The 223,514-nt window shown below is 70.8% G+C and carries 219 protein-coding genes, 1 tRNA gene, 3 pseudogenes and 1 riboswitch (2 of these 224 running past the window's edge); of the genes and pseudogenes, 124 read left to right on the top strand and 99 right to left on the bottom strand.

All coding sequences use genetic code 11. The features are described from left to right. The 15 genes from ACVW00_RS16340 to ACVW00_RS16270 all read left to right on the top strand — a co-directional run. On the top strand, positions 1-542 hold the 3' portion of the coding sequence (locus ACVW00_RS16340; RefSeq protein ID WP_457113129.1) for a substrate-binding domain-containing protein. 484 nt of this gene lie to the left of the window's left edge; only the last 542 of its 1,026 coding nucleotides appear in the window; its start codon lies off the left edge, out of view; it ends in the stop codon at positions 540-542. A gap of 93 nt (positions 543-635) precedes the next feature. Further along, positions 636-1,739, top strand: a complete 1,104-nt coding sequence (locus tag ACVW00_RS16335; RefSeq protein ID WP_457111951.1) for an ABC transporter permease — start codon at positions 636-638, stop codon at positions 1,737-1,739. Next, complete coding sequence (locus ACVW00_RS16330) at positions 1,736-2,554, top strand: ATP-binding cassette domain-containing protein (protein ID WP_457111950.1); 819 nt, start codon at positions 1,736-1,738, stop codon at positions 2,552-2,554. Before ACVW00_RS16335 ends, ACVW00_RS16330 begins: the two co-directional genes overlap by 4 nt. A 90-nt stretch (positions 2,555-2,644) precedes the next feature. Continuing rightward, positions 2,645-4,141, top strand: coding sequence for a CoA-acylating methylmalonate-semialdehyde dehydrogenase (locus tag ACVW00_RS16325; RefSeq protein ID WP_457111949.1), 1,497 nt, complete (start codon positions 2,645-2,647; stop codon positions 4,139-4,141). An 11-nt stretch (positions 4,142-4,152) separates the two neighbouring features. Then, the gene (locus ACVW00_RS16320) at positions 4,153-5,076 is read left to right on the top strand and encodes a TIM barrel protein (RefSeq protein ID WP_457111948.1); all 924 of its coding nucleotides are present in this window, start codon (positions 4,153-4,155) and stop codon (positions 5,074-5,076) included. Between the two features lie 31 nt (positions 5,077-5,107). Further along, the gene (locus tag ACVW00_RS16315) at positions 5,108-6,115 is read left to right on the top strand and encodes a Gfo/Idh/MocA family oxidoreductase (protein ID WP_457111947.1); all 1,008 of its coding nucleotides are present in this window, start codon (positions 5,108-5,110) and stop codon (positions 6,113-6,115) included. A 28-nt stretch (positions 6,116-6,143) separates the two neighbouring features. Beyond that, positions 6,144-7,022 (top strand): sugar phosphate isomerase/epimerase family protein, encoded by an 879-nt coding sequence (locus ACVW00_RS16310; RefSeq protein WP_457111946.1) that lies wholly within the window; start codon positions 6,144-6,146, stop codon positions 7,020-7,022. Continuing rightward, positions 7,016-7,987: a 5-dehydro-2-deoxygluconokinase gene (iolC, locus tag ACVW00_RS16305; protein ID WP_457111945.1), complete on the top strand. Its 972-nt coding sequence runs from the start codon at positions 7,016-7,018 to the stop codon at positions 7,985-7,987. Before ACVW00_RS16310 ends, iolC begins: the two co-directional genes overlap by 7 nt. After that, positions 7,984-8,925, top strand: a complete 942-nt coding sequence (locus tag ACVW00_RS16300; protein WP_457111944.1) for a Cgl0159 family (beta/alpha)8-fold protein — start codon at positions 7,984-7,986, stop codon at positions 8,923-8,925. Before iolC ends, ACVW00_RS16300 begins: the two co-directional genes overlap by 4 nt. Beyond that, entirely contained in the window at positions 8,925-9,884 is a 960-nt protein-coding gene (gene iolB / locus ACVW00_RS16295; RefSeq protein WP_457111943.1) for a 5-deoxy-glucuronate isomerase, read from the top strand. The genes ACVW00_RS16300 and iolB overlap by 1 nt, the downstream gene beginning before the upstream one ends. Continuing rightward, positions 9,884-11,791, top strand: a complete 1,908-nt coding sequence (iolD, locus tag ACVW00_RS16290; RefSeq protein WP_457111942.1) for a 3D-(3,5/4)-trihydroxycyclohexane-1,2-dione acylhydrolase (decyclizing) — start codon at positions 9,884-9,886, stop codon at positions 11,789-11,791. Before iolB ends, iolD begins: the two co-directional genes overlap by 1 nt. Before the next feature lie 39 nt (positions 11,792-11,830). Then, positions 11,831-12,907: a LacI family DNA-binding transcriptional regulator gene (locus ACVW00_RS16285; protein ID WP_457111941.1), complete on the top strand. Its 1,077-nt coding sequence runs from the start codon at positions 11,831-11,833 to the stop codon at positions 12,905-12,907. A gap of 937 nt (positions 12,908-13,844) precedes the next feature. Then, positions 13,845-14,201: a hypothetical protein gene (locus ACVW00_RS16280; protein ID WP_457111940.1), complete on the top strand. Its 357-nt coding sequence runs from the start codon at positions 13,845-13,847 to the stop codon at positions 14,199-14,201. A gap of 85 nt (positions 14,202-14,286) precedes the next feature. Further along, on the top strand, positions 14,287-14,673 hold the full coding sequence (locus ACVW00_RS16275) for a hypothetical protein (RefSeq protein ID WP_457111939.1): 387 nt from the start codon (positions 14,287-14,289) through the stop codon (positions 14,671-14,673). Between the two features lie 134 nt (positions 14,674-14,807). Further along, positions 14,808-15,155 carry a hypothetical protein gene (locus ACVW00_RS16270; protein ID WP_457111938.1) on the top strand — a complete coding sequence of 116 codons (348 nt, stop codon included), beginning with the start codon at positions 14,808-14,810 and terminating at the stop codon, positions 15,153-15,155. Positions 15,156-15,165: 10 nt separating this feature from the next. Here the strand turns inward: ACVW00_RS16270 and pdxY are convergent, their stop codons facing one another. Beyond that, positions 15,166-16,029: a pyridoxal kinase PdxY gene (gene pdxY, locus ACVW00_RS16265; protein ID WP_457111937.1), complete on the bottom strand. Its 864-nt coding sequence runs from the start codon at positions 16,027-16,029 to the stop codon at positions 15,166-15,168. Between the two features lie 118 nt (positions 16,030-16,147). On the opposite strand from pdxY, the gene ACVW00_RS16260 reads away from it, so the two are divergent. Continuing rightward, positions 16,148-17,767 (top strand): GMC family oxidoreductase, encoded by a 1,620-nt coding sequence (locus tag ACVW00_RS16260; RefSeq protein ID WP_457111936.1) that lies wholly within the window; start codon positions 16,148-16,150, stop codon positions 17,765-17,767. A 108-nt stretch (positions 17,768-17,875) separates the two neighbouring features. Here the strand turns inward: ACVW00_RS16260 and ACVW00_RS16255 are convergent, their stop codons facing one another. From ACVW00_RS16255 to ACVW00_RS16230, 6 genes are all read right to left on the bottom strand, one after another. Beyond that, positions 17,876-18,655, bottom strand: a complete 780-nt coding sequence (locus ACVW00_RS16255; RefSeq protein WP_457111935.1) for a dioxygenase family protein — start codon at positions 18,653-18,655, stop codon at positions 17,876-17,878. Between the two features lie 58 nt (positions 18,656-18,713). Continuing rightward, the gene (locus ACVW00_RS16250) at positions 18,714-19,400 is read right to left on the bottom strand and encodes a uracil-DNA glycosylase (RefSeq protein WP_457111934.1); all 687 of its coding nucleotides are present in this window, start codon (positions 19,398-19,400) and stop codon (positions 18,714-18,716) included. An 86-nt stretch (positions 19,401-19,486) separates the two neighbouring features. After that, positions 19,487-21,244: a non-homologous end-joining DNA ligase LigD gene (gene ligD / locus ACVW00_RS16245; RefSeq protein WP_457111933.1), complete on the bottom strand. Its 1,758-nt coding sequence runs from the start codon at positions 21,242-21,244 to the stop codon at positions 19,487-19,489. Positions 21,245-21,273: 29 nt separating this feature from the next. Then, positions 21,274-22,131, bottom strand: a complete 858-nt coding sequence (locus tag ACVW00_RS16240) for an SGNH/GDSL hydrolase family protein (RefSeq protein ID WP_457111932.1) — start codon at positions 22,129-22,131, stop codon at positions 21,274-21,276. Beyond that, complete coding sequence (locus ACVW00_RS16235; RefSeq protein ID WP_457111931.1) at positions 22,131-22,973, bottom strand: SGNH/GDSL hydrolase family protein; 843 nt, start codon at positions 22,971-22,973, stop codon at positions 22,131-22,133. The genes ACVW00_RS16240 and ACVW00_RS16235 overlap by 1 nt, the downstream gene beginning before the upstream one ends. A 17-nt stretch (positions 22,974-22,990) precedes the next feature. Beyond that, on the bottom strand, positions 22,991-24,421 hold the full coding sequence (locus ACVW00_RS16230; RefSeq protein WP_457111930.1) for an alpha/beta fold hydrolase: 1,431 nt from the start codon (positions 24,419-24,421) through the stop codon (positions 22,991-22,993). Between the two features lie 110 nt (positions 24,422-24,531). Here ACVW00_RS16230 and ACVW00_RS16225 point away from each other — a divergent pair, with 110 nt between their 5' ends. After that, positions 24,532-25,365 carry an oxidoreductase gene (locus ACVW00_RS16225; protein ID WP_457111929.1) on the top strand — a complete coding sequence of 278 codons (834 nt, stop codon included), beginning with the start codon at positions 24,532-24,534 and terminating at the stop codon, positions 25,363-25,365. Here the strand turns inward: ACVW00_RS16225 and ACVW00_RS16220 are convergent. After that, positions 25,340-26,755 (bottom strand): WS/DGAT/MGAT family O-acyltransferase, encoded by a 1,416-nt coding sequence (locus ACVW00_RS16220; RefSeq protein WP_457111928.1) that lies wholly within the window; start codon positions 26,753-26,755, stop codon positions 25,340-25,342. The two genes, ACVW00_RS16225 and ACVW00_RS16220, sit on opposite strands and share 26 nt — an antisense overlap. Before the next feature lie 119 nt (positions 26,756-26,874). Between ACVW00_RS16220 and ACVW00_RS16215 the strand changes: the two genes are divergently transcribed. Then, entirely contained in the window at positions 26,875-27,237 is a 363-nt protein-coding gene (locus ACVW00_RS16215; RefSeq protein WP_457111927.1) for a VOC family protein, read from the top strand. 15 nt (positions 27,238-27,252) lie between these two features. On the opposite strand, the gene ACVW00_RS16210 is transcribed toward ACVW00_RS16215, so the two are convergent. Then, the gene (locus tag ACVW00_RS16210) at positions 27,253-28,725 is read right to left on the bottom strand and encodes an alpha,alpha-trehalose-phosphate synthase (UDP-forming) (RefSeq protein WP_457111926.1); all 1,473 of its coding nucleotides are present in this window, start codon (positions 28,723-28,725) and stop codon (positions 27,253-27,255) included. A gap of 132 nt (positions 28,726-28,857) precedes the next feature. Here ACVW00_RS16210 and ACVW00_RS16205 point away from each other — a divergent pair, with 132 nt between their 5' ends. From ACVW00_RS16205 to ACVW00_RS16185, 5 genes are all read left to right on the top strand, one after another. Then, the gene (locus ACVW00_RS16205; protein WP_457111925.1) at positions 28,858-29,154 is read left to right on the top strand and encodes a DUF3263 domain-containing protein; all 297 of its coding nucleotides are present in this window, start codon (positions 28,858-28,860) and stop codon (positions 29,152-29,154) included. Between the two features lie 8 nt (positions 29,155-29,162). Next, positions 29,163-29,699: a LytR C-terminal domain-containing protein gene (locus ACVW00_RS16200; RefSeq protein ID WP_457111924.1), complete on the top strand. Its 537-nt coding sequence runs from the start codon at positions 29,163-29,165 to the stop codon at positions 29,697-29,699. 43 nt (positions 29,700-29,742) lie between these two features. Then, positions 29,743-30,588, top strand: coding sequence for a trehalose-phosphatase (gene otsB / locus ACVW00_RS16195; RefSeq protein ID WP_457111923.1), 846 nt, complete (start codon positions 29,743-29,745; stop codon positions 30,586-30,588). An 83-nt stretch (positions 30,589-30,671) separates the two neighbouring features. Next, a riboswitch (SAM riboswitch) is annotated at positions 30,672-30,821 on the top strand. Positions 30,822-30,832: 11 nt separating this feature from the next. After that, positions 30,833-32,110, top strand: coding sequence for a threonine synthase (gene thrC, locus ACVW00_RS16190; protein ID WP_457111922.1), 1,278 nt, complete (start codon positions 30,833-30,835; stop codon positions 32,108-32,110). A gap of 36 nt (positions 32,111-32,146) precedes the next feature. Continuing rightward, positions 32,147-32,422, top strand: a complete 276-nt coding sequence (locus tag ACVW00_RS16185; protein WP_457111921.1) for a MoaD/ThiS family protein — start codon at positions 32,147-32,149, stop codon at positions 32,420-32,422. A gap of 68 nt (positions 32,423-32,490) precedes the next feature. Here the strand turns inward: ACVW00_RS16185 and ACVW00_RS16180 are convergent, their stop codons facing one another. Both ACVW00_RS16180 and ACVW00_RS16175 read right to left on the bottom strand, forming a co-directional pair. Continuing rightward, complete coding sequence (locus ACVW00_RS16180) at positions 32,491-33,078, bottom strand: hypothetical protein (protein WP_457111920.1); 588 nt, start codon at positions 33,076-33,078, stop codon at positions 32,491-32,493. Positions 33,079-33,208: 130 nt separating this feature from the next. Then, positions 33,209-33,673, bottom strand: coding sequence for a hypothetical protein (locus ACVW00_RS16175; RefSeq protein ID WP_457111919.1), 465 nt, complete (start codon positions 33,671-33,673; stop codon positions 33,209-33,211). Between the two features lie 154 nt (positions 33,674-33,827). On the opposite strand from ACVW00_RS16175, the gene ACVW00_RS16170 reads away from it, so the two are divergent. Further along, positions 33,828-35,195 (top strand): LacI family DNA-binding transcriptional regulator, encoded by a 1,368-nt coding sequence (locus ACVW00_RS16170; protein ID WP_457111918.1) that lies wholly within the window; start codon positions 33,828-33,830, stop codon positions 35,193-35,195. 34 nt (positions 35,196-35,229) lie between these two features. Here ACVW00_RS16170 and ACVW00_RS16165 read toward each other — a convergent pair whose 3' ends face one another. After that, positions 35,230-36,447 carry an RNA polymerase sigma factor gene (locus ACVW00_RS16165; RefSeq protein WP_457111917.1) on the bottom strand — a complete coding sequence of 406 codons (1,218 nt, stop codon included), beginning with the start codon at positions 36,445-36,447 and terminating at the stop codon, positions 35,230-35,232. Beyond that, a complete protein-coding gene (locus tag ACVW00_RS16160) occupies positions 36,428-36,784 on the bottom strand; it encodes a YciI family protein (RefSeq protein WP_457111916.1) in 357 nt (118 codons plus the stop codon). Before ACVW00_RS16160 ends, ACVW00_RS16165 begins: the two co-directional genes overlap by 20 nt. Positions 36,785-36,871: 87 nt before the next feature. Between ACVW00_RS16160 and ACVW00_RS16155 the strand changes: the two genes are divergently transcribed. Together ACVW00_RS16155 and groL are read left to right on the top strand one after the other, a co-directional pair. Further along, positions 36,872-37,744: an ATP-grasp domain-containing protein gene (locus ACVW00_RS16155; protein WP_457111915.1), complete on the top strand. Its 873-nt coding sequence runs from the start codon at positions 36,872-36,874 to the stop codon at positions 37,742-37,744. Positions 37,745-37,957: 213 nt separating this feature from the next. Beyond that, positions 37,958-39,583 (top strand): chaperonin GroEL, encoded by a 1,626-nt coding sequence (gene groL / locus ACVW00_RS16150; RefSeq protein WP_457111914.1) that lies wholly within the window; start codon positions 37,958-37,960, stop codon positions 39,581-39,583. 198 nt (positions 39,584-39,781) lie between these two features. Here groL and ACVW00_RS16145 read toward each other — a convergent pair whose 3' ends face one another. Beyond that, positions 39,782-40,405 (bottom strand): alpha-ketoglutarate-dependent dioxygenase AlkB, encoded by a 624-nt coding sequence (locus ACVW00_RS16145; RefSeq protein WP_457111913.1) that lies wholly within the window; start codon positions 40,403-40,405, stop codon positions 39,782-39,784. 38 nt (positions 40,406-40,443) lie between these two features. Further along, positions 40,444-41,790: an MFS transporter gene (locus tag ACVW00_RS16140; protein ID WP_457111912.1), complete on the bottom strand. Its 1,347-nt coding sequence runs from the start codon at positions 41,788-41,790 to the stop codon at positions 40,444-40,446. Between the two features lie 134 nt (positions 41,791-41,924). On the opposite strand from ACVW00_RS16140, the gene ACVW00_RS16135 reads away from it, so the two are divergent. Further along, positions 41,925-42,659 carry a GntR family transcriptional regulator gene (locus ACVW00_RS16135; RefSeq protein WP_457111911.1) on the top strand — a complete coding sequence of 245 codons (735 nt, stop codon included), beginning with the start codon at positions 41,925-41,927 and terminating at the stop codon, positions 42,657-42,659. A gap of 27 nt (positions 42,660-42,686) precedes the next feature. Here the strand turns inward: ACVW00_RS16135 and ACVW00_RS16130 are convergent, their stop codons facing one another. Continuing rightward, positions 42,687-43,028, bottom strand: coding sequence for a hypothetical protein (locus ACVW00_RS16130; RefSeq protein WP_457111910.1), 342 nt, complete (start codon positions 43,026-43,028; stop codon positions 42,687-42,689). A gap of 9 nt (positions 43,029-43,037) precedes the next feature. Here ACVW00_RS16130 and ACVW00_RS16125 point away from each other — a divergent pair, with 9 nt between their 5' ends. Beyond that, positions 43,038-43,790: a copper homeostasis protein CutC gene (locus ACVW00_RS16125; protein ID WP_457111909.1), complete on the top strand. Its 753-nt coding sequence runs from the start codon at positions 43,038-43,040 to the stop codon at positions 43,788-43,790. Between the two features lie 130 nt (positions 43,791-43,920). On the opposite strand, the gene ACVW00_RS16120 is transcribed toward ACVW00_RS16125, so the two are convergent. Next, positions 43,921-46,068, bottom strand: coding sequence for a HelD family protein (locus tag ACVW00_RS16120; protein WP_457111908.1), 2,148 nt, complete (start codon positions 46,066-46,068; stop codon positions 43,921-43,923). A gap of 184 nt (positions 46,069-46,252) precedes the next feature. On the opposite strand from ACVW00_RS16120, the gene ACVW00_RS16115 reads away from it, so the two are divergent. Continuing rightward, positions 46,253-47,869, top strand: coding sequence for an alpha/beta fold hydrolase (locus ACVW00_RS16115; protein WP_457111907.1), 1,617 nt, complete (start codon positions 46,253-46,255; stop codon positions 47,867-47,869). A gap of 95 nt (positions 47,870-47,964) precedes the next feature. Here the strand turns inward: ACVW00_RS16115 and ACVW00_RS16110 are convergent, their stop codons facing one another. Beyond that, positions 47,965-49,635 carry a DNA repair helicase XPB gene (locus ACVW00_RS16110; RefSeq protein ID WP_457111906.1) on the bottom strand — a complete coding sequence of 557 codons (1,671 nt, stop codon included), beginning with the start codon at positions 49,633-49,635 and terminating at the stop codon, positions 47,965-47,967. A 172-nt stretch (positions 49,636-49,807) separates the two neighbouring features. Between ACVW00_RS16110 and ACVW00_RS16105 the strand changes: the two genes are divergently transcribed. From ACVW00_RS16105 to ACVW00_RS16075, 7 genes and pseudogenes are all read left to right on the top strand, one after another. Then, positions 49,808-50,569, top strand: coding sequence for a DeoR/GlpR family DNA-binding transcription regulator (locus ACVW00_RS16105; protein ID WP_457111905.1), 762 nt, complete (start codon positions 49,808-49,810; stop codon positions 50,567-50,569). Then, complete coding sequence (pfkB, locus tag ACVW00_RS16100; RefSeq protein ID WP_457111904.1) at positions 50,566-51,519, top strand: 1-phosphofructokinase; 954 nt, start codon at positions 50,566-50,568, stop codon at positions 51,517-51,519. The genes ACVW00_RS16105 and pfkB overlap by 4 nt, the downstream gene beginning before the upstream one ends. Further along, positions 51,516-53,521, top strand: a pseudogene (locus tag ACVW00_RS16095) (PTS fructose transporter subunit IIABC). The gene pfkB and the pseudogene ACVW00_RS16095 overlap by 4 nt, the downstream one beginning before the upstream one ends. Before the next feature lie 84 nt (positions 53,522-53,605). Next, positions 53,606-53,890: an HPr family phosphocarrier protein gene (locus ACVW00_RS16090; RefSeq protein ID WP_457111903.1), complete on the top strand. Its 285-nt coding sequence runs from the start codon at positions 53,606-53,608 to the stop codon at positions 53,888-53,890. Between the two features lie 5 nt (positions 53,891-53,895). Further along, a complete protein-coding gene (gene ptsP, locus ACVW00_RS16085) occupies positions 53,896-55,527 on the top strand; it encodes a phosphoenolpyruvate--protein phosphotransferase (protein WP_457111902.1) in 1,632 nt (543 codons plus the stop codon). Positions 55,528-55,820: 293 nt separating this feature from the next. Then, positions 55,821-56,030, top strand: a complete 210-nt coding sequence (locus ACVW00_RS16080; RefSeq protein WP_457111901.1) for a hypothetical protein — start codon at positions 55,821-55,823, stop codon at positions 56,028-56,030. A gap of 37 nt (positions 56,031-56,067) precedes the next feature. Next, positions 56,068-56,289: a hypothetical protein gene (locus ACVW00_RS16075; RefSeq protein WP_457111900.1), complete on the top strand. Its 222-nt coding sequence runs from the start codon at positions 56,068-56,070 to the stop codon at positions 56,287-56,289. A gap of 9 nt (positions 56,290-56,298) precedes the next feature. On the opposite strand, the gene ACVW00_RS16070 is transcribed toward ACVW00_RS16075, so the two are convergent. Next, positions 56,299-57,219: a methylenetetrahydrofolate reductase gene (locus tag ACVW00_RS16070; RefSeq protein WP_457111899.1), complete on the bottom strand. Its 921-nt coding sequence runs from the start codon at positions 57,217-57,219 to the stop codon at positions 56,299-56,301. Between the two features lie 135 nt (positions 57,220-57,354). On the opposite strand from ACVW00_RS16070, the gene ACVW00_RS16065 reads away from it, so the two are divergent. Together ACVW00_RS16065 and ACVW00_RS16060 are read left to right on the top strand one after the other, a co-directional pair. Then, positions 57,355-57,855: a hypothetical protein gene (locus ACVW00_RS16065; protein ID WP_457111898.1), complete on the top strand. Its 501-nt coding sequence runs from the start codon at positions 57,355-57,357 to the stop codon at positions 57,853-57,855. 32 nt (positions 57,856-57,887) lie between these two features. Then, complete coding sequence (locus ACVW00_RS16060) at positions 57,888-58,271, top strand: SRPBCC family protein (protein ID WP_457111897.1); 384 nt, start codon at positions 57,888-57,890, stop codon at positions 58,269-58,271. A gap of 19 nt (positions 58,272-58,290) precedes the next feature. On the opposite strand, the gene ACVW00_RS16055 is transcribed toward ACVW00_RS16060, so the two are convergent. Next, the gene (locus ACVW00_RS16055) at positions 58,291-60,555 is read right to left on the bottom strand and encodes a helicase-associated domain-containing protein (protein WP_457111896.1); all 2,265 of its coding nucleotides are present in this window, start codon (positions 60,553-60,555) and stop codon (positions 58,291-58,293) included. Positions 60,556-60,581: 26 nt separating this feature from the next. Continuing rightward, positions 60,582-61,766, bottom strand: coding sequence for a DUF4032 domain-containing protein (locus ACVW00_RS16050; RefSeq protein WP_457111895.1), 1,185 nt, complete (start codon positions 61,764-61,766; stop codon positions 60,582-60,584). A 103-nt stretch (positions 61,767-61,869) separates the two neighbouring features. Between ACVW00_RS16050 and ACVW00_RS16045 the strand changes: the two genes are divergently transcribed. The 7 genes from ACVW00_RS16045 (at position 61,870) to ACVW00_RS16015 (ending at position 68,807) form a co-directional block, all read left to right on the top strand. Continuing rightward, positions 61,870-62,799: an ATP-binding cassette domain-containing protein gene (locus ACVW00_RS16045; RefSeq protein WP_457111894.1), complete on the top strand. Its 930-nt coding sequence runs from the start codon at positions 61,870-61,872 to the stop codon at positions 62,797-62,799. Further along, a complete protein-coding gene (locus ACVW00_RS16040; protein ID WP_457111893.1) occupies positions 62,796-63,605 on the top strand; it encodes a hypothetical protein in 810 nt (269 codons plus the stop codon). The genes ACVW00_RS16045 and ACVW00_RS16040 overlap by 4 nt, the downstream gene beginning before the upstream one ends. A 39-nt stretch (positions 63,606-63,644) precedes the next feature. After that, entirely contained in the window at positions 63,645-65,255 is a 1,611-nt protein-coding gene (locus ACVW00_RS16035; RefSeq protein ID WP_457111892.1) for an AMP-binding protein, read from the top strand. A 131-nt stretch (positions 65,256-65,386) separates the two neighbouring features. After that, the gene (locus ACVW00_RS16030; protein ID WP_457111891.1) at positions 65,387-65,884 is read left to right on the top strand and encodes a hypothetical protein; all 498 of its coding nucleotides are present in this window, start codon (positions 65,387-65,389) and stop codon (positions 65,882-65,884) included. Positions 65,885-66,036: 152 nt separating this feature from the next. Continuing rightward, positions 66,037-67,689: a DUF885 domain-containing protein gene (locus ACVW00_RS16025; protein WP_457111890.1), complete on the top strand. Its 1,653-nt coding sequence runs from the start codon at positions 66,037-66,039 to the stop codon at positions 67,687-67,689. Beyond that, complete coding sequence (locus tag ACVW00_RS16020) at positions 67,686-68,309, top strand: HAD family hydrolase (RefSeq protein ID WP_457111889.1); 624 nt, start codon at positions 67,686-67,688, stop codon at positions 68,307-68,309. The genes ACVW00_RS16025 and ACVW00_RS16020 overlap by 4 nt, the downstream gene beginning before the upstream one ends. 102 nt (positions 68,310-68,411) lie before the next feature. Continuing rightward, positions 68,412-68,807, top strand: a complete 396-nt coding sequence (locus ACVW00_RS16015) for a cold-shock protein (RefSeq protein ID WP_457111888.1) — start codon at positions 68,412-68,414, stop codon at positions 68,805-68,807. A gap of 4 nt (positions 68,808-68,811) precedes the next feature. Here ACVW00_RS16015 and ACVW00_RS16010 read toward each other — a convergent pair whose 3' ends face one another. Continuing rightward, entirely contained in the window at positions 68,812-70,212 is a 1,401-nt protein-coding gene (locus ACVW00_RS16010; protein WP_457111887.1) for an MFS transporter, read from the bottom strand. A 60-nt stretch (positions 70,213-70,272) separates the two neighbouring features. On the opposite strand from ACVW00_RS16010, the gene ACVW00_RS16005 reads away from it, so the two are divergent. Then, entirely contained in the window at positions 70,273-71,076 is an 804-nt protein-coding gene (locus ACVW00_RS16005) for a DUF3027 domain-containing protein (protein ID WP_457111886.1), read from the top strand. A gap of 131 nt (positions 71,077-71,207) precedes the next feature. Here ACVW00_RS16005 and ACVW00_RS16000 read toward each other — a convergent pair whose 3' ends face one another. After that, positions 71,208-71,495, bottom strand: a complete 288-nt coding sequence (locus ACVW00_RS16000) for a DUF2530 domain-containing protein (RefSeq protein ID WP_457111885.1) — start codon at positions 71,493-71,495, stop codon at positions 71,208-71,210. A gap of 79 nt (positions 71,496-71,574) precedes the next feature. Here ACVW00_RS16000 and ACVW00_RS15995 point away from each other — a divergent pair, with 79 nt between their 5' ends. The 6 genes from ACVW00_RS15995 (at position 71,575) to ACVW00_RS15970 (ending at position 77,619) form a co-directional block, all read left to right on the top strand. Next, entirely contained in the window at positions 71,575-73,005 is a 1,431-nt protein-coding gene (locus ACVW00_RS15995) for an NCS2 family permease (protein WP_457111884.1), read from the top strand. Positions 73,006-73,138: 133 nt separating this feature from the next. Beyond that, positions 73,139-73,588 carry a MarR family winged helix-turn-helix transcriptional regulator gene (locus ACVW00_RS15990; protein WP_457111883.1) on the top strand — a complete coding sequence of 150 codons (450 nt, stop codon included), beginning with the start codon at positions 73,139-73,141 and terminating at the stop codon, positions 73,586-73,588. Next, complete coding sequence (locus ACVW00_RS15985) at positions 73,585-74,874, top strand: MFS transporter (protein ID WP_457113128.1); 1,290 nt, start codon at positions 73,585-73,587, stop codon at positions 74,872-74,874. The genes ACVW00_RS15990 and ACVW00_RS15985 overlap by 4 nt, the downstream gene beginning before the upstream one ends. Before the next feature lie 114 nt (positions 74,875-74,988). Further along, a complete protein-coding gene (locus ACVW00_RS15980; protein WP_457111882.1) occupies positions 74,989-76,179 on the top strand; it encodes a class I SAM-dependent methyltransferase in 1,191 nt (396 codons plus the stop codon). After that, positions 76,176-77,114 (top strand): hypothetical protein, encoded by a 939-nt coding sequence (locus ACVW00_RS15975; RefSeq protein ID WP_457111881.1) that lies wholly within the window; start codon positions 76,176-76,178, stop codon positions 77,112-77,114. Before ACVW00_RS15980 ends, ACVW00_RS15975 begins: the two co-directional genes overlap by 4 nt. Positions 77,115-77,127: 13 nt before the next feature. Further along, the gene (locus tag ACVW00_RS15970; protein WP_457111880.1) at positions 77,128-77,619 is read left to right on the top strand and encodes an O-acetyl-ADP-ribose deacetylase; all 492 of its coding nucleotides are present in this window, start codon (positions 77,128-77,130) and stop codon (positions 77,617-77,619) included. Positions 77,620-77,692: 73 nt separating this feature from the next. Here the strand turns inward: ACVW00_RS15970 and serC are convergent, their stop codons facing one another. After that, positions 77,693-78,814, bottom strand: coding sequence for a phosphoserine transaminase (serC, locus tag ACVW00_RS15965; RefSeq protein ID WP_457111879.1), 1,122 nt, complete (start codon positions 78,812-78,814; stop codon positions 77,693-77,695). Positions 78,815-78,961: 147 nt separating this feature from the next. Here serC and ACVW00_RS15960 point away from each other — a divergent pair, with 147 nt between their 5' ends. Beyond that, entirely contained in the window at positions 78,962-79,462 is a 501-nt protein-coding gene (locus tag ACVW00_RS15960; RefSeq protein ID WP_457111878.1) for a GNAT family N-acetyltransferase, read from the top strand. A gap of 6 nt (positions 79,463-79,468) precedes the next feature. Here ACVW00_RS15960 and ACVW00_RS15955 read toward each other — a convergent pair whose 3' ends face one another. Further along, on the bottom strand, positions 79,469-80,362 hold the full coding sequence (locus ACVW00_RS15955) for an ABC transporter permease (protein ID WP_457111877.1): 894 nt from the start codon (positions 80,360-80,362) through the stop codon (positions 79,469-79,471). Then, entirely contained in the window at positions 80,359-81,312 is a 954-nt protein-coding gene (locus ACVW00_RS15950) for an ATP-binding cassette domain-containing protein (protein ID WP_457111876.1), read from the bottom strand. The genes ACVW00_RS15955 and ACVW00_RS15950 overlap by 4 nt, the downstream gene beginning before the upstream one ends. A gap of 138 nt (positions 81,313-81,450) precedes the next feature. On the opposite strand from ACVW00_RS15950, the gene ACVW00_RS15945 reads away from it, so the two are divergent. The 3 genes from ACVW00_RS15945 to ACVW00_RS15935 are packed head-to-tail and all read left to right on the top strand — an operon-like array spanning position 81,451 to position 83,919. Further along, positions 81,451-82,578, top strand: a complete 1,128-nt coding sequence (locus ACVW00_RS15945) for a sensor histidine kinase (RefSeq protein ID WP_457113127.1) — start codon at positions 81,451-81,453, stop codon at positions 82,576-82,578. Beyond that, positions 82,575-83,246 (top strand): response regulator, encoded by a 672-nt coding sequence (locus ACVW00_RS15940; protein WP_457111875.1) that lies wholly within the window; start codon positions 82,575-82,577, stop codon positions 83,244-83,246. Before ACVW00_RS15945 ends, ACVW00_RS15940 begins: the two co-directional genes overlap by 4 nt. 49 nt (positions 83,247-83,295) lie before the next feature. Beyond that, entirely contained in the window at positions 83,296-83,919 is a 624-nt protein-coding gene (locus ACVW00_RS15935; protein WP_457111874.1) for a DedA family protein, read from the top strand. Here ACVW00_RS15935 and ACVW00_RS15930 read toward each other — a convergent pair. Continuing rightward, positions 83,909-84,445: a hypothetical protein gene (locus tag ACVW00_RS15930; RefSeq protein WP_457111873.1), complete on the bottom strand. Its 537-nt coding sequence runs from the start codon at positions 84,443-84,445 to the stop codon at positions 83,909-83,911. The genes ACVW00_RS15935 and ACVW00_RS15930 overlap by 11 nt on opposite strands. A gap of 101 nt (positions 84,446-84,546) precedes the next feature. On the opposite strand from ACVW00_RS15930, the gene ACVW00_RS15925 reads away from it, so the two are divergent. Then, positions 84,547-84,861: a hypothetical protein gene (locus tag ACVW00_RS15925; RefSeq protein WP_457111872.1), complete on the top strand. Its 315-nt coding sequence runs from the start codon at positions 84,547-84,549 to the stop codon at positions 84,859-84,861. Positions 84,862-84,870: 9 nt separating this feature from the next. Next, positions 84,871-86,805: a hypothetical protein gene (locus ACVW00_RS15920; RefSeq protein ID WP_457111871.1), complete on the top strand. Its 1,935-nt coding sequence runs from the start codon at positions 84,871-84,873 to the stop codon at positions 86,803-86,805. Positions 86,806-86,811: 6 nt separating this feature from the next. On the opposite strand, the gene ACVW00_RS15915 is transcribed toward ACVW00_RS15920, so the two are convergent. Both ACVW00_RS15915 and ACVW00_RS15910 read right to left on the bottom strand, forming a co-directional pair. After that, positions 86,812-87,306, bottom strand: coding sequence for a hypothetical protein (locus ACVW00_RS15915; protein WP_457111870.1), 495 nt, complete (start codon positions 87,304-87,306; stop codon positions 86,812-86,814). A 16-nt stretch (positions 87,307-87,322) separates the two neighbouring features. Next, positions 87,323-88,426 (bottom strand): citrate synthase 2, encoded by a 1,104-nt coding sequence (locus ACVW00_RS15910; protein ID WP_457111869.1) that lies wholly within the window; start codon positions 88,424-88,426, stop codon positions 87,323-87,325. A 121-nt stretch (positions 88,427-88,547) separates the two neighbouring features. Between ACVW00_RS15910 and pdxH the strand changes: the two genes are divergently transcribed. After that, complete coding sequence (gene pdxH / locus ACVW00_RS15905) at positions 88,548-89,198, top strand: pyridoxamine 5'-phosphate oxidase (protein ID WP_457111868.1); 651 nt, start codon at positions 88,548-88,550, stop codon at positions 89,196-89,198. 19 nt (positions 89,199-89,217) lie between these two features. On the opposite strand, the gene ACVW00_RS15900 is transcribed toward pdxH, so the two are convergent. From ACVW00_RS15900 to ACVW00_RS15880, 5 genes are all read right to left on the bottom strand, one after another. Continuing rightward, a complete protein-coding gene (locus ACVW00_RS15900) occupies positions 89,218-91,224 on the bottom strand; it encodes a beta-galactosidase (RefSeq protein WP_457113126.1) in 2,007 nt (668 codons plus the stop codon). Between the two features lie 14 nt (positions 91,225-91,238). Next, the gene (locus ACVW00_RS15895) at positions 91,239-92,180 is read right to left on the bottom strand and encodes a carbohydrate ABC transporter permease (protein ID WP_457111867.1); all 942 of its coding nucleotides are present in this window, start codon (positions 92,178-92,180) and stop codon (positions 91,239-91,241) included. Then, positions 92,180-93,103 (bottom strand): carbohydrate ABC transporter permease, encoded by a 924-nt coding sequence (locus tag ACVW00_RS15890; RefSeq protein ID WP_457111866.1) that lies wholly within the window; start codon positions 93,101-93,103, stop codon positions 92,180-92,182. The genes ACVW00_RS15895 and ACVW00_RS15890 overlap by 1 nt, the downstream gene beginning before the upstream one ends. 32 nt (positions 93,104-93,135) lie before the next feature. Continuing rightward, complete coding sequence (locus tag ACVW00_RS15885; RefSeq protein WP_457111865.1) at positions 93,136-94,440, bottom strand: extracellular solute-binding protein; 1,305 nt, start codon at positions 94,438-94,440, stop codon at positions 93,136-93,138. Positions 94,441-94,521: 81 nt separating this feature from the next. Then, positions 94,522-95,355 carry a DeoR/GlpR family DNA-binding transcription regulator gene (locus ACVW00_RS15880; RefSeq protein ID WP_457111864.1) on the bottom strand — a complete coding sequence of 278 codons (834 nt, stop codon included), beginning with the start codon at positions 95,353-95,355 and terminating at the stop codon, positions 94,522-94,524. A gap of 142 nt (positions 95,356-95,497) precedes the next feature. Here ACVW00_RS15880 and ACVW00_RS15875 point away from each other — a divergent pair, with 142 nt between their 5' ends. From ACVW00_RS15875 to ACVW00_RS15855, 5 genes are all read left to right on the top strand, one after another. After that, entirely contained in the window at positions 95,498-96,106 is a 609-nt protein-coding gene (locus tag ACVW00_RS15875) for a helix-turn-helix domain-containing protein (RefSeq protein ID WP_457111863.1), read from the top strand. Beyond that, positions 96,107-97,840 carry an ABC transporter ATP-binding protein gene (locus tag ACVW00_RS15870; protein ID WP_457111862.1) on the top strand — a complete coding sequence of 578 codons (1,734 nt, stop codon included), beginning with the start codon at positions 96,107-96,109 and terminating at the stop codon, positions 97,838-97,840. It begins immediately after the preceding gene. Continuing rightward, positions 97,837-99,846, top strand: coding sequence for an ABC transporter ATP-binding protein (locus ACVW00_RS15865; RefSeq protein WP_457111861.1), 2,010 nt, complete (start codon positions 97,837-97,839; stop codon positions 99,844-99,846). Before ACVW00_RS15870 ends, ACVW00_RS15865 begins: the two co-directional genes overlap by 4 nt. 320 nt (positions 99,847-100,166) lie before the next feature. Continuing rightward, positions 100,167-101,771, top strand: a complete 1,605-nt coding sequence (locus ACVW00_RS15860) for an MDR family MFS transporter (protein WP_457111860.1) — start codon at positions 100,167-100,169, stop codon at positions 101,769-101,771. Beyond that, a complete protein-coding gene (locus tag ACVW00_RS15855) occupies positions 101,768-102,250 on the top strand; it encodes a MarR family winged helix-turn-helix transcriptional regulator (RefSeq protein ID WP_457111859.1) in 483 nt (160 codons plus the stop codon). Before ACVW00_RS15860 ends, ACVW00_RS15855 begins: the two co-directional genes overlap by 4 nt. A 112-nt stretch (positions 102,251-102,362) precedes the next feature. Here the strand turns inward: ACVW00_RS15855 and ACVW00_RS15850 are convergent, their stop codons facing one another. Further along, on the bottom strand, positions 102,363-102,911 hold the full coding sequence (locus ACVW00_RS15850) for an O-methyltransferase (protein WP_457111858.1): 549 nt from the start codon (positions 102,909-102,911) through the stop codon (positions 102,363-102,365). 341 nt (positions 102,912-103,252) lie between these two features. Between ACVW00_RS15850 and sigE the strand changes: the two genes are divergently transcribed. Genes sigE through ACVW00_RS15835 form a run of 3 tightly spaced genes read left to right on the top strand, consistent with a single transcriptional unit; the run spans position 103,253 to position 105,754 of the window. Further along, complete coding sequence (sigE, locus tag ACVW00_RS15845; protein ID WP_457111857.1) at positions 103,253-103,855, top strand: RNA polymerase sigma factor SigE; 603 nt, start codon at positions 103,253-103,255, stop codon at positions 103,853-103,855. After that, a complete protein-coding gene (locus ACVW00_RS15840; RefSeq protein WP_457111856.1) occupies positions 103,852-104,334 on the top strand; it encodes an anti-sigma factor family protein in 483 nt (160 codons plus the stop codon). Before sigE ends, ACVW00_RS15840 begins: the two co-directional genes overlap by 4 nt. A gap of 4 nt (positions 104,335-104,338) precedes the next feature. After that, entirely contained in the window at positions 104,339-105,754 is a 1,416-nt protein-coding gene (locus ACVW00_RS15835) for a trypsin-like peptidase domain-containing protein (RefSeq protein ID WP_457111855.1), read from the top strand. On the opposite strand, the gene ACVW00_RS15830 is transcribed toward ACVW00_RS15835, so the two are convergent. The 4 genes from ACVW00_RS15830 to ACVW00_RS15815 all read right to left on the bottom strand — a co-directional run bounded on the left by ACVW00_RS15830 (position 105,751) and on the right by ACVW00_RS15815 (position 109,297). Beyond that, positions 105,751-106,092 carry a sec-independent translocase gene (locus ACVW00_RS15830; protein WP_457111854.1) on the bottom strand — a complete coding sequence of 114 codons (342 nt, stop codon included), beginning with the start codon at positions 106,090-106,092 and terminating at the stop codon, positions 105,751-105,753. The two genes, ACVW00_RS15835 and ACVW00_RS15830, sit on opposite strands and share 4 nt — an antisense overlap. Positions 106,093-106,223: 131 nt before the next feature. Then, entirely contained in the window at positions 106,224-107,387 is a 1,164-nt protein-coding gene (locus ACVW00_RS15825; protein WP_457111853.1) for an Mrp/NBP35 family ATP-binding protein, read from the bottom strand. Positions 107,388-107,450: 63 nt separating this feature from the next. Next, positions 107,451-108,044: a DUF1003 domain-containing protein gene (locus ACVW00_RS15820; protein ID WP_457113125.1), complete on the bottom strand. Its 594-nt coding sequence runs from the start codon at positions 108,042-108,044 to the stop codon at positions 107,451-107,453. A 5-nt stretch (positions 108,045-108,049) separates the two neighbouring features. After that, complete coding sequence (locus ACVW00_RS15815) at positions 108,050-109,297, bottom strand: magnesium transporter MgtE N-terminal domain-containing protein (protein ID WP_457111852.1); 1,248 nt, start codon at positions 109,295-109,297, stop codon at positions 108,050-108,052. A gap of 127 nt (positions 109,298-109,424) precedes the next feature. On the opposite strand from ACVW00_RS15815, the gene ACVW00_RS15810 reads away from it, so the two are divergent. Further along, a complete protein-coding gene (locus tag ACVW00_RS15810) occupies positions 109,425-110,312 on the top strand; it encodes a PhzF family phenazine biosynthesis protein (RefSeq protein ID WP_457111851.1) in 888 nt (295 codons plus the stop codon). Then, the gene (locus tag ACVW00_RS15805) at positions 110,309-111,262 is read left to right on the top strand and encodes a DMT family transporter (protein WP_457111850.1); all 954 of its coding nucleotides are present in this window, start codon (positions 110,309-110,311) and stop codon (positions 111,260-111,262) included. Before ACVW00_RS15810 ends, ACVW00_RS15805 begins: the two co-directional genes overlap by 4 nt. Here the strand turns inward: ACVW00_RS15805 and ACVW00_RS15800 are convergent. Then, positions 111,233-111,787: a GNAT family N-acetyltransferase gene (locus ACVW00_RS15800; RefSeq protein WP_457111849.1), complete on the bottom strand. Its 555-nt coding sequence runs from the start codon at positions 111,785-111,787 to the stop codon at positions 111,233-111,235. The two genes, ACVW00_RS15805 and ACVW00_RS15800, sit on opposite strands and share 30 nt — an antisense overlap. Before the next feature lie 116 nt (positions 111,788-111,903). On the opposite strand from ACVW00_RS15800, the gene ACVW00_RS15795 reads away from it, so the two are divergent. The 5 genes from ACVW00_RS15795 (at position 111,904) to ACVW00_RS15775 (ending at position 116,902) form a co-directional block, all read left to right on the top strand. Beyond that, on the top strand, positions 111,904-112,602 hold the full coding sequence (locus tag ACVW00_RS15795) for a phosphocholine cytidylyltransferase family protein (RefSeq protein WP_457111848.1): 699 nt from the start codon (positions 111,904-111,906) through the stop codon (positions 112,600-112,602). A gap of 8 nt (positions 112,603-112,610) precedes the next feature. Beyond that, entirely contained in the window at positions 112,611-114,194 is a 1,584-nt protein-coding gene (locus tag ACVW00_RS15790) for a hypothetical protein (RefSeq protein WP_457111847.1), read from the top strand. Further along, positions 114,182-114,406: a DUF6752 domain-containing protein gene (locus ACVW00_RS15785; protein WP_457111846.1), complete on the top strand. Its 225-nt coding sequence runs from the start codon at positions 114,182-114,184 to the stop codon at positions 114,404-114,406. Before ACVW00_RS15790 ends, ACVW00_RS15785 begins: the two co-directional genes overlap by 13 nt. Positions 114,407-114,427: 21 nt before the next feature. Next, positions 114,428-115,567, top strand: a complete 1,140-nt coding sequence (locus tag ACVW00_RS15780) for a hypothetical protein (protein WP_457111845.1) — start codon at positions 114,428-114,430, stop codon at positions 115,565-115,567. 141 nt (positions 115,568-115,708) lie between these two features. Continuing rightward, positions 115,709-116,902 (top strand): acyl-CoA dehydrogenase family protein, encoded by a 1,194-nt coding sequence (locus tag ACVW00_RS15775; protein WP_457111844.1) that lies wholly within the window; start codon positions 115,709-115,711, stop codon positions 116,900-116,902. 84 nt (positions 116,903-116,986) lie between these two features. Here ACVW00_RS15775 and ACVW00_RS15770 read toward each other — a convergent pair whose 3' ends face one another. From ACVW00_RS15770 to ACVW00_RS15760, 3 genes are read right to left on the bottom strand one after another with little or no spacing between them, the layout of a single operon-like run. Continuing rightward, positions 116,987-117,217 carry a DUF6752 domain-containing protein gene (locus ACVW00_RS15770; protein WP_457111843.1) on the bottom strand — a complete coding sequence of 77 codons (231 nt, stop codon included), beginning with the start codon at positions 117,215-117,217 and terminating at the stop codon, positions 116,987-116,989. Continuing rightward, on the bottom strand, positions 117,214-118,683 hold the full coding sequence (locus ACVW00_RS15765) for a class I SAM-dependent methyltransferase (RefSeq protein ID WP_457111842.1): 1,470 nt from the start codon (positions 118,681-118,683) through the stop codon (positions 117,214-117,216). The genes ACVW00_RS15770 and ACVW00_RS15765 overlap by 4 nt, the downstream gene beginning before the upstream one ends. A gap of 31 nt (positions 118,684-118,714) precedes the next feature. Beyond that, a complete protein-coding gene (locus ACVW00_RS15760; RefSeq protein WP_457111841.1) occupies positions 118,715-120,148 on the bottom strand; it encodes a malic enzyme-like NAD(P)-binding protein in 1,434 nt (477 codons plus the stop codon). 155 nt (positions 120,149-120,303) lie between these two features. On the opposite strand from ACVW00_RS15760, the gene ACVW00_RS15755 reads away from it, so the two are divergent. After that, positions 120,304-120,486 (top strand): DUF5302 domain-containing protein, encoded by a 183-nt coding sequence (locus ACVW00_RS15755; protein WP_457111840.1) that lies wholly within the window; start codon positions 120,304-120,306, stop codon positions 120,484-120,486. Between the two features lie 6 nt (positions 120,487-120,492). Here the strand turns inward: ACVW00_RS15755 and ACVW00_RS15750 are convergent, their stop codons facing one another. Continuing rightward, positions 120,493-121,026, bottom strand: a complete 534-nt coding sequence (locus ACVW00_RS15750) for a flavodoxin family protein (protein ID WP_457111839.1) — start codon at positions 121,024-121,026, stop codon at positions 120,493-120,495. A gap of 215 nt (positions 121,027-121,241) precedes the next feature. Between ACVW00_RS15750 and ACVW00_RS15745 the strand changes: the two genes are divergently transcribed. Genes ACVW00_RS15745 through ACVW00_RS15735 form a run of 3 tightly spaced genes read left to right on the top strand, consistent with a single transcriptional unit; the run spans position 121,242 to position 123,045 of the window. Next, complete coding sequence (locus tag ACVW00_RS15745; RefSeq protein WP_457111838.1) at positions 121,242-121,781, top strand: MaoC family dehydratase; 540 nt, start codon at positions 121,242-121,244, stop codon at positions 121,779-121,781. 36 nt (positions 121,782-121,817) lie between these two features. Then, positions 121,818-122,396, top strand: coding sequence for a histidine phosphatase family protein (locus ACVW00_RS15740; protein ID WP_457111837.1), 579 nt, complete (start codon positions 121,818-121,820; stop codon positions 122,394-122,396). A 16-nt stretch (positions 122,397-122,412) separates the two neighbouring features. Beyond that, positions 122,413-123,045 (top strand): DUF6758 family protein, encoded by a 633-nt coding sequence (locus ACVW00_RS15735; RefSeq protein ID WP_457111836.1) that lies wholly within the window; start codon positions 122,413-122,415, stop codon positions 123,043-123,045. 3 nt (positions 123,046-123,048) lie between these two features. Here the strand turns inward: ACVW00_RS15735 and ACVW00_RS15730 are convergent, their stop codons facing one another. Next, positions 123,049-123,198, bottom strand: coding sequence for a hypothetical protein (locus ACVW00_RS15730; protein WP_457111835.1), 150 nt, complete (start codon positions 123,196-123,198; stop codon positions 123,049-123,051). A 266-nt stretch (positions 123,199-123,464) separates the two neighbouring features. Between ACVW00_RS15730 and ACVW00_RS15725 the strand changes: the two genes are divergently transcribed. Beyond that, positions 123,465-124,070, top strand: a complete 606-nt coding sequence (locus tag ACVW00_RS15725) for a MarC family protein (RefSeq protein ID WP_457111834.1) — start codon at positions 123,465-123,467, stop codon at positions 124,068-124,070. Between the two features lie 6 nt (positions 124,071-124,076). On the opposite strand, the gene ACVW00_RS15720 is transcribed toward ACVW00_RS15725, so the two are convergent. After that, entirely contained in the window at positions 124,077-124,856 is a 780-nt protein-coding gene (locus ACVW00_RS15720) for an SDR family NAD(P)-dependent oxidoreductase (RefSeq protein WP_457111833.1), read from the bottom strand. Positions 124,857-124,917: 61 nt separating this feature from the next. On the opposite strand from ACVW00_RS15720, the gene ACVW00_RS15715 reads away from it, so the two are divergent. After that, positions 124,918-125,679, top strand: a complete 762-nt coding sequence (locus ACVW00_RS15715) for a ParA family protein (RefSeq protein ID WP_457111832.1) — start codon at positions 124,918-124,920, stop codon at positions 125,677-125,679. Positions 125,680-125,681: 2 nt separating this feature from the next. Beyond that, a complete protein-coding gene (locus ACVW00_RS15710) occupies positions 125,682-126,347 on the top strand; it encodes a L,D-transpeptidase (protein ID WP_457111831.1) in 666 nt (221 codons plus the stop codon). Between the two features lie 9 nt (positions 126,348-126,356). Here the strand turns inward: ACVW00_RS15710 and ACVW00_RS15705 are convergent, their stop codons facing one another. Next, a complete protein-coding gene (locus ACVW00_RS15705) occupies positions 126,357-127,823 on the bottom strand; it encodes a DEAD/DEAH box helicase (protein ID WP_457113124.1) in 1,467 nt (488 codons plus the stop codon). A gap of 112 nt (positions 127,824-127,935) precedes the next feature. Between ACVW00_RS15705 and ACVW00_RS15700 the strand changes: the two genes are divergently transcribed. After that, positions 127,936-128,685, top strand: coding sequence for a ferritin-like fold-containing protein (locus tag ACVW00_RS15700; RefSeq protein WP_457111830.1), 750 nt, complete (start codon positions 127,936-127,938; stop codon positions 128,683-128,685). A gap of 18 nt (positions 128,686-128,703) precedes the next feature. Here the strand turns inward: ACVW00_RS15700 and ACVW00_RS15695 are convergent, their stop codons facing one another. The 6 genes from ACVW00_RS15695 to ACVW00_RS15670 all read right to left on the bottom strand — a co-directional run bounded on the left by ACVW00_RS15695 (position 128,704) and on the right by ACVW00_RS15670 (position 131,145). Continuing rightward, positions 128,704-129,027: a hypothetical protein gene (locus ACVW00_RS15695; RefSeq protein WP_457111829.1), complete on the bottom strand. Its 324-nt coding sequence runs from the start codon at positions 129,025-129,027 to the stop codon at positions 128,704-128,706. Positions 129,028-129,114: 87 nt separating this feature from the next. Further along, complete coding sequence (locus tag ACVW00_RS15690) at positions 129,115-129,630, bottom strand: hypothetical protein (RefSeq protein ID WP_457111828.1); 516 nt, start codon at positions 129,628-129,630, stop codon at positions 129,115-129,117. Positions 129,631-129,684: 54 nt separating this feature from the next. After that, positions 129,685-129,852, bottom strand: a complete 168-nt coding sequence (locus tag ACVW00_RS15685; RefSeq protein ID WP_457111827.1) for a hypothetical protein — start codon at positions 129,850-129,852, stop codon at positions 129,685-129,687. A 1-nt stretch (position 129,853) separates the two neighbouring features. Then, positions 129,854-130,156, bottom strand: a complete 303-nt coding sequence (locus ACVW00_RS15680; protein WP_457111826.1) for a hypothetical protein — start codon at positions 130,154-130,156, stop codon at positions 129,854-129,856. A gap of 54 nt (positions 130,157-130,210) precedes the next feature. After that, the gene (locus tag ACVW00_RS15675; protein ID WP_457111825.1) at positions 130,211-130,432 is read right to left on the bottom strand and encodes a DUF3107 domain-containing protein; all 222 of its coding nucleotides are present in this window, start codon (positions 130,430-130,432) and stop codon (positions 130,211-130,213) included. 53 nt (positions 130,433-130,485) lie between these two features. Continuing rightward, positions 130,486-131,145, bottom strand: coding sequence for a TetR/AcrR family transcriptional regulator (locus ACVW00_RS15670; protein ID WP_457111824.1), 660 nt, complete (start codon positions 131,143-131,145; stop codon positions 130,486-130,488). A 431-nt stretch (positions 131,146-131,576) separates the two neighbouring features. Here ACVW00_RS15670 and ACVW00_RS15665 point away from each other — a divergent pair, with 431 nt between their 5' ends. The 7 genes from ACVW00_RS15665 to ACVW00_RS15635 all read left to right on the top strand — a co-directional run bounded on the left by ACVW00_RS15665 (position 131,577) and on the right by ACVW00_RS15635 (position 144,722). Continuing rightward, positions 131,577-132,392 carry a hypothetical protein gene (locus tag ACVW00_RS15665; protein ID WP_457111823.1) on the top strand — a complete coding sequence of 272 codons (816 nt, stop codon included), beginning with the start codon at positions 131,577-131,579 and terminating at the stop codon, positions 132,390-132,392. Between the two features lie 153 nt (positions 132,393-132,545). Continuing rightward, complete coding sequence (locus tag ACVW00_RS15660) at positions 132,546-135,002, top strand: sortase domain-containing protein (protein ID WP_457111822.1); 2,457 nt, start codon at positions 132,546-132,548, stop codon at positions 135,000-135,002. A 115-nt stretch (positions 135,003-135,117) separates the two neighbouring features. Further along, entirely contained in the window at positions 135,118-136,329 is a 1,212-nt protein-coding gene (gene moeZ, locus ACVW00_RS15655; RefSeq protein WP_457111821.1) for an adenylyltransferase/sulfurtransferase MoeZ, read from the top strand. A gap of 126 nt (positions 136,330-136,455) precedes the next feature. Continuing rightward, a complete protein-coding gene (locus ACVW00_RS15650; RefSeq protein WP_457111820.1) occupies positions 136,456-137,277 on the top strand; it encodes a hypothetical protein in 822 nt (273 codons plus the stop codon). 286 nt (positions 137,278-137,563) lie between these two features. Beyond that, positions 137,564-137,899, top strand: coding sequence for an MGMT family protein (locus ACVW00_RS15645; protein ID WP_457111819.1), 336 nt, complete (start codon positions 137,564-137,566; stop codon positions 137,897-137,899). 416 nt (positions 137,900-138,315) lie between these two features. Then, a complete protein-coding gene (locus ACVW00_RS15640; RefSeq protein WP_457111818.1) occupies positions 138,316-141,498 on the top strand; it encodes an ATP-dependent helicase in 3,183 nt (1,060 codons plus the stop codon). Continuing rightward, entirely contained in the window at positions 141,495-144,722 is a 3,228-nt protein-coding gene (locus ACVW00_RS15635; protein WP_457111817.1) for a UvrD-helicase domain-containing protein, read from the top strand. The genes ACVW00_RS15640 and ACVW00_RS15635 overlap by 4 nt, the downstream gene beginning before the upstream one ends. Here ACVW00_RS15635 and deoD read toward each other — a convergent pair. Then, positions 144,719-145,420 carry a purine-nucleoside phosphorylase gene (deoD, locus tag ACVW00_RS15630; RefSeq protein WP_457111816.1) on the bottom strand — a complete coding sequence of 234 codons (702 nt, stop codon included), beginning with the start codon at positions 145,418-145,420 and terminating at the stop codon, positions 144,719-144,721. The two genes, ACVW00_RS15635 and deoD, sit on opposite strands and share 4 nt — an antisense overlap. Positions 145,421-145,475: 55 nt before the next feature. Here deoD and ACVW00_RS15625 point away from each other — a divergent pair, with 55 nt between their 5' ends. From ACVW00_RS15625 to ACVW00_RS15610, 4 genes are read left to right on the top strand one after another with little or no spacing between them, the layout of a single operon-like run. Beyond that, positions 145,476-147,398: a M3 family metallopeptidase gene (locus ACVW00_RS15625; RefSeq protein ID WP_457111815.1), complete on the top strand. Its 1,923-nt coding sequence runs from the start codon at positions 145,476-145,478 to the stop codon at positions 147,396-147,398. After that, positions 147,383-148,318: an NAD(+) diphosphatase gene (gene nudC / locus ACVW00_RS15620; protein ID WP_457111814.1), complete on the top strand. Its 936-nt coding sequence runs from the start codon at positions 147,383-147,385 to the stop codon at positions 148,316-148,318. The genes ACVW00_RS15625 and nudC overlap by 16 nt, the downstream gene beginning before the upstream one ends. Beyond that, positions 148,315-148,713, top strand: coding sequence for a DUF5990 family protein (locus ACVW00_RS15615; protein ID WP_457111813.1), 399 nt, complete (start codon positions 148,315-148,317; stop codon positions 148,711-148,713). The genes nudC and ACVW00_RS15615 overlap by 4 nt, the downstream gene beginning before the upstream one ends. Positions 148,714-148,761: 48 nt before the next feature. After that, positions 148,762-149,652 (top strand): bifunctional helix-turn-helix transcriptional regulator/GNAT family N-acetyltransferase, encoded by an 891-nt coding sequence (locus tag ACVW00_RS15610; protein ID WP_457111812.1) that lies wholly within the window; start codon positions 148,762-148,764, stop codon positions 149,650-149,652. A 20-nt stretch (positions 149,653-149,672) separates the two neighbouring features. Here the strand turns inward: ACVW00_RS15610 and ACVW00_RS15605 are convergent, their stop codons facing one another. Further along, complete coding sequence (locus tag ACVW00_RS15605) at positions 149,673-149,936, bottom strand: mycoredoxin (protein WP_457111811.1); 264 nt, start codon at positions 149,934-149,936, stop codon at positions 149,673-149,675. Positions 149,937-150,002: 66 nt separating this feature from the next. Here ACVW00_RS15605 and ACVW00_RS15600 point away from each other — a divergent pair, with 66 nt between their 5' ends. From ACVW00_RS15600 to ACVW00_RS15580, 5 genes are all read left to right on the top strand, one after another. Beyond that, complete coding sequence (locus tag ACVW00_RS15600) at positions 150,003-152,108, top strand: ATP-dependent DNA helicase UvrD2 (protein WP_457111810.1); 2,106 nt, start codon at positions 150,003-150,005, stop codon at positions 152,106-152,108. A 102-nt stretch (positions 152,109-152,210) separates the two neighbouring features. Then, the gene (locus ACVW00_RS15595; RefSeq protein WP_457111809.1) at positions 152,211-152,411 is read left to right on the top strand and encodes a hypothetical protein; all 201 of its coding nucleotides are present in this window, start codon (positions 152,211-152,213) and stop codon (positions 152,409-152,411) included. Positions 152,412-152,551: 140 nt separating this feature from the next. After that, positions 152,552-152,827, top strand: a complete 276-nt coding sequence (locus tag ACVW00_RS15590; RefSeq protein ID WP_457111808.1) for a WhiB family transcriptional regulator — start codon at positions 152,552-152,554, stop codon at positions 152,825-152,827. Positions 152,828-152,891: 64 nt separating this feature from the next. Next, positions 152,892-153,056: a hypothetical protein gene (locus tag ACVW00_RS15585; protein ID WP_457111807.1), complete on the top strand. Its 165-nt coding sequence runs from the start codon at positions 152,892-152,894 to the stop codon at positions 153,054-153,056. Between the two features lie 104 nt (positions 153,057-153,160). Further along, positions 153,161-153,328 carry a hypothetical protein gene (locus ACVW00_RS15580; RefSeq protein WP_457111806.1) on the top strand — a complete coding sequence of 56 codons (168 nt, stop codon included), beginning with the start codon at positions 153,161-153,163 and terminating at the stop codon, positions 153,326-153,328. A gap of 13 nt (positions 153,329-153,341) precedes the next feature. Here ACVW00_RS15580 and ACVW00_RS15575 read toward each other — a convergent pair whose 3' ends face one another. The 3 genes from ACVW00_RS15575 to ACVW00_RS15565 all read right to left on the bottom strand — a co-directional run bounded on the left by ACVW00_RS15575 (position 153,342) and on the right by ACVW00_RS15565 (position 155,819). Continuing rightward, positions 153,342-154,673: an ABC1 kinase family protein gene (locus ACVW00_RS15575; RefSeq protein ID WP_457111805.1), complete on the bottom strand. Its 1,332-nt coding sequence runs from the start codon at positions 154,671-154,673 to the stop codon at positions 153,342-153,344. Then, on the bottom strand, positions 154,670-155,542 hold the full coding sequence (locus ACVW00_RS15570) for a TOMM precursor leader peptide-binding protein (RefSeq protein WP_457111804.1): 873 nt from the start codon (positions 155,540-155,542) through the stop codon (positions 154,670-154,672). Before ACVW00_RS15570 ends, ACVW00_RS15575 begins: the two co-directional genes overlap by 4 nt. Positions 155,543-155,660: 118 nt before the next feature. After that, entirely contained in the window at positions 155,661-155,819 is a 159-nt protein-coding gene (locus tag ACVW00_RS15565; RefSeq protein ID WP_183407015.1) for a DUF5679 domain-containing protein, read from the bottom strand. A gap of 164 nt (positions 155,820-155,983) precedes the next feature. Here ACVW00_RS15565 and ACVW00_RS15560 point away from each other — a divergent pair, with 164 nt between their 5' ends. From ACVW00_RS15560 to ACVW00_RS15550, 3 genes are all read left to right on the top strand, one after another. Beyond that, positions 155,984-156,790: an enoyl-CoA hydratase/isomerase family protein gene (locus tag ACVW00_RS15560; protein ID WP_457111803.1), complete on the top strand. Its 807-nt coding sequence runs from the start codon at positions 155,984-155,986 to the stop codon at positions 156,788-156,790. A gap of 396 nt (positions 156,791-157,186) precedes the next feature. After that, positions 157,187-158,266 carry a PHP domain-containing protein gene (locus ACVW00_RS15555; RefSeq protein WP_457111802.1) on the top strand — a complete coding sequence of 360 codons (1,080 nt, stop codon included), beginning with the start codon at positions 157,187-157,189 and terminating at the stop codon, positions 158,264-158,266. 56 nt (positions 158,267-158,322) lie between these two features. Further along, positions 158,323-158,841: a M48 metallopeptidase family protein gene (locus tag ACVW00_RS15550; RefSeq protein ID WP_457111801.1), complete on the top strand. Its 519-nt coding sequence runs from the start codon at positions 158,323-158,325 to the stop codon at positions 158,839-158,841. 9 nt (positions 158,842-158,850) lie between these two features. On the opposite strand, the gene ACVW00_RS15545 is transcribed toward ACVW00_RS15550, so the two are convergent. Together ACVW00_RS15545 and ACVW00_RS15540 are read right to left on the bottom strand one after the other, a co-directional pair. Beyond that, positions 158,851-159,408, bottom strand: a complete 558-nt coding sequence (locus ACVW00_RS15545; protein WP_457111800.1) for an NUDIX hydrolase — start codon at positions 159,406-159,408, stop codon at positions 158,851-158,853. Beyond that, the gene (locus ACVW00_RS15540) at positions 159,405-160,751 is read right to left on the bottom strand and encodes a zinc-dependent metalloprotease (protein ID WP_457111799.1); all 1,347 of its coding nucleotides are present in this window, start codon (positions 160,749-160,751) and stop codon (positions 159,405-159,407) included. Before ACVW00_RS15540 ends, ACVW00_RS15545 begins: the two co-directional genes overlap by 4 nt. Positions 160,752-160,797: 46 nt before the next feature. On the opposite strand from ACVW00_RS15540, the gene ACVW00_RS15535 reads away from it, so the two are divergent. Genes ACVW00_RS15535 through ACVW00_RS15515 form a run of 5 tightly spaced genes read left to right on the top strand, consistent with a single transcriptional unit; the run spans position 160,798 to position 166,099 of the window. Continuing rightward, a complete protein-coding gene (locus ACVW00_RS15535) occupies positions 160,798-161,241 on the top strand; it encodes a molybdenum cofactor biosynthesis protein MoaE (protein WP_457111798.1) in 444 nt (147 codons plus the stop codon). Positions 161,242-161,293: 52 nt separating this feature from the next. Next, the gene (locus ACVW00_RS15530; RefSeq protein ID WP_457111797.1) at positions 161,294-161,512 is read left to right on the top strand and encodes a hypothetical protein; all 219 of its coding nucleotides are present in this window, start codon (positions 161,294-161,296) and stop codon (positions 161,510-161,512) included. A gap of 41 nt (positions 161,513-161,553) precedes the next feature. After that, positions 161,554-162,609, top strand: coding sequence for a YlbL family protein (locus ACVW00_RS15525; protein ID WP_457111796.1), 1,056 nt, complete (start codon positions 161,554-161,556; stop codon positions 162,607-162,609). Beyond that, positions 162,606-163,163, top strand: a complete 558-nt coding sequence (locus ACVW00_RS15520; protein WP_457111795.1) for a PPA1309 family protein — start codon at positions 162,606-162,608, stop codon at positions 163,161-163,163. Before ACVW00_RS15525 ends, ACVW00_RS15520 begins: the two co-directional genes overlap by 4 nt. Further along, positions 163,163-166,099 (top strand): UPF0182 family membrane protein, encoded by a 2,937-nt coding sequence (locus ACVW00_RS15515; RefSeq protein ID WP_457111794.1) that lies wholly within the window; start codon positions 163,163-163,165, stop codon positions 166,097-166,099. The genes ACVW00_RS15520 and ACVW00_RS15515 overlap by 1 nt, the downstream gene beginning before the upstream one ends. Here ACVW00_RS15515 and ACVW00_RS15510 read toward each other — a convergent pair whose 3' ends face one another. Together ACVW00_RS15510 and ACVW00_RS15505 are read right to left on the bottom strand one after the other, a co-directional pair. Further along, a complete protein-coding gene (locus tag ACVW00_RS15510; RefSeq protein ID WP_457111793.1) occupies positions 166,100-166,927 on the bottom strand; it encodes an MBL fold metallo-hydrolase in 828 nt (275 codons plus the stop codon). Then, on the bottom strand, positions 166,924-167,340 hold the full coding sequence (locus tag ACVW00_RS15505; RefSeq protein ID WP_457111792.1) for a nuclear transport factor 2 family protein: 417 nt from the start codon (positions 167,338-167,340) through the stop codon (positions 166,924-166,926). Before ACVW00_RS15505 ends, ACVW00_RS15510 begins: the two co-directional genes overlap by 4 nt. Before the next feature lie 73 nt (positions 167,341-167,413). On the opposite strand from ACVW00_RS15505, the gene ACVW00_RS15500 reads away from it, so the two are divergent. Next, the gene (locus ACVW00_RS15500) at positions 167,414-168,013 is read left to right on the top strand and encodes a TetR family transcriptional regulator (protein WP_457111791.1); all 600 of its coding nucleotides are present in this window, start codon (positions 167,414-167,416) and stop codon (positions 168,011-168,013) included. 4 nt (positions 168,014-168,017) lie between these two features. Here the strand turns inward: ACVW00_RS15500 and ACVW00_RS15495 are convergent, their stop codons facing one another. The 5 genes from ACVW00_RS15495 to ACVW00_RS15475 are packed head-to-tail and all read right to left on the bottom strand — an operon-like array spanning position 168,018 to position 174,188. Beyond that, on the bottom strand, positions 168,018-169,625 hold the full coding sequence (locus ACVW00_RS15495; RefSeq protein WP_457111790.1) for a xylulokinase: 1,608 nt from the start codon (positions 169,623-169,625) through the stop codon (positions 168,018-168,020). Continuing rightward, positions 169,622-170,689 (bottom strand): NAD-dependent epimerase/dehydratase family protein, encoded by a 1,068-nt coding sequence (locus ACVW00_RS15490; protein ID WP_457111789.1) that lies wholly within the window; start codon positions 170,687-170,689, stop codon positions 169,622-169,624. The genes ACVW00_RS15495 and ACVW00_RS15490 overlap by 4 nt, the downstream gene beginning before the upstream one ends. Next, positions 170,686-171,918: an MFS transporter gene (locus tag ACVW00_RS15485; protein ID WP_457111788.1), complete on the bottom strand. Its 1,233-nt coding sequence runs from the start codon at positions 171,916-171,918 to the stop codon at positions 170,686-170,688. Before ACVW00_RS15485 ends, ACVW00_RS15490 begins: the two co-directional genes overlap by 4 nt. Before the next feature lie 4 nt (positions 171,919-171,922). Continuing rightward, positions 171,923-173,116 (bottom strand): aspartate aminotransferase family protein, encoded by a 1,194-nt coding sequence (locus ACVW00_RS15480; protein ID WP_457113123.1) that lies wholly within the window; start codon positions 173,114-173,116, stop codon positions 171,923-171,925. Continuing rightward, on the bottom strand, positions 173,004-174,188 hold the full coding sequence (locus ACVW00_RS15475; protein ID WP_457111787.1) for a class II aldolase/adducin family protein: 1,185 nt from the start codon (positions 174,186-174,188) through the stop codon (positions 173,004-173,006). Before ACVW00_RS15475 ends, ACVW00_RS15480 begins: the two co-directional genes overlap by 113 nt. Before the next feature lie 124 nt (positions 174,189-174,312). Between ACVW00_RS15475 and ACVW00_RS15470 the strand changes: the two genes are divergently transcribed. Further along, positions 174,313-175,530 carry a helix-turn-helix domain-containing protein gene (locus ACVW00_RS15470; protein WP_457111786.1) on the top strand — a complete coding sequence of 406 codons (1,218 nt, stop codon included), beginning with the start codon at positions 174,313-174,315 and terminating at the stop codon, positions 175,528-175,530. Next, positions 175,523-175,987, top strand: coding sequence for a nuclear transport factor 2 family protein (locus ACVW00_RS15465; protein WP_457111785.1), 465 nt, complete (start codon positions 175,523-175,525; stop codon positions 175,985-175,987). The genes ACVW00_RS15470 and ACVW00_RS15465 overlap by 8 nt, the downstream gene beginning before the upstream one ends. Before the next feature lie 52 nt (positions 175,988-176,039). Here ACVW00_RS15465 and ACVW00_RS15460 read toward each other — a convergent pair whose 3' ends face one another. Then, positions 176,040-177,335, bottom strand: coding sequence for an MFS transporter (locus ACVW00_RS15460; RefSeq protein WP_457113122.1), 1,296 nt, complete (start codon positions 177,333-177,335; stop codon positions 176,040-176,042). A gap of 275 nt (positions 177,336-177,610) precedes the next feature. Here ACVW00_RS15460 and ACVW00_RS15455 point away from each other — a divergent pair, with 275 nt between their 5' ends. After that, positions 177,611-178,018 (top strand): MarR family winged helix-turn-helix transcriptional regulator, encoded by a 408-nt coding sequence (locus ACVW00_RS15455; RefSeq protein ID WP_457111784.1) that lies wholly within the window; start codon positions 177,611-177,613, stop codon positions 178,016-178,018. A 16-nt stretch (positions 178,019-178,034) separates the two neighbouring features. On the opposite strand, the gene ACVW00_RS15450 is transcribed toward ACVW00_RS15455, so the two are convergent. From ACVW00_RS15450 to ACVW00_RS15440, 3 genes are all read right to left on the bottom strand, one after another. Further along, entirely contained in the window at positions 178,035-179,399 is a 1,365-nt protein-coding gene (locus ACVW00_RS15450; RefSeq protein WP_457111783.1) for an SWIM zinc finger family protein, read from the bottom strand. Positions 179,400-179,408: 9 nt separating this feature from the next. Further along, positions 179,409-181,850: a DUF6493 family protein gene (locus tag ACVW00_RS15445; protein WP_457111782.1), complete on the bottom strand. Its 2,442-nt coding sequence runs from the start codon at positions 181,848-181,850 to the stop codon at positions 179,409-179,411. Between the two features lie 272 nt (positions 181,851-182,122). Further along, positions 182,123-182,602 (bottom strand): winged helix-turn-helix transcriptional regulator, encoded by a 480-nt coding sequence (locus ACVW00_RS15440; RefSeq protein WP_457111781.1) that lies wholly within the window; start codon positions 182,600-182,602, stop codon positions 182,123-182,125. A 110-nt stretch (positions 182,603-182,712) separates the two neighbouring features. Between ACVW00_RS15440 and ACVW00_RS15435 the strand changes: the two are divergent. Next, a pseudogene (locus ACVW00_RS15435) lies at positions 182,713-183,527 on the top strand (oxidoreductase). Between the two features lie 48 nt (positions 183,528-183,575). Further along, positions 183,576-184,085, top strand: a complete 510-nt coding sequence (locus ACVW00_RS15430; RefSeq protein WP_457111780.1) for a nuclear transport factor 2 family protein — start codon at positions 183,576-183,578, stop codon at positions 184,083-184,085. 262 nt (positions 184,086-184,347) lie between these two features. On the opposite strand, the gene ACVW00_RS15425 is transcribed toward ACVW00_RS15430, so the two are convergent. From ACVW00_RS15425 to ACVW00_RS15400, 6 genes and pseudogenes are all read right to left on the bottom strand, one after another. Further along, on the bottom strand, positions 184,348-184,953 hold the full coding sequence (locus ACVW00_RS15425) for an aldehyde dehydrogenase family protein (RefSeq protein WP_457113121.1): 606 nt from the start codon (positions 184,951-184,953) through the stop codon (positions 184,348-184,350). 264 nt (positions 184,954-185,217) lie between these two features. Next, complete coding sequence (locus tag ACVW00_RS15420) at positions 185,218-187,224, bottom strand: fatty acid desaturase (protein WP_457111779.1); 2,007 nt, start codon at positions 187,222-187,224, stop codon at positions 185,218-185,220. A 77-nt stretch (positions 187,225-187,301) separates the two neighbouring features. Beyond that, positions 187,302-188,576 (bottom strand): PucR family transcriptional regulator, encoded by a 1,275-nt coding sequence (locus ACVW00_RS15415; protein WP_457111778.1) that lies wholly within the window; start codon positions 188,574-188,576, stop codon positions 187,302-187,304. Next, positions 188,561-189,432 (bottom strand): annotated as a pseudogene (locus tag ACVW00_RS15410) (tyrosine-type recombinase/integrase). The gene ACVW00_RS15415 and the pseudogene ACVW00_RS15410 overlap by 16 nt, the downstream one beginning before the upstream one ends. A 337-nt stretch (positions 189,433-189,769) precedes the next feature. After that, positions 189,770-189,843, bottom strand: a tRNA-Met gene (locus ACVW00_RS15405). Between the two features lie 55 nt (positions 189,844-189,898). After that, positions 189,899-190,759, bottom strand: coding sequence for an aldo/keto reductase (locus tag ACVW00_RS15400; RefSeq protein WP_457111777.1), 861 nt, complete (start codon positions 190,757-190,759; stop codon positions 189,899-189,901). Between the two features lie 148 nt (positions 190,760-190,907). On the opposite strand from ACVW00_RS15400, the gene ACVW00_RS15395 reads away from it, so the two are divergent. Continuing rightward, positions 190,908-191,471, top strand: coding sequence for a dihydrofolate reductase family protein (locus ACVW00_RS15395; protein ID WP_457111776.1), 564 nt, complete (start codon positions 190,908-190,910; stop codon positions 191,469-191,471). A 3-nt stretch (positions 191,472-191,474) separates the two neighbouring features. Here ACVW00_RS15395 and ACVW00_RS15390 read toward each other — a convergent pair whose 3' ends face one another. The 3 genes from ACVW00_RS15390 to ACVW00_RS15380 all read right to left on the bottom strand — a co-directional run bounded on the left by ACVW00_RS15390 (position 191,475) and on the right by ACVW00_RS15380 (position 193,228). Next, positions 191,475-192,002 (bottom strand): hypothetical protein, encoded by a 528-nt coding sequence (locus tag ACVW00_RS15390; protein WP_457111775.1) that lies wholly within the window; start codon positions 192,000-192,002, stop codon positions 191,475-191,477. A gap of 99 nt (positions 192,003-192,101) precedes the next feature. Next, the gene (locus tag ACVW00_RS15385) at positions 192,102-192,755 is read right to left on the bottom strand and encodes a nucleoside/nucleotide kinase family protein (RefSeq protein WP_457111774.1); all 654 of its coding nucleotides are present in this window, start codon (positions 192,753-192,755) and stop codon (positions 192,102-192,104) included. Next, positions 192,752-193,228, bottom strand: coding sequence for a MarR family winged helix-turn-helix transcriptional regulator (locus ACVW00_RS15380; protein ID WP_457111773.1), 477 nt, complete (start codon positions 193,226-193,228; stop codon positions 192,752-192,754). The genes ACVW00_RS15385 and ACVW00_RS15380 overlap by 4 nt, the downstream gene beginning before the upstream one ends. Before the next feature lie 98 nt (positions 193,229-193,326). On the opposite strand from ACVW00_RS15380, the gene ACVW00_RS15375 reads away from it, so the two are divergent. The 3 genes from ACVW00_RS15375 to ACVW00_RS15365 are packed head-to-tail and all read left to right on the top strand — an operon-like array spanning position 193,327 to position 195,364. Continuing rightward, on the top strand, positions 193,327-194,004 hold the full coding sequence (locus ACVW00_RS15375; protein ID WP_457111772.1) for a GTP cyclohydrolase II: 678 nt from the start codon (positions 193,327-193,329) through the stop codon (positions 194,002-194,004). Further along, entirely contained in the window at positions 194,005-194,949 is a 945-nt protein-coding gene (locus ACVW00_RS15370; protein WP_457111771.1) for an NADP-dependent oxidoreductase, read from the top strand. A gap of 25 nt (positions 194,950-194,974) precedes the next feature. After that, the gene (locus tag ACVW00_RS15365; RefSeq protein WP_457111770.1) at positions 194,975-195,364 is read left to right on the top strand and encodes a DoxX family protein; all 390 of its coding nucleotides are present in this window, start codon (positions 194,975-194,977) and stop codon (positions 195,362-195,364) included. Between the two features lie 10 nt (positions 195,365-195,374). Here the strand turns inward: ACVW00_RS15365 and ACVW00_RS15360 are convergent, their stop codons facing one another. Beyond that, positions 195,375-195,878, bottom strand: coding sequence for a gluconokinase (locus ACVW00_RS15360; RefSeq protein WP_457113120.1), 504 nt, complete (start codon positions 195,876-195,878; stop codon positions 195,375-195,377). A 118-nt stretch (positions 195,879-195,996) separates the two neighbouring features. On the opposite strand from ACVW00_RS15360, the gene ACVW00_RS15355 reads away from it, so the two are divergent. Next, positions 195,997-197,490: a GntP family permease gene (locus ACVW00_RS15355; RefSeq protein WP_457111769.1), complete on the top strand. Its 1,494-nt coding sequence runs from the start codon at positions 195,997-195,999 to the stop codon at positions 197,488-197,490. An 18-nt stretch (positions 197,491-197,508) separates the two neighbouring features. Here ACVW00_RS15355 and ACVW00_RS15350 read toward each other — a convergent pair whose 3' ends face one another. The 3 genes from ACVW00_RS15350 to ACVW00_RS15340 form a co-directional block, all read right to left on the bottom strand. Then, positions 197,509-197,880 (bottom strand): DUF6221 family protein, encoded by a 372-nt coding sequence (locus ACVW00_RS15350; protein WP_457111768.1) that lies wholly within the window; start codon positions 197,878-197,880, stop codon positions 197,509-197,511. 572 nt (positions 197,881-198,452) lie between these two features. After that, positions 198,453-199,856 carry a helix-turn-helix domain-containing protein gene (locus tag ACVW00_RS15345; RefSeq protein ID WP_457111767.1) on the bottom strand — a complete coding sequence of 468 codons (1,404 nt, stop codon included), beginning with the start codon at positions 199,854-199,856 and terminating at the stop codon, positions 198,453-198,455. A 213-nt stretch (positions 199,857-200,069) separates the two neighbouring features. Then, positions 200,070-201,158, bottom strand: coding sequence for an ABC transporter ATP-binding protein (locus ACVW00_RS15340; RefSeq protein ID WP_457111766.1), 1,089 nt, complete (start codon positions 201,156-201,158; stop codon positions 200,070-200,072). A gap of 262 nt (positions 201,159-201,420) precedes the next feature. On the opposite strand from ACVW00_RS15340, the gene ACVW00_RS15335 reads away from it, so the two are divergent. The 3 genes from ACVW00_RS15335 to ACVW00_RS15325 all read left to right on the top strand — a co-directional run bounded on the left by ACVW00_RS15335 (position 201,421) and on the right by ACVW00_RS15325 (position 204,835). After that, a complete protein-coding gene (locus ACVW00_RS15335) occupies positions 201,421-202,797 on the top strand; it encodes an ABC transporter substrate-binding protein (RefSeq protein WP_457111765.1) in 1,377 nt (458 codons plus the stop codon). 104 nt (positions 202,798-202,901) lie between these two features. Beyond that, positions 202,902-203,864 carry a carbohydrate ABC transporter permease gene (locus ACVW00_RS15330; protein WP_457111764.1) on the top strand — a complete coding sequence of 321 codons (963 nt, stop codon included), beginning with the start codon at positions 202,902-202,904 and terminating at the stop codon, positions 203,862-203,864. Continuing rightward, positions 203,861-204,835: a carbohydrate ABC transporter permease gene (locus ACVW00_RS15325; RefSeq protein ID WP_457111763.1), complete on the top strand. Its 975-nt coding sequence runs from the start codon at positions 203,861-203,863 to the stop codon at positions 204,833-204,835. Before ACVW00_RS15330 ends, ACVW00_RS15325 begins: the two co-directional genes overlap by 4 nt. On the opposite strand, the gene ACVW00_RS15320 is transcribed toward ACVW00_RS15325, so the two are convergent. Continuing rightward, on the bottom strand, positions 204,809-206,203 hold the full coding sequence (locus tag ACVW00_RS15320; RefSeq protein WP_457111762.1) for a GH1 family beta-glucosidase: 1,395 nt from the start codon (positions 206,201-206,203) through the stop codon (positions 204,809-204,811). The genes ACVW00_RS15325 and ACVW00_RS15320 overlap by 27 nt on opposite strands. A gap of 125 nt (positions 206,204-206,328) precedes the next feature. Between ACVW00_RS15320 and ACVW00_RS15315 the strand changes: the two genes are divergently transcribed. Beyond that, a complete protein-coding gene (locus ACVW00_RS15315) occupies positions 206,329-206,943 on the top strand; it encodes a class I SAM-dependent methyltransferase (protein WP_457111761.1) in 615 nt (204 codons plus the stop codon). Between the two features lies 1 nt (position 206,944). Here the strand turns inward: ACVW00_RS15315 and ACVW00_RS15310 are convergent, their stop codons facing one another. Continuing rightward, entirely contained in the window at positions 206,945-207,514 is a 570-nt protein-coding gene (locus ACVW00_RS15310; RefSeq protein ID WP_457111760.1) for a TetR/AcrR family transcriptional regulator, read from the bottom strand. Positions 207,515-207,620: 106 nt separating this feature from the next. On the opposite strand from ACVW00_RS15310, the gene ACVW00_RS15305 reads away from it, so the two are divergent. Next, on the top strand, positions 207,621-208,784 hold the full coding sequence (locus ACVW00_RS15305; protein ID WP_457111759.1) for a phosphatase PAP2 family protein: 1,164 nt from the start codon (positions 207,621-207,623) through the stop codon (positions 208,782-208,784). A 33-nt stretch (positions 208,785-208,817) separates the two neighbouring features. On the opposite strand, the gene ACVW00_RS15300 is transcribed toward ACVW00_RS15305, so the two are convergent. The 12 genes from ACVW00_RS15300 to ACVW00_RS15245 all read right to left on the bottom strand — a co-directional run bounded on the left by ACVW00_RS15300 (position 208,818) and on the right by ACVW00_RS15245 (position 221,209). Next, on the bottom strand, positions 208,818-209,564 hold the full coding sequence (locus ACVW00_RS15300; RefSeq protein WP_457113119.1) for a DUF72 domain-containing protein: 747 nt from the start codon (positions 209,562-209,564) through the stop codon (positions 208,818-208,820). An 80-nt stretch (positions 209,565-209,644) separates the two neighbouring features. Continuing rightward, positions 209,645-209,866, bottom strand: a complete 222-nt coding sequence (locus ACVW00_RS15295) for a DUF7218 family protein (RefSeq protein ID WP_457111758.1) — start codon at positions 209,864-209,866, stop codon at positions 209,645-209,647. A gap of 62 nt (positions 209,867-209,928) precedes the next feature. Continuing rightward, positions 209,929-211,101: an acyl-CoA dehydrogenase family protein gene (locus ACVW00_RS15290; protein WP_457111757.1), complete on the bottom strand. Its 1,173-nt coding sequence runs from the start codon at positions 211,099-211,101 to the stop codon at positions 209,929-209,931. Between the two features lie 65 nt (positions 211,102-211,166). Next, entirely contained in the window at positions 211,167-212,690 is a 1,524-nt protein-coding gene (locus tag ACVW00_RS15285; RefSeq protein ID WP_457111756.1) for a CoA-acylating methylmalonate-semialdehyde dehydrogenase, read from the bottom strand. Between the two features lie 31 nt (positions 212,691-212,721). Beyond that, positions 212,722-214,068 (bottom strand): aminotransferase class III-fold pyridoxal phosphate-dependent enzyme, encoded by a 1,347-nt coding sequence (locus tag ACVW00_RS15280; protein ID WP_457111755.1) that lies wholly within the window; start codon positions 214,066-214,068, stop codon positions 212,722-212,724. Positions 214,069-214,162: 94 nt separating this feature from the next. Further along, complete coding sequence (locus tag ACVW00_RS15275; protein ID WP_457111754.1) at positions 214,163-215,317, bottom strand: ABC transporter substrate-binding protein; 1,155 nt, start codon at positions 215,315-215,317, stop codon at positions 214,163-214,165. A gap of 61 nt (positions 215,318-215,378) precedes the next feature. Then, the gene (locus tag ACVW00_RS15270) at positions 215,379-216,194 is read right to left on the bottom strand and encodes an ABC transporter permease (RefSeq protein ID WP_457111753.1); all 816 of its coding nucleotides are present in this window, start codon (positions 216,192-216,194) and stop codon (positions 215,379-215,381) included. Next, positions 216,191-217,018, bottom strand: coding sequence for an ABC transporter ATP-binding protein (locus ACVW00_RS15265; protein WP_457111752.1), 828 nt, complete (start codon positions 217,016-217,018; stop codon positions 216,191-216,193). Before ACVW00_RS15265 ends, ACVW00_RS15270 begins: the two co-directional genes overlap by 4 nt. After that, positions 217,015-217,893: an ABC transporter permease gene (locus tag ACVW00_RS15260; RefSeq protein WP_457111751.1), complete on the bottom strand. Its 879-nt coding sequence runs from the start codon at positions 217,891-217,893 to the stop codon at positions 217,015-217,017. Before ACVW00_RS15260 ends, ACVW00_RS15265 begins: the two co-directional genes overlap by 4 nt. Beyond that, positions 217,890-218,918 (bottom strand): TIGR03842 family LLM class F420-dependent oxidoreductase, encoded by a 1,029-nt coding sequence (locus ACVW00_RS15255; protein WP_457111750.1) that lies wholly within the window; start codon positions 218,916-218,918, stop codon positions 217,890-217,892. Before ACVW00_RS15255 ends, ACVW00_RS15260 begins: the two co-directional genes overlap by 4 nt. Positions 218,919-218,928: 10 nt before the next feature. Then, positions 218,929-220,359: a dihydropyrimidinase gene (hydA, locus tag ACVW00_RS15250; protein ID WP_457111749.1), complete on the bottom strand. Its 1,431-nt coding sequence runs from the start codon at positions 220,357-220,359 to the stop codon at positions 218,929-218,931. A 1-nt stretch (position 220,360) separates the two neighbouring features. Continuing rightward, positions 220,361-221,209 carry a nitrilase-related carbon-nitrogen hydrolase gene (locus tag ACVW00_RS15245; protein WP_457111748.1) on the bottom strand — a complete coding sequence of 283 codons (849 nt, stop codon included), beginning with the start codon at positions 221,207-221,209 and terminating at the stop codon, positions 220,361-220,363. Positions 221,210-221,372: 163 nt separating this feature from the next. Between ACVW00_RS15245 and ACVW00_RS15240 the strand changes: the two genes are divergently transcribed. Both ACVW00_RS15240 and npdG read left to right on the top strand, forming a co-directional pair. Beyond that, the gene (locus ACVW00_RS15240) at positions 221,373-222,716 is read left to right on the top strand and encodes an aminotransferase-like domain-containing protein (protein WP_457111747.1); all 1,344 of its coding nucleotides are present in this window, start codon (positions 221,373-221,375) and stop codon (positions 222,714-222,716) included. Next, positions 222,713-223,399: an NADPH-dependent F420 reductase gene (gene npdG, locus ACVW00_RS15235; RefSeq protein WP_457111746.1), complete on the top strand. Its 687-nt coding sequence runs from the start codon at positions 222,713-222,715 to the stop codon at positions 223,397-223,399. The genes ACVW00_RS15240 and npdG overlap by 4 nt, the downstream gene beginning before the upstream one ends. Before the next feature lie 28 nt (positions 223,400-223,427). Here the strand turns inward: npdG and ACVW00_RS15230 are convergent, their stop codons facing one another. After that, on the bottom strand, positions 223,428-223,514 hold the final stretch of the coding sequence (locus ACVW00_RS15230; RefSeq protein WP_457111745.1) for a hypothetical protein. Its footprint extends 504 nt past the window's final position; only the last 87 of its 591 coding nucleotides appear in the window; its start codon lies off the right edge, out of view; its stop codon occupies positions 223,428-223,430.

Below are 223,514 nucleotides of genomic sequence, written 5' to 3'. Positions count from 1 at the left end.
TCGGCACCTACGTCGGTCAGAAGCTGCTCGAGTCGGTGGACCTCTCCGCCGGCGACAAGGTGCTCTGCCCGGCCGAGGAGCCTTCCCAGCAGTACGCCATCCAGCGTGGTGGCGGAGTCGAGTCGGTGCTGAAGTCCAAGGGTGTCAAGTGCACCTACCTCCGTACCTCTGGTGAGGATGCGCCCGCGCTGGACAAGATGCAGGCGTGGCTCACGGCGAACAAGGACGTCAAGGCGATCGTGCCGTTGGGCGGCACGCCGCACCGCAACGCGGTCCAGGCCGAGGACGCCGCGGGCGTGAAGGTTCCGATCGTCGGTTTCGACACCTCCCCGCAGGTCATCGACGGGATCAAGTCCGGCCGCATTCTCGCGACCGCCGACCAGCAGGGCTACGTGCAGGGCTTCCAGCCGGTGCTCGAGGCCGGGCTCTTCCTCGACTTCGGCCTGTCACCGTCCACCATCAACTCCGGCGGCAACTCGCTGATCGACAAGTCGAACGTCTCCAACCTTGAGGACAAGGCCCTCCAGGGCGTCCGCTGGTAGCAGCCGTGACCGGTCCCGGTCGCCATCGCGACCGGGCCCGGCCCACCATCCGACCCGCCTCCTGTCGTACGGGCCCAGACGAAGCGAGAAGCCATGACGATCAGCACTCCCGAGGGAACCGGTAGAGCAACTGCCACCGACGTCCCTCTCGCGCTCGAGGAGCAGTCGCCCACCCGGCGCCGCCTGGCCGACAGCCAGCCGACGACGCCGATGGAGCGGTTCAAGGACAACCTCTACTACCTGCGGGGCCGCGGAGCCCTGGAGATCAGCGGCGTCTACGTGCTGATCCTCGTCGGTTTCGCCCTTGCCGCTGCGGCGAACCCGACCGGCTTCCCGTTCCTCAACTCCAACAATCTCTCCGGCGTTCTCTCCCAGAACATCCCGGTCCTGGCCATCCTGGCCATCGGTGCCGGTGTGCTCATGATCGCCGGTGAGTTCGACCTTTCGATCGGCGCCACGATCGGGCTGTGCGGCGTCGTCTTCATCCGCACCGCGAACAGCACGAGCTGGCCGGTTGCCTTTCTGGCCACGTTGGCCGTCGGTGTCTCCGTGATGCTGGTCAACGGCCTGATCGTCGTGACGACCAAGATCCCCTCGTTCATCGCGACCCTCGGGATGTCGTTCTTCTGGACCGGCGTGAGCATCTATGTCAACGGCAGCACCCCGGCCACGTTCTTCCCCGGTGTGCGCACCAAGACAATGGTCGACCTGATGGCCGGCGACTATGGCTACTTCCGGTCCCAGCTCATCTGGTTGATCGTCCTCGGCGTGGCGGCCTGGTTCATGCTGCATCGTCATCGTGCCGGGAACAAGGTCTTCGCAGTGGGTGGCAACCCTGCGGCGGCTGCGGCGGTCTCGATCAAGCCCACCGTCGTGCGTCTCCAGTCCTTCGCATTCCTCGGGCTCATGGTCGGCATCGCGTCATCTCTCTACGTCGCCCGCACCTCGGGCATGCAGCCGGGCACCACCGATTCCTACACGCTCCTGGCGATCGCGGCTGCTGTGGTCGGCGGCTGCTCGCTGACCGGCGGACGCGGGTCGGTCACCGGCATGGTCGTCGGCGCCGCCCTGATCCTGACCATCGAGAACGGCCTCGTGCTCGGCAACGCACCCGGGTTCTACGTCCAGCTCTTCCTCGGCCTCGCGATCGTCGTCGCCGCGGTCTTCAACAAGTTCATGGAAGGAAAGGCGACATGACCGCCCTCACCCCGGAGACGGCCGGCTGGACGTCCTCCATGGCCCCACCACTTGTCCGCCTCGAAGGCGTCACCAAGAACTACGGTCCGAACACCGTGCTCAAGGACGTCTCCTTCGACATCGGCGCGGGCGAGGTCGTCGGACTGCTCGGCGACAACGGCGCCGGGAAGTCCACGCTCGTCAAGATCATGTCCGGCGTCGTCTCGATGACCGCTGGGAAGTACTCCTGGGAGGGCGAGGAGATCACCCGCGTCACTCGACCCGAGACCGAGCGCCTTGGCGTCGAGACGATCTTCCAGGACTCGGCACTGATCCCGACCATGTCGATCACGCGCAACATCTTTGCCGGTCGTGAGCTCACCAACCGGTGGGGCTTCATGAGGATCCGGGAGATGGACGCGATCACCACGGAGATCCTCGACAGCGTGGTGAGCATCGAGGGAATCAAGAGCGCCAAGCAGCTGGTGGGCTCGCTGTCCGGTGGCCAGGCGCAGGCGGTCGCGATCGCTCGCGCCGTGCACTTCAAGCGCTCGCTGCTGATCCTCGACGAGCCGACCAGTGCGCTCGCGGTCCGTGCCACCGAGGCGTTGCTGAACTATCTCGTCGCGCTGAAGAACGAGGGCGTGAGCTCGGTGCTGGTGACTCACAACCTGCACCACGCCTTCAAGGTGTGCGACCGACACATCGTGATGAACCACGGCAAGAAGATCCTCGAGGTCCGGCGTGAGGACACCAGCGTCGAGGAGCTCACGGCCGCGGTCGTGGAAGGCATGGAAGGCGTGAACCGATACCGGGAGGGGCGCGCACTCGCCTGAGAGCGCCCCACGTGACTCGATCGGTGGTCCGGCCGGGCCGCGAGCGAACGCCTGCCCCTAACCAGGAACGACGCAGAAAGAAGAGGACTCTTGAGAACCATCGACCACTGGATCGCCGGCAAGCCGACGACTGGTAACAGCGCCAGGACGGCGCCCGTCTACAACCCGGCCACCGGTGCCCAGCAGGCCGAGGTCAGGCTGGCTTCCACGGAGGACGTGGACGTGGCCATCGCTGCAGCCGCGGACGCATTCCCGGGATGGATGCAGACCTCGGTGAGCAAGCGCACGAGCGTGCTGTTCGCGTTCCGTGAGCTGGTCAACGCGCACGCTTCGGAGCTGGCGGAGCTGATCACCGACGAGCACGGGAAGGTGCTCTCCGATGCGCTGGGGGAGGTGCAGCGTGGCCTGGAGGTCGTCGAGTTCGCCTGTGGGATCCCGTCGCTCTTGAAGGGTGACTACTCCGACCAGGTGTCCACCGGCGTCGACACCTACTCGTTTCGGGAGCCCCTCGGCGTGGTCGCGGGGATCACCCCGTTCAACTTCCCGGCAATGGTTCCGATGTGGATGTTCCCGATCGCGATCGCGTGCGGGAACACGTTCATCCTCAAGCCCAGTGAGCGTGACCCGTCCGCGTCGCTGCTGATCGCCGAGCTGTGGCAGCGCGCCGGCCTGCCGGACGGCGTCTTCAACGTCGTGCAGGGCGACAAGGTCGCGGTCGACGCACTGCTCGACTCACCGGATGTGGCGGCGGTGTCCTTCGTCGGCTCGACGCCGATCGCGAGGTACATCCACGAGCGGGGCACCGCGAGCGGGAAGCGGGTCCAGGCCCTCGGTGGTGCGAAGAACCACGCGATCGTGCTTCCGGATGCGGACATCGACTTCGCGGCCGACCATCTCGCCGCCGCTGCGTTCGGCTCGGCGGGGGAGCGCTGCATGGCGATCTCCGCCGCGATCGCCGTCGGCGGCGCGGCGGACGCCGTGGTGGCGGCGGTCAACGACCGTGCCCTTGCCGTGAAGGTGGGTCCCGGCCGCGAGGCCGGGGTCGAGATGGGACCGGTCGTGACCCGGGCGGCCCAGGACCGGATCCAGTCCCTGATCGGGACGGGTGCAGACCAGGGTGCCGAGATCACCGTCGACGGCCGCGGGTACGTCGTACCCGGACACGAGGCCGGCTTCTTCGTGGGCCCGACGGTGATCGACCAGGTCACCACCGAGATGGACGTCTACCGCGAGGAGATCTTCGGGCCGGTGCTCTCGGTCGTGCGCTGCGACGACGTCGACGAGGCCATCGCCCTGATCAACGCCAACCCCTACGGCAACGGCACCGCGATCTTCACCTCCTCGGGCGAGGCCGCGCGCCGGTTCCAGCGCGGCGTTCAGGTCGGGATGATCGGCATCAACGTGCCGGTCCCGGTGCCGATGGCCTTCTACTCCTTCGGCGGCTGGAAGGACTCGCTGTTCGGCGACAAGCACGTGCACGGACCCGAGGGCGTCTCCTTCTACACCCGCGCCAAGGTCGTCACCGCCCGCTGGCCACGCCGCGAGCTCGCCAGCGACGCCAGCTTCCACTTCCCCACCTCGAGCTAGAAGGCACGCGCATGAACGACCTCAGCAAGCTCCGTCTCGGCACGGCTCCCGACTCCTGGGGTGTCTGGTTCGCCATCGACCCGCACCAGGTCACCTGGGAGACCTACCTCGACGAGATCGCCCGCGTCGGCTACGTCTACACCGAGCTCGGCCCGCAGGGCTTCCTGCCGCAAGACCCCGAGCAGCTCAAGGACGAGCTCGCCCGCCGGGGCCTGACCGTGTGCGGTGGCACTGTCTTCGCTGCCCTCCATCAGGGACGCGAGGCGCTGGACAAGGCGATCACGGACTTCAGCCGTGAGGCGAAGCTCCTCGCAGCGGTCGGCGCCGAGTACCTGGTGCACCTGCCGGAGCAGTACACCGACATGCGCACCGGCGAGGCGACCGCAACCGACGACATCGACCCCGAGCAGTGGAAGAACCTGGTGACCGGCACCGACCAGCTCGCCAGGGTCATCTACGAGGATTACGGCGTCAAGCTCGTCTTCCACCCGCACGTGGACACCCACGTCGACACTCAGCAACGTATCGAGCGGTTCCTCAGCGACACCGATCCTGACCTCGTCAACCTCTGCCTCGACACCGGTCACATCGCCTACTGCGAGGGCGACAACATCGAGATCGTCGAGCGGTTCCCCGAGCGGATCACCTACGTCCACCTCAAGTCCGTCGACCCGGTCGTCCGCGCGCGAGCCCTCGCCGAGAACATGTCGCTCTCAGACGCAGTCAAGCTCGGGGTGATGTGCGAGCCGCCGTACGGCGAGCCGGACATGCCGCCACTGCTCGACCGGCTCAGCCGACTCGACCGCGAGCTCTTCACCGTCATCGAGCAGGACCTCTACCCGGTCGAGCCGGACGTCCCCCTGCCGATCGGCGCACGGACGGCCGGCTACTACGTCGGCTGCGGGCTCGGCCCCGTCCGGCGTTGGCCCTACTGACCGTCCCCACCATCCAGAGAGAAGAACAGCCATGACCCTCAAGGTCGGAGTCGTCGGAACCGGCATGATCGGCCAGGACCACATCCGGAGGATCACCCATGTCCTCGCCGGTGCCGAGGTCGTCGCCGTCAGCGACGCCAATACCGACGTCGCTCACGAGGTCGCCGCCGGTCTGAAGAACGCGACCGTCCACGACACGGGGCAGGGTCTGATCGACGACCCGAACGTCGACGCGGTCATCGTCACGTCGTCCGGCCCGACCCACGTCGAGTACGTGCTGGCCAGCATCGCGGCAGGAAAGCCGGTGTTCTGCGAGAAGCCGCTGGCCACCACGACTGAGGACTGCCGCCGGATCATCGAGGCCGAGGTCGTCCACGGCAGCCGGCTCGTGCAGGTCGGCTTCATGCGGCGTTACGACGCGGCGTACCGGGCCCTCAAGAGCACCATCGACTCAGGTGCCGTCGGCGCGCCCCTCATGTACTACTCCGGTCACCGCAACCCGGCCGTGCCGGAGAGCTACACCAAGGACATGGCGATCGTCGACACCGCGGTACACGACTTCGACGTCACCCGCTGGCTGCTCGATGAGGAGTTTGCTGCCATCCGGGTGATCGCCGCCAAGCCCAACAGCCACGGCGGCGAGCTCCTGGACCCGCTGCTGATGATCCTCGAGACCGAATCCGGGGTCCTGGTCAACGTCGAGACCTCGGTGAACATCCGCTACGGCTACGACATCCGCGGTGAGGTCGTCGGTGAGGACGGCACCGCTGCCCTGGCCGATCGCGGCCCGGTGGTGCTGCGCCGCGCCGACCGCGTCGGCGTTGCGGTACCCGCTGACTGGCGCGAGCGGTTCATCGACGCCTACGACGTCGAGATCCGGGAGTGGATCAACGCTGTCGCAGACGGGCAGGGAGTCACTGGCCCCAGCGCGTGGGACGGCTTTGCCGCACAGGTCGTCTGCGACGCGGGCGTCGAAGCACTCCACACCGGTGAACGCGTCGAGATCGCGCTGGGCGACAAGCCCGCCCTCTACGCCTGAGCTCCCAGCCATGTCGAAAGGCCAACCGATGAAGATCGCGCTCGACCCGTACATGTTCCGCACGACTCCGCTCCTCGAGCTGCCGGCGCTGGTGGCGGAGCTGGGGTACGAGTTCATCGAGCTTTCGCCGCGGGACGACTTCACGCCGTTCTTCCTGCATCCACGCGCGGACGACACCACGGTGAAGGGGTTCAAGAACGCCTTGGACGCCGCGGGGGTGAAGATCGCGTCGCACCTGCCGCTCTACCGGTGGTCGGGGCCGGACGAGGACGAGCGCCAGGCCGCAGTGCGGTACTGGAAGCGCGCCATCGAGATCACGGTCGACCTGGACTGCCGGGTGATGAACTCGGAGTTCAACGGCCGGCCTGAGGCGGCGAGCCTGAGCGAATCGCAGTTCTGGCGGTCGATGGAGGACCTGCTGCCGGTCTTCGAGAGGGAAGGCGTGGAGCTGCGCCTGGAGCCGCATCCCGACGACTTCGTCGAGGACGGCCTGGTCGCGGTGGACATGATCCGCGGGATCAACAGTCCGCTGGTGTCGTTCCTGTACTGCGCACCGCACACCTTCCACATGGGCGGGACCACGCCGGAGAAGATGGTCCAGATCATGGAGTACGCCGGGCCGCTGATGACCCAGCTGCACCTGGCCGACTCCTTCGACCACACCGCGTCCTCGGGTCTGCGCTACATCACCAACCCACCGGGCAACGCGGTGCGGGTGCACCAGCACCTGGACATCGGTCAGGGTGAGGTGCGGTGGGACACGTTCTTCGAGACCCTCGGGCGGCTCGGGTTCGGCGCGGGCGAGGGCAACATCATGACCGCGTGCGTCTTCGCCTGGGAGGACCGGGCGCGGGCGTCCAGCCTGTTCATGCTCGAGACCATCGACAAGTACGTGAGCACGTGGTGAGCGCACCTCTCGAGCTGCTGACCGTGGGCCGGGTGGGGGTGGACCTCTACCCGCTCCAGGGCGGTCCGCTCAAGGACGTGACGACGTTCCAGAAGTTCCTCGGCGGCACCGCGACCAACGTCGCGGTCGGGGCGGCACGACTGGGGCGGCGTACGGCCGTTCTCACCAAGGTCGGGTTGGACGGGTTCGGGGACTACGTCCGCGAGGCCCTCACGACCTTCGGGGTCGACCCCGCGTTCGTGGAGACCGCGGACGGGCTGAACACCCCGGTGGTGTTCTGCGAGCTCAACCCGGCCGAGGACCCGCCGCTGCTGTTCTACCGGAACCCGGTGGCACCGGACCTGATGTTGTTCCCGAACGACGTGCCGCTGGACGTCGTTCGGGACGTGCCCGTGCTCTGGGTGACCGGCACCGGCGTCAGCGTCGAACCGTCGCGGACCACCCACGTAGAGATGCTGGAGCACCGCGGCCGGCCGGAGCCCCGCTCGGGTCGCTGGACGTGCCTGGACCTGGACTGGCGGCCGATGTTCTGGCCGTCTCCGGAGGACGCCCGTGCCGAGTACGACCAGCTCCTAGACCACGCCACCGTCGTCGTCGGCAACCGCGCAGAGGTACAGGTTGCGGTCGGCACCAGCGACCCGCACGAGGCCGCCGACCGGCTGCTCGCTCGCGGAGTCGAGCTCGCCCTGGTCAAGATGGGCGGTGAGGGAGTCCTGGTCGCCACGCCCGAATCGGCCACCGTCGTCCCGCCGCATCCGGTCGAGGTGGTCTGCGGCCTCGGCGCCGGCGACGCCTTCGGCGGCACCCTCGTGCACGGCCTCCTGTCCGGCTGGGAGCCGGTCCGGATCGCCGAGTACGCCAACGCGGCCGGCGCGATCGTCGCCTCCCGGCTCGCGTGCGCCGATGCCATGCCCACCGCAGACGAGCTCGAAGCCCTCGTCGCTACCCGAGGAGCACTTTCTTGACCACCGACATCGCTGTGGAACGCGGCGGCCCGGACCTGAGCGACGAGCAGTGGCTCGGGCTGCTGGAGCTGCGGGCGACCGACCCGGGGGCAGTGGCCCGCGCGTACGCCGCCCGTCGCCGCCCGGACCGCATCCTGTCCGAGCGCGGCACGCTGTTCCTGGTCGCCGCAGACCACCCCGCTCGTGGGGCGCTGGCCTCCGGTGGGGATCCGATGGCGATGGCCGACCGGCGATCGCTGCTGGCCCGGCTGATGGTGGCGTTGGAGAACCCCGAGGTCGACGGCGTCCTCGGCACCCCGGACGTGGTCGAGGAGCTGCTCCTGCTCGGCGCACTCGAAGGCAAGGTCGTGATCGGCTCCATGAATCGCGGCGGCCTTGATGGCGCGAGCTGGACCATGGACGACCGGTTCACCGGGTACGACGCCGCGAGCATCGCCGCGAACCGGCTCGAGGGCGGCAAGATGCTCCTGCGCATCGACGACCAGGATCCTTCCACCGCCGGCACCATCGAGGGTTGCGCCACCGCGGTCAGCGAGCTCGCCGCGCTCGGTCTGGTGGCCATGGTCGAGCCGCTGCCGTACCACCGCAGCGAGGACGGCACACTCATCCTCCTCAAGGACGCCCGGTCGCTGGCGCGTGCCGTCACCGTCGCCAGCGGCCTGGGCACCACGAGCACCCACACCTGGCTGAAGATGCCCTCGTGTGAGGACCCGCGGACCGTGTTCGCCGCCACCACGCTGCCCTGCGTGGTTCTCGGCGGCGTACCCGGCCCTGATCCTACTGAGGACCTCGCGTCCTGGGGGCAGGCACTGACCCAGCCCACTGTTCGTGGGCTGGTGGTGGGCAGATCACTCCTGTACCCACCTGAGGGGAACGTCGGCGCAGCCGTAGCCGCTGCCGCCAGTGTGCTCCGCGCTGCTCCCAGGCAGGGCCGGTGATGCTGCACCGACATCGGGCCGGGGGTGAGGTCGATTGGAACACGGGTATCGACCTCACCCCCGGTACCGCCGGTTGGGACTGGACCGGGCTGAAGGTGCTGCGGCTGCGCGCAGGTGAACCGCAGGTCGTGCGGACCACCGAGTCGGAGGCATTCGTGCTCCCGCTGGCCGGGTCGCTGAGCGTGGAGGTCACCGCCGAGTTCGGCGGGTCGGTCGCGTCGTTCGAGCTTGCCGGCCGCGCGACGGTGTTCACGGCCGTCTCCGACTTCGCCTACGTCGGCCGCGACAGCGTGGTGACACTCTGCAGCGCGGCCGGAGCCGAGGTCGCCCTGCCGGCGGCTCGGTGCACCCGCTCGCTGCCGCCTCGCTACGGCGCCGCCGAGGACGTGCCGGTGGAAGTCCGCGGTGCCGGGAACGCGACCCGCCAGGTCACCAACTTCGGCGTCCCCGGGGTGTGGGACCACGCCGAGAAGCTGATCTGCTGCGAGCTGATCACCCCGCCTGGCAACTGGTCGTCCTGCCCGCCGCACAAGCACGACACCTCCGACCCGTGCGCCGTGGTGAACGAGGAGATCTACTACTACCGGATCGCCGGCGACGACCAGGTGACGCCGTCGCGCACCGGTTTCGGCTACCACCGCACCTACACCGGGCGGGAGCACGAGGAGGCCGGGCTCGAGGCGATTGACGAGCTGGTGGAGGTCCGCGACCACGACGTCGTGCTCGTCCCGCACGGCTACCACGGACCCTGCATCGCGGCCCCCGGCTACCCGATGTACTACCTCAACGTCATGGCCGGACCCGCAGACGACCGGGCGCTGGCCTTCTGCGACGATCCCGACCACGCGTGGGTTCGGAACACCTGGGCCGACTTGGAGACCGATCCGCGCTGCCCGGTGACCTCGGCGAGCGGCCGACTCGACGAACTCACCGCAGGCTCCCGAGAGAGACACAGCTGATGAGCACAGGCACCGTCCGGCTGACGACCGCACAAGCGCTGGTGCGCTGGATGATCGCGCAACGATCCGAGCTGTTGGACGGGACCGAGGTGCCGCTGTTCCCCGGTGTATTCGCGATCTTCGGGCACGGCAATGTGCTCGGCCTCGGCACCGCTTTGTACGACGTGCGCGACGTCCTGCCCACGTGGCGCGGGCAGACCGAACAGGGCATGGCGCTCGCGGCGGTCGCGTACGCCCGTGCGATGGACCGCCGCCAGGTCATGGTCGCAACCAGCTCGGTGGGTCCCGGTGCGCTGAACATGGTCACTGCCTCCGGTCTTGCGCACGCGAACCGGCTCCCGGTCCTGTTGCTGCCAGGTGACACGTTCACCAGCCGGGCGCCCGATCCGGTGCTGCAGCAGGTCGAGCACTTCGGCGACCCGACGGTGTCGGTGAACGACGCGTTCCGGCCGGTCTCGCGCTACTTCGACCGGATCACCAGGCCCGAGCAGCTGATCGCCACGCTGCCCCAGGTGGCCCGCGTCCTCACCGACCCCGCCGACTGCGGTCCCGTGGTGCTCGCACTGCCGCAGGACGTCCAGGCGGAGGAGTACGACTTCCCGCTCGCCATGTTCGCGCCGCGGCTCCATCGCGTGCCCCGCATCCGCCCCGACGAGCGAGCCGTCGGCGACGCCCTCGAGATCATCCGTGCCGCGAGACGACCGCTGCTCGTCCTCGGCGGTGGGGCTCGGTACTCCGGTGCCGGCGCCGAGGCGCTTGCGTTCGCCGAGCGCCACCACGTCCCGGTCGTCGAGACCGTCGCTGGGCGCACGTTGGTACCCCACGACCACCGGCTCTACGGCGGTGCGCTCGGCATCATCGGCTCGACCTCGGCCAACGTCCTGGCGACCGATGCCGACGTCGTGCTCGCCGTCGGCACTCGACTCCAGGACTTCACCACCTCCTCGTGGACAGGCTTCTCCCCGGGTGTGCGCGTCGTCGCGGTCAACGCCGCACGCTTCGACGCCGTCAAGCACAACGCCCACGCGGTCGTCGGCGATGCCCGCGAGACCCTGGTAGAGCTCGACGCGCTCCTCGCCGACTGGTCGGCGCCCGCCCAGTGGGCTGAACGTGCCGCATCGGTGAAGGCGATGTGGGACGCCCACATCGACAGCCTGCGAGGGGTCGGACACACCCCGGACGACAGCCTCACCTACGCCCAGGTGACCGGCATCGTCAACGACGCCAGCACCCCGGACGACTACGTCCTGGCTGCGTCGGGCGGCATGCCCGGCGAGCTCCATGGCGGGTGGCGCACCGGCGAGGTCAAGCACGGCACGACCGCGACGTCCGGAGCGACGATGGACCTCGAGTACGGCTTCTCCTGCATGGGCTACGAAGTCGTCGCGCCTTGGGGCGCAGCGATGGCCCGCGAGGTGACCCACCCGGCGGGCCTGGTGACCTCGATCTTCGGCGACGGGTCCTACCTGATGCTGAACTCGGAGATCTACTCAGCTGCGTTCTCGGGGCATCCGTACGTCGCGGTCGTCTGCGACAACGGCGGATACGCCGTGATTCACAGGCTTCAGACGAACCAGGGTGCCGAGGGGTTCAACAACCTCCTCCGCGACTCCCAGGGACCGGGCGCCGACGGCAGCGTCCGCGTCGACTTTGCCGCGCACGCCGCTGCCCTGGGTGCCCATGTCGAAGACGTCCGAGGCAGCAACAACCCCGGCGACCTGCGGGCGGCGTACCTCCGCGCCCGTGAGCACGCGCGCAGCCAACGGCGGCCCGCCGTCGTGGTGTGTCGCGTCCACCATGCCGCCTGGACCGAGGCGGGTGCGTGGTGGGAGACCGGTGTTCCCGCCTCACTGTCGGGACGCGCCGCGCACGACGAAGGCAAGCAACACCAGGTGCGCTGGCTGTGAAGCACTAACCTCTGCACAAAGACCAGGGAGGGCGAGCTCATGAGCGGCGACGACAGCGCGCCTGGCGACACCGGCCAGCGCCCGCCGACGATGGCCGACATTGCGGCGAAGCTCGGCGTCTCCCGACAGCTCGTCTCCCTGGTGATGCGCGACGCTCCCGGTGCGAGCGAGGAGACCAGGCGTCGTGTGCGCCAGGCTGCCAAGGAGCTCGGGTTCAGCCCGCACGTCGGGGCCAGGTCGCTGCGCCGCGCGCGAAGCAAGGACCTGGGAGTCATATTCGCGCCAGCCCACTCGACCGAGCCGGAGATCGTCGAGTACATCTATCCGGCTGCCGCCGCCCGCGGTTACGAGGTGGTCCTGAGCGCCCAGACAGCGACCAGGACCACCGAGGACGCCGTGGACGAGCTCCTCGGGCACCGCTGTGCGGCCGTGATTGCCATCGGTTCCACGCTGGACCACGCCGCGCTGTGCGACGTGGCGGAGAGGATCCCGATGCCGCTGGTCGACGTCGGCTACGGCCGTGGCAACGACTACTACGACGTCGTGCGGTCATCCGGCGACAAGGGCATCGCCGCTGTCGTCGGCTACCTGGTGGACATCGGGCACAGAGCAATCGCGTACGTCGATCCGGTCTCCATGCCGGCGGCGGGCCTCCGACGCCGTGGCTACCAACGCACGATCAAGAAGTTCGGGCTGGGATCCGACATCCTGACGATGCCGGGTGACTACGCGGCGAGCGACTACTTCGAGGAGGTCGGCTCGGCTGCCGCTCGCCGCCTTCTGCAGCGGCCGCAACTCCCCACCGCGGTCGTCGCGCCGAATGACCATACCGCCGTCGGGGTGCTTCAGGTACTCGTTCGGAGCGGCGTCCGCGTCCCACAGGACGTCTCGATCACCGGTTTCGACGACGCCCCGATCGCGCGGCTCTCGGCGGTCGACCTGACCACGGTGCGTCAGGATCCCGAGCTGATGGGAGTCGCGGCCGTCGAGGCAGCAGTGCGCCGTATCGACGACGCAGCACTGCCGCCTGCGCAGACAGTCATCGAAACCTCTCTTATTATCCGCGGCAGCACGTCGGCACCGCTCCCCGCGTCGAAACGAACAAGACCTGCCTGATCCCGATCTCGTGTCGTCCGAAATCATCAAGGCCCGCTGTCACCACGAGGCGTCAATCCGGGCCGAGTGCCGGGATTTCGACGTCATCGCTCGCGCGTCCTGGCTGCCGATGAGTGGTCCTATTGTTCTGGTGCAACGGCTGCAGGTGTAGCCGCCGCATACGTGGACCGTGCCCCTCACGTGCCCCCGCTCGTGCGAAAACGCCCCTGACAAGCCATCACCAATCACGCCGTTTCACGCTCAGAAGAGGGTGCCCTGGCCGTCGTCCGGAGGCTCGGATCGATCTTGTAATGAAGATGTCGCAGGTTCGACTCCTGTCACCGGCTCGGAGGCGAAACCGCTGGTCAGAGGCCCTTTGGGGTGCTCGAGCTGGTCGTCGCGGAAGCCGCATCCGGCCCGCGCCCCCGTCGTGCCCCCGTTCTGGATCCGCCGACTTTGACGTGATGTCGCACGCGGACGACACCCCGAGGCCACCCGGGGTTCTTGGAGCGCTACTTCACTTTGCTGAGGTGGACCATGGCGTCGTAGAGCTGCTCGTCGGTCATCGGCGGTTCAGGGATTGCGTGGGCGCGCTCTGCCCGGTACGCGTCGAGCATGAGGTGGAGCTGACGTCGCCAGGCCGTCGGCGCCTTCGCGCTGGTGGCGTCGATGATCCGGCCGTTGGACCAGATGAGGTTGACGATGTCTGCCCGGGTGATGTCCCGGCGGGCCTTGCCAGCTTCCTGAGCGGACGTGCGCGGCGTTCGACGTGCCCTTGCGGGCGGCGGCTCTGCAGTTCCCGTTGCGCCATCCGGCGGTGACGCAGGTCGGCGTCGGCTGCCGCGGCGCTGCGCAGGTGGACGACAACGTCGCGATGTTCGAGCTGGAGGTGCCCGAGGAGCTCTGGGAGACGCTGGCATGAGGTTTCCCCGGCCCCGCGACGGGCATAGGGGACGCCGTGGCGACGTACTCCCTCAACCCTTCCGGGGTCGAGCACGCGCGGGCGCTGATCCGGTCGCGGCAGTACGTGCTGGACAGCGACTGGGGCGAGGTCCAGCCGCGCGCCGACGCGGAGAACGCCTACCTCGAGCGGCATTCCTGGCAGGAGTACGCCGGCTGGTACCTGGGCCTGACCGAGGGTGCCAACGACGAGACCAAGGGCCGCTACGCGTTCGTGTACGGCGACCTGCGCAGGCTGCACCGCACCGGCCTGATCGCCTGCGTGTACCGCGCCTCCGAGTGGCGGCACAAGGAGGTCGAGCTGGCCGCCCACGACCTGCTCCAGGAGCTGGACGCCGCGGCGGGGATCGGCTGAGCGGAGCTTCGGCAGAACGACTCAGGTCTGTCCGGCCGCCGCCGATCGAAATGTCGGTCGGCATTCGAGCGGCAGGAGTCAGGTGATGGACTGGGGTCAGGTTCTGCTCGCGGGTCTCGTCGGATCTCTCCTGATGGTCCCGGTCGTGATCGTCCGCGGGAGGACCGCCAAGCCGCCTCCTGACCTGCCCAACCCGCTGGCCGAGAGCACGGCGGTCGCCGCGACGCTGGCCGCGATCCGGTCCGACCTGGCGCCCGGGGGTTCCGCCGGCTGGCTGTCCGACGAGCTCGGTGGCGAGCGCGCGGCGGTCGAGGCGCTGATCGACAGCCTGCGGTCCGGCCTGCCGCCCGACGGGCCCTTCGAGGTGAACCGGCTGGTCGGGCACGCTCCGGTCAGGGTGACCGGCACGGTGGTCCACGGCGCGCCGACCGTCACCTCGGTGCGAAGGCTCGACACACCCGGCCAGGGCTGAGCGCAGCGGTCGAGAAGCTTGCGACGAGGCGCAATCCCAACGGGTCGGAAGTCGGCCTCGGCCGTGCCCTTCGTCCCTGTCCGGGCGACACCGCGATCGAAAGACTCGAGGCAGGAGCCAACCGAGGAGGCCTCATGGAGATCCAGGTGCGCACCGACCGGCACGTCAAGGGCGACGACGAGCTGATCGCGTTCGTGGCGTCCACGGTCGTGACCGGGCTCGGTCCCTGCGCTGCGCGGGTGATGAGCGCACACGTCCACCTGACCGCCGAGCGGATCAGCCGGGTCGGGCCGCCCGAGCTCCGCTGCCTGCTCGAGGTGCGCCCGCGCGGGCATGCTCCGCTGGCCGTCACCCACGGCGCGTCCACCAAGGACGACGCGGTGCGGGGTGCGGCCGCCGACATGCGGGGAGTGCTGGAGAGGATGTTCGAGCGGATCGACGCCCGGCACCCGGGCGCCGACACGATCCGGCGCCCAGCCTGAACGACGCCGCTCAGCGCAGCTGCTCGACCCGGAACTGCATGCGCGGCTGGGCGTACGCCGCCTGCGACTCGACGAGCCGCAGCTCGCGACCACCGGAGTCGAGCGTGTTGACGAGCAGGTCGAAGACACTCGACGCCGTCCGCGCGAGGGCCTCCCCGGGGTCGCCGGTCGCGAGGAGGTGCGCGGAGAAGAGAGCGGCTGTCACGTCACCGGAGCCGTTGGCGTGCATCGCCAGCCGCGGCGTACGGACCGACCAGGCGCCGTCCCCGGTCACGACGGCCATCTCGATGGTCTCGTCGGGCTGGTCGGCGTGCTCGACGCTGGTGACCAGCACGGTCGCCGGCCCCATCGCGCGGGCGGCGTCGGCGGCCTCGAGCACGGCGTCGAGTGGCGGTCTGCGCACGTCCTCGAGCCGCCCGGTCAGGTAGCCCAGCTCGAACTGGTTCGGCGTGACCACATCGGCGCGCGGCACCACCTGGTCGCGGATGAGGACGGGGATGGCGGGGTCGACGAAGCAGCCGCTGTCGGCATTGCCCATGACCGGGTCGCAGGCGTACGCCGCAGCAGGGTTGGCCGCCCTGACCCGGTCGACCGCGTCGAGGATCACCGAGGCGATCTCCGGGCTGCCCTGGTAGCCGGAGAGCACCAGGTCGACCTCGGCGAGAGCGCCGCGCTCCTCCATCCCCAGCACGACGTCGTGGACATCCGAGGCGGCGATGACCGGTCCGCGCCAGGCCCCGTGGCCGGTGTGGTTGGAGAACAGCACGGTGTGCACCGGCCACACCTCGTGGCCCAGGCGCTGGAGGGGGAAGACCGCCGCGCTGTTCCCGACGTGGCCGTAGGCGACGGAGGACTGGATCGAGAGGATGCGCACCGACCCAGTCTGCCGCGCCGGGTCGGGCCGCCGACAACGCTGGCCGCCGAAACTAGAACGAGTTATAGTTCCATGGCCGGGTGGCCCGGCCCACGAGCGCGGACGAATGAGGGAACCCATGGCCAAGCAGCGGTCCAACGAAGCCGACTACGTCGTGGTCGGGTCCGGCAGCTCCGGCAGTGCGGTCGCCGGCCGGCTCGCCGAGGCCGGCCACAGCGTGATCCTGCTCGAGGCCGGCAAGACCGACGAGAAGTTCCTGGTCAAGAAGCCCGGGATGATCGGGCCGATGCACGCCGTGCCGGAGATCAAGAAGACCGTCGACTGGGGCTTCTACTCGGTGCCGCAGAAGCACCTTCTCGACCGGAAGATGCCGGTGCCGCGCGGCAAGGTGGTCGGTGGCTCGAGCTCGATCAACGGCATGGTCTACGTCCGCGGCAACCGCGCCAACTTCGACTCCTGGGCAGCCGAGGGCAACACCGGCTGGGACGCCGACTCGGTCAACGCGGCGTACAAGCGGATGGAGGACTTCGAGGACGGCGAGAACGCCTGGCGCGGGGCGGGCGGACCGATCCGGGTCACGCGCAACAAGGCGCCCCAGGAGGGCACCCTCCAGTTCATCCAGGCGACCGCCGACGTCCTCGGGGTCAAGGTGCTCGGCGACTACAACGGTGAGTCGCAGGAGGGCATCTCGCGGATGCAGCAGAACGCCGCCGACGGGCTGCGCTACAGCGCGTCGCGCGGCTACGTGCACAACCTCGCGCCCGCGCGCCTGGAGCTGCAGAGCGAGGTGCTGGTCACGAAGGTCGTCATCGAGGGCGGCCGGGCGACGGGGGTCGACGTGGTCGACAAGGACGGTGAGAAGCGCACGATCCGGGCCGGCAAGGAGGTCATCCTGTCGGCCGGCTTCGTCGGCTCGGCGCAGATCCTGATGCTCTCCGGCATCGGGCACGCCCAGCACCTGCGCGACCAGGGGATCGAGGTGGTCGCGGACCTGCCGGTCGGCGACAACCTCCACGACCACATGTTCCATGCGATGACCTACCACGCCACCTCGGCGAAGATGAAGGGCAACGCCTGGTTCTTCGCCAAGGGCGTCGCGAAGGAGGTCGCGCGACCCGGTACGACGTTCCTGGCGAACTCCGTCTTCGAGTCCGTGGGCTTCGTGCGCACCTCGCAGGCCACCGACGTACCTGACCTGCAGCTGCACCTGCTGCCCTGGGCGTACGTCTCGCCCAACCAGGACGAGCCGATCCGGCACAAGGTCGACCCGCGCACGTCGCTGACGGTGCTGGTGACGCTGATCTACCCGAAGAGCCGCGGCACGCTGCGGCTCGCGTCCGCCGACCCGACCGCGGCGCCGCTGATCGACTTCCAGTACCTCGCCGACCGCTCCGACCTCGAGGTGCTTGCCGAGGGCTCCGAGATGGTGCGGGAGATCATGGCCGGCGCCGCGTTCGGCGGCTCGGTCAAGGACGAGATCCACCCGGGCACGCAGCTGCAGGGCACCGAGCTTCGCGACGCCATCCTCAACCGCGCCACGTCGGTCTACCACGGTGTCGGTACCTGCCGGATGGGCGTCGACGAGCTCTCCGTGGTCGCTCCCGACCTCAAGGTGCGCGGCGTCGAGGGCCTCCGGGTGGCGGACGCCTCGATCATGCCGTCGATCACCGGCGGCAACACCAACGCCCCTGCGATCATGATCGGCGAGCGGGCGGCGGAGATCATCCTCCGGGGCTGACCCCGGGCATGGAAATTCACTATGCCCGTAGTGAATCTGGTGCTCCCCGTACTCGATTTCGATCGGGGAGCCGGAGTTTCACTACTGGCATAGTGAATTTCCCACCGGTCAGGCCACCAACAGGCTCCTCTTCGACAACCCCATCCAGTAGCCGTCGATCACCTGGTCGCCCGGGGCCTCGGAGTCGGTGGCCGCACCGAGGGTCACGAACAGCGGCGTGTAGTGCTCGACCGTCGGGTGCGCGTACGGCATGCCGGGCGCCTTCGTCCGGAAGGACGCGAGCTCGGCCACGTCACCGCGGGTGAGGGCCTCGGCGGCCCAGAGGTCGAAGTCCCGGGACCAGCCGGGAGCCTCGGCGTCGATGCGGAAGTCGCGCAGGAACGGCAGTCCGTGGGTGATGAAGCCCGACCCGATGATCAGGACACCCTGGTCGCGTAGCTCACGCAGCCGGCTGCCCAGGGTGAGCAGCTCGTAGGGGTCCTGCGTCGGCAGCGACATCTGCAGCACGGGGATGTCGGCCTCGGGGTACATGATCCGCAGCGGGACCCAGGCGCCGTGGTCGAGCCCACGCGAGGAGTGCTGGTGCACGTGCTCGCTGTCGGGCATCATCGCCGCGACCCGCTGGGCGAGTGCGGTGGCGTCCGGGGTGTCGTAGCGCATCCGGTAGAACTTCGGGTCGAAGCCGCCGAAGTCGTAGACCAGCTCGGTGCCCGGTCCACTGGCGCTCAGCGACAGGGGCGCCGACTCCCAGTGCGCACTCACGATCAGGACCGCCTTCGGCCTCGGCAGCGAGGCGGCGAGGGCACGCAGCTCGCCCGACCACACCGGGTCGTCGAGCAGGGGCGGCGCGCCGTGGCCGATGTAGAGGGCGGGCATCCGGTCGTCCATGGAGGTCATGATAGTTCAACTTTGAACTACCTGTCACTATTCCCGGGCGAGCGGGCACTCAGGGCAGCGCCCAGTCCACCGGTGCGCCGCCCTGTTGCACGAGCAGCTCGTTGACCCGGCTGAAGGGACGCGAGCCGAAGAATCCCCGGTGCGCCGAGAGCGGGCTCGGGTGCACGGACTCGACCCAGGGGACCGGGCCGAGCATGCTCTTGAGGGTCTGGGCGTCCCGTCCCCAGAGGATCGCGGCGAGCGGCCCGCCCCGCTTGGCCAGCGCCTGGATCGCGCACTCCGTCACCGGCTCCCAGCCCTTGCCGCGGTGTGAGTTCGCCCGGCCCGGTCCGACGGTGAGCGACCGGTTGAGCAGCAGCACCCCCATGTCGGCCCAGGGGGTGAGGTCGCCGCACGACGGGAGCGGCACGCCGAGGTCGTCGGCCAGCTCCTTGAAGATGTTCACCAGGCTCGGCGGCAGCGGTCTGACCTCCGGAGACACCGAGAAGCTCAGGCCCACGGGGTGGCCCGGAGTGGGGTAGGGGTCCTGGCCGACGATCAGCACCTTCACCTCGGCGAGCGGGCGCTGGAACGCGCGCAGGATGTGTCCGCCCGCGGGGAGGTAGCCGCGTCCGGCCGCGAGCTCCTCGCGCAGGAACGTGCCCATCCGGGCGATGTCCGCGTCGACCGGGGCCAGCGCCTCGGCCCAGTCGGGGGCGACGAGCCCCTGGTCGACGAGTCCGGCGAGCGCGCTCACGGAGGAGAGTCTTGCAAACCCGAGCTGCTCGACACCTGGTGAGCGGCCCAGGGGGTTCGGCACACCGAGCCACCGGAGGGTCGACCTCAGTCGAAGTCGGGCAGCACCTGGTCGTGCACGAGCGCACCGCGGAACGGATCGGGCCGCTCGACGTACCGCTCGAAGGCGGTGCGGATGGTCCATCGATCCGGGCGCAGCTCGGGGTCCTCGAGCTCGTGCCAGCCGATCGGCATGCTCACCGGGGCCCCGGCTGCGGGCCGGGTCGAGTACGGAGCAACGAGGGTCTTGTTGATCGCGTTCTGGGTGTAGTCCAGCCGTGCGCGGCCCTTCCGGTCGCGCTTCTGCCACTTCCAGCTGACCAGGTCGGGCACCAGCCGGCCGATCGTCCGCGACACCCGCTCCACCCACGCGCGGGTCTCGTCGAAGGTCGGTCCCGGCGCGATCGGCACCCAGACCTGCAGCCCGCGACGGCCCGACACCTTGACGACGCTGCGCACCTGCAGCCGTTCGAAGGCGGTGCGGTGCAGCCGCGCGAGCGTGACCACCTCCTCCCAGCTGGTGCCCTCGCCCGGATCGATGTCGAACAACGCGTACGTCGGGCACTCCGGCGCCTCGGTCAGGGAGGTCCACGGGTGCCACTCGAGCGCGCCGAAGTTCGCCGCCCACACGAGCGCCGCGGGCTCGTCGGCGACCAGGTAAGTCCGGGTCTCCCCGGGGTCCGCGAGCGGGTTGTCCCACCGCGGCAGCCAGGAAGGCGCATGGCCGGGAACCTCCTTGTGCCAGAACCCGTTCGCCTGCGCTCCGTCGGGGTAGCGGTGCAGGTTGAGCGCCCGGCCGGAGAGATAGGGGACCGCGAGCGGCGCCATCCGGGCGACGTACGAGAGGAACTCGCGCTTGGTGACCGGCTCCTCGCCCTCACGCCCGGGGAAGAGCACCTTGTCGAGGTTGGTCACGACCAGCTCGCGGCCGTGGACCTCCCAGGCGCCGCCGTCGGCCGGCAGCTCGTCGAGCGCGAGCAGGGCGTCGTCATCCTGATCCAGCGGGCGCGCGCCGTCGAGCTTCTCAGCGGCGTCCGCGGCAGGTCTGTCGGAGTGCCACTGACGATCGGGGTCCGCCTTCACCTCGTCGTTGGTGCGTCCCGTCACCACCGACCGCGGGTACTCCTCGGGATCCCAGCCCCTGACGGCACCTTCGTCGTCCTTGTGCAGCAGCAGCCACTGCTCCTTCTCACCCTCGCGGGCGTCGGTGCGCACGAGCACGAACCGGCCGCGCAGCTTCTCGCCGTGGAGCTCGGCGTGGAGCTCGCCGTCGGCGACCGCCCGGGCGGGATCCTCGGTCTTGTAGGGCTCCCAGGTGCCGCGGTCCCAGACGATCACGTCGCCACCCCCGTACTCACCGCTGGGGATCACTCCCTCGAAGTCGGCGTACTCCAGCGGATGGTCCTCGACGTGCACCGCGAGCCGCCGGGCCGACGGATCGAGGGTCGGACCCTTCGGGACCGCCCAGGAGACCAGCACCCCGTCGATCTCGAAGCGCACGTCGTAGTGGAGGGCGCGCGCCCGGTGGCGCTGGACCACGAAGTGGCGCTGCCCGTCGCCTGCCCCGGACGCCCGGACTCCCGAGGGCTCGGGAGTGGTGCTGAAGTCGCGCATCCGACGGTACGACGCCAGCGGCTCGTCCTCGGGAGCGCGGGTCTTCGGCTTCGCCGTGCTGCGCGTGCTGTTGCGTGTCGAGGCCTTGCGGGCACCCTTGGCGGAGGACTTGCGGGCGGACCTGGACCCGCTCACTGACGCGCTCGTCGCGTTGCTCGCTGCCTTGCGCACCGGCTTCCGCTGCGGACTCATGCTCCGCGTCGTACCCAACCGGACATGCCTCAGCCGCTCTTCACGAGCTTCACGACCGCGTCAGCGACCGCCTTCTCGTACGACCCGAAGGGGTGCAGCGGGTTGGCCTTGCCGGCCACCCCCCTGGCGTCGCTGATCCAGGGGTCGGCGGAGCAGATGTCGTGTCCCTGCGAGGGCGTGTACATGTCCACGTACGACGCCCCGGCATCCTGGGCCGCCTTCCTCCAGGCGTCGTTCGCGTACCTCATCGCCTCGCGCATCCTCGCCACCTGAGCGTCGGGCACCGGGAGCCGATCGGGACAGCTGCCCTCGTCCGGGACCAGCCGGGGATAGCCGACGAGGACGATTCGTGCGCGCGGCGCCTTGTGAGCGATCGTCTCCAGGGCTTGCCGCACCTGTCCGGCGGCCGCGTCCAGCTGCTCGTCGACGGCACTCTCCGGGTAGCTCAGGTACTGCTCGCACGCCGCGGTGGGCGCACCGTCGACCTCCAGGCAGCCCAGGAGCAGCCCGGTCGAGATCAGTCCGTTGTTCAGGCCGATCCCCACGGTCACCAGGGTCGAGTGCCGGTCGACTGCCTCGAGCTGCGGGTCGTTGAGGTGGGCGAAGCGGTAGGTCTGCGCCTTCTCGAGCTCCGCCGTCGTCGCCCCCGCGCACGACCTGTCGGAGAACTTCGACGCCTTCAGGGCCTTGGCCACCAGTGAGGGGTAGTTCAGCGACGACCGCGAGCACAGCCGGTCGACCGTCGGCGAGATCCCGGGTCCTGACGTGTAGGAGTCACCGAGCGCCACGTAGACGGGACCGTTGCCGCCGGCCTCCTCCGGGCCGCAACCGGCCGACGCGCCGACGGTCACGAGCAGCAAGGTCAGCGAGGTGGCGAACCGTCGCATCAGTGGTTTCTCGCCAGGGCCGCGAGCGCCTTCGCCACGGCCGTCTGCTCGGCGGCGACGGGACGGACCTCGAGCGGGGCGGACCTGGCCCCGGTCGTCTCGACCCACGGATCCGCTGAGCACAGCTCGTGGCCTGTCGAGAGGCGCGCAACGTCGAGGAACCCGGCTCCGGTCGCGCGGGCAGCGACCCTGATCTCGCGGTTGATCTCCTCGAGCAGCCGGTTGGCGACCTCGAGGGCCGTCGGGTCCAGTCGCGGAAGCGCATCGCACGAGGCCTCGTCGGGCGAGATCCGCGGATACCCGACGAGCACGATGTACGCGTCACTGGCCTTGTCCTGGACTTCCCGGACGGCCGCCGTGAGCGACTCCCCCATCGCCCCGATGTCGTCGAGGACCGTCTGGGCCTGCACCTTGGAACCGCAGGGCGCTGCCATGCAGACCTCGAAGACGTGCGAGAGCAGGTCGCGGTCCTCGATGCCCATGCCGATGGTGACCAGCCCGGTGTCGTGCCCGACGGTGTCGAGCTGGGGCGGGGCAGTGTCCCCGCCACTGGCCGCCCTGGTCGTCGTGGTGAGGGAAGCAGTGGTGGCGCCGACGCACGAGACGTCGGTGAAGCTCGCGACGTGCAGCTGCTCGGCGAGCTGTGCGGGGTAGTTCGTGTCCGAACGCTGGCAGCCCTCGTCACCCGCGGTGCCGCCGCCGTCTGGCGCCGCCGTGAACCCGTCGCCGAGGGCCACGTAGCTGCGGATGGTCTCGCCGGACGGGGACGGCGGGGCCGAGCTGAACCCCCCGCCGCAGCCGGCGAGCACGCCGGCCAGGGCGACCACGAGAGCGGCATCCACCGCCCGAGACGGGCCGGTCACCGCTTCGGGGCGAGGTCGCGGGAACCGCGCGAGGTGAACCGCCGCTCCCGGTTGGAGCCGATCGCGCCACGATCGGCGACGACCTCGGCGGGCGGGGGCGTGGATGCGGGGGGCTGGTCGGATGGGGCGGCTGCCTTCCTCGTCGTGCGCGTGCTGGTCTTCGCGGCCCGGGGGCCGGCCGGCTTGGTGGTCTTCGTGGTCTTCGTGGTCTTGGCGGTCTTGGCGGTCTTGGCGGTCTTGGCGGTCTTCGTGGTGTTCGTGGTCCTGGTCGACCTGCCCAGTGCCGGCTTCCCGGTCGTCTTCCGGGTCGTCTTCCGGGGCGTCTTCTCGGGTGTCTTCCGCGGGCCTTCGTCGACCTCGTCCGGCGTGGAGTGCAGCGCGATCCACTCGTCCATCACGACCCACGTCGTGTGCCTGGCCGCGCGGCCGGTGAGCATGCCGAGGTGCCCGCCCGGGACGATCTCGAAGCGGACCTCGCGGGCGTTCGGCAGCAGCGGCAGCAGCGCCCTGACCGCCGGGATCGGCGCGATGCCGTCGGTGTTGCCGCCGAAGACGAGCACCGGCACCGTGATCGACGCCAGGTCGATCTCGTGGCCGCTGACGTTCACCTTCCCGGAGCGGAGCTGGTTGTCCTTGAGCATCCGGTGGTAGAGCTGGCCGAAGGTCCGGCCCGGATAGGCGATCATGTTTGCCGTGAAGCGGTCGACCGCCTCGATCTGGGCGAGCCACTCCGCGTCGTCGAGGTGCTGGGCGATCGCCAGCGGCTTGGTGATCAGCTTGGTCCCGCTGCTCAGCTGGAACGCCCGTCGCACGAGCGGCTTCGGCGCGCCGCCGAGCATCCGGTAAAGCCGGGTCACGATGCCACCGTCGGTGAGCCGGAGGATCGGCCGCAGCGGCGCGACCAGCGGGACCTGGGTGACGTCGAACGGCGACCCGACGACGGTCAGCGACGCGATCGGCAGTGACGGGTCGTCCGCGGCGACGAGGGTGGCGAAGATCCCGCCGAGCGACCAGCCGATCACGTGCACCGGACGTCCCCCGGCGTGCTCGCTGACCGCACGGATGGCCTCGGGCACCACCTCGTCGACCCAGTGCTCCATCCCGAGGTTGCGGTCGCGGAAGGAGATCTCGCCGTACTCGACCAGGTACGTCGGCCGGCCGGCCTTGACGAAGTGCTCGACCAGCGAGCAGTCCCGGCGCAGGTCGTAGCAGGTGGCCGGCGCGGCGAGCGGCGTCACGAGCAGCACCGGGTCGCCGGTCGCGCGCACCTGCTTCTGCGGACGGTAGTGGTAAACCTCGCGCAGCGGCCCGTCGTCGATGAGCGTCCGGGGCATCGGGCGGAGATCGGCCAGACCGCCGTACAGCACCTTGTGGGCGACGTTGCTGGCGGCAGAGGCGACCTGGTCCGGCTTGGGGATCAGATCCATGCCTCGAAAACTACCAATTGGTAGCGAACGTTATGGCGAGGCCGGAGAAACGCGGGCACCCGGCCGCGGAGACGATGGACAGCACTGGTCGCGCCGGGTAGGCATGGCCCATGAACCAGACCCCCAAGGTCGCCCTGGTGACGGGCGGCTCCTCCGGCATCGGCGAGTGCACCGTCCGCGAGCTGCTCGGAGCCGGCTTCACCGTCTACACGGCCGCCCGCCGCGTCGAGCGCATGGAGGCGCTCGCCGACCAGGGCGCGCACGTCTTCGCGATGGACGTGACCGCCGACGCCTCGATGGTCGCCGGGATCGAGCGGATCATCGCCGAGCAGGGCCGGATCGACCTCCTCGTGAACAACGCGGGCTACGGCTCCTACGGCGCGGTCGAGGACGTGCCGATCGACGAGGCGCGCAGGCAGTTCGAGGTCAACGTGTTCGGTCTCGCGCGGCTGACGCAGCTGGTCACTCCGCACATGCGCCGGCAGGGCTCCGGCCGGATCATCAACATCAGCTCGATCGGAGGGAAGTTCTACGAGCCGTTCGGCGCCTGGTACCACGCCACCAAGTTCGCCGTGGAGGGGTTCAGCGACTCGCTTCGCCTCGAGCTCAGGCCGTTCGGGATCCGGGTGGTGCTCATCGAGCCCGGGCCGATCATCACCGAGTGGAACGAGATCGCCCGCGACTCGCTGCTCGAGCGCTCCGGCAGCACCGACTACGGGAAGTACGCCAAGCGGGCGCACAAGGTGCTCACCGCCTTCGACCAGCCCGGGCGTGCCTCGAAGCCGGAGGCCGTCGCGCGCAAGATCCTCAAGGCGGCGACCGCCCGGCACCCGGCGGCCCGCTACCCCGTGGGCCGTGGGGCCCGGGTGATCACCGGCAGCCGCGACCACCTGCCCGACCGGGTGATGGACCAGGTCGTCAGCCGGATGTACGGCGCCCGCTGACCGGGCGCCTCCGGTCGAGCGCTGCCTCCAGCGCGTCGAGCTCCTCGCCGGCGTACACGGCGATCTTCTGCAGCGACGGGATCGAGTCGCGGCAGCCGGTGAACCCGATGTTGAACTGGCCGGCGTACGAGACCGCCGTGATGTTCAGGGCCTGACCGTTGAACAGCAGGGACACGGGGTAGATCTCCTCGAGGCGGCTGCCGTCCAGGTAGCGCGTCTCGGCAGGTCCGGGCACGTTGGAGATCACGACGTTCGAGGCCGGCCGGCCGTGGCCGCCGAAGCCCAGGATCGCCTGGCCGAGGAACGGCGCCATCAGCACGGTCGTGTAGGCGTCCATCGCCACTCCACCGACGTGCGGCAGCCGTTGCTTGCCGAGCCGGGTCGACTCCTGGATCGCGTGGATGCGATCGACGGGGTCGGCGATGTCCGTGCCGAGCGTCGAGTACAGGAAGGTGATCGCGTTGCCGACGCCCGCGCCCTCGCCGCCGCGCACCGACACCGGCACGTTGGCGATCAGCGGCTCCCGGGGCAGGGCGTCGAGCTCGATGAGGTAGCGACGCAGCGCTCCTCCGCAGATCGTCAGGTAGACGTCGTTGAGGCTGCCGCCGGTCGCCGTGGCCGCCGCCCGGAGCCGGTCGATCGGGTAGTGCTGGGTGGCGAACCGGCGAGGCGTGTGGATGCGCCCGTTGAAGAGGGTCTTCGGCGCCCGGAACGGCACGGCGCGCGCGGGCTCGCTCCGTCCGACGAGGCTCTCGGCATAGGTCCGTCCGAGCGAGGTGAGCACCTCGCGACCGTCGTGCACGACCGACGCCCGCTCCCGGGGCGCTGGCGATGCGGTCGCCGGGCGCTCGGGGAGCCCGGACTGGTCGGGGCCGCGGGTGCCGATCGCCCACGGCGGCAGCATGTCGCGGGCGTCCGGGTCCGCGCTGAGGATCCGCTTCAGCAGGCGTACGCCGCCGACCCCGTCGATCTGCGAGTGGTGCACCTTCATGTACATCGACCACTGGCCGCCCTCGAGGCCCTCGATGAGGTGGCACTCCCACAGGGGATAGCGGCGGTCCATCTTCGCCGAGTGCAACCTCGAGACGAGCACACCCAGGTCCCGCTGCGAGCCCGGCCGCGGGAGGGCGGAGTGCCGGAAGTGGTAGTCGAGGTCGATCTCGTCGTCCGCGAGCTCCTGCCAGCTCGGCACGGGGGTCGCACGCAGCAGGTAGTTGAAGGGGGGGTGGAACTCCCGGACCTCGCGCCACCGGGCGTAGAGGTCGCCGACGAAGTCGGGCCGGTCCTCGGGCACCGCGAAGGTGGCCAGCATCGCCACCTGCATCGGCGTCCGGTGCGACTCGGCGTACAGCCACGCCGAGTCGTTGATCTTGAGAAGTTTGCGCCCCACACGCGCACCCTAGAGTGGAAGTGACCCGGTGCACAGGCTCTGGCGGGGACCGGCCTCCTTGACCGGCGGCCGGGGGTCGCGAGGCTGTGCGCACGTTCACCGATCCCTCGGGAGTCACCATGGCCGTGGTTCGCTACATCGTCACCGACGTGGAGGAGTCGATCGCGTTCTTCGACCGGCTCGGCTTCACCGTCAAGGAGAGCTACGCCCCCGCGATGGCGATCGTGCAGCGCGACGACCTCGACCTGTGGCTCGCCGGCCCGGCTGCCTCGGCCTCCCGTCCGATGCCCGACGGGCGTCGTCCCGAGCCGGGCGGCTGGAACCGGCTGGTGGTCACCGTCGGGGACCTGCCCGCACGGGTCGAGGAGCTGCAGGCCGCCGGGATCCGGTTCCGCAACGACGTCGTCACCGGTCCCGGAGGCCGCCAGATCCTCTGCGAGGACCCGTCGGGCAACGTCGTGGAGCTGTTCGAGCCGGCCTGATCGCGCCGGGCCCGTTCAGGCGCGCTTCACCGGGCGCAGGTGCTTGTCGTGCGCCGGTCGCGGCGTCGTCAGCTCGTCGAGGAATGCCGACGCCCAGTGCGAGACGTCGTTCTCGGCGACGGTCTTGCGCATCGCGCGCATCCGCCGGCTGAGATCCTTCGGGTCCGCCTCGTACGCCGCCAGCATCTGGGCCTTCATGCCGTTGATGTCGTAGGGGTTCACCTGGAACGCCTGGCGCAGCTCCTCCGCGGCGCCGGCGAACTCGGAGAGCACCAGGGCGCCGTCGTCCTCGAGCCGGCAGGCGACGTACTCCTTCGCGACCAGGTTCATGCCGTCGCGGAACGGCGTGACCACCATGATGTCGGAGGCGACGTAGAGCGCCGCCATCTCCGACTGCGGGAAGGACGCGTTGAGGTAGGAGATCGCGGGGCGGCCGATCCGGCCGAGGTCGCCGTTGATGTGCCCGACCAGCCGGTCGATGTCGTCGCGCAGCTTGCGGTACTGCTCGACCCGCTCGCGCGACGGGCTGGCCACCTGCACGAAGGTCGCGTCCTCGACGGTGAAGTGCCCGTCGTGGATCAGCTCGCTGAACGCGCGCAGGCGGGCGTAGATGCCCTTGGTGTAGTCGAGGCGGTCGATGCCGAGGAACACCTTCCGCGGGTTGCCCAGGTCGTCGCGGATCTGCTTCGCCCTCGCCTGTACGCCGGCGGAGTCGGCGAGCTTCTCGAGCACGGACGTCTCGATCGAGATCGGGAACGCCTTCGCGCTCACCAACCGGCCGTCCGGCAGGTACACGGTGTCGCGGTGCGTCTTGTGGCCGACGCGCTGGCGCACGAGGCGGATGAAGTTCTGCGCCGCGCCGGAGAGCTGGAATCCGACGAGGTCGGCCCCGAGCAGGCCCTCGAGGATCTCGCGCCGCCACGGGAGCTGCGAGAACAGCTCCGCCGGCGGGAACGGGATGTGCAGGAAGAAGCCGATCCGCAGGTCGCTGCGCAGCTCCCGCAGAAGGGTCGGCACCAGCTGGAGCTGGTAGTCCTGCACCCAGACGGTCGCACCCTTGGCGGCGACCTGCGCCGCGGCCTCGGCGAACCTCCGGTTGACCTCGACGTAGGCGTCCCACCACTCGCGGTGGAACTCCGGCTTCGCCACCAGGTCGTGGTACAGCGGCCACAAGGTGGCGTTGGAGAAGCCCTCGTAGTACTCCTCGTACTCCCGCTGCGAGATCGAGATGGGGACCAGCGTGATGCCGTCGTGCTCGAAGACGTCGAGGTCCTCGACCACGTCGCCCGGCCAGCCGATCCAGGCGCCCTCGTTGGCGGCCATCACGGGGGCGAGTGCGCTGACCAGGCCGCCGGGGGAGCGTCGCCAGGTGGTGGAGCCGTCGGCGCGCACGACGCGGTCGACCGGGAGCCGGTTGGCCACGATCACCAGGTCGGCCCGCACGCCACCGGACCGTCGGCGTACAGCCTTCTTCACGGCCCGGGTCATGGTGTCCACCCTAGGGGCCCCCGCGCGCTGTCGAACGGCCGGGACGCCCTCGGCGGTTCAAATGACATCGTTGTTGTTTCTCGCCTAGAATGACCACGCCCCTGCAGTACCCAGCCCGAGGAGTCGACGACCATGGTCGCCAGTCACGCACTCAACTCCGCGCAGCCCGACGAGCCGGGCCGCCTGTCGGAGCGTGATCGCAGCATCCTCGACTTCGAGCGCCAGTGGTGGAAGTACGCCGGCGCGAAGGAGAGCGCAGTCCGCGAGAAGTTCGACATGAGCTCGACGCGGTACTACCAGGTCCTCAACGCCCTCATCGACCGCCCGGAGGCCCTCGAGCACGACCCGCTGCTCGTGCGCCGACTGCGTCGTCTGCGGGCGACCCGGCAGCGGCAGCGGTCCGCCCGCCGCCTCGGCTTCGAGCTCTGAGCCTGCCGATGTCCCGACGGGCGCAGCGCCTCACCCGACCGGCCGGCGACGATCGGCGGGACGAGCGCGGTGTCGTCCTGCCGACGCGCCTGATGGTCTTCAGCATCTCGCTGGTGGCGCTCGCCGGGCTGGCGTTCATCGCGACCCAGTCCGACGGCCAGAAGCAGGACAAGGCCACTCCCGCGGCGCACGCCTCACCGCACGCGCCGAAGGTCACCGTCAGCGAGCCGACGACGACCGCACCGCCGGCGAAGAAGAAGCCGGTGGTGCATCGTGCCGCCGTCCTGGTGGCGATCTTCAACAACTCCAACGTCCAGGGGCTCGCCGGCAAGACCGGCACCCGCGCGCAGCGTGCGGGCTGGAGCGTGGTCGGCACCGACAACTGGTACGGCACCGTCGACGCGAGCACCGTCTACTACGGCACCCGGCTCAAGGCGGCGGCAGCCGAGCTGGCCCAGGACCTGGGCATCACGCGGGTGAAGCCAGCGATCGCGCCGATGCGTCCCGACCGGCTCACCGTCATCCTCACCGGCAACTACCACTAGGGCGTGACGCCCTGGGTCTCGTCCACTCTGGTTGAGTGGACCCATGGAGTTCCACTCCGCCGACGGTGCCCAGCAGTACGCCGCTCTCGTCCGTGCCGGTGACGACCTGCTGGTGGCCCTGGACTTCGACGGCACCCTCTCGCCGATCGTCGAGGACCCCGAGGTGGCCGTGATCCACCCCGACTCGCACGAGGTGCTCGTCGAGCTGTCCGCGCAGGTGCGCGCGATCGCGGTGGTGACCGGCCGCCCTGCGCGGCAGGTGCTCGCACTGGGCGGCCTGGACGAGGTCGGCGACGCGATCGGCGAGTCGGGTCGCGAGCTGGTGATCCTCGGGCAGTACGGCAACGAGCGGTGGTCGTCGAACGCCCGCCGGGTCGTCTCGCCGAAGCCGCCCTCGGGCCTGGCCAGCTTCATCTCCGACCTGCCTCGGATGCTGCGCGAAGGAGACGCCACGGACGCCTGGATCGAGGAGAAGGGTCTCGCCGTGGCGGTGCACACCCGGCGCCTGCCGGACGCGCGGGCCGCGTTCGACCGCCTCCTCCCCGTGCTCGGTGAGGCAGCCCGCGCCCGCAACCTCGCGGTGGAGCCCGGCCGGCTGGTCATCGAGATCCGGGCAGGCGGGATGGACAAGGGCCTGGCCCTGAACCGGCTGGTCGACGAGTACGCCGCGAAGGCCGTCGTGTTCGTCGGCGACGACCTGGGCGACGTACCTGCCTTCGAGGCGGCCGGAAAGCTCCGCGCCCAGGGGATGCCGACGCTCATGGTGTGCTCCGGCTCGGACGAGGAGCCGACGCTCCTCGACCTCGCCGACGTCGTCGTCGACGGCCCCGCCGGCGTGATGGAGCTGCTTCGCCAGCTGACCGCAGATCTGGCTGCGGCGAGCAGCTGAGCCTTCCCGGACCGCGAGACGCAGCCGTCTCGGATGGCGGAATCGATGTGCACATTCTGAGACGGCTCTCTACGCTGGAGCACAGCTCATCGAGAGGGACTGAGGGATACGGCCCGTTGAAGTCCCGGCAACCGCCACGCGAGCCTCCGATCGTCGGCCAGCCGACCCGGGTCCGCGTGGTGTGGTGCCAAATCCGTCCCGCGCCGAGAGTCGGCCCCCGGGGAAGATGAGAAGGAGGCCCTCCTTGAGCACTGGAACCCTGAACGCCGCGACCTCGTCCGGCACCGCTCTGCGCGCGGGAGCCTTCGGCAACGCGACCCACCTGGTCTGCCGTGAGTGCGGCGCCACCCAGGAGCTCGGACCGCACTACGCGTGTCTGGAGTGCTTCGGTCCGCTCGAGATCGCCTACGACTTCCCGGTGGTCACCCGCGAGCAGATCGAGGCCGGTCCCCGCAACATCTGGCGCTACAAGGCGCTGCTCCCCGTCCCCGACGACATCGAGGGCTCGCCGAACACCGAGCCCGGCTACACCCGGCTGCTCAAGGCGGCCAACCTCGGCCGCGAGCTCGGCATCGCCGACCTGTGGGTCAAGGACGACTCCACGAACCCGACGAACTCCTTCAAGGACCGCGTCGTCGCCTGCGCGCTCAGCGCCGCCGTGGAGTTCGGCTCGAAGGTGTTCGCCTGCCCCTCGACCGGCAACCTCGCCAACGCCGTGGCCGCCGCGGGTGCCCGTGCGGGGATCAAGACCGTGGTGTTCATCCCCAGCGACCTCGAGCACCCCAAGCAGGTGAACTCCGCGATCTTCACCGACTCCCTGGTCGCCGTCGAGGGCAACTACGACGACGTCAACCGGCTCGCCTCGGAGATCGCCGGCGAGGAGGACGGCTGGGCGTTCGTGAACGTCAACGTCCGCCCCTTCTACGCCGAGGGCTCCAAGACCCTGGGCTACGAGATCGCCGAGCAGCTCGGCTGGCGGCTGCCCGACCAGATCGTCATCCCGGTCGCCTCCGGCTCGCAGCTGACCAAGGTCGACAAGGCGTTCCAGGAGCTCATCAAGCTCGGCCTCGTCGAGGACAAGCCCTACAAGGTCTTCGGCGCACAGGCGGCGGGCTGTGGCCCGGTCGCCACCGCGTTCAAGTCCGGCGCGGACGCGATCCGCCCGGTGAAGCCGGACACGATCGCCAAGTCGCTGGCGATCGGCAACCCGGCCGACGGCATCTACGTCCTCGACATCGCCCGGCGCAGCGGCGGCGCGGTCGAGGAGGTCACCGACGACGAGGTGCGTGCCGGGATCGTGCTGTTCGCCCGCACCGAGGGGATCTTCACCGAGACCGCGGGCGGCACGACCGTCGCGGTGCTCAAGAAGCTCGTCGAGACCGGTCAGCTCGATCCCTCGCGCGAGACCGTGGTGATCAACACCGGCCACGGCCTCAAGACCCTCGACGCCGTCGGCGGCCAGGTCGGTCCGGCGGCCACCATCGCCCCGACGTACGACGCCTTCGTGGCCTCCGGCGTCTAGCCACTCGCCCACTCACCAGACCACCAGGAGCACTCCGTGAGCGTGTCCGTCCGCATCCCCACCATCCTGCGCACCTACACCGGAGGTGAGTCCGAGGTGACCGTCGCCGGTGCCACCCTGGCGGACGTGCTGGACGACCTCGAGGCGAACTACGCCGGCATCCGCGCCCGGATCCTCGACGACGCCGGTGACATCCGTCGCTTCGTCAACGTGTACGTCGGCAACGACGACGTGCGCTTCCTCGACGGACTCGCGACGGCGACCCCGGACGGCACCCAGCTCTCGATCATCCCGGCGGTCGCCGGCGGCTGATCCCGCCTGCTCGACGACGTGCCCCCGGAGCGCAGCTCCGGGGGCACGTGTCGTGTGAGTCCGCGCTCTCAGCAGACGGCGGTCAGCTGGAACGGCTGGTCGGCCAGTGTCGCGCTGCCGGCCGTGCGCGTGTAGACGTGCACGTTGTCGGTCAGCAGGAACTGGGCGGTCACGTCGGCCTCACCGTGGACGACGGCCGCGGAGGTCGGGTCCCCGACCGTGGCGGTGAAGGCGCAGCTCGCGACCGGTCGGTTGAAGTCGACCCGGTACTCCCCGGTGGCGGTGTTGCTGACCGAGACGCCGCCGCTGCTGGCGTTCACGGTGCCGTCGGCCTCGACGGTCACGAAGAACACGCCCACGTCCTGGTGGCTGAGCGACCCGTCGGCGATGTCGGCGCCGCTCAGCGTGCCGTCTGCGACGTCAGCGTCGTTGAGCGAGCCGTCGGCGACGTCGGCGCCGCTCAATGACCCGTCCGCGACGTCGACCCCCTTCAGGTTGCCGTCACGCACGTCGATGCTCTTGACGGTGTTGTTCTTGATCTTGGCGCTGGTGATGAGCCCGCCGGCGACGGCGGTGCCGGTGCCGAACAGCGCGATCACGACTGCGCCGGCGATGACGGTGCTGAAGGTCTTGCCGGCCCTGTTGAGCTTGTTCATGTCCACTCCTCTGTGTCCTCGCCGCGGGACCCTGGTGGTCCGCGCCGGCGGTTGGTTCACAGATGGGAGTGCGTTGGGGCCGCGCTCCTTGCAACTTTCTCGATGAAGCTTTCCGGAGGGCTCTCTCGGGTCAGCTGTGGCCGTGCCCGCGTCCGTGGCCGCCGCCCGGTGATGCCGGACGGTTCTGACCACTCTTGCCGGGCGAGCCGTCGCCCGGATCGTGCTTCGCCCGCCCCGGCCCGACCGGCTTGTCGCCGCAGGCGTCCTTCGGAGGCCCCGTGTGCTCGCCCGACTTCGGGCCGCTGGCTGCCTCGGCCACGCAGTGCGCCCAGGCCTTCATCGCCTCGGCGTGCGCTCGACCGGGTCCGGATGCGGCGTCGGCGTGGTCCGCATCGGTCGAGTCTCCCGACTCGCCGGCGTCGTCGCCCTGCTCGTCTGCGTCGCCCTGCTCGTCGGCATCGTCGTCGGCCGCGGCTGCAGGGGAGGAGTGGTGCCCGGTGCCGGGGTCGTCGTCCGCGAGCGCGAGCGCTCCCGCGGGCGCCGCGACGGCGAGAAGCAGCAGCGCTGCCAGGGCGGTACCGCGCGTGAGCTTCATGGTTCCCCCAGTGGATGCGACGTCAGCCGATTGTCCGCCCGCGGGCCGCGCCCGGCAATGGCCCGCGCGAGTGGTTGCCCCGGCGCACCGGGGAGGCGGTGCGCCGGGGCCGTGAGGGAGAGGGGTCGGTGGCGTGCATGGAGCGGTCGAGGACATGGAGCGCGCCCGAACCTCTCTGATACCGGCGCCGGGGGTAGGAACTCTGGGAACGTTCCCAAAGACCCTTGACACGGCCCTGTGGCGCCCGTCACAGTGTGTGTGGGAACGCTCCCATACAGATGTGGGAGCGCGGGTGCAAGAAGTCAGGTACGGCCGCGCCACCTTTGCGGCCCGGACGGCGGCCCGACACGGGATTCGGTCCGCCGTCCGCCTGATCGCACGACATCTGCCTCCGGCCCTCGACTCCGGCGCGGTGGGGAGGGCTTCGATGACACGCAAGCCGGCGCCCGGACCGACCCCAGGACCGACCCCAGGACCGACCCCAGGGCCGACCCCAGGGCCGACGCCAGGGCCGACGCTCGAGCAGGTCGCGGCCCTGGCGGGCGTGGGACGGGGAACCGCCTCGCGCGTGATCAACGGGTCGGCGCACGTGTCCGAACGGAGCCGACGCGCCGTCGAGGCCGCGGTCGCCGAGCTGAACTACATCCCCAATGCGGCGGCGCGCACGCTGAAGACCCGGCGTACCGACGCGGTCGCGCTGGTGATCGCCGAGTCCGAGGACCGCATCTTCGGCGAGCCGTTCTTCGCCGGTGTCGTGCGCGGGATCAGCAAGGCGGTCTCCGCGGCCGACAAGCAGCTGGTGCTGCTGCTCTCCCAGGCCGGCGCCCGGAGCGCCCAGCTCGAGCGCTACCTGAGCCCGCACCACGTCGACGGCGTCCTGCTCCTGTCGCTGCACGACGACGACCTGTTGCCCGAGGTGATCCGGTCCCGCTCGCTACCGATGGTCGTCGGCGGACGTGGCGCGGAGACGGTCGGCGCCGCGTGGGTCGACGTCGACAACGAGCGCGGAGCCGGGCTCGCCGCGCAGCTCTTCGTCGAGCTCGGCTGCCGCGTGATCGCGACGATCACAGGTCCCCTCGACATGGCTGCGGGCCGCGACCGGTTCCTGGGCTTCAGGAATGCCCTCGACGCCGCCGGGCGCGAGCTGACCGACGACCTGGTGGCGTGCGGCGACTTCAGCCAGGCCAGCGGCAGGCGATCCATGGCCGAGCTGCTGCGACGCAGGCCCGACGTGGACGCGGTCTTCTGCGCGAACGACCCGATGGCGGCAGCCGCCCTGCAGGTCCTCCACGATGCCGGTCGGCGCGTTCCCGAGGACGTCGCCGTGATCGGCTTCGACGACTCGCCCCTCGCCCTGACCACGCACCCGCCGCTGACCACGGTGCGCCAGCCGCCCGAGGAGATGGGCCGCGCGATGGTCGAGCTGCTGCTCGCCCAGCTCGAGCGCCCGACTGCTCAGCCACAGACCCGCCTCCTCCACACGAACCTCGTCGAGCGGGAAAGCACCCGGCCGCGAGACTGAGCCACGCTCTCGTCGCGTGGTCTGCGGCCGGGACTCAGCCGGAGGCACGCCGTAGCAGGTGCCGGCGCTCGAGCTCGTTGTCGCACCGTGCGATGGCAGCGGCGAACTCGCCCTGTGCCTCGGCCTCGCGACCGGCACGGCGGAGCAGCTCCGCGCGAGTGCCGGGCAGCCGGTGCCCCGGCAGCTCGAGACCGTCGAGCAGCGCCAGGCCGGCGAGCGGGCCGTCCGCCTCCGCGACGGCGACCGCCCGGTTGAGCCGTACGACGCCGGACCCGGTGAGGGCCTCGAGCTCGGCGTACAGGCCGGCGATGCGCGACCAGTCGGTCCTGTCCGCACTCGGGGCGACGGCGTGGGCCGAGGCGATCAGCGCCTCCAGGAGCCATCGGGACGGTGGCGCGTTCACCAGCGGTGTGAGCAGGTCGAGAGCCTCGCCGATGGCGACGGCGTCCCAGCGGGTGCGGTCCTGGTCGGCCAGGACGACCACCTCACCGTCATGAACCCGGGTCGCGCGCCGCGAGTGCTGGAGGAGCTCGAGGGCGAGCAGGGCGTCCAGCTCAGGGCGGCCCGGCGCGACCTCACGGAGGACGCGCACGAGGCGGATCGCCTCGGCAGCGAGGTGCGGCCTGGTCGCGGCATCGCCGGACGCGGGTGCGTAGCCGGCGGTGAACGCCAGGTAGGCCACGTCGGCGGCCACGCCCAGGCGCCGGCCGAGCTCCGTCGGCTCGGGGACCGAGAAGGCCTCACCGGCCAGGCGCCGGCGAGCCCGGGTGAGCCGGGCGGCCATCGTCGGTGTCGGCACCAGGAACAGCCGGGCGATGTCCGCGGTCGACAGGCCGATGACCAGGCGCAGGGTGAGCGCAGCCGCCGACTCCGGCGCAAGCGCGGGGTGGGCGCAGAGGAGCACGAGCCGGAGCCGCTCGTCACGGACCTGTTCGCCGATGTCGGCCATCACGCGCTGCGCCTGCTCCTGCAGCTCGGCCTCGACGGCCAGCACGGGCATCCGCCGGGCGAGCACCTGGTCGGACCGCAGCCGGTCGACGATCCGCCGCCGGGCGGCGGTGAGCAGCCAGGCGGGCGGGTTGGCCGGTACGCCGTCACCTGGCCAGGTTCGGGCAGCGGCCTCGAACGCGTCGGCGAGCCCGTCCTCCGCGAGGTCCAGGCGGCGGTACTGCGCGACGAGCAGGGCCAGGAGCCGGCCCCACTCGTCGCGCCAGGAGTCTTCGAGCGCCGCGTCAGCCGGAGTGGTCGACACACGCCCGCACTTCGACGCGCCCCCCGCTCTCGGCGAGGATGCCGACGACGTTGAGCAGGTCCTCGAGGTCGTCGGTCTCCACGGTGTAGAAGCCGGTCAGCTGCTCGGTCGTCTCGGCGTACGGCCCCTCGGTCACCGTGATGCTGTCGAGCGATCCGGACACGGTCCGCGCACCGGCGCTGGGAGTGAGCTCCGCGCCCCCGGTCACCTTGTGCCCGCGCTCGGCGAGCAGCTCGGCGAAACGGTTGTGCTTGTCGTACATCGCGGCGCGCTGCTCCGCGCTCGCGGTCGCCCAGGTGCTCTCGTCACCGGGGAGGAGGACGGCGTAGCTGGTCATGGTGGTTCCTCTCGCTCAGAGTTGAGTGTGTCACCCCGATGACGGGCGAGCGGCAAAGAATTCGACAGCCCTGCAAGGCTGGTTCGGGTGAGTCCAGACCTCCTCCTGGCCACCTGCGCGGCGTTCCGCGACGGCGAGCCCGGCCACCCGCACCTCGACGACGCCCTGTCCGCCCGCGGCGTCACGGCGCGCTGGGTCATGTGGGACGACACCGAGGTCGACTGGGCGTCCGCAGTGGTCGCGGTCCGCGCGACCTGGGACTACGACGCTCGCGTCGAGGACTTCCTCCGCTGGACGCGCGCGGTGCCACAGGTGCTGAACGGCGCCGACACCTTCGCCTGGAACGTCGACACGGCCTACCTCGCCGAGCTCGCCGGCCTCGGGCTGGCCGTGGTGCCGACGCTCGTCGTCGACGGCGAGGAGTCGCTGCCCGCGGCCATCGCCGAGTTCGAGAGTGCCGTGGTCAAGCCGCGCGTCGGTGCCGGCGGGCGCGGCGTCGTGCCCGTCTCCATGCGACCGAGCGACGGTGCCGGTGGCGGACCGGCCGGCCTCGACGAGTCGATGCTCGGCCCGGGGCCCTGGGTGGTGCAGCCCCTGGTCGAGTCGGTCCGCACCGAGGGCGAGGGATCGGTGTTCGTCCTCGGCGGCGAGGTGGTCTCCGCTGCGCAGAAGAGGCCGGCGACCGGGGAGATCCGGGTCCACGAGATGTACGGCGGGACGACCGTCGCCGCCCCGGTCACGGGTGAGGCGGCCGCTCTCGCCCGTCGTACGGTCGAGGCAGCGGAAGTGCTGCTGGGCCACCAGCTCGACTACGCCCGGGTAGACCACCTGCGCCTCGCTGACGGGACCCTCGCGCTCAGCGAGCTCGAGGTGATCGAGCCCGGTCTCTACCTCGACGAGCTGCCCGGCAACGGTGCCGCGTTCGCCGCGATGGTCCGGCGCCGCCTCGACGGCCGCTGACCGGTGTCGAAAAGCGCTCCTGACGTTTGCACTCCCTTGGGTCGAGTGCTAAAACTGGGGTTGGCACTCTCCCTGTGAGAGTGACAAAACCAGGGCCGAGTAAGTCGAGGTCCGAAGGCGCCGCCGGGAAGGGTCCGGGGGGTCAGCCCGGGCCGTCCGTCGCGGGCGACGAATCGGCCGTCCGACTCATCTGCGTGAGGAACCGCACGAGTTATGTCGAAGCTGATTGCTTTCAATGAGGAGGCCCGGCGCGGTCTGGAGCGTGGCATGAACACGCTCGCAGACGCCGTCAAGGTCACCCTCGGCCCCAAGGGCCGCAACGTCGTCCTCGAGAAGAAGTGGGGAGCACCCACCATCACCAACGATGGTGTGAGCATCGCCAAGGAGATCGAGCTCGAGGAGCCCTACGAGAAGATCGGCGCCGAGCTGGTCAAGGAGGTCGCGAAGAAGACCGACGACGTCGCCGGCGACGGTACGACGACCGCGACCGTGCTCGCCCAGGCGATGGTGCGCGAGGGCCTGCGCAACGTGGCCGCCGGTGCGAACCCGATGGCGCTCAAGCGCGGCATCGAGACGGCCGTCAAGGCCGTCACCGACGCGCTCCTGGAGATGAGCAAGGACGTCGAGACCAAGGAGCAGATCGCCGCGACCGCGTCGATCTCCGCCGCCGACACCACCGTCGGTGAGGCCATCGCCGAGGCGATGGACAAGGTCGGCAAGGAAGGCGTCATCACGGTCGAGGAGTCGAACACCTTCGGCCTCGACCTCGAGCTGACCGAGGGGATGCGGTTCGACAAGGGCTTCATCTCGCAGTACTTCATGACCGACCCGGAGCGCATGGAGGCCGTCCTCGACGACCCCTACGTCCTGATCGCGAACCAGAAGGTCTCCACGGTCAAGGACCTGCTGCCGCTGCTGGAGAAGGTCATGCAGTCCGGCAAGCCGCTGCTGATCATCGCCGAGGACGTCGACGGCGAGGCGCTGTCGACCCTGGTGGTCAACAAGATCCGCGGCACCTTCAAGTCGGTCGCGGTCAAGGCGCCCGGCTTCGGTGACCGTCGCAAGGCCATGATGCAGGACATCGCGATCCTGACCGGTGGCCAGGTGATCTCCGAGGACGTCGGTCTCAAGCTGGAGTCGACCGGCATCGAGCTGCTCGGCCAGGCCCGCAAGGTCGTCATCACCAAGGACGAGACCACCATCGTCGAGGGTGCCGGCGACGAGGACCAGATCAAGGGCCGCGTCAGCCAGATCCGTGCCGAGATCGAGAAGAGCGACTCCGACTACGACCGCGAGAAGCTGCAGGAGCGCCTGGCCAAGCTGGCCGGCGGTGTCGCGGTGATCAAGGTCGGCGCGGCCACCGAGGTCGAGCTGAAGGAGCGCAAGCACCGCATCGAGGACGCCGTTCGCAACGCGAAGGCGGCCGTCGAGGAGGGCATCGTCGCCGGTGGCGGCGTCGCGCTGCTGCAGGCCACGGTGAAGGCGTTCGAGAAGCTCGAGCTGCTCGGCGACGAGGCCACCGGCGCGAACATCGTCCGGCTTGCTGCCGAGGCGCCGCTCAAGCAGATCGCGATCAACGCGGGTCTCGAGGGCGGGGTCGTCGCGGAGAAGGTGCGCAACCTGCCCGCGGGCCAGGGGCTGAACGCCGCGACCGGTGAGTACGTCGACATGGTCAAGGCCGGCATCATCGACCCGGCCAAGGTCACCCGCTCGGCGCTCCAGAACGCCGCATCGATCGCCGCCCTGTTCCTCACCACCGAGGCGGTCGTCGCGGACAAGCCGGAGAAGGCTCCGGCCATGCCCGGCGGCGACGGCGGCATGGGCGGCATGGACTTCTGATCCGTAGCGCCTGAGCTTGCGAAGGCGCGTTGAACGGATCAGGTCGAGGAGGGCTCCTCGCTCCCGAGCTTGCGAGGGAGAGTTGAGCCCGTCTCGAAACCGACAGTCCCGTCCGTCAAGTACACCAACAGCAGGGCCCCGGTCTCACGACCGGGGCCCTGCTGCTTGTGCAGTGCGTGAGCCGAGCAGCGTGCGCCCTCAGAAGACGTTCCGCGTGCGGAACTGCACGCTGATCCGTGGCCCGACGGGCCTGGTCGTCTTCGGGACGGCGTGCTCCCAGGTGCGCTGGCAGGAGCCGCCCATGACCAGCAGGTCGCCGTGGCCCAGCCAGTGCGTGTGCTCGACGCTGCCTCCCTTCGGGCGCAGCAGCAGCTTGCGTGGCGAGCCGAGCGAGACGATCGCGACCATGGTGTCCTCGGTGCGCGAACGGCCCAGGCGGTCGCCGTGCCAGGCGACCGAGTCGTTGCCGTCGCGGTAGTAGCAGCAGCCGGCGGTCACGAACGGCTCGCCGAGCTCGGGCTGGTAGTGCCGGGTCAGCAGGTCGCGGGCCTCCGTGAGCGAAGGGTGCGGCAGCTCCTCGCCGATGCCGTAGAAGCACACGAGGCGGGGTACGTCGACGACGCGGTCGTACATCTCGCGCCGCTCGGCGCGCCACGGGATCTCGCCCACCAGCCGGCCGAACAGCTCGTCGGCACCGGTGAACCAGCCCGGCAGGGTGTCCACCCAGGCCCCGCGGGACAGCGGGGTGCGCCGGAGCCCGCTGGGCGATCCCACGGAGATCTCCTCCGTGTCGAAGAGGGAGGGCTGGAAGGCGAGCGCCATCACCCCACGATAGCAAGGATCGAACAGATGTTCGAGATCTATCGCTCGGCGGGCGCCACGACCGGCTGCGCCGCCGGCGCGCTGACGTCGCCGGGTGCGACGGTGCCGGGCGCCGGGGGGAGCAGCCCGTTGGCGCGTGGGCCCAGCTGCGGCTCGAGGCGCGCGACCGAGAGCCAGGCGACGAGTCCGCAGCCGGCGACCAGCACGACGAGGTACTCCAGATGCAGGCCGTGGCCGACCATGAAGCCGGCGACGATCGGGCCGAGGATCGAGGCGCCCTGGAAGCACCCCGAGGTCAGTGCGTTATAGCGACCGCGAAGGTGGTCGGGAGCCAGGTCGTTGACGATCGCGGGCATGGTGGGCTGGAGCAGCGTCTCGCCGAGCGCGAACACCGAGGCGCACGCGGCGACGAAGAACGTCGCCGACCAGGTGCCGGGGCTGAGCCCGCTGGCTCCCAGGAGTGCCCAGGACGCGGCCCAGACGAAGGCCATCACCACGATCACGCGGGTGCGTCGCCGGCCCTCGATGCGCTGGAGGACGAGGAGCTGGAGCAGCACGATCACGAGCGTGTTGGCGGCGAAGGCCAGCCCGAGCCCGCGCGTGGAGACGTCGCCGATCGCTCGCGCGTACGCCGGCATGCCGCTGTTGAGCTGGGCGTAGCCGACGAACGCCGACACGAACATGAGCGCGCACAGCGTGCCCATCGCCGGGGCCCGGAGCACCGAGAGGTAGCTGACCCTGGGGTCGTCGGCGTGGCCGGCCGGCGTGCTCACCGGGCCGCCGATGTGTCGCAGCGGGACGATCATCAAGAAGAGGCCCGGAAGGTAGCTGGCCGCGTTGCCGAGGTACATCGCCTGGAAGGTGGCCGGCCGGTCGACGTCGACGATGAGCCCGCCGACGATGCCCCCGATGCCGATGCCCAGGTTGAGCAGCGTGAAGTTCATCCCGAAGTACCGCGCGCGGATCTCCGACGGCACCACCGAGGAGACCAGTGCCTGCACGACCGGCCAGCCGACGCCGAAGCCGCCGCCGACAATGGCGACTCCGAGAATCGCGAGCGGGAGGTTGCTGGCGAAGGCCATCACGACCTCGCCGACGACCGCTGCGACGAGCACGCCGATCATCGTGCGTCGCGGCCCGATCCGGTCGATGAGGGTGCCGCCGGGCATCGAGGTGACGACGCCTGCGGCGGACATCCCGGCGATGAGGAGCCCCACGACGTCGAGGGAGAATCCGCGGATCTCGTGCAGGTAGACGACCCAGAAGGGGAGGACCAGACCCGTGCCGACGAACTCGAACGCCACCACCGAGAGCATCAGCCGGCCCTCGCGGGGCAGGTCGTGCCAGAACGACGCGATCGACGGTCGCTGGCCGGGAGAGGACATCGCTCGAGTCTGGCACCGGGGACCGACAGGCCGCACCGCATTATCCGGCGTACCGGCGCCGGACGGATGCACCCAAAACGGCATCGGACACCGATCTGCACCGATATCGTTGCGGCGGACCGAGGGAGCACCAGTTGGCTGAGCACGCCATCAACGGAACGCAGCGCGGACGCAAGCACCTGCTCGTCCGCGAGTACGTGCGCTCCCTGATCGTGGACGCGGAGCCGGGCAGCCCCGCGCCGTCCGAGCGCGACCTCGTCGAGCAGTTCGGCGTGGCCCGGATGACCGTGCGGCACGCCCTCGACGGTCTGGTCGCCCAGGGACTGCTCGAGCGGATCCCCGGCCGCGGCACCTTCGTCACCAAGCCGCTGATCGACATGCAGATGCGGCTGTCGTCGTTCTCCGAGGAGATGGAGCGACGCGGCAAGGTGCCCGAGTCCCGCACGATGCTGGCGCGCCGCGAGGCGGCCGGACCCGGGCTGGCGCGGGCTCTCGAGACCGAGGTCGGCTCGCCCATCGTCCACTGGGAGCGGCTCCGGCTCGCCGACGCGCAGCCGATCGCGATCCAGCACGTCTACCTGTCCCTGGACACCTTCCCGCGGTTCCTCGACGACGCGCTGCCCTCCAGCCTCTACTACTGGTTCGCCGACCAGGACCTGATGCCGACGTGGGGCGAGGACTCCGTGGTGGCGGCGGTCGCCACCGAGGACGAGGCACAGGCGCTCGAGCTCGAGCCGGGCGCGCCGGTCCTGCACATCTCACGCCGCTCGTTCTGCCGCGAGGTCGCGGTCGAGGTCACCCGCAGCATCTACCGTGCGGACCGCTACACCCTGTGGGTGCCGGTGCTGCGCCCCGAGCACCTGCGCTAGCCAGCGCCTCCGCGAACGTCGGCCGCCTCAGAGCCCGCCGATCGGTGCGACCACGACGCCCGCCTCCTCGCACACCCAGGTCGGGTCGGGCCCACCGAGGTCCGGGTCGACGTACAGGGCGTGGGCGGTGTGCTCGCAGGTCTTGCACAACGGCCAGCGCCCGGACGTCTCCAGGAGTGCGTCCTGCACGTCCTGGGCGACCAGGCCGACGACGAAGTCGCGTCCCTCCGGCCACTGCTCGAGCCACCAGGCGCGCTGCGCGACCGACTCCTCGAGGAGGGAGACGGTGTCCGCGTCCGCGACGCCGGTGGACTCGAGGTCGTGCAACACCAGCGCGCGCGCCGTCATCACGGGGTCGTCGAATGCCACGATGACATTGTGTCCCCCGACCCCACAGCGACCCCGGAGAGCGGACCTCTCCTCGAGGTCGTCGTCCTGCACCCGCGCGACGCCGAGGCGGCGACGGCGGGTGAGGCAGACCGGCTCCTGGTTCTCGCGTCGCCCGAGCTCGGCGGCCGCTCGCCGGAGCCTGCCGCGGTGTCCGCGGTGCTGCGCGAGACCGATCTGCCGGTCCGGGTGCTGCTGCGCCTCGACGACGGGCTGGGCACGACCGGCGCGGAGTTCTCGCGGCTCGTGGGACTGGCGCACGACTACCTCACGCTCGGAGCTGCGGGCATGTCCTTCGGCTTCCTCGACCGCGAGCTGGAGATCGACCGGGCGACCTGCTCCGCCCTCGCGCACGAGCTGGGTGGTACGCCGTGGACCTTCCACCGGGGCTTCGACGCGACGCTCGATGCCGGCCGGGCCTGGCGTGAGGTCCGTGACCTGCCCGGGCTGGACGCGGTGGCGTCCGCCGGCTCCACGCGTGGGTTCGCCTCGGGTGGCGACGAGCTGCTGCGGCGGTGTGCCACGGATCCCAGGGTCGCCGGCCTCCTCCTCGCGGAGGGCGGTGTGAGCTCCGACCAGGTGCCGTGGCTGATCCGTGCCGGCGTCCGGCAGTTCGGCCTCGGCGAGGAGGCTCGGCCGGACGGCTCGTGGACCAAGGCCTACGTCGCCGCCGACTACGTGCGCGCCTGGCGGATGCTGCTCGACGACGCGCACAACCGGGCGCTGGGCGTGCCGGTCGACTGAGCCGGCGTACAGCGGCATGCGAATGTCGCCTGAGTGGCCGGTGCGCACCACATGGGCCCCGGCAGCGACATTCGCATGTCCGGGTGCGACGGGCGCCGGCCGGCGCGTCGTACGCGGCGTCGCGTGGCCGTCAGTCCAGGGCCTCCGGCAGCGGCTGCCCGTGGAGGACGACCAGCGACGTGACCGCCCGGGTCAGGCACACGTAGAGGCGGCGCAGGCCGGTGAGCTCGTCGGGCTCGCCGGCGACGATGGCGGCCGGCTCGAGCAGGACGACGTGGTCGAACTCGAGGCCCTTGGCCAGGGAAGCCGGTACGACGTCGAGGCGGACGTCGAACTCGACCGACTCGCGCTCCGCTCCACCGACCACCGCGTACGGGCGGTCCGCGAGCGCGGCGACGACCTCGTCGACCAGCGCGTCCGGGACGATCAGCCCGACCGAGCCGACGGACTCGAGAGCCCGGTCGACGGTGGCCGCCAGGGCGGTGAGCGGATCCGTCGCGACGACCTCGAGCTCGCCTCGCGCGCGTCGCACCGACACCGGGGGAGTGAGCTCCGGGGCGATCCGGGGGAGCAGCCGGGCGGCGTACTCGATCACGTCGCCGGGCACGCGGAAGCCGCGGGTCAGCTCGTCGACGACTGCGTCGGGCTTCCCCAGGTGACCGAGTGCACGCGGCCACGAACCCACTCCCCACGGGGTGGTCGTCTGCGCGAGGTCGCCGAGCACGGTGGCCGATCCGGTCGTGCACCGACGGCCGACGGCCCGCAGCATCATCGCCGAGAGGTCCTGCGCCTCGTCGAGCACGACGTGGCCCAGCGAGGGCTGCCGGGCGAGCAGGTCGGACGCCTCGTCGACGAGCACGGCGTCGGCCAGCGACCACGGCGCCGAACCGGGGGCCTTCGCCGGCTTCGGCGAGAGCAGCAGCGCCTGCTCGTCGGCGGTCAGGACGCCCTCCGCCGCGGCGGCCAGGAGCTCCGCGTCGGACAGGAGCCGCAGCACGACGCGGGCGGGGTCGAGAGCGGGCCAGATCGCGTCGACGTACTGCTTGACCGGCCGGCTCCGCGCGACGGAGTCCTGCACCCGGTCGTCGGGGGAGTCGCCGGCGCTCTCCATCTTCACGAGCACGGCGTGGGCGAGGCGCTGCGCGAGCATGTCGCGCCCGGCGCCGTAGCGCACGTCCCGGCGCCGCAGCACCGCGACGGTCTCCTCGACCTCGTACGCCGGGACCCGCCACCGGGCTGCGCCGCGCGGGACGACGAGGGCCTCGGTCGGCGGCACGAGGTGCGACCACACCGCGCGCGAGAGCACCTGAGCCATCCTGCCGTCGCCCTTGAGGGTCGCGACCGCAGCGGGATCGGCGCTGCGGATCATCGCCTTCGCGTGGGCCCGCCGCAGCGTGGTGGCGACGAGCTCCTCCATCGTCGTCTGACCGACCGCCATCTCGCCGAGCGCGGGCAGCACATCGCCGATGTAGCGCAGGAACGACGCGTTCGGCCCGACCACGAGCACCCCTTGGCGGCTGAGCTGGTCGCGGTGCGCGTAGAGCAGGTACGCCGCGCGGTGCAGCCCGACGGCCGTCTTGCCGGTGCCCGGGGCCCCTTGCACGCAGACCGAGCGCGAGAGGTCTGCTCGGACGATGGCGTCCTGCTCTGGCTGGATCGTGGCGACGATGTCGCGCATCGGGCCGACGCGCGGGCGCTCGATCTCCGACTCCAGGATCGCGGAGTAAGCATCCGCTGGTCGAGCCTGTCGCGACCCCTCGACGACCATTGGCTCGTCCTCGTAGCCGGTCAGCCGCCCGCGCACGAAGCCGTATCGCCGTCGCCTGCCGAGCCCGAGCGGCTCGGCTCGCGAGGCCCGGTAGAACGGGCGGCTGACGGGGGCCCGCCAGTCCACGACCATCGGGTCGCCTGCCTCGTCGCTGATGTGGCGGCGGCCGACGTGCAGGCTCTCGCCGCCGACGTCGGGTGCGTCCTGCAGGTAGTCGACCCGGCCGAAGAAGAGCGGCACGGTCGGGTCGTCGGCCAGTGCCTTGCGCCGCTCGGCGAAGGCCGCCTCCAGGAACTGGCGGCTGACCCAGTCGCCCGCGGCGGCCGAGTCGAGGCTCTCGGTGCGGGCCCGCATCCGGGCGAGGGCGGCGCGGGATCGGTCGAGATGGGCCTGCTCCTCGGCGAGCTCGTCGGTGCGGAGGCCGGAGGGTTCGCCGGGGTCGGTGACCGGGTCGGGGCGGATGTCGGAGTCGGTGGGTGGTTCTGCGGACGGCGGCAGGCTTGATGGCACGGTGCGCTCCTTCGGCCGCGCGACGTTACCAGCGCCCGGTTCGGGGGGACACCGGTTTTCCGCGAGCCCCTTCCTCCGGCGAGATGGGCCGCATGCCCGTTATCGGCGATTCGGTGGACATCGGGCCGGACGCACGACAAGGTGATCCGGGGTGGGATCGAGTGCCTGTCCGGGAGAGGTAACTGTGAAGCGTCTTGTCGCCGTGGTGGTCACGGCCGTCCTGTCGGTCTCGTTGGCCTCGCTGGCCAGCCTCGGAGGCGCGAGCGCCGCGCCCAGCGCCGGGAGCAGCGCCGCGACGTACGCAGCCGCGCTTCCCGGCTTCGCAGCCTGCGCCGACAGGCCGAGCGACCAGTGCGGCCAGTTCGCCGTGCCGCTCGACTACGCGAACCCCGGCGGCGAGAAGATCTCGCTCGCCGTGCGGATCCGCCCGCACACCTCGGCGACGTACCAGGGCATCATGCTCGCCAACCCCGGCGGCCCGGGTGCCTCCGGCACCGGCCTGGTCGGTCTCGCCGGCGCGATCCCGAACCATGTCGGCGAGCAGTACGACTGGGTCGGCTTCGACCCGCGCGGCGTCGGCGAGAGCATCCCGGCACTGAGCTGCAACACCCACTACTTCGGCGTCAACCGGCCCAGCTTCGTGCCGAGGACGCACAAGCTGATGCGGTTCTGGAAGAAGAAGACCGCCGGGTACGCCAGGGACTGCGGCACCAGCGCGGCGGCCAGGCTGCTGCCGCACATGTCGACGCTGGACAGCGTCCAGGACATGGAGGCCCTGCGAAGCGCGCTGATCGGCGACGGCCCGATGGCGAAGCTCAACTTCTACGGCTTCTCCTACGGCACCTACCTCGGCCAGGTCTACGCGAACCGCTACCCGGAGCGAGTGGGCCGGTTCGTCCTCGACGGGGTCGTGAACCCGACCGACTACTGGTACGGCGCCAACCTCAAGCAGGAGATCGGCTTCGACCGCAACCTCAACATCTTCTTCCGCTGGATGGCCAAGCACCCGGGCGCCTACCACCTCGGCACCAGCGGGAAGGCGATCCGCCGCGGCTACAACGCCCTGGTCAAGCGCCTCGACCGGCACCCGGCGTACCACCGCAAGCTCGGACCCGACGAGCTGGCCGACGCGATGATCAACGCCGGCTACTACGTCTACGACTGGGACGCGATCGCCGCGGCGTACTCCAAGCTGGTGCGGACCGGCCAGGGACGCGGGATCTTCAAGATCTACGCCGGCTCCAACATGGGCAACGACAACGGGTACGCCGTGTACCTCGGCGTGCAGTGCAGCGACGTGCTCCGGCCGCCGTGGAGCACGCAGGTCCACGACGCGTGGCGGATCCACCGCAAGCGACCGTTCCTGGCGTGGGACAACACGTGGTTCAACGCGCCGTGCCGCACGTGGCGGGCGCCGAGCCGGACGCTCGTCCCGGTCAGCGGGGCCGCTGCGGCCGCCGATGGGGGCAAGTTCCTCCTGGTGAACGAGACGAAGGACGCGGCCACGCCGTACTCGGGTGCCCTGAAGGTGCGCTCGCTGTTCCCGTCGTCGGCACTGATCGCCGGGGTGGGCGGCACCACCCACGCGGGTTCGCTCTCGGGCGTCACCTGCGTGGACTCGCGCATCTCCACCTTCCTCGCCTCGGGCACGCTCCCGGCGAGGCAGGCCGGCGGAGGCGCAGACGTCGACTGCCCGAAGGTGCCGCCGCCGCCCGCGACCCGCTACGCCCGCACCGCCGGCGGTGCGGGCATGTCCGCGGCCCTGCGTGACCTGCTGGTCCGGGCGCAGCGGTTCGGCTAGGAAATTCACTACTGGCGTAGCGAACTGGCCGCTTCCCGTACGGGATCTCGTACGGGAAGCACCAGTTTCACTACGCCAGTAGTGAATTTCGCCGCCTACAGGTCCCCGGCATCGATGATCCGGTACGCGTAGCCCTGCTCGGCGAGGAACCGCTGCCGGTTCTGCGCGAAGTCGGCATCGACGGTGTCGCGGCTGACGATCGTGTAGAAACGCGCAGTACGGCCGTCGCGTTTGGGGCGGAGCAGGCGGCCGAGGCGCTGCGCCTCCTCCTGGCGTGAGCCGAAGCTGCCGGAGACCTGGATGGCGACCGCAGCCTCGGGCAGGTCGACGGAGAAGTTCGCGACCTTGGAGACCACGAGCAGGTCGATCTCACCCTCGCGGAACGCCGCGAAGAGCTGCTCACGCTCCTTGACGCTGCTCTCGCCCTTGATCACCGGGGCACCGAGGTGCTCACCGAGCTCGTCGAGCTGGTCGAGGTACTGCCCGATCACCAGCGTCGGCTCGCCCTGGTGCTTGCGGACCAGCTGCTCGGCGACCCGAGTCTTGGCGAACGTCGAGCTGGCCAGCCGGTAGCGCTCCTCCGGCTCGGCGGTCGCGTAGGCGAGCCGCTCGCCGTCCGGGAGCGTCACCCGGACCTCGACGCAGTCCGCCGGCGCGATCCAGCCCTGCGACTCGATGTCCTTCCAGGGAGCGTCGAAGCGCTTCGGCCCGATCAGGCTGAAGACGTCGCCCTCGCGACCGTCCTCACGGATCAGCGTCGCGGTCAGCCCGATCCGGCGGCGCGCCTGGAGATCGGCGGTCATCCGGAAGATCGGCGCGGGGAGCAGGTGCACCTCGTCGTAGACGACCAGGCCCCAGTCGCGCGCGTCGAGCAGCTCGAGATGGGTGTAGGCACCCTTCCGCCGGGTGGTGAGCACCTGGTACGTCGCGATGGTGACCGGGCGCACCTCCTTGCGTGCTCCGGAGTACTCGCCGATCTCGTCCTCCGTCAGGTTCGTGCGCTTCAGCAGCTCGGCCTTCCACTGCCGTGCGCTGACCGTGTTGGTGACCAGGATCAGCGTCGTCGCCTTCGCGTGGGCCATCGCTGCCGCGCCGACGATCGTCTTCCCGGCGCCGCACGGGAGCACCACCACTCCGGACCCGCCGTGCCAGAAGGAGTCGGCCGCCTGCTTCTGGTAGTCGCGCAGCGACCAGCCGTCCTCGACCAGGGAGATCTCGTGGGCCTCGCCGTCGACGTAGCCGGCGTAGTCCTCGGCGGGCCAGCCCAGCTTGAGCAGGGCCTGCTTGAGGTTGCCGCGCTCGGAGGGATGGACCGCGACGGTGCCCTCCGAGCCGGGCACGGCCTCGATCCGCTCGCCGAGCATCCCGGCGACCTTCTTGCTCCGCACGACCTCCTCGAAGACGGCGTGATCGCTGCTGGCCAGCACCAGGCCGTGGGCCGGGTCCTTCTCGAGGCGGAGCCGGCCGTAGCGGGCCATCGTCTCGGCGACGTCGACGAGCAGGCCGTGCGGCACGGCGTACCGGCTGTAGGAGAGCAGGGTGTCGACCACCTGCTCGGCGTCGTGGCCGGCCGCGCGGGCGTTCCACAGCCCCAGCGGCGTGAGCCGGTAGGTGTGGATGTGCTCGGGTGACCGCTCGAGCTCGGCGAACGGCGCGATCGCCCGGCGCGCCTCCTCGGCCTGCGGGTGGTCGACCTCGAGCAGCACGGTCTTGTCGGACTGGACGATGAGGGGGCCGGCAGCGGGCTCGGCGGGGCGGTCGGTCATGACCGGCCAAGTCTACGAACGCGACCGAACCGACGCGCCATAGTTGGCTTTCCCTGTGAATTGATGCCCGAATCTGTTGTTATCTCTTGACTTCTGTGGGAACGCGGTGTCTAGTGGTCGAAGAGACGCAGGTCACACGACGTGATCGCCCGCAGAGCCAGAAGGGGACACCGTGTACGCAGAGGAACGGCAGGCAGCGATCGTCGCCCGGGCGCGTGCCGACGGCCGCGTCGAGGTCGCCTCGCTGGCCGAGGGCCTCGACGTCACCACCGAGACCGTCCGGCGCGACCTGACTGCCCTCGAGCGCGCCGGCGTGCTGCGCCGGGTCCACGGCGGTGCGATCCCCGTCGAGCGCCTCGGCTTCGAGCCCGCCGTCGACACCCGCGAGCAGGTCGCGACGTCGGAGAAGGAGGCGATCGCGAAGGCGGCGCTCAACGAGCTGCCGGTCGACGGGGCGATCGCCCTCGACGCCGGCACCACCACGCTGCGGCTGGCCGAGGCGATCCCGGCCGACCGCGAGCTGACCGTCGTCACCAACGGCCTGCCGATCGCGACCGCGCTCGCCGCCCGGCCGAACCTCACCGTCCACCTGGTCCCGGGGCGCGTCCGCTCCCGGACGCTGGCGGCGGTCGGAGACGCCTCGGTGGCGTTCCTGCGCGAGCTCTACGTCGACGTCGCGTTCATCGGGACGAACGGCTTCTCCGTCGAGCGTGGCTTCACCACGCCCGACGCCGACGAGGCCGCGACGAAGCGGGCCCTGATCGGGTCGGCCGGGCGGAGCGTCGTGCTCGCCGACAGCGCCAAGCACGGTGTCAACCACTTCGCCGGGTTCGCCGGGATCGAGGACGTCGACCTGCTCATCACCGACGCCGGCCTCGATGCCGCCAGGGTGAGCGGACTCGAGGCCGCGGGTCTCCAGGTGGTGCGCGCATGATCATCACCGTCACGCTCAACCCGAGCCTCGACCGCACGCTGCAGGTACGCCGGCTGCTGCGCGGCGAGGTGCAGCGGGCCGTCCTCACGCACAACGACCCCGGCGGCAAGGGGGTCAACGTGGCCCGTGCGCTGAGTGCGCACGGCACGCCGGTCGTCTCGGTGCTGCTGGTCGGCGGCAGCACCGGGACGGCCCTGGCCGCCCAGCTCACCGAGGCCGGGGTCGACCACGTCGCGGTCCCCGGGCGGCACCGCACGCGCGCCAACGTCTCGATCGTCGAGCCCGACGGGACCACCACGAAGATCAACGAGCCCGGGGTCGCCCTCGACCCCGACGAGCTGCGCGCCGTCACGGACGCGGTGATCGCGCACGTCAGCCCGGGAGACTGGGTGGTCACGGCCGGCTCGGTCGCGCCGGGCCAGGACCCCGAGGTGTACGCCGTCATCGGAAACGCGGCCCGCGCCGCCGGCGCCCACTGGGCGGTGGACACGTCCGGTCCGGCCCTGGCCGCGTCGCTCGCCGCCGGCCCCGACCTGGTCAAGCCGAACCGCGAGGAGCTCAGCGAGGTCCTCGGAGCGCCGCTCGACACCCTCACCTCGGTGGTCGACGCCTGCCGCGACCTGGTGGCGGGCACCGAGCGCACCCTGCTCTGCAGCCTGGGCGCCGACGGAGCCGTGCTGGTCGAGTCCGGTCACGCGTGGTACGCCTCGGGCCCACGCGTGCAGGTCGAGAACACCGTCGGCGCGGGCGACGCGCTGCTCGCCGGCTACCTGCACGGGCTCACCGTCGAGGGCACCACGGCGGCCGGCCTTCGCGCCGGCGTCGCCTGGGCGACCGCGGCGGTCGCGACCCCTGGCACCGGCGTACCCGCACCCGACCGGGTCCGGCCCGACGACGTCCACATCACCGAGGCCGCCACGGCCGCTCTCAACCACCTGGAGACAGCATGACTGACGACCTGACCACAGCGCCGCGGCTGATCGACGCGACCCTGGTCGACCTCGACCTCGACGCGAGCGCCACCGACAAGGACGGCGCGATCCTGCGGCTGGTCACGCTGGCGCACGACGCCGGCCGGGTGACCGACGTCGAGCAGATGCTGGCCGACGTACGCGCTCGCGAGGCGCAGATGGCGACCGGCCTCGAGGGCGGCATCGGCATCCCGCACGCCCGGTCGGGCGCCGTGCGCGTCCCGACCCTGGTCTTCGGCCGGTCGAGCACCGGCATCGACTTCGGTGCGGAGGACGGTCCTGCCCGGATCGTCTTCCTCATCGCTGCGCCCGACGACGGGAACGGTGAGCACCTCACGGTGCTCGCCGCGTTGGCGCGACGCCTCGTGCACGAGTCCTTCCGCGAGGCCCTCATCAACGCAGGCGACCCGAAGGACGTCGTCGAGCTCATCAAGAACGAGGTGGAGAACCGATGAAGTTCGTAGCAGTCACGTCGTGCCCGACCGGGATCGCGCACACGTACATGGCGGCCGAGGCCCTCGAGCAGGCAGCCCGCGCAGCCGGTCACGAGATCCAGGTCGAGACCCAGGGAGCCGGCGGCCTGCAGGAGCTTCCGCAGGCCACCATCGACGCAGCTGATGCGGTCATCTTCGCCGCCGACGTCGAGGTGCGCGGCCGCGACCGCTTCGCCGGCAAGCCGACCGTCACCGCCCCGGTGAAGAAGGCGATCAACGGCGCGGCCGGGCTCGTCGCCGAGGCCGTCCAGGCCGCCCAGGCCGGTGTGGCCTCGGCTCCGGCCGCTGCCGGAGGCGGCTCGCGTGGCCTGGTCACGAAGGTCGACCACGACGCCGGCGTCGGCACGCGGGTGCGCCAGTGGCTGATGACCGGGGTGAGCTACATGATCCCGTTCGTCGCGGCCGGCGGCATCCTGATCGCCTTCGGGTTCATGCTGGCGCGGTTCGCCGGTGGCGACGACGGAGCCATCGAGGTCACCAAGATCCCGATCACCGACCTGATCAAGCACTTCGACGCCACCTCCGGCATGCAGTGGGCAGCACTGCTCTTCCAGGTCGGCGTCGCGGCCTTCGGCTTCCTCGTGCCCGCACTCGCCGGCTTCATCGCGTTCGCGATCGCGGACCGTCCGGGCATCGCTCCCGGCTTCGTCGGCGGCGCGCTCGCCGGCACCGTCGGCGCCGGCTTCCTCGGCGGCATCGTCGCGGGCTTCCTGGGCGGCTTCCTCGCCCTGTGGGTCAGCCGCTGGCGGGTGCCCAAGGCGGTCAACAGCATCATGCCGGTGGTCCTGATCCCGCTGGTCGCCACGCTCCTCACCGGCGGCCTGATGATCGTGATCCTCGGCCGGCCGCTGTCCTGGGTCACCGACAAGCTCACCGCTGGCCTGGACAACATGTCCGGCGGCTCGATGATCGTCCTGGGCGTCGTGCTCGGCCTGATGATGGCCTTCGACATGGGCGGCCCGGTCAACAAGGTCGCCTACACCTTCGCCACCACCGGCCTCACCGCCGCCGCGATCGCCTCGCACGGCACCCAGCTGACCGTGATGGCCGTCGTGATGGCCGCCGGCATGACCCCGCCGCTCGGCCTGGCCCTGGCCACCGTGCTCCGCAAGGACCTCTTCAGCGAGCCCGAGCGCGAGAACGGCAAGGCGGCCTGGTTGCTGGGCGCCTCCTTCATCACCGAGGGCGCGATCCCGTTCGCCGCGGCGGACCCGCTGCGGGTGATCCCGTCGATCATGGTCGGCTCCGGCGTCACCGGCGGCCTGGTCGCCGCCTTCGGCAGCGAGCTCGCGGCACCGCACGGCGGCATCTGGGTGACCCCGCTGATCAACGGCATCCCGGGCTACCTGCTCGCGATCGTCGTCGGCACCGCGGTCACCTCCGGTCTGGTCGTCGTGGCCAAGTCGGTACGCCGTACCGACCTGCCGGACGCCGCGGGCATCCCGGCAACCGGTGGTGCCCACGCCGGTCAGACCGTCGCGGCCTGAGGCCGCACCCCAGCGCCAGGTGGGGTCGTGCCCCGACGCCGACCCCACCTGTGCCCCCACCCTTCGACCCACCAGGAGCATCCAATGCCGACTCGCACCGCAGTGATCGCCAGCAGCGTCGGGCTGCACGCCCGGCCCGCCGGGCTCTTCGTCGGACTGGCCGGAGAAGCCGTCCGCGCGGGAGTGACCGTGACCATCGGCCTGCCGGGGGAGGACCCGGTCAACGCCGCCAGCATCCTCAGCGTGCTCGCGCTCGGTGCGCGGCACGGTGACACCGTCGAGGTCAGCGCCGAGGGTGAGGACGCCGACGGCGTCCTGGCCCGGCTGGTCGCGGAGCTCTCGACCGACAGGGACGCGGCGGCATCATGACTCTCATGGTCTCGACGCTGACCGGCGTCCCGGCGAGCCCGGGCACGGTGGTCGCACCCGCCGTCTCGTGGGAACCGGGCGTCGTCGTCGACGTCGAGCCCGCCGTGGACATCGACGACGCCTCGGCTCGGGTCGTCGCAGACCTGCAGTTCCGGGCGACGACCGCCACCACGCCGGAGGGCACCGCGGTGCTCGAGGCACTCGCGATGTTCGCCGCCGATCCCGAGCTGCTGGCGGTCGCTCGCGCTCGCGTGGACGCCGGCGAGGAGCCGGAGGCGGCCGTCCGGGCCGCAGCTGCGTCGTACGCCGACCAGCTCCGTGGCCTCGGCGGCTACCTCGCCGAGCGGGCGGCCGATGTCGAGGACGTCGGTGTCCGACTCGCCGACGCGCTCGCCGGTCGCGCACCGGCCGAGCTGCCGCACCCGGGGCACCCGTACGTCCTGGTGGCGCGAGACCTGGCGCCGGCCGACACCGCGCTGCTCGACCCGGCCGTGGTCGTCGGCATCATCACCGAGCAGGGCGGGCCGACCAGCCACACGACCATCCTCGCTCGCTCCCTCGGCATCCCGGCGGTCGTCGCGTGCGCCGGCGCCCGGGCCGCCGTCGGTGGGCACAGCGTGCTCCTGGACGGGACCCAGGGCCAGGTGCACGTGGACCCGCCGGCCTCCGTCGTCGACGAGGTGCGCACCCGCGAGGAGCGCGCCGCGGAGCGTCGCTCGCAGGCCCAGGGCCCCGGCGCGACCGCCGACGGCGTTGCCGTCAAGCTGCTCGCCAACGTCGGCACCCTGGAGGAAGCCCGGGCCGCGGCAGCAACGGACGTCGAGGGCATCGGCCTGTTCCGCACGGAGTTCCTCTTCCTCGGCCGGACCGATGAGCCGACGCCCGAGGAGCAGGTCGAGACCTACGCGTCGGTGCTCGCTGCGTTCGAGGGGCGCCGCGTGGTGTTCCGCACGCTGGACGCCGGCTCCGACAAGCCGGTGCCCTTCCTCGGGCTCTCCGACGAGGACAACCCGGCGCTCGGCATCCGCGGGCTCCGGACGGCGGTCGCGCGTCCCGACGTACTGGAACGGCAGCTGGCGGCCTTGGCCGAGGCGGCCGCTCGCACCGGCGCCGAACCCTGGGTGATGGCGCCGATGGTGTCGACACCGGCCGAGGCCGACGCGTTCGGGGCCCGGGCCCGCGAGGCCGGGCTCCAGCACGTCGGCGTGATGGTGGAGGTGCCCTCGGCCGCCCTTCGTGCCGGCCAGGTGCTGCGGTCGGTCGACTTCGCCTCGATCGGCACCAACGACCTCGCGCAGTACGCCCTCGCCGCCGACCGCCAGCTCGGCGACGTCGCCGAACTGCTCGACCCGTGGCAGCCCGCGCTGCTCGACCTGGTCGCGATGACGTGCTCCGGTGCGTCTGCACATGAGCTGCCGGTGGGCGTCTGCGGGGAGGCGGCAGCCGACCCCCAGCTGGCCATCGTCCTGGTCGGCCTCGGCGTGCGCTCCCTCTCGATGGCACCGCGTGCGGTCGCCGCCGTACGCAGCGCGCTGGCGGAGGTCTCGCTCGCCGACTGCGAGCGCGCCGCGGTAGCAGCGCGCGCCGCAGCGGACGCCGCGTCCGCACGTGCCGTGGTGGCCGAGCTGCTCGGCTGAGGCAACCTGAGCGGTCGAGCAGACCGGGAACCCCGGGTGGTCGAGCAGCGAGCGTCAGCGAGCGACCAGACGAGACCTGGCAACCACGGGTGGTCGAGCAGCGAGCGTCAGCGAGCGATCAGTCGAGACCTGGTGAGGGTTTCGACAGGCTCGACCACCGGGACCGGACCACCGGTGCCGCATGCGAGGGACCGCGCTGGGTAAGGGCGAACTCTGGTGCTCGGGACGGGGCATTGGCCGCACCTCGGGGACGGTGGAGGCCGGTGCGGCCGAGTGGGAGGGACGATCGAACCGTGGTGCTGTCAGCTGACCTCGAGGGGCGCATCCTTCGTCTGCGGGCTGACCGCCGCCGCTACCAGGGGGCGAGTGACGCGGCGCTCGACGAGCTCGATCGGGTGATCGGCTACCTCGAGCAGCACGGGCGCGCCGGCCTTGCTCGGGGCCTTCGTCGCAACCGCGCGTCGATCCTTCGCGCACTGGGCAACGACCCGCGTCGCGGGTGACCTCGAGGGGTTCAACCCGCATGGGACAGGAGGGAACATGGCTACGAAGAACCAGGTCGACATCCGCGCAGAGGTCGTCGCGCTCTTGCTCGACATCGTCGCGAACGAGAGGTACCCGTCGGTGACCATGCTCCGGATGATCGAGCAATTGGCGGACCCCGAGGAGCGTGGCCTCTACGCCCGGATCCTGATGGACAACATCAGGTCGAGCCCGAGCCCCAGCATCCCGATGATGCGTCGACTGGTCGCGTTGGGGTGAGCCGCGGCCTCAGCGGCGCAGCTCGGCCTGCAGGCGAGCGGCGAGATTCACGGACGCTTCGATCTCGGTCCGCCGAATCGAGACGCTCTCGACGTTGAGTCCGAAGGGGACGCCGAGTCGTCGGCAGTAGGCCATCAGCTCGAGGGCGGTCGCCAGCGCTTGCTCGAAGGAGGCGTCCAGGGTGTCGTCGGCATGCCGGAGCTCGTTCTGGATCCAGCGCGGCACGTCGACGCCGAGCCATCTGAGGAAGTCCAGGGTCTTCAGTGACCCGCAGACCGAGAAGGTGAAGACGATCGGGACCGGGTCCACGCCTCGGGCAGCGCATTCGTAGCGATAGTCGGAAACGAGGTTCTTCGCGGCGTTGGCGTCGAAGACCACCTGGGTGACGAAGAAGGCGCAGCCCGCTGACTGCTTGGCGAGCAGTCGTAGGTGCTCGTCGCCGTTCCTCGTATGGCGCTCCGGGATCGCCACCCCGCCGAGCAGCAGGTGAGGCTGCATCTCGGAACGCAGCTCGTGGGCGCGTGCCAAGGACGTCGCGACCGGCTTGCCGCGTGAGGAGGTCCCGACGAAGACCGACAGAACCCGATCGGGTGCTTGGGCGCGGAGCCATGACCGGAGCTCGGGCTCTGTGTGCTTCCCGACCGCGCGGTAGACGACGACCGGGATGTTCCAGTCGGTGAGGTGCCTGTCCAGGTACTCGGCGGGGTCCATGGTGGGCAGGAACGGGAAGGGGCGCTCCTCTGGGTTCCGGTCGCTCTCGTCGTCGATGTCGTAGAGCACCAGGCCGTCCAGGTCCAGCACCTGGAGTCGCTTTGCCGTCGCGTCCGAGATCTCCTGGGCCTTCTCCGGCGAGGTCGCTCTACGTGGCGGGGTCAGCGCGAAGAGCAGGAACTCGCCCTGACGTTCGACGATGCGTCGCTGCAGATCCACGCCGCGACGGTAACGGACCGAGCACGCGGACGCGCCCGATCGCCCCCTCATGCCGGCTTCCCGCCGGATGTGCGGCGGTCGGAACCGTTCGAGCCGGGACAGCGTCACACCCGCGTCGAGCGGAAGGATGTGCTCATGCCATTGCGGTCGTTCGGTGTCCTCGGCCTGCTGATCTGCGTCTCGGGATGCAGTCAGCCTGCGCGAGAGGCAGGGTCCGAGCACAGGTCCACGGCGACCCCCCATGTCTCCGTCGCCCAGGACGCCCACCTCGGCACGCTGACGGCACGCGAGCGCTCCTGGGCAGCGAGGATCGCGAGACGTGAGCAGCGCAAGGTAGTCGGCACGTTCGTCGGAGCCACCGCCTTCGCCACGCGCGGCACGCCGTTCGACCCCGGTGAGCCGTGTGACCTGGACAAGCGCTTCATCGACATCAGGCTGGTGTGGAGCGCCGGCGCCAACTTCGTCCACAGCCACACGCCCGGTTCTCCGCCCGACGGGCCGCGCAAGGACCTCCTGATGACCGTCGATCCGGCGAACGGGCACGTGTGCCAGACCGGAGCGGGCTACCGCGACGTCGGAGCGGGTGACGACGAGACGCTGCTCTACGGCCAGTGGCCCGATCCGGCGGACGGATAGAGCCCCCCGTCCGGGAGTCGTAGCCTCACCCCATGCGCTTCGAGGCCAGCACCGACGTCGCCGCTCCGGCGCAGACCGTGTTCGCTACGTACTCCGACGTGGAGCGCTGGCCCTCCTGGACCAGCAGCGTGACCAGCGTCGAGCTGCTCGACCCGGCGCCGTTGCGGGTCGGCTCGCGGGCGCGGATCCGGCAGCCCAAGCTGCCGGAGGCGGTCTGGCAGGTGACCAGGCTCGAGCCGGGGCGAGAGTTCGCCTGGCAGGTGCTCGGTCCGGGGGTGCTCACCACGGGCACCCACCGGGTCACCGACAACGGCGACGGGACGGCCCGGGTGACCGCCATCCTCGAGCAGCGTGGCCCGATCGGGATGGTCGTCGGTCTGCTCACTCGACGCTCACCCGGCGCTACCTGCGCATAGAGGTCGAGGGCATCAAGGCCTACTGCGAGGCCTGATCGTTCACCCGCGCCTGCGTGATCCGGTGGATCGCGAAGGCGCGCATCTCGTCGCTCCGCTCGTCGTACGCCGACAGCTGGCCGCCGCCGACCTCCACGGGACGCACGATCCGCTCGGTGCTGGTGCCGTGGTTGTCGAGGTAGCCGATCCACACCTCGCGACGCGTCTCGACCGCGTCGCGGAGCACGGCCATCACGTCGGCGGGGGTGGTCGCGGGACCACGTGTCGGACGAGCAGCGGCGGCACGGTCGCCGGAACGCACGGCCGCGACGACCGCCGCGGTCCTGGCAGCCTGCCGCGCCGCGTCGCGTCCGGCCCCGCGATGCTGGCGCGGGGTGCGCGCACGGAACTCCTCGGGACGAGCCACCCGGACGGTCCCGTCGGCGGCCTCCACCACCGGCGCCGCGCCGAGCTCGCGCAACCGGGGGAGCAGCACCTGCAGCGGCAGGTCGGAGACCACCACGGTCGGGGCGATCCGGCGCAGCCTCATGGCGGCGGCGTCCTTGTGGTGCAGCAGCTCGGTGAGGGCGGTCTCGTCGTCGCTGCGCAGGAAGGACTCCGCGACGCCCACCCGGATCGTCCCGAAGCGGCGCGACACGTCCTCGACGAGGTAGTCGAGCGCCTGCGGGACGGGGGTCCTCGACGACTCGCGGAGGAAGTCCTTGACCTCGACAGCGGACCAGCCGGAGTCGAAGGCGCGGCGCACGGAGTCGGCGGAGAACCGGTAGACGGTCGCACCACCACGCGACTCGACGTCCGCGAGCAGTCCGAGGCGATGCGCGAAGCTGCGCTCGAGTGGACCGGGCGCGACCGCGGTGAGGTCGGCCTGGATCAGCACGTGGTCGATCGGCTCCGGCACCAGCGTCTCGAGGGTCGTTGCCGGGTCCTGGCCCGAGACCAGCTCCCGGCCGAACGCCGGCACCGCACCGAGGCCGACCAGCCCGACCGTCGCAGCCTCGCGGAGGATCGGCTCGACTAGCTCGAGACGGGCGGACGGCCGGCGCGGATGGCGCCAGCGCAGCCGCGCGACCAGCGACGGTACGCCGGTCCCCGACGCCAGCGCCCGCCCCGGCTCGAGGCCGGCCAGCTCACGCAGGACCGAGTGCCGGTCGCCGGGCAGCCACGAGCGCTCGAGCCCGGGGGAGAGCGCGTTGACCGGCCCGGTCCTGCTGGACGCGCTGCCCTCGCGACCGCCGATGGCCGAGACCAGTCGGGGGTTGTCGAACCAGGCACGCGCCAGGAGCGCCCACCGCTCCGAGGTAGAGCGGGTGACCCAGGCGTCGTACGCGTCGGTCGGCAGCCAGGCGGTGTCGAGGTCGTCGTTCATCCCGAGCGCGAGCAGGCCGGCAGCGGCCGCGGTCTCGACGACCAGCGCCGCCGTCGGGACGTCCGCGTGGAGCAGCTCGGCAGTGGCGCGGAGGTCGCGGACCGCGAGGCCGCCCGACCGCAGCCCGGCAGGGGGCCGGGACGCCCAGTGCTCGAGGAGCATCTCCACGCGCCGGGTGAGCTCGAAGGCGGCGCCGGCGGCGGCCCGGTCGATGGCCTCGGTCGTCCGGTCGGCGGCCGCGAACTCGGGCACCACGTCGACCGGCTCGCGGGTCGACCGACCGCCGCGCAGGTGCAGCTGCACGTTCCACGGGATCACCACGTGGCGCTCGCCGCGTGGTGCGAGCAGGCCGCGCGCGAGCAGGTGCTCGGTGGGCGTCGAGGCATGGTCGGGTCGTGACGGCACCCTTGCCTCGGCGACGCTGCCCGCCGCGTCGGACTCGTCGAGGTGGTCGAGGATCGCCCGCGCCCGCTCGTCGACCTCGCCGAGAAGCCGGGGGACCGCTCGTGCCTCCGGCCCGGCGGGTACGCCGAGCAGGTCGGCCACGATCGTCACCGGTCGCCAGACCTCCGGCGTGCCCCAGGCCAGCGCCAGCCCGTGGAGCCGCTCCAGTGCAGCGTCGACGGAGGCAGGCGTCGCGTGCACGACCTCGTGCAGCCGTGTCGACCCGGTCGGGCCCTCCTGGACGACCGCGGTGAGCACTGCCAGCTCCAGCCGGTCGAGGAGGTCGAGCGCCCGCACGACCGACGTGCGCACGACCGCCCGGCCCGCCAGCTGCGCGGAGTCCGCGGGCGCCGGCGCCGCGAGATCCGGGCGGGCGTCGAGGAGCGCGCCGAGGCGCTCGTCGGACCAGCTGCGCAGCTGGTCGGCGAGGGTCCGAGGGGCCGCAGGCGCCCCTTCGACTCGGCTCAGGGCGGACATCCGGCCAATTCTACGGACCACCCGGTTCAGTCGGGGGCGGTGAGCTTCTCCTCGGGCAGCCGCGCGAGCACCGTGTCGAGGTAGTCGCGGGTCGTCTCGAAGATGTCGATCTCCCGCCCGGCCCGCTCGGAGAGCAACCAGCGGTGCTCGAGGATCTGGTGGAAGACCTCGGCCGGCTCGAGCCGGCCCCGCAGCTCGGGCGGCACCATCGCGGTGATCCGGTCGTAGATCTCCGCGCGCCAGCGACGGGCCGCCTCGACGCGGTCGGTGAGCCCGTTGTGCGCCATGAACGAGGCCAGGTCGGCCAGCAGCCGCCGTGCCTGGTTGTCCTCGACCTGCAGGCCGGTCAGCTCGTCGAGCTCGCGGGCGTGGTGGCCGGCCTCGACCACGCGGGGCTGGATCGAGAGGGTCGCCCCGCTCGGGTCGGTCGCCATCGCCAGCTCCTCGACGTCGAAGCCGAGCTCGCCGAGCCGCTCCACGCGCTGCTCGATCCGCCACACCTCGTCGGCGCCGAACTGCTCCTCGGCCGTGAGCTCGTGCCAGAGCGACGCATACCGGTCCTTGACCCGCTCGATCACCGCGAACGGGTCGACCTGGCCGGCCATCTCCGGCTGCGCCTCCTGCACGTCGAGCAGCTCGGCGAACACGTTCTCGCAGCCCACCTCGACGTCGTACTCGCGCATCCGGTCCGAGAGCTGGCCGTGCAGCTCGCCGGTCTCCGCATCGACGAGGTACGCCGCGAACTCACCCGCGCTGCGCCGGAACAGCACGTTCGACAGCGACACGTCGCCCCAGTAGAAGCCGGCCAGGTGCAGGCGCACCAGCAGCACGACGAGCGCGTCGACGAGCAGGGGGAGCCCGCCGGGCGGCAGGCCGTTGGCGAACACCGCGCGGTAGGGCAGCGCGAAGGCGAGGTGTCGGGTCACGAGAGCCGCGCCCCGGTCGGCGGGGCGCTCGGAGACGACGGCCACCGGCGTCACCGCGGGAAGGCCGCGGCGGCCGAGCTCGCGCAGGAGCCGGTACTCGCGCTTCGCGACGTCCTCCTGGGTCTCCTTGACCGCGTAGAAGGAGCCGTCGAGATGGATCACGCGCACGACGTGGCGCGACAGACCGCGGGGCACCGGCACGACGTGCTCGGTCCACTCCTCCAGCGGCTGGTTCCACGGCAACGTGAGCAGCGCGGGGTTCGGGGTGCTGGCGAGGACGCGCACGTCGTTCAGCGTAGGGCCCGGTTGCGCCGGCTCGCCGCCGCGACGTCCACAGGCGCGCGACAGGTGCCGGGCCGGCGGGGGACGGGATGGCAGGATCGAGGCCATGGCGACCATCGCAGCCCGCGGGCTCGGCAAGAGCTACGGCGGCAAGGCGGCCGTGGCCGACCTGTCGTTCGACGTCGAGCCGGGAAGCGTCACCGGCTTCCTCGGACCGAACGGCGCCGGCAAGTCCACGACGATGCGGCTCATGCTGGGCCTCGACAACGGTGCCGGCAGCACGACGTACGACGGCAAGCCGTTCTCCGAGCTGCGGCACCCGATGCGCCACGTCGGCGCGCTGCTCGAGGCCAAGCCGTTCCACCCGACCCGCAAGGCGCGCAACCACCTGCGGATGCTGGCCGCCGCCAACGGCATCTCGCGCTCGCGGGTCGACGAGGTGCTCGCGCTGGTGGGCCTCACCGAGGTCGCGAAGGCCAAGCCGAAGGGCTTCTCGATGGGCATGGGCCAGCGGCTCGGGCTCGCCGCGGCGCTGCTCGGTGAGCCGCACACGCTGATCCTCGACGAGCCGGCCAACGGCCTCGACCCGCAGGGCATCCAGTGGATGCGACTGTTCTTGAAGTCGCTGGCCGCGGAGGGCCGCAGCATCTTCGTCTCCAGCCACCTGCTCTCCGAGATGGCCCTGATGGCCGACCACCTGGTGGTGATCGGCAAGGGCCGGTTGATCGCCACCGGGCCGGTCCAGGAGTTCGTGAGCGGCTCGCGCAGCAACGCGGTGATCGTCCGGACGCCGGACGCCACGGCATTCGCCGAGCTGCTCGTCGGCCGCGGAGCACAGGTGACCCCCCTCGATCCCGGCGGCCTCACGGTGACCGGGCTGGCCGTCGATGCCGTCGGGGACCTGGCGTTCGACCACGGCATCCGGCTGCACGAGCTGTCCCCGAAGGTGGCCACGCTCGAGGAGGCGTTCCTCGAGCGCACCGCGGGGGCCGAGGAGTTCCAGGCGCACGCCGGGCCTGTCGGGAGCGCCTCGTGAGAGCGGCATTCGCCTACGAGTGGGTCCGGATCCGGACGATCCGCTCGACGTGGTGGCTCACCGGGATCACCCTCGTCGTCGGCACCGGCATCTCGACGCTGTTCTCGTGGGCCATCCACCACGACTTCTCCACCTCGGGCGTCAGCGCGGACGACCTCGACGGGCTCGCGCCGGCGGTCGTGACCCAGCTCGCTGCGACCGGTCACGTGCCCAGCCTGATCTACTTCACCCTGGCGATCCTGGGGATCTTCGCCTGGGGCCACGAGTACCGCCACGGGATGATCCGAGCGTCCCTCACCGCGCTGAACTCCCGCCCGGCCCTGTGGACAGCCAAGTACGTCGTCGTCGGCGCCTGGGTCGCGGTGGTCGGGGTGGTCACGATGGTGCTGTCGGGACTGATCGCGACGCTCTTCCTGCACGACTACGTCACGGTGTTCACCGCCCAGACCTGGGGTGTGGTGGGTCGGCAGGTGCTCTACGGGGTGCTGCTCACCTGGCTGGCGATGGCGTTCACCTCCGTGACCCGCTCGCAGGCCTTCGCGCTCGTGTCGATCTTCCTGTGGCCGCTGCTCATCGAGACGCTCATCGGTGTCTTCTTCGCGTTCATCCCCGGCCTGCGCGACCACGAGGAGATCGTCCGGTTCCTGCCGTTCAGCGCCGGTGCCCGGATGGTCGACGTGCTCACCGACTCCAGCAGCACCTTCGGAGACCCGTTGTCCGCACTCGGCGGCGCGGTCGTGTTCGGCGGGCTCGCCGTCGTGGTGATGGCAGCGTCGTACACGCTGTTCGGGAAGCGCGACGCCTGAGGGCTGTTGCCGGCTCGGCTCGCGCGCCTAAGGTCAGGTATGGACTCGCACGCTGTCGGGGAGACCGAGCCTCCACTGCTCGAGCACACCATCGGTGCCAGCCTCGAGGCCACCGTCGCGGCCCATCCGGATCGCGAGGCGCTCGTCGAGTTCGCCACCGGCCGTCGCTGGACCTACGCGCAGCTCGACCTCGATGTCGACGCTCTCGCCGTCGGCCTGCTCCGGGCCGGGATCACCAAGGGCGATCGGGTGGGCATCTGGGCGCCGAACTGCGCCGAGTGGACGATCACCCAGTACGCCACCGCGAAGATCGGCGCGATCCTCGTCAACGTCAATCCGGCGTACCGCACCCACGAGCTCGCCTACGCGCTGCGCCACAGCGGCGTGAAGCTGCTGATCAGCGCGCCGGAGTTCAAGGGCAGTGACTACCGGGCGATGGTCGAGGAGGTCCGCGACGACCTTCCGGCCCTCGAGTCCGTGCTGTTCCTCGGCACTCCCGAGTGGACCGAGCACAACGTCAGCGACCCGGGCGTCACGCTTCTGGAGCTGATGACCTGGAGCCTGGAGGCCGACGACCCGATCAACATCCAGTACACCTCGGGGACGACCGGCTACCCGAAGGGCGCGACGCTGTCGCACCGCAACATCTTGAACAACGGGTTCTTCACCACCGAGCTGATCAACTTCACCGAGACCGACCGGCTCTGCATCCCGGTGCCCTTCTACCACTGCTTCGGCATGGTGATGGGCAACCTCGGCTGCACCACGCACGGCGCGACGATGGTGATCCCGGCGCCGGGGTTCGACCCGTCGGTCACGCTCCGGGCGATCGCCGAGGAGCGGTGCACCGCCGTGTACGGCGTGCCGACGATGTTCATCGCCATGCAGAACGCCCCCGACTTCGCCGAGCACGACCTGAGCAGCCTCCGCACGGGCGTGATGGCCGGCTCGATCTGCCCGGTGGAGGTGATGAAGCGCTGCATCGACGACATGCACATGGCCGAGGTGTCGATCGCCTACGGGATGACCGAGACCTCGCCGGTGTCCTGCCAGACCCGCGCCGACGACGACCTGGACCGGCGTACCTCCACGATCGGGCGCGTCCATCCCCACGTCGAGATCAAGGTCGTCGACCCGGCGACCGGAGAGACCGTCGAGCGCGGCCGGCCCGGCGAGCTGTGCACCCGCGGCTACTCGGTCATGCTCGGCTACTGGGACGACCCGGAGAAGACGGCCGAGGCGGTCGACGCGGACGGCTGGATGCACACCGGTGACCTCGCCGAGATGCGTGAGGACGGCTACTGCAACATCGTGGGCCGGATCAAGGACATGGTGATCCGGGGCGGGGAGAACATCTATCCGCGCGAGATCGAGGAGTTCCTCTACACGCATCCCGACGTCGAGGACGTGCAGGTCATCGGCGTACCGGACGAGAAGTACGGCGAAGAGCTCTGTGCCTGGATCCGGATGCGCCCGGGAGCCGATCCCCTCGACGCCGACCGGGTGCGCGAGTTCGCGAGCGGCAGGCTCGCGCACTACAAGATCCCCCGCTACGTCCTGGTGGTCGAGGAGTTCCCGATGACCGTCACCGGCAAGATCCGCAAGGTGCAGATGCGGGAGGAGACCACCTCGCGTCTGGGCCTCGGCTGACCCGCTTCGAGAAGTATCTTCCGATTCGCCGGAAACCGTCGGGACACAAATGGCCCGGATTGATCATGCCGGGCAGAGCTGCGAGTGCCAGCGTGCTCAGGACACGCATCATCAACAGACGGGGTACGGGGATGAAACTGGCACGCAAGGCATGGGCGGCAGTGGGATCGGCGGCAGCGCTGGCGGCGATGGGGATGCCGGCCGCGGCAGGGGCGGACGTCCCCGCTCCTCAGGTCGCCTGGACGGGGATGAACATCAACGTGTCGCCGGACGGGTCCGCGGCCCACATCAACGGCAAGTACAAGTGCTTCGGCGGCGAGGCCGGCACCCACCTGTGGGTGTCGGTCAAGCAGGGCGCCGGCGTCGACCCCGACCACACGTCCAGCGGCGACGCCGATGCCTGGTACGACACCAACTGGAACTTCAGCGAGTCGGACCCCGACGGCCTCAACGTGAGCTGCGACGGGCACTGGCACGTCACGCGGTACGAGCTGCGGCCGGAGTTCGGTGAGCTGCACGACGGGATCGCCTACGTGCAGTTCTGCCTGTTCGACTCGACCGGCAACGAGGAGAACTTCCCGCAGGGCTTCGCCTTCGACTACAGCTGGAAGACGGTCCGCGTCCCGTAGGCCGCGAACGCTGCCTCGACGTTCCGCGACAGCCCGGGTGACCACCCGGGCTGTCGCCATGTCGTCGGCTGCTTCTATCGTCGACTCATCGCAGTTGCTTGCTCTCGGGAGACACAGAGTCCTCGGCTCGAAGCGGACCGGAAGGCGGCCGAATGCCCAGTTACATCGACGACCTCGCGGCGGAGTACTTCTCCGCCTGGCTGGATGCCAGCCCCACCGAGGCGCAGCTGCTCGGCGAGTACGACCGCGCCCACCGGTTCGAGGACTGCACCCGCGAGGCCGAGGACCGCCGGATCGCGGAGCTCCGCGGCTTCGTCGCCGCCGCGCGGGCCGTGGCCGACGACGACCTCGACGAGGGCCGCCGGCTCACCCGTGACGTGCTCCTCAACGAGGCCACCACGAGCGCAGACATGCTCGAGGCGCGGTTCGTGACGCACGCCGCGAACCCGATCTTCGGGCACCAGACACAGCTGCCGGTCATCGTCGGGATGCTCGGGATGCCGACGGCCGACGTCGCCGAGGCGATGGTGGCCAAGTATCACGCCATCGGCCAGTTCTTCCGCGACCTCGCCGAGCGGCAGCGCGAGGGCCGCGCGGCCGGGCGGCTCTCCCCGGAGTTCGCCGTCAGCGGCACGATCGCCCAGATCGACGCAGCGCTCGCCGCGCCGGTCGACCAGGACCCCCTGCTCGGCACGAAGGCAGTCCCCGACGGCGTCGACGCCGACGCCTGGCGGGCGCGCATGGTCGAGGCGATCGAGCAGTCGATCCGGCCCGGCCTGGCGGCGTACCGCGACGTGCTGCGCGACGAGATCCTGGGCAGTGCGCGCCCCGACGACCGCGCCGGCCTCTGCTGGCTCGACGACGGCGACGAGGCCTATGCCCGGACCCTGCGCTACTACACGACGACCGACAAGACGGCCGAGGAGATCCACGAGATCGGACTCCAGCAGGTCGCCCAGCTGGCCGACGAGTACCGCGCGCTCGGTCCCGAGGTCGTGGGCACCGACGACCTGCAGCAGATCTTCGACGCCATGCGCACCGACCCCAAGCTGCACTTCGAGCGCGGCGAGCAGCTCGTCGAGGCGGCCGAGATCGCGATGCAGCGTGCCTGGGACGCCATGCCCGGGTGGTTCGAGGTGCTGCCCAAGGCGCCGTGCTCGGTGCAGGGCACCACCGTCGGCGGCAAGGCGTACTACTTCGCGCCGGCGGCCGACGGCTCGCGCGGCGGGACGTTCTTCATCAACATCGCCGAGCCGGAGTCGTGGGGCACCTTCGAGCTGGAGTCGATGGCGTTCCACGAGGGCATCCCCGGCCACCACCTGCAGCTGGCGATCGCCGCCGAGCTGGAGGACCTGCCGGAGTTCCGCAAGCACATCCACAATGCGGCGTACGCCGAGGGCTGGGGGCTCTACACCGAGCGCCTCGCCGACGAGATGGGCCTCTACAGCGGAGCCGTGGACCGGATGGGCATGTTCTCGGCCGACTCGATGCGTGCCTGCCGGCTCGTCGTCGACACCGGTGTGCACGCGCTGGGCTGGAGTCGGCAGCAGGCGGTCGACTACATGCTGGCGAACTCGCCACTGACCGAGGGCGTCTGCCGGCCGGAGATCGACCGGTACCTGCTGTTCCCGGGGCAGGCCACGTCGTACATGATCGGCCGGCTGGAGATCCTGCGGATGCGGGCCGAGGCGCAGGAGCGCCAGGGCGCCGCGTTCGACATCCGCAGATTCCACACGGCCGTGCTCGACAACGGTTCGCTCCCGCTCGGCGTTCTCGACGAGGTCGTGCAGGCCCGGCTCCCGTGAGCCCGGCCGGTCGTCTCGTCGTCGGGTTCGACCTGGACATGACCCTGATCGACACCGCTCCGGGCTTCGCGGCGACCCTCGACGTGCTCGCCGAGGAGCTGGGCGTCCCGTTCCCGTCGGCCGAGCTGGCCGCAGCGCTCGGTCCGCCGATCGAGGACATGCTCGCGCCGTACCTGCCGGCCGGGCAGCTCGCGGCGGCCGCCGACCGCTACCGCGCGCTCTACCCGGACCATGCCGTGCGGACCACGCCGCACCTCACGGGCGCGCAGGAGGCGCTGGCGGCAGTGCGCCGGCACCACGGACGGATCCTCCTGGTGACCGGCAAGTACACGCCGAACGCCCAGCTGCACGTCGACCACCTGGGCCTCGACGTCGACCTCGTCGCGGGCCTCGTCTGGGGCACCGGCAAGGCGGACGTGCTCCGGGAGGAGGGCGCCGGCATCTATGTCGGTGACCACGTGCACGACGTCGCGGGGGCCCGGGCGGCCGGCGCAGTCAGCGTCTCGGTCCTCACCGGAGGCAGCTCCCGTGACGAGCTGGTCGCCGCCGGCACCGACGTGGTGCTCGAGGACCTGACCGGGTTTCCGTCCTGGCTCGACGAGCACCTGCACTCGGGGTGATGCCCCTCGCGACGCAGGATGGAATCCCTGTCGCCGCAACCACGCCGGGCACGTACGCTGTGCCTTCGCATTCGCAGCTCAGCTGATCAGAGAGGTCGCACAGTGCCCACGGGAAAGGTCAAGTGGTACGACGCCGAGAAGGGCTTCGGCTTCTTGTCGCGCGAGGACGGCGAGGACGTCTACGTCCGCGCCTCCGCGCTGCCCGAAGGGGTGCCCTCCCTCAAGGCCGGCACGCGGGTGGAGTTCGGGATCCTGTCGGGGCGCAAGGGCGACCAGGCGCACCAGGTCCGGGTGCTCGACGCACCGCGGTCCGTCTCCGTGGCGCAGCGGCAGGCGCAGCGCAAGAAGCCGGAGGACATGGTCGGCATCGTCGAGGACCTGATCCGGCTGCTCGAGGGTGTCGAGGAGGCGTACCGCCACGGTCGGCACCCGGAGCCCAAGACGGCGCGCCCCACCGCGAAGCTGCTTCGCGGCCTGGCCGACGAGCTGGACGTCTGACCGGCTAGTCCGCAGAGGGGACCAGCTCGCCGGTGGACCGAGGGACCTGACGTCGCCGGGCGAGCACGAAGACCGTCCAACCGACGACGAGGCCGGCGAGCACGCCCAGGCCGAGCTTCGGCAGCACGTGGCCGTGGATCTCCAGCGGCACCGCGATGCCGAGGAAGCCGCCGATCACCCAGGACAGCTGGATCAGCGTCTCCGAGCGCGCGAACGCCGACGTGCGGTGCGACTCGGGTACGTCGCGCTGGATGGTCGCGTCCAGCGCCAGCTTGCCCATCGCCTGGGCAACCCCGGCGGTCAGGCCGAGCAGCATGGCCGCCAACAGGCCGTAGAGCAGTGCGGCGACGACGGCGGCCGCGGTGTCGGCGATGAGCGCCACCACGACCACGAGCATCGGGTTGACCCGCCGCATCATCGAGGCGATCGCGATGCCGACGGTGTTGCCGAGCCCCGCCGCACCGATCACCAGGCCCATCAGCAGCGCGGTCCGGTGCTCCCAGCCCGGGAGCGGGTGCTGGCGCAGCAGGAACGCCAGGTACATGGTGAGGAAGCCGGACACCATCCGCAGCCCGGCGTTGCACCGGAGCGCGAACACGACGTCGGCGGGCAGCTGCAGCTTGCTCCGCCGCCTGCCCAGGGAGACGTCCTCCTCGCCCGCGCTGGCGTCGGCCCGGGCCGGCAGCAGGATGGCCAGCACGGTGGCGCCGGCGAAGACGACGAACGCGTAGCGCAGCGTCCACTGGGAGCCGAAGGTCGATGCGAGGCCCGCCATCGGCGCGGACAGGGAGGCGCCGACCACTCCGGCGAGCGAGATCCGGCTGTTCGCCTTGACCAGCGACAGCTCGGTCGGCAGCAGGCGCGGGACCGTGGCGGCCCGCGTGACGCCGTACGCCTTGGACGCGACCAGGCAGCCGAGCGCGGTGGGGTACATCAGCACCGACTGCGACGCGACGGCATCGGCCATCATCCAGACCAGGAACGCGCGGATCGCCATCGTGGCACCGATCGCCCACCGGCGCCCGTGGCTGAACCGGTCGAGGAACGGTCCGATCAGCGGTGCGACGACCGCGAACGGCAGCATCGTGAGCCCGAGGAACAGCGCCACCTGGCCGCGGGCCTCGCCGGGGTTGGCGAAGAACAGCGTGCCGGCCAGCGAGATGGCGATCGCCGCGTCACCGGCGGCGTTGAACGCGTGCAGCTCGATCAGCCTGCTGAGCCCGGAGTCGCCCGCACCCTCGGCGCTGGCGGCTCGGCGGGCGAACCGGAACACCGATGACAGCCCCTTGCCGGTGGCCCGCCCGGCAGCCATCGCGCCCTTGGCGCTGGCCGCGATGCCGCGACCGGCTGCGTCGGCGATCTGGTCGCCTCGGCGCGGCTCGCTGCCCTCCGGATCCTCCGCCATGGCTCCTATCCTGCCAACAACGGCGGCCTCGCACGGGTCGGCGAGACACACCCACCGTCGATGGGGGAGAATCGCCGGGTGATGATGACCGATGACGTCGCCCTTGCGGCCGTCGACGCCGCCCGCGCCGTGCTGGTCGAGCAGGTCGGCGCCGATGTCGTCGGCGACCACGTCGAGGCCGTGGCCGAGGACGCCGGCACCGCAGCCGAGGTCGTCACCCACTACTTCGCCGCCACTCAGCGCGGCTACCCGGGCTGGCGGTGGGCGGTCACCGTCGCCCATGTGGCCGGCGACGAGGGCGTCACCGTCGACGAGGTCGTGCTGCTGCCCGGGCAGGACGCGATCGTCGCGCCGTCCTGGTTGCCGTGGCGGGAGCGGATCCGGCCGGGCGACCTGTCGCCGGGTGACGTGCTCCCGGTCGAGGAGGACGACCCGCGCCTCGTCCCGGCGTACCTCTCAGGCGATCCTGGCGACGATGCGCCCCGCGACGCAGGCGACCGGGTGCAGGTCAAGGAGGTCAGCGAGGAGCTCGGCCTGGGCCGTGTCCGGGTGCTGTCGATCGAGGGCCGCGAGCTCGCCGCGCAGCGCTGGTACGACGGCGAGCAGGGACCCGACGTGCCGCTGGCCCAGTCGGCGCCCGCGAAGTGCTGGTCCTGCGGCTTCCTGGTCCGCCTTGCCGGGCCGCTGGCGGACACGTTCGGTGTCTGCGCGAACGAGTACGCCAACGACGACGGCCGGGTGGTTGCCTTCGGCCACGGCTGCGGCGCGCACTCGGACGCGCAGCTGCGCAAGAAGCAGCTGCCGCCGCCGCTCGCCGACCCGGTGTTCGACACCCTCTCCGAGGACGACTTCGAAAAGTTCTGATTCGCCAAGCCTGAGCTAGCGAAGGCTTGAACGTGAATCAGGTCGAGGAGCCGACGAGAGACCCGAACGAAGAGAGGGCCCGTCGTCCGCGTCTCGAGACCAAGGTGAGGTGCGCGCAGTCGTGACCCGAGCTATCCGACGTCGTCGCCCTCCGCGGCCTGCCGCGCATTCCGCCGCCTCCGGCAGTAGTCCCACCCCACCAGTCCGAGCCCGAAGCCCGCGACGCATGTCCACATCCACCAGAGGTGACCGTCGTCCTTGAGCCGCCCGGAGAACGGGATCAGGAGCACGAACGCGATCGCCCAGAGGCCCGTGCCGACGGCCAGGGTACGCACGCCGTCGACGTCGAGCGGGTCGACGTCGGCGACGATGTAGGTGCGGTTGCCGATCTCGTGCACCACCGGCTGCTCGTCGGACATGGGCTCAATGTATCCGCCGGGTTAATTGTCCGTCTCGTGGGTGCGGGCGCCCGTCGACCTCTGCCACTATGCGTGTCTCGTGAGCACCTTTCTGGAGAACTACTTCAAGATCGCCGAGCGTGGTTCGACGGTCGAGCGTGAGATCCGTGGCGGGGTCGTCACCTTCTTCACGATGGCCTACATCGTGGTCCTCAACCCGCTGATCCTCGGCTTCGCCGCCGACGAGCACGGCAAGTTCCTCGGAGGGGGCTCCGGCGACGGCTCGAACCTCCCGGCGATCGCCGCGGCCACCGCGCTGGTGGCCGGCATCGTCACGATCCTCATGGGCGTGGTCGCGAACTACCCCCTGGCTCTGGCCACCGGCCTGGGACTCAACGCCTTCGTGGCGTTCTCGATCGCCTCGCAGATGACCTGGGCCGACGCGATGGGCCTGATCGTCATCGAGGGCCTGATCATCCTGGTCCTGGTCCTCACCGGCTTCCGGCAGGCCGTCTTCCATGCGGTCCCGGCGCCCCTCAAGGTCGCGATCTCCGTGGGCATCGGCCTCTTCATCACGCTGATCGGGTTCTTCGACGCCGGCTTCGTCCGGCCCGGCGCCGGTACGCCGGTCCAGCTCGGGCCCACCGGAGAGCTCGCCGGTTGGCCGGTGCTGGTCTTCCTGATCGGCCTCGCTCTGGTGATCACGCTCTGGGTACGCCGGGTCCGCGGCGCGATCCTGATCTCGATCATCGCGACCACGGTGCTCGCGATCATCGTGGAGTCGATCGGCGACTTCGGCGCCAAGACCGACAAGAACCCGCTCGGCTGGAGCCTGACCGTTCCCCAGTGGTCCGACAAGGTCTTCGACGCCCCGCACTTCGACACGGTCGGGCACTTCAACCTGTTCGACTCGTGGGGCGACGCCGGCGTGGTCACGGTGGTGCTGCTGATCTTCACGCTGATGCTCGCCGACTTCTTCGACACGATGGGCACGATGACCGCCATCGGTGCTGAGGCCGGCCTCCTCGACGAGGAGGGCGTGCCGCCGAACACCCAGAAGATCCTGGTCGTGGACTCGATCGCCGCTGCAGCGGGCGGTGCCGCCGGCGTCTCGTCGAACACGTCCTACATCGAGTCGGCCTCCGGCGTCGGCGAGGGCGCGCGCACCGGGCTCGCCTCGGTGGTGACCGGCCTGCTCTTCCTGGTCGCGATCGTCTTCGCGCCGCTGGTGAAGATCATCCCAAGCGAGGCCGCCGTGCCCGCGCTGGTGCTGGTCGGGTTCCTGATGATGCAGCAGGTCAAGGGCATCGACTGGGACGACGTCGAGATCGCGATCCCGGCATTCCTCACGATCGTGCTGATGCCGTTCACCTACTCGATCACCGCGGGCATCGGCGTCGGGTTCATCGCCTACGTGCTGATCAAGGTGGTCCGGCAGAAGGCCGCCGAGGTGCACCAGCTGATGTGGCTGATCGCCGCACTGTTCGTGCTCTACTTCGCGATCGACCCGGTCACGCGCTGGCTCACCTGACCTGATCCACCCTCCGCCTCGGCGTACCTGGGGCTTTCATCTGCGCCGCCTCGGCGTACCTGGGGCTTTCATCCGCGCCGCCTCGGCGAAATATTCGGAATACTTAGCATGGGTAATGACTTATGCTAACGATATGAGCCCCGACGTTGAATCCGTGACCCGCACCGACGCGGGCCTTGCCAGCCAGCTGCGCGTGAGCGTGGCGCGGCTGGCCCGGCGGCTGCGCAACGAGCGCGATCCGGGGAACGCCCTGGGTGTCGGGTCGATCAGCGTGCTCGGCGTACTCCTGCGGCACGGCGAGCAGACCATCGGCCAGCTCGCCGCGCACGAGCGGGTGCAGCCGCCGTCGATGACCCGCACGGTGAACTGCCTGGTCGACGACGGGTACGCCGTACGACGGCCCTCCGAGACCGACGGCCGGTCCACGCTGGTCGACATCTCCGAGAAGGGCCGGCAGACCCTGCTGGCCGACCGCCGCCGCCGCGAGGCCTGGCTCGCCCGGCAGCTGAAGGACCTCACTCCCGCCGAGCGTGACCTGCTGCGCCAGGTCGCCCCGCTGATCGAAAGGCTGGCCACGTCCTGAGCCCGACGTTCCGCGCCCTCCGGATCCACAACTACCGCCTCTACGCGCTCGGGGGAGTCGTCTCCAACACCGGCACGTGGATGCAGCGGGTCGCGCAGGACTGGCTGGTCCTCCAGCTCCACCACGGGAGCGCCGCCGAGGCGAGCACCGCGCTCGGCCTGACCACCGGCCTGCAGTTCCTGCCGGTGCTGCTGTTCTCCCCGTACGCCGGCCTGGTCGCCGACCGGATGCCGAAGCGCCGCCTGCTCCAGCTGACCCAGGCCGCGATGGGCGTCACCTCGATCGCCCTGGCGGTCCTGGCCCTCAGCGGCGTGGTCACCCCCTGGATGGTCTTCGCGATCGCCTTCGCGTTCGGCATCGGCTCGGCCTTCGACGTCCCTGCCCGGCAGTCCTTCGTGAGCGAGATGGTGGGCCCCGACGACCTGAGCAACGCGGTCGGGCTCAACTCCGCCTCGTTCAACCTGGCTCGTGTTGTCGGCCCGGCGCTGTCCGGCGTGCTGATCGCGGCGCTCGGCTCGGGGATCGGCGCCACCGGGGTGGTCATCCTGCTCAACGGGATCAGCTACCTGGCGGTGATCGGCGCCCTCCAGGCGATGCGCCCGCACGAGCTCTCACCGATCGCCCGGGCGCCTCGCGGCAAGGGGATGATCCGCGACGGGGTGCGCTACGTCCGCGGCCGGCCCGACCTGCAGCTGATCATGGTGGCGGCGTTCTTCGCCGGCACCTTCGGGATGAACTTCCAGATGACCTCGGCCCTGATGGCGACCCAGGTCTTCCACAAGGGCCCGGGGGAGTACGGACTGCTCGGCACCACGCTCGCGGTCGGCTCCCTGACCGGTGCCCTGCTCGGCGCCAGGCGGGAGGGCCGTCCCAGGCAGCGCCTGGTCGTGCTCGCCGGGCTCGCCTTCGGGTCCGTCGAGGTCGTGCTCGGCCTGATGCCGTCGTACCTCACCTTCGCGCTCCTGACCCCGGTGCTCGGGCTGTGCCTGCTGACCATGCTCAACAGCGCGAACACCACCGTGCAGCTCAGCGTCGACCCGGCCATGCGCGGCCGCGTGATGGCGCTGTACATGATGCTGGTGATGGGCGGGACGCCCCTGGGTGCTCCCGTCGTGGGCTGGGTCGGAGCGACCTTCGGCGCGCGCTGGACGCTCATCGGAGGCGGCGGCCTCACCGTGCTCGGAGTGCTCCTCGCGGTCGCGCTCTTCCACGGTTCCTACAGCCCGCTGCGCACGTGGCGGGCGGCGTCCAGCGACGCCGGCGACGACGCCGCGCTGGCGACCTGACCCACCTGCATAGACTCTCCGGATGCATCCCCGCTACCGGCGACTGGTGATCTCCGGCGCCCTCGTGGGCCTGATCCTGATCGTCGTCGTGGCGAAGCTGCTCCGGTAGGAACGATGCCCGAACCGCTGGACGACGCCCTCGCGCGCGTGCGCGACCTGGTCCTCGACGACCGGGCGCTGGTGCGCGCGCTGGCGACGGGGCGCCGGAAGGGCCGGCACCCGCAGTGGCGTCGGGTCGAGCTCCGGTACGTCGATCTCAAGTCCGGCCGGCAGCTCCAGGTCACCCGGTACGACGAGACCCAGGCGCACGTCTCCAACCACCCAGACCCGGCCGGCGTCCTCGACGAGCTGTTCGCCGAGCCGTTCGGCAACTGGCACGTCGACACCAGCACCGAGACGCTGCAGCTGCGCGTGACCAAGAGCGGTGAGGCGATGGTGAGCAGGCAGGACCGGGACGGTGGTGAGGAGCCGGTCCGTGGGCACGACCGCACCAAGGCGCGGCTCCTGCCGGAGGACGATCCGGTGCTCGTGGCGCTCGGCATCAGCGACCGCGACGGCCGGGTCAAGCCGAGCCGGCGCGCGAAGTACCGCCAGGTCGAGGAGTTCCTGCGCGAGCTCCAGGCGGCGCTCGACGACGCGCTCGACGCCGGCCGGCTGAGCCCGAGCGACTCGGACCCGCTCCGGGTCGTCGACCTCGGCTGCGGCAACGCCTACCTCACCTTCGCGGCACACGCCTGGCTCCGGCGCGTGCGGGGCCTCCCGGTCCGCTTGGTCGGCGTCGACGTCAAGGAGCAGTCGCGCCGGCACAACACCGAGGTTGCCGAGCGGCTCGGGGTCCAGGACGAGGTCCGCTTCGTGCAGGCCGGCATCGACGACGTCCGGCTCGACGAGCCGCCGCACGTCGTACTGGCGCTGCACGCGTGCGACACCGCGACCGACGACGCCCTGGCACGCGCGGTCGAGTGGGCTGCGCCGCTGGTGCTGGCGGCGCCGTGCTGCCACAAGGACATCTCGCGGCAGCTGCGCGAGCACCCCGCGCCCGAGCCGTACTCCCTGCTGACCCGCGACGGCATCCTGCGCGAGCGCTTCGCGGACACGCTGACCGACGCCCTGCGCGCCGCGCTGCTGCGCACCCGGGGCTACCGGGTCGAGGTGGTCGAGTTCGTCGGCAGCGAGCACACCCCGCGCAACACCCTCATCCGTGCCCTCGCGACCGGCGCGAGCGCGGACCGGGCGCTGGAGGAGTACGCCGAGCTGACCGGCACCTGGCAGGTCACCCCGAGGCTCGCTGAGCTCCTCCGGTGAGCTGGGCCACGGTCGCCCTCGCGCTGGTGGCGCGGGTGGTGTTCTCCTTCGTCGACCCGTCGATCACCGAGTCCAGCGGACTGGTGGACCTCGGGTCGGTCATGGTCACCATGAACGACTCCGGCGGTGACCCCGACCTCTTCGTCGTCGACCCGAGGACCGGACGCACCGTCGGGCACACGACGTACGCCGACCGGGTCACCGACGTCGAGGCGCTCGCTCCCGGGGGTGGCGACGTCGTCTGGGCCGGTGACATCGGCGACAACGACGCGCGTCGCGACTCCGTGCAGGTCTACCGGGTGCCGGTCGCTCGCGGTGACCACACGGTCGACGCCGCGTCGTACGACCTGGTCTACCCGGACGGCGCCCACGATGCCGAGTCGCTGGTCGTCGCGCCCGACGGGCGGCTGTACGTCATCACCAAGGGCCTGCTCGGCGGCACGGCGTACGCCGCTCCGCTGCACCTCGATGCCGGCCGGCCGAACCGGCTGGAGCCCGTCGCCTCGGTCGACCTCTGGGCCACCGACGCAGCGCTCTTCCCCGACGGGAAGCACCTGCTCGTGCGCGGGTACGACACCGCGGTCGTCTACACGTTCCCGGGCTTCCAGCCGGTGGCGTCGCTGGACCTGCCTCGTCAGCGGCAGGGCGAGGGCGTGTCGATCGGCAGCTCCGGCCGGATCCGGCTGAGCTCGGAAGGACGCAACAGCCCCGTCCTCGAGGTGTCGCTGCCGGACGCGGTCGCCGCAGCCCTGGACGGGAAGCAGGTCCCGCCGTCGAGCACGAGCCGTCCCGATTCGGGCGGCAAGGACGTCCCCGGCAACCGCTACGGGTGGGTGCCGGTGACGGCGCTCGTCACCGGAGCGGCGGGCGCGGTGCTCGTCGTGCTCCTGCTCCTCGGACCGCGCCGCCGCTCGGCACGCCGGGCCGGGCGGTGACAGGATCGGTCAGGTGAACCTCACCGTGGTGCAGGGCGACATCACCGAGCAGGTGGTCGACGCCGTCGTCAACGCCGCGAACCGCGCCATGCGCGGCGGCGGCGGCGTCGACGGGGCCATCCATCGCGCCGGCGGGCCGGCGATCCTCGAGGACTGCATAGCGCGCTTCCCCGACGGCCTCGCGACCGGTCAGGCGGGCTGGACGACCGCGGGCGACCTCCCCGCCCGCTGGGTGATCCACGTCGTCGGGCCGAACTTCACCGCCGGCGAGCGCGACCGCGGCCTGCTGACGTCCTGCTACGCGAACGCCCTCCGGGTCGCCGACGAGCTCGGCGCGCGCACCGTCGCCTTCCCGCTGGTCTCCGCCGGCATCTACGGCTGGCCGCGTGAGGACGCGGTCGACGCGGCTCTCGACACGCTCCGCGGGACGCCGACCGGCGTCGAGGAGGCGCGGATGGTGGCGTTCTCGCCGGACGTGCACGAGCTGATCGCGGCTCGGCTGTAGGTCGGTTGCCTTACGCGGTGCCTGGCTGTCATCTGGTGACAGCCAGCCACCGCGCAAGCGGAAGCCGCTCGCCCTACAGCGCGTCGACCACGAAGTCGATGCAGGCGGTCAGGGCCTCGATGTCGCTCGGGTCGATCGCGGGGTACATCGCGATCCGCAGCTGGTTGCGGCCGAGCTTGCGGTACGGCTCGGTGTCGACGATGCCGTTCACCCGCAGGACCTTGGCGATCTCGGCGGCGTCGATCGTCTCGTCGAAGTCGATGGTCCCGATCACCAGCGAGCGGTGTGAGGGGTCGGCGACGTACGGCGTCGTGTACGACGTCTTCTCGGCCCACCCGTAGAGCGCGTCGGAGGAGGCGGTCGTGCGCGCCACCATGGCGTCGAGCCCGCCCTGGGCCAGCATCCAGTCGAGCTGCTCGGCGAAGAGGAACAGCGTGGCGATCGACGGGGTGTTGTAGGTCTGGTTCTTCGTCGAGTTGTCGATCGCGGTCGGCAGGTCGAAGAACGCGGGCACCCAACGATCGGTGGCCGCGAGCTCCGCTGCGCGCTCGAGGGCTGCCGGAGACATCACGGCCACCCACAGGCCTCCGTCGGAGGCGAAGCACTTCTGGGGGGCGAAGTAGTAGGCGTCGACCTGGTCGATGTCGACCGGCAGCCCGCCGGCACCCGAGGTCGCATCGATGAGCACGAGCGCGTCGTCGTCGGCGCCCTCGACGCGCTGGACGGGCGCCATCACCGCGGTGGAGGTCTCGTTGTGCGCCCACGCGTAGGCGTCGATGCCGGCCTCGGCCAGGGCGACCGGCCGCGAGCCCGGCTCGGACTTGATCACCGTGGGGGCGTCGAGGAACGGCGCCAGCTCGGCGGCCTTGGCGAACTTCGAGGAGAACTCGCCGAAGCTGAGGTGCTGGCTCCTGCTCCGGATCAGCCCGAACGTCGCGATGTCCCAGAACGCCGTCGCACCGCCGTTGCCGAGCACCACCTCGTAGCCCTCGGGGAGGTCGAACAGCGAGCGCACGCCGTCGCGGACCCGGCCGACCGTGCTCCTCACCGGAGCCTGGCGGTGCGAGGTGCCCATCAGCGAGGCGCCGGTCGCGGCCAGGGCGTCGAGGTGGGAGGTCTGGATCTTGGAGGGACCCGCACCGAACCGTCCGTCCGCGGGCTTGAGGCTGTCAGGGATCTGGATCGCGTCGTTCACGTGTGTCCTCGCGTCGATGGGGTGAGCAGTCCGGCTGCGGTCGCCGGGGCTCGACCAACCGGTGATCGATGAGTGCTGGCGACGACGCTGTCACCCGGTCCCTATTGTGTCAGCACCGCGCAACGGAGATCACGAGAGGGACAGCCGATGGACGACGCCGCCGGGTCGCCGCCGAGGTGGCAGGTCGTGGCGGTGCCGATCACCCATCCCGACGCGGCGGTGCTGGTCGAGGAGGTCCAGCAGGAGTACGTCGCCCGCTACGGCGGCCGCGACGACACGCCTCTCGACCCGGCGTACTTCGAGCCGCCCGACGGGGTGTTCGTCGTCGGCTACCTCGACGGCCGCGCCGTCGCGACCGGAGCGTGGCGACGTCGCGCCGACGTGCTCGTCGGTGCCACGCGGGCAACGGCGGAGATCAAGAGGATGTACGTCGTGCCGCAGGCCCGCGGCCTCGGCCTGGCGCGCGCCATGCTGGCGCACGTCGAGGAGAGGGCCCGGGCGGCCGGTGCCGAGGCGATGGTCCTCGAGACCGGGCTCGCGCAGCCGGAGGCCATCGCGCTCTACGAGTCCTCCGGCTACACGCCGATCCCGGGCTTCGGCTTCTACAAGGACGCGCCGCTCAGCCGCTGCTTCGCCCGGCGCCTGTGAACCGCCTCAGACCACGTCCCGCCGCCTGACCAGCCACCAGGTGAGCAACGGCAGCGCCACCAGGTAGGCGACCACGGTGACCAGGGCCCGGTCGTAGGAGAGCGCGTCGAGCAGCCCCGGGGTCGCGTCGGGGGCGCCGGGATCGACACCGACCATCTGCCCGACCAGCGAGCCGGCCGCCGTCCCCGGCAGAACGTGGGTGAACGAGTCGACCCAGGCGAGCGAGCCGCCGACGCCGCGGAGCAGCTGCTCGATGACGAGCGCCCAGACCAGGCCGAGCCCGACCGAGACGGCGGGGCTGCGCGCGATCGTCCCGAGCAGGTACCCGGCCAGGGCCCACATCTCCATCACCAGGAAGGCGACACCGAGTGACTGCGCGGTGTCCCCGAGCGCGGGCAGCGCTGTCGACTGTGACTGGCCGAGCGCGACGGCGAGCGACATCGCGAAGTCGGTGGCCAGCGTGCCGAGGAGGACGCCGAGGACCACCACGGTGGTGGCAGCCAGCGACCCGAGGAGGGTGCTCGCCCGCGACGGTCCCTGGGTGAGCACGGTCTTCCACGTGCCCCAGCCGTAGCCGTTGCCCGCGATGATCGCGCCCAGCACCATCATGATCGCCCCGCCGAAGAGCGGCATCCCCTGCGGGATGGTGTCCGGCAGCCCCGACGGCAGCAGGCCGGCGAGCAGATCCGCCCGGCTCTCGCCCTCGGTGGAGAAGTTGCTCGTGCCGCTCGTGTAGGTGATGTAGTTGAACAGGTAGGCGAACATCGCGTTGAGTGCCAGCCAGGCGCCCACCGTCACCCAGACGGCCGGCCACTTGCGCAGCCGCAGCAGGTCGGCGCGGGTGCTCTGCAGCGCGGAGCTGCCGGCTGTTGCCGCGGGTGTCTCGAGGGTTGCGGTCATCGGACTGTCTCCAGACTGGTCGTGAGGTCGGCGGCCCGGGGATGCAGGCCGGTGTCGGTCATCTCGAAGAACACGTCCTCGAGGGTGCGTTCGCTGATCGTCGCCTCGTGCACGTCGAGCCCCTCGGTGACCAGCGCCCGCACCACCTCGGGCGTGCGCTCGACCGGTACGTCGAGCAGGACGGCGTTGCCGTCGAGCTGCACGGCCGCCTCGCCCGCGATCCGCATCGCGATCGCGAGGGCCCGTTCGACCGGGGTCGCGACCACCCGCAGCCGACGCCCGCCGCGCAGCGCCGAGACGGTGGACTCCACGAGCAGGGTGCCTCGCGCGATCACGCCGACCCGGTCACAGATCTCCTCCACCTCGGCGAGGAGGTGGCTGGAGAGCAGCACCGTCTGTCCGCCGCGCGCCAGGTCGACGATCAGTGCCCGCATGTCGGCCATGCCGGCGGGGTCGAGGCCGTTGGTCGGCTCGTCGAGCACGATCACGTCCGGATCGCCCATCAGGGCCGCCGCCACGCCGAGACGCTGCTTCATCCCGAGCGAGTAGGACTTGAAGCGGTCACCGCCACGGTCGGCGAGGTCCACCCGCTCGAGCGCCGCGTCGACGAGTGCGTCCGGGAGGCCGCGGTAGCGCGCCATCGTGCGCAGGTTGTCGCGGCCCGAGAGGTAGGGGTAGAAGCCCGGGCCCTCGATCAGGGCTCCGATCCGCGCGGTGGTCTCGGGCACGCCGGCGGGCCGACCGAGCACCGTCGCAGACCCGGAGGTGGGCCGGACCAGGCCGAGCACCATCCTCAGGGTCGTGGTCTTGCCGGCTCCGTTGGGTCCGAGGAAGCCGTAGACCTCGCCGCGGCGGACGGTCATCGAGACCCGGTCGACCGCGAGCCGCGCCGAGTCGCCCTTGCCGTACGCCTTGGTCAGGTCCTTCGTCTGCACCACTGGTTCGTCCATGCCCACCAATCTCGGCGAATGACGGGCCGCAGACATCCGCCCGGGAGCGGCTCGGGCCTACGCAGACGTGCGTACGCCGGATACGCGCTGGTCGTGACGCCGCGACGCACGATCGCCCCTAGGGTCGTGGTCGTGGAGATGCTGAGGGACCGCCTGCGCCGCGACTGGTGGGTGCTGCTGGTGCTCGCGATCTCGCTGCTCGGCACCCTGCATCGGGGCGAGGAAGGCCATCTCGCACAGCCCAACGCCTGGGCCGGGCTGCTCGCGTTCCTCGCCGTCGTGCCGCTGTTCTGGCGCGAGCAACGGCCCGAGCTGACCGTGGTCGCGAACGCCGCGGCGCTCACCGTCTACTTCGCCGGCTCGCCGTCGTTCCCGGACGGGCCGATCTACCTGTCGGTCTTCCTCTCGACCTTCGCTCTCGCCTCACGGCGCCAGCCCCCGCAGTGGCTCCCGTACGCCGGCGGCGCGCTGCTCGTGATCGCCGCTGCCCTCGTCGTCCGCGAGATCAGGGTCGACAGCGACGGCACCCTCGGCACGGTCGCGCGTGTGATGTGGTTCTCCATGGTCGACACCGCCTCCGCGGCGCTCGCGGTCGCCCTGCGCAGCCGCCGCGAGACCCGCGCCGAGCAGGTACGACGTACCGCGACCGAGGAGCAGCTCCGGATGGCCCAGGACCTCCACGACGGCGTCGGCCACGGGCTCGCGGTCATCGCCATGCAGGCCGGCGTGGCGCTGCACGTGCTCGACCAGGACCCGGCTGCCGCCCGTCGTTCGCTCGAGGCGATCCGCGACACCAGCAAGGAGTCGCTCGATGCGCTGCGCGCCGAGCTGGTCCGGCTCTCGCCGGACGCCGGGACTCCCGCGCCACGGGCGCCGCGCAACGGGATCGCGGACCTCGACGTCCTCGCCGGACGCGTCCGCGCCGGTGGCGTGCAGGTCGTGCTCGAGACCGAGCCTCTGACCGTCTCGCCCGAGGTCGACGCCGTCGCCTACGTCGTAGTCCAGGAGGCCCTCACCAACGTGCTGCGCCACTCCGGCGCCTCGACGGCACAGGTGCGGGTCCGTCGCCGCGGCGACGACGTCGAGATCGCGGTGACCGACGACGGCCACGGCACGACGGGCACCGCGGCGGAGGGCCAGGGCATGGGCATCCCCGGGATGCGCTCGAGGGTCGAGGCGCTCGGCGGCACGTTGTCCGCGGGCCCCGGGCCTGACGGTGGCTTCGCGGTCACGGCCGTGCTGCCGGCAGCGGGATCGGCGTCGTGAGCGACCCGACGATCCGCGTGCTCGTGATCGACGACCAGGCCGTCGTCCGGATGGGCCTGGCGACGCTGATCGCCTCCGAGGCCGGCCTCGAGCTGGTCGGCGAGGCTGCCGACGGCCGCAGCGGGCTGCCGATGATCCGCGCGATGCGGCCCGACGTGGTGCTCTGCGACATCAGGATGCCGGTCCTGGACGGCCTGGGGCTGCTCCGGGAGGTCGGCGCCGACCCGGACCTGGCGGCGGTGCGGGTCGTCATGCTCACCACCTTCGAGCTCGACGAGTACGTATTCGAGGCGCTCCGCCTCGGTGCGAGCGGGTTCCTGCTCAAGGACACCGAGCCGGCGAGCCTCCTCGAGGCGATCCGGGTCGTCGCCGACGGCGGGTCCCTGCTGGCCCCCTCGGTCACCCGCCGCGTGATCGAGCACTTCGCCGGATCCGGGCCGGCGCCGGCTTCCGTGCACCCGTCGCTCGGCGAGCTCACCGAGCGTGAGCGGGAGATCGTCGCGTGGGTCGCCTCGGGGCGCTCGAACCAGGAGATCGCCGAGGAGCTCGTGGTCAGCCCCGACACGGTGCGCACCCACGTGAGCCGCGCGATGGTGAAGCTCCGAGCCCGCGACCGGGCGCAGCTGGTCGTCTTCGCCCTCCAGTCCGGGCTGCAGCCACCCGCATGAGAGCGAGCAGGGTCAGTCCTCCGTCAGGGCACTCGGGCAGACTGGCCGGGTGAGCCACCTCCTCGACGGGATCCTGGGCCTCGACCCGGTGCTGATCCTCGTCCTCACCGGCTTGCTGGTGTTCGCCGAGGACGCGGTGTTCGTGGGCTTCGTGATCCCCGGCGAGACCGCCGCGGTGCTCGCCGGCGTCGGGGCCGGTCTGGGTCACATCGCGCTGCCCGTCTCGATCGCCGTCGTCGTGGTGGCCGCGATCGTGGGCGACTCGGTCGGCTACGAGGTCGGCCGGCTGTTCTTCGGTCCACGGGTGCTCACCAGCCGGCTGCTCGCCCCGCAACGGCACCGCGTCGAGCGCGCGCAGGCGTTCCTGAGGCGTCGCGGGGGGATCGCGGTGTTCCTCGGCCGGTTCACGGCCTTCTTCCGCGCGATGATGCCGGCGCTCGCCGGTGCGTCGCACATGCCCTACCGGAAGTTCCTCGTCTGGAACGCCGTCGGCGGCCTGGTCTGGGGGACCGTCTTCGTCGTCGTCGGGTACGCCGCCGGGGCGTCGTACCACAAGGTGGAGCACCAGGTCGGACGCGGGATCGCGGTCCTGCTGGCCGTGATCGTCGTCGGCCTCGTGGTCGCCTGGCGGGTCCGCGCCCACCGGCGGCCGGCCGACCCGGTCAGTCCTTGATGCAGGCGGTCTGACCGCTGATCGTCGTGGTGAACGTGTCACCGGAGACCTTCACCGTGGTGCGGAAGGTGCGCTCCTGGTCCTTCGACGACGGGTCGTTGGTGAACTCGAGGGTCGCCGGCAGGTCCTTGCCGCTCTTGGCGACGTCGCCGGCCAGGTCGTAGCCGACTCGCTTGAACGCGACCTGGGCGGCGAGGCCTTCGGTGTTGCGGACCTCCGACGTGCTGTGGTCGCCACCGGCCGCCGACGTCGGACCGCTGAAGGATGCCCGGTAGGTGCGACGGGAACCACCGGCGCACGAGACGTCCTTCGAGGCGTCCTCGCTCACGGCACCCTCGGGCCCGCCGACCGAGCCGGCGAGGTACAGCCGCGCGGCGTCGCCGTCCTTGGCGAGCTGGGCGCCGAGCTGGTCGAGCGACCGGGAGGAGGTCACGGCGTCGCTCCCGCCGCTCCCGCAGGCGGTCACGGACACCAGGAGAACGGCGCCGGCGCAGGCGCGGGCGAGCGATCCGAGCATCGTCGTCATGGGTCCATTGTGTCCTGCCCGGGCAGACCCAAACCTGCGCGGCGGTTTCCCGGCCCTCCGCAAGGGGTAGGACTCATCGGCCGGACGACGAAGGAGAGCCCATGCCAGAGCCGCAGGAGCCGGCGACCGTGGAGGTCGCCAACCCCGACTACACGGCCCTGACCAGCCTGCGCTCCGCGGTCCTCGACGCGCAGGACTCCCTCGGCAAGGCCCTCGATGCCGCGACCCGGCAGATGCACGACGGCTCGGCGTGGACCGGGCCCACGGCGGCGACCGCGTTCGCCGGGGAGATCGCCGGCCGCTCCGGCCGGCTGCCGGGGCTCGTGCAGCAGGTCCTTACGGCCGTCGAGGCGGAGATCGCGACGACACCGCCCACGGTCACGCGCCCGGTCAACCACGGCGTCCGGTACGAGTGAGGAGCTCCCATGGTGCGACCCGATGACAGCGGCGGCGGAGGGGACTACTCGTCGATCAAGTTCGCGGGCATGTCCGCCCTCGTCAGCCAGGTCCGCTCGGCCGGCACGACGCTGCAGGACACGACTCGGGCGCTGCAGAGCCGGGCAAGCGCCTGCGGCGTCACCTGCTCGGCATTCGCGGAGATCATCGCGATCGGTGCCTGGGCCGAGGGTGAGGTCGACGGTCTGCGCCGGCGACTGACGCTGGCCCAGGCGGCGCAGAGCCCCACCGGGAGCCCACTCACGGAGTGGACGATCTCGGAGCCGTTGGCGATGACCACGGCCGAGGCGGAGGCCAAGGGCCGCGAGCTCGCCCGGAAGATCAAGGACCACCCCTACACGGACGGGGAGACGGCCGACAACATCCACGAGGCGGCGCTGCAGCTGGGCCTCTCCGCCGACGACCCGGACGTGCTGTCGGCGTTCTTCGCCGAGCTCGGGCCCCAGGAGGCCACGATGCTCCCCGACCTGATGCAGGCGAGCGGGAGCGACACCGCCCAGGAGGACATGGAGGCCCTGAGCATCGCCTTCGGCAACGCCATGAAGGACCCCGAGCCCCCGCAGGCCTTCAAGGACCTGAAGGACAGCTTCACCGAGCCGCTCGACAAGGACTACACGCCCCAGGCATGGGCCCGGCTGGCCTACCTGCATTACGGCGAGTTCCCGCCGCGCTACGCCGCCGACGTGGTGCGCGCGAGTGGCCTGGTGAACCTCTCGAAGGACGGCTACGACATCGACTACCGCGGCGGGTTCGGCAACCGCCTCGGGCTCTCGGAGGACAACGTCGCGCTGATGTTCGGCGCGCTGAAGAACAACCCCGAGGCAGCCCGGCTCGCGCTCGACGGCCTCGACCTGGAGAAGATCACCCGGACGGCGTACGGCGCTGCGACCGCCCTCGGCACCGGTGACGACATCGCCGACGCGTTCGCGGAGGCGATGAAGGCCGCCACCGGCACCAACGACGAGAGCCGCGGCCACCACAGCCGCGCCGCCGCGGAGTTCACGCTCCGCTTCATCCAGGCGAGCGCCTCGGTGGAGCACGTCCCCGACCAGGTGAAGGAGGCACTCGGCCTGATTGCGGCGTCGTGGGCGCCCGAGCTGCTCGTCGGCTCCTACGGCACCGACGCCGGTGGTCGCCAGTCGAGCCTCACCCGGCCCCCGAACTTCGACGAGATCCCCGGTCTCGACCCGAAGATGTTCCTCTCGCCCGAGGACGTCTACAAGTTCATCCACGGCTTCGCGTCCGACGACCGCTACTCGCAGCCGTTCGACGAGGCGGTGGGCGAGCTGTACCACGACTCGCTGGTGAAGGCCGGCCAGATCAGCGCGCGCGACCCCGAGTCGGCGGCCTGGGAGAAGACGCTGCGCGTCTTCGGTGACCTCGCCGGGCTGGAGTACGCCGCGCAGGAGGACGTCCGTGGCGACATGGACAAGCACGACGCCGAGATGCGCGCGCTGGTCGGCAAGATCGTCATGCTCGGTCTCGGCAAGGTCCCGACTCCCCAGGGTGTCGCTCTGAGCCTGGGGTGGAAGGCCGCCTCGTGGGCGATCAAGAAGGGTGTGACCACTTGGGTGAAGGGCGATCCGGAGCAGACCCGGCTCGCGCTGCTCAAGGATGCCGACACCCAAGCCGGCTTCCTGGTCGACTACCAGCTCGCCCAGGCGCTGTTCGAGGCGCACTACCCGGGCATGGACAAGGTCCCGCCCGAGCTCCTGGACGGCGACCACCTCAAGGCCCCGGATGCGATCGCGAAGGACGCCGACCTGATCGCCGCCTACCAGCGGTGGTCGGACGGCACCGACCACGGCAACCGCAGCGACATCGACAACATGCTCGACTCGCGCGAGTTCCAGGGCGGCCAGCTCGACTCCGAGAGACAGGCGACCCGCTACGACTGGGACTGACTCGGCTCAGGACCGCGACGCGCACGCACTGGTCATCGCGACCACGTAGTGCCAGGCGCCCTGGACACGTTCGACCGTGACGGTGAGGACGAGGCCGGCGGGATCCTTGCCCACCCGCACCGCCGGTATCGCCGTTGCCGGGTCGTCGTCGAGGTCTCCGGCCTGCAGCCCGGGATCCCAGCCACCGCCGGCCAGGCGGCCGACCACCTCGGTCGAGGCGGAGTCACCGTCGTCGTTCCTCGCGCGCACGGTCACGGTGGCCACCCCGGTCCAGCGCTCCTCGCCCTTGGCACACCCTGACTTCGGCGTGGTCCCGGTGGCGGCGTGCCAGGCGACGGTCGGCTCGTCGTGGCCGACGAGGGTGCTCTCGAGGGCATCCAGCCTCTTCGAGCCGAGGTCAGCGGCCTGGCCGATCGTCAGGCCGTCGTGGGAGCTGCAGCCTCCCAGCGTGCCTGCCACCGCTGCGGTGAGCACCGCCGCACCGAGTCGATACCCGAGCATCCGAGACGCCTTTTCGTCAGTAGGCCCACTCCTGGTGCCAACCGTCTACCTCGTCGGCCTTGCGCGAGGCCGGCCCGGTGTAGATCGCCGAAGGCCGGATCAGCCGGCCGGTGCGCTTCTGCTCCAGGATGTGTGCCGACCAGCCTCCGGTGCGGGCACAGGTGAACATCGAGGTGAACATGTGCGGCGGCACCTGGGCGAAGTCCAGCACGATCGCGGCCCAGAACTCGACGTTGGTCTCCAGCACCCGGTCCGGACGGCGCTCACGGAGCTCGGCCAGAGCTGCCTTCTCGAGCGCCTCCGCGACCTCGTAGCGAGGCGCGTTCAGCTCGCGGGCGGTGCGGCGCAGCACACGCGCCCGCGGATCCTCGGCCCGGTAGACCCGGTGGCCGAAGCCCATCAGCCGCTCGCCGTTGTCCAGCAGCTCCTTGACGTACGGCGCGGCGTCGCCGCGCCGCTCGACCTCCTCGATCATGCCGAGGACGCGTGACGGTGCGCCGCCGTGCAACGGACCGCTCATCGCGCCGACGGCTCCGGAGAGCGCAGCACACGAGTCGGCACCGGTCGACGTGATCACCCGGGCGGTGAAGGTGGAGGCGTTCATTCCGTGCTCGGCCGCCGACGACCAGTAGGCGTCCACGGCGCGCACGTGAGCCGGGTCCGGCTCGCCCTGCCAGCGGATCATGAACCGCTCGGCGATCGTCGATGCCTTGTCGACCTCGCGCTGGGGCACCATCGGCTGGCCGACGCCGCGGGCGGCCTGGGCGACGTACGAGAGCACCATGACGGCCACCCGGCCGAGGTCCTCGCGGACCTGGACGTCGTCGATGTCGTAGGTCTGCCGGATGCCCCACGCCGGAGCGAGCATCGCGATCGCGCTCTGCACGTCGACACGGATGTCGCCCGAGTGCACCGGCAGGGGATAGGGCTCAGCTGGCGGCAGGCCCGGCTCGTAGGCGCCGTCGACCAGCAGGCCCCAGACCTTCTCGAAGGGGATCCTGCCGACGATCTCCTCGATGTCGACGCCGCGGTAGCGGAGCGCCGACCCTTCCTTGTCCGGCTCGGCGATCTCCGTCTCGAAGGCGATGACGCCCTCGAGCCCGTGGTGTACCTCGGTCATGCCATCTCCTTGGTGGTCGAGCTCGGTCGAGACCGGTCCGTCGCCGCCGACGTGCGGGTCGCGCACCGTGGGCCTCTCGGCATTCTGCCGTACGCCTCGCCGACGCCGATAACCTCCGTCCATGGATCCGGAGACGACCGACATCGCCTCGCTGCGCGCCGAGTACCAGCTCGCCGGCCTCGAGGAGTCCGACCTCGCGCCCAACCCCTACGCAATGTTCCGGGACTGGTTCGAGGGCGCCCGGGCGGCGGGGGTCGTCGAGCCGAACGCGATGGTGCTGTCGACCGTGTCGGTCGACGGGCAGCCCTCGTCCCGGACGGTGCTGCTGAAGGGGCTGACCGACGACGGCTTCGTCTTCTTCACCAACTACGAGTCGCGCAAGGCTCGCGAGCTCGCGGCCGGCCCGCACTGCAGCCTGCTGTTCGGCTGGTACCAGCTCCAGCGCCAGGTTCGCGTCGAGGGCGCCGCCGGCCGGATCGCGCGCGAGGAGACCGAGGCGTACTTCGCCTCGCGGCCCCGGGACTCGCAGCTGGGTGCCTGGGCATCGGCCCAGTCGACGGTGGTCGGTTCGCGCGCGGAGCTCGAGGCGGCGTACGCCGAGGCCGAGGCCCGCTTCGCCGGTGCCGAGGTTCCGGCACCGCCGCACTGGGGTGGTTACCTCGTCGTTCCCGAGCAGGTGGAGTTCTGGCAGGGCCGCCGCAGCCGGATGCACGACCGGCTCGTCTACCGGCGAGCAGGTGCCGGCTGGACGACCGAGCGGCTGGCGCCGTGAGTCGTGTTGCAACCGGTCTTCAGTCCTCGCGGAGCACCGCGACATCGCCCGCAGCGACCTCGTGCAGGCCGGTCTGGCCGGTCAAGAGGTCGGTCCCGGTCACCGGCACCTTGACGGCCTCGTCGGTGTGGTTGATGACGAAGAGGAACGACCCGGCCTGGCCGACCCGGCGGACCGCCTCGACACCGACGGGCAGGCCGTCGACGGCCGCCCGGACGCCCGCCTCGTCGAAGAGCCGGGAACCCAGTGCGGCCAGCCCGCTGTCGGACAGCTCCGTGCCGACGTACCAAGCGGTACCGCGTCCCACCGGTCGGCGCGTCACCGCCGGTGATCCCGCGCAGCTTCCCGCCGCGTACGACGAGACCACCTCGGCTCCGTCGGCCTCTCCCAGCTCGCTCCAGATCGAGCCGCCGTCCAGGGCAGTGAGCGGGACGGTGCCCCCGGCGGGCAGCGGGTGGAACTCCTCGATGCGGACCCCGAGCAGGTCGCGCAGGGCACCGGGGTACCCACCGAGCCGGATCCGGTCCTGCTCGTCGACGATGCCCGAGAAGTAGGTCACCACCAGCGTCCCGCCCGCGCCGACGTAGTCCTCGAGCCGGGCCGCGGCGCCGTCGCTGAGCAGGTACTGCACCGGCAGGACCACCAGGCCGTACGCCGACAGGTCGTCGTCGATCCCGACCACGTCGACGCCGATGGTGCGCTCCCAGCAGAGCCGGTGCCAGCGCCGGGCGCTCGCCAGCGGGTCGACGTCGACCGACGGGTGCGAGTCGAGCTCGGTGGCCCACCACGACGGCCAGTCGAAGACCAGTGCCACCGGCGCAGGGGCCGTGCGGCTGCCGGAGACCTCGGCGAGCGCCTCGACGTCGGCGCCGAGCCGGACGACGTCGCGCCACAGCCGGCTCCGGGTGCCGGCGTGGGGCACCATCCCCGAGTGGAACTTCTCCGCGCCCGCGCGCGAGGCGCGCCACTGGAAGAACATCGCGCCGTCCGCGCCGCGGGCGATGTGCTGCAGGGAGTTGCGGCGCATCTCGCCGGCTCCCTTGGCGAGGTTGCGCGGTTGCCAGTTGACCGCGGAGGTGGAGTGCTCCATGAGCAGCCACGGCCGTTGTCCCGCGAGTGATCGCAGCAGGTCGGCCGTCATCGCCAGCTGTTGCGTGCGCTCGGGATCCTCGGCGAGGAGGTAGTGGTCGTTGGACACGACATACCGCTCGGGATCGAGGTCGCGCAGCCACGCGCGATAGTCGAGCGGCTTGAAGAAGCCCATGAAGTTCGTGGTCAGCGGCTTGCCGGACACGGCCGTCACCGCATCGATCTCGGCCTGCAGGCACGCGCGCTGCTCGTCGGAGGAGAACCGCCACCAGTCCAGCTGCTGGCCCGGGTTGGCGAACGAGTGGTACGCGACCTCCCGGGGCGGCTCGACCTGGTCCCAGTCGCCGTACCGCTGGCTCCAGAACGCGGTGCCCCAGGCGTCGTTGAGCGCGTCCAGGTCGGCGTACCGCTCGCGCAGCCAGCGGCGGAACGCGGTCGCCGAGGTCGCGCAGTAGCAGTGCCAGTTGTGGCAGGCGTACTCGTTGTTCAGGTGCCACATCACCACCCCGGGGTGGTCCGCGTAGCGCCTCGTCATCGCGTCGGCCAGCCGGGCAGCGGCGCCGCGGTACTGCGGCGACGACGGGCAGTACGCCTGCCGGCTGCCGAAGGCGCGCCGGACCCCCCGCTCGTCGACCAGGGCGGCCTCGGGGTGCTGGTGAAGGAACCAGGCCGGCGGTGATGCCGTGCCGGTGGCCAGGTCGACCGCGATGCCGCCCGCGTGCAGCCGGTCGAGCACCCGGTCGAGCCACTCGAACTCGTGGCGTCCGGGCTCCGGCTCCAGGAGCGCCCAGGAGAAGATCCCGACGCTGACGAGGTTGACCCCGGCCTCCTGCATGAGGGCGACGTCCTGCTCGTGGACGTCCTCCGGCCACTGCTCGGGGTTGTAGTCACCGCCGAACGCCAGGCGTCCCCCCAGCGCGGTCGTCACGGCCTCCATCGCGGACACGTGCGCTACTCCTTCGTGCTGCCGAGGGTCAGCCCGGCGATGAACTGGCGCTGCAGCACGAGGTACACCACCAGCGTGGGCACCGCGATGATCAGGGCACCCGCCGAGAGCAGGTTGTTGTTCACCGCGTAGTTGCCCTTCAGGTCGTTGAGCGCGGTCGTGATCGGGTACTTCGACCCGTTCGAGATCAGGGCCAGCGCCCAGAAGAAGTCGTTGTAGATCCAGGTGGTCAGCAGCGTCGCCATGGCCGCCAGCGCCGGACGGCACAGCGGCAGCGTGATCCGCCAGTACTGCGTCCACACCGACGCACCGTCGACGACCGCTGCCTCCGTGATGCTCTCCGGCACCGACTGCATGAAGTTGCTCAGGACGAAGACGCAGAACCCGAGCTGGAACGACACGTTGATGATCACCAGCCCGGCCAATGAGTCGTAGAGCTTCCCCGAGTCGCTGAGCCAGTCCGGGACCATCACGTTGTTGTAGATCTTGAACAGCGGCGCCAGGAACACCTGCTGCGGCAGCAGGTTGCCGGCGGTGAAGACCAGCAGCAGCACGAGGCCGAAGCGGAGCTTGAGGCGCGCCACGACGAAGGCGAGCGCGGAGGCGATCAGCAGGGTGAGCACGACGGCGGGCACGGTGATCCACAGCGAGTTGAAGAAGTAGTGCGAGACGTTCCCGTTGACCCAGGCGTCCTTGTAGTTCTGCAGGGTCAGCGATCGCGGCCACGACACGTAGCCGTACTTGTTGGTCTCCTCGAGCGGCCGGAAGGAGAGGTAGACCGCCCACAGCACCGGCACGATCCAGATCACTGCGGCAACGAACAGGAAGACCTGCGCGCCGATGTTGCCGACGCGGTGCGACTCCCCGACGATCCCGCCGGAGGGGCGTCGGGTCCGGGGTCGCCGTGCCGAGTCGGGCGACGCCGGCGCCAGCGTGCCGCCGGCCATCAGGCGTTCCCCTTGCGGAACTGCTGCACCAGGAAGACGGTGATCGGCACGATCGAGATCATCAGCAGGATGACGCCAAGGGCGGAGCCGTAGCCGATCCGGTTCCCCGGGCCGGTGATCTGCTGGGTGATCATCGCGGAGATCAGCTGGAGGCCGATGCCGCCCTGGTTGGTGATGTAGACGAGGTCGAACGCGCGCAGCGACTCGATCACCGTCACCACGATGACGACCGCGTTGATCGGCCGCATCACGGGGAAGATCACCCGCCAGAAGGTCTGCCAGCTGCTCGCGCCGTCAAGCGCGGCCGCCTCGCGCAGGGCCGGGTCGACGGCCTTGAGCCCGGACAGGTAGAGCACCATGATGTAGCCGGTCTGTCGCCAGGACGCCTCGACGAGGACCGCCCACAGGTTGATGTGCGGGTTGCCCAGGAAGTCGACGCCCCCCGACGATCCGTGGCCGATCACGGTGTTCAGCAGTCCGCCGTTGGTGGTGTAGATGATCTGCCAGATGATCCCGATCAGCGCCAGTGACAGCATCACCGGCAGGAAGAAGATGCTCTGGTAGATCCGGCTGCCCCGCAGGCCCCGGTCCAGCAGCACCGCGAAGAGCATCCCCAGCGGGGTCGCGATGAACACGAACACCAGCAGCCACGTGACGTTGTGCCGTACGGCGGGCCAGAAGGACGGGTCCACCTTGGCCAGCGTGTGGTAGTTGTCCAGGCCGATCCACTTCACCGGCGCGGCGCCGGTCGCGTTCGTGAACGAGTACACCGTCGTGGCGATCGCCGGTCCCCAGATGAAGGCGAGGTCCAGGAGGACCGGGATCCCGATCATCACGGCCACCACGATGCGGTCGCGCCCGGTGAGCCGGACCGGTCCCCGGCGGGCTCGCCGGGGCCGGGCCGCGCGTGTGTCGGTGCTCATCGGTCAGTCGGCGGAAGGATGGCAGGCACCCCTCAGGCGAAGATCGTCTTGGCCTGCGACTCCAGCGACTGGCACACCGCCTGGGAGTCCTGGTCGTTGACGAACTGCTGGAGGGCGTTCTGGACCACAGGAGAGGCGAAGTCCGGGCGCGTGTCGCGGTCGAGGAACTGGGCGATGTTCTTGGTGTTCTTGATGATCTCCGCCGAGTCCTTCTGCAGCTGGTTGTAGGTGCTCTCGTCGTAGTCGGACGCGGTCCCGACGTCGGTCGGGTCGGACGCTAGGTAGGTCTGCTCGGCGGCCGCGGTGCCGAGGTACTCCAGGAACTTCACCGCACCTGCCTTGTTCTTCGGGTTCTTCGACATCATGAAGCCGTCGATCGGCGCGTCGATGCCGCTGTCGGTCGGGTTCGCCGAGTCGATCTCCGGGAACGGGAAGAACTTGAGGTCGGCGAGGTTCTCGGGGGTGAACTGCTGGCCCACCTGGCCGGCACCCTGGAACATCATCCCGGCCTTCTTGTTCTGGAGCGCCTGGGCGCCTTCCTCCCAGGTGAGGCCGTTCGGCCCGCTGCTGTAGTACTGGAAGAGCTCCTTCCACTGGTCGAAGACCGCGACCACCTTGGCGTCGGTCCACGACTCCTTGTGCGCCATCAGGTCGACGTGGAACTGGTAGCCGTTCAGCCGCATGTTCAAGATGTCGAAGGTGCCCATGGCGGGCCAGCCGTCCTTGTCGGTGAAGGAGATCGGGGTGAGCCCGTCGGCCTTCATCTTCTTGCACAGCGCGATCAGGTCGTCCCAGGTCGCGGGGACCTCGTAGCCCTTCTCGTCGAAGACGCTCTTGCGGTAGTTCATCACCCAGGGGTAGTTGTACAGCGGCACGAAGTAGTAGTGGCCGTCCTCGGCCTTGGAGGCGTTCTTGATCGAGTCCGGGAAGCTGCCACCGATCTTGTCCCAGACGTCGTCGATCGGTGAGGCGAGGTTCTGGGCGGCGAAGAACTTCATCCGGTAGCCGGCGAACCAGGAGAAGACGTCGTCCGGGGTGCCCTGCAGGTAGGTCTGGATCTTGTTCTGGAAGGTGTTGTGGTCGACCGTGTTGACCTTGGCGGTCAGGCTCGAGGACTTGTCGAACCCGGCGGCGACTGCCGCAAATGCCTTCTTCACGCCCGCGTCGGAGTAGTTCGACCCGATCGTCACCGTCTTCGAGCCCGAGCCGGACGACGAGTCGGAGCCGCCGCAGGCGGCCAGCAGGCTGGACGAACCGCCCACTGCGATGGCGGCCAGGCCGCCCTTGAGCAGGGACCGTCGGCTGTACGCGCTGCGGTCGAGGGACTCCAACGTCATCACTACCTCCATGGATGTCAACAGTTTCAAACGAAATCGCTCAGAAACTGGCAGTAGTCAACCGTGTGAGCGCGGTCACTGTCAACGGCTGGACGGGTCCGTTTCGTCGGCGACTGCGTCGGCACCGTCGGGACCGTGCGCCTCGACCACGACCACGTTCGCGACCCGCTCGCGCAGCTGGTCGAGTGCACGGACGGGGAGTCCGCTGTCGGTGATCACCGTGTCGGCTGCCGAGAGCGGCGCGATGCCGGCGAACCCGATGACGCCCCACTTGGAGGAGTCCGCCACGACCACGACCTCGCGCGCCGCAGCGATGAGAGCCTGGTCGGTCTTGGCCTCGGCCAGGTTCGGTGCGGTGAAGCCGGCGTTCCGGTCCATGCCGTGCACACCGAGGAAGAGCTGGTCCACGTGCACGCCGGCGATCGAGTGGTCGGCGATCGGGCCGACCAGCGCTGCGCTCGGCGTACGCACGCCTCCGGTGAGGATCACCGGCATCTGCTCGTTCTCCACGGCGATCGCGTCGGCGACGACGGGCGAGTTCGTGACCACGGTGAGGTTCGCGATCTTGGCCACCAGGACGCCCATCGACCAGGTCGTGGTGCCGGCGGACAGGGCGATGGCGCCCGAGGGCCGGATCATCGCGGCGGCGGCGGCGGCGATCGCCAGCTTGGCCGGCTCGGCGAGCCGGCTCTTCGCCTCGAACCCGGGCTCGAAGGTCGCCTGCCGCGCGACGACCGCGCCGCCGTGGACCTTCTCGACGAGCCCCTCGTTGCTCAGGTGCTCGAGGTCGCGACGGATGGTCATGTCGGAGACGCCGAGGAGGCCGGTGAGGTCGGCCACCTTGACCGCGCCGCTGCGGCGCAGCTCGGACAGGATCTGTCGCCTGCGCTGCTGTGCCAACATCTGGATCCCCATTTCACGACGCAACTCAACAGGATCTAACATGCCCGCGACCGTTGCTGGCAAGAGCGCCGGACGGGTCCGCTGGTCCCGGCACGCTGCGCGCCGCGGAGAAAACCGGTTGTGAGTGAGCACTCACTCATTTACGCTCGCGGGCATGGTGACCCGCGAACGTGCCCGCCCGTTGCCGGCCGACGAGCGCCGGGCGACGATCCTCGCCGCGGCGCGCGCGCTGGTGCTGGAGCACGGCCGCGCCACCACGACGCGGCTGATCGCCGAGGCCGCGGGCGTGGCGGAGGGGACGATCTTCCGCAGCTTCGCGACCAAGGAGGAGCTGTTCGACGCGGTCATCGAGCAGGAGTTCGACCCGGAGCCGTTCCTGGCGGCGATCAGCCGGATCGATCTCGCCCAGCCACTCGAGCAGCGGCTCGTCGAGGCGGTCTCGCTGCTGCAGCGGCGCTTCGTGCGCATCTTCGCGCTGATGATCGCCCTCGGCGTACGCCGCCCGCCCGAGCGCATCGGCGCACCCGAGCTGCGCGAGCGGCTCGCACGGGAAGGCGTCGGGCGCCTGGTGGCCCCCGATGCCGACCGGTTCAGGGTGCCGACCGAGGAGGTCGTGCAGCTGCTGCGCCTGCTCACGTTCTCGGGGAGCCACCCGCACATCTCGGACCAGCGGATGCTGAGCGCCGAGCAGATCGTCGACGTCGTGCTGCACGGGACCCTGCGGTCCGCTGCCGCCGACGGCGAGCACACGGAGGGAAGCTAGATGCTGATCAGTCTCGTCCGGGAGCACCTGCAGCCGTACCGCCGGCAGCTCGCCGTCGTGGTCGCGCTCCAGTTCGTCGGCACGGTGGTGATGCTCTACCTGCCGAAGATCAACGCCGACATCATCGACAAGGGCGTGATCGCCGGCGACACCGGCTACATCGTCCGCCGCGGCGGCTTCATGCTGGCCGTCTCGTTCCTGCAGATCCTCTGCTCGATCGCCGCGGTGTGGTTCTCTGCGCGCACCGCGATGGCGTTCGGCCGCGACCTGCGCGGCGCGATCTTCCACCGCGTGGGGTCGTTCTCGGCTCGGGAGGTCCAGCACTTCGGGGCGCCGTCGCTGATCACCCGCGAGACCAACGACGTCCAGCAGGTCCAGATGCTCGTCCTCATGGGCGGCACCCTCATGGTGGCGTCCCCGATCATGATGGTCGGCGGCGTCGTGATGGCCGTGCACGTGAACGCCGGCCTGTCCTGGCTGGTGGTCCTGGTCGTCCCGGTGCTGTCGGTCTCGATCGGCTTCATCGTGACCCGGATGGTCCCGAACTTCCGGCGCATGCAGGAGCGGGTCGACGAGGTCAACCGGCTTCTCCGCGAGCAGATCACCGGTGTCCGCGTCGTCCGGGCATTCGTGCGCGAGCAGCACGAGACCCAGCGGTTCGCCGAGGCGAACGAGGACCTCACTGAGGTCTCCGTGCGGGCGGGCCGGTGGATGGCCGGCATGTTCCCGACGGTCATGCTGGTCGCCAACGTCGCCTCGGTGGCCGTGCTGTGGTTCGGGGGCCACCGCGTCGAGTCGGGCCAGATGGAGGTCGGCGAGCTGACCGCCTACCTGTCCTACCTGATGCAGATCGTGATGTCGGTGATGATGGCGACCTTCATGATGATGATGATCCCGCGCTCCGCGGTGTGCGCGGACCGGATCGTCGAGGTGCTGGACACGCAGAGCTCGGTGGTGCCGGCGGCCGAGCCGGTCGGCGACGTCCACGACCTCGGCTCGATCCGCTTCGAGGACGTCCAGTTCGCCCATCCGGGCGCCGACGTCCCCGTCGTGCGCGGGGTCTCGCTGGAGGCCGGCCCCGGCCAGACGATCGCGATCATCGGCTCGACCGGCGCCGGCAAGACCACCATGCTCAACCTCATCCCGCGCCTGTACGACGTGACGGCGGGCAGCGTGCTGGTCGGCGGCGTCGACGTCCGCCGGCTCGACCTCGACGTGCTGTGGTCGCGGATCGGGCTGGTGCCGCAGAAGGCGTTCCTGTTCACCGGCACGGTCGCCAGCAACCTGCGCTACGGCAAGCCCGACGCGACCGACGACGAGATGTGGGACGCCCTGGAGATCGCCCAGGCCCGCGACTTCGTCGAGGCCATGCCCGACGGGCTGGAGTCGACGATCGCCCAGGGCGGGTCCAACCTGAGCGGCGGCCAGCGACAACGGCTGGCGATCGCACGCGCGGTGATCCGGCGCCCGGAGATCTACCTCTTCGACGACTCGTTCTCCGCCCTCGACCTGGCCACCGACGCGAGGTTGCGCGCGGCGCTCGCCCCGGTGACAAGGGAGGCGACGGTGCTGATCGTCGCCCAGCGGGTCTCCACGATCCGTAACGCCGACCAGATCCTCGTCGTCGAGGACGGCCAGGTGGTCGGCCGGGGCACGCACACGTCACTGCTCGACTCGTGCACGACGTACCAGGAGATCGTCGCGTCCCAGCTCAGCGCGGAGGAGGCGGCATGACGGTCTCGACGGACTCGACCGAGTCGGCCACCGGCGGCGGCACCGAGCTCAAGGAGACCGAACGGGTCCAGGCCGGGCCCGGCCCGGGACGCGGCCCGTTCGGCGGTCCCATGGTCGGCCAGAAGGCCTCGCGTTTCGGCCCGTCGGCCAAGCGCCTCGTCCGCCGGATGCGCCCCGAGCGGACGAAGGTGGGTGCGGTCCTCGCGCTCACGGTCGTCAGCGTCGGCCTCAGCGCGATCGGCCCGCGCATCCTCGGCAAGGCGACCGACCTGATCTTCACCGGCCTGATCGGCGGCAGGCTGCCGGCGGGCGTGACCAAGGCCCAGGCGGTGTCGAGCCTGCGCGACCGCGGACAGGACAAGGTCGCCTCACTGGTCGCATCGCTCGACGTCACCCCGGGGCAGGGCGTGGACTTCGACGCCGTCGGCCACGTGCTGCTCGTGGTCCTCTCGGTCTACCTGCTCGGTGCTGCGCTCGCCTGGCTGGCGGGCTACCTGCTCAACGACGTCGTGCAGGGCACCGTGCTGCGGATGCGCGCCGAGGTCGAGGACAAGGTCAACCGGCTCCCGCTCAGCTACTTCGACAAGCAGCCGCGCGGGGAGCTGCTGTCCCGGGTGACCAACGACATCGACAACCTCAGCCAGTCGCTGCAGCAGACGATGAGCCAGCTGCTCACCTCGATCCTCACCGTCGTCGCGGTGCTCGCGATGATGCTGTGGATCTCCCCGTTGCTCGCGCTGGTGGCGTTGATCTCGGTCCCGCTGTCGATGGTGGTGACCGGCGCGGTGATGAAGCGCTCGCAGGGCATGTTCGTCCAGCAGTGGCGGCGCACCGGCCGGCTCAACGCGCACATCGAGGAGACCTTCTCCGGCCATGCGCTGGTCAAGGTCTACGGCCGCCAGCCCGAGGCAGAGCGGGTCTTCGCGGAGGAGAACGACGAGCTCTACAAGGCGTCGTTCTCGGCGCAGTTCGTCAGCGGACTGATCATGCCGATCATGATGTTCATCGGGAACCTCAACTACGTGCTGGTGGCCGTGATCGGCGGCCTCCGCGTGGCCAGCGGCACCCTGTCGCTCGGCGAGGTGCAGGCCTTCATCCAGTACAGCCGGCAGTTCACCCAGCCGCTTGCGCAGGTCGCGTCGATGACCAACCTCCTGCAGTCGGGGGTCGCGTCGGCCGAGCGCGTCTTCGAGCTCCTCGACGCCCCCGAGGAGGAGGCAGAGGGCACCGGCCCGGTCGCCGCTGCGGACCGTCGCCGTGGCGAGGTTCGCTTCGAGCACGTGTCGTTCTCCTACGACCCGCAGCGGCCGCTGATCCACGACCTGTCGCTGGTCGCCCAGCCCGGCCACACAGTCGCGATCGTCGGGCCCACCGGCGCCGGGAAGACCACGCTGGTCAACCTGGTGATGCGCTTCTACGAGGTGGACGCAGGCCGGATCACGCTCGACGGCGTCGACATCGCCTCGATCCCGCGCGGGGAGCTGCGCGCCCAGACCGGCATGGTCCTGCAGGACACGTGGCTCTTCGAGGGCACCATCCGCGACAACATCGCCTACGGCAGGCCCGGGGCGACCGAGGAGCAGATCCTGGAGGCGGCCACGGCCACGTTCGTCGACCGGTTCGTGCACTCGCTGCCGGACGGCTACGACACGGTCATCGACGAGGAGGGCTCGAACCTCTCCGCCGGCGAGCGGCAGCTGGTGACGATCGCGCGCGCGTTCCTCTCCGACCCGGCGTTGCTGATCCTCGACGAGGCGACGTCCTCGGTGGACACCCGCACCGAGCTGCTGCTGCAGCAGGCGATGGCGGCGCTGCGCTCGGACCGGACGTCGTTCGTGATCGCCCACCGGCTCTCCACGATCCGCGACGCCGACCTGATCCTGGTCATGGAGGACGGCGCGATCGTCGAGCAGGGCACCCACGACGAGCTGCTTGCGTCCGGCGGTGCCTACGCGCGGCTCTACAACTCGCAGTTCACGGCGCCGCTGGCCGCCGAACCCGCCTGAGGACCGGAGCCGATAACCCTTTGTCCGCGGCGGTGCGGGAACGTACCGTGGTCGGACACGGGAAAGGAGGTGGTCCGAGGAATGAGTTCTTCTAGGACACGTGAGGTGGCTGCGCGCTAGCAGCACACCCTCGCTGGCGTGGTGCGCTGGCGAATCCGAATGCAGTCACCCGACCCGCAGGCGACCGGACAGTCCGCCGGTACCTCCCGCGCATCGCGCGCAGGACGCCTGCGGGTCGCTGCATGCCCGGACGGCTCGCGGCGTGTGACCTCCGTGACAGAAGGTTGCACGAGCCAACTAGATAGTTGCATACTACAACCATGACGCAGAGCTCCACGACGACCCACGCACCCCGCCCCACCCGCACCCCCGCCGTCTCGGCCGAGGCCGCCGGCGAGATGACGCACCGCGAGATCCTCGAGGCGCTCAGCGGCCTGCTGATCGCGATGTTCGTCGCGATGCTGTCGAGCACGGTGGTCTCCAACGCGCTGCCGAGGATCGTCACCGACCTCAACGGCAGCCAGTCGGGCTACACGTGGGTCGTCGTCGCGACGCTGCTCACGATGACAGCGAGCACCCCGGTCTGGGGCAAGCTGGCCGACCAGTTCAACAAGAAGGTGCTGGTGCAGAGCGCACTGGTGATCTACGTGATCGGCTCACTGATCGCCGCGACCGCTCCGTCCATGGGCGTGCTGATCGGCGCCCGCGCCGTGCAGGGCCTCGGCGTCGGTGGGCTCACCGCCCTGGTCCAGGTCGTGATCGCCTCGATGGTCACCCCGCGTGAGCGCGGGCGCTACTCCGGCTACCTCGGCGCCGTGTTCGCGCTGGCGACGGTGAGCGGTCCGCTGATCGGCGGACTGCTGGTCGACGCCCCGGGCCTGGGCTGGCGCTCGTGCTTCTACGTCGGCATCCCGATCGCGGCGATTGCGTTCGTCGTGCTGCAGAAGAAGCTGCACCTCCCCGTCGTGCGCCGCGAGGTGCACATCGACTACCTGGGCGCGGGCCTGATCGTCTCCGGCGTCTCGGCCCTGCTGGTCTGGGTCTCCCTCGCGGGCAACGACTTCGCGTGGCTCTCCGGCACCAGTGCGGCACTGGTCGCCCTCGGGATCGTGCTCCTGGTCGCTGCGGTGTACGTCGAGATGAGGGTCGCCGTCGAGCCGGTCATCCCGACCCGCCTCTTCCGCGACCGCACGACCGCGCTCGCCACGCTCGCCAGCGTGCTCGTCGGAGTCGCGATGTTCGGCGCGACCGTCTACCTCTCCCAGTACTTCCAGATCGCCCGCGGCATGAGCCCGACGCACGCCGGCCTGATGTCGATCGCCATGGTCGGCGGCCTGCTCGTCTCCAGCATCGTCAGCGGCCGGGCGATCACGCGGACGGGCCGCTGGAAGGTGTTCCTGGTCGGCGGCATGGTGCTGGTCGTCGTGGGCCTGCTCCTGCTCAGCTTCATCGACGAGAAGACGCCCCTGGTGGTCGTGGGCGCCTTCATGGCCGTCCTCGGCATCGGCCTCGGCTCGACGATGCAGAACCTCGTCCTCGCGGTGCAGAACAACACCGCGCAGGCCGACATGGGGTCCGCGAGCGCCGTGGTCGCCTTCTTCCGCTCCATGGGCGGTTCGGTCGGCGTCTCCGCGCTCGGCGCCGTGCTGAGCTCGCAGGTCTCCGAGAAGGTCACCAGCGGACTCGCGGCCCTGCACATCTCCACCGACTCCCACCAGAGCCACCAGATCCCGGACCTGAAGACGCTGCCGGGCCCGGTGCGGGCGGTCTTCGAGCACGCGTTCGGAGCTTCCACCGGCGAGCTCTTCCTGATCGCGACGCCCTTCGCCTTCCTCGCGCTGGTCGCGGTGCTGTTCATCCGCGAGGTCCCGCTGCGGACCACGATCGAGCGCGCCGACGAGGTCGAGCCGGAGGTCGCGGCATGACCACGACGAGCGCGACCGGCCCGACGACCGACGAGCGCCGGGACGCCGCTGTGCGCACCCTCGAGCACGAGATCGGGCTGCTGCTCCGGCGGATCCGGCGCGGGATCGCCGAGCGGGCGCTGCAGGTGCATCCCGAGCTGAACCCGACGTCCTACACGCTGCTGGGCACCCTGAGCGACTTCGGGCCCAGGCGCGCGGCGGAGCTGGCCGAGCTGTTCGCGATGGACAAGGGCACCGTGAGCCGCGTCGTCCACCAGCTCCTCGAGCTGGGCCTCGTGGAGCGCTCACCCGATCCCGCCGACGGACGCGCCTCGATCATCTCGGTGACCGCCGACGCGAGGAGCCGGCTCGCGCACATGCACGAGCTGCGGCGCGAGCTGATCGGGCAGCGGCTCGCCGACTGGGGTCCCGAGGACATCGAGCACCTGGGCAGCGAGCTGGGCCGGTTCAACAACGTGGTCTTCGACCCCGCGACCTGATCAGGCAGGTCTCGACACGGTCGGACGCGCCTTCTTCCCTCAGGGGCGCTCCCGGGTCCTTGCGTTGAGCTTTGTCGAGACGACCACCGACAGGCTGATCCGCTGACGCGCCTCAGGCCTCGGGAACCCAGACCTTCTTGGCCAGCAGCAGGCCGTCGCCGACCGGCAGCAGGACCGGCACGAGCCGCTCGTCCTCGCGGACCGTCCGCCCCAGCTCGCGGATGGCCGTCGTCGCGGGGTCGCGCTGCGCGGGGTCGGCGACGCGGTCGTGCCAGAGCGCGTTGTCGAAGGCCACCACGCCGCCGGGACGCAGGAGTCGGAGCGCCTCGGCCAGGTACTCGACGTACTCCTCCTTGTCGCCGTCGGCGAAGACCAGGTCGTAGTGGCCGTCGGTGAGCCGCGGCAGCACCTCGAGCCCTGCTCCGGGGATCAGCCGGGCGCGTTGCGGCGGGATGCCGGCCTCGGTGAACGTCTCCTTGGCGAGCCGCTGGTGCTCGGCCTCGGTGTCGACCGAGGTGAGCACGCCGTCGGGACGCATCCCGCGCAGCATCCACAGGCCGGAGACGCCGGTACCGGTGCCGATCTCGACGACCGCACGCGCGTCGAGCACTGAGGCCAGGAAGCGGAGAGCCGCCCCGGCTCCGGCACCGATGGGGACCACGCCGACCTCTTCAGCGCGGGCGCGGGCGCCGGCGAGGATCTCGTCCTCGCCGACGTACTCCTCGGAGTGGGTCCAGCTCGCAGGCTTGGGTGCGGTGACGATGACGGCCTCCTCGATCAGCGGGTGGCGACGGTGGTCGAGCCCAGTCGAAACCCTACCGCCGCGTGAGCGCCCGGCCGGGGAACACGGGAGTGGCTCGGCCCGTTGTCCTGGTGAGCACCGATTGACGGCCCTGCCTCAGTGCCGTCTCAGCGGGCTCTCATGATCGGTTCCTAGCGTGGAGGTCAGAAACGTCGATGGTCCGGATCACCGACCTCAGCCGCAGGAACAAGGAGCGCCCGATGGCCACCTCTCCCCAGCCGACCACCCCCGAGGGTGAGGTCGCGGGCGTCCCCTCCTGGGAGCAGATCGTCGAAGACCACTCCGCCCGGGTCTACCGGCTCGCCTACCGCCTGACCGGCAACGCCCACGATGCCGAGGACCTCACCCAGGAGGTCTTCGTGCGGGTCTTCCGGTCGCTGCACACCTACACCCCGGGCACGTTCGAGGGCTGGATCCACCGGATCACCACGAACCTCTTCCTCGACACGGCTCGTCGCAAGAGCCGGATCCGCTTCGACGCCCTGCCCGACGACGCCGACAACCGGCTGCCGAGCCCGGTGGCGACACCGGACGCCGCGTACCTCAACCAGACCTTCGACGCGGACATCGAGGCCGCGCTGGCTTCCCTGTCCCCGGACTTCCGGGCGGCGGTCGTGCTCTGTGACGTCGAGGGACTGACGTACGAGGAGATCGCCGACGTCCTCGACCTCAAGATGGGCACGGTGCGCTCGCGCATCCACCGCGGCCGGGCGATGCTGCGCTCGGCCCTGGCGCACCGGGCTCCGAGCGGCGGCCGGATGCGCGTCGCCGGTCCGCTGCTCGCGGGACGGTCCGCCAGGTGATCCTCAAGCTCCACGGCCACATCGGCTCGACCGCGTCGGCGCTGGTCGACGGTCAGCTGTCCCCGGCCGAGGAGGAGCGAGCCTGGAAGCACGTCCTGGGCTGTCCGGGCTGTCGCCGGCTCGTGGAGAAGGAGGGCTGGCTCAAGCAGCGCCTCGCCGGGCTCAGCCTGCCCCCGGTGACCGCCCCGCCCTCGCTGATGGGCTCGCTGTACGACGTCGACGCGTGGGCCGCGGTCGACGAGATCGAGCGGCGCTCCACGCGGCGCCGGGCCACGACCGCCCTGGTGGGCGCCGGCTCGGTCAGCTTCGCCGTGCTCGCCGTCATGGCCGTCACGTCCCCGCCCGCGGGCCTGGGTGAGGTGCCCGGCAACCGGGCGCCGGCGATGATCAACCGGTCCACGCCGTCGGTCGCGGACAGCGCGGGCACGGGCGCGACCGCGGACGTCGAGAACGCTGCCTTCGGGGGTAGGACAAGATAGTCGCGTGAGCGATCGCGACGACCAGGACCCGCAGCGTGCCAACGGGTCCCCGGAGCAGCCGGCCTGGGCTCCGCCGGACCCCGAGCAGGTCCAGCTGCCCGCTGAGGAGCAGCCGGCTGCGGAAGCTGCCCAGTCGCCCGCGCAGTGGCCCGCCCCGTCGCCCGAGCAGCTACCGGACCAGTCGCCGGAGCCCACCCGCCCCTACCCGGGCACGTTCGGCCAGCCGGACCAGGCCTGGCCGCAGCCCGAGATCACCCCCCAGGCCCCGACGCCCGCGTACGGGCCGCTGCCGGCGTACTCGTCCAGCCCCGAGCCCGCGTCGACCTCACGCCTGCCGGGCTGGACCTGGCCGCTGGTCAGCGTGCTGGCCCTCCTGCTCGGCGTCGCCGGCGGCGCGGTGGCCGGCGCGCTCGTGGCCGACGACAACGGCAGCAGCAGCGGGTCCGGCGGCGTGCTGCAGGTGCCGCGCCGGACGGCGCCGCCGCTCGATGCGGACAACCGGAGCATCGCCTCAGTCGCGGCGAAGGTGCTGCCGAGCACGGTGCAGATCATCGCCGAGTACAACGGCAAGGCGCAGGGGGCGACCGGATCGGGCTTCGTCCTCGACGAGCAGGGCCACGTGATCACCAACAACCACGTCGTCGCGGAGGCTGCCGGCGACGACGGGCCGATCGAGGTGATCGACCACGACGGTCGCCACATGACCGCCACCGTGGTCGGCCGCAGCAGCGTGTACGACATCGCCGTGCTGCAGGTGAAGGGCGCCGAGAGCCTGCCGCCGGTGTCGGTGGGCTCCGCCGACCAGATGCACGTGGGGGAGACCGTGGTCGCGTTCGGATCACCGCTCGGCCTGTCCGCGACGGTCACCAGCGGCATCATCAGCGCGGTCAACCGTCCGGTCACGACCAGCGGCGAGGCCGGCGACTCCTCCTACATCAACGCCGTCCAGACCGACGCCGCCATCAACCCCGGCAACTCAGGCGGGCCGCTGGTCAACCTGCAGGGCCAGGTCATCGGGGTCAACTCGGCGATCGCGTCGCTGGGTTCGTCCGCGACGACCGACGAGGGCGGCAACATCGGCGTCGGCTTCGCGATCCCGATCGAGCAGGTCGAGGTCACCACCGACCAGATCCTGCGCACCGGCAAGGCGCAGTACCCGGTGATCGGCGCCAACGTGCAGGGCACGGCGAAGCTCGACGGCGCCAAGGTCGAGAGCATCGCCGCGGGCAGCCCGGCGAGCAAGACCGACCTGAAGGTCGGTGACGTGATCGTCAAGGTCGACGGAAAGCCGGTGACCGGCTCGATCGACGTCGTCGTCGCGGTCCGCGCCCACCAGCCCGGGGAGAAGGTGACCTTGACGGTGCGTCGCGACGGCAAGGAGCACGAGATCGTCGTCGGGCTCCAGGCGAAGACCGGCTAGGTCGCCTCTGCGTCGTACGGCGGGCGCTCGTCGAGTCCCAGGACGGGGCGGGTGGTCCGGTCCGCCGGCCTGCCGGTCGGGTCGAGGTCGTCCTCCTCGAGGGCCTCGAGGATGTGCCGGCGGATGGCCACGCGCGGGTCGAGGTCGGTGAGCTTGAGGTCGGAGTACTCCGGCCCCAGCTCCTCGCGCAGGTCCTGCTGGGCTGCCTGGGCGAAGTTGCGCAGCTGGCGCACCATCCGGCCGGCCTGCCGCGCGTACTCGGGCAGCCGGTCGGGGCCGAACACGATCACGGCGACCAACACGATAACCCCGAGCTCGGGGATGCCGACGCCGAACATGGAGTAAGCCTAGAGACCAGCGTTGAAGGAGATCAGGGTTTCGACCCGCCGCTGCGGGTTCGCAAGCTCTCCCGCAGGCTTGCTCAACCTCTTCGCGTCGTGACCTTGTTCGTTCCTCACAAGGTCACGGCTCAGAACTTCGCCGACGGCGTGAGCCCCAGCTGCATCCCTGCGAGGCCGCGGCCGCGGCCGGCGAGCTTGTCGGCGATCGCCAACAGCGCCGCGGCCGACGGTGAGGTCGGGTCGGCGTCGACGACCGGCTTTCCGGAGTCACCGCCCTCGCGCAGCGACAGGTCGACGGGGACCTCCCCGAGCAGCGGTACGTCGTACCCGAACCGGGCGGTCAGGGTCGCGGCCACGCGGGCGCCACCGCCGGCCCCGAAGATCTCGAGCCGGTGCTCCTTGCCCTCGGGCGTGCAGTGCGGGCAGGGCAGGAAGGACATGTTCTCCACGACGCCCACCACCCGCTGGTGCATCATCGAGGCCATCGTGCCGGCCCGCTCGGCGACCTCGGCGGCCGCTTCTTGCGGAGTGGTCACGACGATGACCTCGGCGTTGGGGAGGTGCTGGCCCAGCGAGATCGCGACGTCGCCGGTGCCGGGAGGCAGGTCGAGGAGGAGGACGTCGAGGTCACCCCAGTAGACGTCGGCGAGCATCTGGACCAACGCCCGGTCGAGCATCGGACCACGCCAGGCGACCACCTGGTCGCGACGGGGCTTCAACATCCCGATCGAGATCACCGAGACGCCGCTCGACGTCGGCACCGGCATGATCAGGTCGTCTACCTGGGTCGGCCGGCTGTCGGCCACGCCGAGCATCGCGGGCACCGAGTGGCCGTAGATGTCCGCGTCGACGACGCCGACCTTCTGGCCCTGCGCGGCGAACGCCAGCGCCAGGTTCACCGTGACCGAGGACTTGCCGACGCCGCCCTTGCCGGAGGCGATCGCGAGCACCTTGGTCAGGGAGCCGGGCTTCGCGAACGGGATCTCGCGCTGCGCCTGGCCGTCGCGGAGGACCTCCTGCAGGCCGGCCCGCTGCTCGGCGGTCATCACGCCGAGCTCGAGGTCGACCGCCGTCACGCCGGTGACCGTGGAGACGGCCGCGGTGACGTCGCGGTTGATGGTGTCCTTCAACGGGCAGCCGGCGACGGTGAGCAGCACCTTGACCGAGACCTTGCCGGTGTCGTCCACGTCGACCGACTCGACCATCCCGAGGTCGGTGATCGGGCGCTTGATCTCGGGGTCGTTCACGGTCGCAAGGGCAGCGTGGATCTGCTCGAGGACGGGGGATGTCATGGTGGCGAGCCTACGCGTCGGACCCGCCCGACCGGTCGGGGTGTCCGGGGACTATGGCACACCTCACTCCGGCGCGAGCTCGGTCTCGGAGTCCTCGGCGCGCTGGCGCTCCTCGAGCTCCTCGAGGAGGTCTCGCAGCTCCGAGCGCAGGAAGTCGCGGGTGGCGACCTCGCCCAGTGCCATCCGGAGGGATGCGACCTCGCGGGCGAGGAACTCCATGTCGGCGTGCGCCCGGGCGTTGGCCTGCCGGTCCTGCTCGGTGACGACCCGGTCGCGCAGCTCCTGGCGGTTCTGAGCCAGCAGGATCAGCGGTGCGGCGTACGACGCCTGGAGGCTGAGGATCAGCGTCAGGAAGATGAACGGGTACGCGTCGAACCGCGCGCCTTCTGGCGCCAGCCAGTTCCACCCGATCCAGACGACGACCACGAGGGTCATGTAGATCAGGAAGCGTGCCGTGCCGAGGAAGCGCGCGAACCGCTCGGCGAAGCGGCCGAGCCGGTCCTGGTCGGGGGCGGTGGCACGGTCGAGGATCCGGCCGAGCACCGGGCTGCGGAGCTCGCGCGGCAGGTCCAGGCGAGGCGTGCGCGAGCGCTCGTCGGGCTTCTTCTCCGACCTCTTCTCCAGCTTCCGGTCCGGCCGGCGCCCCTCGGGGGACATCGTGGTCATGCCGTGCCGACCTTCGGGTCCCGCCAGCCCTCGGGCAGCAGGTGGTCGAGCAGGTCGTCCACGGTGACCGTGCCGAGCAGGCGGCCGTCCTCGTCGACCACCGGCGCCGCGACCAGGTTGTAGGTGGCCAGGAACGTCGCGACGTCCTGCAGCGTCGCGTCGGCGTGGAGGTAGTTGATCCCGGTGTCCAGGACGCCGGCGACGAGCTCGGAGGGCGGTTCGCGGAGCAGGCGCTGGATGTGCGCGACGCCGAGAAGCTTGCCGGTCGGCGTCTCGAGGGGGGCGCGGCAGACGTAGACGAGCGCGGCGAGCGACGGGGTCAGGTCCTCGTTGCGCACCCGGGCCAGCGCCTCGGCCACCGTGGCGTCGGGCGGGAGGATCACCGGCTCGGGCGTCATCATGCCGCCGGCGGTCTCCTCGCCGTACGACATCAGCCGGCGGACGTCCTTGGCCTCGTCGGGCTCCATCAGCTCGAGCAGGTGGGCCGCGGTCTCGGGCGGCAGGTCGTTGATCAGGTCGGCGGCGTCGTCGGCCGACATCTCCTCGAGCACGTCGGCCGCGCGCTCGTGGGTGAGGCGCTCCAGGATCTCGACCTGGTCCTCCTCGGGCAGCTCCTCGAGGACCTCGGCCAGCCGCTCGTCGTCCAGCGCCGCGACGACCTGACCGCGTCGTTCCGGGGTGAGCTCGTGGATGACGTTGGCCGCGTCGGCGGGGCGCAGGTCGGAGAGCGAGGCGATCAGGTTGGTCGCACCCTGGTCGGCCTCGCGTCGCTGCAGGCCCTCGACCTCGTCCCAGGCGACGACGTGCGTCTGCCCGCGGCGCCGGAAGCCCTTCGTCGGCTCCTGGAGCGCCACCCGGGAGAGGACCCAGTCGCGGGTGCGGGTCTGCTCCATCGCGACGTCGTAGACGACGCCGACGACACCGGTGCTCTTCACCGTCACGGTGCGGTCGAGCATCTGGCCGATGACGAGCGTCTCGGCGGTGCGCTTCTCGAAACGGCGCATGTTGAGCAGTCCGGTGGTGATCACCTGGCCCGCGTCGATGTTGGTCACCCGCGTCATCGGCACGAAGACCGGTCGCTGCCCGAAGACCTCGACGACCAGGCCGACGACGCGCGGCTGGCGGACGTCTGAGCGCAGCACCACGACCACGTCGCGGACCTTGCCGACCTGGTCTCCCTGAGGGTCGAACACCTGCAGCCCCGCCAGCCGGGCGGCGAAGACGCGGGTCGGTGCGGTGCTCATACGGGGTCCCCGCGGCGTCGCGAGACCGAGGCGAGGTTCTCGCGGAGTCGCACGTCGCGACGTCGTGGGGTGTTCACGACGTTCAAGCCTAGGGGTTCGGGTAGTCGGCCTACGGCAGGATGACGTCATGGCAGACGCCTTTCTCGAGTACGACGTGGTCGACGTCTTCACGGTCGAGCCGTTCGCCGGCAACCAGCTCGCGGTGGTGCACGGGGCGGCAGGGCTCCCCGACGAGTCATTGCTGGCGATCGCGCGGGAGTTCGGCTACTCCGAGACGACGTTCCCGACCCCGGTGGACGCCGGTCGCTACTCGTGCCGGATCTTCACGCCCGGCGGCGAGATCCCGTTCGCCGGGCATCCGACGCTGGGCACCGCCTGGGTCCTGCGCGAGCGTGGCGCCGTGACGGCCGAAGACGTGGTGCAGGAGTGCGGCGCCGGTGAGATCGGGGTCCGTCTCGGCGACGACCAGGTCGAGCTCTCGGCCGGACCACGGGACCTCGCCGGACCGATCGGGGACGGCTTCGTGGCCCAGCTCCTCGAGGCGATCGGGCTCGAGCTGGAGGACGCCGCCGGGGAGACCTGGCTGGCCGGCACCGGCCTGACGTTCGTGCACCTGCCGGTCGACGACGCAGCGGTCTCGCGAGCACGGGTCGCGCGCAGGCCGGTGCGCGACGTCGCCGACCTCCCGGAGACCCGCGATCCGCTCGACGGCATCAACCTGTACGCCGTGCGCGACCGGGACGGCGACCTCCTCGAGGTGCACAGCCGGGTGTTCGTCCCCGGCCTGGTCCCGGAGGACCCGGCCACCGGATCCGCCGCGGCCGGGCTCGGCCTGGCGCTGCATGCCAGGAGCCTGCTCGACGACGGCGGCAGCTACCGGATCAGCCAGGGCACCGAGCTGGGGCGACCGTCCGTGCTCGAGGGCCGGATCGAGGCGGGCTCCTCGGGTGTCACCCGCGTCCACGTCGCGGGCGCGGTCCGCCCGATCGCCCGGGGACAGATCCGGACGCCGTGACCCGGCCGATCGGGCTGCGCACGTTCGGGCTGCTCGGGGTCGGGGCGCTCGCGGTGTCCCTCGCCGCGCCGTTGATGGCGTCGCTCGCGGTGCCCGCGCTCGCCATCGCCTTCTGGCGCAATGCGCTGGCGACCGCCGCGATCGCTCCGGTCGCGGGGTGGCGGCTCGCGCACCCGGACATGCGAATGTCGCCGGAGGGGCAGGAGCGCACCCCAGCAGTCCCGGCTGCGACATTCGCAGGTCCTTCTGCGCGGGCCTGGCTCGTCGTCGCCGCCGGCGCCTGCCTCGCGGCGCACTTCGGCTTCTGGATCTCCTCGCTCTCGATGACCTCGGTCGCGTCGAGCACGGCGATCGTGTCGCTGCAGGTCCTCTGGGTCGTCGGGTACGACGTGCTGCGGGGTGCCGAGGCCCGGGCGCAGGTCCTCGCCGGTGTCCTGCTCGCGGTGCTCGGCGCGGTGGTCGTCTCCGGGGTGGACCTCTCCATCTCGCAGCGGGCGCTCGCCGGTGACGGCCTGGCACTGCTCGGCTCGGTCGGGGTCGCCGCCTACGCCGTGATCGGCGGGCGGGTCCGCCAGACGATGAGCACCACGGCGTACACCCTCGGCTGCTACGGCACCGCAGCAGTGCTGCTCCTGGTCGCGACGCTCGCGTCCGGACAGGCACTGACCGGTTACGGCGCCGACCAGTGGATCAAGCTCGGCGTGCTCGCCGCGACCGCCCAGCTCCTCGGCCACTCGGTGTTCAACCACCTGCTCGCCACCGTCTCGCCGATGGTCGTGTCGCTGACGATCCTGCTGGAGATCCCGGGCGCCTCGCTGATCGCCGCCGCCTGGCTGAGGCAGGTGCCGGAGCCGGCCGCGTTCGTGGGCCTCGTGCTGGTCCTCGCCGGGATGGTGGTGGTGGTCCTGAGCGCGCCGCCGTCAGCCGGCGCGGAGGCCGTGGTCGCGTGACCAGGCCTGACGAGTACTCAGGTAGTGCTCCGACGGCTCGACGTACCACTTCTCGACCACGCCGCGGTGCTCCATGCCGATCCGGCGGCAGACCGCCTGCGACGGCTCGTTGGTGAGGTGGGTGACCGCGTTGATCTCCTCCAGCCCGCCCTCGAAGCCGTGCCGGAGCACGGCCCGCGCGGCCTCGGAGGCGTAGCCGCGACCCCAGGCCTCGGGGTGCAGGTGCCAGCCGATCTCCACCTCGCCGTCGCCGTTCGGCAGCGGCACCAGCAGCACCCCGCCGATCACCCGGCCGTGCAGCGGGCCGTCGTCGACGACCTCGATCGCCCAGTAGCCGAGCGGTGGGTCGTCGAGCCCGCGCCAACGCTGGATCCGCGCGAGTGCGTCGTCGAGATCGGTGCACAGCCTTGGCGGGGCGTCGCCGAGCCACTTCATCACCTCGACGCGTCCGGCGATGTCCAGAACGGCAGGGGCGTCGGTGGCCTCCCAGTCCCGGATGCGGAGGCGCTCGGTCTCCAGCAGCACCGGGCCACTGTGCCACGGGGCGACGCAGCGGGCCGAACGGTTTGCCGACGGCGCCGTTTGTAGGATGGCGCGATCGCTCGCAGCCGGGCGTCTGATTCGTGGAGAGAGAGGGCCTCGTGGCCATCCAGGTCGTCATCCTCGCCGCCGGTCTGGGCACCCGCCTCGGCAAGCCGCACCCCAAGCCGCTGACGCCGCTGACCTCGGGGGAGAGCATCATGCGCCGCGCGGTCAACTCGCTGCGGTCGGCGTACGGCGACGAGGTGTTCGTGACCGCCGTGGTCGGCTTCAAGCTCGACCTGGTGATCGAGGCGATGCCCGACATCTCCTTCGTCTACAACGAGGTCTACGACTCGACGAACACCTCGAAGAGCCTGCTGAAGGCGCTGCAGCTGTCCCAGCCGGGCGGCGTCCTCTGGCTCAACGGCGACGTCGTCTTCGACCGCCGCGTGCTCTCCCTGATCCACGACAAGATCGAGGCCGGCCGCAGCTTCGTGTGCGTGAACACCGCCTCGGTCGCCGAGGAGGAGGTCAAGTACACGCTCGACGGCGAGGGCTACATCAACGAGCTGTCGAAGACGGTGGTCGGCGGCCTGGGCGAGGCCGTCGGCATCAACTACGTGTCCGCGGACGAGAAGGCCGCGCTCATCACCCGGCTCGAGGAGGTCGACGACAACGACTACTTCGAGCGCGGGCTGGAGCTGGCCATCGAGCGCGACGGCCTCCGCGTCGAGGCGGTCGACATCTCCCAGTACCAGATCGTCGAGGTGGACTTCGAGGACGACCTGTCCCGGGCCAACTCGTTCGTGGAGGGCTGAGGGTCCTGATGGCTGCCGCCCCGAAGGTCGACGGCGTCCGCGTCGACGACCGCGGCATCTGGTTCCGCTCCGACGCCGACGACGTCGTCGACGTCTGCTTCGACGGCCGGCGGGTCTGGTCCTTCTGGCTGCGGCGCGACAGCGCGCCGAGCTCGGGCGGCCGCCTCGCCCCGTGGCCGAGCGCGCTCGTGCGGTTCCTGGACGGCAGCACCAGGCTGTCCCTGGTCGCCCACGTCGCGGACGTCACCCTGTACGACGCGGAGGTGCGCCTCGGATCCGGTGAGGGCCGGATCGCCGTGGTGAGCGCCGAGGGGAAGCCGCTCGGCCTCGACAAGTCCAACCGGCTCTCCCAGACCTTCGACAGCCGGACCCCCGAGCAGGTGGCCCCGCTGCTCGACTCGATCGCCCACGTGCTCGACGCGATCCGGGAGACCGGCGTGGAGGCGTTCCTCGCCTACGGCACCCTGCTCGGCGCGGTGCGCCAGGGCGGCCTCATCGGCCACGACAGCGATGCGGACCTCGGCTACGTGAGCCGGTTCAGCCACCCGGTCGACGTCGTGCTCGAGTCGTTCCGGGTGCAGCGCCACCTCAGCGGGCTGGGCTTCGACACCTACCGCTACAGCGGGATCGCCTTCCGGGTGGACGTCATCGAGGGCGACGGCTTCAAGCGCGGCCTCGACGTCTTCGGCGGCTTCATCGCCGAGCCGGTCGGGGACCGGCCGCCGATGCTCTACCTGATGGGCGAGATCGGTGCGCCGTTCGAGCTCGAGTGGATCTACCCGCTGACGACGGCGACGCTCGAGGGCCGCACGTTCCCGGTGCCGGCGAAGCCGGAGAGGCTGCTCGAAGCGACCTACGGTCCGGGCTGGCGGGTGCCCGACCCGGCGTACCACTTCGAGACGTCGCGCGCGACGGTACGCCGGCTCAACGGCTGGTTCCGCGGGATCCGCGTGCTCCGCAGCGAGTGGGAGCGCAAGCACAGCCAGCACCGCGAGAAGGCCGCACCGGACCGGGCCAGCGCGCTCGCGCGGCTCGTGGTGGCGCGCGAGGGCGTGCCGGCCCACGTCGTCGACCTGGGCGCCGGGCGTGCCGGGGATGCGCTGTGGTTCGCTCGGCAGGGAGCGTCGGCCACCGCCCTCGACTTCGTGCCGCGGGCTGCCGAGGCCGCGAGGCTGGCGGCCGCGGCAGAGGGCCACGACCTGACCGTGCGCGAGGTGAACCTCCTCTCGCTGCGGTCGGTGCTGGCCGAGGGTGCGCGGCTCGCGCGTGCGCCGGGACCGCGGGTCGTGGTGGCCCGCCACCTCGTCGACGCGACCGTGGCGCCCGGTCGCTCGGGCGCCTGGCGGCTGAGCGAGATGGCGCTGCGTGACGGGGGCCGCCTCTACCTCGAGTTCTGGACCGGCGACGGGCAGCGACGGCACGAGGGGCAGCTGCAGGCGGCGGTGCCGGCGGGTGTCGTGGCCGCCGAGCTCGAGGCGCGCGGAGCCGTTATCGTTCACCGCGAGGAGGCCCGGGTGGAGAGCACGTCCGGGTCCCCGGGACAGCCCGAGGAACGAACGATGGCCCGATTGGTGGCGCAGTGGCAGCAGTGAGGAAGAGCCTGCGGCAGCGGGTGGCCCGTCGTGTTGCCCCGGACCTGTTCGTGCGGATCGACGAGCTGGAGGCCGAGGTGCAGGAGAACCGCAACCTCAACCTCCGGGTGGCGGAGCTGGTCGACCTGGTGCAGGAGCTGTTGATCCCGGTGGCGTCGCAGGACCGGGAGCGCATCGACGCCGCGCTCGCGAAGTTCCAGCGCAGCCTGTAGGCGGCGGGAGCCGACACGGTCATGGCAGCGAAGGTCCACCTCCACATCGGATTGCCCAAGACGGGCACGACGTACCTGCAGACGGTGATGTGGGCCGACCGCGAGCGGATGCGCGCCCAGGGCGTGCTGCTGCCCGGCCGGGAGCGCCGCGACCACCTCTGGGCCACGAGGATCGTTCGTGAGGACCCGAACCTGGCCACCTACGACGAGCGGGTGCGCGAGTCGTGGGGTGTGCTCAAGGAGGAGATCGCGGCGTGGGACGGCACCGCGCTCATCAGCCATGAGTTCTTCGCGGGAGCGTCACCGGAACAGGCTGCGCGGATGGTGGGCGAGCTGGCGCCGGCGGAGGTCCACCTCGTGGTCACGGCGCGCGAGCCGGTCGGCCTCTACTCCGGCGGCTGGCAGGAGAGCCTGAAGAACCGCGACGCGCGGACGATGCCCGAGTTCGCCGAGGCGGAGGTCTCCGAGAGCCCGATGTCGGTGTGGAACTGGCGCACGCTGGACGTCCGGCTGGTGCTCGAGCGCTGGGCGGCGACCGTCCCGCCGGAGCGGGTCCACCTGCTGCCGCTGCCACCACCGGGTGCCCCGCGCGAGCTGCTCTGGCAGCGGTTCGCGGGCCTCGTCGGGCTGGATCCGGATGCCTTCGACCTGTCACCGACCTTCCCGAACGAGTCGATGGGCGTCGCCGAGGCCGAGACCCTGCGCCGGGTCAACCTGCACCTGAAGGACGAGGACTTCGAGCGTCCCTTCGACCGCGGCGTCTACATCCGGACCTTCCTCGCGGACGAGCGGCTGGCCAGCCGCGGCGGCGAGAGGTACTGGCCGACGGAGGCGATCCTCGCGGAGTGCCGGAGGCGAGCGGCTGCCGCGGTCGAGCACGTCGAGGCCGCCGGGTACGACGTGATCGGTGACGTCCGTGACCTCCTCGTGCCGGACACCCTCGAGCCGCGGCGGTCCGTGGACTCGGTCACCGACGAGGAGGTCGCCGAGATCGCCGTCGAGCTCGTCGGCCGGATGCTGCACGACGTACGCCGGATCCGGATGGAGCGCAACCAGCTGCGCCGCGAGCTCGAGGACCTCCAGGCGAAGCCCGCCCCGGGCCTGCGGGAGGCGCTCGCGACACGGTTCCCGTGGACGCGCCGCCTCGTGATCCGCTCCTGAGCCGCGTCGCGCGCGGACGTGAGGTTCGTCATGGCGGACCGGGGCAAGCAGGGACATACTGCCGGGTAATCTTCGACCGCCCGCGCGCTGTGGGCTGCGCTGAACTGCTCTGCCAAAGCCATCCGGAAGGACACCACCAGCATGGGTCGCCTGCGTGAGACCGAGGGCCTGACTGACATCCAGGAAGAGATCCTCAAGACCATCGTGAAGTTCGTCGACGAGCGGATCATCCCGGTCGCGCAGGAGCTCGAGCACGCCGACGAGTACCCGACCGAGATCGTCGAGGGCCTCAAGGAGCTGGGGCTGTTCGGCCTGATGATCCCCGAGGAGTACGGCGGTCTCGGAGAGTCGCTGCTGACCTATGCGCTGGCCGTCGAGGAGATCGCCCGCGGCTGGATGAGCGTTTCGGGGATCATCAACACCCACTTCATCGTGGCCTACATGATCCTGCAGCACGGCACCGACGAGCAGAAGCAGAAGTACTTGCCGCGGATGGCCACCGGCGAGGTGCGCGGCGCGTTCTCGATGTCCGAGCCGGGCTGCGGCTCCGACGTCAGCGCGATCAAGACGAAGGCAACCAAGGACGGCGACGGCTACTCGATCACCGGCCAGAAGATGTGGCTCACCAACGGTGGCTCGGCCAACCTGGTCGCCGTGCTGGTGAAGACCGACGAGGGCGCCGACTCGGTCTACAAGAACATGACGACCTTCCTCGTCGAGAAGGAGTCCGGCTTCGGCGAGACCGCCCAGGGCGTCACCATCCCGGGCAAGATCGACAAGATGGGCTACAAGGGCGTCGACACCACCGAGATGGTCTTCGAGGGCCACCAGATCTCCGCCGACCAGGTCCTCGGTGGCGAGCCGGGCAAGGGCTTCTACCAGATGATGGACGGCGTCGAGGTCGGCCGTGTGAACGTGGCGGCCCGCGGTGTGGGGGTCGCGACCCGTGCCTTCGAGCTCGGCGTCCAGTACGCCCAGCAGCGCGAGACGTTCGGGAAGAAGATCGCCGAGCACCAGGCGGTGCTGTTCCGGATCGCCGAGATGGCCACCAAGGTCGAGGCCGCCCACCAGATGGTTGTCCTGGCAGCGCGCAAGAAGGACTCGGGGGAGCGCAACGACCTCGAGGCCGGGATGGCGAAGTACCTGGCCTCGGAGTATTGCTCGCAGGTCGTGGAGGACTCCTTCCGGATCCACGGCGGCTACGGGTTCTCCAAGGAGTACGAGATCGAGCGGCTCTACCGCGAGGCCCCGATGCTGCTCATCGGCGAAGGCACCGCCGACATCCAGCGGATGATCATCGGCCGCCGGATCCTGGAGGACTACAAGCTCAAGTGACTCGTTGAGTTGGGAGAAACCACCTCTCGAGTGGGGAAAGAATTTCCCGACTCAACGGGCATCTTCTCCCAACTCGACGAGTCCTCAGGTGGCCTTCCACCGGCCGCCCTGGAGCTTCTCGAGCGCCTCGCGCACGCGCGCGTCGTCGCGGTCGACCGCGGGCACGAGCAGCTCGGTGACCACGTCGAGCACGTCGGAGAGCCGCTCGTTGAGCCGGCGGTTCTCCTCGACGGAGTCCATCAGCTCGGCGACCTGCTCCTCGAGGACCCTGATCCGGGACCCGTTGTCCCGCACGGTCTGCAACGGGTTCCTCATGGTTTCCTCCAGCTCACGACGAGACGACACCTGCCCTGCTTGCCTGACTGCTCCACGACGCTGCCACCGCGCGCACCGATCTCCGCGACGACCGCGGCAGCGGCGACCTCCGCGGTCGTGAACTCGAGGAACGTCAGGCCGCCCCGGCGCCCGGCGACCGCGCAGAACCGCCACAGGCCCATCCGCCCGCTCGGGGCGAGCGCGTCGACCAGCCCGCGGGCGTAGACGTGCCGAGGCACCTCGTCGTGCGCGAACCGTGTCGCGGCGACCAGTGAGGAGTGCAGTGACTCGAGGTTGATCGGCCGGTACGGCAGCCGCACCTCCGCGTCCTTGGCCGCGGTGGCGATCGCGGTCCGCGCTCCCGAGCAGTAGTCCGAGGCGAGCACCGGGTGGCCGCGCCGCGCGAGCCACAGCGCGTCGCGGCCGGTGCCGGCGCCCAGCTCGACCACCGGGCTGCCGGGCTCCATCCGTTCCTCGGCCCAGGCGGCGAAGTCCGACGGGGCCGTCGGCACCTGCTCGTGCGGGCCCTTGTAGAACTCCTGCCAGTGCGGGAGCCGGTTGCGGGTCCCGCGGAACCACTGCGACATCCGGCGGACGTTCTCCGGCGGGTGGTCGAAGTGGAAGGCCGGGTCGGGCACCTTCCAGCCGGGCCCGTAGGTGAACTCCAGGAACCTCGGTACGTCGGCCGGTGCGGTGAAGGTGACGCCCTCCAGGTCGATCTCGCCGAACGGGACGATCGCCGCGCGGTCGAGCCGTCCCCGCAGCGACCCGGTGATGTGGAACTGGTCGCCGACGTGGAAGGAGCCGAAGACGTCCACGCCGGCCCGCTTGCCGCTGGGCAGCGGCACCCAGATCTTGAAGTTCGCCGCGCTCATCCGGACGACCCGCCAGCCGAGGGCTGCCATCCGGCGCTCCGCGGCGCGCGTCTCCTGGATGACGTCGAACGGGTGCGTGTAGCGGCTGAGGAACCCCAGGTCGAGGTCGGAGTCGTGGCCGATCATCCGGCCGGACCGGGCTGCTCCGAGCAGCCCGCCGTAGCAGAGGTAGGCGTCGAGGTGGCACTTCTCGGTGAGGTCCGCCAGCACCCGGTGGGTGGCCGCGATCAGCTCGACGCGGGACTCGTCGGCGAAGTCCTCGAAGGTGCGCTGCAGGCGGCCGCCCTTGTCCAGGGAGAGCGGGTGCCCGAGCTCGTCGAGCAGCTCGAGCGGCGCGCTCGAGCGGCCGAACCGGATCGGCCCGGAGAAGAGCGGGTCGCCGCCGTTGTGCGGGACGAGCGCCACCTCGGCCCGACCCTCGAGCCGGCTCGCGAGGGGTCCGGGCCAGGCGACGAAGAGTCCCGATCCGGCGCGCACGGCGTCGCGACCGGTGCTGAAGGACCAGACCCGGTGGCCGCCGATGAGGACGTCGAGCGGGCCGTCGTACGGACGCGAGAGGCGGATGCCCTTCGCGTCGATGTGGGTGGCCACGCACGTCCTTCCTGGGGCCGGCCCGTGCCGGTCAGCGCGAGAGCCTACTCCCGGACATCGGAGGCGGCGGGACGACGTCGCCGCGAACCGCCGCGGCGACCGCCTTGGGCACCTCGGGGTTGAAGACGCTCGGGATGATGAAGCTCGCGTTGAGCTGGTCGTCGCTGACCGACTGCGCGATCGCGTTCGCGGCCCGCAGGAGCATGTCGATGTCGATGTCGGACGCGCGCGCGTCGAGGAGCCCCCGGAAGACTCCCGGGAACGCGAGCACGTTGTTGATCTGGTTGGGGTAGTCGCTGCGGCCGCTGGCCACGACTGCCGCGTGCTTGGCAGCCTCGGCCGGGTCGATCTCCGGGTCGGGGTTGGCGAGCGCGAACACGACCGGGTCCGTGGCCATGTCGTCGATCCAGGCAGCGTCGAGCACGCCCGGGCCGCTCACGCCGATGAACACGTCGGCGTCGTGCAGCGCCGTGTGCAAGGTCCCTCGCACGAGCCGGGGATTGGTCCTCGACGCGAGCTCGGCCTTCGCCGGGGGAAGCGACTCGTCGTCACGGGAGAGGCAGCCCTCGCGGTCCCACACGACCACGTCGGTGACTCCGGCGGCCATCAGCAGGGTGACGATCGCCGTGCCGGCCGCTCCGGCTCCTGCGACCACCACCCGGGCACCGTCGATCGGCTTCCGGACGCAGCGCAGGGCGTTCTGCAGGGCGGCGAGGACGACGATCGCGGTGCCGTGCTGGTCGTCGTGGAAGACCGGGATGTCCAGCCGCTCCCGCAGGCGGCGCTCGATCTCGAAGCACCGGGGCGCCGCGATGTCCTCCAGGTTGATGCCCCCGAAGCCGGGAGCGATGCCCTCGACGATCTCGACGATCTTGTCGGTGTCCTGGGTCGACAGGCAGATCGGCCAGGCGTCGATGTCGGCGAACTGCTTGAAGAGCGCCGCCTTGCCCTCCATCACGGGCAGCGCTGCTCCGGGGCCGATGTTGCCCAGGCCGAGCACGGCGGAGCCGTCGGTCACCACGGCGACCGAGTTGCCCTTGATGGTCAGCTTGGAGACGTCCTCGGGATGCTGGGCGATCGCCATGCTGACCCGCCCGACGCCCGGGGTGTAGGCCATCGAGAGGTCGTCCCGGGTCCGGAGCGGCACCTTGGAGCGCACTTCGATCTTTCCGCCGAGGTGCAGCAGGAAGGTCCGGTCCGACACCTTGTGCACGGTGACGCCCTCGAGGGCCTCGACGGCGGCGACGATCTCCGCCGAGTGGTCGGAGTCGGTCGCCGAGCACGTGACGTCGACGACGAGCCCCTCGTGGCGGGAGTCGGCGACGTCGATCGCCGTGACGATGCCGCCGCCCTCGGCGATGGCGGTCGCGACGGCGCCGATCAGGGTGTGGTCGAGGCTGGTGTGCAGGCGCATCGTGATCGAGTACGACGCGCTGGTCGCCGCTCGGCGAGCTGGTTCGGGCATGCCCGAATCCTCCCATCGCGCCGGTCGGCGGCACCGGCCGGGCGGGTACCGGCAAGTAGCCGTTCGGCCCCTCGTGCGGGTCCCGGTCGACCCGTCACCGGCCGGATGGCAGGGTGGAGGCGAGCACGACGCCGTCACGACGTAAGGACCGACCGATGCCGGACAACAACGCGAACGACGACCTCAAGGCGAAGATGCGCGAGGCGCTCGAGCGCAAGCAGGCCAACGACCGCGGCGTACCGGAGGGCAAGCCGGTCAAGGAGAAGGCCCATGGCTCCGAGGTCGCCGGCGGCGGGCCGAAGATGCACCGCCGGAAGGCCGGCGGCGGAGGCTCCTGAGCCGGCTCAGCCGGCGTCGGCGTGACGCTGGTCGGTGAGTACTGCGCCCACGTCGCGGCCCCAGCTGCGGGCGCGCTCGAGCTGGTCGTCGCTCAGCGGGCCGGCCACGTCGCCCACGAAGAAGCTCTCCGGGGCGGTCAGGATCCGGCCCCTGCGCCGCCGCAGCACGCGTGCGGCTCCGTGCGCGGCCGAGCCGGGCAGACGGCGCACGCGCGACACGCGGGTGTCGAAAGTCGTGAACCGGAGGCCGTCCAGGTCCTCGGCCAGCGCGGCGAGCCACTCGCGCAGCCCGCGCTCGACCAGCCCCTGGTCGGCACCCTGCCGGACTGCGTCCTCGCGGGTGCTCTTCCGGCTCATCGCCATCGCGTGCGTCGGGCCGCCCGCGACCAGCAGGTCGACGCCTGCGGGGATCTCGCCCGGATCGGCGGTCGCCACGTCGCGCACCAGCACGTCGGCGTACTCCGAGATGCCCTCGCCGATGGCGCGGGCCACCCGCTCGGAGTTGCCGAACATCGACTCGTACACGACCAGCGCCTTCATGGGTCCACTCCTCGGGTTGCGGTTCCTCACTCCAGCCTCGTCGGTGCAGAGTCGTGTCCGGATGGGGCGAAGTCCCCGTCTGGTCCCGCGAAGGTCCCCTGGTTCGGCGAGGGCGGTGTCGTGAGCAATCCCACGTGCCGGCGTTGTTCCCCATCGGGACGCGTTTGGGCACGATGGGACGGTTGCCGTCCCGGCAGTGGAACAGGAGAGCACCCATGCAGTTCGGTCGTAGCTACGAGGAGTTCGAGGTCGGTGCGACCTACAAGCACTGGCCCGGCAAGACGGTCACCGAGTACGACGACCACCTGTTCTGCCTGCTCACGATGAACCACCACCCGCTGCACCTCGACGCCCACTACGCCGAGGAGACCACCCAGTTCGGCAAGAACGTCGTGGTCGGCAACTACGTCTACTCGATCCTCCTCGGCATGTCCGTGCCCGACATCAGCGGCAAGGCGATCGCCAACCTCGAGATCGAGTCGCTGCGCCACGTCGCCCCGACGTTCCACGGGGACACCCTGTACGGCCAGACGACCGTGCTGGACAAGTGGGAGAGCACCTCCAAGGACGACCGCGGTGTCGTCCACGTCGAGACGATCGGCTACAACCAGGACGGCAAGGTCGTCTGCATCTTCCGCCGCAAGGTGATGGTGCCCAAGAACAGCTACCTCGAGGCCCGGGGCGGCGAGCAGCCCGGGCGGCCGGTGCCCCAGCCCGACAAGAACTGGCCGGGCGAGCAGGGCGCCGAGGCCTGACTTGTCCAGGGCCCGCGAGCGCAGCAGGCTCTGGTCGTGACCCACACGCACCCCGAGGCGGACGAGCTCTGGATCGTGCGGCACGGCGAGACGGAGTGGAGCGCCAGCGGCAAGCACACCTCGACGACGGAGGTGCCGCTCACGGCCGCGGGTGAGGCGGCCGCGCGGGCGATCGGCGAGCGCCTTGCAGGCGTCGCCTTCGACCTGGTCCTGACCAGTCCGCGCGACCGCGCCCGGCGTACCGCCGAGCTGGCCGGGTTCACCGACGCCCACGTCGAGGAGGACCTGGCCGAGTGGGCGTACGGCGAGTACGAGGGCGTGACCACCCCCGAGATCCGCGAACAGGTCCCCGGCTGGACGGTGTGGACCCATCCGTGCCCGGGAGGCGAGTCGGCGGCGGAGATCGGCCGCAGGCTGGACCGGGTGGTGGCCAAGGTCCGCGCCCACGGTGGCCGGGTCCTCGTCTTCGGGCACGGGCACGCGTCGCGGGTGCTGGCGGCACGGTGGCTGGCGCAGCCGGTGGAGGAGGGCCGGCTCTTCCGGCTCGACACCGCGACGGTCTCCGTCCTCGGCTACGAGCACGAGTCGCCGGTCGTGGCGCGCTGGAACGGATGAGCACTACCCTCGTGCCGTGTCGCTCGCGGCCTCCTGTCCCCGATGCACGTCCCCGGTCACCGAGGCGGACGACACCTTCACGTGTCGCAAGCACGGCCTGATCACGCCGTTGTGGCGGCCCGACGTGGCCGACTACACGTCCTTCGCCGAGCTGGTGGGCCGGGTCGGTGACCTGCCGACCTACCTGCCGTGGCCGATGAGCCCGGGATGGTCGATCGCCGAGTTCGGGTGCGTCGCGTCGGCGCAGCGGGCCCTCGCCACGGTGACGACCACGGTCGGCACCAGCGACCTCGACGGTCCGGTCGAGGTCACCATCGTCTCCGAGGACTCCGGCGTGGGCCTGGGCGCGCGCTGCGCCGGCACGGCGTACGACGACCCGGGTGAGCAGGTCGGCCACGGGCCGCACGCCGTCCACGTGCGCGCCGGGGGCCGGACGGTGTCCCTGTGGGCCGTCGACCCGCGTGACGACGACGACCTGCTCGCCAAGGCGGTGTTCGCCGGCGAGGCCGACGGACGCTGGCTGTGGCTGGTGATCAGGCCGGCGTCCGCCGCGCTGCTGCTGCGTGACGAGTGGCTGCTCGCGGATGTGACCGGCTTCGGCCCGGAGGCCCTGGAGATGCCGTTCGGAGGACCTCGCCCGGCCTGGTGAGCGTCACTCGCCCGCGGGCGGGACCGTTCGTCCCCTGCGCTGGACGCGCCGTGGGAGCAGCACGCGGCCCAGCACCAGCCGGCCCAGGGACAGCATCAGGGCCGCAAGGGCCGGCGATCCGGTGCTGAGAGCGTGCTCGGGGTCTGTCGCCATGGCGTGTGGGTCTCCTCGGTCGTCGTCCTCCGCAGCGCGGGCCGGGACTGACACCGGACCTTCGAAGAGGTTCCGCCCCACCCACCGGAGGTGAGCGGGGCGGTCCCACCAGCCGTCCTGCGCGCCGGGGAGGGCGGGGAGGGGCAAGACGGCTTCCGCCGAGGGCCCACCGTTTGGGGGCTGGTGGGCCCTGAGGCGCTCGTTACCCCGGTGGTCGCGGCTGATGCGCGTGCAGCCGAAGAATTTTCCGGCACTACCCTCGTGCCATGAATTGGGTCCTGCTCACCTCGGTGTTCGTGACCCTCTTCGTGATCATGGACCCCGTCGGCACGATCCCGATCTTCCTCTCGCTGACCGGCGGCCGCTCGGCCCAGGTGGCCCGCCGAGCCGCCTGGCAGGCAGTGGCGGTCTCCTTCGGGGTGATCAGCGCGTTCGCGTTCTTCGGCCAGCAGATCCTGAAGTACCTGCACATCTCGCTGCCGGCCCTGCAGTGCGCGGGCGGCCTGCTGCTCCTGCTGGTCGCGCTCGAGCTGCTGACCGGCAAGGAGGAGGGCCACACCGCGAGCGCCGACACGAACGTCGCCCTGGTGCCGCTCGGCACGCCGCTGCTCGCCGGACCCGGCGCCATCGTCGCCACCATGGTGTTCAGCAAGAAGGTCGACGGGTTCTCGGAGTTCGCTGCGGTGGGGTTGGGCGTGATCCTGGTGCACGTCGCGCTGTGGCTGGCGATGCGGTTCTCGCTGCCGATCCTGCGGCTGATCCGCGAGAGCGGCGTGCTCCTGGTGACCCGGATCGCCGGGTTGCTGCTGAGCGCGATCGCCGTGCAGATGGTGGCCGACGCGGTCCGCGCCTTCATCGCCGGCGACGGCTGAGCGGGGCTACTTCCGGCCCATCGACTGGTAGCCCTGCAGTGCCCGGGACGGGATCAGCCTGGTCAGGGCGACGATCACCTTGTACTGCGCACCGGGGATCGAGAAGGTCCGGCCCTTGTCGAAGTCCGACAGCGCGCGGGCGACGAGGGGCTGGGGCTCCATCCACAGCATCGACGTACCGCGGCGGACGCCCATCCTCTCGTGGAACTCGGTCTTGGTGAAGCCCGGGCAGAGCGCCGTCACCGTGACGCCGGCGGGGCGGTACTCGTTGTGCGCCCACTCGCTGAAACTGTTCACCCAGGCCTTCGCGGCGGCGTAGGTCCCGCGCGGCAGGAACGCCGCCACGCTGGACACGTTGATCACGCCGCCGTGGCCGCGCGCCGCCATCGGCCCCAGTGCCGCGTGCGACAGCCGCATGACCGCGGTCACCAGCACGTCGAGCATTGCCTGCTCCTGGTCGACGGAGTTGTCCAGGAACCTGCCCTTCAGGCCGAAACCGGCGTTGTTGACCAGCAGGTCGACCGGCCGGGCCGGGTCGGCCAGGCGCGCCTCGACCTCCGCGAGCGCCGCCCCGTCGGTCAGGTCGGCAGCAAGCACCTCCACGCCGACGCCGTACACCGTCCGCAGCTCGGCCGCGACCGCCTCGAGCCGCCCGGCGTCGCGGGCGACGAGGACGAGGTCGTGGCCGCGCGCCGCGAGCTGGCGCGAGAACTCCAGGCCGATGCCCGCGGTCGCTCCGGTGACGAGGGCGCAGCGTGATCCGGACGCGGGGGAGGGTTGCGACATGCCGCCAGCATCGCGGCCGGTGGTCGGCAGCGGCAACCCGGGTGCGGCATGATGGACCCCGATGTCTTCCTCGCACGTGATCGCGGTCGCCAACCAGAAGGGCGGCGTCGCGAAGACCACCACCGTCGCCTCGCTCGGCACGGCCCTGGCCGAACTGGGCCAGCGGGTGCTGCTCGTCGATCTCGACCCGCAGGCGTGCCTCACGTTCAGCCTGGGCATCGACCCGGAGGACCTGGACCTGTCCATCCACCACGTGCTGACCAAGGGCGTCGCCCCGGCCGAGGTGATGGCGACCACCGAGGAAGGCGTCGACCTGCTCCCCGCCACGATCGAGCTGGCTCGCGCGGAGGCCGACCTGCTCACCCGCACCGGCCGCGAGTACGTCATCCGCACGGTCATCGAGGACCTCGACGACTACGACTGGGTGCTGCTGGACTGCCCGCCCTCGCTCGGCGTGCTGACCGTCGCCGCGCTCACGGCCGCCACCGCGGTCCTGATCCCGCTCCAGTGCGAGACGCTGTCCCACCGAGGCGTGGGTCAGCTGCTCGACACCGTGCACGACGTACGCCGGTTCACCAACCGCGACCTCGAGGTCTGGGGAGTGCTCCCGACGCTGTTCGACGGCCGCACCAACCACGCCCGCGCGGTCCTCGACACGATCTCCGACACCTACGACCTCGAGGTGATCGAGCCGCCGATCCCGAAGTCGATCCGCTTCGCCGAGGCGCCCGCGGCGGGCCGGTCGGTCCTCTCGACCGCGCGGAGCAACAAGGGCTCGATCGCCTACCGCGAGGTCGCCGCCAACCTGCTCAAGCGGAGCTGAGGATGAGCCGCCACCGTCTCGAGCCGCCGCCGCGAGTGCGGCCGCGCTACGGCCGGATGGCGGCGGCGGGCCTCTCGCTCGTGGTGACCGTGGTGGCCCTGCTCGGCGGCCTCGGCCTGCTGCCCCTCCAGTCGTCGGGCAACGCGCGTGACGTGGCGACGGCATCGAGCCCCACGCATCGCTCCACGAGCCCGTCGCCGAAGACGGACGCCGGGGTCGGCGGCCCGGCCGACGTCGCCGAGGTGGTGCCGGACAACGACCCCGCGGCCCTCCCGGCCGCCAGCGGATCCGGTCGCCGGGTGGTGTTCTCCCGGAGTGCCCAGCGGGTCTGGCTGGTCGACGCCAAGGAGTCCGTCACGTCGACCTACCCGGTCTCGGGCAGCCTCACCGACAACCTGCACCCCGGCACCTACAGCGTCTACTCGCGGGCGCGCTGGGCCGTCGGCGTCCAGGACTCCGGCGTGATGCAGTACTTCGTGCGGTTCGCCCACGGGCCGCATGCGGCCATCGGCTTCCACAGCATCCCGAGCAAGAACGGCACCCCGCTGCAGACCGTCGCCCAGCTGGGCACGCCGCAGTCGCACGGCTGCATCCGCCAGAAGCTCTCCGACGCCCTGCGGATGTGGAACTTCGCCGACGTCGGCACGTCGGTCGTCGTGGTGGCCTGAAGCCTGGCGCTACTCGGCGTTCGGCGCGGCGGAGGACTGACCGCCGCCACGGGTCCGGCGGCGGTTGCGGTTGCGCGACCGGGCCGGCTTCTCCGCCTCGGCAGCAGGCGCGGCGGCCGAGGACTCCGAGCGCCCGCCGGAGCGACCGCCCCGCGAGCCGCTGGACCGGCCCGTCTCGCTGCGCCCGCCGCGCGGGCCGCCCCGGCCACCGCGGCCGTTGGCGTCGTCCTTGCGCGGCTGGCGCGGGATGACGACCTGGCCCTCGGGGATCACGCGTCCCTTGGTGCCGGGCGGGATGCCCATGTCGTGGAGGAAGTGCTCGGAGCTCGAGTAGGTCTCCAGCGGCTCGTCGAACGGCAGGTCGAGCGCCTTGTTGATCATCTTCCAGCGATGCAGGTCCGACCAGTCGACGAACGTCACGGCGATGCCGGTCGCGCCGGCGCGGCCGGTGCGACCGATCCGGTGCACGTAGGTCTTCTCGTCCTCGGGACAGGTGTAGTTGACCACGTGGGTGACGTCCTGCACGTCGATGCCGCGCGCGGCGACGTCGGTGGCGACGAGGACCTGGATCTTGCCCTCGCGGAACCGGGTCAGCGCCTTCTCGCGCGCCGCCTGGGCCATGTCGCCGTGCAGCGCGCTGGCCTTGAAGCCGCGCTCGACGAGGTCGTCGGCGACCCGCTGGGCCTGCCGCTTCGTGCGGGTGAAGATGATCGTCAGTCCGGAGCCCTCGGCCTGCAGCATCCGGCCGATCATCTCGGGCTTGTCCAGGTCGTGGGCCTGGTAGATGAACTGGGCGGTCGCCGGCACGGTGGCGTTCTCGTACGACGACTCGGCGCGGATGTTCATCGGGTGGCGCATGTGCGTGCGGGCGAGCGCGACGATCGCGGCCGGCATCGTCGCGGAGAACAGCATCGTCTGCCGGGTCTCCGGGGTCTGGGCCAGCAGCCGCTCGACGTCGGGGAGGAAGCCGAGGTCGAGCATCTCGTCGGCCTCGTCGAGCACCAGGCTCTTGACGTGGGAGATGTCGAGCGCCTTGCGGTTCATCAGGTCGATGAGGCGGCCCGGCGTACCGACGACGACGTCGACGCCGGACGCGAGCGCGTCGAGCTGACCCTCGTAGGGGACGCCGCCGTAGACGGTGAGGACCCGGATCCCGCGGTCGGCGCTGGCGATGCTCAGGTCGCTGGAGACCTGCAGCGCGAGCTCACGCGTCGGCGCGACGATGAGCGCCTGCGGCTTGCCCGGGGCGACGAGCTCCTCGTAGTCGGGGTCGTGCGGGGCCACCGCGCGCTGGATGACCGGGATGCCGAACGCCAGCGTCTTGCCGGTGCCGGTGCGGGCCTGGCCGATCAGGTCGGTGCCCATCAGGGCGACCGACAGGGTCATCTCCTGGATGGCGAAGGGGGTCTCGATGCCGACGCGCTCGAGGGCGGCGGCGATCTCGGGGAGTACCCCGAGCTCTCGGAAGGTGGTCAGGATCTTGCCGTTCTGTGTGGAAGTCGGAGTCAGGGCCAGAGGCGTCAACGGGGCCTGTCGGAGGCTGCCCGGCGGCCGTCTGCCGGCTCCAGTCTATCGGTACGCTCCCCCCATGACCGAAATCGCGCAGCCGGTGCCCGCCGACGAGCCGCCCCCGGCGCCCGGTCCGGACGCGTTCGGCGACATCCCGGTCGCCTTCCAGGACCCGGGCTACCGCGCCGCGGTCGTGGACCTGCTCGGCGCGATCGCGTACGGCGAGATCTCGGCCTTCGAGCGGCTCGCCGAGGACGCCCGGCTGGCCCCGACGCTTCCCGACAAGCTCGCGCTCGGGAAGATGGCCGCGGTCCAGTTCAACCACGTCGAGCCGCTGATCGCCCGGATCGCGGCGCTCGGGTCGGAGCCGATGCAGGCGATGGGGCCGTTCGTGAAGCCCTTCGACGCCTTCCACGCCAAGACCGCGCCCAGCAACTGGCTCGAGGGCCTGGTCAAGGCCTACGTCGGCGACGGGCTCGCCGCGGACTTCTACCGCGAGGTGGCGGCGTTCCTCGACGCCGACACCCGTGACCTGATCATCGCGTCGCTGGTCGACGCCGGCCACTCCGACTTCGTCGTCGAGCGCGTGCGTGAGGCGATCGCCGAGGATCCGCGGGTGGCCGGCCCCCTGGCCCTGTGGGGCCGCCGGCTCATGGGCGAGGCCCTGTCGCAGGCGCAGCGCGTCGCTGCGGAGCGCGACTCGCTGGCCTCGTTGCTGGCCGGTGGTGTCGACCGTCCGGGCCTGGACCTGGCTGCGCTCGGCCGGATGTTCACCCGGCTGACCGAGAACCACGCGAAGAGGATGGCCGAGCTCGAGCTCGCCTCCTGAGCGCTGCCGCCCGGACTCCTACCGCGTCAGGGCTTTCGGCCGGCTCCGCCCGGTGACGGCGGCCGCCGCCATGACCGCCAGCGCCGCGATGCCGATCTGCCAGATGTGGCGCCACCAGTCGATTCCGTTGGTGGCGTTGTCCCACGTGGGCTCGTGGCCGTCGAAGCGTCCGTTGCCCCCGAACAGCCACCAGTAGACGAGGCTGCCGAGAATCATGCCGACGATGCCACAGACGACGGTGAGCCAGAGAGGGATGTTGTCCCGGTCGCCAGGAGCGACCCATTTGCCGAGCAGGCCGATGATGAGGCCGCCGACCAGGGTGACGATGATCGTCCAGAGCATGTGACCAACCTTTCGCAGTGTGGGTTCCGAGTGCCCAGTCGCACCACGATCATGTCGGTCCGCACCGCCGTTGTCTGCCCCGCGGCCTCAGGAGGCGGGTGCGGCGGTCGGGCGGTGTCGTCCGATCCGGTCCCAGTCGCCCCACGCGAGGGGTTCGAGCCAGTGGTCGGAGACGTCGACGCCCGTGAACTCCTCCACGGTGACGCCGCCGGCCGCCTTCACGTCGCTGCGGAGCCGGGCGTAGCCGTCGGGCTTGAAGAGGTACTTGCGGACGGCCAGGCACTCGTCCATCTCGTGGAAGCTCCCGTCGTCGGGGTAGAGCCACTCGGCGACGTCGGAGAGGTACAGGCGCCCGTCGATCGTCTGCCAACCCAGGGAGGCGACGACCGAACCTGACTCGTCGTAGTGGTTGACGTCGACGTCGGCAGCGTGCGCGCTCATCTCCAGGCTGTACTCGGGCGCGGAGCCGCGCTCCAGGCTCTCGCCGGCGGCCACGCCCAGCTGGGGCCCGTTGTCCCAGACCTTGCGCGCCTCGTCCTCGCTGATCTCGCCGACGGGGAACCGCCCCTGCTCGTGCCAGGCGCGGCCGTACAGATAGTTCACTGGAGCTCCTTGGTCACTTCTTGCCGAAGAGAGGCGCGGTGTAGTCCGTGCCGTTCAGGTCGACGATGTGGATCTTGTTCTCGTACGCGCTGTGGAGCCGAGCCAGACCTGGGAGAGGTGGCTCTTGATGGCCGTCGCGGCGCCGGTCAGGTCACTCCGTGCTCCGTCGAGGGCCGAGACCAGCTCGCCCATCGCCTGGATGTCGATGGAGACCTCGGCCACGTCACGCCCTCAGGTTGTGCCAGTGCACCTGCCACGAGCCCGGATCGACCATCTCGGGCTGGCCCGCTGCGGCGTCGTCGAACTCCTGGAGGCTGCGGGGGCCGGCGTCGCGCGCGGTCGTGCGGTGTCCGGTGAGCGCGGAGTGGAAGGAGTCGGCCCTGCCGCCGATCCAGGCGCCGGCCTCCATCGCGCTGACGGCCTTGTCCAGCACCGTCGCCAGCGTGTGCGCCGGGTCGACGCTGAGGCGGCGGTTCTCCCGGATCGCGGCAAGGTAGGGGTTCGGCACCTTGTCCTGGTCGGTCATCACGGCTCCCGGTAGCGCGTGGTCGGTCACGCTGGGATCAGCGTTCCCCCGTGGTCAGGAGCGGAAACCGACCTGCCCGGCGGTGCTCGTGGAGATCTCGACGTACGCCAGCTTCTCCACCGGTACGACGATCCGGCGGCCCTTCGCGTCGGACAGCGTCAGCACCCCGCCCGAGGTGAGTGCCGAGCGGACCTGGTCCTCCAGCTCGGCGGCGTCCAGCGTCGTGTCGATCGTGAGCTCGCGGCTGGCGTTCACGACGCCGATCTTGACCTCCATCGGGAGGACCTCCTGTGCAGTGGGGTGTGCGGGGGATGCGGGGGACGTGCGGGTCAGCTGGTCTCGTCGTTGCGGGGGTAGCCGCGGATCCCGCGCCAGGCGAGCCCGGCGACGAGGCCGGCCGCGGTGTCCTGCTCGATCGTGACACTGCCCTGCAAACGGTCCTGGAGCCAGAACCGGGCGCTGACCTGGCCCATTCCGACCAGGGCCACGGCCAGCAGCCGGGACTCCTCGTCGGGCAGGCCGGTGTCGTCGTGGATGACGTGGGCGATGAGGCCTGCGCACTCGGTGGTCACTCGGTCGACCCGCTCGCGGACCGCGGGCTCGTTGGTGAGGTCGGACTCGAAGACGAGCCGGAACTCACCCTCCTCGCTCGCGACGTAGGTGTAGAAGGCGTGCATCGTCGCCGCGACCCGCTGCTTGTTGTCGTCGGTCGACTCCAGGGCGTCGCGGGTGCGCTCGATGACCGTGTCGGCCGCTCGGTCGAGCAGGGCGAGGTAGAGGTCGAGCTTGCCCGGGAAGTGCTGGTAGAGGACCGGCTTGGAGACGCCCGCGCGGTCGGCGATGTCGTCCATCGCGGCCGCGTGGTACCCCTGCGCGACGAAGACCTCGAGGGCGGACTCGAGCAGCTGGGCTCGCCGGGCGCGGCGGGGGAGGCGGCTCCCCCGGGGGACGCGTTCGCCGGCGGCCGGACGGGTCGCGGGAGTGGTCACGCGGCTGGCCCCTTCGGTCTGGGCGGTGCAGGTCTCAGGTGAGCAGGTGGCGGATGCCGGGGCGAGCCTACTCCGGCGTACCCGGCGCCCGCAGGTCGCGTCCGTCTGCGGCCGTCCGGCGTGCGGACCGGAAAAGACCTCGCTACGGAGCCGACCTGCATTCGGGTTTCCGGTCGGAGGCATTTTGGCGAATATTCGGGCTATTGTCCGATTTGAGCCATTTCAGTACCCGGTCCCGGACTAGACAGCGCCCCGTGACGCTTTGCGCCCCTCGATCGTTTGGCCGTCGAATGGTATTTACCGGCGGGGCCCCTGCTCTGTCCGGATGTAGTCATCACGCCGTCCAGACAATGTGCGGCGTGGCCAAATGCTCACTCGGGGGCACTTCATCTTTGCCGCGAGGCAACTGGATCTGGGGCAGGAAAACCACAATGGGGAACAAGTTGAAGAACAAGCGCACACCCGCGCGCCGGGCCGCCACCTTCCTGGCCGCCCTCGGCGTGCTGGTGATGTCCAGCGGCGTCGCCCTCATGGTGACCGCCACGCCGGCGAACGCGGCCGTCAAGGTCACGTTCTGCCACTCGACGGGTTCGGAGTCGCACCCGTACAACGAGCTGACCACGTCGGTCAACGCGTTCTACGTCGGTCACGTGCTCGCTGACCACACGTCGGACATCTACCCCGACGTCACGTTCGTGAAGAAGGGTCAGACGATCCACGTTGCCGCTCAGGGCGACCAGACGATCCTCGGCAACCACTGCAACGAGGAGGTCACCCCGCCGGGTGACACGGAGATCGCCGTCGACGTCGAGTTCACCGACCCGAGCTGCGCCAACACCAACACGGCGAGCTTCGCGGTGACCGGTGACGACACCGACGTGACCGTCCAGAGCACGGCGCCTGCCGCGCCTGGCGCCACCATCACGGTGACCGCCACGGCCAACAAGGGCACCGTCTTCGCCGGTGGTCTGCCGACCTACTCCGAGACGCACAGCTTCCCGGTTGCCGCGGTGTGTGGCACGGTGTCCACGCCGACGACCCCGTCGGTGAGCCCGCCGAAGATCAAGCACACCAAGCACACCAAGGCGACGGTCACCCCGACGGTGGTCCACGCCGGTCTGGCCGGTACGACGGTCCAGGACGTGCGCGGCGAGCAGGGCCTGGCCCTGATGGTCGCCGGCATGGTGATGCTGGCCGGTGCGGGTGGCCTGCGTCTCCGGGCGACCGGCCGCGCCTCGCGGATCTGATCCTCACCGACCAGATTCAGTACGCATGATCTGAACAACCGCTGAGGGCGGCGTCCGGAGGGAACTCCGGTCGTCGCCCTCGGTGCTCTCGCGGCAGGCGCTGCCGCGAGGCCCGGTGAGGGACACCGGGCGCCACTCGATGCGGAGCTTGAGGTGACGCCGGCCGTGGAGCACGAGCCCGGTTCTTCCGACCCGGCCGAGATCCCGGCCGAGTCGCACATCACCGAGCCCGACGGGCAGGCGTCGTTCCTCGACGCCGTGCGCACGCTGGTGCACGGCGAGAAGATCTCCGCACAGCGCACCGACTCCGACTCGTGGGAACCCTCGTCGGACGCGCCGGCCGACTCCGCGACGGTCGAGGACCTCATCGGCGGCGCCCAGGCGGAGGACGCCGCATCGGCCGAGGAGCCGGCTGCGCCCGTCGAGGTGCTCGACGACTGGCTGCCGGGACGCTGGGTCGCGGAGTCGGTGGTTGGGGCGCCTCGGCAGGGTCGCCGGCGTCGCGCCGAGCCGGTGTCCGAGAAGTCCCCGAAGTCCGCGAAGTCCACTCGTGGGCGCCGCTCCGGTCGTACCGTTGAGCAGGCGGCGCGGAGGGGCGCGCCGGGGGCGGAGGTGCAGATGTCGCGGCGTCAGCACGCGCCCGAGCTCGAACCAGTGGACGCGGGGGAGCCTGAGCGCGAGCGCACCGAGCTCGCGCCACCCCCCGAGCCGTCACTGTCCGGCCGAGCCCGGCGTCGCGAGGCGAGGGCCGAGAGCCGGTCTGCGCGCTCCGAGGCGAAGGCACGCGACAAGTCCGAGCGGGCCGCTGCCGCGCGAGAGCTGGAGCTCGAGCGGAAGGATGCGAAGGCGACCGGCAGGTCGGAGCGGACTGCCGCCGCAGACGAGCTGAAGCGCGAGCGCAAGGCCTCCCGCGCCGCCGCAGGGGCCGAGCGGGCAGCCACCAAGGTGCGCGCCGCGGAGAAGCGCCGTGCGGCCAAGGAGCAGGCCGTGCTGGACCGCGCGGCAGCCCTTGCAGCCAAGGCGGAGGCGCGCTCCGCGCGCGACGCGGCGAAGGCGAGGCCCGGCGCCGAGCGCCCGAGTCCCACGGCCGGTACGGCGGCGGGCTCGCAGCCGGCGAATGCAGACACTCCTGCTCCCCAGCCGGCAGTGGACCGGCCACGGCCGAGCGCCGAGACCGAGGTGCCCGAGACGGGGCAGGAGAAGGCCCAGGAGCGGGTCGAACGGTCGGCAGCAGAAGCCACGGCCAGGACGGACCGCGAGGCGGCCAGGGCCCGCGCCGCCCGCGAGCGGGAGGCCGCGCTGGAGCACGCGCGGATCGAACGGGACGCGGCCACTGCCGCGAAGGTCGCGACCAAGGCAGAGCAGCAGGCGGCGCGCACTCGCGCCAAGGCCCAGCGGCGGATCGACGCCGGCCGCGTCAAGGCGGAGCGCAAGGCCGCGAAGGCGGCGCGCGCGCGGGACGCTGCCGAGCGCGCCGCGGCGGCTGAGCAGGCGCGGGTCAGCCGACTGGCCGAGGAGTCCCTTGCCGCGGTTGCGCTGGCCAAGGCCCGGTCCGAGAAGGACGCCGAACGTGCTGCGGCGAAGGCCGACGCCGCCATCGCCCGCGTCACCGCCAGGGCGCAGCGCCGGGTCGAGGGCGTCACCACGAAGGCCCGGACGAAGGCCGATCGAGCGGCCACGAAGGCGCAGCGCACGCTCGAGCGGACGGCGGGCAAGGCGCAGGCACACGTGGACCGGGCCAACGCCCGCGCCCTGGCGTTGGCACAGCGCGCTGCGGCCCGCGCCGGCATCGCCACCGAGATCGACGCCCAGGTGGTTGCCTGGGACAGCGCCGCCGACCCGGTGCCACCTCAGGAGGGCCTGGCCGACTACATCGCCCGGGTCGAGTCGCGGAACCTGACCTCGTCGGGCACGCGCGGTCGCCTGAGCACGCCCGTGAAGGTGACGCTGGTGACCGTCGTGGTCGCCGCCTGTGCGGCGCTGCCGTGGGCTGCGCCCTCGGTGCCGAGGCTCTTCGCCGACCTGGTGCCCGGCGGCCACGCTGCCGGCACCCCGGTGCAGGATCCGCCTGTCGACCCGCCGACGAGCTCGGTGGTGCCGCCCGAGGTCGTCCAGCAGGCCCAGGGCCTGTCCGGCGTACGCCTCCGGGCCGCCGGCCCGCCGCGGGAGGTGAGCGTGCCGCGGTTGCACGTCGACTCCAGCGTGATCGCGATCAGCGGCCAGAGCGGCTCGCTGCTGCCGCCGTCGGATCCGCAGCAGCTCGGCTGGTGGCGCGAGGGCCAGCCCGCCGGCGCGCAGTACGGCAGCGCCGTGGTCACCGGGCACACGGTGCACACCGGTGGGGGCGCCCTCGACCACCTCGACAAGCTCGTCGTGGGCGACTCGGTGCGCGTCCGCACGGACGCCGGCTGGATCCGGTACGTCGTGCAGCGCACCCAGATCTACTCCACCGAGCAGCTGGCCCGTGACGCCAAGGAGGTCTTCACCCTGGGTGGACCGGGCAGGCTCGTGCTGATCACCTGCGACGACTGGAACGGCGTGACGTACGAGTCGAACGCCGTGGTCTTCGCCGCACCGGTCGCCGACGAGCCCTCCGACGGCGCCGGGTAGGACGTTCCGGATGGCGGACCTCGCCGTCCCGCGGCGGTCCCCCTCGGGGAACATGGAGAGGCCTCGCGGCGTTGAGGTCCGCGAGCACCATTCCTGATCCGTTCCGAGGAGCGTCGTGTCCCTGCCCGCACTGGTCGAGCCGGCCGCCGAGCTGACCGTCGACGAAGTCCGTCGCTACAGCCGCCACCTGATCATCCCCGACGTCGGCATGACCGGCCAGAAGCGCCTGAAGAACGCGAAGGTCCTCGTCATCGGCGCCGGCGGGCTCGGCAGTCCCGCGCTGCTGTACCTGGCCGCGGCCGGGGTGGGCACCCTGGGCATCGCGGAGTTCGACGAGGTCGACGAGTCGAACCTGCAGCGGCAGGTCATCCACGGGCAGAGCGACGTCGGCAGGTCGAAGGCGCTCTCGGCGAAGGAGTCGATCGCCGAGACCAACCCGCTGGTCGAGGTGATCCTCCACGAGGAGCGGCTCGACAACGACAACGTGATGGAGGTGTTCCGGGGCTACGACCTCATCGTCGACGGCACCGACAACTTCGCGACCCGGTACATGGTCAACGACGCGGCGTACTTCCTCGGCATCCCCTACGTCTGGGGCTCGATCTACCGCTTCGACGGGCAGGCGAGCGTGTTCGCGCCCACCCTGGTCGAGGACGCACCCTGCTACCGCTGCCTCTACCCCGAGCCGCCGCCGCCGGGCATGGTCCCCAGCTGCGCCGAGGGCGGCGTGCTCGGCGTGCTGTGCGCGAGCATCGGCTCGATCCAGGTCAACGAGGCGATCAAGCTGCTGACCGGCATCGGTGACCCGCTGGTGGGCAAGCTGATGATCTACGACGCCCTCGAGATGGAGTACCGCAAGCTCAAGGTCCGCAAGGACCCCCACTGCGCGCTGTGCGGCGAGAACCCCACGGTCACCGACCTGATCGACTACGAGACGTTCTGCGGCGCGATCAGCGAAGAGGCCGCCGACGCCGCAGCCGACGCGACCATCTCGGTCGTGCAGCTCGAGCACATGCTCAAGGAGCGCGAGGAGGGCGCCCGCGACTTCGTGCTCGTCGACGTGCGCGAGCCCAACGAGTACGAGATCAACCGGATCCCGGGCGCCGTGCTCATCCCGAAGGGCGAGTTCCTCAACGGCACTGCCCTCGAGGAGCTCACCCGGCTCACGGGCGGCGACAAGCAGATCGTGCTGCACTGCAAGACCGGCGTGCGGTCGGCCGAGGCGCTGGCGATCGTCAAGGGCGCGGGCTACTCCGACGCCGTGCACGTCGGTGGCGGCGTCGTCGCCTGGGTCAACCAGGTCGACCCCTCGCAGCCGTCGTACTGAGCCAGCGGGCGGCGCTGCACGGATCCCGGGACCTGTCAAGCAAATCGCCCGAAAAGGGGCGAACTGGTCCACTCCGCAAAACGGGCTAAAGCGACAGAACGCCCCGGGATGCCGCACGCTGTTCCCATGCAGATCCAGCCCACCCGCAAGGGAGTTCTCGCCGCCGTCCTGGTCGGCCTCACGGCCGCCCTGGTCGTGCTCGGCGGTGCGACTGGTCCAGTGGCCGCGGTTCCGTTCAGCGCCGGCGCGAGCGCTGTCGGACCAGGGACCCAGCTGGTCACGGCCGGGCGGACGTGCACCGCGAGCTTCGTGTTCCGCGACTCCGGGAACCGCACCTACCTCGGGTACGCCGCCTCCTGCGCGACCCGCACCGCGGCGACGGGCAACCCCTGCGCCGCACGGCCGCTGCCGCTGGGCACCCGCGTCCGCCTCGCGGACCGCGGCCGGACCCTCGGCTACGGCGAGCTGCGCTACTCCTCGCTGCGGGCCCTGCGCCGCGCCGGAGTGGTCGACGCCGCCACGTGCGCGGCCAACGACTTCGCACTCGTCCAGATCCGGGGCACGCTGCGCCGCCAGGCGGACGCGACGATGCCCTACTGGGGCGGTCCGAGCGGGTTGGGGGAACTGCCCGCCGCCGGCACCACGGTCTTCGGCCTGACACGGCCGTCACCTGGTGCACGGACCCTGCCCCGCGCTGGTCAGGTCTCCGCTGGCGGCGGGGGTACGGCCACGGTGACCACGCCGCTCGCGAGCGGTCGAGCAGCGCGGGGCAGCGGTTTCCTCGACAGCGCCGGACAGGCGGTAGGGATCCTCACGACGTCGACCGCCACCGGTGAGAACACGGTCGTCAGCCTCGCGGACGCCGTCGCGTTCGCCTCCCAGCACGGAGTTCCCGGGCTGCGCATCGTCCACGGTCACGCGACGTTCACGGGGTCTGCGATCCTCTGAGCCGCAGCCCTGCGAGGAACGAGCAGGGCTGCGACGCGAAGAGGTCGAGCGAGCCTGCGGGTGAGCTTGCGAACCCGCAAGGGCGGGTCGAGACCTTGGGGTGTCTGCGAGGAACGAGCAGGGCTGCGACGCGAAGAGGTCGAGCGAGCCTGCGGGTGAGCTTGCGAACCCGCAAGGGCGGGTCGAGACCTTGGGGTGTCTGCGAGGAACGAGCAGGGCTGCGACGCGAAGAGGTCGAGCGAACCCGCCAGGGCGGGTCGAGACCAGGACGTGCCATCCTTCCTGCGTGGACGACGACTACGTCGAGCAGGTGCTGCGCGTCGTCGAGCAGGTGCCGCCGGGCCGCGTGACCACCTACGGGCTGATCGCCGAGGCTGTCGGCCACGGCGGTCCGCGGCAGGTCGGTGCAGTCATGGCGGCGTACGGCGGGCCGGTGCCGTGGTGGCGCGTCGTCCGCGCCGACGGCACCCTCCCGGACTCGCACGGACCCGAGGCGCGTCAGGCCTACCTCGCCGAAGGCACCCCGTTGCGCACCTCCGGCGCGGTCGACATCAGGGCCGCGGTCTGGCTCCCCGAAGACGGAGCAGAGGGCGGTCGGCACGGCTTCGACGAGCTCGGCTGAATCCACAGGCTGAGGCGAAAACGGTGGACAACCCGGTGGACAACCCACGTTTCCTGTGGACGGCGGAGCCGCATCTGTGGAGGACACGCCGAGCGGCGAGAATTCGCACAAATAGTTGGCGAAAGTCCCTTGCGCACGAGCTCCGGAGGGCATAGAACTCTCTCACGCGATCCCCTCGGGGAAAGCCGATCAGCTCGGAAGAGAAGGTCCAGCCGGCGGGGCAACTTGCCGGAGGTGGCGGTGATGAGCCACCGGGCCGGATCAGAGGAGCAGGTCGATCGAAGGAATCACCCGCAGATCACCTGAAGGGCCCGTGCAACTCATACTTGTGCGGGCCCTTCACCCTTTTCTGCACCGTTCCCCGACATCCTGCGGATCGCCGCCTCCCTGTCGGCGCCGAATGGTTGGGTGGAGCAGTGAGCAGCCCGTCCTACCACCTCGTGCCGCGACGTGCCGAGGTGACTGCGCCGCCGTCCCTGGACGCCGAGCAACGCCGGGTGGTCGAGCACGACGGGGGTCCGCTGCTCGTGCTCGCCGGGCCGGGCACCGGCAAGACGACGACGCTGGTCGAGGCGATCGTCGAGCGCATCGACGGCCGCGGCGTCGATCCGGAGTCGGTGCTGGCGCTCACCTTCAGCCGCAAGGCCGCCGAGCAGCTGCGCGACCGCGTGGCCGCGCGTCTCGACCGCACGACGTCGTCGATCCTGTGCGCCACCTTCCACTCGTTCGCCTACGGCCTGGTCCGCCGCTACTCCCCACCGGAGCTTTACGCCGAGTCGCTGCGCCTGCTGTCGGCGGCCGAGCAGGACGTCGTCCTGCAGCAGCTGCTCACCGATGCCCCGGAGTCGGTGCGGTGGCCCGACGGCTTCCGCGGCGCGGTCGGCACGCGCGGCTTCGCCCGCGAGGTCCAGGACACCCTGGCGCGCGCCCGGGAGCGCGGCCTCGACCCGACCACGCTTCGGGCTGTCGGCGAGCGCTCCGGCCATCCCGAGCTGGTGGCTGCGGGATGGTTCCTCGAGCAGTACCACGAGGTGCTCGACGCCGAGGGAGCGCTGGACTACGCCGACCTCATCCGGCGAGCCGGTCGCGTCGCCGACGACCACCGCGACGAGCTCCGCCGGCGCTACCGGCACGTCTTCGTCGACGAGTACCAGGACACCGACCCGAGCCAGGTCGAGCTGCTGCAGGCGCTCGCCGGCGACGGACGTGACCTGGTGGTCGTCGGTGACCCGGACCAGTCGATCTACGGCTTCCGCGGCGCGGAGGTCCGCGGCATCCTCGACTTCCCGGCCGTCTTCCCGCGCGCCGACGGCGCCCCGGCACCCGTCGTCGCGCTGCGCACCACTCGCCGGTTCGGGGCCAGGATGGCGACGGCGACCAGCCGCATCGCCTCGGCGATCGGCGTGTCGGGGTCGATCGACGCCGACACGTTCCGGGCCTTCCGCGCCCCCTGGCCCGATCCCCGGGCCCCGGCCGGGCGCGTCGAGGCGCACACCCACGACACGCCTCGCGCCGAGAGCGAGCACATCGCAGACCTGCTCCGCCGTGCCCACCTCGAGGACGGAGTCCCGTGGGCGCGGATGGCGGTGCTGGTGCGGTCGGGGCGCGCCACGATCCCGCCGTTGCGCCGGGCGCTGGTCGCCGCCGGCGTACCCGTGGAGGTGGCCTCCGACGACACTCCGCTGGTCCGCGAGCCGTCACTGCAGCCGCTGCTGGACGCACTGCGCGTGGTCGTCGGCGGCGCGGTCGAGGGCCACGCCGAGGCGCTGCTGCTCTCGCCGCTCGCGGGTCTCGACGCCCTCGAGCTGCGTGCGCTCGCCCGCGCCCTGCGTGCGCGCGAGAAGGTCGCCGCCGACGCGGAGGGCCGAGCGCCGCGGCCGTCACCGGTGCTGATGGAGCAGGCCGTCACCGGCACACTGACGGTCGAGTCCGGCGATCCGGGGGCGCCCAAGCTCGCTGCCTTCGTCGTCCTCCTGCAACGCGGGCGCGATGCGGTGGCGGACGGTCGCTCGGCCGAGGAGGTCTTGTGGGAGCTCTGGTCGGGCACGTCCTGGCCCGAGCGCCTGCGCCGTGCTGCGGCCGGCGGTGGCGCGGGCGCACGGCTCGCGCACCGCGACCTCGACGCAGTCTGCGCGCTGTTCGACGCGGCCGCGCGGATCGAGAGCAAGCGCGGCCACACCGCCGTCGACACGTTCCTGTCCACCCTCGTGGCCCAGGACATCCCCGGTGACACGCTGGCCGACCGGGGGGTGCGCGGGGAGGCGGTGCGGCTGCTCACCGCCCACCGGTCCAAGGGCCTGGAGTGGGACGTCGTGGTCGTCGCCCACGTCCAGGAGGAGTCGTGGCCCGACGTACGCCGTCGCCGGTCGCTCCTCGGGGGCGAGCGTCTCGCCCTCGACGGGCTGGAGCCGCCGATCCCGGTGTCCGCGATGCTCGCCGAGGAGCGCCGCCTGTTCTACGTCGCCTGCACTCGTGCGCGACGTCGGCTCGTGGTGACGGCGGTGGCTTCGCCGGAGGACGACGGCGAGCAGCCGTCGCGGTTCCTCCGCGAGCTCGGCGTCGAGGTCGTCCACCGGGCCGGCCGACCTGCGCGCCCGCTCTCGCTGGCCGGCGTGGTCGCCGACCTGCGGCGCACGGTCGCTGACCCTGCCACCGGCCCTGCGCTCCGCGACGCCGCGGCCCGTCGCCTCGCAAGGCTCGCGACGACGCGGACGGGCGAGCGGGTGCTGGCGCCCCAGGCAGACCCGGCCCGCTGGTGGGGCACGCGGGCGCCGTCGCACGCCGCAGGCCCGCTGCGGGAGAGCGACCGGCCGCTGCGGCTCTCGGCGAGCGACCTCGGCGAGATCGACGAGTGCGCGGCGAAGTGGTTCTTCGAGCGCGAGGCGGGCGGCTCGACGCTGTCGAACAGCTCGCAGGGGGTGGGCCTGATCGTGCACGCGCTCGCCGACCGGATCTCGCGCGACGAGCTGCCGGCCGATCCCGACGTCGGCGGGCTTCTCGACTACGTCGACCGGGTCTGGGACCAGATCACGTTCCGCACGCCGTGGGCCAAGGGTCGCGAGCGCGAGGCGCTGGCGCAGGCGCTCTCGCGGTTCGTGCGCTGGCACCTCGGCGATCGCCGGCGCACGCTGCTCGCCACCGAGCAGAGCTTCCTGACCTCCGTCGAGCTTCCCGACGGCGAGCAGGTCGAGCTGCGCGGCTTCGCCGACCGGCTCGAGGTCGACGGCGACGGAGGGCTGGTGATCGTCGACCTGAAGACGGGCAAGTACGCGCCGACCGGGCCGAAGGTCAGCGAGCACATCCAGCTCGGCCTCTACCAGTACGCCGCCCGCCACGGGGCGTTCGCTGAGGTCGCCGGCGACGCGCCGGTCAGCGGTGCGGAGCTGGTCCAGCTGCGTGCCGCCCCCGGCGACGACGCCAAGGTGCAGGTGCAACGCCCCGACGACCCCGGCCACACGGGCATGTCCGACCGGCTCGTCGAGGTCGCGGCGATGCTCCGCCGCGAGGAGTTCGTCGCCCACGCCGGCGACCACTGCCGCAACTGCACCTTCACGATCATCTGCCCGGTGAAGGGGTCCGGCACGGTGTTCGACCGATGAGCACCGTCACCGCTGCCGACGTCACGGCCGGACCCCGTTCCCCGCGTGAGCTGCAGCAGCTGATGCGCACCGACTACGCCGTCAGCGAGCAGCAGTGGGCGGCGATCTCGGCGCCACTCGAGCCCGCTCTCGTCGTGGCCGGCGCCGGCTCGGGCAAGACCTCGCTGATGGCGGCGCGAGTGGTCCAGCTGGTGGCCTCGGGGCTCGCCGAGCCGGGCCAGGTCCTCGGGCTGACCTTCACGACGAAGGCCGCTGCCGAGCTGCGCACCCGGATCCGGTCGGCGCTCACCGTCGCCGGCTTCCTCGACGACCCGGACGTCCTCGAGCCGACCGTCGCGACGTACAACTCCTACGCCGCGGGGCTGCTCACCGAGCACGGCCTGCGGATCGGCCACGAGCCGGACACCCGCGTGCTCGCCGATGCCTCCCGCTACCAGCTCGCTGCTCGCGTCGTGGCCCGGCACACCGGGCCCGTCCAGTTCCTCAGCGACCACCCGGAGACGGTCATCCAGTACGTCCTGGCCCTCGACAGCGCGATGAGCGAGCACCTCGTCGATGCCGGGCAGGTGCGCGACTTCGACGCAGGTGAGCGCCGCGGCTTCGTGGCGGCGATCGCGGAGGAGGAGGCCGGCGCCAACCGGTCGACCTACGTCAAGGCGTCGGCGCAGGCCGTCTCGGCGATCGACCGCCGCGCCGAGCTGCTCGACCTGGTCGCCGCCTACCGTGAGGCGAAGCGGCGGCACGGCGTGATGGACTTCTCCGACCAGATCGCCCTCTCGGCGCGGCTGGCCTCCGAGCAGCCCGACGTCTCGGCGCTCGAGCGCGACAAGTTCCGGGTCGTGCTGCTCGACGAGTACCAGGACACCTCGGTGGCGCAGGCGGTACTGCTCCGGCGGCTGTTCTCCGGTCCTGACGCCGATCACGGGCGTGGTCACCCGGTCACCGCGGTCGGCGATCCCAACCAGGCCATCTACGGCTGGCGGGGCGCGTCGGTCTCCAACATCGTCCACTTCGGCGACGACTTCCCGCGCGCCGGCGGTGCGGCCGACGTCGCGACGTACCCGCTCTCGGTCAACCGGCGCTCCGACCGGCGCATCCTCGAGACGGCAAACGAGCTCGCCGCCCCGCTGTACGCCGCCACGCCGGGCGTCGAGCCGCTCCGGCCGAAGCCCGAGGCAGGGCAGGGTGCCGTCACCGCGCTGGTCCACGAGCACGGCGCGGCCGAGCTGGCCTGGCTCACCGCCGAGGTCAGGCGGGCCCACGACGCGATGCCGACGCCGGCCTGGTCGGAGATCGGCGTCCTGGTCCGCGACAACGCCCATGCCGCAGAGGTGTTCGACGAGCTCAGCCGGGCCGACATCCCTGTCGAGATCGTCGGCCTCAACGGTCTCCTCCGGCTTCCCGAGGTCGCGGAGGTGGTGGCGACGCTGCGGCTGCTGCACGACGTCACCGCCAACGACGCGCTGCTGACCCTCCTCACCGGGCCGCGCTGGGCGATCGGTCCGCGCGACCTCGCGCTGCTCGGTCGCCGCGCCGCCGAGCTGGCCGGCGGTCGTCGCGGCCGCGGCCGCGCCAGTGACATCGTCGAGGAGCTCGACCGAGCGGTGTCCGGCCACGACCCCGCCGAGCTGGCCGCCCTGTGCGACGCGCTGGGTGACGCCGGCGAGCTCGCGTACTCCGCCGAGGCCCGTGAGCGGTTCGCGCTGCTGGCCACCGAGCTGCGCCACCTCCGCGGGCACGCCGGTGAGCCGCTCCTGGACCTGGTCCGACGCATCATCGACGCCTGCGGCATCGACATCGAGCTCGCGGCAGCGGTGAGCCCGGCGGCCGCCGCCCGCCGCGACAACCTCGACCTGTTCGTGAAGGCCGTCGCGGAGTTCTCCGCTGTCGACGGCGAGGTCACCCTGCCTGCCCTGATCGCCTACCTCACCGCCGAGGACGAGCTCGGCACCGGCCTGGACATCGCGACGCCGACCGAGGCCGACTCGGTGAAGCTGCTCACGGTGCACCGCGCGAAGGGGCTGGAGTGGGACGTCGTCTTCCTGGTGGGCGCGGGTGAGTCGCGGTTCCCGACGAAGACACCGCGGCCGCTGTGGACCAGCAGCCCGTCGGTGCTGCCCAACCCGCTGCGCGGCGACGCGCGAGACCTCGCCCGCCTCGACGGCTACGACAAGGCCGCGTTGGAGCGGTTCCGGGCCGACTCGCGGGCGGTCGACCAGGCCGAGGAGCTGCGCCTCGGCTACGTGGCGTTCACCCGGGCCCGGCACGAGATGTCGGTGTCGTCGTACCTCTGGGGCTCGCGGGCCACCCCGTTCGGCCCGTCGCCGTACCAGGAGATCGTGCGCGAGTGCCTGGCGGGCTGGGGCGAGCTGCCGGAGCCGTGGTTCGAGAAGCCGCCGGCGAAGACGACCAACCCGTACGCCGACGCGGGCCAGCTGGCGCCGTGGCCGGTGACCGCCCGCACCGAGGAGTCACAGCTCCGGGTGCGGGCCGCTGCCGTGGTCCGCGAGGCGATCGAGCGGCAGGCACACCCGGACGAGGAGCCTGAGGACCTCGACACCGTCGAGGCGTCGCTGGTCGCGCAGTGGGACGCCGACATCGAGCGCCTGCTCGCCGAGGCTGTCGCCGAGCACGCCTCGGTGGTCGAGGTGCCGATGCCGGCGAGCCTCTCGGCGACCTCGCTGGCGCGTCTGCGCGACGACCCCGAGGGCTTCGTCGGGGAGCTGGTCCGGCCGATGCCGAAGCGGCCCTCGCCCGCGGCGCGCTTCGGGACCCGGTTCCACGCGTGGGTCGAGGCGCGCTTCGGCCAGCAGCAGGTCATCGATCCCGACGAGCTCCCCGGCCGCGCAGACGCCGGCATCGAGGATGCGCGTGACCTCGAGCAGCTGGTGACCAGCTTCGAGGCCGGTCCGTTCGGCGACCGCGTGCCCCACGCCGTGGAGGCGCCGTTCGCCCTCGTCCTCGCCGGCCAGGTCGTCCGCGGGCGCATCGATGCCGTGTACGCCGAGCCCGACGGCCGCTGGCTGGTCGTCGACTGGAAGACCAACCGCGAGCAGACCGCCGATCCGCTGCAGCTCGCGATCTACCGGCTGGCCTGGGCCGAGCTGGTCGGTGCACCCCTCGACCACGTCGATGCGGCGTTCCACTACGTCCGCACGGGTGCGACCGTCCGGCCCGCTGCTCTGGCCGACCGGCCTGCGCTCGAGCAGCTGGTCGAGGGTTAGCCCACCGCCGCCAGGGCGATCTCCACCATCGCGCCGAAGCTCTGCTCGCGCTCGAGCGCCGTCGTCTCCTCGCCGGTGACGATGTGGTCCGAGACCGTGCAGATCGTCAGCGCCTTGCGGCCGAACGCTGCAGCGAGGGTGTAGAGCGCCGAGGCCTCCATGTCGACTGCCAGGACGCCGTGCTCGACCATCGGCTTCATCAGCTCGGCGCGTGGCCAGTAGAAGCTGTCGGTCGAGAAGATGAGCCCCACGTGGGGCGACAGGTCACGTGCAACGGCGGCGTCATGGGCCGCCCGCAGGAGCCCGAAGTCCGCGACCGGCGCGTAGTCGAGCCCGTGGAAGCGCTGCTGGTTCATGCTCGAGTTCGTGCAGGCACCGGACGCGAGCACCAGGTCGCGCAGGGCGAGCTCCTCCGTGAGCGCGCCGCAGGAGCCGACCCGCACGATCGCCTGCACGTCGTACTCCGCGAAGAGCTCGTTGACGTAGATCGCCATCGACGGCTGGCCCATGCCGGAGCCCTGCACCGACACCGGCTGCCCCTTCCAGGTGCCGGTGAAGCCGAGCATGCCGCGCACCTCGCTGTAGCAGGTCGCGTCCTCGAGGAACGTCTCGGCGATCCACTTGGCCCGCAGGGGATCGCCGGGAAGCAGGACCGTGGGTGCGACCTGACCCGGCTGGGCCGCGATGTGGGTGCTCATGGACGCGAAGATATCGGTGGGCAGCCGTCACCCCGGGGGAGCTAGCCTGCGAGCCATGACCGATCTCGAGCCGATCTCGTTGCCCTCGACGTCCGCGGGCTGGGCGGAGTGGCTGCAGGAGCGCGGCCGCGGCTCGCTGCGTACGGCGGCCGACCAGGTCGCGGCGCTGAAGGACGCAGAGCCCGGTGACACCGCGATCCTCCAGGTGTGGAACGACGCGGCGATCGCCCAGGCGAACGCGTTCGCGGTGACCGGCCTGATGTCCTCGGTCCACCCCGACCCGGACATCATCGAGCTGGCCGAAGCCATCGAGGTCGAGGCGCGTCGCTTCAGCAGCGACCTCCACCTCGACCGGGCCGTGTTCGAGCAGCTCTCCAGCGTCCGGACGGACCCGCTCGACGAAGGCGCCTGGCGGATGCTCACCGATGCGCTGAGGAGCTTCCGCCGCGCCGGGGTGGAGCTCGACGACCGGACCCGCGACCAGCTGCGCGGTCTCAACGAGCGCGAGACCGAGCTGGGGCAGGCCTTCACGCGCAACATCCGCGACGGCCGGCGTGAGGCGCTGGTGCCCCGTGAAGCTCTCGACGGGCTTCCCCCGGACTTCGTCGAGGCCCATCCGGTCGATGCCGAGGGCCGGGTGCAGATCACGACCGAGTACCCCGACGTCCATCCCTTCCTGACGCACAGCCGCGACGCCGACGCACGTCGCGCTGTGGCGATGGAGTACTTCAACCTCGCCTGGCCCGAGAACGACGGCGTCCTGCGTGACCTGCTCCGCCTCCGCGACGACAAGGCGCGACTGCTCGGCTATCCCAGCTGGCCCGACTTCGACGCCGAGGTCAAGATGATCGGCAGCGGCGCCGCGATCGAGAAGTTCGTCGACGGCATCGCAGCAGAGGCCCTGGACGCCGGCCGACGCGACCTCGCCGTGCTCGAGGCGCGGGGTGCGAAGGAGGGCATCGACCGCATCGACCTGTCCAGCTGGCGCTACTGCTTCGAGGCGGTCAAGCGCGAGCAGTACGGCGTCGACGGGCAGGAGGTGCGCCGCTACTTCGACTTCGCCAAGGTGCACCAGGGCCTGCTCGACGTGACCGGACGACTCTTCGGCCTCACCTACGAGCGGGTCGACGCACCGACCTGGCACGACGAGGTGACGACGTACGACGTGCACCTGGCCGGGCCCGACGGATCCCGCAGCCGCATCGGGCGCATCCACCTCGACCTGCACCCGCGCGACCGCAAGTACAACCACGCGGCCCAGTTCGACCTCGTCCCCGGCGTGCGCGACCGCCAGCTGCCCGAGGGCGTCCTGGTGTGCAACTTCAACCGTGGGCTGATGGAGCACCACGAGGTGGTGACGCTGTTCCACGAGTTCGGCCACCTGATGCACCACGTGCTCGCCGGCGGTCACGAGTGGGTGCGGTTCTCCGGCGTGGCCACCGAGTGGGACTTCGTCGAGGCACCGTCGCAGATGCTCGAGGAGTGGGCGTGGGACGCCGCCGTGCTGCAGCTGTTCGCACACGACGCCGACGGGCAGCCCATCCCCGCGGAGCTCGTGCAGCGGATGCGCGCCGCCGACGAGTTCGGCAAGGGCTTCCTGGCGCGCACCCAGATGTTCTACGCGGCGATGTCGTACAAGCTCCACATGGAGGTGCCCGAGGACATCACCAGGAGGATGTTCGAGCTCTACCCGGAGTACAGCCTGGTCGCGCCGCTCGAGGGCACCCACTTCCACTGCGGCTTCGGCCACCTGGAGGGCTACGGCTCCGGCTACTACACCTACATGTGGTCGCTGGTGATCGCGAAGGACCTCTTCAGCGCGTTCCGGAGCGACGACCTGCTCGCGACCGACGTCGCCCAGCGCTACCGCGACGCGGTCCTCGTCCCAGGCGGCTCCAAGGACGCCGCCGACCTGGTCGAGGACTTCCTCGGCCGGCCGTACAACACCGAGGCGTTCTCGGCATGGCTGAACAGGTGAGCGGCGACGCGGCCGAGGGCCAGCGGCCGATCGGCGGGCCCGTGCGCATCGCCCTGTCCCGGCACGCGCACGACCGGATCGCCGACCGGCGCGTCGACGAGGCCTGGTTCGCGGAGAAGTGGCGTGACGAGTCGACACGCGTCCTGGTGATCGCGGGCACGCGCTTCCAGGTCGTCGACGGCCGGGTGCCCTGGGTCTCGCCGGAGGAGGCGCCCGAGGGCCTCCCGGTCCTGCTCGGGGACCTCGACGGCGTCGTGCACTTCGCCGTGATCCTCGGAGCCGAGGCCGCAGGCGACGACTGGACCGGCCTGCGCGGCGTGGTGCAGCACGTCGGGGAGGAGGAGGCGGCGCTGGTCGTGCACGCGGTCGGCGTCGCGGAGTGGCTCTTCGCCACCCGGCACTGTCCGCGCTGCGGCGGCGCGCTCGAGCCTCGGCAGCTCGGGCACGTGCTGCACTGCACGGTCTGCGGGCGGGAGGAGTTCCCGCGCACCGACCCGGCCGTGATCATGGTGGTCGTCGACGGTGAAGCGCCGGACGACCGCTGCCTGCTCGGCCGGCACCCCGACTGGCCGCCCGGTCGCTACTCGACGCTCGCCGGGTTCGTCGAGCCGGGGGAGTCCATCGAGCAGGCGGTGCGCCGGGAGGTTCTCGAGGAGTCCGGCATCCGGGTCGGTGAGGTGAGCTACTTCGGCAGCCAGCCGTGGCCGCTGCCGCGCAGCCTGATGGTCGGCTGCATCGCCCTCGCGGAGTCCACGGAAGTCTCGGTCGACGGCGAGGAGATCGAGGACGCGCGCTGGTTCAGCCGCGCGCAGATGAAGGCGGAGGCCGAGGCCGGCACCCTGGTGCTGCCCGGCGGCATCTCGATCTCGCGGTCGCTGGTGGAGCACTGGTACGGCGGGCCGCTCCCGGGGCAGTGGTGAGACTGATCATCGAGGGGCACCACCTCCCGGGGCGCACCTGCGGGCAGTACGCCGACGTGCACGTCGGCGTCCAGGTCGGTCGGCTGCCGACGGAGGTGGTGCCGGCCGACGCAGACCGGGTCCGCTGGGACCTCGAGATCGAGGTCTCCGACCGCGACGGCCTGCCGGACTTCCGGGGGCCGGCGGTCCAGGGCCGGCGGGGCGAGCGCTTCGTGTACCTCACCTGGGGAGAGGGCTCGGGCGACGACTTCGCGATGTTCCGGCGCGCCAAGCTGATGCTGGCCGACATTCCGCAGCCGTACGCCGAGCAGGTCACCGCCCGGATCCACCTGACCGACGAGTGCGGCCACGCCCGCTGCGCCCGGCTCGGGCCGCCTGCCCTCAGCTGGGCCTGATCGCCGCGGCACTGGTGCCCGAGGTCGTTCTCTGACTAGAGTCAGAGAATGGAGCACTCCGGCGGGAGCCACACCGCGACTCTCCGCCGGTTCAACCGCACCTACACCCAGCGGGTCGGGGCCCTCGACGACTCCTACCTCGGGCTGGGCTGGCCGCTCGGCGCCTCGCGGCTGATCTTCGAGATCGGGGAGGCGGGGACCACCGCCCGCGAGCTGCGCGAGCGGCTCGACCTCGACTCCGGCTACCTCAGCCGGCTGCTCCGCCGTCTCACCCGCGCCGGCGTCGTCGAGGTCGGGCCCGATCCCGCCGACCGGCGCCGCCGGCTCGTCGCGCTGACGCCCGCGGGCCGGACGGTACGCCGAGACCTCGACCGTCGCTCCGAGGAGCGCGCCGCCGCGCTGATCGCCCCGCTCAGCGACCGCCTTCGCGCCCGACTCTCCGATGCGCTGGAGACGGCGGACCTGCTGGTCCGCGCGGCGACGGTGCACCTGCGCACGGTCAGCCCCACCGACCGCGCGGCCCTGCAGGCGGTCGGCCGCTACTTCGCCGAGCTGGACCAGCGGTTCCCCGGTGGGTTCGACCGCGGCGACGCGAGCGCGAGCGACACCGCGGCGATGACACCTCCTGCCGGAGTGTTCGTGGTCGCGACCAGCGACGGCGAGGCGGTCGCGTGCGGCGGCGTGCAGCAGATCGCGCCGCACGTCGGCGAGGTCAAGCGGATGTGGGTGCACGCCGACTGGCGAGGTGCCGGGCTCGGGTCGAGGATGCTCGGCCACCTCGAGGACCGGGCGCGGGAGCTCGGCCACCGGCAGGTCAACCTGGACACCAACAGCACGCTGGTCGAGGCGATCGCGATGTACCAGCGCGCCGGCTACCGGCCGGTCGAGCGCTACAACGACAACCCGTACGCCGAGGCGTTCTTCGCCAAGGAGCTCTAGACGACCGGGTCCAGGGCGCCTCAGGCAGCCAGGTCGGCGAGCTTCGCCTTCACCTGCGCGAGGGAGGGGTTGGTCTGCGCGGTGCCGTCGGGGAAGAGCAGGGTCGGGACCGTCTGGTTGCCGCCGTTCACCGACATCACCAGCTCCGCAGCGGCGGGCTCACGCTCGATGTCGACGACGTCGTACACGATGCCCTCACGGTCCAGCTGGCTCTTCAGCCGGTGGCAGTAGCCACACCACGGGGTCGAGTACATCGTGAACTGCACGGACTGCTGGCCGGACATCGGGATTGTCGCTCCTCGCAACTAGGCTTCGTGAAGTCCAACCGACACGTGGGGGGAATCATTCCGATGGGTGCCGCCATCAGCTCCGGCCGTCTGCTCGAGGCGCTCGATCCCGAGCAGCGCCAGGTGGCGGAGGCGTTGCGCGGACCGGTGCGGGTGCTGGCCGGCGCCGGCACCGGCAAGACCCGGGCGATCACCCACCGGATCGCGTACGGCGTGGCCACCGGCACCTACAACCCCGCCGAGGTGCTCGCAGTCACCTTCACCACGCGGGCTGCCGGCGAGATGCGGGGCCGGCTCCGGACGCTCGGCGCCCCCGGGGTGCAGGCGCGCACGTTCCACTCCGCCGCGCTGCGCCAGCTGCGCTGGTTCTGGCCGAAGGTCTACGGCGGCGAGCCGCCGCAGCTGATCGAGTCGAAGATCCCCGTGGTCGCCGGCGCTGCCCGGCGCAACCGCATCCAGGTCGACCAGGGCACGCTGCGCGACCTCGCCAGCGAGATCGAGTGGGCCAAGGTCAGCAACGTCCGCCCCGACGACTACGAGCGGGTCGCCCCGTCGCGCCACCGCGAGGTGAGCGGCCTCGACGCGGCCTCGGTGGCCCACGTCTTCGGCACCTACGAGGAGCTCAAGCGCGAGCAGGGCCGGATGGACATGGAGGACGTCCTCCTCATCGCGGCGGCGCTGATCTCGGAGGATGACCGGGTGGCCTCCTCGGTGCGCCAGCAGTACAAGTGGTTCGTCGTCGACGAGTACCAGGACGTCAGCCCGATCCAGGCGACCCTCCTCGACCTCTGGCTGGGTGGTCGCGACGAGATCTGCGTGGTCGGTGACCCCGCGCAGACCATCTACTCGTTCGCCGGTGCGCGTGCGGCGTACCTCCACGAGTTCACCCGCACGCATCCGGGAGCCACCACCGTCGAGCTGGTCCGCAACTACCGCTCGACACCGCAGGTGATCGAGGCGGCCAACCACCTGCTCAAGGGCCGCACGGCCACGGCGGCCTCCGGTGCGGTCACGCTGCGTGCCCAGCAGCCCGCCGGCGACCCGGTCGCCTGGCGCGAGCTCCCCGACGAGGTCGCCGAGGCGGAGGCCGTCGCGGACGACATCGTCGCGCTGCAGCGCGCGGGCGTGCCGCTGCGCGACATGGCGGTGCTGTTCCGCATCAACGCCCAGTCCGAGAGCTTCGAGGAGGCGCTGGCGGCGCACGCGATCCCCTACGTCATGCGCGGCGCCGCACGGTTCTTCGAGCGGCCCGAGGTCCGGCAGGCACTCGCGCTCCTCAGGGCGAGCCTCCGGGCCGGTGAGGCCGCTCGTGACGACCTGGTCAACCAGGTCAGGGCCGTCCTCGCCGGCATGGGCTGGTCGTCCGAGGCGCCCGCCTCGCGAGGGCAGGCGCGCGACCGGTGGGAGTCGCTGGCGGCGCTGGTCTCCCAGGCCGAGGAGTACGCCGCCGCCGACCTCGCTCCGACGCTCGAGGGCTTCGTCGCCGAGCTCGACCGGCGTGCGCACGAGCAGCACGCGCCGGTCGCGGAGGGGGTGACGCTCGCGACGCTGCACGCAGCGAAGGGGCTCGAGTGGGACGCCGTCTTCCTGGCAGGACTGCAGGACGGCTCCATGCCGATCACCTACGCGGTCACCGCGGAGGCGATCGAGGAGGAGCGTCGGCTGCTCTACGTCGGTGTGACCCGCGCCCGCAAGCACCTCACCTTGTCGTGGTCGCTGGCCCGCAACCCCGGTGGGCAGGCGCGCCGCAAGCCGTCGCGCTTCCTCGCCGGGATGCGCCCGGAGTCGGTCACCGACCGGCCGGCGGCCCCGACCGGCGCCAAGCCGGGTCGCCGCGCGAAGGCCTCGATCTGCCGCCTGTGCCGGCGGCCGCTGGCCTCCGCGAAGGAGCGCAACCGCGGCTACTGCTCGGACTGCCCGCTGCCCTACGACGAGACGCTGTTCGAGTCGCTCAAGCAGTGGCGCCGGCAGCGCGCGGAGGCCGAGAGCGTCCCGGCGTTCGTGGTGTTCTCCGACGCGACCCTCGAAGCGCTTGCCGAGGTGCGCCCCGGTGACCGCACGGCATTGATGCGGATCAACGGGATCGGCGCCACCAAGCTCGAGCGGTACGCCGACGACGTGCTCGCCGTGCTGGCCGGACAACCCTCCGGGGACCCGCCGGCAAAATGATTTGCGCGCCCGCGAGGGCGGGCGTAGTTTACGGACCACGCCAAACGCGCAGACGGCTCTGACACGGCCGGCGCCCGATGCCTCGGAGGAGGTGCACGACACATGAAGAACAACGCCTACTGGCTCAACGAGACCGTGGTGCGGTCGACGCTCGTCGTGCCCACCCACGGTTTTGGCATGGGTGACGTCTGCCCGCAGGCCGCCGGCTTCTCCGCCGCCACGCCGATGCGCAAGCGCCAGCTCGATGCCATCACGGCCACCCCGGTTGCGACCCGCACGCCTTGGAGTCCACCAGTCACATGAGTCCCACTCATCGACCGGCACCTCCAAGGCCGCGGAACCCGAACCAAGGGATCCGCGGCCTTCTTGTTTCTCAAGACCGCCGCGGAGCTCCGAGACACAGATTTCCCGAAGCGATCGACATCAGGAGAAGGAGGTGACAGATGAGTACGAGCGTTCTGGACTCCAGAGGAGTCGACGAGGAGCAGCTGCCGTGTCGCGCGAACGACGCTGAGCTGTTCTTCGCCGAGTCACCCAGCGACGTGGAGCTCGCGAAGACTCTCTGCCAGGGCTGCCCCGTGCGGGCCGAGTGCCTGGCAGGAGCCCTCGAGCGACGCGAACCGTGGGGCGTCTGGGGTGGAGAGCTCTTCCTCCAGGGAGTAGTGATCCCCCGCAAGAGGCCACGCGGCCGGCCGCGCAAGAACCCCGTGGCGGCCTGAGCCCCACCGAGCACCGAAGGACCACCGACAAGCCATGACCACCCACTTTGATCGGAGCAAGAAGATGAGTTTCCTCGCAGAGGACCTGGCCCGGGCGCATATGCGCTCGCGCCTCGAGCAGGCGCGGATGGCACAGCGCGGGCACCAGCTCGCCGCCGCTCGGCGCCTCTCCCGCAAGGCGGAGCGCGCCGCAGCCCAGGCGCGCCTCGCCCTCGCCCGCGTCATCTGAGCAGAAGCGCACCACCTGACTTCTCGTCGATCGCGGGAAGGAACCGCCGCCCGACCTCCCGGTCGGGCGGCGGTTTCGCGTTCGCGCTGTCGTACGGTGGCCCCATGGCGACGGTCGCGTGCGCGTTCTGCGGCAAGCAGGCCGACGAGGAACCGCCCCCGCTGACCTGGACGTCGGCGGTCGAGCTGGGCCGGACGAAGTGGTTCTGCGACACCTGCTCGCGCGAGCACCTGCGCGCCATGGAGTCCAAGCTCGACTCCGAGTGGTGGTGAGGGACCGGGGCGCTCAGGCGCCGAGGTCGAACCCGGGGAGCGACTCCTGGAGGATCTCCCGGAACGGGATCGTCGCCCCGAGCTGGCTGAGCACGCCCACACCCCCCACCCAGGTGCGGTGGATGAGCAGGTACGCCGGCGGCAGGTTGAGCCGCAGCATCACCGGGTAGGCGTCGCCGCGCGGGTCGTTGACCCGCTTGAACTGCTCCTGCATCCAGGCCCGGGAGAACGTGAACGACTCGACCTTCGCCGGCTCCACGAACGGCGAGAGGTAGCTCCGGAGCCGGTCGGCGTCGATGGTGACGTTGTCCTTGATGAACCCTTCGGCGCGCAGCTCGCCGATCAGCTGCTCGTAGTCGTCGAGGCAGGCGATCCGGATGAGCGTGCCGAGGGTGTGCGGCAGGCCGCGCCCGGGCAGCCGCGCGACCGCGCCGTAGTCGAGCACGCCGAGCCGGCCCGGCGCCCCGTCGGGCGTGGGCAGCAACCGGAAGTTCCCGGGGTGCGGGTCGGCGTGCAGCATCCCGGTGCGGGCGGGCGCGCCGAAGAGGAACCGCACGTACGCCTCGCCGTAGTGGTCGCGCTCGGCCTCGGTGCCCTCGCGGATGACGTGTGCGAGCGAGGCCGGGCTGTCGAGCCACTCGCTGACCAGCACCTGCTCGGTGCCGGCCAGCACGCCCGGGACCGCGATGTCGGGATCGTCGGCGTACTCCGCGGCGAAGACCCGCTGGGCCTCGGCCTCCAGGTGGTAGTCGAGCTCCTCCTCCACCCGGGCCTGCAGCTCGGCGACCAGCGGCTTGACGTCGATGCCGGGGAAGGCGGGGCCGAGGCCCCGCGCCACCCGCGCGAGCTGGCGCAGGTCGTTGCGCAGCGCGTCGCCGGCGCCGGGGTACTGCACCTTGACCGCGGCGTCGTGACCGTCCCAGCGTGCCCGATGGACCTGCCCGATGGACGCGGCCGCCGCCGGCACCGGATCGAGATCGGTGAGGTGGTCTGCGTAGTCGTCGCCGAGCTCGCGGGCGAGGATCTCGCGCACGGTGATCGTCGGCATCGGCGGCGCGGCGTCCTGCAGCCGGGTCAGGTGCTCGCGGTACGGCGCCGCCACGTCGTCGGGCAGGGCCGCCTCGAAGACCGACATCGCCTGGCCGACCTTCATCGCGCCGCCCTTGAGCTCACCGAGCGTGCGGAAGAGCTGCTCCGCGGTGCGCTGCTGCAGCTCGCTGAGGACGGCCTCGGCCGGCGCGCCCCCGAGCCGCTTGCCGAGGCCCAGGGCGCTGCGGCCGGCGTACCCGAGGGGCAGCGCGGCCAGCCGCGCCGTCCGGGTGACGGCGTTGCGCGGAGTGCTCACATGGCCATTGTGCGGGACGAGTGTTCGATCGGCAGCCAGCAGCACCCGCATCCGGGGTGTCGCCGCCACTCTGCCTGGGTCACCGACGACAGCGTGGCGGACAGCTCGAGGGTGGTCGACCACGTCGACGGGCGCTCGCCCTCGGCGAGGGAGACCAGGTCGCGCACGGCCCAGGCGAGCGCAAGCGTGGCCAGTGCGGTGTCGACGGGCTCGGCCACGCCGTCGCGGCGGTCGTCGCGGGCGCGCGCGTGGCCGGCAGCCAGTACGGCGGCCCGCGGGTCGTCCTCGGCCCGATGAGCGTCCAGGCAACGCAGGCAGGCGGTCAGGCCCGGCTCGACGAAGGGACCGACGACCGCCTCGCCCTCGACCATCCGGACGGCGAGGTGGGCAACCCCGGCGCGAACCCACCGGTCGACCCGGTCGCGGTCGAGCTCACCGACGGAGAGGACCAGCACGGCAGTGGGCTCCGGATCGGGAGCGTCCACGACCCGGAGCCCGGCGGCCCTCAGCAGGGGCAGGGGGTCGACGTCGCCGAGGGCGCCCTGCACCAGGACGGTCGCCCGCTGCCGGGCGGCGAGCCGGTCGCGGTAGCCGGCGGGATCCCGCAGCGCCGCCGCGGCGACGTCGCCGTCGGCGATGCCGGGCGCGACCAGACCGGTGGCGTCGACCAGCACGGGTGCGAGCGCTCCGAGGACCTCACGGGTCCCGGCGTCCTCGGGCGGCACCTCTCCACGGACGAGGTGGCCGAGCGTGCGGCGTACCGGCTCGGTGTCGGGCAGGAGCACACGCCGCTGTGCCGCCAGGCCCACCTGCAGGAGGGACCGGGAGCGACGCACCACTCGTAACCCGGGCGCCAGCACCAGTCGCATGCCGTCCGACGCTAGGCGACCGGGAGCACGCGCGCGAACCGTCCTCCACAGCCTGCGGACGTGCGCAACGGCGGACCCACCGAAGTGGGTCCGCCGTTGCGTGGTTGGTCGGTGGGGGTCAGGCCCGGCCGAGGATGCGGTTCAGCTTCGTGCCGCACACGGGGCAGGTGGCCTTCGCCATCTTCGTGCCCTTGTCGTTGACCTCGATGTGGCCCTCGGCCTCACGCTTTTCCTTGCACTTCACGCAGTAGAACTCGCCGCTCCAGCTCTCCGCCATGACGGCCTCCTTGATCGATGTTGCTCTGGTCGTCGCGGCGGGAGTCTGGGGGAAGACCCGCCGGGGTCCGGCTCGGACCAATTCGACCCTAGACCACACGCCCACGCATTCCGTGCACCGGGACCCCCGTTCGGAGCGTGTCCTTTTCGGGCTACTCTCCGCTCATGGCGCCCGAATCAGAGCCCGTGACCCACCTCCGGCTCGAGCGTCCGAGCCCCGGCGTGGCCCGCCTGGTGCTCGACAACCCGGCCCAGCGCAACGCGATGTCGGAGGAGATGACCCGTTCCTGGGTCAGCGCGATCGAGCAGCTGGCCGTCGACCGCGATCTCCGTGTGGTGGTGGTCACCGGCGCCGGCAGCGCGTTCTGCTCCGGCGGCGACCCGCGCTGGATCGCGGGGGAGCCGGATGCCCCCGTCGACCGGCTGCGCACGCGCATGATCGCCTTCTACCGCGCCTGGCTAACCATCCGCGCCCTCGAGGTGCCCACGATCGCCGCGCTGAACGGCCCTGCCGTCGGCGCGGGTCTGTGCCTCGCACTGGCCTGTGACCTCCGGTACGCCGCCGCGAGCGCCCGGCTCAGCGTGCCGTTCGTGCGCCTGGGCATGAACCCCGGCATGGCGGCGACCCACCTGCTGCCCGACGTCGTCGGCGCGGCGACCGCCCGGGAGCTGCTGCTCACCGGGCGCCGGGTGGACGCCGAGGAGGCGCTCCGCATCGGGCTGGTGAGCCGGGTGTTCGAGGACGCCGACTTCGCCACGGAGGTCCAGGCGATCGCCGAGGGGATCGCCGCGACCGCGCCGATCGCCAGCCGGTACACGACCGTGGCGCTGCGCGGAGGCGGCCACCGCGACCTGGAGTCCGCCATCCAGTGGGAGGCGCTGGCACAGCCGATCACGCTGGCCACCGAGGACCTCCAGGAAGGCGTCCGGGCGGCGAAGGAGAAGCGGCCGCCCCAGTTCCGCGGCGTCTGAAAGGGTCTCGACCCGCCGATGCGGGTTCGCACGCTCACCCGCAGGCTCGCTCGACCTCTTCGCGTCGAGACGCCGCTCGTCCCTCGCGGCCTCTCGGCTCAGACAAGAGACCCCCGACGGCCGCCGCTGGGTGCTTGCCTTCCCCTTGCGAGCACTTCCCGGCGAACATCGGGGGCCTGATCCGTGGGACCCGTCTGCGGGTCGATCGGCGTCGTTTCTGCGTCTCTTTCTGGGCGCCACGCTAGGCGAGGCCCCCGGCACGGTCAATCCGGCGTACAGGTGCTGGCTGGACCGCTTCTCCACGACCTGTGGATAACCCTGTGGACAACGTGTGGACAGGCCGTCCGGCGCTGTGGATCACGCGGCAGCTGGGCCGAAGTGGGGAGAATCGCTGCCATGGCATCCCCGACCGCAGCCCCGTACGACGAGGGCCCGGTCGCGGCCCTGCGCCGGATCGCGTTCCTGCTCGAGCGCAGCCGGGCCGAGACCTACAAGGTCAAGGCCTTCCGCGCGGCCGCGGCGACCATCCTCCCGCTGGGCGCCGACGAGGTCGCCACCCGCGTGCGCGAGGGCACGCTGCGCGAGCTCGGCGGGATCGGGGCCTCGACCGCCGAGGTGATCGAGGCCGCGGTCGCGGGCCGTACGCCGGACCGGCTGGCGCGCCTCGAGCAGGAGTTCGGCGGCACGCTCGTCGACGGCGGCGACGGCATCCGGTCGGCGCTGCGCGGCGACCTGCACTCGCACAGCGACTGGTCCGACGGTGGCTCACCCATCGAGGAGATGGCGTTCACCGCGATGGAGCTCGGCCACGAGTACCTGGTGCTCACCGACCACTCGCCCCGCCTCAAGGTGGCCAACGGGCTGTCGATCGCGCGGCTCACCCAGCAGCTGGAGGTCGTCGACGCGATCAACAGCCACCTGGTTTCGACAGGCTCAACCACCGGCAGCGGGTTCCAGGTGCTCAAGGGCATCGAGGTCGACATCCTCGACGACGGCTCGCTGGACCAGACCGACGAGATGCTCGCCCGGCTCGACGTGCGAGTGGCCTCGGTGCACTCGAAGCTCGCGATGGAGCCCGACGCGATGACGCGGAGGATGACCACCGCCGTCGCCAACCCGTACACCAACGTCCTGGGCCACTGCACCGGCCGGCTGGTCACCGGCAACCGCGGCGTGCGGGCACAGTCGCAGTTCGACGCGCGCGCCGTCTTCGAGGCGTGTGCGGCTCACGGCGTCGCGGTCGAGATCAACGCGCGCCCCGAGCGCAGGGACCCGCCGACGAAGCTGCTCCAGCTGGCCATCGACATCGGCTGCCTGTTCTCGATCGACTCCGACGCGCACGCGCCGGGACAGCTGGACTTCCAGGTCTACGGCTGCGCACGTGCCGAGGAGCTGGGGCTCGATCCGGAGCGGATCGTCAACACGTGGCCGGCCGACCGGCTCCTCGCCTGGGCCGGGGCCGCTGACGCCGGCTGACGTGCAACTGCTGTGTCTGCACGCTTTTTGGGGGCGCACGGGGGTAATTTCTGGCCATGAACCGGCCAGAGGTGGAGGTGCGGCGCTCGCACCGGCGCACGCGCACCGTGTCGGCGTACCGCAAGGACGGCAAGGTCATCGTGATGATTCCCGCCCGGTTCACCCGGGCCGAGGAGTCCGAGTGGGTCGACACCATGCTGGTCAAGCTCGCGCGCAACGACCAGCGTGGCCGGCGCACCGACGAGCAGCTGATGCGGCGTGCGCGGGAGCTGAGCCGCGAGTACCTTCACGGCCGGGCGGTCCCGGCCTCCGTGCGCTGGGTCTCCAACATGACCACGCGCTGGGGTTCGTGCACCACGGGTGAGGGCACGATCCGGCTCTCCGACCGGCTGCGCACGATGCCCACCTGGGTGATCGACTACGTGCTCCTCCACGAGCTGGCCCACCTGATCGAGCCCAACCACGACGCCCGCTTCTGGGGCTGGGTCGACCAGTTCCCGAGGTCCGAGCGCGCGAAGGGCTACCTCGAGGGGATCGCGGCGGCCGCCAACCTCGAGCTCGAGGCCTGCGACTGAGCGGTTTCGTCAGGCGCGACCACCGGGGCGCACGCGGGCGCGGGCCAGCCGGATCAGGTCGAGCATGTCGGGCTCGTCGGTGGGGACGTCGTCGACGGGGAACCACTGCAGGTCGAGCGACTCGTCGCTGACCACCGGCTCGGTGGTCTCGCCGAGCCGCGCCAGGAACCGTACGTCGAAGTGGCGGACGGTCCCGCGGGGGTCGCAGAAGCCGACCTCGTGGAGCGACAGGTGGACCGGATCGGGGTCGACGGTCAGGTCGGGCAGCCCGGACTCCTCGGTGCCCTCGCGCAGGGCCGCGTCGGCGAGCGTGGCGTCCTCGGGCTCGAGGTGCCCGCCGAACGCGAACCAGCGGCGCGCCTTGCGGTGCAGGTTCAGCAGCACCTGGCTGCCGTCGTGGGAGAGCACCAGCGCGCCCGCGGTGAGGTGGTCGGGGAAGCACGCCTTGGCGCACCCGTCCGCGCGGGCGCGCAGGTGTGCGACGTACTCGGCACGGCGCGCCTCTTGTGCGGCGTCGGGCGCCGACCAGCCCTCGAGGACGGCGAGCGCGTCGGAGTGCAGGGTCACGACTCCGCGGAGTCGTCGTCGCCGGACTTGTCGCGCGTCTCCTCGTCGATGAGTGCGGCGATCGCCTCGTCGAACGCCGAGTCGGCGAGCTCCTCAGGGCTCGGCAGGTCCTCGCGGAAGCCCAAGGGGTCGTCGAGGTCGCTCGGCGTGGGGAGCAGGTCGGGGTGTGCCCACACCGCGTCGCGAGCCTCGTGGCCCTGACGGGAGCGGAGCGAGCCCCACAGCGCGGCGGCGTCGCGGAGCCGGCGGGGGCGCAGCTCGAGGCCGACGAGCGCGGCGAAGGTCTCCTCCGCGGGCCCGCCTGCGGCACGCCGCCGGCGGATCGCCTCCTGAAGCTTGGCAGCGGCAGGCATCCGCTCGACGGTGGCCTGGCCGACGACCTCGTCGACCCACCCTTCGACGAGCGCCAGGGTGGTCTCGAGCCGGACGAGCGCGGCTTCCTGCGCGGGGGTCTTCTTCGGCTCGAACAGGCCGCCGTTGATGGCGTCCTGGATGGCCGCAGGGTTGGTCGGGTCGAGCTGGCCGAGCGACTCCTCGATGCCGGAGACGTCGATGGTGACGCCACGCCCGAAGTCCTCGACCGCGGAGATGAGGTGCTCGCGCAGCCACGGGACATGGGTGAACAGCCGCTGGTGCGCTGCCTCGCGGAGCGCGAGGTAGAGCAGCACGTCGTCCTCGGTCACGTCCAGGCCGTCGGCGAAGGCAGCGATGTTGTGCGGCAGCAGTGCAGCCTTGCCGGCCGGGCCGAGCGGGAGGCCGATGTCGGAGGCGGTCAGCACCTCGCCGGCGAGCCCGCCGAGCGCCTGGCCGACCTGCTGGCCGAACATGGCGCCGCCGGCCTTGCCGATCATCCCGATCAGGGGCCCGGCCATCGTGCGGGCCTCCTCGGGGATCGCGTTGCCCATGGCGCCGACGACGTGCTCGGCGACCGGCTCGACGAGCACGCGCCAGACGTCGGTGGTCTCCTGGATCCAGTCCGCACGACTCCACGCGGCGGTGGTGGTGACGCCGGACGGCAGCGCGGTGGTGTCGTCGAGCCAGTGGTCGGCGAGGCGGAACGCGTCCGCGACGCGTGTCTGCGCGGCCCGGTCGGGGCTGGGGTCCGGCTCCTGGGCCGACGTGCGCCGCGCGATGTCGGTGGCCAGCTGCCAGTTCACCGGGCCGTCGTACGGCGCCATCAGGGACTGCATCTGCCCCATCAGCGCGCTGAGGTCGAGGCCGCCGAGGTCCGGCACGGCGCCGGTCCCGAACGCGCCGAAGATCTGCTCGAACGGCGTGCCCTTGAACGGGTTGTCGTCCCCGCGGTCGGGGGTCTCGTCGGGGTCGCCGGGGCCGGTGCTCATGCACCAAAGTTAGCGGGCGGGACCATACGGACCCTAGGCTCTCCGTGTGACCTCCGCTCCTCCTCTCCACGCCGCGGTGACGCTCGTCGCAGTGCGCGACCAGCCCCTCGAGGTGGGCGAGGTGACGGCAGCCGTCTCCGACCCCGCCGCCGGAGGCCTCGCGGTGTTCGTCGGCACCGTCCGCGACCACGACGGCGGGCAGGGCGTGTCGCGACTCGAGTACACCGCTCACCCGTCTGCCGAGCAGCGCCTCGCCGAGGTCGCTGCCGAGGTGGCCGCCGAGTTCGACGTCGTCGCCGTTGCCGCCGTGCACCGGGTCGGCGTGCTCGGCATCGGAGACCTCGCGGTGGTGTCCGCGGTGTCCGCCGCGCACCGCGGCACGGCGTTCGAGGCGTCGCGTGCGCTGATCGACCGGCTCAAGGAGCGGGTGCCGATCTGGAAGCACCAGCAGTTCGCCGACGGCACCGAGGAGTGGGTCAACACGCCGTGACCGCGCGGCGTGTCCGGCGATCGTGCTCCCGGGCGCCGGGCATCATGGGCGGGTGGAGATCCTGCTCTGGCTGCTGCCCGCCGTCGTCACGACGTGCGCGGCCATGGCCTGGGTCGGCTGGGTCGGCCGCGAGCGGCCCGAGCGTGAGCGCTCCGACGCCGAGCTCGAGCGGCTGGCCCGCGCGGTGATGCGGCCGATCCCCGACGAGCACCGCCGGCCCCGGCAGCGTGAGCGCAGCACCGGGGTCGCCCAGCGTCGCCGCTCGGCGTAGCCGATCGCCGCTGTGTTGCAGCAGTTTGAGAGGGTGACGCCATGAGTCGCCGCACGATTGCAGGCCTGCTCGCCTTCGGCCTGCTGGTCGTGGTCGGCGCGGTCACGGTCACCAGGCCGGTGAACTACGTGACCTTCCGTCCCGGGCCGACCATGAACGTGCTCGGCAAGTACGACGGGAAGACGATCGTCAGCGTGAGCGGCCACCGGGCCTACCGCGACGACGGGGCGCTCCGCATGGTCACGGTGTACGCCGGTGGCCCCGACGAGGGCACGAACCTCTTCGACCTGCTCTACGGGTGGGCCGACCCGAACATCGCCCTGCTGCCGAAGAGCATCTACCAGAAGGGCGAGACCGACGAGACGAACCGGCAGCAGTCGGCCGTCGAGATGAGCTCCTCGCAGGACAACGCGACCGCCGCGGCGCTCTCGGCGCTCGGCGTCTCCTACCAGAAGGAGGTCGCGGTGGCCGACGTCGCCGAGGACGGTGCGTCGGCCGGCAAGCTGGAGAAGGGCGACGTGCTGCTGGCAGTCGACGGCAGGTCGACGGCGGACCCCGACAAGCTGGTCACACTGATCCGCGCGGTCAAGCCCGGCACCCAGACCGTGGTCACCATCCGTCGCGACGGCAAGCAGCAGCCGGTCACGCTGACCACCAAGCCGGCGCCCGACGACCCGAAGGCGTCGCGGATCGGGGTCAGCATCCAGGAGAAGTTCGTGTTCCCGTTCAAGGTGAGGATCCAGCTGCCCGACACCGTCGGCGGTCCGTCGGCGGGGATGATGTTCGCGCTCGGGATCTACGACGTCCTCACTCCCGGCTCGCTCACCGGTGGCAAGCCGATCGCCGGAAGCGGTGAGATCACCCCGGACGGCAAGGTCGGCGCGATCGGGGGCATCGGCCAGAAGCTCCCGGCGGCGCAGCGGGACGGCGCCAAGCTGTTCCTGGTCGCCGCGGACAACTGCGCCGAGGCGGCTCGCTCCCACTACGACCCGGACAAGATGCGGCTGGTGAAGGTGAGCACGCTGACCGACGCGATCAAGGACGTCGAGACGTGGCGCGAGCACCCGCACGCCGACCTGCCGAGGTGCACCGGATGACCTCGGCGGACGAGTCGACGGAGAGCGAGGCGCTCCGGGCAGTCGTACGCGAGCTCGAGGCGCATGCGGCCGAGAGCGGCTGGGACCGGCCCGAGCGCCTCTTCGCACTGGTGCCGACCGCCGAGCTGGTGAGCCGGGAGCCGCAGCTCGCCGAGGCGCTCGGCCTCGCTCCTGAAGCCGAGGCGCCGGGCTTCACGCCCGTCGAGCAGGAGCCGCTGCCGCCCGGCAGCAGCCTCGAGGACGTCCTCGCGGAGATCCTGTGGCCGGCCGAGGTCGTCGGCTGTGCCGCCATCGCCGAGCGGCTCGTGCTGCCTCCCGACGCCGACGAGCACATCCCCGACGACCCGGCCGAGGCACAGGCCTTCGCCGCGGAGCATCCCGCCCGCGAGGAGGTGCGGATCGTCGCCGCTGCGCTGCGTGGGGGAGACTCTGCGTGCGCCCTGCGGCTACGGTCACATGACGACCCGGACTCGGTGCTCACCAGCCCCGATCTGGTGCCAGGCCTGCTGACGCTGCTGCACGCGACGCTGGAACCCGAGGAGAGCGGAAGCTGATGAGCGACTTCTTCAACGACGACCCCGAGGAGCCGCGTCGCCCGCTGCCCGTCCGCACGGAGTCACGGCGTCCGCGTCCGCTCGTGCTCACGCTGATCGTGATGGCGGTGCTGCTGATCGGGTTCTCGCTGTTCGCGGGCATCTGGACCGACCGGCTCTGGTTCGACAGCCTCGGCTACGGCGGCGTCTTCACCACCCTGGTGTGGACCAAGATCGGCATGTTCGTCGTGTTCGGCACCCTGATGGCGCTCGCGGTGGGCGGCAACCTCTGGATCGCCTACCGGCTGCGCCCCGTCTTCCGGGCGAGCTCGCCGGAGCAGGCGAGCCTGGATCGCTACCGTGACGTGATCACCCCGATCCGCCGGGTCCTGCTGATCTCGATCAGCGTGGTGTTCGCGCTCTTCGCCGGTGGCTCGGCGTCGGGCAAGTGGCGCACCTACCTGCTGTGGGAGCACCGGCAGAGCTTCCACAAGACCGACGCCTACTTCCACAAGGACATCGGCTTCTACGTCTTCACGCTGCCGTGGTTGCACTACCTGGTCGACTTCGCGATCACCGCCCTGATCCTGGGGCTCCTGGCTGCCCTCGTCGTGCACTACGTGTACGGCGGCATCCGGCTGCAGGCGCGCACCGGCAAGGTGTCCGGCCCGGCGCAGGCGCAGATCTCGGTGCTGCTCGGCGTGCTGGTGCTGCTCAAGGGCGCGGACTACTACCTCGACCGCTTCGACCTGACGTCGGCCGGGGGAGGGCTGGTCACCGGCATGACCTACAGCCGCGACCACGCGACGCTGCCGGCCAAGAACATCCTGATGGCGATCGCGGTGATCTGCGCGCTGCTGTTCTTCGCGAACCTGTTCCGCCGCACCTGGATGCTGCCCGCGGTCGGACTGGCGCTCTTCGTCCTCTCCGCGGTGCTGCTCGGGATGGTCTGGCCCGCGCTGGTCCAGCAGTTCCAGGTCAAGCCGAGCGAGCCGGACAAGGAAGCCTCCTACATCCAGAGCAACATCAAGGCGACGCGGACGGCGTTCGACCTCGACCAGACCAGCGTCACCGAGTACGACGCGAAGACGACGCTCTCCCAGCAGCAGCTGGGTGCCGACGCGGCGTCGTTGCCCGGGATCCGGCTGGTCGACCCGACCCTGGTCAGCGAGACCTTCCAGCAGCTCCAGCAGCAGAAGGGCTACTACAGCGTCGCGCCCGTGCTCGACGTGGACCGCTACCAGATCAACGGCCGTGAGCGCGACCTCGTCGTGGCCGCGCGCGAGATGCACCAGGACGGCCTTGCCGACGCGCAGAAGAACTGGGCGAACCTGCACACGGTCTACACCCACGGCTACGGGATGATCGCGGCCTACGGCAACCAGCAGGACAAGGACGGGCAGCCGGTCAGCAGCTCCGACGGGCAGCCTGCCTGGGCCGAGGAGGACCTGCCGCCGACCGGCCAGCTCACCGACCTCTTCCAGCCCGACGGCTACCGCGGGCAGATCTACTTCGGCGAGCAGAGCCCCAAGTACTCCATCGTCGGCAAGCCCAAGGGCGGCAAGGACGTCGAGCTCGACATCCCGCAGGGCGCGGGGACGACGGGTGCGTCCACGACCACCACGTACACCGGCAAGGACGGCGTGGGCATCGGCTCGATGTTCCGCAAGGCGCTGTACGCCGTGAAGTTCGGCGACTCGAAGATCCTGCTGTCCTCGCGGGTGCACTCCGACTCGAAGGTGCTGTACAACCGGTCGCCGCGCGAGCGCGTGCAGAAGGTGGCGCCGTGGCTCACCGTCGACAACGACGCGCTGCCGACAGTGGTCGACGGCAAGATCGTGTGGGTCCTCGACGGCTACACCACCACCGACCGCTACCCGCTGTCGGAGAAGAAGTCGTTCCGCGACATGACCTCCGACGCGATCAACCCGCGCACGGCGTACGCGACCCTGCCGACGGACCAGATCAACTACATCCGCAACGCGGTGAAGGCCACCGTGGACGCCTACGACGGGACCGTGACCCTCTACGAGTGGGACGACAGCGACCCGATCCTGAAGGCCTGGGAGGGCGTGTTCCCCGGTGTCGTGAAGCCGCGGGGCGACATCCCCGACGACCTGCTCGCCCACTTCCGCTACCCCGAGGACATGTTCAAGGCGCAGCGGAGCGTGCTCGCCGCCTACCACGTCACCGACCCCAAGACGTTCTACGAGGGCAACGACAAGTGGGACATCCCGGAGGACCCGAACTCCCCGACCCGCAAGCAGCCGCCCTACCGGCTGTCGGTGGCGACGAAGTCCGGGTCGGAGCCGGTGTTCTCGCTGACGTCGGTCTACGTGCCGTTCAACAAGCAGAACCTGGCGTCGTTCATCTCGGTCGGGGCCGACGCCGCCGACAAGTCGACCTACGGGAAGTTCCAGATCCTGCGTCTGCCCGACAGCACGCAGATATCAGGGCCCTCGCAGATCGCCAACCAGTTCAACTCCGACGACACGGTCGCGAACTCCCTGCTGCCGTTCAAGCGCCAGGGCACCCAGGTGATCTTCGGCAACCTGCTGACGCTTCCGGTGGGCAATGGGCTGTTGTACGTGCAGCCCGTGTACACCCTGCGTGAGGAGGGGTCGGGCAACTATCCCGCGCTGCGCTTCGTGCTGGTGTCCTTCGGCACCGACGTCGGAGTCGGGCCCACGCTCACGGCTGCGCTCGATGACGTGCTCGGCAAGGCACCGACGCCGGCGGCTCCCGGCACGCCGACCCCGGGGGGCACCACCGGGAACGGCGGCACCGGGGACAACACGCAGCTGCCGACCAAGGCACTGAAGCTGCTGCAGCAGGCGGACGCGAAGTTCGCCGAGGCCGACGCCGCGCTGAAGAACGGCGACCTCAAGGGCTATGCGGACGCCGTGCAGCAGGGGCGCGACCTCGTCGAGCAGGCGATCAACGCCGGCAAGAAGTAGTCACGGACGCCGTACGTCGAGGACCAGGCCTTCGCGTGCGACGAGCACGGGCAGCTCGCCGGCCAGGTCCTGTGCCCAGCCCGCGATCTCGTCCAGGGCGGCGTCGGTCCGCGCGGGGGAGTGGTGGAACAGCATCAGCGCGCCGGCGGCCGACTCCTGGGCGAGCTTGATCGCGTCCTGGACGGTGGCGTGGCCGTAGTCGACGGCCAGCGGTCGCTCGCCCTCGACGAACTGGGCGTCGTGGACCAGCATGTCGACGCCGTCGAGCAGCGCCCGGAGCTCCTCGGAGATGCCGGCAGCGGGTGCGTGGTCGGGCAGGTAGGCGATCGACCCGCGTTCGTCCTCGACCCGCACCGCGTACGTGCGGCCGCCCTTGTGGGCGATCTCGACGGTGGTGACGGTGAAGGACTCGATCTCGTGGGCACCGTCGTCGAGGGCGTGGAACGTCCAGGCGCCGCGGAGTCCCTCGGGAGTGATCGGGAACGCCGGCGGGGCGAACGACTGCGCGAGCAGGTCGCGTCCCGACCTGCCCTCCTGCGCCGGCACGTAGAGGTCCACGCGCGCCGCCTCCCGGTCGCCGGCGGTGAAGAAGGGCAACCCCTGCATGTGGTCCCAGTGCAGGTGGCTCAGGACGATGGAGCCGTCGAACGCGCGACCGTCGAGGAGCGCAGTCAGGGAGCGCAGGCCGGTGCCGGCATCGAGCACCAGCGTCGGCACGTCGGCGCCCTCGGGAGTGATCGCGATCGAGGAGGTGTGCCCGCCGTAGCGGACGAACTCCGCGCCGGGCGCGGCCGTGGAGCCGCGGACGCCGAGCAGATGGAGCTTCATCGTCCGGCCGGACGCAGCACGGCGACGTCGCCGAGGGATATCTGGATCTCGAACCATCGCCGGCTGATCCGCCAGCCTGCGTCGGTCCTGACCCACTGGTCGTCGTACTCGCCCATGCACTCGTACGACGACCCGTCCATCGGGCCGGCACCGACGTGGTGGACCCGGCCGTAGGTGCGCGACCGCGCGCTGTCGCCGTCGACGGCCACCCGGTGGTTGCCGAGCAGGTGCTGGGTCGGGCCGACGCCGCCGAGGTGCGCCTGGATCTGCTCGACGAGCGCGTCCTGCCCGCGCACGCCGTAGGCGTGCGTGTCGTGGGTGAACCACCCGCGCAGCGCGTCCCAGTCGCGTGAGTCGAGCGCAGCCGCGACGGCGGCCAGCGCCTCGACGATCTGCTCGCGGTCCGTGTCCATGGATGCTCCTTCGGCCATACTGTTCGCCACGGCCGCCGCACGGCGGCCGTGTCCCTGTCCGCCAGGAGGCGTCGTGCCGCGTGTCGGCGAGTCTCGTGTCCCTGCCGAGCCGAGCTCGGCCGGGCAGAAGGCACGCTACCGCCGGATCCTCCGCGCCGCCGCGAGGCTCGGCGCACGCGACGACCTCGAGCGCGTCCAGATGCAGGACGTCGCCCGGGAGGCGAACGTCGCGATCGCCACCCTCTACCGGTACTTCCCGTCCAAGGTGCACCTGTTCGCCGCCGTGATGCGCTCCCAGGTGATCCGGCTCGAGGAGGAGACGGTGGCGCCGTCGCCGGGCGACGACCCGGCGACCGGTGTCTCCGACCTGCTGGTCAGGATCGGCCGCGAGATGCTCGCCCAGCCGCAGCTGTCCCTGTCGATGATCCAGGCCAACAACCTCGCCCAGAAGGTCCCGGGCTCGGGCTCGGAGCTGATCGACACGACCTTCGAGCAGATCGTGATGCGCACCGCCGGGTTCGACGCCGACCCGACGCCCGACCACCACCGGCGCGCGCGCCTGGTGATCCAGTGCTGGTTCGGCGTCCTCATGTCGGTGCTGAACGGCCGCACCTCGGCCGACGACGCCGACGCCGACGTACGGCGCGCGTGCGAGCTGCTGCTCGGGGAGTGAGCCCTCAGGACCGCGGCCGGTTGTGGCGCGCGTAGGTGCGCCGGTTCCTGCGGTACAGCGCGGTGAACGTCTGGTACTGCCGTTCGTGGACGGCCTGCCGTGCCGGATCGGGATCGTAGGAGTGCGCGATGCGCACCTTCGCGGGGATCTCGGCCCAGGTGAGCTCGCCGATCCCGACGGCGGCGATGAGAGCCGCGCCGCGGGCGTTGGCGAGCACCGGGTCCTCGGCCTGGCGGATGGTGCAGCCCAGCACGTCGGCCAGCGTCTGGCACCAGAGTGCCGACCGCGCACCGCCGCCGATGAAGGTGAGCTCGCCGAAGCCGTCGGGGAGCTCGCGGCGCAGGAACCGCTCGACCGCCTCCTTCATCCACCGCGTGTTGAGCGCGATACCTTCGAAGACGCTGCGGGCCAGGTCGGCACGGGTCGTGCTCAGGGAGACGTTGAACCAGCCACCACGGACGTAGGGGTCGTCGACGGGCGTGCGCTCGCCGTTGAGCCAGGGGGCGAAGACGACGCCGTTGCTCCCCGGCGGGGCTGACATCGCCAGGGCGTTGAGCCGCTCGAGGGCGTCGTCGGGTCGCGGCCGGTCCTCGAGCATGCCGTCCTCGGGGTAGACGACCTGGTCGATGAGCCAGTCGATCGCCTTGCCGGCGACGTCCTGGATCGTCGCGACCCAGTAGCGATCGGGGACGACGGCCGGCAGCGAGGCGATGTTGTGGCGCACGTCGGTGCGCTTGAACGGCACGTGGGCGCTCAGCCACGCCGACGTGCCGATGTAGAGGTGGCCGACGTAGTCCTCGACCGCGCCGGCGCCGACGGCGGCGGCAGTCGTGTCGCCGGTGCCGGCGATGACCTGCACGCCCGGCCGGAGGCCGAGCTCGGCCGCGACGTCGGACCGGATCGGGCCCACGACGGTCGCCGGCCGGACGAGCGCTGGCAGCTTGGCGAGATCGATGCCGCAGCGGCGGGCCAGCGACTCGTCGTACCGGACGGCCGAGGGGTCGCGGTTGTCGGTGCACCAGCGCTGTACCGCCGTGTCCCAGCCGGCGACCGCCCGGCCGGTGAGCCGCATCGTCAGGTACTCGGGCACGTCGAGCAGGTGGGTCGCGGCGGCGTGCACGTCGGGTTGCTCGTGGCGCAGCCACTGGATCTGGCCCACCGGGTCCTTGCCGCTGCGGGACGGGGCGCCGCCGGTCTTGCTCAGCCACTCGCGCAGGGCGAGGGCGTTGTAGCCGGCGCCCGGCACGGTCACTCCACCGGAGGTCAGCTCGCGCGCGTACTCCGCGCCGCGCCCGTCCATCCAGATCACTGCGTTGCGCAGGTGGCGGCCGGTCTCGTCGACCGGCACCGTGCCGGCCCACTGGCTGCTCATGCAGATCGCCGCGATGTCGGCGACCGGCACGAGCTCGCGGCCCAGGAGCCGCCGGGTGGCAGTCACGATGGCGCGCCACCACTCGTCGGGATCCTGCTCCGCCCCGCCACCGGGCAGCAGGATCAGCTCGACGTGCTCGGCCTCGTGCCCGAGAATCGCGCCGTCCGTCGTCGCCAGCGCCACCTTCGGGCCGCCGGTGCCGAGGTCGACGCCCAGGACGTAGGACGAGGGTCCGGTCACGGACGACCCTTCTTCGTACGACGCTGCTCGCGCCAGGCCTGGTGGTGGTCCAGGACAGTCTCCTCGACCCGGCGGTAGGAGATCCCGAGCTCCTCGACGCTGCGGCGGTTGTCGACCGGGAAGGTGATCGCGAGGTGCTTGCGGATGTAGTCCTGGGTCAGTCCGAACCGGGGGCCCAGGACCCGCACGACGGCATCGGGCACGCCGTGGCGCGGGAGGCCGAGCCGGCTGGGGTGCCGGTCGCGGATGATCCGCGACATGTCGCGCATCGAGACCATCTCCGGTCGCGCGAGGATGTAGCGGCCGGTCGCGGACTCGACCTCCGCGGCCCGGATGTGGGCGGTCGCGACGTCGCGCACGTCGACGAAGGTGAAGCTGAAGCTGGGCGCCCCGTAGAAGAAGTAGCCACTCATCAGCTCGTTCATCAGGAACAGACTGCCCGAGTCCGACGCGGTGCCGAGCGAGGGGCCGAGCACGAGGCCCGGGTTGATCGTGACCATGCTCCAGCGGTCCTGTTTTCGGGCAAGGCTCCAGGCCTCGAGCTCGGCGACCGTCTTGGCGTAGTGGTAGGGGTTGTTCGCCAACGTGCTGGTGGTGTTGAAGTAGTCCTCGCTGAGGGTCCCGTCCCTCATCTCGCGCACGTCGACGTAGTCACCGAAGATCGCGCCGACGGTCGAGGTGAGCACCAGCCGCTCGACGCCGGGCGTGCGGTCGATCGCGGACACGACGTTGCGGGTGCCCTCGAGGGCCGGCTCCAGAAGGTCGCGCCGCCCGTCGCGGATCTGCTCGGGCAGCAGGAACGGCGAGGCGACGTGGAAGACGTACCGGCAGCCGGCCATCGCCTCGTCGAACGCGCCCCGACGCATCAGGTCCGCCTCGAAGAGCTCCAGTGAGCCCGGCTCGCCGGCCGCGAGTCGACGGAGGGGCTGGACCTTGTCGGCGCGTGCCAGGTCGCGCACGCTCGCGCGTACGGCGTACCCGCGGCGGAGCAGCTGTTGCACGAGGTGGCTCGCCACGAAGCCGCTGCCGCCGGTCACCAGCACCGTCGACTGCTGCCCGCTCATGCCCGGAGCCCTTCGTGTCGAGGTCGTCCGTCGTCCAGGTGTGAGCGCGCGTGGTCGGGCAGACGGGTCGCCAGGAAGATCCCGGGGATCGCGAGGGCCGAGATCGCCACCAAGGCGACGTACGGGTTGCCGATCACCGCTTGGACGACCAGGACGAGCACGACCCCGCCGAGGTTGCCGGCCAGCAGCAGGAACCCGGTCGTGGTGCCGGCGCGCTGCGGCCCCGACTCCAGCTCCGACCAGTCCAGCGCGACCGGAAGGCCGGCCAGGAGCACGAAGCCCTCGATGGCCAGCACGATCCCGGCGAACAGCACGTCGTGGACGAGGGCCACGGCGAGGAAGGCGAGCATGGTCGTCACCGTCGTGGCGAGCAGCACCTCCCGGCGCTTGTTGCGCCGGTTCGCCGCTGCCGGCAGGACGGCGGCGCCGAAGATGCCGGCCAGCGTCATCACCGCGATCAGGCCGCCCGCGGCTCCGGGGTGCCCGAGGTCGCTGAGGATGCTGTCCAGCCAGGTCGCGACCGCGTTGAAGACGCCGACGCCGACGAAGAGCAGTCCGGCGAGCCGCCAGATCAGCGGATCGTGCCGGAGCCAGCCCAGGGACACCTTCTGGTGCGCCTCGGTCGGGAAGGCCGGGGGGACCCTGACGGCGACGAGCACGGCGGCTGCCGCGGCCGCGGCGAGCACGGCGTTGCTGACCAGCACGAGCCTCAGGCCGCCGCCGTCGTAGAGCGCGGCACCGGTCACTGCCGCGAGGAGGATGCCGACGAACTGGGCGGCGCTGGCGACCGAGATCGCCGTCGTGCGCTCGGCCGGCGGGAAGTAGCGGGCGGCGATCTTGGTGCTCGCGTTGAGCACCAGCGGTTGCCCGACCGAGAGCACGAGCTGCCCGGCGAACACCCAGGCGTACGACGCCGGGTGGACGATGCGCAGCCCGGCTCCCGCCGCGGTGAGGACCGCTCCGGCCGAGAGCGCCGCTCCGAAGCGCCGGTCCATCCAGCGCCCGGCCGGGATCGCCACCAGCACGAACATCAGCGGGTTGATCACCGCCAGGTCGCCGATCGCGCCCTCGGAGACGTGCAGCGCGCGATGCGCTTCGGGCGTGATCGGCGCGAACGAGAGCCACAGGACCTGGGAGGAGCAGACCAGCAGCCCGAAGGCGCCGAGGACGAGCCAGCGGCTGCGGTGCGCCACGAGGTCCGCTGTGGTGCCCGGCCGCACGTCCGACACCGGGTCAGACCCCTTCGACCTGGGCGAGGACCTGGTCGAACCGCGCCAGGGCGTCGTCGATGACCTCGTCGGTGTCGGCCATCGAGGTGTACATCCGTGACCCGGCCAGGGTGATCAGGCCGTGGGCGGCGTACGCGGCACCCATGTGCTCCATCATCTTCTTGCGCGGCTTGTTCTCCTTGAGCAGCTTCAGCGGGTTGTGCATGTCCAACAACATCACGCCGCTGCACTCCAGGTGCACGATCGAGCCCTGGTTGTAGGCGACGTAGGGCAGTCCGTACCCCTCGATCAGCCGCTGCAGGCCACGGGTCAGCCGGTCACCCGCGCGTCCGGCGATGACCGGAGCGTTGGTGCGCGCCATCTCGGCGATGGCGAAGTAGCCGGCCGCGCTGGAGAGCGGGTTCGCCGACAGCGTGCCGCCGACCTGGATGTGCGCGCCCGACTTGCCGTCCAGGCCGGAGCCGAAGACCGCCATGACGTCCTCGCGACCACCGACTCCGCCGGCCATCGGGTAGCCACCGGACACGGCCTTGCCGAGCACGGTCAGGTCGGGCATGACGCCGAAGTAGCCTGCCGCGCCGCCCATCCCGGTGCGGAAGCCGGTGACCACCTCGTCGAAGACCAGCAGCGCGCCGAACTCGTCGCAGAGCTCGCGCACCTTCGCGTTGAAGTCGTACGGCGCCGGCCGGGTGCCGGACTCCGGGCCCAGCGGCTCGACGATCACCGCCGCCGTGCCCCCCAGCGCCCTGTTCTCGATGAGCTTGCGCTTGAGCTGGCCGAGGTCGTGGGGGAACGACTCCCGGGTGTGGCTCGTCGTCGCGAACGGGATGCCCTTGGCGTTCATCCGGAAGGTGCCGGGCACCCGGAGCCCGTAGACCAGCGAGTCCGACCAGCCGTGGTAGGCGCCGCCGAGCTTGACCACCATCTTGTTGCCGGTGAACGCCCGGGCGCCGCGGACGGCCGCCATCACCGCCTCGGTGCCGGAGCCCAGGGAGCGGTACATCTCGATGTGCGGCATGTACCGGTTGATGATCTCCGCGAGCTTGAGCTCGTACTCGTGGAACAGTCCGGTGACCGGACCGGACTCACGGATGATCTCGGCGACCTTCTCGTTGACCGGCGCGTAGTTGCTGCCGAGGATCGTGGGTCCCCCGGCCTGGAGGAAGTCGATGTAGGTGTTGCCGTCGCGGTCGACCAGGTGGGCACCCTCGGCCTTCTCGATCGCCAGCGGGAAGGGGAAGTTGAACGCGAGGTTGTGCTGGACGCCGCCCGGGATCCGGGTCTTCGCCCGGTCGGTGATCTCCTTGCTGGCCGCGCACTTGGTGTCGAAGTAGTCCAGCACGCCGAGCAGTGCGTCGTGGCGCAGCTCCCGGACGGGCTGGGCCACCAGTGCCTTGAGCCGGCGCATCGTGTCCTCGACGTCGGGATACCGGCTGATCGCGTAGCCGAGCCGGGGCGGCTTCGCTGCCGGGCGTCTCCACGACCTGGGTCTCCGGTCCCGGCGTACCCGCCTGCGCGATCTGCGCCGCGGTCGCGTCCGCACTCGGCAGGTCCTCGGTCGGCGCGACCCGGACCGGCGGCACCGACTCGGTGATCTGCGCCGCGATCCGCTTCTCGTCCTTGCGCAGCTTGGTGAAGGCGATCTCCCGGATCGCCGCCGGGATCGTGTAGACCTTGCCGGACTCCGTGGTCAGCGCGAGCAGGTAGGCGATCGAGACCTTCTCCAGCAATGCCATGTTGAACACGGCGCGATCGGGGTCCGTGCCCAGCGCGACGATGCCGTGGTTGGCGATGATGAACGCGTTGTCGCCGCCCGCGACCTTCTTCTGCACGTTCTTCGCCAGGAAGCCGGTGCCCGCCGGCGCGTAGTCGATGATCGCGACCCGCTTGCCGAGGAACCGGACCTGCTCGTCGGTCAGTGCCGGGATCTCCTTGCGCAGGTAGGCGAGCGCGGAGGCGTAGGGCTGGTGGGTGTGCACGATCGCGTTGACGTCGGGACGCTCCCGGTAGACGTTCGCGTGCATCCCGCACTCGATCGACGGCGCCAGGCCCGAGCCACCCGGGTCCGGCACGTGCGTGCCGTCGAAGTCGACGATGCAGATGTCCTCGACCCGCATCTGGTCGTAGTCGTAGTTGCTGGGCGTCACGGCGTACAGGCGCTGGCCGGGGATCCGCACGGACACGTTGCCCTCGGTCGCCTTGAGGTAGCCACGCTCGAGCATGGTGCGACACATGTCGACCACGTGCCGGCGAGAGGTGAGGTGCTGCATCGGAAGGCTCCTTGCTGGGCGCTGAGTCCGTGGATCCATCGTCGCCCGCCGGGCCGCGCGTGTCTCCGTCGCGGGAAGACGGAGAATTCGCACCAGAACTATCACGGCATGACAAGATCGGGGGGTGAACGACCTCGTCGCCCCGGCAGCTCCGTGGGCCCGGCTCCCGCGTGAGCTGGCCGTGGTGCTGGGTGCCCGGCTCGAGCACACCGTCGCGGCCGTCGTGCGCAGCGTGAGCGAGTCGGTCCCCGCGCTCGAGGCCGGCGAGAACCCCAAGTTCGAGCGTGACGCCCACACGGCCGTCCGCGCCGCCGTCGAGCGGTTCCTCGAGCTGGTCGGCACCGACCAGCCGGCGTTGCCGCCGCCCGCCCGGGAGACCTTCGTCGCGCTCGGTGCGGCCGAGGCGCGTGACGAGCGCAGCCCCGATGTGCTGCTCGCTGCCTTGCGGACGGCGAGTCGCGGGCTGCTGCGCACCGCGTCGGAGGGGCTGGCCGAGATCCGCACCGTCGGCACGGGTGAGCTGCTGGACCTCGCGGATGCCGTCACGGCGTACGTCGACGAGCTGGTCGCGGCGAGCACCGACGGCTACGCCCTGCAGCTGCGTGAGCAGGCGGGCGAGACCGACCGCAGGCGTCGGCTGCTCGCCGAGCTGCTGCTGCGCGGCAACGCCGCCGAGACGGCCGTCAAGGCAGCGGCTGCGGACGTCGGCTGGCGCCGGCTGGACGCGGTCGTCCCGGTGCTGCTTCCCTCGGAGCACGCCCGGGACGCGCGCTTCCGCTACGGCGCGGACGGCGTCGTGCTCGACCGCCAGGACGATGCCGTCCTGATCGTCAGGGAGGGCCGGCGTGCCACCCGGGCGCAGCTGGGGGAGGCGCTGCGCGGCCGGTCGGCGGTGGTCGGCCCGATGCTCGGATGGAGCCGTGTCGCCGAGGGCGTGCGGCTGGCCGAGGTCACCGCCCAGCTCGTCGCGGACGCGTCGGGGGAGGCGGTCTTCGTCGACGACCACCTGGCGACCCTGGCCGTGCGCGGCGGTGACTCGAGCGCCCTGGCCGTGCTGGCGGCTCGACGCCTCGAGCCGTTCGCCGGTCTCCAGGTCGCCAACCGCGATCGGCTCCTTCGTACGCTGCACAGCTGGCTGCGGCACTGGGGATCGCGTGGGGACGTCGCGGCGGAGCTGTTCATCCACCCGCAGACGGTCAGCTACCGGTTGAAGCGGCTGCGTGACCTGCTCGGCGACGGTCTGGACGACCCGACCACCCGCTTCGAGCTGACGCTCGTGCTCGCGGACCGCTTCGGCGGCGCACCTCGTGGCACGCGACGTGTTACAAAGCCGCATGACTGAACGATCTGCGCAGGACGCCGTGCTCGGCCTGTGGCGCACGCTCTCCGCGCGGGACTGGGACGGTCTCGCCGAGTGGCTGACCGACGACTGCGTGTACGTCGACATGCCGGTCGGGCCGACCGCCGCGGCTCGCGGGCCGGCCGACATCGTCAAGCGCCTGCAGGTCGGGCTGCTCGAGCTCGCGGCGTACGAGAACCACGACGGGCTGATGGCCGTGTGCGCCGACCCCGAGGGCGACGTGGTGATGTACGAGCACTCCGAGACCTGGACGTTCGGTTCGGGTGAGGTCGTGCAGCTGCCGTTCGTGAGCGTGCACCGCGTGCGCGAGGGCCGGGTGTCGCTGTGGAAGGACTACTGGGACTTCGGCAGCGTCCAGAGCGCGGCGCCTGCCGGCTGGGTCGAGCGGCTGATGACCGCCGACACCTCCTGGATCTTCGACGCCACCGGCATGGTCTGAGCCCGGTCCCGGTCGCCGCAGCGACCGGGACCGGGCTCTGTCCGGCGTCTGCTCAAGCGGCGAGGTCCGGCTGCGGCGTCGCGCCGTCGAGGTCGGCCTCGATCTCCTCGACGGCCTCACTGCCGCGCCGAGGGATGACCGCCAGGACCGCGACGAGCGCGCCCACGATCGACACCACTGCTGCGAAGACCAGGCCCGGCCGGTAGGCGTCGAGCATCGAGGCCGGGGTCGGCCGGCCGGTCGGGCTCGCCGTGATGATCGCCGTGGTCACGGCCAGCACGATCGCCGCGCCGACCTGCATCGAGGTCTGCAGCACGCCGGCCGCGAGGCCCTGTTCCTCGTCGTCGATGCCGCTCGTCGCCTGGATGTTCACGGCGGGGAAGCCGATCCAGCCGACTCCGATCAGGAGAACCGCCGGCAGGATCCCGGTGACGTACGTCGGCGTCGTGTCGATCCTCAGGAACAGCAGGTAGCCGACCGCCATCACGCTCAGCGTGACCGCGATGATCCGGGCGGTGCCGTACCGGTCCACGAGCCGGTTGGAGAACACCGAGGACGCGGTGACCATCAGCCCGACCGGGAGCAGGGCGAGCGCCAGCTCGATCGGTGACCAGCTCAGCGTGTCCTGCAGGTACAACGTGACGATGAACTGCCAGCTGAAGTAGGAGCCGCCCATCGCGACGATCGCCAGGCTCGCCCTCACGAGCGTGCCCTTGCGCAGGATGCCCAGGCGGATCAGCGGGTGGGCCACCCTGGTCTCGGCGAGCACGAACGCAGCCACCAGTGCGGCGACGCCGACGAAGGACCCGATCGTGCGCAAGGATCCCCAGCCGACCTCGTGCGCGGTCACCACGGTGTAGACGAGCAGCAGCATGGCCGCCGTCGAGGTCACCGCTCCGAGCAGGTCGTGCCCACCCTCCTCGGCCGGCTTGTCGCGGGGGACGAGCGTGATCGCAGCGGCGAGCGCGATCAGCGCGATCGGCACCGGGAGGAGGAAGGTCCAGCGCCAGCCGACGTTGGTCATCAGACCGCCGAAGACGAGCCCGAACGAGTAGCCGCCCGCGCCGAACACGGTGTAGATCGACAGAGCCTTGTTGCGCGCCGGTCCCTCGGCGAAGTTGGTGGTGATGATCGAGAGCCCGGTCGGTGCGGTGAACGCAGCGGCCAGGCCCTTGATGAACCGGGTGAGGATGAGCAGCGGTCCGCTGCTGACCAGGCCTCCGGTCAGCGAGGCGATCGCGAAGACCGCCAGCGCGATCAGGAACACCTTGCGCCGGCCGAGCAGGTCCGCCGTCCGGCCGCCGAGGAGCAGCAGTCCGCCGTACCCGAGGACGTAGCCGCTGACCAGCCACTGCAGGGACGACGTGGACAGGTCGAGCTCGGTGGCCGATCGAGGGGAGGGCGACGCCGATCATCGAGACGTCGAGTCCGTCCAGGAACAGCACGATGCAGAGGGTCATGAGGAGTGCCCAGGTCCGTCGGGGCCAGGCAGAGGAGGTCGAGGGTGTCGCGGGTGGAGCCGAGATCGATGTCATGGAACGGGAGCCTTCCATGCGTCTGCATTGGATGCAAGTGCATTTAATGTGGTTGCATCAAGGCCGCTTCTTGGCTATCCTCCGAGACATGACCGCCGCCCCCGCAGCCTCCCGCTCGGGGCGTCGCGCGCCGGAGGCGCCGGTCGGTGAGTGGCGCGAGCTGCTCGATCGGCACGCCAAGGTGAGCTGTGCGCTCGAGAAGGCGCTCGAGGACGAGCACGCGATCGGGCTCAGCGAGTTCGAGATCCTCGACCGGCTGGTGGACGCGAACTGCGGGAACTACCGCATGACCGACCTCGCCCAGGACATCTACCTGAGCCAGAGCGCGCTCTCACGCGCGGTCGGACGGCTCGAGCAGGACGGCCTGGTCAAGCGCAGCATGTGCACCGATGACCGACGGGCCATCTTCGTGTGCCTGACCGGCGACGGCGCGACCCGGCACCGTGACGCGTTGCCGACCCACCGCGACGTCCTCGCCCGCACCTGGGGCGACTGACCGCCTCGGCTCGCGCTCACTCGCGGCGCATGCGCAGCAGGTTGACGGCAAGCGCGTGCTTGCACGGTCCGCGGCTGCCCTGGTGCCTGGCGAACCACGGGCAGGTGCAGCGGTCCCCGTCCGGCGTACGCCGGACTACGTGCTCGACATCTCCGCTCCGGACGTGGGCGATGTCGCCGTCGAGACGCACGGCTCCGGCATCGAGCAGTGCTCTGGCGTCGCGCAGCCTCGGGTGCATGGCGGCCAGCCGCTCGGCGTCGTAGGGAAGCTCGCGGTGGAAGTAGGCGCCCCGGGCGGTGTCGAAGCCGACTCGTCCGGCACCGCCGAGTCGCCCGAGTGCGCGCAGTACCCGAGCAGCCGGCAGGCCGGCCTCCTCGGCCAGGCGGTCGACGTCGATCGTGGGCTCGAAGGCAAGGAGCGTCGAGACGGCGTCGGCGTCGTCCGCCGACTCGTCGTCTGCGAGGTCCCACAGGACGCCGCCCTCGCCGGAGAACCCGCGGCTGGACTCGGGGCTCAACGCCAGGACGAGCCGCGCATCCTCGAGCTCGAGCTCCCAGACTCCCGCGGTGCCTTGCGGATCGTGAGGGCCGGTGTAGGCCCTCAACGAGGTGGCGAACCGGAGCAAGGGCTCCAGCGGCTTGAGCCGCTCCGGGCTCGACAGCGAGACGCCGCCGGGCGTGGGTCGGGTCGTGAGGCGCAGCCCGGGCCCCGCGGGCACGACCCACACCGGCTTGCGGGTCCCCGAGCTCGGGAGGCCACGGATGAACCGCCTGGCCTCCACGGCAACCACCTCGAAGGCCGGCGAGACGGTGGCCGACGCCAGCTGGACCTCCGCAAAGCCCTTCAGCCACCGCTCGGGCAGCGGGACCTTCCTCTCGGTGACCTCCGCGTCCAGGGTCCGCACCACGACGTCCTCGCCGACCCGGAGGTGGAGCGGCTCGAGGCCGGCGACGCGCGCGAGGGCGTCGCGCATCGGAGGGTTGAAGTCGACGTTGGTGGTGCCGGTGTCGACGACGCGGCCGTCCAGGCTCGCGGGCAGGACGTCGTACCGGGCGTAAACGCCGCAACAGGCGGAGAAGCTCTCGAATCGGAGCCCGTCGCCGTTGCTCGTGACGACGGGATCCGCCGTGCGGAGGATCGCGGCGACCATGCCGGGTGGGGTGTAGAAGCGCGTCCGTGCGACCCGGGCGACCGCCAGGAGGGCTGCGGCGGACTGCTCGGGATGGCCCAGGAAGCCGTCGAAGAAGACCGGGTGCGCGGCCGGACCTCGCGTGGTGCGCCCACCACTGGTGGCGAGCACGAGCTCGGCGCGGCCCTTGTCGAACGTGACGGCGGACGGGCGCACGTAGCTGTACGTCTGCTCCTCCGCGACCGCCGCCATGGTCGCAACCTACCCAAGCAGCAGCCGTGCGGTCCTGGATGCGGACGAGGAGCCGGAGAGCTGACCGAGCCACCCGACCAGGGCGGGATCCGTGACCGGCCACCCGTGGCGGAGCGCCTCGTCGCGCAACAGCTCGAGCAGCTTGTGCAGGCCACGATGACCGACCGGCAGTCGTGGCAGCAGCTCGGTGAGCACACCGACGGCGGTGGCGCTGCCGCCTGGGGCCTGCGTCACCGCCGTGAGCGACTCGGCGCACCTGCTGGCCGGCCATGCCTCGGCGTACTGCGCCAGAACGACGGCGAGGTCGGTGACTGCGATGCGACCGGTCGGGACGAGGTCGAGGAACGCGTCCACGGCGTGGAGGCGGTGGTCGCGGTGCGTCGCGCAGAGGCCGGCGGCGAGTGTGTGCACGGCGAGCGTGCCCAGCCGGCCCGGATGGCGGGCCAGGGCGTCGAGGGTCGGGGGCACGTCGTGGGCGACCTCGGCCCAGCTCGGGGATTCGAGGACCGGGAGAGCAGTGTGGGCCAGGAAGTGTTCCGCGTCGTGGGGCCAGATCGCGGCCAGGGCAGGGATCGCATCACCGGTGGCGCGGCTGATCCCTCCCGCGCCCCACCGGTCCGTGCGCCCGTCCAGCAGCTCGGTCGGCTCGTCATCGGCCGACTCGCGGGCGATCGAGACCCGAACCGAGAACCTGGTGTACCGAGACGTGCGCTCCGCGCCGTTCTGCTGCCAGACGTGGCTGCTGACCTCCGAGTGGAGCTGTGGCGCCTCCGCGTCGGAGTAGGGAGCGCGCGAGCGCTCTGCCGCGACCCACCAGGCGTCCGGACCGGCACGGCGTCGCCGCGCTACGGGCTCGGGTGGCGCGACGCCGCCGAGCGCGAAACGGACCGCCGGAGGGAGGTCCGGGTGAGCCGCCTGCTCGCGGTCGTCGGGGTGGAGTCGCAGCAGGGCGGCGACGAGGTCATGGTGTCGGGGTTGCGGGTGGCGTCCGAGGCGCTCGACCAGTGCTGCGGGGCTGACCCAGCCGCCGGGCAGGTCCGGGGTTGCGAGCAGCGGCGCGTCGCTCAGTCTGAGCTCCCCGGCTCGGCGTACCAGGAAGCGCAGGGCGGGAGCTGTCGGCTCTCCGGTCGGCGTCGGCTCGCCGAGGAGCGCCAACACGGTCCGGGCTACCAGCTCCGTCACCCGTACGTCGCCGCGCCCGAACTGCACTCCTCGCTCGGCAACCTGTCGGGCCCTCTTGCACAGCGGCACCAGGCGTTCTTCGCTGCCCGGCACGGTGAGTGCGTCGAGGACCGCCTCGAGCTCGAGCGGGTCGGAGGCGTCCTCCAGCAGGGCCGCTGCCCGTTCGGCCAGGTCCTGGGGACCGACGCGAACGGGGGCTGGGACGAGAGGTTGCACGAGCCGCTCGCTCGCGACCGGCACTCGGGAGCGCAGCGCCAGACCGAGGTCGACCTGGACGCTCGGCGTGAGCTCGTCGCCCGAGCCGGCGAGGGACTCACGCTCTCCGAGGTCGGTGAGCAGCGTCGCCGCCGCGCGCTGGACATCGGCGTGGCTGTGGCCGAGCGCCGTGGTCGCGATCCGCACCGCCGCGATCCGATGGTCGGGTCCGGCGGCCCGTGCGAGTCGGAGCGCTTCCAGTGCCGTGCCCTTGGCCTTGGCGAGCGTTGCCGGCGCGAGCAGCTCGAGCGTCTCCGGGAGGTCCAGGGCTCCGGCCTTGTGGATCGCCACGAGCTGCCTGAGCGCGAACGCGACGGTCGCAGGCACGGAGGCGCCCAGCAACCGGCGCAGCTCGGACTGGGAGCCGGCGCTCTCCTCGGGTGAGGGCTCGAGGGCGAGGTACGTCGCCGAGAACCAGCCTGCCCGGTAGGCGGCGAAGTCGCGTCCGAGTGCCCGGAGGCACTCTTCGAGCACCCTCGTCCGGTCGAGGGTGCCGTCGGCGACCAGCTCGAGGAAGGCATGGCGCCATTCGTCGCCCCCGAACCGGTCGACGTTGGTCAGGCTGACCTCGCCGCCGCCCTCGACCTCGAAGACCCGCCAGAGCGCGCGTTCGACGAGCTCCGGATCGGATCGGAGCTTGTCGGCCTTGTCCCGCCCGAGCGCGCTGACCATCGCGAGGACGTAGGTGTCGTCGGGGTCGAGCGTCACCAGACCCAGTCGCTCGAGCAGCCGGATCCGCACGAACCGCTCCCGCGACCAGGACGTCCTCGACGCCACCCGGAGCTCCCGCTGGACCAGGCCGTCCAGCCACCGGGGCCTGTTCGACCGAGGTTCGGCCAGCCCGTTCTCCAGGTCGCCGAGTGCGCCGTCGATCGCGGCGATGAGCGCCTGGTCGCGTTGCCAGGCGGCCTCGAAGGTCATCGACGCCACCGGCTCGGCCCGCTGGCGGATGAGGCCGTGGACGACGCCGGGGTCGGCGCCCGCCACGGCGGAGTACGGGGGGAGGTCACCCATCACGGACGCCGAAGGACGCTTCCACAGCTGAAGGGTAAGCGGGACGTGGCGCCCGCCGTGGTCGACTCGGAGCCGAGATCGGGCTCGTCGCGAGTGCCACGGTCACCGTGAACCTCCTTCCTGGTCGCCGAATCCGTCGGCTGATCTCTGCAGCGTCGGCGCGTTTGCCCGCGCCCTGCCCAAAGACTCCTGTGAACAGCAACCGGGTCGGGTCAGCGAACGACCTCGAACGCGAAATCCTTAGTCGCGGTCGCCGCCTGTCGGCCCGCCAGTCAGGCGTCGGCGTGCTCGGCGTGTTCGGCGTGGATGGTTTCGCTGGTGATCGGCTGGCCGCAGTGGTGACATACCAGATCGACCTGAAGCGGCTGACCACAGGAGTGCCAGCGTGTGAGCGCCGGTTTGTCCACTGCCCACTTGTCGCCCCACTGGGAGAGAGCGAGCATCACCGGGAACAGTTCCCGCCCAGCCTCGGTGAAGTGGTACTCGTGGCGCGGCGGGTGTTCGCTATAAGGCCGGCGTTCGATGACTCCGGCTGCCTCCAGCTTGCGGAGTCTGTCAGCGAGAATGTCGCGCGACGCCCCGGTATAGCCGGCGATGCGGGCGAACCGGTGCACCCCGTAGCTGATCTCGCGCAGGGCAAGCAGCGACCACCGCTCACCGAGGACCTCCAGAGCGCCGGCGAGCGAGCACGGACGGACTGCCAAGGGCTGCTCAGCCATCCGGATGGCGGGACGCGCGTCGGAATCGGTCATGCACCTCATCTTAGACGGGTGTGTTGCGATTTCCAACTCACTAGTCTAAAGTGAAACCAGTCAGTAGGAAATCACAACACACCATTTCCCTTTGCGTTCAGGAGCTCGCGATGAAAACAACTCGCCCGGTGGCACTCGTAACAGGAGCCTCGTCCGGCATCGGGAAGGAAGCCGCGCTCGCGCTGGTCAAAGCAGGTTTCGACGTGGTCGGCACAAGCCGCGACACCTCGCGCGCCACCCGCTGGAAGGAGTGATGTTCCTGGACCTGGACGTTGCCAGTGACAGCTCGGCCACCGCCGCGGTCCAGCAGGTGGTCGAACGCTTCGGGCGCATCGACGTTCTGGTGAACAACGCTGGCATCGGCGCCGTCGGAGCGGTCGAGGAAGGCTCGATCGCGCAGGCCCAGGCGGTATTCGCGATCAACGTCTTCGGTGTCATGCGAATGGTGAAGGAGGTGCTGCCGCACATGCGAGCCCAGGGACACGGGCGGATCGTCAACGTCTCCTCCGTTCAGGGCTTTCTCCCCGCGCCCTACATGGCCGTCTACGGTGCCTCAAAGCATGCGATCGAGGGTTATTCCCAGTCTTTGGACCACGAGGTGCGGCAGTACGGCATCCGGTCGTTACTCGTTGAACCCGCGTACACCAAGACGGGCTTCGAGGACAAGCGCGAGGAGCCCGATGTGCCACTGCCGGTGTATGCCGAGCAGAGGCAGACCTTCGACCGCGTGATGGCGGCGGCGTTCGCGGACGGCGACGACCCCGCCGTGGTAGCCAAGGTTGTGCTTTCCGCAGCGACGGACCCGAAGCCGAAACTGCGCTACACCGCCGGCACATTGGCCGGACGCGCCAGCATCCTGCGCCGCTTCGCGCCCCCCCGGGCCTTCGACCATCAGATCCGCAAGCTCAACCAGCTGGCCGGCTGACACCAGCTCGCTCCACAATGCCTATCGCCTTTCATGCCAGGAGAAGCCATGCTCGACACCTCTGACCCCGCTGCAGCGACCGTCGACCGTTGGCGGGCCGCCGCCGAAAGTAGTGACGTCGAAGCTGCACTCGCCTGCCTGAGCCCGGACATCGTGGTCACCTCGCCTCTCACCGACCAGTTCCGCCTCGAGGGAACCGATCAGGTTCGCGACTTCTTGGCGGCGGCGTTCACCGCAGTCAGGGGCATCAATTTCCACACCCAGACCGGTCAGGGCAACAGTTACGCCCTGGCCTACCGGGCACGGGTCGGCTCCCAGCCGTTCGAGGAGGCGCAGCTGCTGGTACTCAACGACACCGCACACATCAACCAGATCACGCTCTTCGGCCGTCCGCTGCCGGCGCTGACTGCCCTCATGATCGCCCTCGGGCCGGATCTTGCCCGGCGCCAGGGACGCCGCGGCCTCGCGACACTCCTACGTGCTAGCGCCACACCGATACACGTAATGGTCACCTCCGGCGACCGCACGATCGTCCCCCGAACCCGACCCAGGGGATGACCGACCTGATACCTCGCGCCTCACGCCGCTCGACGAGTCTGTCGTCGCCGGACAACCGGCGTGGCCGCCTAGCGGCACCGCGCTTCGCTGTGTCGAGATCGGAGCAAGCCGTGCACGAAAATTGGCCTTGTTCAAGAGACTGGGTACCGATCACCAGCGAAACCATCCATGCGTGGCCCACCGGGCAGGTCGTTGACGTGACGCTCCTGCAATCCACGAATGAATCGGGCGTAACGCGTGACCCCCGTAGTGGCGTTCACGGTCATTTCAATCCAGCTCGTCTCGCCAGGGTCAGCGCCGCCGTGACGACTTTTGCCCACAGACGGTGGGGTACCCCGCGAGGCGGTGCGAAGCCGAGCAGCCGCTGATGTGCCACCGTCTGAGCCTCGGTGTACTTCAGCAATCCTTCGGCGCCGTGGCGACGACCGAGGCCGGAGGCGCCCATGCCTCCCATGGGGGCATCGAGGCTGGCCCAGGCCGCGCCGAACGCTTCGTTGACGTTGACGGTGCCGGCATGCAGCCGGGCGGCCAGCGCTCTTCCGCGAATGCCATCGCGGGTCCAGACGCTGGCGTTCAGCCCGTAGACGGTGTCGTTGGCCAACGCCACAGCTTCGTCGTCGTCACCGAACGGGTAGACCGATACCACCGGACCGAATGTCTCGTCCCGATACAGACTCATGGCAGGTGTGACGTCGGCTAGCACGGTCGGTTCGTGGAACAGCGGGCCGACGTCGGGCCGAGCATTGCCGCCAGCCAAGACCTTGGCTCCCTTGGCGACCGCGTCAGCGATGTGTCCGAGGACCATCTCCAGCTGACTCGTGCTGGTCAGTGACCCGACATCGCAGCTGTAGTTGTACGCAGTACCCAGGCCGTCACGTCGGCCGGGTTTGCCATCGGCAGGTCCGCGATCGGCGCTCCGGTGTACGGCGCCCGGGTAGTGACGCGCGCGGCGTCGGGGCCGGCAGTCGCGCGGGCGACTAGGCGATCGACCACTTGGGGCGTGAGCGAGGCGGGCAGCCCTTCTCGGAGCAGGCTAAGACGGTCAACGAACACCAGGGTTCTCCTTCGGTGCGGATGGAATGGTGTCGCGCGGAAGAAGCGGCCGCCGACGCGACAAGACGTGTTGGCGAGCTCAGGCGTCGTAGTCGACAGTCACCACTGGTGTGGTCGGGTGCGATTGGCACGTGAGCACGTAGCCGGCTTCGACAACTGCCGGCGACAGCGCGAAGTTTTGTTCCATCGCGACCGACCCCAGCGGTACCTTGGCTTTGCAGGTGCCGCAGGCTCCGCCGAGGCAGGCGTACGGCGCATCCAGTCCAGCCTTCAGTGCGGACTCCAGGACAGTGTCGCCCGCGGCGAGCTCGACCTCGTGCTGACGACCGCGCAGGCCGATCGTTACCGCCGCCGGGGTGAAACCGTCGGCGACCTTGGGCTTCTGGTAGCCGTGGAAGAGTTCCACGTGGACATGATCCGGATCGGCGTCCCGCTCGATGAGCAGGTCGCGTAGATCGGCCACCATCTCAACCGGCCCGCAGAGGAACCATTCGTCGACCGAAGCGGCCAGGCCGGCGTCGAGCAGCTGCTCGAGCTTCGGACGATCAGCGCGACCACGAAGATGCGCCGGGTGTCGTGGATCGCGGGAACGCAGGTGGATGATTCGCAGCCGGTCGGCGTAGCGCGACTCGAGGTCGGCGAGCTCATCGCGGAACATCGTGCTGTCGGCATCCCTGTTGCCGTAGATCAGAACGAAGCAGCTCTCGGTCTCGACTGCGAGCGTCGTCTGCAGGATCGACAGTGCAGGGGTGATGCCACTGCCGGCGACGATCGCGACGTAGTTCTTGGTGGCGAGCGGATTGAGCGCTGTGCCGAAGGAACCGGTTGGGGTCATCAGGTCGAGGGTGTCGCCGGCCCGGAGCTGTTCCATCGCGAACGTGGAGAAGGCCCCGCCAGGGATGTGCTTGACGGCGATCGCGAGAGTGCCGGAAGTTGCCGAGGAGCAGATTGAGTAGTTGCGCCGTACTCCCTCGCCTCCTAGGTCAGTGCGAACGGTCACGTGTTGACCGGGTTCGAAGGAGAACTGGTCACGCAGGCCGTCGGGCACCTCGAACCGGATCAGCACACTGTCGTCGGTCAATTTCTCGACGCTCGCGACCGGGATGGGGTGGAACTCCGCAGCGCGGGCTGAGGAGCGCTTCGGCATTCGCACAGGGAGGAGTCGGGCGAGTTTTCCGTTCAGCCGTTTCCAGTCGCGGTACTCGTCCGGGTCAAGCTGCTGGCCGAAGACGGTGCCGATCGCGGCATCACGCTCGAGGTAGGCCTCCTCGTTTCGTCGCCAGGTTGCGACGTAGCGGTGGAACGGGATCGAGGGGTGCAGGTGGTGGACGAGGTGGTAGTTCTGCGAGAGGAGCAGGGGCGTGAGGATCCATTCGGAGCCGACGCGGTTGCGGGTGGCGCGGTAGCGGTTCTCCTGCTGGGTGTCCTCGAGGTCGTGGTGCGGCAACCAGTCGAACCACCAGGCCAGAACGAACATGGCGACCCGCTCGGGGATCAGGTAGACCACCGCCAGCGTCCACAGGTGTCCAGTGAACGCACAGGTGATGATCACCGCGACAGTCGCCCCCATCAGGAAGACTGTCTCCAGCACCTCTCCCCGGGGACGGCGCCGCGCGTTGCGCACCAGGAAGGTCAGGTACGGCACGTCCATCAGCGGGAACCGCACGGGAAGCTGCCACATCGGGGCGCCGCTGACGAAGTGGTCCGGGTCGTTCTCGTCATCGTTGGTGTTGCGGTGGTGCTCGATGTGGATGAACGCGAACGACTTGAACGAGATCAGCGGTGAGACGAAGAACATCGCGACCCGGCCGAAGGCCACGTTCACCCAGCGGTGTGTGCTCACCGAGTAGTGCGCAGCGTCGTGCAGCACCGTGAACAGCACGAAGATCGCGGCCGCACTGAGCAGGACCGTCGCCAGGCCGGGAAGCGTGTCGCTCACCGCGGCCCACGTGGAGAACGCGAAGACCGCCAGGGCACCGAAGAAGATGCCGACCACGGGCCACGAGATCGTCGGGACCCCCGCACCCGCGTCGGGAAGCGCGTGGCGCGTGGCTGGGGGCGCGGATTGCTCGGTGGTAGCTGACATGCCCCGCAATCTACGAACCGCGGGCCACCCGTACCAGTGGTGCCGAGCCCAGGTCCGTGTGCGCGCAGCACATGCTCTCAGGTTCGGCCGGGTTCCGAGGTGAGCACCACCGGGCCGAGCACATGGACCAGCCGCAGCGCTGCATGCAGCTCGGCAATCCGCTCTGTGGCGGGACGCCCTCGGCGTTCCTCTGCCCGGCGCATTCGCTGCAGCACGGTGTTGCGGTGTACCCCCAGCACCTCGGCCGCAGCTGCCAGCCCTCCCTGTGCGTCGAGCACTGCCAACAGCGCCCGTCGTTCCTCGTCCTCGCGGCGCCCGCCGACCGCCAGGGCACCGAGCTCGGTCGCGACGAAGGCACGGGCAAGGTCCAGGTCGCCGCTGATCGCGTCCACCAGCGCGATCTCGGCGTACGACGTCACCGGAGCTCCCCGGCCTGAGAGCTCGATGATCCGACGCCCGCGCTGCGCCTGGGCGTGGGAGTCGCGGAAGCCGCCAGGGCCCTGCGCCGGCGTGCCCATGGAGATCCGGACCGTCGCGGGGACCTGGTCGGCCAACGGCGCGAGGTCCGCTGGCGCTACTGCGGGAGGGCGCGTGGTGGCGACCCAGCCCCAAAGCGCCTGGGCGCCGTCCGGCACGAGCAGGGGGCGAAGGGAACCGAAGTGAGCACCGACCGCGGCACCGACGCGCGCGAGATCGACGTCATCGCGATCGGTCCAGCAGACGAAGGCGGTCTGCCATCCGGTGAGCCGGTGGGACAAGGTTCGCTCGGCACGTTCGAGGTCGATATGGTCGCCGGCGATCAACCCGCGGACCGCATCAGTCCGGGCCGCGCGGACTCGGTTCTGCATGCGGTCGAGCTCGGCGACGTACTCGGCGGCGACCTCGCTGGAGATGCGGTCGACATAGGCGAACGCAAAGCGCTGCAGGTCGGCTACCACCGCAATGGCGAAGGCCGGGTCGGGCACCACGTCTGTGATCCCGGCGAGGATGCGCTCACTGAAATAGGCGTGACCGATCCGGTAGAAACGCAGCATCACATCGACGCTGTAGCCGCGGGCCGCCATCGCGCGCGCATGCTCCAGGGCGGTGACCGGGGCCGTCGCGGAACTCACGTCGATACCGGCCCGCACCATCGACAGTGCTGCCTCGAGGTTCGACGAGCACGACCCCAGCGTCAGGCCGCGAAGGTAGTCATCAGCATCGGCTTCAGGGATCCGATCGAGGATGTAGTCGAGCATGTCATCGGCGTACGCCGAAACGTTCCCGAGCAACTGGGTGGCGGTACGGCGCAACTCGGTCACCAGCGACTCGGGAAGGTCTGCCGACCCGCCCGCGCTCACATCCATGACCATGCCGCGAGACTATCGAGGGTCACGATCCCCAGCGTTACGTTGCCTCCGCCCAGCCTGCCCTGCGGTCCCAGGTTGGGGATCTCCATCAGAGGTTTCCGAGGTCGAGCCTGCGGGGCCTCGGCCGCTGCGCGTTCGGAGGCGCGGGCGCGGGTGTAGCGGATGAGCATGTCGGTGCGGGTCCAGCCGGCGATGGCCATGAGGCCGGACTCGGATCCGCCGGCAGCGAGCCAGCGGTGGGCGGCGGTGTGTCGGAGCCGGTGCGGACGGAAGCCCTCGACTCCGGCGCGCTGGGCGCGACGCCGTAGGCCGCGGTAGAGCCCGTCCCTGCTGAAGGTCTTGGGTCCGCGTCCGAGCCAGAGGTCGGCGGTGTGGGCGAGCGGATGGTCTTCGCGTTCGGCGAGGTAGGCAAGCAGGGCCTGGGTGGTGGCCTGCCCGATCGGGATCACTCTCCCCGCCCTCCCTTGCCGCGGCGGATCGTGATGAGCCGCTCGACGATGTCGAGGTCGTCGAGGTGGAGGTCGAGGAGCTCGCCGGAGCGGATGGCGCTCTCGACCATGAGCCGGATGATGGCCTCGTCGCGCCGGTGATGCAGCGTGTCCCCGGCGGTCCTGCCTTCTCCATGGACGGCGCAGGTGGCGAGGAGGGCGCGCAGTTCGTCGTCGGTAAGAGGCTCGACCAGGGGTGGCTCGACGTGGGGCGCCTTGACGCCGGGGAACCGGTCGGTGTCGATCTCGCCTCCGGCGGTGAGCCAGCAGGCGAAGCGGCGCACGGCAAGCCGTTGGATGCGGGCGGTGCCGGGCGCGGCTCCTGCTTCGAGCAGGCCGGCGATCCAGGAGTTGAGGGCGGCGCGGCTCATCGGGAGGTGGTCTCCGCCGGCACACCAGCGCAGGTAGCGGGCGGCGCCGTCGGCGTACTGGGCCACGGTGCCAAGGCTCTTGTTCTCCGCGTGCAGGGCGGTCTGCCAGTCGTTGATCCGGTCAAGGGCGTGGGCGGCGGTCATGGCGGTCAGATGGGTCAGGTCCGACCCGCATAGCCAGCCGCCGTCAATGCTGGAGGAGCGGGTGCTCGCGGTGTAGGTCACCCGGGGGCGCGGCAGCGAAGGCTCTCCGGGAAACCCGTCACCAAATGGACATGTGATCAAGTTCGTAAATGCTTTCAGGCTCGGAATCCGTAGATTCCGAGCCTGAAATTCGTAGCGGGGGCAGGATTTGAACCTGCGACCTCTGGGTTATGAGCCCAGCGAGCTACCGAACTGCTCCACCCCGCGTCGGTGAGGTGAAGGTTACCCGCGGTCCCACGTGGAGTCCAAATCGATCCCGGGCTCAGCCCGCGTCGAGCAGCGCGAGCTCCTGCTCGCTGAGCACCAGCTGCGCGGATCGCGCGGAGTCCCGAATGGTCTCGGGACGCGACGATCCCGGGATCGGGATCACGACCGGCGACTTCGCCAGCATCCACGCGAGGCACACCTGCTGCGGGCTGACGCCGTGGTGCTCGGCGACCCGCCCGAACCTCTCGTGCCTCGATCCAAGGCCGCCCGCACGCGAGCTGTTGCCGAAGGGGCTCCACGGCAGAAAGGCGATCCCCAGCTCGTCGCACAGCTCGAGCTCCCGCTCGCTGGAGCGGAAGTCCGGCGAGAACTCGTTCTGCACGCTGGCCAGGCGCCCGCCCAGGACATCCTGCGCCAGCCGGATCTGCTCGGGACTGGCGTTGGAGATGCCTGCCCGCTGGATCTTCCCGGCGTCGAGCAGGTCACGCAGGGCGCCGACCGACTCGGCGTACGGCACCCGGGGGTCGGGCCGGTGGAGCTGGTAGAGCCCGATGGCGTCCACGCCGAGGCGGGCCAGGGAGGCGTCGCAGGCCGCCTTCAGGTGCTCCGGTGAGCCGTCGATGGCCCAGGAGCCGTCGGGTGGCCGGGTGTGGCCACCTTTCGTCGCGACCAGTACGCCGGACGTGTCGCCGCCGTACTGCGCAAGCGCGCGGGCCACCAGCGACTCGTTGTGCCCGACGTCGTCCGGACCGATGTGGTAGGCGTCCGCGGTGTCGACCAGGGTGACGCCGTCCTCGAGCGCCGCGTGGATCGTCGCGATCGCCTGCTGCTCGTCGGGACGTCCCTCCACCGACAGCTGCATCGCTCCGAGCCCGATGGCTCCGACCTCGGTGTCGCCGATCCGCCGTTGCCGCACGCCGCTCTCCTCGGGTTGGGTGGGTCCGGCTGTCTGCCGGACCGCCAACCTACGTCGCAACTTCTTCGACCGGGACTGTCGAACCAGGGGGCGCCGTTCGTGGAGAGGGTGACGGCAGCAAGCCGGACCTCATCGACAGGAGAACATCATGCGCCAGCTCATCGTCAGCGAGTTCATCTCACTCGACGGCGTCGTCGACTCCCCGGGCGGCGACGACGGCTTCCGGCACGCCGGATGGACCTTCCAGGACATCGAGCCCGACATGGCGGCCTACGAGATCAAGGGGCGCGAGCAGGAGGACGCCGGTGCCCTGCTGCTCGGACGGGTGAGCTACGAGCTCTTCGCGCCCGTGTGGCCCGGGATGGAGGAGTTCGCGCACTTCAACCAGATTCCCAAGTACGTCGTGTCGAGCACCGACCCGGACACCACCCTGTGGCACGACACCACCGTGCTGCGGTCGCTCGACGACGTCGCCGCGCTCAGGGAGGGCGACGGGAAGCCGATCATCGTCGCCGGCAGCTCGAGGCTCGCCCAGGGGCTCGCGGCCGCCGGCCTGGTCGACCGCTACCACCTGCTGGTGTTCCCGGTGCTGCTCGGCGACGGCCGGAGGCTGTGGGCGAACCAGGACCAGGACAAGACCCGGCTCGCGCTCGTCGAGCACGCGACCTACTCCAACGGCGTGCAGCTGCAGGTCTGGGACGTCGTCCGGTGAGGCTCAGGACCCGATCTGCCGGGCGTAGGTGAAGGACGTCCCGGAGCCGCGGCAGGTCTGCAGCGTGATGTCCCCGTGGATGAGACCCGCGGCGCTCCCGCTGTGGCGCCCGACGAAGCCGCGTCCGGTGACGACGTAGCGCAGGATCGCTCCACTCGGCGTGGACACCGTGAAGGTGTCGCCGACGTGGAGGAGCCGGTCCCAGCGGTAGAACCCGCAGTAGTCATGACCGGCGAGCCAGCTGGTGCCGGAACCCCCGGGCAGCGGACCCTCCCAGAGCGTCGCGCTGCGGCAGCCGTTGATGGTCGACTGGTTGCCGCGCACGATCGTGCGGGTCCAGCCGCGAACCGTGATCCGGTACTCACCGTTCGCACGGGTGGTCCGCGCCGCCGGCGCGGCCGGCGCGGCGGAGGCGACCGCGAAGTTGGCCGGGGCCGTTGACGCCGACGCCGGAGCGGACAGGAAGGGCATCGACGTGAGTGCGCCGGCGACGAGGACGGCGGCCAGGGTGCGGCGAGGGGTGACCGGCATGGCGGGCTCCAGCTGGGGGAGGGGTCATGGACACCGTTCCCATCGGCCACCCAGGGTCCAAGATGAGGACAAAACGGACAAAAGGTGCACAGATCGGGCTCAGGCCCATGCGCGCACGACCAGATCTGCGCACGCCCGGGTCGCCTCGACCAGCCGCGCGTTCGGCTCGTCGACACGCTCGACCCAGTCCCGGGCCGCAGCCGGGCTCTTGCCCGACGCGACGTGTCGCTCGCACAGGCGCCGGACCCGCTCGGGACCGGCCAGGTCGACGTACCAGACCTCGTCGAGCACCGCTCGGACCTCGCCCCACTCGCCGTCCGGAAGCAGCAGGTAGTTGCCCTCGGTGAGGACGAGCCGAGCCTGGGGGAGCACCGCGATCGCGGCCGCCAGCGGCTGCTCCAGGTCGCGCTCGAAGCCGGGCACGTACACCGTCGACTCCGGCTCGTCCCGGACGCGGCGCAGCGTCGAGACGTAGCCCGGGGCGTCGAAGGTGTCGGGCGCGCCCTTCCGCTCTCGGCGGCCGAGCCGGTCGAGCTGCGCGTCGGCGAGGTGGAACCCGTCCATCGGGACCTGGGCGACCCACTCTGCGTCCAGGCCGTCGGGAGGGTCCGCGCGCAGCAGGTCGACGAGGTGCTCGACGAGTGTCGACTTGCCGGCGCCCGGGGGCCCGGTGATCCCGAGCAGGACGCGTCGACGGGCACCGACGAGCGCAGCCGCGCGTCGAGCCAGCGCCGCGCTGTCCGGGTCGGTCACCGGGAGCGGGCCGCCTCCGAGTCGAGCAGGCGACGGCCGACCTCGCCGAGGCCGTCGGCGACGGCCGCGCGCTGCTCAGGGGTGAGTACGTCGATCACCAGGTCGCGCACGAGGGCGACGTGCCCGGGCGCCGCTCGCTCCAGCACGCGCTCGCCCGCCGGGGTCAGCACGGCGAAGACGGCGCGGTCGTCGGACGTGCAGGAGCGACGCCGGACCAGACCTGCCTTCTCCAGCTGCGAGATCTGGTAGGTCAGCCCGCTCTTCGAGCCCAGCACCGCATCGGCGAGCTCGCTCATCCGCATCTCGTGGTCACAATTCGCCGAGAGCCGGACGAGGATCTCGTACTGCAGGTGCGAGATCCCGACATCCTCCTTCAGCTGCTGGTCGAGTCGCCGGTCGACGAGGGAGGCGGCCGCGAGGAAGGCGTGCCAAGCACGCATCTCCTCGTCGTCGAGCCACTTCGTCCGCGCCATGGAATGAGCCTAACAACAGACTTGTTCAAATTCGAACGAACCGCTACGGTTCTCCGGAAGTTCGAATTTGAACGACCCTGATCGACAGGAGCTCCCTGATGAGCACGACCCACCACGGCCTCGCCGCAGTCACTGCCCTGCCGGCGACTCCGGCCGCCACCGAGCGGACCCGGGTGCGGGTCCCGCTGCGCTTCGCCGACGGGTACGCCGTGACGGCGGAGGTGGTCACCTTCCACGGCCTCTCCGACGGGGCCGAGCACCTCGCCCTGGTCTTCGGCGACCCGGCCGCGTGGGACGTGCCGCTCGTGCGGCTGCACTCGGAGTGCCTGACCGGCGACGTCTTCGGCTCCGTGCGGTGCGACTGCGGACCGCAGCTGCGCGAGGCGGTCGAGCGGATCGCGGGCGTGGGCGGCGCGCTGCTCTACCTGCGACAGGAGGGCCGCGGCATCGGGCTCTACAACAAGCTGGACGCCTACGCGCTGCAGGACGCCGGCCTGGACACCTACGAGGCGAACACCGCCCTGGGGTTCCCCGAGGACGCCCGCGACTACACGGCGGCCGCACAGATGCTGGAAGCCCTCGGCATCGACGAGATCGACCTGCTCAGCAACAACCCGGACAAGGCCCGGCAGCTGCGCGAGCTCGGTGTCGTCGTGCGCGACACCGCGACGACCGGAGTCTTCGCCTCGGACAGCAACCTGCGCTACCTGCACGCCAAGGTGGAGCACACCGCGCACCGGATCGACCTGGCCGGGATCTCCGGGCTGGTGGGCTGAGTGCGCGCCGTCGTGATCCGCGACTTCGGCGCCGAGCCGCAGGTCGCCGAAGTCCCCGTGCCCGAGCCGGCTGCCGACGAGGTCGTCGTGCGGATCCACGCGGCGGGCATGAACCCGTTCGACTGGAAGGTCATCGACGGCGCCCTCCGGGGCGTGGTCGACCACCCGTTCCCGATCGTGATGGGCTCCGACGGCGCCGGTGTCGTCGAGGCGGTCGGCTCCGGAGTCGAGCGCTTCCGCCCCGGTGACCGGGTCTACGGCCAGTTCATGAAGGTCGCCCTGGGTCGGGGCTCCTACGCCGAGTTCGCTGTCGCTCCTGCCGACGGCAAGCTGGCCCTGCTGCCCGAGCAGCTCACGTTCGCCGTGGCGGCCGCGCTGCCGACCGCCAGCGTCGCGGCGTACCAGGCCGTCGAGGCAGCCCGGCTCGACGCCGGAAGCACGATCCTCGTCAACGGCGCCTCCGGCGGTGTCGGCCAGTCGGCGGTGCAATTCGCCACCGAAGAGGGCGCACTGGTGATCGCGACCGCGATGGGTGAGCTGGTCGACCACCTGCGCGCGCTCGGCGCGGCCGAGGTCGTCGACTTCACCGCCGGCTCCACGGCCGACCAGGTGCTCGCTGCCCACCCGGGAGGGATCGACGCAGTGCTCGACCTGGTGAGCAAGCCGGGCGAGGGCGCCGACCTGGTCGAGCTCCTGCGCCCCGGCGGCATCGTCATCAGCACCAACGGTGCCCTCGACCCGGAAGCTCTCGCGACCCGCGAGCTGCGAGGCGTGAACCTGTCCAGCGAAGCGACACCGGAAGCGCTCGCCACGATCGCCGAGCTGGCCGCCGACGGGCGCCTGCGCGTGACCGTCGACGCGGAGGTGCCGCTCGACGACGTTCCCGCCGCGGTCGCACATGCCCGCGCCGGCCACGCGCGCGGCAAGACCGTCATCATTCCCTGACCACGACACGACGCGAGGAGCAACCATGGAGATCGCCACCTGGATCGTGGCCGGAGTCCTCGCACTCCTCTACCTCACCGCCGGCACGCTGAAGACGACCCGGCCGATGGCGAAGCTCGAGCCTTCGATGCCCTGGACGACGAGCCTGACCACGGCGCAGGTCCGGTTGCTCGGCACCGCCGAGCTCCTCGGCGCGCTCGGCCTGGTGCTGCCCAAGCTGCTCGGCGTGGTCGACGAGCGCGCGGGTCTCGAGGGCACCCTCACGGCGCTCGCGGCAACCGGCCTGGCGCTCGTCCAGCTCGGCGCGATCCCGCTCCACCTGCGTCGCGGGGAGCCGGCAGTCCTGCCGATGAACGTCGTGCTGCTGCTGGCGGCGGCCTTCGTCGCCGTGGTCCGTTTCGGCTGGCTCGGCTGAGCGGCGTGGCCTAGGCCCCCGAGACGTCCGCCCAGCGGGCGTAGGCCTCCACGATCGCGTCGACACTCTGGTCGACGTCGACGACCAGCCCCCGCTCGTCGGGCGCCAGCGTCTCGAGCGTCGCGAACTGCGAGGACAGCAAGGACGCCGGCATGAAGTGGCCGGGCCGGCTGGCCTGGCGCTTGCGGATCACCTCGGGCGTCCCGTGGAGCAGCAGGAACACGGTGCCGTGGGCGTGGTGGCGGAGCTGGTCGCGGTACTTGCGCTTGAGGGCCGAGCAGCTCATCACGCCACCGTCCGGATGGTTCGCGAGCCAACCGCCGATCGCCTCCAGCCACGGGTGCCGGTCGTGGTCGTCGAGCGGCTCGCCGGCGGTCATCTTGGCGATGTTGGCCGGCGGATGGAAGTCGTCCGCGTCGGCGAAGGGCACCCGGAGCCGCTGACCGAGGGCCGCCCCCACGGTCGACTTGCCGGAACCGGACACGCCCATCACGACCAGCGGCGCGTGCGCCATCTCGACCTCCTCGCCCTGTCCGGCAACCGCCGGCCCGTACCCGCGGCGGTTCGTGCTCATGTTTCCGCATCCAGCGGGAACCAGAACGATCGAGTCCGGAAAGAGAGGCGCCAAGCCGATGGTCGAGCCGTCCCTGCTGGTCCAGGTCCAGGACCCCACGCTGAGCGATGCGGGTGACACCCAGCTGCTCGTCGCGGCGATCCTGGCGATCGCTGCTGTCGTGGTCCTGATCGTGTGGGCCAAGCTCCATCCCTTCCTCGCGCTCATGCTGGGCACCGCGGTCTTGGGGGCGGTCGCCCAGGTGGCGCCCCTCGACGTGCTCCATGCCTTCATCGACGGCCTGGGCACGACGTTCGGCACCGTCGGGCTGCTCATCGCCCTCGGCGCGATGCTCGGCAAGCTGCTGGCCGACTCCGGGGGAGCGAACCAGATCGTCGACCGGATCGTCTCTCGGGTCGGTCCGGAGCGGCTTCCGTGGGCGATGGCGCTGATCGCCGGCATCATCGGGCTGCCGATGTTCTTCGAGATCGGGGTCGTGATCCTGGTCCCGATCATCATCCTGGTCGGTCTGCGCACCAAGGTGTCGCTGATGAGGGTCGGCATCCCCGCGCTGGCAGGCCTCTCGGTCCTGCACGGCCTGGTGCCCCCTCACCCCGGTCCCGTCACCGCGATCAACCTGCTGCACGCGGACCTCGGTCGCACGCTCCTGTTCGGCCTGGTCGTCGCGGTGCCGACGCTGATCGTCTCCGGACCGCTGCTGGCTCCGTTCCTCGACCGTCTCGTGCCCGTCTACGCGGACCAGACCAGCGCGGCCGCTCTCGCGCGCGGGACCGCAACCGTCGGCCGGACGTCAGGGGGCACGGCGGTCGGCGACGGCGGCGGTGGTGTCCAGGAGACGGCGGACGAGAGCAGCGACGCCGTCGACGCGGCGGCGCCCGCCGGACGCCGGCCACCCTTCGTCGCGGCCGTCCTCACCATGGTGCTGCCGGTGTTGCTGATGTTGCTCAAGGCGATCGCCGACCTGACCGCGGACGAGGGCACGAGGCTGCGTGACACGCTCGACTTCGTCGGCGACCCGTCGATCGCGCTCCTCGTCGGCGTGCTCGTCGCGATGTTCGCGCTCGGCGCCGCCTCGGGCATGTCTCGTGAGCGGGTGCAGGAGTCGCTCGGCTCCGGCCTGCCCGGGGTCGCCTCGATCATGCTGATCGTGGCCGCCGGCGGTGGCTTCAAGACGGTGCTCTCCGACTCCGGGGTCGCCAGTGTGATCGCCGACGCGGCCAAGGACTCGAGCCTGTCGCCCCTGCTCCTGGGCTGGCTGGTCGCGGTCGGGGTCCGCCTCGCCACCGGCTCCGCGACCGTCGCGACGGTGACCACTGCCGGGATCGTCGGCGGCCTCGCGGCCGACCTGGGCAACAACGAGCTGTCCCTGCTGGTGCTCGCGATCGGCTCCGGATCGCTCTTCTTCAGCCACGTCAACGACGCCGGGTTCTGGCTGGTGAAGGAGTACTTCGGCCTCACTGTCGGTCAGACGCTGAAGTCATGGTCGGTGATGGAGACGGTGATCTCCGTGATGGGCCTGGCCTGCGTCCTCGTCCTGAACGTGTTCGTCTGAGCCGCGCGAGCCGCTCCGTCAGGCGGCTCCGGGGGCCTGCTTCGGGACCTGGCGCACCTCGGGCTTGACCGTCTGTGTCACCGGTGCGGACTCCTGTGCCGGCTGTGCCGGAGCCGGGCTCGGCGCCGGGGGAGCCTGGATCGTCGCAGGCGCACGCCCGACGCCGGAGCTGAGGCGCTGGGGCCGCCACTCGGTGCGGTAGTCCGGGTGCTCGACCCAGTCCAGGGCCAGCACCCGCAGCGTGTAGCAGGGCCAGTCGATCGCGTACTCGTCGTACTGTCCGCAGGTCGAGCACGCGTGCGGCTTCAGTGCGCGGTCGGGGTCGGCGCGGCGGTCGAGACCCGGACCCACATCGCGGTGGGCCGCGATGATCAGCCGCTTCGACCACACACCCGGAGAGCACGCGCCAGGGGTTCCAGTGCGAGAAGTGCGGACCGTCCGAGGGGTCGCCGATCTCCCAGCGGTATCCCGCCTCGTGGGCGTCGATCGCGCGCTGGGCAAGCGTCTCCTCCTCGACGATCCGCTCGAGGAGGAACTCCCTGAGTGTGCTCATTGCTCGTTCCCTCGTGATGCCCGGACTGCGAGGTCCGGACTGTTTGACTGTTTTGTCAAGCGTTGGTACCCGTCCAGCACTACCTGTCTAGGGCACTTCCCCCAAAACACCCGATTATCGGTGAAATACCCTTCATACAAATTGCCCGAATGTTACTAACTGTTGGTAAAGGCGGGGCCGTGAGGGACCCCGACCGATCAAGGGGAGTGGATCCAGATGCGTGCAATCAAGGTTCTGATGGTGACGGTGACGATGGCAGCCTCGCTCGTCGTGGGTGTGGCTGTGACGGCGAGCGACGGTGCCCCCTCGGCTCCGACTGCAGACCGCTGGTGCTGCTGATCTCGTAGCGAGCGGCGCCGGAGCGCCGTCGCGTATCTCGTCGTGGTCATGGTTGACATGGTGGTCGCCTCTACCGCACGGACCTGATGTGTCCGCGCCGCTCGGCGGCTGCCCGCTCCATGGCGACGTGGATCGAGGTGCGCGGCGCGAGTCCGGTCGAGGCGGCTGCGCGTCGGAATGCGTCGAGCGCCGCCTCTGGCTGATGCACGTCCTGGAGCAGGCCGCCGAGCTCGAACCAGAGCTCGGCCGCACGACGATCGGCACCGACTCCGCTCAGCAGGAGGATGGCCTCCTTGTAGGAGTCGACCGCGTCGTCGGTACGTGACTCGCTCGCGGCGATCTGGCCCTGGAGCACCAGGGCATCGGCTGCCGAGAGCGGTGCGTGCTGGTGGGCGATCTCGAAGCTGGCCGCTGCCTGGGCACTCGCCGTGATGTGATCGCCGAGCAGGAGGTTGGCCCGTGCCAGCGCGAGCTGGTTGTCGGCCTTGTCCATCGGACTGGCACTCGACCAGTCGAGCTCGCGGCCGGCCTGCTCGAGGTTGACCTTCGCCTCGGCGGCCTCCGGCGGGTCGAGGCGGAGCTGGAGCACGGCGAGCTCGGTGCGCAGCCGCGCGAGGTTGCGCATGTCCTCGCCCTGCTCGAAGAAGAGGATGGCCTTGCGTGCCAGCGCAAGCGCCTCACGGACCGATCCGCGGCGCGAGGCCATCACGCTGGAGTTCCAGTACGCCGAGCCGCGGGCCATCGGCGAGTCGAGCCTCTCGGCATCGCGGATCGCCTGGCGGCACAGGCGCGCCGCGTGTCCGATGTCGCCACGCTCGAAGTACGCCGCAGCCACGGTCAACGTGAGCTGCACTGCTTCGCCGACGCCGTCCAGGCCCTGTTCGCGGATCGTCTCGGTGGCGCGTTCGCCGACCTCGATCGCCATGCCCAGGTCGGCGGCCTCGCGGTAGCAGCGGCTCAGCGCGATGAGCCCGCGCAGCCAGTCGAGGTCGGAGGGCGGGTTGGCGGTGAGCTCCTCGAGCGCCAGGATTGCGTCGTCGAGCTCGCCGGTCGCCTCCAGGGCGAAGGCGCGCACGAACTTCGCCGGCCGCTCGAGCTCGGAGCCGCTGGACTCGGGGATCTCGGCCAGCTCGGCGAGGATGGCGCCGGCCTTGTCCAGCGCCTCGCTCGGGCTGCCGGACGCCAGGGCCAGCTCCGCGTAGTCGAGGTCGAGCTGGAGCTCGGCGCGCTTGTCCCGGGTGATCCCGACGAGGAGCTCCTCGACCGAGGTGCCGAGCCGGTCGGCGAGCCGGGCGAGCAGCTTGAGGTCGGGCCGGCGCTGGCCGGCCTCGATGCGCGAGATGTAGGCAGTGGACGCGTCCCCGCCAGCCGCCTCGGTCTGGGTGAGGCCGGCTGCGACACGTGCGTTACGGAGCCGGCGGCCCAGGATGGCGGGCTCGATCGACTTGCTGAGTTCGGCGATGTTCGGGTCCATGTCCGCCATTGTGGAGCACCGAACGTCCGATTTGTCGAAGTTTTGGGAAACTTTGCAACAGGACACGCCGAGAATGTTGACAAATTTCACCAGGACTCGGTGTACTGCACATACCGGACAAGCTACGCAAGAGGTGCGGACCTCGGTGGACGCCGGTCCCGTTCGGGGACCCGCGTGGGGATGCCCACCGAGACCGCGAGCCGCCTGACCCGGTCAGGTGAGCAGCCGCTCCCCGGTGTCGGTCGAGAACAGGTGCACGTGCCCGGCCTTCGGCGCGAACTCGACGGTGCTGCCCTTCTCGGGTGGCCGCCGTCCGTCGACGCGGGCGATCACGTGGTGCTCCTGGTCGCCGAGCTGCGCGACGCCGTAGACGTAGGCATCGGCTCCCAGCGACTCCACCAGGTTGATCACCGTCGGCAGGCCCTGCCCCTGGCCGACCAGCTCCATGTCCTCGGGCCGCACGCCCACGGTCACGGCGTGACCCGCGCGGTGTGCCTCTCCCGCCGTCTCGCGGCGCAGCGGCACCTCGGCGTTGCCGAACTTCATCGCCTCGCCCTGGACGCCGACCTCGAGCAGGTTCATCGCCGGCGAGCCGATGAAGCCGGCCACGAAGACGTTGGCCGGCTTGTCGTACATCTGTGCCGGGCTGTCGACCTGCTGGAGGATGCCGTCCTTGAGGACCGCGACGCGGTCGCCCATCGTCATCGCCTCCACCTGGTCGTGGGTGACGTAGACCGTGGTCACCCCGAGGCGTCGCTGGAGCGCGGCGATCTGGCTGCGGGTCTGGACGCGCAGCTTGGCGTCGAGGTTCGAGAGCGGCTCGTCCATCAGGAAGACCTGGGGCGAGCGGACGATCGCGCGACCCATCGCGACGCGCTGGCGCTGGCCGCCGGAGAGGGCCTTCGGCTTGCGGTCGAGGTACTCCTCGAGGTCGAGGATCTTGGCCGCGTCGATCACCCGGCTGCGGATCTCGTCGCGCTGGACGCCGGCGATCTTGAGGGCGAAGCCCATGTTGTCGGCCACGGACATGTGCGGGTACAGCGCGTAGTTCTGGAAGACCATCGCCACGTCGCGGTCCTTGGGAGGAACGTCGGTGATGTTGCGATCGCCGATCCAGATCGACCCCTCGTCGACGTCCTCTAGACCGGCGAGCATCCGAAGCGACGTGGACTTGCCGCATCCCGAGGGACCCACGAGGACGAGGAACTCCCCGTCGCCGATGTCGAGGTCAAGGCTGTCGACCGCGGGGCGTTCCGAGCCCGGGAACACCCGGGTGGCCTTGTCGAACCTGACTGTCGTCATGACATGACTCCTTCACCGGCAGGAACGTGCCGGACGATCCGTAGTAAGGGAGAACCTGCCCGGACGGTAGTGCCGATTCCGGCTGAGGGGAACCCGCGTCGCCGATCTTCTCAGCGTTACGGGTTCGTGACCTTGTTTCGCCGAGGTTTCGTGGACAGGTCTGACCGCCACGCGCTTACATCAGGCATCGGCATCCGCGACCCGACGCACCCACCCAGCGGCCCCGCCGGAAAAGCAGTACGAAACAAAGGGAGCAATACGGATGCGACGACTCAACAGCCGCCGAACCGTCGGTGCGCTCGCTGTCGTGGCCGTGGCGGGGATTGTCCTCGCCGGCTGCGGTGGCAGCAGCGGCAACGACAACAAGGCGAGCGGCAAGTCCCCGGGTGAAGGCAAGGCGGAGTGCGCCGGCCTCACGCAGTACGGGAACCTCACGGGCAAGAAGGTCCACGTCTACACCTCCATCGTGGCGCCGGAGGACAAGTCACAGAAGGACTCCTACAAGCTGTTCACCACCTGCACCGGTGCGAACGTGGAGTACGAAGGGTCCAAGGAGTTCGAGGCCCAGCTCGTCGTCCGGGTCAAGAGCGGCAACGCCCCTGACATCGCGTACGTGCCGCAGCCGGGGCTGCTCGCCACGCTCGTCAAGGACACCGGCAAGGTCGTCGAGGCCCCCGACGGGGTGGCCGCCAACGTCGACAAGTGGTTCGACCCCGCGTGGAAGGGCTACGGCTCGGTCGACGGCAAGTTCTACGCCGCACCGCTGGGCGCGAACGTGAAGTCGTTCGTCTGGTACTCGCCGAAGATGTTCGCAGAGAAGGGCTGGACGGTCCCCCAGACCTGGGACGACATGATGACCCTGAGCGACACGATCGCGGCCACCGGCATCAAGCCGTGGTGCGCGGGCATCGGCTCCGGTGACGCCACCGGCTGGCCGCTGACCGACTGGCTCGAGGACGTCATGCTGCGTGACGCCGGCGCGGACACCTACGACAAGTGGGTCAACCACGACATCCCGTTCAACGACCCGGCCGTGGCCAGCGCGCTCGACCGCGTCGGCAAGATCCTCAAGGACCCGAAGTACGTCAACGGCGGGCTCGGTGACGTCAAGTCGATCGCCACGACCACCTTCCAGGACGGCGGCCTGCCGATCCTCAAGGGCAAGTGCGCGATGCACCGTCAGGCGAGCTTCTACGCCGCGAACTTCCCGGCCGGCACGGACGTCTCCGAGAACGGCGACATCTTCGCCTTCTACCTCCCGGTGACCAACCAGGACAACGGCAAGCCCGTCCTGGGTGGTGGCGAGTTCGTCACCGCATTCAGCGACCGTCCGGAGGTCCAGGCCTTCCAGACCTACCTGTCCAGTGACACGTGGGCCAACGAGAAGGCCAAGGCCACTCCGGGTGGCGGCTGGGTGAGCGCCAACAAGGGTCTCGACGCGAACAACCTCGTCAGCCCGATCGACAAGCTGTCGGCCGAGGTGTTCCAGGACCCCGACTCGGTGTTCCGGTTCGACGGCTCCGACCAGATGCCCGGTGCCGTCGGCGCCGGCAGCTTCTGGAAGGAGATGACCAGCTGGATCACGGGCGAGAGCACGAAGGACGCCCTGGACAAGATCGAGAGCTCCTGGCCGAGCTGATGATCTGAGCCGGTCCGTGGGGACGCGCGTGCCGCGTCCCCACGGCCGGTTTCCCGTGCTGCGGCCGATCCGGGCGCGGCTCGACCTGTCTAGGAGGGCGACAGATGTCGACAGGTGACAAGTTCATCCAGATGACGATCGCCATTGCGCTGTTCCTTGCCGTGGTGGGCGTGGTGCTCGTGCTCGCCGACCGGGTGAAGTCCCGCCGCGGTGAAGTGCTCCAGACCACGGCTTTCGTGCTGCCCGCGGTGCTGATGATCAGCTTCGGGCTGCTCTACCCGGCTCTGCGGACCATCTACGAGTCCTTCCGCAACTCCGCCTCGACGCAGTTCGTCGGCACCGACAACTACCACAAGGTGCTCACCGACCACGACCTGCTGCAGGTGCTGAGGAACACTGCCCTCTGGGTCGTGGTGACTCCGGTCGCGGCCACCATGATCGGGCTCGTGTACGCCGTCCTGGTGGACCGGGCCCGGTTCGAGAAGTTCGCCAAGGCGCTGATCTTCCTGCCCATGTCGCTCTCCCTGGTGGGCGCATCGCTGATCTGGAAGTTCGTCTACGACTACAAGGCGACGGAGAACGACCAGATCGGACTGGCGAACCAGGTGCTCAAGTGGGTGGGCATGGACACCTACCGGTTCCTGCTGACCGAGCCGTGGAACACCTTCTTCCTGATCATCATCATGATCTGGGTGCAGGCTGGGTTCGCGATGACCGTGCTCTCCGCGTCGATCAAGTCGATCCCCGACGACATCGTCGAGGCGGCCCGGCTCGACGGCGTCTCCGGCACGCGGATGTTCCGGTTCATCACCGTGCCGATGATCAGACCGTCCCTGATCGTGGTCCTGACCACGATCAGCATCACCACGCTGAAGGTCTTCGACATCGTGCGCACCGCGACCGGGGGCCAGTTCGGCACGAGCGTGCTCGCCTACGAGTTCTACGTGCAGAGCTTCCGCTCGTTCAACATCGGGCTGGGCGCGGCGCTCGCGGCGCTCCTGTTCGTGCTGGTCACGCCGATCGTGGTCTACAACATCCGTCAGATGCGCAGGTTGGAGGCTCGATGACCACCACCACGCCCGAGGTGCCGGTGCCGATCGTCCCGGTCGGCGTGCCCCAGGCACGCGCGGAGAAGGCCCACCAGCAGCTCACCAACCGCTGGGCGTCCCTGGCCGCCGTCGTCATCGCCGTGCTGTGGACGGTGCCGACAGCCGGCCTGCTGATCTCGTCGTTCCGCCCGCAGGCGGACGTGCAGAGCAGCGGGTGGTGGACGTTCTTCACCAACCCGAACGTCACCCTGGACAACTACAAGGCCGTGCTGCACGGCAGCGACACGGACCTCGCGACGTACTTCGTCAACTCGATCGTGATCACGATCCCCTCGGTGCTGATCCCGATCTCGATCGCGACGATGGCCGCGTACGCGTTCGCCTGGATGAAGTTCCCGGGCCGCAACTTCCTCTTCGTCTGCGTCTTCGCGATGCAGATCGTGCCGATCCAGGTGACGATGATCCCGCTGCTCACCTGGTACGTGAACCCGCCGCACGCGCCCAGCTGGCTGGGCGGGTTCCAGCTGTGGCCGCAGCTCGCAGGCGGCGACGCTCCCGGCGGCGGCTTCTACACGATCTGGCTCTCGCACTCGATCTTCGCGCTCCCGCTGGCGATCTACCTGCTGCACAACTTCATGAAGGAGATCCCGGCCGAGCTGATCGAGGCGGCCCGGGTCGACGGCGCCGGACACGTCCGGATCTTCACGCGGATCATGCTGCCGTTGATGGCGCCGGCGATCGCGGCGTTCGGCATCTTCCAGTTCCTGTGGGTGTGGAACGACCTGCTGGTCGCGCTGGTGTTCGGCGGCGGCAGCCTGGACATCTCACCGTTGACCGTGCGGCTCGCCGAGCTGTCCGGCACGCGTGGCCAGGACTGGCACCTGCTGGCCGCGGGTGCGTTCGTCTCCCTGGTCGTACCCCTGGTGGTCTTCCTGGCGGGGCAGCGCTACTTCGTGCGCGGTCTACTGTCGGGCAGCGTCAAGGGCTGAACGGGAGGACCGCACCAGCTCGGCGTACCAGTGGTAGGACGCCTTCGGCGTCCGCTCGAGCGTGTCCCGGTCGACGTGCACGACGCCGAAGTGCTTCGTGTAGCCCTCGGCCCACTCGAAGTTGTCGAGCAGGGTCCACAGCACGTAGCCGCGCACGTCGGCGCCCCGGTCGCGTGCTCGGCGTACGGCCGCCACGTGGTCGTGGACGTAGCCGATCCGGTCCTGGTCGTCGACCACGCCGTCCCCGGTGCGGTCGACGTCGGGGAAGGCCGCTCCGTTCTCGGTGACGATCAGCGGAAGGCCGGTGCGCGCGTGGGTGTCGACGAGCAGCTCCTCGAGGCCGCCCGGATCCACCTCCCAGCCGATGTCGGTGAAAGGCGGCCGAGGCGTGAACCGGAAGGCGTCGACGCCCGGGAACTCCTCGACTCCGGCATCGCCGCCGGCGGCGTCCCCGGTCCCGTCGTCCAGGTCGACGCGAGCCGGCGTGTAGTAGTTCACCCCGAGCCAGTCGGCCGAGCCGCGGACGAGTGCCAGGTCGCCGTCGCGGACGTGCTGCGGATCGGCGAGCACCGGCGCCACCCGCAAGGTGCCCTCGTCGTACGCGCCGTCGACGAGCGGACCGAGCCAGACCCGGTTGCGGATCGCGTCGACGCCGTCGGCGACCTCCGCGGCCTCGGGCCGGTCGGGCCAGACCGGGGTCAGGTTGAGCACGATGCCGACTGCGTCGGCGCCCGCCTCGTGCAGCCGCGCCGCGGCCAGGCCGTGCCCGAGCAGGAGGTGGTGCGCGGCGAGGTGGGTGCGCCCGCCCTCGAGCCGGCCGGGCGCGTGCCGGCCGGATCCGTAGCCGACGTACGCCGCGCACCAGGGCTCGTTGTGCGTCGCCCACAGGTGCACGCGATCACCGAGCCGCCCGTGCACGAGCTCGGCGTAGTCCGCGAAGCGCTCCGCGGTGTCGCGGTTCAACCAGCCGTCGCGGTCCTCGAGGGGCTGGGGGAGGTCCCAGTGGTACAGCGTCGCCATCGGGACGATGTCCCGCGCGAGCAGCGCGTCGACGAGGCGCTCGTAGTAGGCGAGTCCCCGTGGCTCGGCCGGACCGGAGCCGGTCGGCTGCACGCGAGGCCAGGCGATCGAGAACCGGTAGTGGTCGACGCCGAGGCCGGCGACGAGGTCGACGTCCTCGGCGATCCGGTGGTAGGAGTCGCACGCGACGACGCCATCGCTGCCGTCGACGACTGCTCCCGACCGCGCGGTGAAGGTGTCCCAGATGGAGACGCCCCGTCCGTCCTCGGAGGTCGCGCCCTCCACCTGGTAGGCGGCGGTGGCGACGCCCCAGGCGAGGCTCGCCGGGTCGGGCAGGTGAGAGCTCATGGATGCACGCTAGCGGCCCGGTCGGACCATGGAGAGATCTGACGGTGTGATGACGAGGGCGTTCACCCGATGGTCGAGGCCACACGTGTGTCGTAGCCTCGCACAATCGAGCGAAGGGGACGACCATGGGCATCTACGGCGACCACGTGCTTCCGCGGATCATCAACGCGGCCTGCGGCATGGAGGTCTCCAAGCCGCTCCGACAGCGCGTGTGCGCAGGACTGGCCGGCGAGGTCGTCGAGATCGGCTTCGGCTCGGGCCTGAACGTCCCGTTCTACCCGGCCGCGGTCACGCGTGTCCGTGCGGTCGAGCCGGCCGACCTGGGCTGGAAGCTGGCGACGAAGCGTCTCGAGGCGAGTGCGGTGCCGGTGGAGCGTGCCGGCCTGGACGGGCAGTCGCTCCCGTTCGACGACGACAGCTTCGACTGCGCGGTCTCCACCTGGACCATGTGCACGATCCCGGACGTGGACGCAGCCCTGGCAGAGGTACGCCGCGTGCTCCGGCCCGGCGGCACCCTGCACTTCGTCGAGCACGGACTCTCGCCGGACGCGTCGGTGGCGCGCTGGCAGCACCGCATGGAACCGTTGCAGAAGCGGCTCTTCGGTGGCTGCCACCTCAGCCGTGACATCGCGGGGCTCGTCGAGGCCGCCGGGTTCACGATCATGGAGATCGACGTGTTCTACGAAGAGGGCGCACCCAAGCCGCTGGGCTGGGACAGCCTGGGAGTCGCTGCTGCCTGACTCACCGGTCGGGAAGCAGGGTGAGCGCCACCCGGCGTGCTGCAGCGAGGATCTCCGGCTCGTCCGCGTCGATGTCGGCGCCGGCCACCGCGGCCAGGTTGATGGACATCAGCGCGAGCCGGGTGCGCAGCTGGTCCTCGACCGAGGTGCCCGGAGGTGCGAGCACCTCGTGGAGCTCGCCGAGGCAGTGCTGCATGCCGCCGTGGGCCGGCATCAGGTCCTCGATGACCTGGCGGTTGGCGACCACGAACCGGAACGCGGCAAGGCCGCGCGCCTGCATGATGTCGCTCCAGCGGTTGAGGACCTCGCGGGGCAGGTCGGGGGTGGCGGGCTGCTCGCGCGCCCAGTCGACTAGACCGGTGACCTGGCGCTCGGTGTCGGCGAGCATCGCCCGCACGATGTCCGCCTTGCTGTCGAAGTGGTAGTAGAGAGCGGCCTTGGTGATGCCCAGCTGCTCGGAGATCTCGCGCATCGAGGTGGCCTCGTAGCCCTTGTCCGCGAAGAGGCGGAGGGCGGCGTCGAGGATGCGCTCCCGGGTGCGGGGCGCGTCCGTGAGCGTCGGGCCGGTCATGCCAGTACGATAACTCCGTTGCTTACCGATCGGTTAGTTGGTTACGCTTTCGAACACTGATCGATCCCGCAGATCGAGGACCGTACGACCGCACAACGGGGTGCCCATGGCCGACCAGCAAGGCGCGCAGGTTCGCGCGGTCACGTGGCGCCGGCTGCTGCTCAACCGCGCGGTGCTCGAGCTCGGCGCGATGGCCGTGCTCGCCGTCATCTACAACACGGTGCGCGCAGGCGGCGGCAGCAACGAGGCGCTCGCCATGGCGCACGCCCGCGACATCGCCCGCATCGAGGGCTGGGTCTTCGAGCACCTCGAGCTCAACCTCGACCACTGGATCATCGGCGTCCCGGTGCTGGCGGTCGCGGCCTGCTACTTCTACGCCCTGATGCACTACGTGATGACCCCGACCATCCTCGTCCTCTCGCGACGTCGCGGCGGTTGGCGGTACTGGCGTGGCTACTGGGCACTGGTCGTCGGCTCGGCGATCGCCCTGGTCATCTACGCGAACTGGCCCCTCGCCCCTCCACGGCTGATGCCCGAGCTCGGCACCATCGACGTGATGCAGCACTTCGCCGACGCCGGCTGGTGGGGCAACGCGGCCTCGGCCCCTCGTGGGCTCGGTGATGCGACCAACCAGTTCGCCGCGATGCCGTCGCTGCACTTCGGCTGGTCGCTGTGGTGCGGCATCCAGATGTGGGGCCTTCGGGGGCCGCCACGGACGCTGGTGGAAGGTCGCCGCAGTGACCTACCCGCTCCTGCAGGCCGTCGTGGTGCTGTCGACCGCCAACCACTTCCTGCTCGACGTGCTCGGCGGCGCGACCTGCATCCTTCTCGGCTACGCGATCGTCACGCTGATCGGACGACTGCTCGGCAAGACCGGTGCGCCCGTGGCGGTCGACGTCCCTTCGGTGACCACCTCGATCGCGCTCGGCATCGAGCCCCCCAGCGAGGCGAGGCGTCCGGCGCCCGCGGCGCACTAGGCGCCGACCGCGGCCCGCTCGCACGCGCGCGCGAGCTCGGTCAGCGCCGGTTCACCGAGCTCCGGACACGAGAGCTCGAGCAGCAGGTGGGCCGCCGAGCGGGCTCGGGTCGCGACCAGCGCCCGCTCCGACTCGCGGCCGAACGCGATCGCCTCGATGCAGAGGCTGAACACCGAGGCCCGGGTCTCCTGGCCGCGATCGCCCAGCTGCTGGTCCACCACGAGGCTGAGCGCAGTCAGGCGCTCGAAGGGGACCGGCGGCACGGGATTCATACCCGGACAACGACCGGGTGAGCGGGCTGGTTACGACACGTTGCCAACGAGCACTCACTCCTCGAGCCGCGCGATCAGCCCACGCGCGTCGTGCGGGGCGTAGCCCTTGGCGTCGTTGTCGAAGTACACGACGACGTCCTCGCCGTCCGTCATCCACTCGCGGCACCGCTTGGCCCAGGTGTCGAGCGCGGAGGCGGTGTAGCCGCTGGCGTACAGCTCCTTGTCGCCGTGCAGCCGGACATAGCGCAGGTCGCTGGTGCGGCGGTCCAGCACCGGCCAGCGGCCGGCGGTGTCGGCCAGCACGCAGCCGACACCGTGGGCGGCCAGGATCGTGTAGTACTCCTCGGTGTCGAACGTCTTGCTGCGGGCCTCGACGGCGTGCCGGAGTCGTTGCTCGTGGCGGACCCGGGTGTCCACCCGGTCGCCGCTGAGGCGCGCATCGTGCCGCTCGCCGATCGCGGCCGCCGCGGCGGCGGTGTGGGGCAGCTGGGCGAGGAACGCGTCGAGGACGTCGGGCTCGAAGTTGAGCCGCTCGGGCAGCTGCCAGAGGATCGGACCGAGCTTCGGACCCAGCGCGAGCACCCCGCTGGCCAGGAAGTTGGCGAGCGGTGCCTCGATGTCGCGCAGCCGCTTCAGATGGGTGATGAAGCGGCCGCCCTTGACCGCGAACAGGAAGTCGTCGGGGGTCTCGTCGTGCCAGCGCTGGTACGACGAAGGACGCTGCAGCGAGTAGAACGAGCCGTTGATCTCGATCGAGGTCAGCTGCGACGCGGCGTACTCCAGCTCCGCGCGCTGCGGCAGGCCCTTGGGGTAGAAGTCACCGCGCCACCCGGCGTATCTCCAGCCTGAGATGCCGATCCGGCACTCGCCACGGCGCTCGATCAGTGGTGCGCGGCCTTCCCGCCCTTGCGTCCCGCCTTCTTCTTCTGCGCGGTCGTGCCGCCCTGGGAGCTGTCTCCGCTGCCGGAGTGGCTCTTCTCCCCACCGTGCTTCGAGGCCTTGGGAGAGTTGGCGATCTTCGCCGCGCGCTCCTTGGACATGCCCTTGTCCTTGAGCGCTTCGTACTGGTCCTTGTTCTTCACGTTGGCCGACTTGCCAGGCATCGCGTGCCTCCTCGGGGTCGAGGTCTCCTTCACGGTGCCGTACCCCGATCGAGCACGGCTACTCACCCGCTCGCGCTCACGATCGTCCCGTTGTTGTCCTTCTCGAGGTGGCGGCTGATCACCATCCGCTGGATCTGGTTGGTGCCCTCGAAGATCTGCATCACCTTGGCCTCCCGCATGTAGCGCTCGACCGGGAAGTCACGGGTGTAGCCGTAGCCCCCGAGGACCTGCACCGCGTCGGTGGTGACCTTCATGGCGTTGTCGGTCGCGACCAGCTTGGCGATCGACGCCTCCCGGCCGTAGGGCAGGCCGGCGTCCTTGAGCCGCGCTGCGTGCAGGGTCATCGCCCGGGCCGCCTGGACGGCCGCCTCCATGTCGGCGAGCACGAAGGCGAGGCCCTGGTGGTCGATGATCCGCTTGCCGAACGTCTCGCGCTCCTTGGCATAGGCGACCGCCTGGTCGAGGGCGCCCTGGGCCAGCCCGGTGGCGACGGCGGCGATCCCGAGCCTTCCTGCATCCAGGCCGGCGAGCGCGATCTTGAGACCCTCGCCCTCGGCGCCGAGGCGTCGATCGGCCGAGACCCGCACGTTGTCGAAGACCATGGTCGCGGTCGGGGAGCCGGTCATGCCCATCTTGTGCTCGGCCGGGTCGGCCCGGAGGCCGGGTGCGTCGCCCGGCACCAGGAAGCAGGAGATGCCGTTGCGGTCGTCCGAGGTGCGCGCCATCACCTTGTAGAAGTCGGCGCGCCCACCGTGGGTGGTCCACGCCTTGGTGCCGGTGATGACGTACTCGCCACCGTCGCGCCGGGCGGTCGTGCGCATCGCGGCCGGGTCGGAGCCGGCATGCGGCTCGGACAGGCAGTACGCGCCCAGCAGCTCGCCGCCGAGCATGTCCGGCAGCCAGCGCCGCTTCTGCTCCTCGGTGCCCGCGGTCGCCAGCCCGAAGCACGACAGCGCGTGCACGCTCACCCCGACGCCGATCGTCGCCGAGACGCTGCCGAGCTCCTCGAGCACCTGCAGGTAGAGCTCGTAGGGCACCCCGCCACCCCCGTACTCCTCCGGATAGGGCAGGCCGAGCAGGCCCGCCCGGCCCAGCAGCCGGAACGCCTCGCGGGGGAACTCCGAGTGGGCCTCGGCGGTCGCGGTGCTCGGCAGCAGCTCGCGGGTGGCGATGTCGCGGACGAGCTTGAGCAGGTCGGCGGCTTCGGCGGAGGGCAGGAGACGTCGGGCGGTCATCTTTGCAATGTAGACGGGTTGGTTTCGACAGGCTCAACCGCCGGTGGTCGAGCCTGTCGAGACCGTCAGTCGTGCTGCGGGAAGCCGAGGTTGAGGCCACCGTGGCTGGGGTCGAGCCAGCGCGCCGTGATCGCCTTCTCCCGGGTGAAGAACTCCACGCCGTGCGGGCCGTAGGCCTTGGCATCGCCGAAGAGCGAGGCCTTCCAGCCTCCGAAGGAGTGGTAGGCGACCGGCACCGGGATCGGCACGTTCACGCCGACCATGCCGGCCTCGACCTCGCGCTGGAAGCGCCGGGCGGCTCCGCCGTCGTTGGTGAAGATCGCGGTGCCGTTGCCGTACGGGCCGGAGTTGATCAGTCCGAGTCCTTCGGTGTAGCCGGAGACACGGACCACCGAGAGCACCGGGCCGAAGATCTCGTCGGTGTAGACCTTCGAGGTGGTCGGCACATCGTCGATCAGCGTCGGGCCCAGCCAGAAGCCGTCGGGCTCCCCGTCGACCTCGACGCCACGGCCGTCGACCACCACCTTCGCCCCGTCGGTGGTCGCCTGGTCGACGTACGTCGCCACCTTGTCGCGGTGCTCGCGCGTGATCAGCGGCCCCATGTCGCAGGACCGACGACCGTCGCCGATCTTCAGCGTCGCCATCCGCTCGGTGATCTTGTCGATCAGCGGGTCGGCGATCGAGTCGACGGCGAGCACGACGCTCACCGCCATGCACCGTTCACCCGCAGAGCCGAAGCCCGCGTTGACGGCGGCGTCGGCCACGAGGTCGAGGTCGGCGTCCGGGAGCACCAGCATGTGGTTCTTCGCGCCACCGAGCGCCTGGACCCGCTTCCCGTGCGCGGTGCCGGTCTCGTAGACGTACCGGGCGATCGGGGTCGAGCCGACGAACGAGATCGACGCGACGTCGTCGTGGGTGAGGAGGGCGTCGACGGCCTCCTTGTCACCGTGCACCACGTTGAAGACGCCCGGCGGCAGCCCCGCCTCCGTCATCAGCTCGGCCATCCAGTTCGCGGCTGAGGGGTCCTTCTCGCTCGGCTTGAGCACCACCGTGTTGCCGGTCGCGATCGCGATCGGGAAGAACCACATCGGCACCATCGCGGGGAAGTTGAACGGGCTGATGATGCCGACCACGCCGAGCGGCTGCTTGAGGGTGTAGACGTCGACGTCCGTCGAGACCTGCTCGCTGAACGCGCCCTTGAGCAGGTGCGGCAGCGAGCAGGCGAATTCCACGACCTCGAGGCCACGGGCGATCTCGCCACCGGCATCCGAGAGCACCTTGCCGTGCTCGGCGGTGAGGATCTCGGCGAGCTCGCCCTTGCGGGCGTTGAGCAGCTCGCGGAAGGCGAACATCACCTGCTGGCGCTTCGCGATCGAGCTGTTGCCCCACTCGCTGAACGCCTTGGTCGCTGCTGCGACGGCGGCGTCGACGTCGGCTGCCGACCCGAACCTGACGTGCTTCTGGACGATCCCCTTCGCGGGGTCGTAGACGGCGCCGGTGCGGGTCGACGAGCCGGAGTACGGCGCGCCGTCGACCCAGTGGTCGAGGGTCTCGAGCTCGTGGTCGGTGGCAGTCGTGGTGTCGGTCATGTGTCCCTCCAGGGCGCTTGTGGTGAGTGAGTCAGCTGAGCAGGTCCAGGCCGAGCACCTCGTCGTACGCCGCGACGGCCTCGGCCACCTCGGCGGGCGTGACGATGCACGGGGGGACCACGTGGATGCGGTTGTCCGCGGTGAACGGGAGCAGGTTGCGGGCGAGGAGCTCGGACTTGACCCGTCCCATCACCGCTGCCGAGACCGGCGTGCGGCTCTCCCGGTCGGCGACCAGCTCCATCGCCCAGAAGACACCGGTGCCGCGGACCTCGCCGACGATCTCGTGCTTCTCCGCGAGCGCGGTGAGCGCCGGACCGAGGTGGTCGCGTCCGATGGTCGCAGCGTTCTCGACGATGCCCTCGTCCCTCATCGCGTCCAGGGCGGCGACGATCGCGGCCATCGCGAGTGGGTGGCCCGAGTAGGTGAGCCCACCGGGGAAGACGGTGTGGTCGAAGTCGGCCGCGATGTGGTCGGCGATGATCACGCCTCCCGCCGGCACGTAGCCCGAGTTGACGCCCTTGGCGAAGGTCACCAGGTCCGGGACGACGTCGTACGGCTCGAACGCGAACCAGCTGCCGGTCCGGCCGAAACCCGCCATCACCTCGTCCAGGATCAGGACGATGCCGTGCTTGCTGGCCAGCTCCCGGACACCGGCAAGGTAGCCCGGCGGTGGCATGAGGATGCCGGCGGTGCCGGGGATCGTCTCCAGCAGGATCGCCGCGATGCTCGACGGGCCCTCTGCCTCGATCACCCGGCGCAGGTGCTGGAGGGCGCGCTCGGACTCCTGCTCCGGGGTCGTCGACCAGAACTCGCTGCGGTAGAGGTAGGGCCCGAAGAAGTGCACGTGCGCCCGCGCGTACTGGTTCGGGATCCGGCGCCAGTCGCCGGTCGCGACCACCGCCGCACCGGTGTTGCCGTGGTAGGACCGGTAGGTCGAGAGGACCTTGTCGCGGTCGGTGTGCAGCCGTGCCATCCGGATGGCGTTCTCGACGGCATCCGCGCCGCCGTTGGTGAAGAAGACCTTGTTGAGGCCGTCGGGCGCCAGGCCGGTGATCCGCTTGGCGGCCTCCCCGCGGGCGCGCACGGCGTGCTGCGGCGCGACGGTCGCGAGCGTCTGCGCCTGCTCGACGATCGCGGCGACGACCCGCGGGTGCTGGTGGCCGATGTTGAGGTTGACCAGCTGGCTGGAGAAGTCCAGGTAGCTGCGGCCGGCGTGGTCGTGGACGCGGCAGCCCTGCCCACCGGCGAGCACCAGCGGCTGGAGCGCGGCCTGGGCCGACCACGAGTGGAACACGTGGGCGCGGTCGAGCTCGTAGGTGAGCTCGTCCGGGTCGCCGGACTGGCTGTCGGACCGGAGGGGTCCGTCGGTGAGGGTCATCGCTGCTTCCTTCCGGGTGTCCCGGCCGGGTGGTTCCACCCGGCCGGGACCCGTCCCGTGGTGCTGTCCCGTGCTGTCAGACGAGGGCCGCGCGCTACGCGCCGCCCTCCTTGAGGGTGACGGTGATCGGCTTGAAGCCGGCCCCCATGACGTCGACGCCGTCGGCCTTGAGCTCGTCGAGCGCCTTCTTGACGTAGTCGTTGCTGTACGCCGTGGCCGGTGGCTGCTTGGTGATGATCGTCTTGTCCTGCTCGTTCTTGGTGCCGAGCGCGATGTCGACGGTCTGCTTCCACGCGGCGTCGCTGATCATCCCGACGCCCCCGGTCGAGGGCCAGATCAGCTTGTTCACCTCGTTGGTCATCCACAGCTGGTGGCTCTGGCCGAGCTTGGAGCCGGCCGTGGTGACGATCTGGGCCGCCTCCTCGGGGTGGTCGCGGACGTAGACCCAGCCCTTGATCGAGGCCTTGATGAACTTCACCGTCTGGTCCGCGAAGGCGGCATTCTTGAGCTTGTCACTCGGTGCCCAGATGGCGTCCTGGAGCATCGCGCTGCCGACGTCGTTCCAGTTGATGACGTTGAGGTCCTCGGGCTGGTAGAGCTTGCCCGTCTTCGGGTTCTTGGTCTCCAGCACCTGGGCGTACTCGTTGTAGGTCATCGCCTGGGCGGCGTCGATGTCGCCGGCGAGGAACCCGTTCATGTCGAAGGCCTGCTGCACCAGGGAGATGTCCTTGACCCCGACACCGGCCTTCTGCATGCCCGCGAAGAGCTCCCACTCGTTGCCGTAGCCCCAGCTGCCGACCTTCTTGCCGCTGAGGTCCGTCGGCGCGGTGATGGCCTTGTCCTTGAACGAGATCTGCGTGGTCGCGCTGCGCTCGAAGATCTGCGCGACGTCGGTGACCTTGGCGCCGGCCTCGATCGAGCCGAGCACCTTGGGCACCCAGGAGATCGCGTAGTCGACGTCACCCGCGGTCAGCGAGTCGATCGGGACGATGTCGGCGCTGCCTTCGGCGATGGTGACGTCGAGGCCCTCGTCCTTGTAGTAGCCCTGCGCGACGGCTGCGTAGTACCCGGCGAACTGCGCCTGCGCGTACCACTGCAGCTGCAGCTTGACCGGGGTGAGCTTGGTGGAGCCTGACGAGCTCTTGTCCCCGCTGTCGTCGCTGCCGCACGCGGCCAGCACGAACGCGAGGAGGAGGGCGAAGACGGCGACAACCGCGCCCCGTCTCCTCCGGTGGGTTGATCGCAACATGTCTCTCTCCTCGGGATTGGTCGGTGCGGGATGGGTTGGTGACGGGGCGCAGCGCGGCATCTCAGCTGCCCCCTCGATGACGGGCGACCCACAGCTCGAGCACCAGGGTGACCACGTAGAACGCCAGGCCGAGCAGGATCGAGCCGAGGACGAAGGCCCAGGCCAGCGGGTAGTTGCTGCTGGCGGCGGCGGTGGTGATCGCCTTGCCGAGGCCGTCGACGGGGCCGCCGAAGTACTCCGCGATCAGGGCCGAGATCACCGCGAGAGAGCTGGCGATGCGCAGCCCGGTGAACACGTACGGCGTCGCGGTCGGGAGCGTGACCGTCCGGGCCACGAAGGTCGGCGGTGCGGCGTACACGTGCATCAGCTCGCGGTGGACCGGCTTGACCTGGCGCAGCCCCCGCAGGGTGTTGAGGTAGACCGGGATGATCACCGTGAGCGCCGCGACGATCACACGCGCGGTGTTGGCCGCGGCCCCGAACATCGTGTAGAGGGCCGGCGCCAGCGCCACGATCGGCACGACCGAGAGTGCCGCCACGATCGGGAGTGCCATCAGGTCGATGGCGCGGACGGCGTTCGCGAGCAGCGCGCCGAGGATGCCCAGGACGGCGCCGATCAGCAGTCCGTAGAGGGCGTTGCGGCCGGTGCCGACCATGCCGTGCCAGACCGAGCTGCGGCTGTCGAGGAACTCCGACCAGATGGAGCCGGGGGACGGCACGATGAAGGGGTCGATGTCGAAGACGTCGATCGCCAGCTGCCAGGCCCCGATGGTGACGACGCCGAGAACGGTCGGCGCGAGCAGCGTGGTGAGCCGTGCGTCCCGCAGCGGCCGGACGCGCAGCGTCGAGGTGACCTGATCGGTGGTCCCGACGCTCATCTGTTCTCGACCCCTCGGGCTGCGGGCACGGCGTGCGCCGCCGGACCGGCGTGGAGCAGCTCGCGGACCCGGGCGACCGTGTGGAAGAACTCCTCGGCGTCGCGGAAGTCGTCGTCGCGCCGGTGACCGCCCTCGGGCCGCGACCCCACGATGTCGACGATCCGGCCCGGCCGCGGCGTCATCACGACCACGCGGTCGGAGAGGAACACCGCCTCGGGGATCGAGTGCGTGACGAAGAGCACCGCCGCGCCGCTCTCGCCGCAGATGCGCACGAGCTCGGCCTGCATCCGCTCGCGCGTGATCTCGTCAAGTGCGCCGAACGGCTCGTCCATCAGGAGCAGTCGCGGGCTCTCGGCGAGCGCACGGGCGATCGCGACCCGCTGCTGCATGCCGCCGGAGAGCTGGTCGGGGTAGGACCGGGCGAAGTCGGTGAGCCCGACCATGTCGAGCAGCTCGGCGACGCGGGCGTCGCGTCCACCCTTACCGGCGCCGTGAACCTCGAGCGGGAGGCCGACGTTGGCGGCGACCGTGCGCCACGGCAGCAGCCCTGCCTGCTGGAAGGCGATGCCGTAGTCCTGGTCGAGCCGCGCCTGCCGCGCGCTCTTGCCGAAGACGGTCAGCGAGCCGCTCGTGGGCGAGTCGAGGTCGGCGACGATCCGCAGCAACGTGCTCTTGCCGCAGCCGCTGGGGCCGATCAGCGAGACGAACTCGCCGGGGGCGATGTCGAGGTCGATGTCGTCCAGGGCGACCACCTCGCGGCCCTTGCCGCCGGCGAAGACGCGGCCGAGCCCGCGCACCTGGACGGCCTGGTCGGGCGCGCTCATGCGGCCTCCCCGCGCCGGTAGGGCCGCAGCAGCAGGCCGATCAGCCCGACCGCGCCGGCGGCGACCAGCCCGACGCCGATCGCTCCGAAGATCGGGGCCCAGGGCTTGGCCGGGTCGCCCCCGGCCGACTGGGCGTACTCGATGATCATCCGGCCGATGCCACCGCGCAGGCCGATCGAGACCTCGGCGACGACAGTGCCGATCACTGCGCTCGCGGCGGCGAGCCGGAGGGCCGGAAGGAGGTACGGGACGCTCGACGGGAGCCGGAGCTTGACGAGACCGCGCCACCAGCCCACCCCGTAGGCGTGCAGGAGGTCCAGATGGGTGGCGTCCGGTGAGCGGAGCCCGCGGAGCGCGCCGACGGCGACCGGGAAGAAGGCAAGGTACGCCGCGATCACGGAGACGGAGCTCTCGCTGCTCCACACCCAGCCACCGATGTGGATCTGGGATCCCCAGCGACGCACCAGCGGAGCGATCGCGATCAGCGGCACGGTCTGGCTGAGCACGATCCACGGGAGCATCGCCGACTCGGCGAGCCGGAACCGGGCCATCAGGATCGCCAGCACGAAGCCGACCACGACCCCGATCACCCAGCCCGTCGCCGCCAGCCGCAGCGTGAACCAGCAGCCGCTCAGGACCGCCGAGCCGACCGTCTGGTGACCGGCGAAGACGTTCACCGGCTCGGAGAACTTGTCGTACATGTCCCACACGTGCGGCATCGCCAGGTCGGTCGTGCGGGGGAGGACCACGACTCCTCGGACCACGACGCCGTCAGCGGGGCCGAGCGCCTTGTAGGCCTCCCACAGACCGGCGACCGCGAGGACGCCGATGGTGCCGAGCAGGAACCGGCCGGCGAGCCTGAAGGACCGCGTCATGCCTTGGCCGTGACGTGGTCACGCAGCGGCGGGATGATCGTCTCGCCGTACTGGCGCAGGGTCTCCTCCTTGTTGTCGTGCTGCAGGTAGACCGCGAACTGGTCGACGCCGATCGCCTTGAGCTCCTCGAGCTTGGCGATGTGCTGCTCGGGGGTGCCGAGGATGCAGAACCGGTCGACGATCTCGTCGGGCACGAACTGCGTGTGCGTGTTGCCGGCCCGGCCGTGCTCGTTGTAGTCGTAGTCCTGCCGGCCCTTGATGTAGTCGGTGAGCACCTGCGGGAAGTCCGCGCCCTCGCCATACTTGGCGACGATGTCGGCGACGTGGTTGCCGACCATGCCGCCGAACCAGCGGCACTGCTCGCGCATGTGCTTCATCGACGCGGCGGAGTCGTCACCGACGTACGCCGGCGCGGCAACGCAGAACGTGATCGCGTCGGGGTCGCGGCCGGCCTTCTCGGCGGCGTCGCGCACCTGGGCGATCATCCACTTCGCGATGTCGACGTCACCGAGCTGCAGGATGAAGCCGTCGCCGACCTCGCCGGCGGTCTTCAGCGCGAGCGGCCCGTACGCCGCGACCCACACCTCGACCGCCGACGTGCGCGCCCACGGGAACTGCAGCGTCGAGCCGTTGTGCTCCACCGGTCGGCAGTTGGCCAGCTCGCGGATCACGTGGGTGGCGTCGCGGACTTCCTGCAGCGTGGTGGGCCGGCCGTTGAGCACCCGCACCGCCGAGTCGCCGCGGCCGATCCCGACCACGGTGCGGTTGCCGTACATCTCGTTGAGCGTGGCGAAGACCGACGCCGTCACGGTCCAGTCCCGCGTCGCCGGGTTGGTCACCATCGGGCCGACGACCACCCGTCGCGTCTCGGCCAGGATCTGGCTGTAGATGACGTAGGGCTCCTGCCAGAGCAGGTGGGAGTCGAAGGTCCAGACGTAGTCGAAGCCGTGCTCCTCCGCCTGCTTTGCCAGCGCGACCGTCCGCCACGCGGGCGGGTTGGTCTGCAGCACCACACCGAAGTCCATGGGTCGCCTTTCAGAGGAGGTACTGGCTGAGGTCGCGCTTGAGGTACTTCCCGTGGCCGGGTGCCCCGAGGTACTCCCCGCCGTCGACGAGGACGCGCCCGCGGGAGATCACCGTGTCGACGTGGCCGTCGATCTCGAAGCCCTCCCAGGCGGAGTGGTCCATGTTCATGTGGTGGGTCCTGCCCTCGCCGTGGCCGATGCTCGTGTGCCCGGCCGGGTCGTAGACGACGATGTCGGCGTCGGCGCCGGGCGCGATCACGCCCTTGCGGCCGTAGAGCCCGAACATCCGCGCCGGCGTCGTCGAGGTCAGCTCGACCCAGCGCTCCAGCTTGATCTCGCCGGTCACGACGCCCTGGTACATCAGGTCCATCCGGTGCTCGATCGAGCCGATGCCGTTGGGGATGGCCCGGAAGTCACCCCGGCCGAGCTCCTTCTGGTCCTTCATGCAGAACGGGCAGTGGTCGGTGGAGACCATCTGCAGGTCGTTGGTGCGCAGCGCCTGCCACATGGAGTCCTGGTGGCCCTCGGCCCTCGAGCGCAACGGCGTGGAGCACACCCACTTGGCGCCCTCGAAGGCGCCGTAGTCGTCGCTCTTCGCGCCGAGCTGCTCCTCGAGCGAGAGGTAGAGGTACTGCGGGCAGGTCTCGCCGAAGACGTTCTGGCCCTTGTCGCGGGCCCACGCCAGCTGCTCGACGGCCTGCTTGGCCGAGACGTGCACGACGTAGAGGGGAGCGCCGGTCAGGTTGGCGAGCATGATCGCCCGGTGGGTGGCCTCCTCCTCCATCTGCCAGGCGCGTGCGATGCCGTGGTAGTACGGGTCGGTCTTGCCCTGGCTGACCAGCTGCTCGGCGAGCACGTCGATCGCGGGGCCGTTCTCCGCGTGCATCATCGTCAGCAGGCCGAGGTCGGCGGCCTTCTGCATCGCCCTGAGGACCTGCGCGTCGTCGCTGTAGAAGACCCCGGGGTAGGCCATGAAGAGCTTGTACGACGTGATCCCCTCGTCGATCAGGGTCTCCATGGACTTCAGCGAGAACTCGTCGACCCCGCCGACGATCTGGTGGAAGCCGTAGTCGATCGCGCAGTTGCCGTCGGCCTTGGCGTGCCAGGCCGCCAGGCCGTCCTCGACCCGCTCGCCGGCGCGCTGGACCGCGAAGTCGATGATCGTCGTGGTGCCGCCCCAGGCGGCCGCGCGGGTGCCGGTCTCGAAGGTGTCGGAGGCGTTGGTGCCGCCGAAGGGGAGCTCCATGTGCGTGTGCGCGTCGACACCGCCGGGGATGACGTACTTGCCGGAGGCGTCGATGACGGTGTCGGCGTCGATCTGGCCCAGGCTCGTGGTCCCCGGGAAGAGCAGGGCGACGACGAACTCGCCGTCGACGAGGACGTCGGCACGCGTGGCGCCGGTCGCGTTGACCACGGTGCCGTTCTTGATGAGGGTCGTCATGTCACGGCTTCGCGATCTGCGCGTAGGAGTCCGGCCGCCTGTCGCGGTAGAACTGCCAGTCGTCGCGCATCTCGCGGACCATGTCGAGGTCGAGGTCGCGGACCAGCAGCTCCTCCTTCTCGCTGCTGCCGACATCGCCGACGAAGTTGCCGCGCGGGTCGATGACCTGGCTGGTGCCGTAGAAGTTCACTGCCTCGGCGCCGTACTCGTTGTCCTCGAGCCCCACCCGGTTGGGCTGCAGCACGAAGTAGCCGTTGGCGACCGCGGCGCAGGGACCCTCGACCTCCCAGAGCCGGTTGGACAGGCCCGGCTTGGTGGCGTTGGGGTTGAAGACCATGTGGGCGCCGGCCAGCCCGAGCTCGCGCCATCCCTCGGGGAAGTGCCGGTCGTAGCAGATGTAGGTGCCGACCTTGCCGACCGCGGTCTCGAACACGGGGTAGCCCAGGTTGCCGGGGCGGAAGTAGAACTTCTCCCAGAACTTCTCCACGTGCGGGATGTGGTTCTTGCGGTACTTGCCGAGGATCGAGCCGTCCGCGTCCACCACGACGGTGGTGTTGTAGTAGACGCCGGTCTGCTCCTCCTCGTAGATCGGGAGGATCAGCACCGTGCCGAGCTCCTTGGCCAGCGCGGCGAAGCGCTGCACGATCGGGCCGTCGGCGGGCTCGGCGTACTCGTAGTACTTCTTGTCCTGCGTGATGCCGAAGTAGGGGCCGTAGAAGAGCTCCTGGAAGCAGGTCACCTGCGCGTCCTGCGCTGCCGCGTCGCGGGCGAACTGCTCGTGCTTGTCGAGCATCGACTCCTTGTCGCCGGTCCAGGTGGTCTGCGAGATCGCCGCTCGTACCGTGGTCATGCGTCCCTCCGCGGAGCTGATCTTGGGTGGCTGGTCAGACGGGGCGTTTCTGTTATCTTGCGGTCTGAACATTTCGCTGTGGTTACTCGGTGTATCACCGCCGTGAAGTCCGGCGCAAGGCTCTTCGTCAACTTGGCGGCACGACCGTTACCGAAGGCGTGAGGTGGCCACACTCGACGACCTGACCGACCGCGATCCGCGCGGGATCGCGGGGGCGATCGCGCGCCAGATCAGGCAGGGTGTGCTGGCACCGGGCGACCGGCTGCCCACGGTGCGCGAGGTCGCCGCCGAGCTCGGCGTCAGCCCGGCCACGGTCAGCGCGGCCTGGCAGGCACTGCGCCGTGCGGGTCTGGTCGAGTCGCGGGGCCGGGCGGGGAGCTTCGTGCGGGCGGCGCCGCAGCCCTGGCTGAGCCCGCGCGTGCAAGGCCTCGTCGGGTACGCCGAGGCCCTGCCGCTCGACCTGTCCCGCGGCACGCCGGATCCGGCCCTGCTGCCCGCGCTCGCGCCTGCGTTCGCCCGGGTGCGCCCGACCGCCGACACCAACGTCTACCAGGAGTCACCGGTGCTCCCGGAGCTGCGTGACGCTCTGGCGGCGATGTGGCCCTACCCGGCCGAGGTGATCACCGTCGTCAACGGCACCCAGGACGCCGTGGCGCGCACGCTCGAGCAGGTCGTCGGCTTCGGCGACAGGGTGGCGATCGAGAGCCCCGGCTTCCCGGCCTTCCTGGACATGCTGGACATGCTCGGCGCCGAGATCGTGCCGCTCGAGCTCGATGCGTCCGGGGTGACGGTCGCCTCGTTGAGCCGGGCGCTCAAGGGCAAGCCGGCCGCCGTGGTCCTCCAGCCGCGCGCGCAGAACCCGACGGGGGTCTCGATGACCCCACGACGCGCCGAGGAGCTCGCACGCGCCGTGAAGCGTGCCCGGTCGACCGTCGTGGTGATCGAGGACGACCACTCCGGCGCGATCAGCGTCGGGCCCGACGTCTCCCTCGGCACGTGGCTTCCCGACCAGGTCGTCCACGTGCGGGGCTTCTCCAAGTCGCACGGTCCCGATCTGCGGATCGCGGCGGTCGGCGGCCCGGCCTCGGTGCTCGACCGGGTGGTCGCACGCCGGATGCTCGGGGCGGGCTGGACGTCCCGGATGCTGCAGACGATCCTGCTCGACCTGCTCGTCGAGCCGCGCTCGGTCGCGGCGGTCGAGGGTGCGCGTCGTACCTATGCGGCGCGGCAGCAGGCCGTGTGTGCGTGCCTGGCCGAGCACGGGCTCGACATCGCCGTCCCCGACGGCATCAACCTGTGGCTGCCGGTGGCCGACGAGCGCGCGGCCCTGGTGCAGCTGACCACGGTCGGCATCCGGGCCGCCGGCGGCTCGCCGTTCCTGGTGGCCCCGGCCGATGTCGACCACATCCGGATCACCACCGGCCTGGTCGACGTGGGGCAGGCGTCCCACGTAGCGGTTGCCCTCGCTGCTGCCGCCGGAGCCGGAGCCGTACGCTCGGGCGCGTGACTTCCTCTGACACCGAGCCCGTCGACCTGAAGGCCCTGACCATTGCCGTGCTCGGGGGCACCGGTCCGCAGGGCCGCGGGCTCGCGCGCCGCTTCGCCCAGGCGGGGCTCACCGTGGTGATCGGCAGCCGGGGCGCGGAGAAGGGTGCCGCCACCGCCGCCGAGCTCGCCGAGGCGACCGGCGGCGCGATCACCGGCACCGACAACCTCAGTGCTGCCGAGGCCGGCGACCTGGTCCTCGTCGTGGTGCCCTGGGAGGGCCACGGCGACCTGATCACCTCGCTCGCGCCGGCCCTGGCCGGCAAGGTCGTCGTCGACTGCGTCAACCCCCTCGGCTTCGACAAGCAAGGCGCCTACGCGCTCGAGGTCGCGGAGGGCTCGGCGACCGAGCAGGCGGCGGCGCTGCTGCCCGACAGCACCGTGGTCGGTGCCTTCCACAACGTCAGCGCGGCGCTCCTGGAGGACCCGTCGGTGGAGCGCATCGACACCGACGTCCTGGTGCTGGGCGACGAGCGCGACGCGACCGACCTGGTCCAGGCCCTTGCCGACACCGTGCCCGGCATGCGCGGCGTCTACGGCGGACGCCGCCGCAACGCCCACCAGGTCGAGGCCCTGACGGCGAACCTGATCAGCGTGAACCGGCGCTACAAGGCGCACGCAGGGGTGCGGGTCACCGACGTCTGAACGGTCCGCGTAGGAGCACCCCGGTCGGTCAGCGCCCCACCGCCACCCTGAGGGAGCGGTACGACGCGAGCAGCGCGTCCCTCTCCTGGGCGAGCAGCGGGTCGGCGAGGTCGCA

It is taken from the genome of Marmoricola sp. URHA0025 HA25 (genome assembly GCF_054059435.1).
Note: the sequence above shows the minus strand (reverse complement) of the source record. Positions and strands in the feature narration are given on the sequence as shown.

Bases quoted from the DNA above. Each gene is read 5' to 3' on its own strand.
- ACVW00_RS15885 (WP_457111865.1), bottom strand. From the start codon at position 94,440: ATGACGTTGGAGTCCCTCGACCGCAGCGCGTACAGCCGACGGTCCCTG.
- iolB (WP_457111943.1), top strand. From the start codon at position 8,925: ATGCTGCACCGACATCGGGCCGGGGGTGAGGTCGATTGGAACACGGGT.
- ACVW00_RS15900 (WP_457113126.1), bottom strand. From the start codon at position 91,224: ATGGAGGCCGTGACGACCGCGCTGGGGGGACGCCTGGCGTTCGGCGGT.
- ACVW00_RS15915 (WP_457111870.1), bottom strand. From the start codon at position 87,306: ATGCTCGGGTATCGACTCGGTGCGGCGGTGCTCACCGCAGCGGTGGCA.
- ACVW00_RS15475 (WP_457111787.1), bottom strand. From the start codon at position 174,188: ATGCAGCACCTCACCTCTCGCCGGCACGTGGTCGACATGTGTCGCACC.
- ACVW00_RS15610 (WP_457111812.1), top strand. From the start codon at position 148,762: ATGGAGCACTCCGGCGGGAGCCACACCGCGACTCTCCGCCGGTTCAAC.
- ACVW00_RS15665 (WP_457111823.1), top strand. From the start codon at position 131,577: ATGGGGAACAAGTTGAAGAACAAGCGCACACCCGCGCGCCGGGCCGCC.
- ACVW00_RS16025 (WP_457111890.1), top strand. From the start codon at position 66,037: ATGCCCAGTTACATCGACGACCTCGCGGCGGAGTACTTCTCCGCCTGG.
- ACVW00_RS16140 (WP_457111912.1), bottom strand. From the start codon at position 41,790: ATGTCCTCTCCCGGCCAGCGACCGTCGATCGCGTCGTTCTGGCACGAC.
- ACVW00_RS15360 (WP_457113120.1), bottom strand. From the start codon at position 195,878: ATGGCGCACGCGCCGCTGGTCGTGATGGGCGTGTCCGGTTCCGGCAAG.
- ACVW00_RS16255 (WP_457111935.1), bottom strand. From the start codon at position 18,655: ATGGACGACCGGATGCCCGCCCTCTACATCGGCCACGGCGCGCCGCCC.
- nudC (WP_457111814.1), top strand. From the start codon at position 147,383: ATGGCTGAACAGGTGAGCGGCGACGCGGCCGAGGGCCAGCGGCCGATC.
- ACVW00_RS15550 (WP_457111801.1), top strand. From the start codon at position 158,323: ATGAACCGGCCAGAGGTGGAGGTGCGGCGCTCGCACCGGCGCACGCGC.
- ACVW00_RS15260 (WP_457111751.1), bottom strand. From the start codon at position 217,893: ATGACGCGGTCCTTCAGGCTCGCCGGCCGGTTCCTGCTCGGCACCATC.
- groL (WP_457111914.1), top strand. From the start codon at position 37,958: ATGTCGAAGCTGATTGCTTTCAATGAGGAGGCCCGGCGCGGTCTGGAG.
- ACVW00_RS15830 (WP_457111854.1), bottom strand. From the start codon at position 106,092: ATGTTCGGCGTCGGCATCCCCGAGCTCGGGGTTATCGTGTTGGTCGCC.
- ACVW00_RS16035 (WP_457111892.1), top strand. From the start codon at position 63,645: ATGGACTCGCACGCTGTCGGGGAGACCGAGCCTCCACTGCTCGAGCAC.
- ACVW00_RS15860 (WP_457111860.1), top strand. From the start codon at position 100,167: ATGACGCAGAGCTCCACGACGACCCACGCACCCCGCCCCACCCGCACC.
- ACVW00_RS15960 (WP_457111878.1), top strand. From the start codon at position 78,962: ATGGACGACGCCGCCGGGTCGCCGCCGAGGTGGCAGGTCGTGGCGGTG.
- ACVW00_RS15505 (WP_457111792.1), bottom strand. From the start codon at position 167,340: ATGGACACGGACCGCGAGCAGATCGTCGAGGCGCTGGCCGCCGTCGCG.
- ACVW00_RS15680 (WP_457111826.1), bottom strand. From the start codon at position 130,156: ATGACCGACCAGGACAAGGTGCCGAACCCCTACCTTGCCGCGATCCGG.
- ACVW00_RS15570 (WP_457111804.1), bottom strand. From the start codon at position 155,542: ATGCGACTGGTGCTGGCGCCCGGGTTACGAGTGGTGCGTCGCTCCCGG.
- ACVW00_RS15455 (WP_457111784.1), top strand. From the start codon at position 177,611: ATGACCGCCGCCCCCGCAGCCTCCCGCTCGGGGCGTCGCGCGCCGGAG.
- ACVW00_RS16005 (WP_457111886.1), top strand. From the start codon at position 70,273: ATGGGGGAGAATCGCCGGGTGATGATGACCGATGACGTCGCCCTTGCG.
- ACVW00_RS16045 (WP_457111894.1), top strand. From the start codon at position 61,870: ATGGCGACCATCGCAGCCCGCGGGCTCGGCAAGAGCTACGGCGGCAAG.
- ACVW00_RS15790 (WP_457111847.1), top strand. From the start codon at position 112,611: ATGGCTGCCGCCCCGAAGGTCGACGGCGTCCGCGTCGACGACCGCGGC.
- ACVW00_RS15695 (WP_457111829.1), bottom strand. From the start codon at position 129,027: ATGCTCTGGACGATCATCGTCACCCTGGTCGGCGGCCTCATCATCGGC.
- ACVW00_RS15675 (WP_457111825.1), bottom strand. From the start codon at position 130,432: ATGGAGGTCAAGATCGGCGTCGTGAACGCCAGCCGCGAGCTCACGATC.
- ACVW00_RS16060 (WP_457111897.1), top strand. From the start codon at position 57,888: ATGCGCTTCGAGGCCAGCACCGACGTCGCCGCTCCGGCGCAGACCGTG.
- ACVW00_RS16225 (WP_457111929.1), top strand. From the start codon at position 24,532: ATGAACCAGACCCCCAAGGTCGCCCTGGTGACGGGCGGCTCCTCCGGC.
- ACVW00_RS15325 (WP_457111763.1), top strand. From the start codon at position 203,861: ATGACCACCACCACGCCCGAGGTGCCGGTGCCGATCGTCCCGGTCGGC.
- ACVW00_RS15415 (WP_457111778.1), bottom strand. From the start codon at position 188,576: ATGGTCATGGATGTGAGCGCGGGCGGGTCGGCAGACCTTCCCGAGTCG.
- ACVW00_RS16065 (WP_457111898.1), top strand. From the start codon at position 57,355: ATGCCATTGCGGTCGTTCGGTGTCCTCGGCCTGCTGATCTGCGTCTCG.
- ACVW00_RS15925 (WP_457111872.1), top strand. From the start codon at position 84,547: ATGCCAGAGCCGCAGGAGCCGGCGACCGTGGAGGTCGCCAACCCCGAC.
- ACVW00_RS15820 (WP_457113125.1), bottom strand. From the start codon at position 108,044: ATGTCCCCCGAGGGGCGCCGGCCGGACCGGAAGCTGGAGAAGAGGTCG.
- ACVW00_RS15525 (WP_457111796.1), top strand. From the start codon at position 161,554: ATGAGTCGCCGCACGATTGCAGGCCTGCTCGCCTTCGGCCTGCTGGTC.
- ACVW00_RS15700 (WP_457111830.1), top strand. From the start codon at position 127,936: ATGACCGAAATCGCGCAGCCGGTGCCCGCCGACGAGCCGCCCCCGGCG.
- ACVW00_RS16110 (WP_457111906.1), bottom strand. From the start codon at position 49,635: ATGACCGACCGCCCCGCCGAGCCCGCTGCCGGCCCCCTCATCGTCCAG.
- ACVW00_RS15295 (WP_457111758.1), bottom strand. From the start codon at position 209,866: ATGCCTGGCAAGTCGGCCAACGTGAAGAACAAGGACCAGTACGAAGCG.
- ACVW00_RS15730 (WP_457111835.1), bottom strand. From the start codon at position 123,198: ATGGCGACAGACCCCGAGCACGCTCTCAGCACCGGATCGCCGGCCCTT.
- ACVW00_RS15605 (WP_457111811.1), bottom strand. From the start codon at position 149,936: ATGTCCGGCCAGCAGTCCGTGCAGTTCACGATGTACTCGACCCCGTGG.
- ACVW00_RS15650 (WP_457111820.1), top strand. From the start codon at position 136,456: ATGCAGATCCAGCCCACCCGCAAGGGAGTTCTCGCCGCCGTCCTGGTC.
- ACVW00_RS15380 (WP_457111773.1), bottom strand. From the start codon at position 193,228: ATGGCGCGGACGAAGTGGCTCGACGACGAGGAGATGCGTGCTTGGCAC.
- ACVW00_RS16240 (WP_457111932.1), bottom strand. From the start codon at position 22,131: ATGCGACGGTTCGCCACCTCGCTGACCTTGCTGCTCGTGACCGTCGGC.
- deoD (WP_457111816.1), bottom strand. From the start codon at position 145,420: ATGAGCACCCACATCGCGGCCCAGCCGGGTCAGGTCGCACCCACGGTC.
- ACVW00_RS15390 (WP_457111775.1), bottom strand. From the start codon at position 192,002: ATGCCGGTCACCCCTCGCCGCACCCTGGCCGCCGTCCTCGTCGCCGGC.
- sigE (WP_457111857.1), top strand. From the start codon at position 103,253: ATGGCCACCTCTCCCCAGCCGACCACCCCCGAGGGTGAGGTCGCGGGC.
- hydA (WP_457111749.1), bottom strand. From the start codon at position 220,359: ATGACGACCCTCATCAAGAACGGCACCGTGGTCAACGCGACCGGCGCC.
- ACVW00_RS16215 (WP_457111927.1), top strand. From the start codon at position 26,875: ATGGCCGTGGTTCGCTACATCGTCACCGACGTGGAGGAGTCGATCGCG.
- ACVW00_RS16205 (WP_457111925.1), top strand. From the start codon at position 28,858: ATGGTCGCCAGTCACGCACTCAACTCCGCGCAGCCCGACGAGCCGGGC.
- ACVW00_RS15320 (WP_457111762.1), bottom strand. From the start codon at position 206,203: ATGAGCTCTCACCTGCCCGACCCGGCGAGCCTCGCCTGGGGCGTCGCC.
- pdxH (WP_457111868.1), top strand. From the start codon at position 88,548: ATGGATCCGGAGACGACCGACATCGCCTCGCTGCGCGCCGAGTACCAG.
- ACVW00_RS15910 (WP_457111869.1), bottom strand. From the start codon at position 88,426: ATGACCGAGGTACACCACGGGCTCGAGGGCGTCATCGCCTTCGAGACG.
- ACVW00_RS15515 (WP_457111794.1), top strand. From the start codon at position 163,163: ATGAGCGACTTCTTCAACGACGACCCCGAGGAGCCGCGTCGCCCGCTG.
- ACVW00_RS15255 (WP_457111750.1), bottom strand. From the start codon at position 218,918: ATGGACTTCGGTGTGGTGCTGCAGACCAACCCGCCCGCGTGGCGGACG.
- ACVW00_RS15585 (WP_457111807.1), top strand. From the start codon at position 152,892: ATGAGTTTCCTCGCAGAGGACCTGGCCCGGGCGCATATGCGCTCGCGC.
- ACVW00_RS15990 (WP_457111883.1), top strand. From the start codon at position 73,139: ATGAGCCCCGACGTTGAATCCGTGACCCGCACCGACGCGGGCCTTGCC.
- ACVW00_RS15760 (WP_457111841.1), bottom strand. From the start codon at position 120,148: ATGCCCGAACCAGCTCGCCGAGCGGCGACCAGCGCGTCGTACTCGATC.
- ACVW00_RS15265 (WP_457111752.1), bottom strand. From the start codon at position 217,018: ATGAGCGCGCCCGACCAGGCCGTCCAGGTGCGCGGGCTCGGCCGCGTC.
- ACVW00_RS15450 (WP_457111783.1), bottom strand. From the start codon at position 179,399: ATGGCGGCGGTCGCGGAGGAGCAGACGTACAGCTACGTGCGCCCGTCC.
- ACVW00_RS15520 (WP_457111795.1), top strand. From the start codon at position 162,606: ATGACCTCGGCGGACGAGTCGACGGAGAGCGAGGCGCTCCGGGCAGTC.
- ACVW00_RS16275 (WP_457111939.1), top strand. From the start codon at position 14,287: ATGGACTGGGGTCAGGTTCTGCTCGCGGGTCTCGTCGGATCTCTCCTG.
- ACVW00_RS16180 (WP_457111920.1), bottom strand. From the start codon at position 33,078: ATGAACAAGCTCAACAGGGCCGGCAAGACCTTCAGCACCGTCATCGCC.
- ACVW00_RS15305 (WP_457111759.1), top strand. From the start codon at position 207,621: ATGGCCGACCAGCAAGGCGCGCAGGTTCGCGCGGTCACGTGGCGCCGG.
- ACVW00_RS16030 (WP_457111891.1), top strand. From the start codon at position 65,387: ATGAAACTGGCACGCAAGGCATGGGCGGCAGTGGGATCGGCGGCAGCG.
- ACVW00_RS15395 (WP_457111776.1), top strand. From the start codon at position 190,908: ATGCGCCAGCTCATCGTCAGCGAGTTCATCTCACTCGACGGCGTCGTC.
- ACVW00_RS16000 (WP_457111885.1), bottom strand. From the start codon at position 71,495: ATGTCCGACGAGCAGCCGGTGGTGCACGAGATCGGCAACCGCACCTAC.
- ACVW00_RS15625 (WP_457111815.1), top strand. From the start codon at position 145,476: ATGACCGATCTCGAGCCGATCTCGTTGCCCTCGACGTCCGCGGGCTGG.
- ACVW00_RS16210 (WP_457111926.1), bottom strand. From the start codon at position 28,725: ATGACCCGGGCCGTGAAGAAGGCTGTACGCCGACGGTCCGGTGGCGTG.
- pfkB (WP_457111904.1), top strand. From the start codon at position 50,566: ATGATCATCACCGTCACGCTCAACCCGAGCCTCGACCGCACGCTGCAG.
- ACVW00_RS16200 (WP_457111924.1), top strand. From the start codon at position 29,163: ATGTCCCGACGGGCGCAGCGCCTCACCCGACCGGCCGGCGACGATCGG.
- ACVW00_RS15245 (WP_457111748.1), bottom strand. From the start codon at position 221,209: ATGACCACGGTACGAGCGGCGATCTCGCAGACCACCTGGACCGGCGAC.
- ACVW00_RS15420 (WP_457111779.1), bottom strand. From the start codon at position 187,224: ATGTCAGCTACCACCGAGCAATCCGCGCCCCCAGCCACGCGCCACGCG.
- ACVW00_RS15330 (WP_457111764.1), top strand. From the start codon at position 202,902: ATGTCGACAGGTGACAAGTTCATCCAGATGACGATCGCCATTGCGCTG.
- ACVW00_RS15950 (WP_457111876.1), bottom strand. From the start codon at position 81,312: ATGGACGAACCAGTGGTGCAGACGAAGGACCTGACCAAGGCGTACGGC.
- ACVW00_RS15780 (WP_457111845.1), top strand. From the start codon at position 114,428: ATGGCAGCGAAGGTCCACCTCCACATCGGATTGCCCAAGACGGGCACG.
- ACVW00_RS15430 (WP_457111780.1), top strand. From the start codon at position 183,576: ATGCTCGACACCTCTGACCCCGCTGCAGCGACCGTCGACCGTTGGCGG.
- ACVW00_RS16285 (WP_457111941.1), top strand. From the start codon at position 11,831: ATGAGCGGCGACGACAGCGCGCCTGGCGACACCGGCCAGCGCCCGCCG.
- ptsP (WP_457111902.1), top strand. From the start codon at position 53,896: ATGGTCTCGACGCTGACCGGCGTCCCGGCGAGCCCGGGCACGGTGGTC.
- ACVW00_RS15770 (WP_457111843.1), bottom strand. From the start codon at position 117,217: ATGAGGAACCCGTTGCAGACCGTGCGGGACAACGGGTCCCGGATCAGG.
- ACVW00_RS16075 (WP_457111900.1), top strand. From the start codon at position 56,068: ATGGCTACGAAGAACCAGGTCGACATCCGCGCAGAGGTCGTCGCGCTC.
- ACVW00_RS15715 (WP_457111832.1), top strand. From the start codon at position 124,918: ATGTCTTCCTCGCACGTGATCGCGGTCGCCAACCAGAAGGGCGGCGTC.
- ACVW00_RS15635 (WP_457111817.1), top strand. From the start codon at position 141,495: ATGAGCACCGTCACCGCTGCCGACGTCACGGCCGGACCCCGTTCCCCG.
- ACVW00_RS15750 (WP_457111839.1), bottom strand. From the start codon at position 121,026: ATGAAGGCGCTGGTCGTGTACGAGTCGATGTTCGGCAACTCCGAGCGG.
- ACVW00_RS15345 (WP_457111767.1), bottom strand. From the start codon at position 199,856: ATGGACCCGAACATCGCCGAACTCAGCAAGTCGATCGAGCCCGCCATC.
- ACVW00_RS16175 (WP_457111919.1), bottom strand. From the start codon at position 33,673: ATGAAGCTCACGCGCGGTACCGCCCTGGCAGCGCTGCTGCTTCTCGCC.
- ACVW00_RS15880 (WP_457111864.1), bottom strand. From the start codon at position 95,355: ATGGGGATCCAGATGTTGGCACAGCAGCGCAGGCGACAGATCCTGTCC.
- ACVW00_RS15745 (WP_457111838.1), top strand. From the start codon at position 121,242: ATGCAGTTCGGTCGTAGCTACGAGGAGTTCGAGGTCGGTGCGACCTAC.
- ACVW00_RS15755 (WP_457111840.1), top strand. From the start codon at position 120,304: ATGCCGGACAACAACGCGAACGACGACCTCAAGGCGAAGATGCGCGAG.
- ACVW00_RS16315 (WP_457111947.1), top strand. From the start codon at position 5,108: ATGACCCTCAAGGTCGGAGTCGTCGGAACCGGCATGATCGGCCAGGAC.
- ACVW00_RS15310 (WP_457111760.1), bottom strand. From the start codon at position 207,514: ATGACCGGCCCGACGCTCACGGACGCGCCCCGCACCCGGGAGCGCATC.
- ACVW00_RS15540 (WP_457111799.1), bottom strand. From the start codon at position 160,751: ATGAGCACCGGCCCCGGCGACCCCGACGAGACCCCCGACCGCGGGGAC.
- ACVW00_RS15710 (WP_457111831.1), top strand. From the start codon at position 125,682: ATGAGCCGCCACCGTCTCGAGCCGCCGCCGCGAGTGCGGCCGCGCTAC.
- ACVW00_RS16160 (WP_457111916.1), bottom strand. From the start codon at position 36,784: ATGACCAGCTACGCCGTCCTCCTCCCCGGTGACGAGAGCACCTGGGCG.
- ACVW00_RS15720 (WP_457111833.1), bottom strand. From the start codon at position 124,856: ATGTCGCAACCCTCCCCCGCGTCCGGATCACGCTGCGCCCTCGTCACC.
- iolD (WP_457111942.1), top strand. From the start codon at position 9,884: ATGAGCACAGGCACCGTCCGGCTGACGACCGCACAAGCGCTGGTGCGC.
- ACVW00_RS15980 (WP_457111882.1), top strand. From the start codon at position 74,989: ATGCCCGAACCGCTGGACGACGCCCTCGCGCGCGTGCGCGACCTGGTC.
- ACVW00_RS15875 (WP_457111863.1), top strand. From the start codon at position 95,498: ATGGTGACCCGCGAACGTGCCCGCCCGTTGCCGGCCGACGAGCGCCGG.
- ACVW00_RS15855 (WP_457111859.1), top strand. From the start codon at position 101,768: ATGACCACGACGAGCGCGACCGGCCCGACGACCGACGAGCGCCGGGAC.
- ACVW00_RS16170 (WP_457111918.1), top strand. From the start codon at position 33,828: ATGGAGCGCGCCCGAACCTCTCTGATACCGGCGCCGGGGGTAGGAACT.
- ACVW00_RS15275 (WP_457111754.1), bottom strand. From the start codon at position 215,317: ATGTTGCGATCAACCCACCGGAGGAGACGGGGCGCGGTTGTCGCCGTC.
- ACVW00_RS15290 (WP_457111757.1), bottom strand. From the start codon at position 211,101: ATGACCGCCCGACGTCTCCTGCCCTCCGCCGAAGCCGCCGACCTGCTC.
- ACVW00_RS15595 (WP_457111809.1), top strand. From the start codon at position 152,211: ATGAAGAACAACGCCTACTGGCTCAACGAGACCGTGGTGCGGTCGACG.
- ACVW00_RS16145 (WP_457111913.1), bottom strand. From the start codon at position 40,405: ATGGCGCTCGCCTTCCAGCCCTCCCTCTTCGACACGGAGGAGATCTCC.
- ACVW00_RS15955 (WP_457111877.1), bottom strand. From the start codon at position 80,362: ATGACCGCAACCCTCGAGACACCCGCGGCAACAGCCGGCAGCTCCGCG.
- ACVW00_RS15825 (WP_457111853.1), bottom strand. From the start codon at position 107,387: ATGACATCCCCCGTCCTCGAGCAGATCCACGCTGCCCTTGCGACCGTG.
- ACVW00_RS15285 (WP_457111756.1), bottom strand. From the start codon at position 212,690: ATGACCGACACCACGACTGCCACCGACCACGAGCTCGAGACCCTCGAC.
- ACVW00_RS16230 (WP_457111930.1), bottom strand. From the start codon at position 24,421: ATGGATCTGATCCCCAAGCCGGACCAGGTCGCCTCTGCCGCCAGCAAC.
- ACVW00_RS15865 (WP_457111861.1), top strand. From the start codon at position 97,837: ATGACGGTCTCGACGGACTCGACCGAGTCGGCCACCGGCGGCGGCACC.
- ACVW00_RS15890 (WP_457111866.1), bottom strand. From the start codon at position 93,103: ATGAGCACCGACACACGCGCGGCCCGGCCCCGGCGAGCCCGCCGGGGA.
- ACVW00_RS16260 (WP_457111936.1), top strand. From the start codon at position 16,148: ATGGCCAAGCAGCGGTCCAACGAAGCCGACTACGTCGTGGTCGGGTCC.
- ACVW00_RS15560 (WP_457111803.1), top strand. From the start codon at position 155,984: ATGGCGCCCGAATCAGAGCCCGTGACCCACCTCCGGCTCGAGCGTCCG.
- ACVW00_RS15335 (WP_457111765.1), top strand. From the start codon at position 201,421: ATGCGACGACTCAACAGCCGCCGAACCGTCGGTGCGCTCGCTGTCGTG.
- ACVW00_RS16320 (WP_457111948.1), top strand. From the start codon at position 4,153: ATGAACGACCTCAGCAAGCTCCGTCTCGGCACGGCTCCCGACTCCTGG.
- ACVW00_RS15600 (WP_457111810.1), top strand. From the start codon at position 150,003: ATGGGTGCCGCCATCAGCTCCGGCCGTCTGCTCGAGGCGCTCGATCCC.
- ACVW00_RS16055 (WP_457111896.1), bottom strand. From the start codon at position 60,555: ATGTCCGCCCTGAGCCGAGTCGAAGGGGCGCCTGCGGCCCCTCGGACC.
- ACVW00_RS15815 (WP_457111852.1), bottom strand. From the start codon at position 109,297: ATGAGCACCGCACCGACCCGCGTCTTCGCCGCCCGGCTGGCGGGGCTG.
- ACVW00_RS15945 (WP_457113127.1), top strand. From the start codon at position 81,451: ATGCTGAGGGACCGCCTGCGCCGCGACTGGTGGGTGCTGCTGGTGCTC.
- ACVW00_RS15920 (WP_457111871.1), top strand. From the start codon at position 84,871: ATGGTGCGACCCGATGACAGCGGCGGCGGAGGGGACTACTCGTCGATC.
- ACVW00_RS15775 (WP_457111844.1), top strand. From the start codon at position 115,709: ATGGGTCGCCTGCGTGAGACCGAGGGCCTGACTGACATCCAGGAAGAG.
- ACVW00_RS15725 (WP_457111834.1), top strand. From the start codon at position 123,465: ATGAATTGGGTCCTGCTCACCTCGGTGTTCGTGACCCTCTTCGTGATC.
- ACVW00_RS15555 (WP_457111802.1), top strand. From the start codon at position 157,187: ATGGCATCCCCGACCGCAGCCCCGTACGACGAGGGCCCGGTCGCGGCC.
- ACVW00_RS15440 (WP_457111781.1), bottom strand. From the start codon at position 182,602: ATGACCGATTCCGACGCGCGTCCCGCCATCCGGATGGCTGAGCAGCCC.
- ACVW00_RS15465 (WP_457111785.1), top strand. From the start codon at position 175,523: ATGACTGAACGATCTGCGCAGGACGCCGTGCTCGGCCTGTGGCGCACG.
- ACVW00_RS16010 (WP_457111887.1), bottom strand. From the start codon at position 70,212: ATGGCGGAGGATCCGGAGGGCAGCGAGCCGCGCCGAGGCGACCAGATC.
- ACVW00_RS16270 (WP_457111938.1), top strand. From the start codon at position 14,808: ATGGAGATCCAGGTGCGCACCGACCGGCACGTCAAGGGCGACGACGAG.
- ACVW00_RS15490 (WP_457111789.1), bottom strand. From the start codon at position 170,689: ATGAGCGGGCAGCAGTCGACGGTGCTGGTGACCGGCGGCAGCGGCTTC.
- ACVW00_RS15355 (WP_457111769.1), top strand. From the start codon at position 195,997: ATGGTCGAGCCGTCCCTGCTGGTCCAGGTCCAGGACCCCACGCTGAGC.
- ACVW00_RS15280 (WP_457111755.1), bottom strand. From the start codon at position 214,068: ATGACCCTCACCGACGGACCCCTCCGGTCCGACAGCCAGTCCGGCGAC.
- ACVW00_RS15590 (WP_457111808.1), top strand. From the start codon at position 152,552: ATGAGTACGAGCGTTCTGGACTCCAGAGGAGTCGACGAGGAGCAGCTG.
- ligD (WP_457111933.1), bottom strand. From the start codon at position 21,244: ATGAGTCCGCAGCGGAAGCCGGTGCGCAAGGCAGCGAGCAACGCGACG.
- ACVW00_RS15270 (WP_457111753.1), bottom strand. From the start codon at position 216,194: ATGAGCGTCGGGACCACCGATCAGGTCACCTCGACGCTGCGCGTCCGG.
- ACVW00_RS15565 (WP_183407015.1), bottom strand. From the start codon at position 155,819: ATGGCGGAGAGCTGGAGCGGCGAGTTCTACTGCGTGAAGTGCAAGGAA.
- ACVW00_RS16335 (WP_457111951.1), top strand. From the start codon at position 636: ATGACGATCAGCACTCCCGAGGGAACCGGTAGAGCAACTGCCACCGAC.
- ACVW00_RS15580 (WP_457111806.1), top strand. From the start codon at position 153,161: ATGGCGACGGTCGCGTGCGCGTTCTGCGGCAAGCAGGCCGACGAGGAA.
- ACVW00_RS15895 (WP_457111867.1), bottom strand. From the start codon at position 92,180: ATGGCCGGCGGCACGCTGGCGCCGGCGTCGCCCGACTCGGCACGGCGA.
- ACVW00_RS15315 (WP_457111761.1), top strand. From the start codon at position 206,329: ATGGGCATCTACGGCGACCACGTGCTTCCGCGGATCATCAACGCGGCC.
- ACVW00_RS15445 (WP_457111782.1), bottom strand. From the start codon at position 181,850: ATGGGTGACCTCCCCCCGTACTCCGCCGTGGCGGGCGCCGACCCCGGC.
- ACVW00_RS15810 (WP_457111851.1), top strand. From the start codon at position 109,425: ATGGCAGACGCCTTTCTCGAGTACGACGTGGTCGACGTCTTCACGGTC.
- ACVW00_RS16310 (WP_457111946.1), top strand. From the start codon at position 6,144: ATGAAGATCGCGCTCGACCCGTACATGTTCCGCACGACTCCGCTCCTC.
- ACVW00_RS15340 (WP_457111766.1), bottom strand. From the start codon at position 201,158: ATGACGACAGTCAGGTTCGACAAGGCCACCCGGGTGTTCCCGGGCTCG.
- ACVW00_RS16090 (WP_457111903.1), top strand. From the start codon at position 53,606: ATGCCGACTCGCACCGCAGTGATCGCCAGCAGCGTCGGGCTGCACGCC.
- ACVW00_RS15930 (WP_457111873.1), bottom strand. From the start codon at position 84,445: ATGACGACGATGCTCGGATCGCTCGCCCGCGCCTGCGCCGGCGCCGTT.
- ACVW00_RS15510 (WP_457111793.1), bottom strand. From the start codon at position 166,927: ATGAAGCTCCATCTGCTCGGCGTCCGCGGCTCCACGGCCGCGCCCGGC.
- otsB (WP_457111923.1), top strand. From the start codon at position 29,743: ATGGAGTTCCACTCCGCCGACGGTGCCCAGCAGTACGCCGCTCTCGTC.
- ACVW00_RS15870 (WP_457111862.1), top strand. From the start codon at position 96,107: ATGCTGATCAGTCTCGTCCGGGAGCACCTGCAGCCGTACCGCCGGCAG.
- ACVW00_RS15375 (WP_457111772.1), top strand. From the start codon at position 193,327: ATGAGCACGACCCACCACGGCCTCGCCGCAGTCACTGCCCTGCCGGCG.
- ACVW00_RS15365 (WP_457111770.1), top strand. From the start codon at position 194,975: ATGGAGATCGCCACCTGGATCGTGGCCGGAGTCCTCGCACTCCTCTAC.
- ACVW00_RS16330 (WP_457111950.1), top strand. From the start codon at position 1,736: ATGACCGCCCTCACCCCGGAGACGGCCGGCTGGACGTCCTCCATGGCC.